At 45.8% G+C, this 230,686-nt stretch carries 203 protein-coding genes, 4 tRNA genes, 4 rRNA genes, 2 other RNA genes, 19 pseudogenes, 1 riboswitch and 1 other annotated feature (2 of these 234 only partly in view); of the genes and pseudogenes, 133 read left to right on the top strand and 99 right to left on the bottom strand.

Annotated elements, in window-relative coordinates; genetic code table 11:
- The 5 genes and pseudogenes from N5E84_RS00325 to cpdB form a co-directional block, all read right to left on the bottom strand.
- A pseudogene (locus N5E84_RS00325) lies at positions 1-142 on the bottom strand (NRDE family protein) (its annotated part extends 236 nt beyond the left edge of the window); the annotation flags it as partial.
- A 1-nt stretch (position 143) separates the two neighbouring features.
- A pseudogene (locus tag N5E84_RS00330) lies at positions 144-692 on the bottom strand (hypothetical protein).
- A 34-nt stretch (positions 693-726) separates the two neighbouring features.
- Entirely contained in the window at positions 727-1,860 is a 1,134-nt protein-coding gene (locus N5E84_RS00335; RefSeq protein WP_019282542.1) for a hypothetical protein, read from the bottom strand.
- On the bottom strand, positions 1,857-2,444 hold the full coding sequence (locus N5E84_RS00340; RefSeq protein WP_019282541.1) for a DedA family protein: 588 nt from the start codon (positions 2,442-2,444) through the stop codon (positions 1,857-1,859). The genes N5E84_RS00335 and N5E84_RS00340 overlap by 4 nt, the downstream gene beginning before the upstream one ends.
- Positions 2,445-2,763: 319 nt before the next feature.
- Positions 2,764-4,725 (bottom strand): 2',3'-cyclic-nucleotide 2'-phosphodiesterase, encoded by a 1,962-nt coding sequence (gene cpdB, locus N5E84_RS00345; protein ID WP_013855940.1) that lies wholly within the window; start codon positions 4,723-4,725, stop codon positions 2,764-2,766.
- Positions 4,726-5,014: 289 nt separating this feature from the next.
- Between cpdB and cobA the strand changes: the two genes are divergently transcribed.
- The 4 genes from cobA to cysC all read left to right on the top strand — a co-directional run bounded on the left by cobA (position 5,015) and on the right by cysC (position 9,037).
- The gene (gene cobA / locus N5E84_RS00350) at positions 5,015-5,893 is read left to right on the top strand and encodes a uroporphyrinogen-III C-methyltransferase (protein WP_019282540.1); all 879 of its coding nucleotides are present in this window, start codon (positions 5,015-5,017) and stop codon (positions 5,891-5,893) included.
- 91 nt (positions 5,894-5,984) lie between these two features.
- Positions 5,985-6,893, top strand: a complete 909-nt coding sequence (cysD, locus tag N5E84_RS00355) for a sulfate adenylyltransferase subunit CysD (RefSeq protein ID WP_026027329.1) — start codon at positions 5,985-5,987, stop codon at positions 6,891-6,893.
- Positions 6,894-6,910: 17 nt separating this feature from the next.
- A complete protein-coding gene (gene cysN, locus N5E84_RS00360; RefSeq protein ID WP_017049184.1) occupies positions 6,911-8,341 on the top strand; it encodes a sulfate adenylyltransferase subunit CysN in 1,431 nt (476 codons plus the stop codon).
- Between the two features lie 78 nt (positions 8,342-8,419).
- Entirely contained in the window at positions 8,420-9,037 is a 618-nt protein-coding gene (gene cysC, locus N5E84_RS00365; RefSeq protein WP_019282539.1) for an adenylyl-sulfate kinase, read from the top strand.
- A 42-nt stretch (positions 9,038-9,079) separates the two neighbouring features.
- On the opposite strand, the gene N5E84_RS00370 is transcribed toward cysC, so the two are convergent.
- The 8 genes and pseudogenes from N5E84_RS00370 to msrA form a co-directional block, all read right to left on the bottom strand.
- The gene (locus tag N5E84_RS00370) at positions 9,080-9,979 is read right to left on the bottom strand and encodes a TIGR03899 family protein (RefSeq protein WP_013855945.1); all 900 of its coding nucleotides are present in this window, start codon (positions 9,977-9,979) and stop codon (positions 9,080-9,082) included.
- A gap of 295 nt (positions 9,980-10,274) precedes the next feature.
- Positions 10,275-10,775 (bottom strand): DUF3299 domain-containing protein, encoded by a 501-nt coding sequence (locus N5E84_RS00375; protein ID WP_013855946.1) that lies wholly within the window; start codon positions 10,773-10,775, stop codon positions 10,275-10,277.
- Positions 10,776-10,784: 9 nt separating this feature from the next.
- Positions 10,785-12,043 (bottom strand): annotated as a pseudogene (locus tag N5E84_RS00380) (ABC transporter permease).
- Positions 12,040-12,755: pseudogene (locus N5E84_RS00385) on the bottom strand (ABC transporter ATP-binding protein). Before N5E84_RS00385 ends, N5E84_RS00380 begins: the two co-directional pseudogenes overlap by 4 nt.
- Before the next feature lie 69 nt (positions 12,756-12,824).
- Complete coding sequence (locus N5E84_RS00390; protein ID WP_069212111.1) at positions 12,825-13,508, bottom strand: DUF2796 domain-containing protein; 684 nt, start codon at positions 13,506-13,508, stop codon at positions 12,825-12,827.
- 81 nt (positions 13,509-13,589) lie between these two features.
- Complete coding sequence (locus tag N5E84_RS00395) at positions 13,590-13,826, bottom strand: DUF2607 family protein (protein WP_019281490.1); 237 nt, start codon at positions 13,824-13,826, stop codon at positions 13,590-13,592.
- 196 nt (positions 13,827-14,022) lie between these two features.
- On the bottom strand, positions 14,023-14,574 hold the full coding sequence (locus N5E84_RS00400; protein WP_029388292.1) for a YtfJ family protein: 552 nt from the start codon (positions 14,572-14,574) through the stop codon (positions 14,023-14,025).
- Positions 14,575-14,688: 114 nt separating this feature from the next.
- Entirely contained in the window at positions 14,689-15,315 is a 627-nt protein-coding gene (gene msrA / locus N5E84_RS00405; protein ID WP_019282533.1) for a peptide-methionine (S)-S-oxide reductase MsrA, read from the bottom strand.
- A 167-nt stretch (positions 15,316-15,482) separates the two neighbouring features.
- On the opposite strand from msrA, the pseudogene N5E84_RS00410 reads away from it, so the two are divergent.
- The 11 genes and pseudogenes from N5E84_RS00410 (at position 15,483) to N5E84_RS00460 (ending at position 21,420) form a co-directional block, all read left to right on the top strand.
- Positions 15,483-17,191: pseudogene (locus N5E84_RS00410) on the top strand (autotransporter assembly complex protein TamA).
- Positions 17,151-17,417, top strand: a complete 267-nt coding sequence (locus N5E84_RS00415) for a hypothetical protein (protein ID WP_261676534.1) — start codon at positions 17,151-17,153, stop codon at positions 17,415-17,417. The pseudogene N5E84_RS00410 and the gene N5E84_RS00415 overlap by 41 nt, the downstream one beginning before the upstream one ends.
- Positions 17,418-18,032: 615 nt before the next feature.
- Positions 18,033-18,212, top strand: a complete 180-nt coding sequence (locus tag N5E84_RS00420; RefSeq protein ID WP_261676512.1) for a hypothetical protein — start codon at positions 18,033-18,035, stop codon at positions 18,210-18,212.
- Between the two features lie 410 nt (positions 18,213-18,622).
- On the top strand, positions 18,623-18,775 hold the full coding sequence (locus N5E84_RS00425) for a hypothetical protein (RefSeq protein WP_261676513.1): 153 nt from the start codon (positions 18,623-18,625) through the stop codon (positions 18,773-18,775).
- Positions 18,776-18,862: 87 nt separating this feature from the next.
- Positions 18,863-19,015: a hypothetical protein gene (locus N5E84_RS00430; protein ID WP_261676514.1), complete on the top strand. Its 153-nt coding sequence runs from the start codon at positions 18,863-18,865 to the stop codon at positions 19,013-19,015.
- Positions 19,012-19,368 (top strand): hypothetical protein, encoded by a 357-nt coding sequence (locus tag N5E84_RS00435; protein WP_261676515.1) that lies wholly within the window; start codon positions 19,012-19,014, stop codon positions 19,366-19,368. Before N5E84_RS00430 ends, N5E84_RS00435 begins: the two co-directional genes overlap by 4 nt.
- Before the next feature lie 14 nt (positions 19,369-19,382).
- Entirely contained in the window at positions 19,383-19,550 is a 168-nt protein-coding gene (locus N5E84_RS00440) for a hypothetical protein (RefSeq protein ID WP_261676516.1), read from the top strand.
- Between the two features lie 76 nt (positions 19,551-19,626).
- On the top strand, positions 19,627-19,821 hold the full coding sequence (locus tag N5E84_RS00445) for a hypothetical protein (RefSeq protein WP_261676517.1): 195 nt from the start codon (positions 19,627-19,629) through the stop codon (positions 19,819-19,821).
- A gap of 26 nt (positions 19,822-19,847) precedes the next feature.
- Positions 19,848-20,078 (top strand): hypothetical protein, encoded by a 231-nt coding sequence (locus N5E84_RS00450; RefSeq protein ID WP_261676518.1) that lies wholly within the window; start codon positions 19,848-19,850, stop codon positions 20,076-20,078.
- An 85-nt stretch (positions 20,079-20,163) separates the two neighbouring features.
- The gene (locus N5E84_RS00455) at positions 20,164-20,406 is read left to right on the top strand and encodes a hypothetical protein (protein ID WP_261676519.1); all 243 of its coding nucleotides are present in this window, start codon (positions 20,164-20,166) and stop codon (positions 20,404-20,406) included.
- A 619-nt stretch (positions 20,407-21,025) separates the two neighbouring features.
- Positions 21,026-21,420, top strand: a pseudogene (locus N5E84_RS00460) (gamma-glutamylcyclotransferase).
- Positions 21,421-21,608: 188 nt separating this feature from the next.
- Here N5E84_RS00460 and ppa read toward each other — a convergent pair.
- Positions 21,609-22,136: an inorganic diphosphatase gene (ppa, locus tag N5E84_RS00465; RefSeq protein WP_010318803.1), complete on the bottom strand. Its 528-nt coding sequence runs from the start codon at positions 22,134-22,136 to the stop codon at positions 21,609-21,611.
- A 178-nt stretch (positions 22,137-22,314) separates the two neighbouring features.
- Positions 22,315-23,326: pseudogene (fbp, locus tag N5E84_RS00470) on the bottom strand (class 1 fructose-bisphosphatase).
- 272 nt (positions 23,327-23,598) lie between these two features.
- On the opposite strand from fbp, the gene mpl reads away from it, so the two are divergent.
- From mpl to thiQ, 5 genes are all read left to right on the top strand, one after another.
- On the top strand, positions 23,599-24,957 hold the full coding sequence (gene mpl / locus N5E84_RS00475; protein ID WP_019282528.1) for a UDP-N-acetylmuramate:L-alanyl-gamma-D-glutamyl-meso-diaminopimelate ligase: 1,359 nt from the start codon (positions 23,599-23,601) through the stop codon (positions 24,955-24,957).
- Between the two features lie 29 nt (positions 24,958-24,986).
- Positions 24,987-25,616, top strand: coding sequence for a flavin prenyltransferase UbiX (locus N5E84_RS00480; RefSeq protein ID WP_019282527.1), 630 nt, complete (start codon positions 24,987-24,989; stop codon positions 25,614-25,616).
- A 29-nt stretch (positions 25,617-25,645) separates the two neighbouring features.
- A riboswitch (TPP riboswitch) is annotated at positions 25,646-25,765 on the top strand.
- Positions 25,766-25,831: 66 nt separating this feature from the next.
- Positions 25,832-26,824 carry a thiamine ABC transporter substrate binding subunit gene (gene thiB / locus N5E84_RS00485; protein ID WP_029388290.1) on the top strand — a complete coding sequence of 331 codons (993 nt, stop codon included), beginning with the start codon at positions 25,832-25,834 and terminating at the stop codon, positions 26,822-26,824.
- Between the two features lie 13 nt (positions 26,825-26,837).
- Positions 26,838-28,433 (top strand): thiamine/thiamine pyrophosphate ABC transporter permease ThiP, encoded by a 1,596-nt coding sequence (gene thiP, locus N5E84_RS00490; protein WP_019282525.1) that lies wholly within the window; start codon positions 26,838-26,840, stop codon positions 28,431-28,433.
- The gene (gene thiQ, locus N5E84_RS00495) at positions 28,427-29,131 is read left to right on the top strand and encodes a thiamine ABC transporter ATP-binding protein (protein WP_017046452.1); all 705 of its coding nucleotides are present in this window, start codon (positions 28,427-28,429) and stop codon (positions 29,129-29,131) included. The genes thiP and thiQ overlap by 7 nt, the downstream gene beginning before the upstream one ends.
- A gap of 55 nt (positions 29,132-29,186) precedes the next feature.
- On the opposite strand, the gene yjgA is transcribed toward thiQ, so the two are convergent.
- Positions 29,187-29,714 (bottom strand): ribosome biogenesis factor YjgA, encoded by a 528-nt coding sequence (yjgA, locus tag N5E84_RS00500; protein ID WP_010318810.1) that lies wholly within the window; start codon positions 29,712-29,714, stop codon positions 29,187-29,189.
- A 108-nt stretch (positions 29,715-29,822) separates the two neighbouring features.
- On the opposite strand from yjgA, the gene pmbA reads away from it, so the two are divergent.
- A complete protein-coding gene (gene pmbA, locus N5E84_RS00505) occupies positions 29,823-31,166 on the top strand; it encodes a metalloprotease PmbA (protein WP_010318811.1) in 1,344 nt (447 codons plus the stop codon).
- A gap of 98 nt (positions 31,167-31,264) precedes the next feature.
- On the opposite strand, the gene mgtE is transcribed toward pmbA, so the two are convergent.
- The 12 genes from mgtE to N5E84_RS00565 all read right to left on the bottom strand — a co-directional run bounded on the left by mgtE (position 31,265) and on the right by N5E84_RS00565 (position 40,491).
- Positions 31,265-32,620, bottom strand: a complete 1,356-nt coding sequence (mgtE, locus tag N5E84_RS00510; protein ID WP_019282524.1) for a magnesium transporter — start codon at positions 32,618-32,620, stop codon at positions 31,265-31,267.
- Positions 32,621-32,771: 151 nt separating this feature from the next.
- Positions 32,772-33,050 (bottom strand): HPr family phosphocarrier protein, encoded by a 279-nt coding sequence (locus N5E84_RS00515; RefSeq protein WP_019282523.1) that lies wholly within the window; start codon positions 33,048-33,050, stop codon positions 32,772-32,774.
- A 10-nt stretch (positions 33,051-33,060) separates the two neighbouring features.
- The gene (gene rapZ, locus N5E84_RS00520; protein WP_019282522.1) at positions 33,061-33,918 is read right to left on the bottom strand and encodes an RNase adapter RapZ; all 858 of its coding nucleotides are present in this window, start codon (positions 33,916-33,918) and stop codon (positions 33,061-33,063) included.
- A gap of 16 nt (positions 33,919-33,934) precedes the next feature.
- On the bottom strand, positions 33,935-34,381 hold the full coding sequence (ptsN, locus tag N5E84_RS00525; protein ID WP_013855968.1) for a PTS IIA-like nitrogen regulatory protein PtsN: 447 nt from the start codon (positions 34,379-34,381) through the stop codon (positions 33,935-33,937).
- A 2-nt stretch (positions 34,382-34,383) separates the two neighbouring features.
- Positions 34,384-34,671: a ribosome hibernation promoting factor gene (gene hpf, locus N5E84_RS00530; RefSeq protein ID WP_013855969.1), complete on the bottom strand. Its 288-nt coding sequence runs from the start codon at positions 34,669-34,671 to the stop codon at positions 34,384-34,386.
- 25 nt (positions 34,672-34,696) lie between these two features.
- On the bottom strand, positions 34,697-36,157 hold the full coding sequence (locus tag N5E84_RS00535) for an RNA polymerase factor sigma-54 (protein WP_069212112.1): 1,461 nt from the start codon (positions 36,155-36,157) through the stop codon (positions 34,697-34,699).
- A gap of 51 nt (positions 36,158-36,208) precedes the next feature.
- Entirely contained in the window at positions 36,209-36,934 is a 726-nt protein-coding gene (gene lptB / locus N5E84_RS00540) for an LPS export ABC transporter ATP-binding protein (RefSeq protein ID WP_013855971.1), read from the bottom strand.
- Between the two features lie 2 nt (positions 36,935-36,936).
- Positions 36,937-37,437: a lipopolysaccharide transport periplasmic protein LptA gene (lptA, locus tag N5E84_RS00545; RefSeq protein ID WP_017047032.1), complete on the bottom strand. Its 501-nt coding sequence runs from the start codon at positions 37,435-37,437 to the stop codon at positions 36,937-36,939.
- A complete protein-coding gene (gene lptC, locus N5E84_RS00550; protein ID WP_019282521.1) occupies positions 37,418-37,981 on the bottom strand; it encodes an LPS export ABC transporter periplasmic protein LptC in 564 nt (187 codons plus the stop codon). The genes lptA and lptC overlap by 20 nt, the downstream gene beginning before the upstream one ends.
- Entirely contained in the window at positions 37,978-38,532 is a 555-nt protein-coding gene (kdsC, locus tag N5E84_RS00555) for a 3-deoxy-manno-octulosonate-8-phosphatase KdsC (protein ID WP_202599046.1), read from the bottom strand. Before kdsC ends, lptC begins: the two co-directional genes overlap by 4 nt.
- Positions 38,532-39,506, bottom strand: coding sequence for an arabinose-5-phosphate isomerase KdsD (gene kdsD / locus N5E84_RS00560; protein WP_019282520.1), 975 nt, complete (start codon positions 39,504-39,506; stop codon positions 38,532-38,534). The genes kdsC and kdsD overlap by 1 nt, the downstream gene beginning before the upstream one ends.
- Positions 39,507-39,525: 19 nt before the next feature.
- Positions 39,526-40,491, bottom strand: coding sequence for a calcium/sodium antiporter (locus tag N5E84_RS00565; protein WP_019282519.1), 966 nt, complete (start codon positions 40,489-40,491; stop codon positions 39,526-39,528).
- A gap of 271 nt (positions 40,492-40,762) precedes the next feature.
- Between N5E84_RS00565 and mlaF the strand changes: the two genes are divergently transcribed.
- From mlaF to N5E84_RS00605, 8 genes are all read left to right on the top strand, one after another.
- Positions 40,763-41,560 carry a phospholipid ABC transporter ATP-binding protein MlaF gene (gene mlaF / locus N5E84_RS00570; RefSeq protein WP_026029128.1) on the top strand — a complete coding sequence of 266 codons (798 nt, stop codon included), beginning with the start codon at positions 40,763-40,765 and terminating at the stop codon, positions 41,558-41,560.
- Positions 41,557-42,348 carry a lipid asymmetry maintenance ABC transporter permease subunit MlaE gene (gene mlaE, locus N5E84_RS00575; protein ID WP_013855979.1) on the top strand — a complete coding sequence of 264 codons (792 nt, stop codon included), beginning with the start codon at positions 41,557-41,559 and terminating at the stop codon, positions 42,346-42,348. The genes mlaF and mlaE overlap by 4 nt, the downstream gene beginning before the upstream one ends.
- Positions 42,349-42,350: 2 nt before the next feature.
- Positions 42,351-42,842 (top strand): outer membrane lipid asymmetry maintenance protein MlaD, encoded by a 492-nt coding sequence (gene mlaD, locus N5E84_RS00580; RefSeq protein ID WP_019282518.1) that lies wholly within the window; start codon positions 42,351-42,353, stop codon positions 42,840-42,842.
- 35 nt (positions 42,843-42,877) lie between these two features.
- Complete coding sequence (mlaC, locus tag N5E84_RS00585; protein WP_029388289.1) at positions 42,878-43,516, top strand: phospholipid-binding protein MlaC; 639 nt, start codon at positions 42,878-42,880, stop codon at positions 43,514-43,516.
- The gene (locus N5E84_RS00590; RefSeq protein ID WP_019282516.1) at positions 43,513-43,821 is read left to right on the top strand and encodes a lipid asymmetry maintenance protein MlaB; all 309 of its coding nucleotides are present in this window, start codon (positions 43,513-43,515) and stop codon (positions 43,819-43,821) included. Before mlaC ends, N5E84_RS00590 begins: the two co-directional genes overlap by 4 nt.
- 13 nt (positions 43,822-43,834) lie before the next feature.
- On the top strand, positions 43,835-44,089 hold the full coding sequence (gene ibaG / locus N5E84_RS00595; RefSeq protein WP_013855981.1) for a BolA family iron metabolism protein IbaG: 255 nt from the start codon (positions 43,835-43,837) through the stop codon (positions 44,087-44,089).
- A 9-nt stretch (positions 44,090-44,098) separates the two neighbouring features.
- A complete protein-coding gene (gene murA, locus N5E84_RS00600) occupies positions 44,099-45,364 on the top strand; it encodes a UDP-N-acetylglucosamine 1-carboxyvinyltransferase (RefSeq protein WP_026029130.1) in 1,266 nt (421 codons plus the stop codon).
- Between the two features lie 89 nt (positions 45,365-45,453).
- The gene (locus N5E84_RS00605; protein WP_019282515.1) at positions 45,454-46,200 is read left to right on the top strand and encodes a 1-acylglycerol-3-phosphate O-acyltransferase; all 747 of its coding nucleotides are present in this window, start codon (positions 45,454-45,456) and stop codon (positions 46,198-46,200) included.
- A gap of 5 nt (positions 46,201-46,205) precedes the next feature.
- Here the strand turns inward: N5E84_RS00605 and N5E84_RS00610 are convergent, their stop codons facing one another.
- The 9 genes and pseudogenes from N5E84_RS00610 to N5E84_RS00650 form a co-directional block, all read right to left on the bottom strand.
- Entirely contained in the window at positions 46,206-47,156 is a 951-nt protein-coding gene (locus N5E84_RS00610) for a sensor histidine kinase (RefSeq protein WP_019282514.1), read from the bottom strand.
- Complete coding sequence (locus N5E84_RS00615) at positions 47,149-47,700, bottom strand: heme NO-binding domain-containing protein (protein WP_064625910.1); 552 nt, start codon at positions 47,698-47,700, stop codon at positions 47,149-47,151. Before N5E84_RS00615 ends, N5E84_RS00610 begins: the two co-directional genes overlap by 8 nt.
- A 189-nt stretch (positions 47,701-47,889) precedes the next feature.
- A complete protein-coding gene (locus N5E84_RS00620; protein WP_013855986.1) occupies positions 47,890-48,279 on the bottom strand; it encodes a RidA family protein in 390 nt (129 codons plus the stop codon).
- A 178-nt stretch (positions 48,280-48,457) separates the two neighbouring features.
- On the bottom strand, positions 48,458-48,865 hold the full coding sequence (pyrI, locus tag N5E84_RS00625; protein WP_410001429.1) for an aspartate carbamoyltransferase regulatory subunit: 408 nt from the start codon (positions 48,863-48,865) through the stop codon (positions 48,458-48,460).
- A 16-nt stretch (positions 48,866-48,881) separates the two neighbouring features.
- Positions 48,882-49,826: pseudogene (gene pyrB / locus N5E84_RS00630) on the bottom strand (aspartate carbamoyltransferase).
- Positions 49,827-50,269: 443 nt separating this feature from the next.
- Positions 50,270-50,458, bottom strand: a complete 189-nt coding sequence (locus N5E84_RS00635) for a hypothetical protein (protein WP_261676520.1) — start codon at positions 50,456-50,458, stop codon at positions 50,270-50,272.
- A gap of 76 nt (positions 50,459-50,534) precedes the next feature.
- Positions 50,535-50,750 (bottom strand): hypothetical protein, encoded by a 216-nt coding sequence (locus tag N5E84_RS00640; RefSeq protein ID WP_261676521.1) that lies wholly within the window; start codon positions 50,748-50,750, stop codon positions 50,535-50,537.
- Positions 50,750-51,001: a hypothetical protein gene (locus tag N5E84_RS00645; protein WP_261676522.1), complete on the bottom strand. Its 252-nt coding sequence runs from the start codon at positions 50,999-51,001 to the stop codon at positions 50,750-50,752. The genes N5E84_RS00640 and N5E84_RS00645 overlap by 1 nt, the downstream gene beginning before the upstream one ends.
- A gap of 390 nt (positions 51,002-51,391) precedes the next feature.
- Positions 51,392-52,766, bottom strand: a pseudogene (locus N5E84_RS00650) (PhoH family protein).
- 79 nt (positions 52,767-52,845) lie between these two features.
- Here N5E84_RS00650 and N5E84_RS00655 point away from each other — a divergent pair.
- Complete coding sequence (locus N5E84_RS00655; protein WP_261676510.1) at positions 52,846-52,971, top strand: hypothetical protein; 126 nt, start codon at positions 52,846-52,848, stop codon at positions 52,969-52,971.
- A 230-nt stretch (positions 52,972-53,201) separates the two neighbouring features.
- Positions 53,202-56,102, top strand: a pseudogene (gene rapA / locus N5E84_RS00660) (RNA polymerase-associated protein RapA).
- Between the two features lie 78 nt (positions 56,103-56,180).
- On the opposite strand, the pseudogene N5E84_RS00665 reads toward rapA, so the two are convergent.
- Positions 56,181-57,461: pseudogene (locus N5E84_RS00665) on the bottom strand (NRAMP family divalent metal transporter).
- A gap of 250 nt (positions 57,462-57,711) precedes the next feature.
- Here N5E84_RS00665 and N5E84_RS00670 point away from each other — a divergent pair.
- A pseudogene (locus tag N5E84_RS00670) lies at positions 57,712-58,453 on the top strand (pseudouridine synthase).
- 29 nt (positions 58,454-58,482) lie between these two features.
- Entirely contained in the window at positions 58,483-59,445 is a 963-nt protein-coding gene (locus N5E84_RS00675) for a D-2-hydroxyacid dehydrogenase (RefSeq protein ID WP_019282507.1), read from the top strand.
- A gap of 31 nt (positions 59,446-59,476) precedes the next feature.
- On the opposite strand, the gene N5E84_RS21200 is transcribed toward N5E84_RS00675, so the two are convergent.
- The 16 genes and pseudogenes from N5E84_RS21200 to N5E84_RS00720 all read right to left on the bottom strand — a co-directional run bounded on the left by N5E84_RS21200 (position 59,477) and on the right by N5E84_RS00720 (position 64,496).
- Complete coding sequence (locus N5E84_RS21200; RefSeq protein WP_410001434.1) at positions 59,477-59,638, bottom strand: hypothetical protein; 162 nt, start codon at positions 59,636-59,638, stop codon at positions 59,477-59,479.
- Positions 59,616-59,684, bottom strand: coding sequence for a hypothetical protein (locus N5E84_RS21335; RefSeq protein WP_410001435.1), 69 nt, complete (start codon positions 59,682-59,684; stop codon positions 59,616-59,618). The genes N5E84_RS21200 and N5E84_RS21335 overlap by 23 nt, the downstream gene beginning before the upstream one ends.
- 17 nt (positions 59,685-59,701) lie before the next feature.
- Positions 59,702-60,415, bottom strand: a complete 714-nt coding sequence (locus N5E84_RS21205) for a class I tRNA ligase family protein (RefSeq protein WP_315903800.1) — start codon at positions 60,413-60,415, stop codon at positions 59,702-59,704.
- Between the two features lie 31 nt (positions 60,416-60,446).
- A pseudogene (locus tag N5E84_RS21340) lies at positions 60,447-60,977 on the bottom strand (class I tRNA ligase family protein).
- Positions 60,901-61,170: a class I tRNA ligase family protein gene (locus N5E84_RS21220; protein ID WP_315903794.1), complete on the bottom strand. Its 270-nt coding sequence runs from the start codon at positions 61,168-61,170 to the stop codon at positions 60,901-60,903. Before N5E84_RS21220 ends, N5E84_RS21340 begins: the two are co-directional and overlap by 77 nt.
- A 177-nt stretch (positions 61,171-61,347) precedes the next feature.
- A complete protein-coding gene (locus tag N5E84_RS21230) occupies positions 61,348-61,632 on the bottom strand; it encodes a class I tRNA ligase family protein (RefSeq protein WP_315903795.1) in 285 nt (94 codons plus the stop codon).
- Positions 61,633-61,682: 50 nt separating this feature from the next.
- A pseudogene (locus tag N5E84_RS21345) lies at positions 61,683-62,068 on the bottom strand (class I tRNA ligase family protein).
- The gene (locus tag N5E84_RS21350) at positions 62,055-62,117 is read right to left on the bottom strand and encodes a hypothetical protein (protein ID WP_410001436.1); all 63 of its coding nucleotides are present in this window, start codon (positions 62,115-62,117) and stop codon (positions 62,055-62,057) included. The pseudogene N5E84_RS21345 and the gene N5E84_RS21350 overlap by 14 nt, the downstream one beginning before the upstream one ends.
- On the bottom strand, positions 62,107-62,268 hold the full coding sequence (locus N5E84_RS21245) for a class I tRNA ligase family protein (protein WP_315903798.1): 162 nt from the start codon (positions 62,266-62,268) through the stop codon (positions 62,107-62,109). The genes N5E84_RS21350 and N5E84_RS21245 overlap by 11 nt, the downstream gene beginning before the upstream one ends.
- Positions 62,269-62,474: 206 nt before the next feature.
- Positions 62,475-62,921, bottom strand: a pseudogene (locus N5E84_RS00685) (DNA polymerase III subunit chi).
- Between the two features lie 74 nt (positions 62,922-62,995).
- On the bottom strand, positions 62,996-63,322 hold the full coding sequence (locus N5E84_RS21355) for a hypothetical protein (protein WP_410001430.1): 327 nt from the start codon (positions 63,320-63,322) through the stop codon (positions 62,996-62,998).
- Positions 63,285-63,746, bottom strand: coding sequence for a hypothetical protein (locus N5E84_RS00700; RefSeq protein ID WP_261676523.1), 462 nt, complete (start codon positions 63,744-63,746; stop codon positions 63,285-63,287). The genes N5E84_RS21355 and N5E84_RS00700 overlap by 38 nt, the downstream gene beginning before the upstream one ends.
- The gene (locus N5E84_RS21250) at positions 63,691-63,819 is read right to left on the bottom strand and encodes a hypothetical protein (protein WP_315903799.1); all 129 of its coding nucleotides are present in this window, start codon (positions 63,817-63,819) and stop codon (positions 63,691-63,693) included. Before N5E84_RS21250 ends, N5E84_RS00700 begins: the two co-directional genes overlap by 56 nt.
- A complete protein-coding gene (locus N5E84_RS00710) occupies positions 63,801-63,989 on the bottom strand; it encodes a hypothetical protein (RefSeq protein WP_261676524.1) in 189 nt (62 codons plus the stop codon). The genes N5E84_RS21250 and N5E84_RS00710 overlap by 19 nt, the downstream gene beginning before the upstream one ends.
- 62 nt (positions 63,990-64,051) lie before the next feature.
- A complete protein-coding gene (locus tag N5E84_RS00715; protein WP_261676525.1) occupies positions 64,052-64,183 on the bottom strand; it encodes a M17 family peptidase N-terminal domain-containing protein in 132 nt (43 codons plus the stop codon).
- 13 nt (positions 64,184-64,196) lie between these two features.
- Positions 64,197-64,496 (bottom strand): M17 family peptidase N-terminal domain-containing protein, encoded by a 300-nt coding sequence (locus N5E84_RS00720; protein ID WP_261676526.1) that lies wholly within the window; start codon positions 64,494-64,496, stop codon positions 64,197-64,199.
- A gap of 190 nt (positions 64,497-64,686) precedes the next feature.
- Here N5E84_RS00720 and lptF point away from each other — a divergent pair.
- Positions 64,687-65,780, top strand: a pseudogene (gene lptF / locus N5E84_RS00725) (LPS export ABC transporter permease LptF).
- A 38-nt stretch (positions 65,781-65,818) separates the two neighbouring features.
- A pseudogene (lptG, locus tag N5E84_RS00730) lies at positions 65,819-66,853 on the top strand (LPS export ABC transporter permease LptG).
- Positions 66,854-66,915: 62 nt separating this feature from the next.
- On the opposite strand, the gene N5E84_RS00735 reads toward lptG, so the two are convergent.
- A complete protein-coding gene (locus N5E84_RS00735) occupies positions 66,916-67,437 on the bottom strand; it encodes an RDD family protein (protein WP_019282505.1) in 522 nt (173 codons plus the stop codon).
- 153 nt (positions 67,438-67,590) lie between these two features.
- On the opposite strand from N5E84_RS00735, the gene N5E84_RS00740 reads away from it, so the two are divergent.
- A tRNA-Leu gene (locus N5E84_RS00740) sits at positions 67,591-67,675 on the top strand.
- 248 nt (positions 67,676-67,923) lie between these two features.
- Positions 67,924-68,766: pseudogene (locus N5E84_RS00745) on the top strand (HD-GYP domain-containing protein); the annotation flags it as partial.
- A gap of 39 nt (positions 68,767-68,805) precedes the next feature.
- Here N5E84_RS00745 and N5E84_RS00750 read toward each other — a convergent pair.
- Positions 68,806-70,008, bottom strand: coding sequence for an IS256 family transposase (locus N5E84_RS00750; RefSeq protein WP_095661319.1), 1,203 nt, complete (start codon positions 70,006-70,008; stop codon positions 68,806-68,808).
- Positions 70,009-70,065: 57 nt separating this feature from the next.
- Here N5E84_RS00750 and N5E84_RS00755 point away from each other — a divergent pair.
- From N5E84_RS00755 to rrf (N5E84_RS00790), 8 genes and pseudogenes are all read left to right on the top strand, one after another.
- Positions 70,066-70,476, top strand: a pseudogene (locus N5E84_RS00755) (HD family phosphohydrolase); the annotation flags it as partial.
- 626 nt (positions 70,477-71,102) lie between these two features.
- Positions 71,103-72,647, top strand: a 16S ribosomal RNA gene (locus tag N5E84_RS00760).
- Positions 72,648-72,712: 65 nt separating this feature from the next.
- Positions 72,713-72,789 (top strand) — tRNA-Ile (locus N5E84_RS00765).
- Positions 72,790-72,833: 44 nt separating this feature from the next.
- A tRNA-Ala gene (locus N5E84_RS00770) sits at positions 72,834-72,909 on the top strand.
- 298 nt (positions 72,910-73,207) lie between these two features.
- Positions 73,208-76,098 (top strand): 23S ribosomal RNA (locus tag N5E84_RS00775).
- 87 nt (positions 76,099-76,185) lie between these two features.
- Positions 76,186-76,301: ribosomal RNA gene (rrf, locus tag N5E84_RS00780) — 5S ribosomal RNA — on the top strand.
- Positions 76,302-76,368: 67 nt separating this feature from the next.
- Positions 76,369-76,444: transfer RNA gene (locus N5E84_RS00785), tRNA-Thr, on the top strand.
- A 31-nt stretch (positions 76,445-76,475) separates the two neighbouring features.
- Positions 76,476-76,591, top strand: a 5S ribosomal RNA gene (gene rrf, locus N5E84_RS00790).
- The 16S, 23S and 5S rRNA genes sit together here with 3 tRNA genes alongside, the layout of an rRNA operon.
- A gap of 40 nt (positions 76,592-76,631) precedes the next feature.
- Here the strand turns inward: rrf (N5E84_RS00790) and N5E84_RS00795 are convergent.
- The 5 genes from N5E84_RS00795 to leuA form a co-directional block, all read right to left on the bottom strand.
- The gene (locus tag N5E84_RS00795) at positions 76,632-77,417 is read right to left on the bottom strand and encodes a DUF547 domain-containing protein (RefSeq protein WP_013856007.1); all 786 of its coding nucleotides are present in this window, start codon (positions 77,415-77,417) and stop codon (positions 76,632-76,634) included.
- A gap of 112 nt (positions 77,418-77,529) precedes the next feature.
- Positions 77,530-78,132: a 3-isopropylmalate dehydratase small subunit gene (gene leuD / locus N5E84_RS00800; RefSeq protein WP_017042706.1), complete on the bottom strand. Its 603-nt coding sequence runs from the start codon at positions 78,130-78,132 to the stop codon at positions 77,530-77,532.
- A 14-nt stretch (positions 78,133-78,146) separates the two neighbouring features.
- Positions 78,147-79,568 carry a 3-isopropylmalate dehydratase large subunit gene (gene leuC / locus N5E84_RS00805; protein ID WP_069212078.1) on the bottom strand — a complete coding sequence of 474 codons (1,422 nt, stop codon included), beginning with the start codon at positions 79,566-79,568 and terminating at the stop codon, positions 78,147-78,149.
- Between the two features lie 59 nt (positions 79,569-79,627).
- A complete protein-coding gene (gene leuB, locus N5E84_RS00810) occupies positions 79,628-80,719 on the bottom strand; it encodes a 3-isopropylmalate dehydrogenase (RefSeq protein WP_019282467.1) in 1,092 nt (363 codons plus the stop codon).
- Positions 80,720-80,792: 73 nt separating this feature from the next.
- Complete coding sequence (gene leuA, locus N5E84_RS00815; RefSeq protein WP_013856011.1) at positions 80,793-82,340, bottom strand: 2-isopropylmalate synthase; 1,548 nt, start codon at positions 82,338-82,340, stop codon at positions 80,793-80,795.
- Between the two features lie 459 nt (positions 82,341-82,799).
- Here leuA and N5E84_RS00820 point away from each other — a divergent pair, with 459 nt between their 5' ends.
- A complete protein-coding gene (locus N5E84_RS00820; protein WP_017042702.1) occupies positions 82,800-83,333 on the top strand; it encodes a phosphatase PAP2 family protein in 534 nt (177 codons plus the stop codon).
- On the top strand, positions 83,330-84,376 hold the full coding sequence (locus N5E84_RS00825; protein WP_029388282.1) for an MJ1255/VC2487 family glycosyltransferase: 1,047 nt from the start codon (positions 83,330-83,332) through the stop codon (positions 84,374-84,376). Before N5E84_RS00820 ends, N5E84_RS00825 begins: the two co-directional genes overlap by 4 nt.
- A gap of 301 nt (positions 84,377-84,677) precedes the next feature.
- Here the strand turns inward: N5E84_RS00825 and N5E84_RS00830 are convergent, their stop codons facing one another.
- Complete coding sequence (locus N5E84_RS00830; protein ID WP_026027704.1) at positions 84,678-85,709, bottom strand: IS630-like element ISVa15 family transposase; 1,032 nt, start codon at positions 85,707-85,709, stop codon at positions 84,678-84,680.
- Positions 85,710-85,818: 109 nt separating this feature from the next.
- Between N5E84_RS00830 and leuO the strand changes: the two genes are divergently transcribed.
- The 4 genes from leuO (at position 85,819) to ilvN (ending at position 91,451) form a co-directional block, all read left to right on the top strand.
- Positions 85,819-86,778, top strand: coding sequence for a transcriptional regulator LeuO (gene leuO, locus N5E84_RS00835; RefSeq protein ID WP_029388455.1), 960 nt, complete (start codon positions 85,819-85,821; stop codon positions 86,776-86,778).
- A gap of 197 nt (positions 86,779-86,975) precedes the next feature.
- Complete coding sequence (locus N5E84_RS00840; RefSeq protein WP_029388456.1) at positions 86,976-88,784, top strand: AMP-dependent synthetase/ligase; 1,809 nt, start codon at positions 86,976-86,978, stop codon at positions 88,782-88,784.
- 431 nt (positions 88,785-89,215) lie between these two features.
- Positions 89,216-90,955, top strand: a complete 1,740-nt coding sequence (locus N5E84_RS00845) for an acetolactate synthase 3 large subunit (protein ID WP_019283327.1) — start codon at positions 89,216-89,218, stop codon at positions 90,953-90,955.
- A 1-nt stretch (position 90,956) separates the two neighbouring features.
- On the top strand, positions 90,957-91,451 hold the full coding sequence (gene ilvN / locus N5E84_RS00850; protein WP_010319822.1) for an acetolactate synthase small subunit: 495 nt from the start codon (positions 90,957-90,959) through the stop codon (positions 91,449-91,451).
- Positions 91,452-91,533: 82 nt separating this feature from the next.
- Here the strand turns inward: ilvN and serA are convergent, their stop codons facing one another.
- From serA to N5E84_RS00875, 5 genes are all read right to left on the bottom strand, one after another.
- The gene (serA, locus tag N5E84_RS00855) at positions 91,534-92,763 is read right to left on the bottom strand and encodes a phosphoglycerate dehydrogenase (protein ID WP_026028313.1); all 1,230 of its coding nucleotides are present in this window, start codon (positions 92,761-92,763) and stop codon (positions 91,534-91,536) included.
- A gap of 263 nt (positions 92,764-93,026) precedes the next feature.
- Positions 93,027-93,683 (bottom strand): ribose-5-phosphate isomerase RpiA, encoded by a 657-nt coding sequence (gene rpiA, locus N5E84_RS00860; protein WP_010319820.1) that lies wholly within the window; start codon positions 93,681-93,683, stop codon positions 93,027-93,029.
- A 64-nt stretch (positions 93,684-93,747) separates the two neighbouring features.
- Entirely contained in the window at positions 93,748-94,338 is a 591-nt protein-coding gene (locus tag N5E84_RS00865) for a 5-formyltetrahydrofolate cyclo-ligase (protein WP_026028707.1), read from the bottom strand.
- A 2-nt stretch (positions 94,339-94,340) separates the two neighbouring features.
- A non-coding RNA gene (gene ssrS, locus N5E84_RS00870) (6S RNA) lies at positions 94,341-94,525 on the bottom strand.
- 20 nt (positions 94,526-94,545) lie between these two features.
- Positions 94,546-94,854 (bottom strand): cell division protein ZapA, encoded by a 309-nt coding sequence (locus N5E84_RS00875; RefSeq protein ID WP_019283329.1) that lies wholly within the window; start codon positions 94,852-94,854, stop codon positions 94,546-94,548.
- 243 nt (positions 94,855-95,097) lie between these two features.
- Here N5E84_RS00875 and N5E84_RS00880 point away from each other — a divergent pair, with 243 nt between their 5' ends.
- From N5E84_RS00880 to N5E84_RS00890, 3 genes are read left to right on the top strand one after another with little or no spacing between them, the layout of a single operon-like run.
- Positions 95,098-95,673, top strand: coding sequence for a YecA family protein (locus tag N5E84_RS00880; protein ID WP_017046479.1), 576 nt, complete (start codon positions 95,098-95,100; stop codon positions 95,671-95,673).
- Positions 95,674-95,685: 12 nt separating this feature from the next.
- Positions 95,686-96,867, top strand: a complete 1,182-nt coding sequence (gene ubiH, locus N5E84_RS00885) for a 2-octaprenyl-6-methoxyphenyl hydroxylase (protein WP_029388457.1) — start codon at positions 95,686-95,688, stop codon at positions 96,865-96,867.
- Positions 96,868-96,879: 12 nt separating this feature from the next.
- A complete protein-coding gene (locus N5E84_RS00890) occupies positions 96,880-98,109 on the top strand; it encodes an FAD-dependent 2-octaprenylphenol hydroxylase (protein ID WP_013856022.1) in 1,230 nt (409 codons plus the stop codon).
- Positions 98,110-98,183: 74 nt separating this feature from the next.
- Here N5E84_RS00890 and N5E84_RS00895 read toward each other — a convergent pair whose 3' ends face one another.
- Complete coding sequence (locus N5E84_RS00895) at positions 98,184-98,390, bottom strand: DUF1107 domain-containing protein (protein WP_010319814.1); 207 nt, start codon at positions 98,388-98,390, stop codon at positions 98,184-98,186.
- Between the two features lie 554 nt (positions 98,391-98,944).
- Complete coding sequence (ygfZ, locus tag N5E84_RS00900) at positions 98,945-99,916, bottom strand: tRNA-modifying protein YgfZ (RefSeq protein ID WP_064625894.1); 972 nt, start codon at positions 99,914-99,916, stop codon at positions 98,945-98,947.
- 147 nt (positions 99,917-100,063) lie between these two features.
- On the opposite strand from ygfZ, the gene N5E84_RS00905 reads away from it, so the two are divergent.
- Both N5E84_RS00905 and N5E84_RS00910 read left to right on the top strand, forming a co-directional pair.
- Positions 100,064-100,324, top strand: coding sequence for a succinate dehydrogenase assembly factor 2 (locus tag N5E84_RS00905; protein WP_010319812.1), 261 nt, complete (start codon positions 100,064-100,066; stop codon positions 100,322-100,324).
- A complete protein-coding gene (locus N5E84_RS00910) occupies positions 100,272-100,721 on the top strand; it encodes a protein YgfX (RefSeq protein WP_315903802.1) in 450 nt (149 codons plus the stop codon). Before N5E84_RS00905 ends, N5E84_RS00910 begins: the two co-directional genes overlap by 53 nt.
- 54 nt (positions 100,722-100,775) lie before the next feature.
- Here N5E84_RS00910 and nadB read toward each other — a convergent pair whose 3' ends face one another.
- Positions 100,776-102,383, bottom strand: coding sequence for an L-aspartate oxidase (gene nadB / locus N5E84_RS00915; RefSeq protein WP_017046483.1), 1,608 nt, complete (start codon positions 102,381-102,383; stop codon positions 100,776-100,778).
- Positions 102,384-102,788: 405 nt separating this feature from the next.
- Here nadB and rpoE point away from each other — a divergent pair, with 405 nt between their 5' ends.
- From rpoE to acpS, 11 genes are all read left to right on the top strand, one after another.
- Positions 102,789-103,361, top strand: a complete 573-nt coding sequence (rpoE, locus tag N5E84_RS00920) for an RNA polymerase sigma factor RpoE (RefSeq protein WP_026027282.1) — start codon at positions 102,789-102,791, stop codon at positions 103,359-103,361.
- A 34-nt stretch (positions 103,362-103,395) separates the two neighbouring features.
- On the top strand, positions 103,396-104,010 hold the full coding sequence (locus N5E84_RS00925; RefSeq protein ID WP_019283332.1) for an RseA family anti-sigma factor: 615 nt from the start codon (positions 103,396-103,398) through the stop codon (positions 104,008-104,010).
- A complete protein-coding gene (gene rseB, locus N5E84_RS00930) occupies positions 104,007-104,987 on the top strand; it encodes a sigma-E factor regulatory protein RseB (RefSeq protein ID WP_019283333.1) in 981 nt (326 codons plus the stop codon). The genes N5E84_RS00925 and rseB overlap by 4 nt, the downstream gene beginning before the upstream one ends.
- Positions 104,984-105,454 carry a SoxR reducing system RseC family protein gene (locus tag N5E84_RS00935; RefSeq protein WP_019283334.1) on the top strand — a complete coding sequence of 157 codons (471 nt, stop codon included), beginning with the start codon at positions 104,984-104,986 and terminating at the stop codon, positions 105,452-105,454. Before rseB ends, N5E84_RS00935 begins: the two co-directional genes overlap by 4 nt.
- A 112-nt stretch (positions 105,455-105,566) precedes the next feature.
- Positions 105,567-107,360 (top strand): translation elongation factor 4, encoded by a 1,794-nt coding sequence (gene lepA, locus N5E84_RS00940; protein ID WP_010319805.1) that lies wholly within the window; start codon positions 105,567-105,569, stop codon positions 107,358-107,360.
- 93 nt (positions 107,361-107,453) lie between these two features.
- Entirely contained in the window at positions 107,454-108,350 is an 897-nt protein-coding gene (lepB, locus tag N5E84_RS00945) for a signal peptidase I (RefSeq protein ID WP_019283336.1), read from the top strand.
- A 36-nt stretch (positions 108,351-108,386) separates the two neighbouring features.
- Positions 108,387-109,064, top strand: a complete 678-nt coding sequence (gene rnc / locus N5E84_RS00950) for a ribonuclease III (RefSeq protein ID WP_010319803.1) — start codon at positions 108,387-108,389, stop codon at positions 109,062-109,064.
- On the top strand, positions 109,057-110,031 hold the full coding sequence (gene era, locus N5E84_RS00955) for a GTPase Era (RefSeq protein ID WP_010319802.1): 975 nt from the start codon (positions 109,057-109,059) through the stop codon (positions 110,029-110,031). Before rnc ends, era begins: the two co-directional genes overlap by 8 nt.
- A 47-nt stretch (positions 110,032-110,078) precedes the next feature.
- The gene (gene recO, locus N5E84_RS00960; protein ID WP_029388458.1) at positions 110,079-110,807 is read left to right on the top strand and encodes a DNA repair protein RecO; all 729 of its coding nucleotides are present in this window, start codon (positions 110,079-110,081) and stop codon (positions 110,805-110,807) included.
- A complete protein-coding gene (gene pdxJ / locus N5E84_RS00965) occupies positions 110,804-111,535 on the top strand; it encodes a pyridoxine 5'-phosphate synthase (protein ID WP_013856034.1) in 732 nt (243 codons plus the stop codon). Before recO ends, pdxJ begins: the two co-directional genes overlap by 4 nt.
- 9 nt (positions 111,536-111,544) lie before the next feature.
- On the top strand, positions 111,545-111,925 hold the full coding sequence (gene acpS / locus N5E84_RS00970) for a holo-ACP synthase (RefSeq protein WP_017042685.1): 381 nt from the start codon (positions 111,545-111,547) through the stop codon (positions 111,923-111,925).
- A 96-nt stretch (positions 111,926-112,021) separates the two neighbouring features.
- On the opposite strand, the gene barA is transcribed toward acpS, so the two are convergent.
- Positions 112,022-114,802: a two-component sensor histidine kinase BarA gene (barA, locus tag N5E84_RS00975; protein ID WP_019283338.1), complete on the bottom strand. Its 2,781-nt coding sequence runs from the start codon at positions 114,800-114,802 to the stop codon at positions 112,022-112,024.
- Positions 114,803-114,985: 183 nt separating this feature from the next.
- Between barA and rlmD the strand changes: the two genes are divergently transcribed.
- From rlmD to eno, 5 genes are all read left to right on the top strand, one after another.
- On the top strand, positions 114,986-116,305 hold the full coding sequence (gene rlmD / locus N5E84_RS00980; protein WP_019283339.1) for a 23S rRNA (uracil(1939)-C(5))-methyltransferase RlmD: 1,320 nt from the start codon (positions 114,986-114,988) through the stop codon (positions 116,303-116,305).
- Between the two features lie 63 nt (positions 116,306-116,368).
- A complete protein-coding gene (relA, locus tag N5E84_RS00985; protein WP_019283340.1) occupies positions 116,369-118,591 on the top strand; it encodes a GTP diphosphokinase in 2,223 nt (740 codons plus the stop codon).
- A gap of 134 nt (positions 118,592-118,725) precedes the next feature.
- Positions 118,726-119,523 (top strand): nucleoside triphosphate pyrophosphohydrolase, encoded by a 798-nt coding sequence (gene mazG, locus N5E84_RS00990; RefSeq protein WP_019283341.1) that lies wholly within the window; start codon positions 118,726-118,728, stop codon positions 119,521-119,523.
- A 223-nt stretch (positions 119,524-119,746) separates the two neighbouring features.
- Positions 119,747-121,387 carry a CTP synthase gene (locus N5E84_RS00995; RefSeq protein WP_019283342.1) on the top strand — a complete coding sequence of 547 codons (1,641 nt, stop codon included), beginning with the start codon at positions 119,747-119,749 and terminating at the stop codon, positions 121,385-121,387.
- A 79-nt stretch (positions 121,388-121,466) separates the two neighbouring features.
- Positions 121,467-122,768 carry a phosphopyruvate hydratase gene (gene eno / locus N5E84_RS01000; RefSeq protein WP_013856041.1) on the top strand — a complete coding sequence of 434 codons (1,302 nt, stop codon included), beginning with the start codon at positions 121,467-121,469 and terminating at the stop codon, positions 122,766-122,768.
- Between the two features lie 116 nt (positions 122,769-122,884).
- Here the strand turns inward: eno and N5E84_RS01005 are convergent, their stop codons facing one another.
- Entirely contained in the window at positions 122,885-124,096 is a 1,212-nt protein-coding gene (locus N5E84_RS01005) for a multifunctional CCA addition/repair protein (protein WP_019283343.1), read from the bottom strand.
- Between the two features lie 88 nt (positions 124,097-124,184).
- Here N5E84_RS01005 and N5E84_RS01010 point away from each other — a divergent pair, with 88 nt between their 5' ends.
- Together N5E84_RS01010 and N5E84_RS01015 are read left to right on the top strand one after the other, a co-directional pair.
- Positions 124,185-125,795 (top strand): ExeA family protein, encoded by a 1,611-nt coding sequence (locus N5E84_RS01010; RefSeq protein ID WP_019283344.1) that lies wholly within the window; start codon positions 124,185-124,187, stop codon positions 125,793-125,795.
- Positions 125,795-126,562: a general secretion pathway protein GspB gene (locus tag N5E84_RS01015; RefSeq protein ID WP_019283345.1), complete on the top strand. Its 768-nt coding sequence runs from the start codon at positions 125,795-125,797 to the stop codon at positions 126,560-126,562. The genes N5E84_RS01010 and N5E84_RS01015 overlap by 1 nt, the downstream gene beginning before the upstream one ends.
- Before the next feature lie 62 nt (positions 126,563-126,624).
- Here N5E84_RS01015 and N5E84_RS01020 read toward each other — a convergent pair whose 3' ends face one another.
- The 3 genes from N5E84_RS01020 to N5E84_RS01030 form a co-directional block, all read right to left on the bottom strand.
- Positions 126,625-127,233, bottom strand: a complete 609-nt coding sequence (locus N5E84_RS01020) for a TIGR04211 family SH3 domain-containing protein (protein ID WP_026029138.1) — start codon at positions 127,231-127,233, stop codon at positions 126,625-126,627.
- A gap of 158 nt (positions 127,234-127,391) precedes the next feature.
- Positions 127,392-128,651 carry an inorganic phosphate transporter gene (locus N5E84_RS01025; protein ID WP_026027278.1) on the bottom strand — a complete coding sequence of 420 codons (1,260 nt, stop codon included), beginning with the start codon at positions 128,649-128,651 and terminating at the stop codon, positions 127,392-127,394.
- 144 nt (positions 128,652-128,795) lie between these two features.
- Positions 128,796-129,476 carry a TIGR00153 family protein gene (locus N5E84_RS01030; protein ID WP_013856047.1) on the bottom strand — a complete coding sequence of 227 codons (681 nt, stop codon included), beginning with the start codon at positions 129,474-129,476 and terminating at the stop codon, positions 128,796-128,798.
- Positions 129,477-129,680: 204 nt separating this feature from the next.
- Here N5E84_RS01030 and N5E84_RS01035 point away from each other — a divergent pair, with 204 nt between their 5' ends.
- From N5E84_RS01035 to hldE, 4 genes are all read left to right on the top strand, one after another.
- Positions 129,681-131,204, top strand: a complete 1,524-nt coding sequence (locus tag N5E84_RS01035; protein WP_029388459.1) for an inorganic triphosphatase — start codon at positions 129,681-129,683, stop codon at positions 131,202-131,204.
- Between the two features lie 394 nt (positions 131,205-131,598).
- Complete coding sequence (locus tag N5E84_RS01040; RefSeq protein ID WP_013856051.1) at positions 131,599-132,855, top strand: methyl-accepting chemotaxis protein; 1,257 nt, start codon at positions 131,599-131,601, stop codon at positions 132,853-132,855.
- A gap of 126 nt (positions 132,856-132,981) precedes the next feature.
- Positions 132,982-135,828, top strand: coding sequence for a bifunctional [glutamate--ammonia ligase]-adenylyl-L-tyrosine phosphorylase/[glutamate--ammonia-ligase] adenylyltransferase (gene glnE / locus N5E84_RS01045; protein ID WP_029388460.1), 2,847 nt, complete (start codon positions 132,982-132,984; stop codon positions 135,826-135,828).
- A gap of 63 nt (positions 135,829-135,891) precedes the next feature.
- On the top strand, positions 135,892-137,322 hold the full coding sequence (hldE, locus tag N5E84_RS01050; protein ID WP_017042672.1) for a bifunctional D-glycero-beta-D-manno-heptose-7-phosphate kinase/D-glycero-beta-D-manno-heptose 1-phosphate adenylyltransferase HldE: 1,431 nt from the start codon (positions 135,892-135,894) through the stop codon (positions 137,320-137,322).
- Between the two features lie 85 nt (positions 137,323-137,407).
- On the opposite strand, the gene tolC is transcribed toward hldE, so the two are convergent.
- Entirely contained in the window at positions 137,408-138,715 is a 1,308-nt protein-coding gene (gene tolC, locus N5E84_RS01055) for an outer membrane channel protein TolC (protein ID WP_017046499.1), read from the bottom strand.
- A gap of 234 nt (positions 138,716-138,949) precedes the next feature.
- Here tolC and nudF point away from each other — a divergent pair, with 234 nt between their 5' ends.
- From nudF to parC, 6 genes are all read left to right on the top strand, one after another.
- A complete protein-coding gene (nudF, locus tag N5E84_RS01060; protein ID WP_019283349.1) occupies positions 138,950-139,579 on the top strand; it encodes an ADP-ribose diphosphatase in 630 nt (209 codons plus the stop codon).
- Positions 139,567-140,001, top strand: coding sequence for a DUF1249 family protein (locus N5E84_RS01065; protein ID WP_019283350.1), 435 nt, complete (start codon positions 139,567-139,569; stop codon positions 139,999-140,001). The genes nudF and N5E84_RS01065 overlap by 13 nt, the downstream gene beginning before the upstream one ends.
- Before the next feature lie 47 nt (positions 140,002-140,048).
- Complete coding sequence (cpdA, locus tag N5E84_RS01070; RefSeq protein WP_013856058.1) at positions 140,049-140,870, top strand: 3',5'-cyclic-AMP phosphodiesterase; 822 nt, start codon at positions 140,049-140,051, stop codon at positions 140,868-140,870.
- Entirely contained in the window at positions 140,860-141,456 is a 597-nt protein-coding gene (gene yqiA / locus N5E84_RS01075; protein WP_017042667.1) for an esterase YqiA, read from the top strand. Before cpdA ends, yqiA begins: the two co-directional genes overlap by 11 nt.
- A gap of 212 nt (positions 141,457-141,668) precedes the next feature.
- Positions 141,669-143,552 (top strand): DNA topoisomerase IV subunit B, encoded by a 1,884-nt coding sequence (parE, locus tag N5E84_RS01080; protein ID WP_017042666.1) that lies wholly within the window; start codon positions 141,669-141,671, stop codon positions 143,550-143,552.
- The gene (gene parC / locus N5E84_RS01085) at positions 143,553-145,829 is read left to right on the top strand and encodes a DNA topoisomerase IV subunit A (RefSeq protein ID WP_019283351.1); all 2,277 of its coding nucleotides are present in this window, start codon (positions 143,553-143,555) and stop codon (positions 145,827-145,829) included.
- Between the two features lie 77 nt (positions 145,830-145,906).
- On the opposite strand, the gene degS is transcribed toward parC, so the two are convergent.
- The 3 genes from degS to zapG all read right to left on the bottom strand — a co-directional run bounded on the left by degS (position 145,907) and on the right by zapG (position 149,038).
- Entirely contained in the window at positions 145,907-146,971 is a 1,065-nt protein-coding gene (degS, locus tag N5E84_RS01090) for an outer membrane-stress sensor serine endopeptidase DegS (RefSeq protein WP_026027274.1), read from the bottom strand.
- Positions 146,972-147,113: 142 nt separating this feature from the next.
- A complete protein-coding gene (locus tag N5E84_RS01095; RefSeq protein ID WP_029388461.1) occupies positions 147,114-148,478 on the bottom strand; it encodes a Do family serine endopeptidase in 1,365 nt (454 codons plus the stop codon).
- A 116-nt stretch (positions 148,479-148,594) separates the two neighbouring features.
- Positions 148,595-149,038 (bottom strand): Z-ring associated protein ZapG, encoded by a 444-nt coding sequence (gene zapG / locus N5E84_RS01100; protein WP_019283353.1) that lies wholly within the window; start codon positions 149,036-149,038, stop codon positions 148,595-148,597.
- Between the two features lie 144 nt (positions 149,039-149,182).
- Here zapG and zapE point away from each other — a divergent pair, with 144 nt between their 5' ends.
- The 8 genes from zapE (at position 149,183) to sspB (ending at position 155,507) form a co-directional block, all read left to right on the top strand.
- The gene (zapE, locus tag N5E84_RS01105) at positions 149,183-150,289 is read left to right on the top strand and encodes a cell division protein ZapE (RefSeq protein ID WP_069211950.1); all 1,107 of its coding nucleotides are present in this window, start codon (positions 149,183-149,185) and stop codon (positions 150,287-150,289) included.
- A 237-nt stretch (positions 150,290-150,526) separates the two neighbouring features.
- Positions 150,527-150,955 (top strand): 50S ribosomal protein L13, encoded by a 429-nt coding sequence (rplM, locus tag N5E84_RS01110; protein ID WP_013856066.1) that lies wholly within the window; start codon positions 150,527-150,529, stop codon positions 150,953-150,955.
- A gap of 15 nt (positions 150,956-150,970) precedes the next feature.
- Entirely contained in the window at positions 150,971-151,363 is a 393-nt protein-coding gene (rpsI, locus tag N5E84_RS01115; protein WP_010318040.1) for a 30S ribosomal protein S9, read from the top strand.
- 326 nt (positions 151,364-151,689) lie between these two features.
- Positions 151,690-152,286 (top strand): ubiquinol-cytochrome c reductase iron-sulfur subunit, encoded by a 597-nt coding sequence (gene petA, locus N5E84_RS01120; protein ID WP_010318038.1) that lies wholly within the window; start codon positions 151,690-151,692, stop codon positions 152,284-152,286.
- A complete protein-coding gene (locus N5E84_RS01125) occupies positions 152,286-153,551 on the top strand; it encodes a cytochrome b (protein ID WP_017046505.1) in 1,266 nt (421 codons plus the stop codon). The genes petA and N5E84_RS01125 overlap by 1 nt, the downstream gene beginning before the upstream one ends.
- A complete protein-coding gene (locus N5E84_RS01130) occupies positions 153,548-154,285 on the top strand; it encodes a cytochrome c1 (RefSeq protein WP_017046506.1) in 738 nt (245 codons plus the stop codon). Before N5E84_RS01125 ends, N5E84_RS01130 begins: the two co-directional genes overlap by 4 nt.
- 97 nt (positions 154,286-154,382) lie before the next feature.
- Complete coding sequence (sspA, locus tag N5E84_RS01135; RefSeq protein ID WP_026027272.1) at positions 154,383-155,018, top strand: stringent starvation protein SspA; 636 nt, start codon at positions 154,383-154,385, stop codon at positions 155,016-155,018.
- A 9-nt stretch (positions 155,019-155,027) separates the two neighbouring features.
- Positions 155,028-155,507 (top strand): ClpXP protease specificity-enhancing factor, encoded by a 480-nt coding sequence (gene sspB / locus N5E84_RS01140; RefSeq protein ID WP_026027949.1) that lies wholly within the window; start codon positions 155,028-155,030, stop codon positions 155,505-155,507.
- 87 nt (positions 155,508-155,594) lie between these two features.
- Here the strand turns inward: sspB and N5E84_RS01145 are convergent, their stop codons facing one another.
- Genes N5E84_RS01145 through N5E84_RS01160 form a run of 4 tightly spaced genes read right to left on the bottom strand, consistent with a single transcriptional unit; the run spans position 155,595 to position 158,922 of the window.
- Entirely contained in the window at positions 155,595-156,164 is a 570-nt protein-coding gene (locus N5E84_RS01145) for a BON domain-containing protein (protein WP_017042658.1), read from the bottom strand.
- 3 nt (positions 156,165-156,167) lie between these two features.
- A complete protein-coding gene (locus tag N5E84_RS01150) occupies positions 156,168-156,758 on the bottom strand; it encodes a phosphoheptose isomerase (protein ID WP_010318025.1) in 591 nt (196 codons plus the stop codon).
- A 3-nt stretch (positions 156,759-156,761) separates the two neighbouring features.
- Positions 156,762-157,130, bottom strand: coding sequence for a YraN family protein (locus N5E84_RS01155; RefSeq protein WP_019283355.1), 369 nt, complete (start codon positions 157,128-157,130; stop codon positions 156,762-156,764).
- The gene (locus tag N5E84_RS01160) at positions 157,117-158,922 is read right to left on the bottom strand and encodes a penicillin-binding protein activator (RefSeq protein WP_029388462.1); all 1,806 of its coding nucleotides are present in this window, start codon (positions 158,920-158,922) and stop codon (positions 157,117-157,119) included. The genes N5E84_RS01155 and N5E84_RS01160 overlap by 14 nt, the downstream gene beginning before the upstream one ends.
- A gap of 69 nt (positions 158,923-158,991) precedes the next feature.
- Between N5E84_RS01160 and rsmI the strand changes: the two genes are divergently transcribed.
- The 16 genes from rsmI (at position 158,992) to lpxC (ending at position 177,091) form a co-directional block, all read left to right on the top strand.
- Positions 158,992-159,858: a 16S rRNA (cytidine(1402)-2'-O)-methyltransferase gene (gene rsmI, locus N5E84_RS01165; RefSeq protein WP_013856074.1), complete on the top strand. Its 867-nt coding sequence runs from the start codon at positions 158,992-158,994 to the stop codon at positions 159,856-159,858.
- Positions 159,859-159,977: 119 nt separating this feature from the next.
- An RNA gene (rnpB, locus tag N5E84_RS01170) (RNase P RNA component class A) lies at positions 159,978-160,381 on the top strand.
- Positions 160,382-160,581: 200 nt separating this feature from the next.
- Positions 160,582-161,532 (top strand): 16S rRNA (cytosine(1402)-N(4))-methyltransferase RsmH, encoded by a 951-nt coding sequence (rsmH, locus tag N5E84_RS01175; protein WP_010318016.1) that lies wholly within the window; start codon positions 160,582-160,584, stop codon positions 161,530-161,532.
- Positions 161,533-161,535: 3 nt separating this feature from the next.
- The gene (ftsL, locus tag N5E84_RS01180) at positions 161,536-161,853 is read left to right on the top strand and encodes a cell division protein FtsL (protein ID WP_010318013.1); all 318 of its coding nucleotides are present in this window, start codon (positions 161,536-161,538) and stop codon (positions 161,851-161,853) included.
- Positions 161,850-163,580: a penicillin-binding transpeptidase domain-containing protein gene (locus N5E84_RS01185; protein WP_069211948.1), complete on the top strand. Its 1,731-nt coding sequence runs from the start codon at positions 161,850-161,852 to the stop codon at positions 163,578-163,580. The genes ftsL and N5E84_RS01185 overlap by 4 nt, the downstream gene beginning before the upstream one ends.
- A 16-nt stretch (positions 163,581-163,596) precedes the next feature.
- Positions 163,597-165,084 (top strand): UDP-N-acetylmuramoyl-L-alanyl-D-glutamate--2,6-diaminopimelate ligase, encoded by a 1,488-nt coding sequence (murE, locus tag N5E84_RS01190; protein ID WP_019283358.1) that lies wholly within the window; start codon positions 163,597-163,599, stop codon positions 165,082-165,084.
- Entirely contained in the window at positions 165,081-166,439 is a 1,359-nt protein-coding gene (gene murF / locus N5E84_RS01195) for a UDP-N-acetylmuramoyl-tripeptide--D-alanyl-D-alanine ligase (protein ID WP_019283359.1), read from the top strand. The genes murE and murF overlap by 4 nt, the downstream gene beginning before the upstream one ends.
- Positions 166,436-167,518 carry a phospho-N-acetylmuramoyl-pentapeptide-transferase gene (mraY, locus tag N5E84_RS01200; protein ID WP_013856079.1) on the top strand — a complete coding sequence of 361 codons (1,083 nt, stop codon included), beginning with the start codon at positions 166,436-166,438 and terminating at the stop codon, positions 167,516-167,518. The genes murF and mraY overlap by 4 nt, the downstream gene beginning before the upstream one ends.
- A 15-nt stretch (positions 167,519-167,533) precedes the next feature.
- Positions 167,534-168,871: a UDP-N-acetylmuramoyl-L-alanine--D-glutamate ligase gene (murD, locus tag N5E84_RS01205; RefSeq protein ID WP_019283360.1), complete on the top strand. Its 1,338-nt coding sequence runs from the start codon at positions 167,534-167,536 to the stop codon at positions 168,869-168,871.
- Positions 168,872-168,913: 42 nt separating this feature from the next.
- The gene (gene ftsW, locus N5E84_RS01210) at positions 168,914-170,089 is read left to right on the top strand and encodes a cell division protein FtsW (RefSeq protein ID WP_038148764.1); all 1,176 of its coding nucleotides are present in this window, start codon (positions 168,914-168,916) and stop codon (positions 170,087-170,089) included.
- Positions 170,076-171,137 (top strand): undecaprenyldiphospho-muramoylpentapeptide beta-N-acetylglucosaminyltransferase, encoded by a 1,062-nt coding sequence (murG, locus tag N5E84_RS01215; RefSeq protein ID WP_017042648.1) that lies wholly within the window; start codon positions 170,076-170,078, stop codon positions 171,135-171,137. Before ftsW ends, murG begins: the two co-directional genes overlap by 14 nt.
- A 13-nt stretch (positions 171,138-171,150) precedes the next feature.
- Positions 171,151-172,611, top strand: a complete 1,461-nt coding sequence (gene murC / locus N5E84_RS01220) for a UDP-N-acetylmuramate--L-alanine ligase (RefSeq protein WP_013856083.1) — start codon at positions 171,151-171,153, stop codon at positions 172,609-172,611.
- 188 nt (positions 172,612-172,799) lie between these two features.
- Positions 172,800-173,573 carry a cell division protein FtsQ/DivIB gene (locus N5E84_RS01225; protein WP_095661318.1) on the top strand — a complete coding sequence of 258 codons (774 nt, stop codon included), beginning with the start codon at positions 172,800-172,802 and terminating at the stop codon, positions 173,571-173,573.
- Positions 173,566-174,828 (top strand): cell division protein FtsA, encoded by a 1,263-nt coding sequence (gene ftsA, locus N5E84_RS01230; protein WP_010317995.1) that lies wholly within the window; start codon positions 173,566-173,568, stop codon positions 174,826-174,828. Before N5E84_RS01225 ends, ftsA begins: the two co-directional genes overlap by 8 nt.
- A gap of 30 nt (positions 174,829-174,858) precedes the next feature.
- Complete coding sequence (ftsZ, locus tag N5E84_RS01235; RefSeq protein ID WP_017042647.1) at positions 174,859-176,076, top strand: cell division protein FtsZ; 1,218 nt, start codon at positions 174,859-174,861, stop codon at positions 176,074-176,076.
- 97 nt (positions 176,077-176,173) lie between these two features.
- Complete coding sequence (gene lpxC, locus N5E84_RS01240) at positions 176,174-177,091, top strand: UDP-3-O-acyl-N-acetylglucosamine deacetylase (protein WP_010317993.1); 918 nt, start codon at positions 176,174-176,176, stop codon at positions 177,089-177,091.
- A gap of 70 nt (positions 177,092-177,161) precedes the next feature.
- On the opposite strand, the gene N5E84_RS01245 is transcribed toward lpxC, so the two are convergent.
- A complete protein-coding gene (locus N5E84_RS01245; protein WP_017046518.1) occupies positions 177,162-177,617 on the bottom strand; it encodes a DUF721 domain-containing protein in 456 nt (151 codons plus the stop codon).
- A gap of 324 nt (positions 177,618-177,941) precedes the next feature.
- On the opposite strand from N5E84_RS01245, the gene secA reads away from it, so the two are divergent.
- The 6 genes from secA (at position 177,942) to N5E84_RS01275 (ending at position 187,977) form a co-directional block, all read left to right on the top strand.
- Complete coding sequence (gene secA, locus N5E84_RS01250) at positions 177,942-180,668, top strand: preprotein translocase subunit SecA (RefSeq protein ID WP_013856087.1); 2,727 nt, start codon at positions 177,942-177,944, stop codon at positions 180,666-180,668.
- Positions 180,669-180,772: 104 nt separating this feature from the next.
- The gene (gene mutT / locus N5E84_RS01255; protein WP_029388464.1) at positions 180,773-181,171 is read left to right on the top strand and encodes an 8-oxo-dGTP diphosphatase MutT; all 399 of its coding nucleotides are present in this window, start codon (positions 180,773-180,775) and stop codon (positions 181,169-181,171) included.
- A 104-nt stretch (positions 181,172-181,275) separates the two neighbouring features.
- Positions 181,276-182,085 carry a 4-hydroxy-tetrahydrodipicolinate reductase gene (dapB, locus tag N5E84_RS01260; RefSeq protein ID WP_026027267.1) on the top strand — a complete coding sequence of 270 codons (810 nt, stop codon included), beginning with the start codon at positions 181,276-181,278 and terminating at the stop codon, positions 182,083-182,085.
- 482 nt (positions 182,086-182,567) lie between these two features.
- The gene (gene carA, locus N5E84_RS01265; RefSeq protein ID WP_019283363.1) at positions 182,568-183,707 is read left to right on the top strand and encodes a glutamine-hydrolyzing carbamoyl-phosphate synthase small subunit; all 1,140 of its coding nucleotides are present in this window, start codon (positions 182,568-182,570) and stop codon (positions 183,705-183,707) included.
- 16 nt (positions 183,708-183,723) lie between these two features.
- Entirely contained in the window at positions 183,724-186,954 is a 3,231-nt protein-coding gene (gene carB, locus N5E84_RS01270; protein ID WP_017042643.1) for a carbamoyl-phosphate synthase large subunit, read from the top strand.
- Between the two features lie 243 nt (positions 186,955-187,197).
- Entirely contained in the window at positions 187,198-187,977 is a 780-nt protein-coding gene (locus N5E84_RS01275) for a TSUP family transporter (RefSeq protein WP_019283364.1), read from the top strand.
- Here N5E84_RS01275 and N5E84_RS01280 read toward each other — a convergent pair.
- The 10 genes from N5E84_RS01280 to gltB (N5E84_RS01325) form a co-directional block, all read right to left on the bottom strand.
- Positions 187,901-188,773 (bottom strand): LysR family transcriptional regulator, encoded by an 873-nt coding sequence (locus N5E84_RS01280; protein WP_019283365.1) that lies wholly within the window; start codon positions 188,771-188,773, stop codon positions 187,901-187,903. The two genes, N5E84_RS01275 and N5E84_RS01280, sit on opposite strands and share 77 nt — an antisense overlap.
- A gap of 102 nt (positions 188,774-188,875) precedes the next feature.
- Positions 188,876-189,496 carry a TRIC cation channel family protein gene (locus N5E84_RS01285; RefSeq protein WP_019283366.1) on the bottom strand — a complete coding sequence of 207 codons (621 nt, stop codon included), beginning with the start codon at positions 189,494-189,496 and terminating at the stop codon, positions 188,876-188,878.
- A 74-nt stretch (positions 189,497-189,570) separates the two neighbouring features.
- Positions 189,571-190,395, bottom strand: a complete 825-nt coding sequence (gene btuF, locus N5E84_RS01290) for a vitamin B12 ABC transporter substrate-binding protein BtuF (protein ID WP_019283367.1) — start codon at positions 190,393-190,395, stop codon at positions 189,571-189,573.
- Positions 190,396-191,349, bottom strand: a complete 954-nt coding sequence (locus N5E84_RS01295; RefSeq protein ID WP_019283368.1) for a cobalamin biosynthesis family protein — start codon at positions 191,347-191,349, stop codon at positions 190,396-190,398.
- A 17-nt stretch (positions 191,350-191,366) separates the two neighbouring features.
- The gene (mtnN, locus tag N5E84_RS01300; protein ID WP_019283369.1) at positions 191,367-192,062 is read right to left on the bottom strand and encodes a 5'-methylthioadenosine/S-adenosylhomocysteine nucleosidase; all 696 of its coding nucleotides are present in this window, start codon (positions 192,060-192,062) and stop codon (positions 191,367-191,369) included.
- Positions 192,063-192,140: 78 nt separating this feature from the next.
- The gene (locus N5E84_RS01305) at positions 192,141-192,566 is read right to left on the bottom strand and encodes a DUF1499 domain-containing protein (RefSeq protein WP_081244961.1); all 426 of its coding nucleotides are present in this window, start codon (positions 192,564-192,566) and stop codon (positions 192,141-192,143) included.
- Between the two features lie 140 nt (positions 192,567-192,706).
- Positions 192,707-194,119, bottom strand: coding sequence for an FAD-dependent oxidoreductase (locus N5E84_RS01310; protein ID WP_026027954.1), 1,413 nt, complete (start codon positions 194,117-194,119; stop codon positions 192,707-192,709).
- A gap of 18 nt (positions 194,120-194,137) precedes the next feature.
- On the bottom strand, positions 194,138-198,601 hold the full coding sequence (gltB, locus tag N5E84_RS01315; protein WP_019283370.1) for a glutamate synthase large subunit: 4,464 nt from the start codon (positions 198,599-198,601) through the stop codon (positions 194,138-194,140).
- Positions 198,602-199,013: 412 nt separating this feature from the next.
- Positions 199,014-200,483, bottom strand: coding sequence for a glutamate synthase subunit beta (locus N5E84_RS01320; protein WP_013856103.1), 1,470 nt, complete (start codon positions 200,481-200,483; stop codon positions 199,014-199,016).
- Complete coding sequence (gltB, locus tag N5E84_RS01325; protein ID WP_029189889.1) at positions 200,484-205,031, bottom strand: glutamate synthase large subunit; 4,548 nt, start codon at positions 205,029-205,031, stop codon at positions 200,484-200,486.
- 538 nt (positions 205,032-205,569) lie between these two features.
- On the opposite strand from gltB (N5E84_RS01325), the gene N5E84_RS01330 reads away from it, so the two are divergent.
- The 3 genes from N5E84_RS01330 to N5E84_RS01340 all read left to right on the top strand — a co-directional run bounded on the left by N5E84_RS01330 (position 205,570) and on the right by N5E84_RS01340 (position 209,395).
- Positions 205,570-206,505, top strand: coding sequence for a TIGR01212 family radical SAM protein (locus N5E84_RS01330; protein WP_019283371.1), 936 nt, complete (start codon positions 205,570-205,572; stop codon positions 206,503-206,505).
- A gap of 99 nt (positions 206,506-206,604) precedes the next feature.
- The gene (gene arcB, locus N5E84_RS01335; protein WP_019283372.1) at positions 206,605-208,944 is read left to right on the top strand and encodes an aerobic respiration two-component sensor histidine kinase ArcB; all 2,340 of its coding nucleotides are present in this window, start codon (positions 206,605-206,607) and stop codon (positions 208,942-208,944) included.
- A 4-nt stretch (positions 208,945-208,948) separates the two neighbouring features.
- Positions 208,949-209,395 (top strand): hypothetical protein, encoded by a 447-nt coding sequence (locus N5E84_RS01340; protein ID WP_013856107.1) that lies wholly within the window; start codon positions 208,949-208,951, stop codon positions 209,393-209,395.
- 92 nt (positions 209,396-209,487) lie between these two features.
- Here the strand turns inward: N5E84_RS01340 and arcA are convergent, their stop codons facing one another.
- Complete coding sequence (gene arcA / locus N5E84_RS01345; RefSeq protein ID WP_013856108.1) at positions 209,488-210,204, bottom strand: two-component system response regulator ArcA; 717 nt, start codon at positions 210,202-210,204, stop codon at positions 209,488-209,490.
- A gap of 441 nt (positions 210,205-210,645) precedes the next feature.
- Positions 210,646-211,677: an IS630-like element ISVa15 family transposase gene (locus N5E84_RS01350; protein WP_026027704.1), complete on the bottom strand. Its 1,032-nt coding sequence runs from the start codon at positions 211,675-211,677 to the stop codon at positions 210,646-210,648.
- 323 nt (positions 211,678-212,000) lie between these two features.
- On the opposite strand from N5E84_RS01350, the gene N5E84_RS01355 reads away from it, so the two are divergent.
- Complete coding sequence (locus tag N5E84_RS01355; RefSeq protein ID WP_010318275.1) at positions 212,001-212,486, top strand: putative 4-hydroxy-4-methyl-2-oxoglutarate aldolase; 486 nt, start codon at positions 212,001-212,003, stop codon at positions 212,484-212,486.
- Here N5E84_RS01355 and N5E84_RS01360 read toward each other — a convergent pair.
- Positions 212,483-212,986: a hypothetical protein gene (locus tag N5E84_RS01360; protein ID WP_017043071.1), complete on the bottom strand. Its 504-nt coding sequence runs from the start codon at positions 212,984-212,986 to the stop codon at positions 212,483-212,485. The two genes, N5E84_RS01355 and N5E84_RS01360, sit on opposite strands and share 4 nt — an antisense overlap.
- A gap of 242 nt (positions 212,987-213,228) precedes the next feature.
- On the opposite strand from N5E84_RS01360, the gene thrL reads away from it, so the two are divergent.
- The 4 genes from thrL to thrC all read left to right on the top strand — a co-directional run bounded on the left by thrL (position 213,229) and on the right by thrC (position 218,105).
- Complete coding sequence (thrL, locus tag N5E84_RS01365; protein ID WP_100208354.1) at positions 213,229-213,306, top strand: thr operon leader peptide; 78 nt, start codon at positions 213,229-213,231, stop codon at positions 213,304-213,306.
- Positions 213,244-213,361 (top strand) — a sequence feature (Thr leader region). (Overlaps the previous gene by 63 nt.)
- Before the next feature lie 29 nt (positions 213,362-213,390).
- Positions 213,391-215,850: a bifunctional aspartate kinase/homoserine dehydrogenase I gene (gene thrA / locus N5E84_RS01370; protein WP_029388250.1), complete on the top strand. Its 2,460-nt coding sequence runs from the start codon at positions 213,391-213,393 to the stop codon at positions 215,848-215,850.
- A gap of 18 nt (positions 215,851-215,868) precedes the next feature.
- Complete coding sequence (thrB, locus tag N5E84_RS01375) at positions 215,869-216,825, top strand: homoserine kinase (RefSeq protein ID WP_026027386.1); 957 nt, start codon at positions 215,869-215,871, stop codon at positions 216,823-216,825.
- On the top strand, positions 216,822-218,105 hold the full coding sequence (gene thrC / locus N5E84_RS01380; protein WP_019282353.1) for a threonine synthase: 1,284 nt from the start codon (positions 216,822-216,824) through the stop codon (positions 218,103-218,105). The genes thrB and thrC overlap by 4 nt, the downstream gene beginning before the upstream one ends.
- 109 nt (positions 218,106-218,214) lie before the next feature.
- On the opposite strand, the gene grcA is transcribed toward thrC, so the two are convergent.
- Positions 218,215-218,592, bottom strand: coding sequence for an autonomous glycyl radical cofactor GrcA (grcA, locus tag N5E84_RS01385; protein WP_026027385.1), 378 nt, complete (start codon positions 218,590-218,592; stop codon positions 218,215-218,217).
- A gap of 297 nt (positions 218,593-218,889) precedes the next feature.
- Between grcA and nfo the strand changes: the two genes are divergently transcribed.
- The 3 genes from nfo to N5E84_RS01400 all read left to right on the top strand — a co-directional run bounded on the left by nfo (position 218,890) and on the right by N5E84_RS01400 (position 221,398).
- Positions 218,890-219,807: a deoxyribonuclease IV gene (gene nfo / locus N5E84_RS01390; RefSeq protein ID WP_019282352.1), complete on the top strand. Its 918-nt coding sequence runs from the start codon at positions 218,890-218,892 to the stop codon at positions 219,805-219,807.
- A 271-nt stretch (positions 219,808-220,078) separates the two neighbouring features.
- Positions 220,079-220,759, top strand: coding sequence for a uracil-DNA glycosylase (gene ung, locus N5E84_RS01395; protein ID WP_029388248.1), 681 nt, complete (start codon positions 220,079-220,081; stop codon positions 220,757-220,759).
- 87 nt (positions 220,760-220,846) lie between these two features.
- Complete coding sequence (locus tag N5E84_RS01400; protein WP_019282350.1) at positions 220,847-221,398, top strand: hemerythrin domain-containing protein; 552 nt, start codon at positions 220,847-220,849, stop codon at positions 221,396-221,398.
- 51 nt (positions 221,399-221,449) lie between these two features.
- Here N5E84_RS01400 and N5E84_RS01405 read toward each other — a convergent pair whose 3' ends face one another.
- Entirely contained in the window at positions 221,450-221,629 is a 180-nt protein-coding gene (locus N5E84_RS01405; protein ID WP_010318284.1) for a DUF3545 family protein, read from the bottom strand.
- Between the two features lie 710 nt (positions 221,630-222,339).
- Here N5E84_RS01405 and N5E84_RS01410 point away from each other — a divergent pair.
- The 8 genes from N5E84_RS01410 to N5E84_RS01445 form a co-directional block, all read left to right on the top strand.
- Entirely contained in the window at positions 222,340-223,764 is a 1,425-nt protein-coding gene (locus N5E84_RS01410) for an alanine/glycine:cation symporter family protein (RefSeq protein WP_013856119.1), read from the top strand.
- 109 nt (positions 223,765-223,873) lie between these two features.
- On the top strand, positions 223,874-224,647 hold the full coding sequence (gene yaaA / locus N5E84_RS01415; protein WP_029388247.1) for a peroxide stress protein YaaA: 774 nt from the start codon (positions 223,874-223,876) through the stop codon (positions 224,645-224,647).
- A 16-nt stretch (positions 224,648-224,663) separates the two neighbouring features.
- On the top strand, positions 224,664-224,801 hold the full coding sequence (locus N5E84_RS01420; protein WP_013856121.1) for a DUF5363 family protein: 138 nt from the start codon (positions 224,664-224,666) through the stop codon (positions 224,799-224,801).
- Positions 224,788-225,576 (top strand): TatD family hydrolase, encoded by a 789-nt coding sequence (locus N5E84_RS01425; protein WP_069211881.1) that lies wholly within the window; start codon positions 224,788-224,790, stop codon positions 225,574-225,576. The genes N5E84_RS01420 and N5E84_RS01425 overlap by 14 nt, the downstream gene beginning before the upstream one ends.
- Before the next feature lie 208 nt (positions 225,577-225,784).
- Positions 225,785-227,044 carry a NupC/NupG family nucleoside CNT transporter gene (locus N5E84_RS01430; RefSeq protein WP_013856123.1) on the top strand — a complete coding sequence of 420 codons (1,260 nt, stop codon included), beginning with the start codon at positions 225,785-225,787 and terminating at the stop codon, positions 227,042-227,044.
- 647 nt (positions 227,045-227,691) lie between these two features.
- Positions 227,692-228,468: a deoxyribose-phosphate aldolase gene (gene deoC / locus N5E84_RS01435; RefSeq protein ID WP_013856124.1), complete on the top strand. Its 777-nt coding sequence runs from the start codon at positions 227,692-227,694 to the stop codon at positions 228,466-228,468.
- Between the two features lie 95 nt (positions 228,469-228,563).
- Positions 228,564-229,925 carry a thymidine phosphorylase gene (gene deoA / locus N5E84_RS01440; RefSeq protein WP_013856125.1) on the top strand — a complete coding sequence of 454 codons (1,362 nt, stop codon included), beginning with the start codon at positions 228,564-228,566 and terminating at the stop codon, positions 229,923-229,925.
- Between the two features lie 21 nt (positions 229,926-229,946).
- Positions 229,947-230,686 carry the 5' portion of a phosphopentomutase gene (locus N5E84_RS01445; protein ID WP_029388246.1) on the top strand. Its footprint extends 484 nt past the window's final position, so 740 of the gene's 1,224 nt are visible here — the first part of the coding sequence; its start codon is at positions 229,947-229,949; its stop codon lies beyond the right edge, outside the window.

The following is a 230,686-nucleotide window of genomic DNA, read 5'->3' on the forward strand; positions in this document are numbered from 1 at the left end:
CAGGATCAATCGGCATCAACACTTCAACACCAGCTTGCGTGTATTGTTTAGGCGGCAACGCTAATGGGCGGTTTTTTTGTTCATCACGGTTAAAAAACAGATGATAGCCGTGTTTGTCGAGTAACCAAGAAACTGAGCACATGTTATTGCCCCCGAATGAAGGAGGCCGTGGCTGGCGCTAAGCCGAAAGCGGCATCGGTTTCTACATGCAGCAAATGAGCGACCACTTTAGCCATCGCAAAATGGTGCTGTGCATGCAAAGTGGCGAAGCTTAACTCTCGCTCCCATGTTGATGAGAGAGAGCACACTTGCGTTTCCTGCAATGAGGTTTCAACAAGTACCGTAACGGATTTTTGGAGTGAGGCCGAGCACTGCGTTAACCATTGAATTAAATACTCAATTTCGGCCAAGGCCGCAGCGCGGGACGTCTCAACGAGGTGGCCCCGACGGCGTTGGTTGTAATCAATAGTGCTAGTTGAGTTAGCCAGCGCATGAAACAGATCCAACCAATGACGAAAATGTTGCCCCACTGAACTGGCGACAATTGGCGTGGCTAAGTGGGTGTAGTGCCTATCTTCTAACTGTTCGAGAAACTGGTGCGCTTATTCCAGTGTTTCAATGCCGCCTTGGATCACGGGGGCATGATTAGGCTGTGGTGCACTTTGTTGTGAACTTGTGGTGATTGCAAACATATTTCTATCCCTATGATTGTTCTTATGGATAAGGTTAATCCGTGCTTGGGTAGTGTTCGGTTAAGGCCTTTTCTTTGCGCCAAGCGTTCAGCAGTTCAGCCATTTTGGGTGTTTGATGGCCTAACTTTCGCTGCTGCGCGCCAATGTCGAATAAGATTCGGTACTGTCTGAGTAAGGTTGAGAAGATCTCACGCAGCGGTGTTTCTCTATCCCAAATATGAGCGGCTTCACTGCTTGCGCCATTGATTTCCAAAATCGTGAACTGTTCTCCAGCCATCAATTGGTGAATATTGGCAAACTTGATATCGAGCCGCCCATAGTGAAACCCGTCAACATTGTTAAAAATCTCATCTAACTTGTTGGTGAGAGCGAGTGTGATATAGCGGTTACCATTGCGGAAAATCGATCCGCGACTATGGCTGCCCGCAAAGGCGAGTTGAAACTCCTGCCCTGCTTCAAGAACCTGATCGAGCTTCTCAAGGTGGCGAGGAAAATAGAGGTGAGGGAGTTGCCCTGCGCGTGGGCAGCGTTCAATTAACTGCTTTAAAGTGTGAATGCCATCCCCAGTGACAAACGGGGCGTACTTGAGCGTGATGGAAATAATGTTGCCTTGAGCTTCACCGGGATAGCGCACATAAAACACGCCAGCTTCAGCTTGATACGGCGCTTTTTGTTGCAGTAAAAAACGGGCGTTAATCGGGAATGATTGGATGTAGTCACTCAGTTGTTGTTCATTTTGCAGCAGTTTTACGCCAACGCCGCGGCAGCCTAAATCTGGTTTAGCGACAAGAGGGAAATCCAACGATGCTTGTTGCATTGCAGACAGAGCCTGTGCTGTTTGCTGCTGAGCGGTTTGATGGCTTTTCGTTCGGGTGATAAAGGGCGATATCCACTGCTGAGCGTATTCACCGGCTAGATTAAGAATGTCGTGTTTTGACTCTCCAACCATGCCGCTGAGCTTGATGCCGGGGTTTGCAATTAAGGGTAAGCCCCAGTTGCCATAACGCAGCCCTTGCAGCAGGCTTTGAATCACCACCGGAGTGTAGAAAAACCAACTGGGCAGAAATTCATAAGGAGAAATGCTGCGTTTGGTGTCTTGCTCTAAAAGCGGCATACCCGCGTTGATTTTGCCATGTGCAATGCAAGGTATTTCTAATTTGGCGTTCATGACAATCCTTTAGAAAATGATTTGTTGAGAAGACGATTGGTGAGCATTAATAGCCCAACCGCGATAGGAATAATGCTCCATTGATAATGAGAGGACTGCTGCCAAACCTGACTCCCTAGGTAATAAAGCGTTGAAAAAACGATCAGTGTCCACAGTGCTGTGGCCGTCAGTACGGAGCACAGAAATAGCGCCAACGGAATAGAAAAAAAGCCGCTCAAAGTAAAGCCCACCGTTCTTAGGCCGGGGACAAAGCGAATAATAAACAGATTTAAAAAAGTATGATGGTGCAGTTTGCGACGGACGGTTCGAAAATGTTTATTGGTCAGCGCTTGATAACGAAGCGGACGAACGCGTTGTGCCACTTGGCCTAAGTAATACAAACCGAGATCGCCACTAACAATGCCGACAAAAATAGCCAACAACGCCAAGCCGGGGGACATGAGATTTTGCAAAGCCAGTGTGGCGGCGGTGACAATAGCGACATCCTCTAACAAATAGGAAAGCAAAATTACGCCGATGAATAGTAAAGTCAGTGAATGACTTTCGGCTGTTAGAAAGGTTTGAATGTCGATAGCAAGCGCCACACTTCCTCCTTAGCAAATTATGATCAAGTATAGAATAAGGCGCTGATTGCGCTTTTATTCTCATTACGAGGACAAAGACCTGCCAAAGAATAGAAAAATTGCATATTTGATGATTTTTTATAATTAAATTTAATCAAACTAATGTTTGAAAATTAAACCGAGGTTGTAACGAACCTTAAATGAAGCGTGGATAGCCAAGAACCATCAAGATCAGAGTTAGGGTTGCCGAGCGGGAAATAAAAAACGCAGCGAAAGGCTGCGTTTGTGGGGTGAAAGCGCCTTAATTCATTGGCCTCTTTCAATCGATTTGAGTGGGGAGTTATTGTGTAAGGTCAATCCTGTAAACCGCAAAACCAACCTCATCGTTTTCCACCAAAGTCATTGGGTATTGGCCTTTCTCTTTGATGAACTGTGCTGCTTTCTCGCTTGGAGAGGTTTCAAAACGAATATCTAACGCGGTATTAGTTTTAATCGGAGCAAACGACCAGTTGTTATCAGCACTTGGCGTGACTTGACCTTTTTCTTTACTCACGCGCGAAATGTAGTTTGCAACGGCCGTGCGGTTTTCGTCGGGTGAGTCAAAGGCAACAAATTGTGCGCCCGTGCCTGCAAATTTATTACTATAAGCGCGGTAGTTATTGGTGGCGACAATAAAGGTCTGTTTTACATCGATAGGTTTACCTTGATAAGTTAAGCCTACAATGCGCTCAGCATCTTTATGCGCCACTTTACAATCACCATCGTATTTGGCGGGTTGAGTCACATCGATTTGATAATTCACCCCATCCATCACATCAAAGTTATACGTGCGGAAATCAGCCCAATTGATCAAGGATTGTGGTTGAGTGCTGTGCGGATCAATCTGATTAAACTGCCCCGCGCTGCATTCCAACCATTCCTTCACTTCTTTACCCGTCATTTTCAGCGCTACTAATGTATTAGGGTAAAGATAGAGATCTGCTGCGTTACGAAATGTCAGTTGGCCAGCTTCGACTTCGGTGAAACCGGCAGGATCATCTTTACGGCCACCGACTTTAAAAGGTGCCGCGGCGGATAACACCGGCAAACCATCAAGATCAGGGTCGCCTTGAATAAAGCGTTCCACATAATCTTTTTGTGCAAGGTTAACGATTTGCACGGTTGGGTCATCTTGTACCAAGGCTAAAAAGCTGTACATCACATCATTCGCTTGGCCAATCGGTTGATTCACGAAATCTCGCGTGCCTTTATGGTCCGACTCTAAGGCTTTCACTATGCCTGTATCGGCTGCTGCCAATGATTTCTTATTGGCTTTATCGAAGATTGGGCGAGCTTGGGATTGACCATTCACGACTGACCATTGGCCATCTTTGCTTTGCAAAGTCAGATCCATCACACCAACATGGCTACCCCAGCGCCCCGGCATGACAGCGGTTACGCCATTAATGGTGCCTTTAGTTACATCTGCTCCTGGCAGTTTGGCAAAATCTTGGCTAGGGAATACCGCGTGAGAGTGACCAAAAGCAATTGCGTCAATGCCTTCTACTTGGGTGAGGTAGTAAACCGAGTTTTCTGCACCAACGGAATATGGGTTAGCTGAGACACCAGAGTGCGGGATTGCCACGATCACATCGGCACCCTCTTTTTTCATCTGCGGGATCAGCTCCTCGGCTGTTTGTTTGATGTCTTTGGCAAACACTTTGCCATCAAGGTTTTTCTTATCCCACACCATGATTTGTGGTGGGACAAAACCAATGTAACCCACTTTAATTTGGTGCTCTTTGCCATCGGTATCTTTGAACGTGTGCGTTTTAATGAGATAGGGATTGAAGAGGTGTTTGCCCGTTTGTTGGTCATAGACGTTGGCATTGACATACGGGAATGCGGCGTCGTTAATACTCTCCTTTAAAAAGGACAAACCGTAGTTAAATTCATGGTTACCAATGTTACCTACATCGTAGCCGAGCTGATTCATCGCTTTGTAAACTGGGTGAACCTCACCAACCTTGATGCCTTTGGCGGCCATATAGTCGCCCATTGGGCTACCTTGGAGTAAATCACCGTTATCGACCAAAATGCTGTTTTCGACTTCGCTGCGCGCTTGCTTCACTAACGTCGCCGCACGGGATAAACCAATCTGGTTCGATGGCTTGTCTTTGTAGTAATCGTAATCCATCACATTGGTGTGAATATCGGTCGTTTCGACGATACGCAGTTTAATGGTGTCCGCCATTGCTGGGCCAGCCATTGCTAACATACCGCTCAAAATCGCGATGGAGAGAGGTTTCACTGCCACTTTCATTGTGTACTCCAGTTAGGGGTAGGGAACAAATAACTCGTCTAATGTAACAAAATCTTATGAAACGATGATTTCAATGAATATCAATTTGTGATGTTACGCGTTAACTCACCGGCATTCTGTCGACAAGATCTCATCATTGATTGGCTTTTAATCAGAGAGATAGTCACTTCTTATTCGGAATTATCCATTCCCTTATCAGCTTTTGATATAAAAAATGAAATTTTAGAATTTCAGGTAATATGAAGAGCCCGCCATAATGCATCCATGAATTAAGTTATGGATAACAACAATGAGTACGACGGAAACCATTTCTCAGTTGCCAATCAAAGGGCCGCGCTTAGTTGCGGTCAACAATGATGCTTTGGCAAGTAGCGCTCCATCGTACGTCAAAAGCCAATTGACCTGCGGTGAAGTGGCTTTGATTGGTGCAGGGCCGGGCGACCCAGAACTGCTGACGCTCAAAGCGTTGAGCTTTCTACAACAAGCCGACGTGGTGTTGTACGACTACCTAGTGTCTGATGAAATTATGGCGCTGGTGCCGAGCGATACCATCTTAGTCTGCGTGGGTAAGCGCGCTGGACACCACAGTGTTCCTCAAGAAAAAACCAATCAATTGCTGATCGATTTTGCGCAGCAAGGTTACAAAGTCGTGCGTATTAAAGGCGGTGATCCGTTTATGTTTGGCCGCGGTGGTGAAGAGTTGGAAGTGCTGTTTGATGCGGGGGTGAAATTTCAGGTGATCCCCGGTATTACAGCGGCGGCAGGCGCAACGGCCTATGCGGGAATTCCACTGACTCATCGTGATTATGCGCAATCCGCTCTGTTTGTCACCGGTCACCTTAAAGCGGAAAACGATGACATGGATTGGTCAACACTGGCGCGTGGTAATCAAACCTTAGTCATTTACATGGGCTTGATGAAGTCGAGTTATATCCAGCAGCAGTTGATTGAACATGGACGCCAAGCCAACACACCAATCGCGATTATTGAACGCGGTACTCAGCGTTCGCAAAAAGTCTTCAAAGGGCAGCTCAGTGACTTATCACAACTGGCGGCGCAGGCACAGGCTCCGGCCTTGATTGTGGTGGGCGAAGTGGTTGCGCTGTCGGAAAAACTGCATTGGTTTGGTGAACAACCCGCGCAGCAAAACCAAGTGAATTACGCCTGATTGCAAGGCTAGTCAGTTAGTTCCAACTCAATACTCAAACCAATTTCTCATTGCACAAGGCTCGCAATGCGAGCGAAAAGGAAGCATGCAGATGGATCAACAACGCTTAACCCATTTACAACAGCTCGAAGCCGAAAGTATTCATATTTTACGTGAAGTGGCTGCTGAATTTGATAACCCAGTAATGATGTATTCGATTGGTAAAGACTCTTCGGTGATGCTGCATTTAGCGCGCAAGGCTTTTTATCCGGGGAAAATTCCGTTTCCTTTGCTGCATGTCGATACTGACTGGAAGTTTCGCGAGATGATTGAATTTCGTGATCGTATGGCGCACAAGTATGGTTTTGAGCTTTTGGTACACAAAAACCCAGAAGGGATCGCGATGGGGATCAGCCCTTTTGAGCATGGTTCTTCAAAGCATACCGACATCATGAAAACCCAAGGTTTAAAACAAGCGTTGAACCAATATGGTTTTGATGCTGCTTTTGGTGGTGCGCGTCGTGATGAAGAGAAATCACGCGCGAAAGAGCGTGTTTATTCTTTTCGTGATAAGAACCACACGTGGGATCCGAAGAACCAGCGTCCGGAGCTATGGAAAACCTACAACGGCCAAATCAATAAAGGTGAGAGCATTCGTGTTTTCCCGTTGTCGAACTGGACTGAATTGGATATTTGGCAATACATCTATTTGGAAAACATCGAGATCGTACCGCTGTATTTATCGGACATTCGCCCAGTTGTCGAACGCGATGGGATGCTGATCATGGTCGATGACGAGCGGATGAAGCTGCAACCTGGAGAAGAAGTTCAGCACAAGAGTGTGCGTTTTCGCACGTTAGGTTGTTATCCACTTACTGGCGCAATTGAATCAGAGGCCAGTACGCTAACGGGCATCATTGAAGAGATGCTGGTGGCCACTTCCAGTGAACGACAAGGCCGCGCGATCGACCACGATCAATCAGGATCGATGGAATTGAAAAAACGCCAAGGTTATTTCTAAGCCTCTAAGGAAAGATTATGAATAGTGCAGTTCAGGCTCAGCTTTCTGAGATCGGTATTGAAGCTTATCTCACGCAACACCAGCACAAATCGTTACTGAGATTTCTGACTTGTGGCTCAGTTGATGATGGAAAAAGTACCTTGATTGGTCGTTTGCTTCATGACACAAAACAGATTTATGAAGATCAACTGGCCGCCGTCCATTCCGATAGCCAGCGTGTTGGCACGACGGGCGAGCGCCCCGATTTAGCTCTGTTAGTTGATGGCCTGCAAGCGGAACGTGAGCAAGGGATCACCATTGACGTGGCGTATCGCTATTTCTCTACTCAAAAGCGCAAATTCATCATTGCCGATACTCCGGGGCATGAGCAGTACACGCGCAATATGGCGACGGGCGCATCCACTTGCGATCTCGCGGTGATTTTGATCGATGCCCGTAAAGGCATTTTGGATCAAACGCGTCGCCACTCATTCATTGCCAATCTGTTAGGTTTGAAGCATTTTGTGGTGGCGGTGAATAAGATGGATCTGGTCGATTACTCACAAGATCGTTTTGAGCAGATCCGTCAAGACTACGTGGAATTTTCAAAGCATCTGCAAGGTGATACTGATATTCAGATCATCCCGCTTTCTGCTCTGGAAGGGGACAACGTGGTCGAAGCAAGTCAACATATGCGTTGGTATCAAGGCCCATCACTGCTGGAGCTGCTTGAAACGGTGGACGTAGATCAGCAAAAAGGAGCTGGTGAGTTTCGTTTTCCAGTGCAGTATGTGAACCGACCGAATCTCGATTTTCGCGGTTTTGCTGGCACGATTGCAGCGGGCAGCATCAGCGTTGGAGATGCAATCACTGCACTTCCGTCTGGAAAAACATCCACCGTGGCACGTATTGTTACTTTCGATGGAGATTTGCCGCAAGCGCAAGCAGGCCAAGCGGTGACGTTAACGCTCAGCGATGAAATTGACATCAGCCGTGGTGATCTTATTGTGCTGCAAGGAGCGCAGGTTGAATCAACTAACCATCTATTAGCCGATGTGGTCTGGATGACAGAACAACCACTCAAAGCCGGGCGTGAATACAACATCAAAATTGCAGGTAAGAAAACCGTCGGCCAGTTGCAAGCAGTGCGTCACCAGTACGATATTAATAATTTATCGACTTATCACAGTGAAGAGTTGCCGCTCAATGGCATTGGCTTGTGTGAATGGTCGCTAACAGAGTCGATCGCGCTGGATAAATACTTAGACAGTGCCAATACTGGTGGTTTTATCATCATCGATCGCCTGACGAATGTGACGGTGGGGGCGGGCTTGGTTCGAGATAGTTTGCAAAACATCGCTCATGCTCAAAGTGCCCATTCTGCGTTTGAAGTTGAATTGAATGCCTTGATCCGCAAGCACTTTCCACACTGGGAAGCCAAAGATCTTCGTCAGTTACTCAAGGCTTAACTGTGGTGATTCGGTGGGAGGGATTGCCGCTTACAGCGTCCCTCTATTGGCTAGTTTGAGACAACAAAGGATTGAGTAATGAGTACGAATTTGGCCAATAAAGATGAAAATGTTGTCTGGCATCAGCATACGGTGAATAAGTCGTTCCGCGCCAACTTAAAACAACAACAGCCAGCAGTATTGTGGTTTACGGGGCTGTCAGGGGCGGGAAAATCAACCATTGCTGGTGCGTTGGAACAGCGTTTAGCTCAACTCGGGTATCACACCTATTTGCTCGATGGGGATAATGTACGCCACGGCTTGTGCAGCGACCTTGGGTTCTCAGAGCAAGATCGGCGAGAAAATATTCGCCGTATTGGTGAACTCGCGAAGCTGATGGCCGATGCTGGGTTAATCGTGTTATCAGCATTCATTTCACCGCATCGCGCTGAGCGTCAATTAGTGCGCGATATGCTGCCACAAGGTGAATTCATCGAAGTGTTTGTCAATACCAAGTTGGACGTGTGCGAGCAGCGCGACCCGAAGGGGCTGTATAAAAAAGCGCGCGCTGGTGAAATCAGTAATTTTACGGGCATTGACTCTGAGTATGAGTCGCCGCAAAACCCTGAGATCGATCTTGCGGCTGGCGAAAAAAGCATTGATGAGCTGGTGGAAATTTGCCTAACAGCGCTGCAAGTGCGAGCGATTATCGCCTAATGTAGAAGAGGGCTCATCAGCTTGAGCCCTTTATTTTTGAGGCTAGACGGCGTGATGAAAAGAGCTGCTGGCAACTTCGGTGTGGACAGTGAATTTCTGGCTAAGCACCGCCAACATCTGATCGTAGTACTGCATATTCGGTTTATTACCCAGTAGCTTACACAGCTCATTGCCAGTGGGACTGAAACGGTAATAGAGCAGCCTGACTCCTTTACTCATCGATTGCAGTGACAGATTCTTGCCTTGATAGGTCAACAGCAGTGCCGGTTCAAGTTCAATTTCTCCAGATTCCAGTTCAGTGGCGTGCAGTAAGCCAAGCTCGATCAGTACTAACAGGCTCGAATAGGGTAATTGGAAACTACCCATATTGATGACAAATGTGCTGATGCGTTTTCCTAAACTAAAAATGCCGTTAGTAGCACGAATGCCGACCAACAGCTTGCGGCTATTATCGCTACCAAAACAGCAGGCTAACGCTGAGGCTTTTTGGAGTATCTGCGCCTCTTTTGGTGTCATGTCTTGTAATACTTGCAGTGCTTTCATTGAGGTTGAACCGGGGTTGGTCACCTCGCGTTTGAGTACTTGCGCCCAAAGTCGCTGCATCGAAGAGTTGTGGATGTCTTGCGCCATATCGAAAAAACGGTGTAACCAATCTTGATCAGGCTCTCCCGCGGTCTCATTTTTACAAGAGATATGCGCCAGTTTGACGATCTGCTCTAGGTTTTTTTGTCGCTGCTCTTTACGTTGCTGTTCTCTAAATAAGGCGCGATCAAGCGAGGTTTTTTCTGGCGGATCCGTTTGTAGCAGCGCATCTAAGCCGTGATATTGAGCAATATTCAAAATGCGACTACCACTGTCTTTGATGTAGCTCGATTTTTTTTCGTGGCTTTGACCTGAGTTGGCTTGATGTTCAATCACTACAGGGTTGTTGGTATCTGCCATTTTATGTCCGCTTCAATCACCCATTTCATTCATGGATTAAAATGTAACGTGTAACGCATTTTCCATCTAGGAAAAACATTCGTTCTAGATCATAAATTTGCGCTATCCCTAATGATAATAACTTGTTAAAATTGTTATCGGAATTTGTGGGGCGCTTATGCAGTGTTGGAAAGAAAATAGACTGAAAAAGCACCTATCGATTACTTTACTATTGTTGATATATGTCGCTTTGCTAGCGTATTTATCTAAATATATCGTTTAGTTTAGATGAATCAATAGGTTGCTATTTTGTTAACTACATGTCGTCGTATTCTTCGATCGCAGTGCCTTCGATCACATACGCTGTTTCGGCCAGATCGTGGCTAACACTTTCGGTTTTCAGTGTCCCAATCAGATAAATTACATCCCAGAGCTGCTGGATTGGAGCACCTTGCGGATATTTCACATAAATAATTTGGTTTGGTGGCGGTGGCGGCACGTGAATGCATGCGCCAAAGTAGGGCACCAGTAGAAACTCAGTAACGTTGTTGGCGTCACCTTCCAGTGGGATCACAAAGCCGGGTATTTTGACCACGCTGCCATTGAGCTCTTTTCTAACTCCGCCGATTTTTGATTGTGCAGCCGTCATTTCGCCATCATGGTTCAATGCTGGCATGCCATCGGCGTTGAATTGGTTACGTTCGTTCTCGGGGATCAGATCGATCCAATCGAGCGTCAGTACTTGTTCATTACTCTGTGCGTACATCGGTAACAAGCCTGATAGCAGCAGCGTGCTGATAAGCAGTAGTTTTTTCATCGTTAAGTCCTAAATTCGAATGGTCATTCCATCGCTAAGTGATTGTCTATAGGCGCGTAGAGCTGGGATAACACCAATAATAATGCCAGCCAGTTGTACATAAGCTAATAATTGCCACTCATAGCTGCTTAAGGTGCTGAGTGTGATTTGAATTCCATAATGCTGCGCAATAAAAGGTTGCGCCAGTGCGAGCAGTGAATATAACCCCGCTAATCCAACGCAGATGCCAATAAAGGTCAGCGTCGTCGCTTCGCTGATAAGCAGAGCAAAAATATGTTTAGGTTGTGCGCCCATGGCGCGCAGAATCGCCATTTCACGGCGTCTTTCCTGCAAGCTTGTCAGTAAGCTGCTGAGCATACCAAGTAACCCGGCTGCCACCACAAATACCGACACCGCCATTAAAGCTTGTTCTGCTATCGACATCATACCCCACAGTTCTTGCAGAGCGACGCCGGGCATAATGGCGCTCAAGGGTTCTTGGCGATAGTTATTGATTTCACGTTGCAGTGCAAAGGTTTGAATTCTCGATTTTAAACCGATCAACATGGCGGTGATCTGCTTGGGTTGGAAGTTGTGTTGTTCAAGCTGCTCTTTGGATGGTGAATTGCCTAAATGCGCACCCGATTCCCAACCCACGTGAATGGCTTCAATCGCTTCTAATGAGACATGCACCGTTTTGTCTACGGGCGTTCCCGTTGGCGCTAAATGCCCACCACTTTAAAGGGGAGGTTGTCGTGGCGGCTAAAACCCACATCGCTGATCCCATGCGCAATAATGATGTCACTGCCAATATGGTAACCTAAGGTTTCGGCGACATCTGAACCCAATACCGTTTCAAATAAACCATGAAAATCAGTGCCTTGAGAGAAGGTGAGTGGTTGCTTACTTCCATATTTGAAATGCTCGAAATAATGGTGATTGGTGCCCATAACGCGAAACCCTTGGTGTGAGTCACCCAAGGAAATGGGGATCGCCCACTTGACGCTGCGATGCTCACTGAAGGCTTGGTAGCTTTTCCAGTCGATATTATTGGTGGCATTACCAATTCTAAATACCGAATAGAGCAGCAAGTTGACTTGTCCAGAGCGGCCGCCGACGATTAGATCCGTCCCTGAAATGGTGTTGGCGAAGCTCTCTTTGGCTTGAGTTCGAATGCGTTCAACCCCCATTAACAGAATGACTGAAATGGCAACCGTCAGAATGGAGAGTAGCGCTGTGGTTTTGCGGTTAAGTACGCTTTTCCACGCCAGATTGGTAATTACATTCATGCTGTCACTCCTGCCTGATTCAATTGAGGGAGATAAACTGCGCGGTCAAATAAAGCTTCTAAGGTGGGATCGTGGCTCACAAACACCAGTGTTGAACCTGCCCGATTCGTCTCTTCCAATAGCAGTTCGATAAACGCGAGTCGATTGTCGTGATCCAGCGCCGAGGTTGGCTCATCGGCGATGATCAGCTTGGGTTCGCCAATCAGTGCTCTCGCCGCCGCGACACGCTGCTGCTGGCCAATACTCAGTTCGATAACCGGTTTGGCCAATAGTTCTGGTGCAAGATGTAATCGAGTGAGTAGCTGCTGTGCTTTCTCAATCAGATCGCCTGCCACATTCTGCTGGCGAGTGCTGGAAAAGTGGCAAGGTAGCGTAACGTTTTCAATCACTGAGAGATAAGGCAATAAATTAAATTGTTGAAAATGTAGCCAATGTGATCGGCTCGAAAACGATCCCGCTGACGAGAAGTTAGCGTCGACAGGTTGGTGCCTAAAATAGAGACCTCCCCTCGTTGTGCTTGGTTGATCCCGGTCAGTAAGCTCAGCAAGGTCGATTTGCCACAACCACTTGGCCCTTTAATAAAAAGGTGCTCTCCACGTTTTACACAAAGATCTTGGATAGATAAGGCTGGTTGTGAGCTATTCGGCCAACGAAATTCGACCTCTTTCAATTCAATGACAGACGTCAGCGATAGAATATGCAAATCACTCATTGTGAATTCCTTTAACGACAGTGAACCTAGAGTAAGTATGTGCTTACTCTAGGTTGTTGCTTATACGCCTTAAAACGTAATGCGAGTGCTGTTTGTTTTCAACTCAGAGGCAGATTGTGCTTTGTCTGTCAGTACATTGGCAGAGATAGTTTGGGTATTTGGGAACAAGTTAAACCATTGCGTGTCGAGGTACTGCAATTGCGGCATGTTATCGCAGTGATATTGGTACTGAACCGTGAATTCACCGTGACCACTGTGCTCGCCTTCATCATGCACATCTTTTTTATGGTCATGGTGTGCGTGTTGAGCATCTTTATCTTGATGTTTATCATTATGTTTTTCATGATGGTCGTGGTCGTGGTCGTGGTCGTGGTCGTGGTCGTGGTCGTGGTCGTGGTCGTGGTCGTGGTCGTGGTCGTGGTGCTCACCATTTAACGTATGCGCGATACGACTTTCTTCTAAATGACACTTGGCCGGAGCGGGCAGTTGGAAAATGCCATCGGCGTGGCTGAACTGCTCAAGGACTTTATTTAAGCGCTGTTGTTGTTCATCATTTTGTGGTGCATGTTCAAAGCCGACTACATCAGCGCCGGGGGCGGTGATTTCAATCAGTAAATCTTGCCCATCTTGAGCAATATTGAACTCGACGTGGCCATGTACATGAGCCTCATGTTGGCGAAACTCTTCATTTGCCAGTGCTGGCATGCTTAAAATTAGGCCGATAGAGAGAGCGAGTTTACGTTGGATAAACATTGGGTGATTCCTTTTAAACATCAAAATAGCCCTTAGCGCGTTGGCTTTGGGTAACAAATCATAAATAACTAGATAAGACGTCTAAAAGTGAGGAGGCGAGCGAGCAAGATAAGCGTAATGAACTGACGGGCGACGCTGAGTTTTCTCTACTGATGATCGAATTTCGCTGCCACTAATGACAGGAAGGATAGGCAGCGCACTGCTTAGACCATTTTGAAAGCCAGAAAAAAGTTGGCAATGATGCTGCGCGTGATGCGCAGGATTAGTATCGAGGTGATGATCTACATAAGCGACATTCAACCATAGCATCAGCAGCATGGCACATAATGCAATGCTTTGAGCTCGGTAATGGGGCAATGTAGACGGGTAAACATCAAACCAATACAGTAGTAAAATGATAATTGTTATAATATAACAATATTGTGAGAATAAAGCGTACTCTTATTTTTATAAAAGCACCTTTCACCACGATATGTTTAGCAAAGGCAGCCGTGTTATCGGCCACCTAAGGTTATTATAAATTCTGTTTGATCAAGCCTAAAACCGTTTGAATTTCCTCATCACTCAATGCACCTTCCTTAACAAACAGTACCTTACCTTGCTTGTCTTGAACGATGATCGCTGATGATTCCTCTTTTAAATCCCACGCTTTGGCTACATTTCCCGCTGCATCTAGCACCATGGAAGACCACGGAAACTCTTTCTTGCTGTCTTGAGCGGAAGATTTGACAAACGATCCTGTGCCCCAAATCGCATCATCTTGGTTGATGATCGAGGTGGTTTGATAACCTTCTGCGGGAAATTGTGCGGCCGTAATGGCAGCCATCAATGGTGCATTTAACGCTTTAGCACTGCTGCGACCAGCAATGGCTTGAATGACGCGCACTTTGCCTAGCAGTTGGCTGGTATCCCAAGTTTGAAAGGCCGTTTTATCATCTTGTAGGATGATTTCACCATATTTTTCCACTGAAACATCAGCAACTTGCTGACCTTGGGTAATGTTGTGTGCCATGGCAAGCGCTGGACAGCAGGCCATAAGAATGGCGATCACTCGTTTACTTTTCATTGTAGGGGTCCCTTTTAGTTGAGCAACAAAGGTATAGCATAGAATCAATAAAACCACGAAAAGAGGCCATTAAGCGGTTAACAAAATGCTAACAAAGCCTCAATTCTACACGCTTTATTCGCTGAGCTGGGGTGGGAAGCAGATGCCTGTTCCTCCTAACCCACAATAACCATTCGGATTTTTAGCTAAATATTGTTGATGATAGCTTTCGGCGTAGTAGTAAGGACCAGCGGGTGCAATTTCGGTGGTAATTAAGGCTCGTTGACTGGCTGACAACGCCTGCTGGTATCGCTGCTTTGAGGCTTGTGCTATTTGCTGTTGTTGTTCTGAATAGGTATAGATGGCGGAGCGATACTGAGTGCCTTTATCGTTACCTTGACGCATGCCTTGGGTCGGATCGTGCTTTTCCCAAAAATGACTTAATAGCTTTTCTAATGGCAAGCGCAGTGGATCAAAGATTACGCGTACCACTTCAGTATGGCCAGTTTCACCACTGCATACTTCTTCGTAAGTTGGGTTTGGGGCATAGCCTACTGAAGTCGACACCACACCATCGAGTTGCCAAAATAAGCGTTCAGCGCCCCAAAAACAGCCCATACCAATCACTATTTGTTGCTGATGCTCATTAGGCTGCTCAGTGATGTTGCTGTGGTTAACGTAATGAATTTCCTCCACTGACATAGGGGTTTCTCGTCCTTTCAGTGCTGTTTGTGCGCTGACCATTGTTTGTTTATTGAGCATGAGCTTTCCTTTTGTGTACCGATTTTTGGCTTTATTTATTGTTGTTGAGCCACTGTTTCACATTCAGCCCGAATAATTGACTGATTTCATACAGACGGAGCTTGCTATTGGCGGTATGATTTCCATCTATTAACGATCTGTTTACTCAACTGTTCCTTTAATTAAGCATGAGACGAAAATCATTACCAGTTCTATTCACGATGCTACTTATTTCCACTTCGGCGTACGCCAAGGTGGCGTTAACCATTAATGGTTTAGAGGGTGAATTAGAAAACAACGTTGAAGCCTATTTATCGTCGATTCCAGAGAGCGACTATTCAACGCATCTTCGTTTTCAATCTCGTTTAGAGAAAAGCATGACGGAAGCGCTTGTCGCGCTGGGTTACTACCATCCTCAATTTGAGTTTGTGGTGGTGAGCGATGAGCAAGAGCTGATGGTCAATATCAATCCTGGACCGCTAACAACCATTAAAGAGATGGATGTGGTGATCAGCGGGGAAGCTGAATCTGATGCTGATTTTGCCAATCTCATTAACCGCAATGCCCTTAAAGTGGGCGCGGCGGTTAATCATGGCCAGTACGATGCTTTGAAATCGGGTATCCGTAACTTAGCGTTGCAAAAAGGTTATTTAACGGGAATTTTGAATTAAGCCGTTTGGAAGTTGCGCCAGAGTTGAATGAAGCTTTCGTACGCCTTCATTTTAACAGTGGTATTCGTTACCATTTTGGTCCTTCGCTCATTACTGGCAGCCAAATGAAGATCAGCGAGTTCGCTCGCTTCAGCCCTATAAAACCAATGATCCTTACCTTGTTTCCAAGGTAGGGGAATATAACCAAAACTTATCCAATACCGATTGGTTTTCCTCTGTTTTTGTTGAACCCGATCTTAGCCAACTGGAGAACGGTCGCGAACTGCCGATGAAGGTTTCCCTTGCACCGCAAGCTCGAAATCAGCTTGAAACCGGTTTAGGTTACTCAACGGATGTGGGAGTGCGTGGTTCATTCAAGTGGAAGAAACCTTGGGTTAACAGCCTCGGCCACAGTTTTGATAGCAGCTTCTCCCTTTCTGCCCCAGAGCAGACCATTACCGCTGGCTACAAAATACCGCTAGAAGATGTGCGGCGTGAATATTATCGAATTCAGTATGGAATGAAGAATGTCGATAACCGTGATACGAAGAGTTTGGAGTCTAACTTATCGTTTGAACGCCACTGGCTGCGTGATGGTGGTTGGCATCGAACCCTATTCGTTCGTTATTTGATAGAAAACTACGAACAAGGTTGGCAAAGCGATGTCGGCCAGTTTGTATTACCGGGAGCGACCTATTCTCGTACGCGTGTTCGTGGTGGTTCAATGCCGATGTGGGCGATAAACAGAGCATCACACTTGAGTATGGCGATCCAAATTTCGTCTCTGAAACGCGTGTGGTGCGGTTGTTGGCGGGCACGGCTTGGATACGCAGCGCTGGGCAAAACCATCGTGGTTTATTGCGTTTAGACGGTGGCGCAAACTTCAGTGAAGAGTTTGACAAACTCTCGCCTTCTCTGCGCTTCTTTGCTGGTGGCGATAACAATTTACGGGGGTATAGCTATCAATCTATCTCACCTAAAGATGCCAGCGGCGCACTGACTGGGGCCAAATACATCGCCACCAGTTCGTTGGAGTATCAATATCGCTTGGTTGGAAAATTGGTGGGGCGCACTGTTTGTCGATTACGGCGATGCCTTTAATAACTCGCCGGATTGGAAAACTGGTGTGGGAGCCGGGATTCGCTGGGCTTCTCCGGTGGACCGATCCGCTTAGATTTGCATGGGGGCTTGACGCTAATCCCGGCGATGAATTTCAGCTGCATTTCACCTTGGGGCCTGAACTATGACCAAAGTGATGTTGAAGATAACCAAATGGGCATCGGCGATTTTATTCACCTTGTTGGGCGCGGTATATATTGCACTCGCAGCCTTGTTGTTTACCAATACAGGCTTAACGGTCTGTTGTGGGGAGCGCAAAAAGCGCTGCCACAACTGCAGGTTGCCAGCCGCTCAAGGTGCCAATTTTTCCACGTTTCACGCCTCAACCAAGTCACCTTTTCGATGAAGCATTAAAGCTCGACTCTCGATGTACCAGCGAGTGACATTAGCATACGTGCTAGCTGCTTATTGGAGCCTTCAATTTGCTTAAATGAACTGGCGATCAGTGGATTAAGGCTGGCACTGCCAGAGCTTCCCCCCTTCGACGCAAGGTGAGCCTTCGTCTGCCTCTGATCCCATTACGTCAATCTCTACACCGGTGCCAATTAGGTTTGGCGTGTGGAGCTCAATGATATCTCAGCTGGATATTTTGGGTAATACGCTGGCATGGAAGCAATTCTTCTACTCATGCCTCATTTCAAGTACTCGCTTACGGATTGGCAACAACCAGTTGGAGCGATATTCAACTGACGCCTTGCGACCAATGAAGATGTCGATTCAGCCTAAGCGCACAATCTACCAATCCACTCCATCCCACAACCGTATCATCGACGGCGGCACCTACGGTGAAAACGCCCATCACCTTGCCAGAAGTGATCATTCCGCTGCAATTGGAAGTGGAGCGTTTTGATATCACATCAGTTTACTCTTCAGCAAGCTGAGCTTTGGTAGTCAAGCATCTTCGGTTTGGTCGCCAATGCTTAATCGAGCAGTGTTTCATTAAAATCACTTGAGCTTGAGCTGCCACAATTGATTGCCAACCTAAAAGCTGATAGCGCAGTTGAAGGGAGACTATCCGCTCAATCTCTCTTTAAAAAGCACGCCTCAAAATGGCGAAGTCAGGGGCAAACACTGGCGCTAGAGGCTTCGGGTAGCTTGGGTGATTTAACGCTAAACGCGAAATTGGCGGGCTTGCGCACGCAAACTTAAATGCGCAATTGGCGCTACTGCAACCTGAGATCCCGTTTGATATTTCGTTGGATGATGTTCAAGCACAGTGGCCATGATTGGGCAAGGAGACTATTTTGTTCGCGTGCCGAGTTTAAAAACTCAAGGCTCATCGACGGATATAGCGTGGCGCTCAATGGCACAATTGCCACGGTAAAGATCCCCCCTCTGCCCGATGTGACGCTGGATGTTGCTGGTAAGGCACTTTACAGCAAATCAACTTAGATTCTTTGCTCATCGATACCTTAGGGGGCAAATTGCTGGCCAAGTGATGGCCACCTGGCAAGCCCCAATTCACTGGCAAGCGGCGCTGAATTTAGAACAGACTTCAGCCGGATTACAGTGGCCGCAAGCGAAGGCGTGATCAGCGGTAAGCTCGAAACCACGGGTGAGTGACCGAGCAGGGCGGTTGGAACGTTGCGCTGCCTATTTTGGATATTGAGGGTGTGTTGCGTGGCTACCCACTGAATATTGAAGGTCAAATTAAAAAACCGGCATCAGATATGACAGGAAAGGCGCTTTTACTGTGTCGACCAGCGGCTTAACGTTAGCCCATGGACCCAACCAGATTACGGCCAAAGGTGAGCTGGATAAAGAGTGGGTAGGGCTTAACGGTAGATTTTGCGGATCTGGTGAAAAGTGTTCCTGATTTGCACGGCAAAGTGATTGGCGATATTTATCTGCGTGGTGATTTACAGCAGCCACAAATTAAGCTGCGCCTCAATGCAAATGATCTTGCTTGGCAGCAACAAGCGACCCATAAAGCAGGTGACTTTAACTGGTGACTGTTTACGCCACTTCCTGTACCACAAGCCGAAGTGAAATTGCAGGCGAGCCAGTTGAGCTACAGCAGCAGTTAGTTGATAGTGTGGACTTGCGTTTTTCAGGCACGCAGGCGCAGCATCAACTGAGCTTAGACGTCATTTCAAATCTGATTTCAACAGCTTGGCCAATCAGCGGATCTTTTGAAGATAAGCCGGCGATGCAGTGGCAAGGTGCGCTGGAAACGAGTACAACTGTCCACAGAACAAGGGCGTGGCTATTAAACCAAGCGACACCTGTTGCGGTTAATATCGATAAACAACAAGCTACGATTGCCGCGCATGTTGGCAGCAAGAGGGAGCATCGCTCTGCTTAGATAAAGACGCGACTGTGGGGCAAAGTGGCGCGGCCGAGCTCTCTCTCAACCATTTTGATTTTCAGCAAATCGCAATGTTTTTACCGCAAGAGACTCAACTTAAAGGCCAAGCCGATGTCAGTCTCACAGCTCAATGGGCGGCCCAATTACTGCGCCTCAAGCGAAAGTGTCACTCAGCTTAAGCCAAGGTGCAGTCACGCCTGCACATCGACCAAGCCATTACTTTAGGTTGGGATAGCGTCACTATTGAAAGTACGCTTGAACAGAAACAAGCTGTTTGCTCGTTGGCTAAGTGGATGTGACGATAATGGCGATCTGTCGGGGCAAATCACCATTGCGGACTCTAATGGCAAAGAAAAAATGATGGATGGCGCATTAACGCTTTCCACTTTTAATATTGATTTTCTACAGCGCTTGCTTGGGGATTATAGCCAAGCGAAAATCGAAGATTAGCAGTCCAACTTGCCTTCAGTGGGCCGATGTTGCACCCGAAAGTGATGGGCAGCGTGGTGGTGGATGACATTGTCGTCAAAGGCGATATTTCGCCGCTGGATGTTACCTCGGGCCGAGTGGCGATGGACTTTAATGGTTACCAAGCCTTGCTCAATGCAGCGATTCAAACTGCGGATGGTGAGTTGAGTATCCATGGGGATGCCCGAACTGCAGAAAATGGAGCAGTGGCGCGCCAACCTACGTGTGCTAGCCGATGAGCTGTTGGTGGATCTGCCGCCCTATCGTCAAGATTAAAGTTATCCCAGACATGAGCATCACACTAGAACCTCAACTGGGCCCACTGTGACAGGGAATATTAACCTACCTTGGGGGACGTATCGTGGTAGAAGAGTTGCCTCGAGCGCGATTGGTGTCTCCAAAGATCAAGTGATATTGGACGCTGCTTTACAGGCTGTGAGCGAGCAAAAGCGCCATGCATTTAACGTTGAAACGAATGTAAACATCTCGATTGGTGATGATTTCCGGCTCAGTGCCTTTGGTTTGCAAGGCGGCTTGATTGCCGCTCAATGTGGCGCAAAAGGATAAAGGCCCATTATCTACTGTCGACAAGAAAATATCCAAATGGTTCGTATCGATTCCTTTGGCCAAGAATTGGCTTATCCAAGAAGGCCAAATATTAAATGAATGGACCCCGGTTTATGCAAACCTTATGTTTCGATTAAAGCGGTGCGGCAACCCAGATAACACTCAAGATGGCGTGATTGCAGGGGTAAAAGTGACGGCTCTGCGATGAACCCGCAGTCTCCATTTTTTCAGAACCCGCGATGCCCCAAGCTAATGCACTTTCTTACCTACTTCGTGGTCAGAATATGATGGCGACGCGGGTGGCAATGCGATGACCACTGCACTGATTGGTTTGAGCTTGGCACCAAAGCGTAAGGTGGTGGGCGAAATTGGTCAAGCCTTCGGTGTGCCAAGATCCTGCAATTGGATACGGCCGGTTCCGGTGATGATTCACAAGTGACGGTAAAGCGGCTATATTTTACCGGGCTACAAGTGAAATATGGTGTTGTATTTTCAGCTCGGTGGGCGAATTTACCGTGCGTTACCGCTTGATGAGGGATTTGTACGTTGAAGCGGTAATCCGGTTTAGATAGCGCGGTGGATCTTTTGTATCAGTTTGAATTTAACTAGGGACAGTCATATGCAACATCTGGTTTTGTCTACGGCACATTACGGCCGTGGTGAAAGTAATGCGCATCTGCTTGAGACAAGCGGAAATATTAGGATCGTTCTACACGCCCAGCTGACTATGCGCTGTATGATCTAGGTCCATATCCTGGCTTGGCTCAGGGACAGCAATCGATAGTCGGTGAGGTATATCGAGGAGATGAGCAGACACTAGCAAAACTCGATCTTTTAGAAGATATTCCCATCGAATATCGCCGTGAAACGATCGAAACCCCATTTGGCCGTGCGTGGATTTATCTCTATCAAGATCACAGCCGTCTTACTGCTGTGATTGATTCTGGAGACTGGTGCCAACGGGGTGTAACGAACGCGTTGAAAATGGAAATAAAAAGCCACACAGCGTATTAGCAGGATGTGGCTTTTTATTTATAACGACACTTATACCCTTCCTACTTGAAGCTGCAGCAGTGTTGGCTACGTTCGTTCACCCCAATCACATAGTTTGCCTATGCTCATGGGGACTCACTCACTTGCCGCCTACCTGCAACTCCAAGTTGTTTGGGTATATAACTATCGTGACTGTTTAATGATGGTGACTACTTTTGAGCACGTTCAAATGAAGTCAGGATTTCAGCTCGCGCGGCAGCGGCATCTTCCCATCCATCGACTTTGACCCATTTGCCCGCTTCAAGCTCTTTATAGCGTTCAAAGAACTGTGTAATTTGCGCCTTCAGTAGTGCTGGCAGGTCATTTACGTCTTGAATGTGGTCGTACTCTTTGGTGAGCTTGGAGTGAGGAACCGCCACCACTTTGGCATCTTCACCAGACTCATCGGTCATCTTCAATACGCCAACTGGGCGGCAGCGAATCACCGAGCCTGGCATGAGCGGATAAGGCGTGGGCACCAACACATCGACAGGATCGCCATCGAGCGATAAGGTGTGATTCACATAACCGTAGTTGCATGGGTAGAACATAGGTGAAGACATGAAACGGTCCACAAATACCGCGCCAGATTCTTTGTCGACTTCGTATTTGATTGGGTCGGCGTTGGCTGGAATTTCAATCACCACGTAAATATCATCAGGCAGTGATTTTCCTGCCGGAACGTTGTTTAAGCTCATTTAGCATTTCCTTTTTCGTCGCTGGACTTGAATTGTTTTGGGTTGATTAACAGAACGTAAACGCTTGTGTTGCAACTTTAGCGGTAAATAGGAAACGGTTGTAAACCGTAAAAAGAGAGTCTTGCCTCATATTTATCGATAAAAAAAGCGCCTAGAGTTAGGCGCTCATTGAGCTGATTTAATCGCGATTGAGTTCCAAGAACTCTTCCAATTTATGGACCATATTTTTTGAACCGCAGAAGAATGGCACACGTTGATGCAGTTCTGTCGGCTTAATATCCAACACGCGATTGACACCGTCAGAAGCAATACCGCCTGCTTGGTTCAATCAAAAACGCCATAGGATTGCATTCATACAATAGACGCAGTTTGCCGTTTGGATGGCTTTGCGTGCTTGGGTATAGATAGATGCCACCTTTGAGCAGATTACGGTGAAAATCCGCCACTAGTGAACCAATGTAACGTGACGTGTAAGGGCGATTATCTTCAGGCACATTCTCTTGGCAGTATTTAATGTATTTTTTGACGCCGGTTGGGAAGCGGATGTAGTTACCTTCATTGATGGAGTAAATTTTACCATCATCGAAGGTCATCATATTGGGGTGTGAAAGATAGAAAGTGCCGAGTGACGGATCATAAGTAAAGCCATTCACGCCGTTGCCAGTGGTATACACCAACATGGTTGAAGAGCCGTAAATAACATAACCAGCCGCAACCTGTTTATTACCGGGTTGTAAGAAGTCTTCTTGTGTTGGTGGCGTGCCGACTGGCGATACGCGGCGATAAATAGAAAAAATCGTGCCGACAGAGACATTGACATCGATGTTGGATGAGCCGTCCAGCGGGTCCATCAACACCACGTATTTTGCATTTTTGTTGAGCTCTTTGCTGAACGCAACCGCTTCATCTTCTTCTTCACTGGCGACACCACACACTTGATCGCGCGCTTCAAGCGCCGCTTTAAATTTTTCGTTGGCGTACACATCGAGTTTTTGTTGTTCTTCGCCTTGAATATTATCCGTACCAACTGCACCGGTAATATCAGCAAGGCCTGCTTTGTTGATTTCTCTATTAACAATTTTTGCCGCAAGACGAATAGAGGACAACAGAGATGAAAGATCACCGCTTGCGTGGGGGAAGTCATGTTGTTTCTCAACAATAAACTCGCCAAGAGTGCGAATCTCAGACATGTTATTTCCTTAACATAGCTATATAGGGGGGAGTGATTGTTTCACAACGCATCCTCTTGTTGGGATGTCGGCCGAAACGAGGCACCCATTTGATAACGTTTGGGTAACACTGCGATTTTAGGGCTTAGATCTTTTTAATGGTAATGAAGTAACAGATTGAGATCTCAATTTGTTTGTCGACTTTTTAGAAGTTGCAAACATGCTCGCTTTTCTTAAATGGATGGTGATAATGGAGACAATCACTCACAACGCCATGTGCGAGGCTAGGATTTATGCATATTCACATTCTTGGGATTTGCGGTACGTTTATGGGCGGTGTTGCCGTTTTAGCGCGGCAATTAGGTCATAAAGTTACCGGCAGCGACGCCAACGTTTACCCTCCGATGAGTACGTTATTGGAGTCTCAAGGGATCGAGATTATCGAAGGCTTTGACCCTGCCCAATTAGAGTCCAAGCCTGATTTGGTGGTGATTGGCAACGCCATGAGTCGCGGCAATCCGTGTGTTGAATATGTGCTGAACCACAACTTGCGTTACACTTCTGGCCCGCAATGGTTGCAAGAGTTCCTGTTGCATGACCGCTGGGTCCTTGCGGTGGCTGGTACACACGGTAAAACCACCACGTCGAGCATGTTGGCGTGGATCTTAGAAGATTGCGGTTACCAACCGGGCTTTTTGGTGGGAGGCGTACTTGGCAACTTTGGTATTTCTGCGCGTTTGGGCGAAAGCATGTTTTTTGTGGTTGAAGCCGATGAATATGACAGCGCTTTTTTCGATAAGCGTTCTAAGTTTGTCCATTATCACCCACGCACTTTAGTGTTGAACAACTTAGAGTTTGATCATGCGGACATTTTTGACGATCTTGAAGCGATTAAGCGCCAATTTCATCATCTAGTGCGTACTGTTCCGGGCAATGGTCGTATTTTTGCTCCGCAAAAAGAGCGCGCATTAGCGGATGTTCTCGCACGTGGCTGCTGGAGCGAAACTGAGTTTACCGGTGAGCAAGCGCAGTGGAAAGCTGAAAAAATTACGCGTGATGGTTCGCAATTTGATGTGTTCTTTGACAATGAACGCGTGGGGCGCGTGACTTGGGATTTGGTTGGCGATCATAATGTCGATAACGCCTTAATGGCGATTGGCGCGGCGCGTCACGTGGGTGTCACTCCGGATTTAGCCTGTCAAGCTTTGGGCAAATTTATCAATACCAAACGTCGTTTAGAGCTCAAAGGCGAAGTGAACGGTATTACGTTGTATGACGATTTTGCTCATCATCCAACGGCCATTGAACTTACTTTGGGCGGTTTACGTAACAAGGTAGGCGATCAGAAAATTATCGCGGTTTTAGAGCCTCGTTCTGCTACGATGAAGTTGGGCGTACATAAGCAAACTTTAGCGGCGTCATTACAGCAAGCCGATTCAGTTTATCTCTATCAGCCGAACAATCTTGCTTGGTCGGTGCAGGATGTGGCTGACCAATGCTCACAACCAGCGCAAGTGAATGATGATATTGATGCTTTCGTCGCGCAAATTGCGCAGGAAGCCCAGCCGGGCGATCACATTTTGGTGATGAGCAATGGTGGCTTTGAAGGTATTCATAACAAGCTCCTACTTGCATTAAATCAAGCCATGTAATGCCAGCGACACAAACGAAATAGAGAGTTATGACAACACAACAGAAAGCCATCACTTTAGCCTTTACTGGCGCTTCAGGTGCTCCTTACGGACTTCGTCTGTTGGAGTGTTTATTGGCTGCAGATTACCGAGTGTATCTTTTGATCTCTTCGGCCGCGCGCGTTGTGCTTGCAACCGAGCACGGTTTGAAGTTGCCCAGTGGGAGTGAGGCAGCCAAAGCAGCGTTGGTGGAACATTTACACTGCGATGCCTCACAGCTTGTCGTGTGCGGCAAAGAAGAGTGGTTTTCACCAGTGGCTTCGGGCTCTGCCGCGCCAAAACAGATGGTGGTGTGCCCATGTTCGGCAGGCAGCGTTGCGGCGATTGCCCATGGCATGTCCGATAATTTGATCGAACGTGCTGCCGATGTCGTGATGAAAGAGCGTGGCCAATTGGTGTTAGTGGTGCGCGAAACTCCGTTTTCCACCTTACATTTAGAAAACATGTTCAAGTTGTCGCAAATGGGCGTCACCATTATGCCCGCTGCCCCCGGTTTTTATCATCAGCCGCAGTCAATTGAAGACTTGGTCGATTTTATGGTGGCGCGTATTTTGGACCATTTAGGCGTTGAACAAGGGCTTGTGCCACGTTGGGGATATGACTCACGCCCAACGGTGTAGCTTATTGCGTTAATTCCAATTACAATCCACCTCACTCAACGGGGAGCAAATCATTCATCTCAATGAATGCTGCTGAGATCAAGCGTGAGCTTGGGACCCGTAAACCTGAACCAGATAATGCTGGCGTAGGAATTGGGTTAGGATCTCAGAATAGGAATAATGGAATATTCTCATCCTCCTCAAGCCTGTGCCGCTCAACCAAGGAGAGCGACCAGTTGAACACCACTCTTAATACCATTGCACTTGCCACCATCACCTCTTTTTCAGCGCATGCCGCTGACAATATCCTTACCGTTTATACCTATGACTCGTTCGCATCAGAATGGGGCCCGGGACCGGCGATTGAAAAAGCATTCGAAGCACAATGCGCTTGCGATCTTCAGTTTGTGGCACTCGATGATGGGGTATCGATCCTAAACCGTTTGCGTCTTGAAGGTAATAACAGTAAAGCAGACATCGTACTCGGTTTAGATAACAACTTAATGGCCGAGGCAAAACAGACTGGCTTATTGGCAAATCATAATGTCGAGACGGGCCAAGTCACGCTACCCGGTGGTTGGAGTGATGAAACATTTGTTCCTTATGATTACGGCTATTTTGCCTTTGTTTACAATAAAGAGAAATTAGCAAACCCACCCCAAAGCTTAAAAGAGTTGGTAGAAAAGCGCGATGATCTTAAAGTGATTTATCAAGATCCACGCACTTCAACACCCGGTCAAGGTTTGCTGCTGTGGATGAAATCTGTCTATGGTGAGAAAGCCAATTTAGCATGGCAACAGCTCGCCAATAAGACGGTGACAGTCACCAAAGGTTGGTCAGAAGCCTATGCGATGTTTCTAAAAGGTGAGTCCGATCTGGTGCTCTCTTACACCACCTCTCCAGCCTATCATTTGATTGCGGAAAATGACGCCAAGTACGCGGCTGCCGATTTTGCCGAAGGACACTACATGCAAATGGAAGTCGCTGCGAAAGTAAAACACAGTGATAACGGCAAATTGGCCGATGAGTTCATGCACTTTATTTTAAGTGATCAATTTCAGTCGGTGATGCCAACCGGAAACTGGATGTATCCTGTGACGTCTGTCGCGCTACCGAAAGGTTTTGAAACGCTGGCTGTGCCACCAAAGGCGCTTACCTTTAGCGCACAAGAGGTGTCTGAGATGCGTAAAGCGTGGATCCGTGAGTGGCAAACCGCCTTAACGTTTTAAGGTGCGATAAAGTTTGAATGCTATTCCTAAAATAGGCATTGGGGTCGCGATGCTTGTCGCGACCTTTGTCATCAGTGCTTTGGCGGCGTTGCTGTTACAAGCACCCAGCTTAAATGTGATGCACGTATGGCAAGACCCGTATTATCGCCATGTCACTCAATTTAGTTTTTACCAAGCCAGCTTGTCGATGCTGCTCAGTGTTGGTTTCGCGGTTCCTGTTGCTCACGCACTTTACCGTCGTCGATTTTGGGGACGTGCGCTGCTGATCAAATTGTTTGCAACGACCTTAGTGCTTCCGGTGCTGGTGGGCGTATTTGGTTTGTTGGCCATTTATGGTAATAGCGGTCTGCTCGCCTCGCTGCTCGCGTGGTTTGATAGCAAACTGCCGTTTTCCATTTACGGATTAAACGGTATTTTACTGGCGCATCTGTTTTTTAATCTCCCGTATGCCAGCCGTTTATTGCTGCAAGCGTTAGAGTCGATTCCGGCAGAACAACATAAGTTATGCGCGCATCTTGGCATGAGTCATTGGCACAAATTTCGTTGGGTTGAATGGCCGCGTTTGCGTCAGCAGCTTCCTCATGTCTGTGGTTTGGTGTTCATGCTCTGTTTTACCAGTTTTGCCACTGTGATGGCACTTGGCGGCGGGCCTAAATCAACCACGATTGAGCTGGCGATTTATCAGGCGATCAAATTTGATTTTGATTTACAAGCTGGTGCGCTGCTTGCGCTGTGGCAGATGCTGTTATGCGGGCTGCTGTCTCTATCCATTTCACGTCTAGCGAAGCCATTAGCCATCACCACAGGGCGTCAAGCGAGTGATTATGTGGTTAGTCGAGACAATCGAAAAGCACAATGCTGGGACGGCGCATGGATCTTCCTTGCGTTGCTGTTAGTACTTCCGCCGCTGGTGATGGTCATCTTGAGTGGTTTAAATTCGCAGCTTTTTCACGTCTTGAGTGATGAGCAATTCTGGCGTGCGCTTTGGGCTTCACTACAAGTGGCGTTATTGGCAAGCGTGGTTGCTGTTTCGGCTGGGGTTGCCATACTCATCACGACTCGCGCTTTGCGCCTGCAGCAGCACAACCGTAAGGCGGACCAACTAGAGTTGATTGGCGCGATTATTTTGGTCACGCCAGGGCTTGTTATCAGCACCGGGCTTTTTCTGTTGCTGCGTATCTGGACCGATGCATTTAGCCTAGCGTATTGGGTGGTTTTTTTCGTCAATGGCTTAATGGCATTGCCGTATGTGTTGAAAACATTGGCGCAACCTATGCTGCATATCGCGCAGCAATATCAATGGTTATGTGCCAGCCTTGGCATTAAAGGGTGGCAGCGTTTGCAAGTGATTGAGCTGCGTGCGTTGCGTAAACCCTTAGCGCATGCCTTTGCGATCAGCTTTTTGCTCTCAATGGGGGATTTAAGTGCGATTGCTCTATTTGGTAGCCAAGAGTTTAGAACCTTACCGCTTTACCTGTTCCAACTGCTGGGCAGTTACCAAATGCAGGCGGCGGCGGTGGTTTCTCTTACGCTGTTGCTACTCAGTGTGGGGTGTTTTGCCCTCATTGAGCGGTTATTTCATTCACATTCAAAGGTAAAGCAATGTTAGAACTCAAGGCCGTGCACTATGAGTATCAACAGGAGTGGTTTGAATTTTCGCTTTCTGTACCGCGAGGGGCGATTCTCTCTTTGATGGGGCCAAGCGGAGCGGGCAAGTCGACTTTACTGAGCTTAGTTGCGGGCTTTATTGCACCGAAAAGCGGCGATATCCAAGTACAAGGGCAATCCTTACTTGGGCAAGAGCCACACTTGCGTCCTTTTTCGATGCTGTTTCAAGAGCACAATCTTTTTGCCCATCTCACTGTGCGTGAAAATATTAGCCTTGGGTTACATCCGGGGCTGAAATTAACCACTTCGCAAAAGGCGTTAGTTGAGTGCGCCGCGCAGCAAGTGGGTTTGGCAGCGCTACTTGATCGCTTGCCTGAGCAGCTCTCAGGGGGGCAGCGTCAACGAGTTGCTCTGGCGCGCTGTTTTGTACAACCACATCCTATCTGGCTGCTGGATGAGCCCTTTTCCGCCTTGGATCCGCTACTCAGAGAAGAGATGCTGCTTTTGGTTAAGCAGTTAGCCGCAGAAAGAGCGATCACTGTTGTGATGGTGACGCACCATATTAGTGATGCCAAAGCGATTGCGAGCCATTTTGCGTTTATGGCTCAAGGACATGTGTTAGTGAGTGATCGCATTGAGGCACTTTCCGCGCAACACGCAGACGCGCAGCTCAGTGATTTTGTGCGTGCAGGGGAATAAAAAAAACCTCACACGTTTAGGTGAGGTTTTTGCGTCTAATCAGCACTATGACAGGTTAAACTGACTTATCGTTATGCTCTCTGAGCACTTGGAAAATCTCTCGTGATGCTCTTGGTGGTTTGCTGTTGGCTTTCTCTTTATTTGCTTGACGCGCTAATTGGCGCAGACGTTGACGATCCATCTCTGGATAGAGTGCCATCGCATCTTCAATCGCGCTGTCACCTTTCTCCACAATACGATCACGCATCTGTTCGAGTTTGTGCAGCATAGCGGTATTTTGTGAGTGCTTGTTACGCAGTTTATCCAATGCCGCTTGAATCGGTTCGGCATCGATGGTACGCATCATTTTACCAATGTATTGCAGTTGGCGGCGTCTGGCTTCCATGCTAAAACGTTGAGCATCTTTGATGGCATCCATCAAGTCTTCAGACATCGGAATTTTTGCTAACTGAGACGGCTTCAGAGCAACCAGCTCTTCACCCAGTTTTTGTAGCTCAGTCATGTCGTTTTTCATTTCGGTTTTGCTAACCCAAATGATCTCCTCTTCTTCTTCCCAAGGAGCTTTTTGATTCTTACGCGCCATTTTCTTCATCTATTGAGTTATGTATGTCAGCTATTTTAGCAAGAATCGTGGGGAGAAAGCGAAATTCTTGTTATCCTAATGACATTGTTTGCTAATAATTGATGAGATATGGACGTAAAACAACAAGTTGCTCAGCAGCGCATCGAACTTGAAGCGGCGGTTGCTAAGGCATTAGAGATGGCTGCGCTCAGTTCTGATGCTGCCGAAGTGGCGATCACCAAAAGTACCGGCCTGAGTGTTTCGACGCGAATGTGTGAAGTTGAAAACGTAGAATTTAACAGTGATGGGGCGTTAGGCATCACCGTGTATCGTGGGCAGCGTAAAGGCAGTGCGTCGACGTCAGATCTCAGTGAAAAAGCAATTGCGCAGACGGTCGCTGCAGCGCTTGATATTGCGCTTTACACTTCTGAAGATCCTTATGCAGGCCCTGCACCTAAAGAGTTAATGGTGCGAAATATTCCTGATTTAGATCTCTTCCATCCGGATGAACCTAACCCGGACATGGCCGCTAAAATTGCCATTGCTGCAGAAGAGAAAGCGTTAGCTTACAGCAACAAGATCAAACAAAGTGATGGCGCAAGTTATGACAGCCATTACGGTGTGAAAGTGTATGGTAATAGCCATGGTTTGCTCGCGAGTTATGCCTCTAGCCGTCATAGCATTAGCTGCTGCGTGATCGGTGAGGGTAAAAATGGTGAGATGGAGCGTGATTATAGCTATACCGTTGCACGTCACCGCGACGATTTATGGTCGCCAGAGCTGGTCGGGCAACAAGCTGCAGAAAAAACCATCAGCCGTTTAGATGCAAAAAAATTGAAGACGGGCAAAGTTCCGGTGATGTTTGCCGCGGATGTAGCGACAGGTTTGATTGGTCATTTGGTGATGGCGATCAGTGGTGGCAGCTTGTATCGTAAATCTTCCTTTTTACTTGATAAGTTAGGCGAGAAAATTTTACCCGATTGGTTCAATATTGCCGAAAAACCCCATGTATTGCGTGCGTTGGCATCAAGCCCATTTGATAGCGAAGGGGTGTTTACGCAAGACCGCCAAATCATTACCGATGGCGTGCTCTCGACTTATCTTCTGAGCAGCTATGCCGCTCGTAAAATGAAGATGACTCCAACTGGTCACGCGGGTGGCATCCATAACTGGTATGTTCAATCCACAGGGCAAAATTTTGAGCAGATGCTCAAAGCGTTGGGTACAGGCTTGTTAGTCACTGAAGTGATGGGCCAAGGTGTTAATGCAGTGACAGGTGATTATTCGCGTGGCGCCGCTGGTTTCTGGGTTGAAAACGGTGTGATTCAATACCCTGTATCTGAGATTACTATCGCGGGCAATTTGAAAGATATGTTCCAGCAAATGGTTGCGGTAGGGAGTGATGTCGAAACACGCTCGCAAATCCAAACTGGGTCTATTTTACTTGAATCGATGAAAATTGCGGGCGAATAATCGCTTAATCTGAATATAAAAAAGCTTGGTATAACAACCAAGCTTTTTTTTATGGGTGGTTTGGGTATGTATCACTATAGGGTTACATCAAAATATGGCTACATCAAAATGGTCGCCAAGCCGAGAAAGACAGAAAGCCCAACCACATCGGTGACGGTTGTTAACGCCATTCCGCCAGCAAGAGCCGGGTCGATTTTCATTTTTTTCAGTAAAATTGGGATGGTGACGCCGGCGATCCCTGCAATGAGTAGGTTGGCCATCATTGCTGCGAAAATGATGCCGCCAAGCATCCAATTGCCTTTCCATGCCACCACAATGCCACCAATGATGGTGGCCCACATGATGCCATTTAAAAAACCGATTGCCGCTTCTTTGAATAGCAATTCGCGTTGGTTACTGTCACCGATATGTCCCAATGCTAAACCACGAATGACCAAGGCCACGGTTTGGTTACCTGCGACACCACCCATTGAGGGAACAATGGTCATTAGCACGGCAATGGCAGCCATTTGATCCAGTGTCGCTTCAAACATGTTGGAAACAGAGGCGGCGGCTAGGGCGGCCAAAACATTTGCCCCAAGCCAGATGGTCCGTTTACGAGCGGATTTGACTACCGGAGCAAAGGTATCTTCGTCATCGTTCATACCAGCCATACTCATCATTGAGTGTTCGGCATCTTCACGAATGATGTCAACGACGTCATCAATGGTGATCCGACCGACCAAGTGTTGGTTTTCATCCACCACAGGCGCGGACACCCAGTTGCGACGTTCAAACAGGCTGGCAACATCGGAGTCGCTGGTGGTGACCAAAATCGCCTCATCGGCATCATCCATGACTTCACTTACTGGAATATCCGGTTGCGTGGTCAGCAAGGTGGTGAGTGAGAGATGCCCAATCAGCTTACTTTCATCGTCAATCACGTAAAGTGCATCGGTTGCTTCGGGCAGATCGCCGCGCATGCGTAAATAGCGTAAAACCACGTCAATATCAACATCACCACGAATGGTGATCACGTCGGTATTCATGATCCCGCCGGCTGTTTCCTCTGAATAGGAGAGTGCGGTTTCAACGCGCTGGCGATCAGCGCTGTCCATCTGCGAAAGCACTTCGCGTGACACGTCATCTGGCAAGCTACGCAGTACATAGGCCACGTCATCGGTGTCCATGCCTTCGGTCGCTTCTGCAAGTTTTTCGGGTGCCATTTTGGAAACTAGGGCATCTTTGACGTCTTCGTTGAGCTCATCAAGGATTTCACCGTAGTCTTCTGGGTCGGTGAGTTGCCATAACACCTCCCGGCTTTTACGTGGAGAGGCTTCTAAGAGGTGAGCAATATCTTCTGGCTCCATGTCCTGCAATTGGCGACGGACATGGACAAAACGACCATTTTCTAAAGCTTCGCTGACTTCTTGGAGGGTTAGGTGAGCTTGATCAAATTCAATTTGCTCGGCCATGGTTTCCCCCTACTTAGGATTCTTACAATGTGTTGAATAGTAACTTAATTCTAGGCCTTATTTAATAAGTTCTTATTAAGCACTGAATTTATTTTGACTATCAGGGGCGCGCATGCGCTGTCTGTGGGAGAGTGGAGTGTAAGCCTTGTGCTTACTCGTCTTCATCGAATTTATGTTCAATCAGCGAACTAACCGCTTGCAAAGCAGGCTCTGCTTGTGAGCCTTCAACATTGATGGTGATGTATTGACCTTGTGCGGATTCGAGCATCAATAAACCCATCACACTGTCTGCAGTGGCTTCTTTTCCTTCTTCACTTTGAATGGTGACCACCGCATCAAAAGATTGCGACAGTTCAACCAGCTTAACGGCTGCACGAGCATGAAGGCCCAAGCGATTTTGGATTAAAACCGTTTTACTTAATAGTGGCATACCATCGCTCCTATTGCTGTTTTTCTAATGATGTATGGCGTATCTGTACTTGGTGACCCAATTGAGCAAAGTACTCGCCAAGCTGTTGAGTCAGGTAAACGGAGCGGTGCTTACCACCGGTGCAACCAATCGCAATTGTGAGATAACTGCGGTTGTTTTTTTCGAGCATCGGCAGCCAGTATTCAACAAACTTTTGAATTTGTTGTTTAAGTTCAATTACTTCACTATGGCGTTCAAGAAACGACTTAATTGGCGCATCCAGGCCAGTTAATGGGCGAAGATCGGGTTCCCAATGTGGGTTGGGTAAAAAACGCACATCAAACACGTAGTCTGCATCGTTGGGTAGTCCATATTTGAAGCCAAAAGACTGAAACACCATCACCAGATCTTTGCGCTCACGTCCTTCAATTCGCATGCGTACGGTTTCGCTCAACTCATGCAACGATTGATTACTGCTATCGAGCACTAAATCGGCTTGCTCTTTGAGCGGTGCAAGCAGCGACTTTTCCAATTCAATCGCTTGCGCAAGTGAAGGTTTATCGGCGTTTAATGAGAGAGGATGGATACGACGCGTTTCGCTGTAGCGCTTGAGTAGTGTCTCTTTACTGGCATCGAGAAACAGCACACTAACGTCGTTATTCTGTTTTAGCTGCTCTAAAACATCCGCAACCAAACTAGGCTCTTGGGGCAAGTTACGGATATCAATACTCACCGCGACATTTTGTTTACTGCCTTGGACTGATTGAATAAACGCATCCAACAAGTTGACGGGAAGGTTATCGACACAATAGTAGCCGAGATCCTCCAGTACTCGTAAAGCAACGCTTTTCCCTGCGCCTGATTGACCACTCACAACGATTAAACGCATAGTTTCGGCTCGGTGGTTATTGGTTAGTCATGATGTCGTACAGCTCTTGATCGCTTTGTGCACTTCGAAGCTGTTTTAAAACTTGTTTGTCATTGAGGCGCTCGGCCATACAAGCGAGCGTTTTTAAATGCTCTTTGCACTGCTCTTCAGGAACGAGCAACGCAAACAGTAGATCGACAGGTCGATTATCAATAGCATCAAACTCAATCGGTTCTTCACACTGCAGCAAAACGGCAATGGCACGATCACTGTTGGTCATTCTTGCATGAGGAATGGCGATGCCATTACCAATACCAGTACTGCCCATTTTTTCTCGGCTGAGCATACATTCAAACAGCTCGGTGGAATTTTGACCTGAATACTCAGCAGCGATTTCGCTAATGATTTCTAGGGCTCTTTTTTTACTGGTGCATTGGACCGCACTTTTCGTGCAGTCCAATGAGAGTACTTCGCTTAATTGCATGATTAATGACTACTTAGCTTTTCTTTATGCTTGTTGAGTTGTCTTACGAGTTTATCCACTAAACTGTCAATGGCAGCATACATATTTTCATTGTCGGCCACGGCGTGGATATCACCTTGATTTATGTGGAGCGTAGCTTCAGCGATCTGTTGTACTTTTTCAACACGTAAAACAACCTGTACGTTATTGATATGGTCAAAAAATCGCTCAAGTTTTTGAAACTTCGAGTTTACATAGTCTTGCATTGAATCGGTCAGATCAATGTGATGGGCATTAATATTGATTTGCATAGACTTTCCTTCTCTGTTTTGTGCCTTACAGTAGGCGTTTGCGCTGACTCGATGGAGCAATGCCCAACGATTCACGGTATTTAGCTATCGTCCGTCTAGCTACCTGAATCCCTTGGTCAGCCAGTAGATCTGCAATTTTACTGTCACTTAATGGTTTGGCTGTATTTTCAGCGGCCACCAGTTTTTTAATCAGTGCTCGTATTGCAGTCGATGAACACTCTCCCCCGCTGTCGGTACTGACATGGCTGGAGAAGAAGTATTTCAATTCGAAAATACCACGCGGAGTATGCATGTACTTCTGCGTTGTCACCCTTGATATGGTGGATTCATGCATTTCTACCGCTAAAGCAACGTCATTGAGTACCATTGGCTTCATCGCCTCTTCACCATACTCAAAGAAATCACGTTGATGTTCAACAATACACTTGGCAACTTTGAGCAGTGTCTCGTTTCTACTTTCTAAACTCTTAATAAGCCATTTTGCTTCTTGCAAATTGCTGCGAATGTAGTTGCTATCGGCACTGTTACCTTTGCCTAATGCTGCATATTGTTGATTTATCTTAAGTTTTGGTACGCTATCTGGGTTTATTGTGACCACCCATTTGCCGTGATCTTTGTAAACAGACACGTCAGGCACAACGTATTCGGCGTGCTCGGTTGAAATGTTATTTCCCGGTCTTGGGTCAAGTTGTTGAATGAGCTGCAATACCTCTCGCAGATCTTCTTCTTTTAACTTGGTTTCTTTGATGATCAACTTGTAGTCACGGTTGCCGAGCAGATCAATGTGTTGGATCAGCAGCTGTTTAGCTTCTTCTAACCAAGGGGTACTGGCAGGGTAGGTCGCTAATTGTAAAAGCAGGCAGTCTTGAAGGTTGACTGAAGCCACACCGAGGGGATCAAACTGCTGAACACGTTTACGAACGGCTTCAATTTCATCAAGCTCAATATTTTCATCGGCAAAGCTTTCTAAAATATCATCCAAAGAAACGGTGAGATAACCGTAGTCATCGATGGCGTCAATCAAGGCAAGAGCAATGCTGCGGTCGGTGTCGCTAAACGGTGTGAGATCTAATTGCCACAGTAGATAATCTTGCAGGGTTTGCGTTGTTTCACCTTGGTACACGGGCATGTCATCATCAAGGGCGATCCCTGTGCTGCCTGTGTTCGCGCTGTAGACATCATCCCATGTGGTGTCGATCTCAAGCTCGCTGCTGATTTCGGATTTTTCAATTAAGTCAGAGCTGTCTTGTGGCTCAATATCTAACACCTCAGCACTGGTTTCTTTCTCCTCATTGATGCTATGAACATCGGCGGTGGCATTCTCTTCATAGGCCTCTTCAACATCCAATAATGGATTAGACTCTAGAGCCTCTTGGATCTCTTGCTGGAGTTCCAATGTGGAGAGTTGCAACAAACGAATGGCTTGTTGTAACTGCGGTGTCATCGCTAATTGTTGGCCGAGCTTCAGTTGTAATGAGGGTTTCATTCAGTGCCAGTTACCTTATTATTTTTAGAATTGATGTCACTCTCTACTTAATCATAGACGGAATTGTTCACCGAGATAAACTTGTTTTACCTCTTCATTATTGAGCACGTCATGTGGTGTACCTTCTGCGATCAAACGACCCTGGCTTACAATATAGGCTTTTTCACAGACGTCCAATGTTTCTCGAACGTTGTGGTCTGTGATTAAAACGCCTAAGCCACGATCTCGCAGGTGTTGGATGATCTTTTTAATGTCGATAACGGAAATGGGGTCGACCCCTGCAAAGGGTTCATCAAGCAAAATAAATTGTGGGTTTGCGGCAAGAGCGCGGGCAATTTCAACTCGGCGACGTTCACCACCCGATAGCGCCATCCCCGCACTATGGCGGATATGTTGAATGTGAAATTCTTCTAGTAGATCTTCGAGTTTATCTTGGCGCTCTTCACGGGTCATCGATTCACGGGTTTCAAGTACCGCCATGATGTTATCTTCGACCGATAATTTTCGAAAAATAGACGCTTCTTGAGGTAAGTAGCCGATCCCTAAGCGTGAGCGACTGTGCATAGGTAAAATGCTGATGTCGTGATCATCAATGCTGATCTTACCTTCATCACGAGCGACAAGGCCGACGATCATGTAAAACGATGTGGTTTTTCCTGCGCCGTTAGGGCCGAGTAATCCAACAATCTGCCCCGATTCTACTTGCAAGCTGACGTCAGAGACGACTTTGCGCTTTTTATAGCTTTTCGCTAAATGTTCTGCTTTAAGTATGGCCATAATTATTCTTGTGTCGTAGTGGCTTGCGGCTGAAGCACGGTCGATACTCGCTCGTTAGAGTTACCATCAGCCATCAGTTTCTGTGACGAAATTTTGTAACGAATTTTCGTACCACGGATGATGCTATCGTCTTGTGACAACATGGCTTGATCGATCATCGTCAACTGATCTTCGGCCAATTTGTAATAGAGCTCTTTCGCCTCACCATACAAGGTTTTGCCATCGTCGGTTAATTGCGAAAAAGTGGCGAGGTTGCCATATCCTTCAATTTCTTGAATGGAGCCATCTTTCGCATCACGGGTTACAATCACTTTGTCGGCGTTGATATTGATACTGCCTTGTTTGAGATTGACATTACCAAGGAGTGTCATTTGGTTGCTTTTCATGTCGAGCAGTTGGCTGTCTGCATTCAGATAAATCTGCTGAGCACTGTCGGTAGACAACGCGGATACGTGACCAGAAATCGCTAAACAAGCAATAAGACTAAGGTGTGAGAGTTTCATATCTACCTTGTACATGGTTATAAAGAATAGCGGTATTGTCGGCAAAGTTGCCTTTCATCGCTTGTCCTTGTGTTTCGAATTGTGGCCCAACCAAATCGACCTGATTATCGGCCCAAAAATCGCGATTATTGAGTTGAATGCTCATCTTAATGGTTGAAAGCGTATCAAAACTAGAATCTGCTAATAGGTTTTTTGCCAGTACGTCGTCATACAGTGTGAGTACTTGCTCTTCATCGAGTACGCCGCGTTTAGCGGTAATCTCCCACTCTTGCAAAATACCATCACGGAAGACTTTGAGTATCGGGTACTCGAAAATGGTGTCGCCACTTTTTGCGTAATGATCCAGATGCGTCGATTGAATGATGTAGCTGCGGATACCTTGCTCGTTATAGGTGGTGTTGTCGAGATTTTTTCCACTAAACGACGGTAACTCCAAGTTCGGAGCAACTTGTATATCGGTACTTTGTTCTTTATCGAACAAGTAATAGGCTGACCACGATGCGATAAAAATCAGTATCACATAGAGGACACGAGATAAACTCATACACTTAAGCCTTTGTGCACATCTAACTCACCGCGAGCTTGCAAAATCAAATCACACACTTCGCGTACAGCGCCATGCCCACCTTTTATATGGGTCACGTAGTTTGCGCGTTTAACTAATAGCGGGTGACCATCCGCGACACAGACTTTCAGCGCGACTTTTTCCATTACCGGCCAATCAATCAAGTCATCACCGATATACCCTGTGTGTTCTGGGGCAATATTGAGCTGGCGACAAATATCGTTATAGGCTTTGACCTTGTCATCCTGACCTTGATAAACCAGTGTAATGCCTAATACGGCCATACGGTTTTCGACAATTTTTGACTGCCTACCTGTGATGATCGCCACTTCAATGCCAGCATTCATCAATGATTTTATGCCGTAGCCATCTCGAGTGTGGAAGGTTTTTAGCTCTTCGCCTTGATTGCCCATATAAACTAAGCCATCAGAGAAGACGCCATCCACATCGCAGATCAGAAGTTTTATCTGCTTAGCTATATCGAGAATAGGCGGTGAGACCGGGCCGTAGAGTGTATCAATCATGGTCATCACATCACTCCTGCTTTGAGCAAATCGTGCATGTTTAATGCACCGACCAATGTGCCATTTTCGCACAGCATCAAGCCATTGATTCGTTTATCTTGCATTAGGTTTAACCCTTCGACCGCGAGCATGTTAGGGCTTGCTACCGTTGGGTTTTGCGTCATCACCTCGCTGATTGCCGCGCTGTGAATATCGATTCGTTTGTCTAAGATGCGGCGTAAATCGCCATCAGTAAAGATGCCAATAAGCTGCATGTTGCTGTCTACTACCGCGGTCATCCCCAAGCCTTTTTGACTGATCTCAAGTAAGGCATCGCGGATCAATGCATTTGGTTGCACTGTTGGTAGTGCATCGCCAATGTGCATGATATCAGAGAGCTTGAGCAACAATTTTCGACCTAAAGCCCCACCGGGATGAGACAGCGCAAAATCTTCAGCGGTAAAACCGCGTGCTTGCAAGAGTGCGACGGCTAACGCATCGCCCATCACTAGCGTTGCGGTGGTGCTGGAGGTTGGCGCAAGACCAAGCGGGCATGCTTCTTGTGGGACAGTGATTTGCAAATGAAGATCGGCCAACTTTGCCATATTCGATGACGGGTTGCCTGTCATGCTAATGATGCGAATATTGAGCCGTTTTAGCACAGTAAACAGTGATAAAATTTCCGAGGATTCGCCAGAGTTTGAAATAGCAATTACGATGTCGCCACGCTCGATCATACCAAGGTCACCGTGCGCCGCTTCTCCTGGGTGTACGAAAAATGCCGAAGTGCCAGTACTGGCTAAGGTCGCGGCAATTTTCTTACCGATATGGCCTGATTTACCCATACCCATCACCACCACTTTGCCGTGTTCATTGGCAATGATCATTTCACACGCTTGGCAAAATGAATCGTCAAAGTATTGCTCTAGCTGTTGTAAAGCCGCCATTTCGGTGGCGAGAACTTGCTGTGCAACACTGCGATAATCAAACTGATTCGACATTCGATACTCCGAGTTTGGGTTAAGCGGTCATATTCATAAGTAGATAAGCTTGGTATCCGATAAAAGCGAGGAAGAGCACGCCTCCCTCAATGCGGTTAATACTACGCGATTTCCCTAAAGCCATGGCAACCAGTAGCAGAGATACGCCAAGCATCACCCAAAAATCGCGTCCCATCGCATGCTCACTGAGTATCGATGGATTAAGAATGCCGGGTAAGCCCATCACGGCAAGAATATTGAATACGTTCGAGCCAATAATGTTGCCCACAGCCATATCATCTTCGCCTTTCAACACACTTGTGAGTGAGGCGGCCAATTCTGGCAAGCTGGTTCCAACAGCGATGATCGTCAGGCCAATGACCAAGTCGCTCATGCCAAAAAACTTAGCGATTATGACGGCGTTATCGACTAACACGCTGGCAGCAATCGGCAGAATGATAAGCCCAATTACTACCCAAATAGCCGCTTTTGCGTTGCTCACGCCTTGCGGTATTTCAGATTCCTGCTCGGCAAGTAGCGCGTCACCATTTTTTTGTTCGTTACGGCTAATGCGTAGCATCGCGATGATAAACACGGCGAAAAGTGCAAACAGCAACACACCTTCATAGAATCCTAAGTGGTTATCCCACAATAACGCACCCGCAAGTAATGTGACCGCAATCATCAGCGGCAGTTCACGGCGGAGCACCGCAGAACTAACTGACAGCGGTTTGATGAGTGCCGTAATACCCAAGATCAAAGCAATATTAGCGATGTTAGAACCGAGTACGTTACCGACGGCAGTATCGGTTTTTCCATCCAAAGCGGCCGTTGCCGATACCATCATCTCTGGTGCTGACGATCCCATTGCTAAAATAGTCATGCCGATCACTAATGGCGAGATGCCGAAGTTGCGAGCAAGCGCGGCAGAACCAAAGACTAACTTGTCAGCGCTCCAGACTAAAAACACCAAACCTACAATGAGAAACGCTACCGCTTCGATCATGATGATACCTAATTAATGAAATGAGTGAAAAAATGATGCAATTAACCGCTAATTTTGACGTGTTGGTTGCGAAAAGGGAAGCTGAAGATCCAATTAATTACGTTCAATTCATGGTTTAGTTAGCTATCCATCAATAAATGACCGGAAGATTGTTTTGGCGAAAGATGATGCTTTACTTTAGGATGTAATTGAACAGTGCTTTTAATTTTAGAACGTTATGCTTATGATTGCCCATCATTTTGGGGCGGACAACAATAGTGAAACACTCATGATGCCAATCAACGATCTTGTCACAATCAAGAATTTAACCTTCTCCCGTTCAGGACGGAAGATTTTCGATGACGTGAGTCTCAGCGTTCCGCAAGGAAAAATTACCGCCATTATGGGGCCATCGGGTATTGGTAAAACCACTTTGCTACGTCTTATTGGCGGACAACTGTTTCCTGAACAAGGTGAGATTTGGTTCGACAAACAAAACATCCCGATGCTCAGTCGCAAAAAGCTGTATCAAGCTCGTAAAAAAATGAGCATGTTGTTTCAGTCGGGCGCGTTATTTACCGATTTAAATGTGTTCGATAATGTGGCTTTCCCTTTACGTGAACACACTCAATTAGATGAATCGCTGATTAAGACATTAGTTTTACTAAAATTAGAAGCGGTTGGTCTGCGCGGTGCCGCCTTGCTCATGCCGAGCGAATTATCCGGTGGCATGGCAAGAAGGGCTGCATTAGCGCGCGCGATTGCGCTGGATCCGGAACTGATCATGTATGATGAGCCGTTTGTGGGGCAAGACCCGATCACCATGGGCGTGCTGGTGGAATTGATCCGCAATTTGAATCAAGCTTTAGGGGTGACCTCGATAGTGGTCTCTCATGATGTTCCTGAAGTGATGAGCATTGCCGATTGGGTTTATTTGCTGGCTGACGGCAAAGTGATTGCCAAAGGAACGCCAAACGATCTTTACCAAAATAGCGATCCTCGCGTACAACAATTTTTACAAGGCGAGGCTGATGGCCCTGTACCATTTCGCTTTCCAGCGCAAAGCCTAGAAAAGGATCTATTCTCATGATGTCTACATTGACTGACTGGATTGAAGGGCTCGGTCGCCGTACGCTCGAATTTTGCCAAGCCTTTGGCAAAGCGAGCTTGATGCTGTTTGGCGCATTAGTGAGCCGCCCACGGCCTATTCAGAATTTTCCATTGTTAGTGAAGCAGCTCTACAGTGTTGGTGTTCAGTCGCTGGCGATTATTGTCGTTTCTGGCTTGTTCATTGGCATGGTGTTGAGCCTGCAAGGCTATGTGATTTTGGTCGATTACGGCGCGGAAGGTAGCCTTGGGCAGATGGTCGCGCTCTCTTTATTGCGTGAACTTGGCCCCGTGGTGACTGCGCTGCTGTTTGCTGGGCGTGCTGGTTCTGCACTTACCGCTGAGATCGGCCTGATGAAAGCCACCGAGCAGCTTTCCAGTTTAGAGATGATGGCGGTTGATCCGCTCAAACGTATTATCGCTCCTCGCTTTTGGGCTGGGCTAATATCAATGCCGTTGCTAGCGATGATTTTTATGGCGGTCGGCATTTGGGGAGGCCAGCTTGTTGGCGTGGATTGGAAAGGGATTGATCACGGCAGTTTTTGGTCTGCGATGCAGTCATCGGTAGAGCTAGGGCAAGATATTGGCAACAGTATGATCAAGTGCGTGATGTTTGCCATCACAGTGACTTGGATTGCACTGTTTAACGGTTACGATGCTATTCCAACCTCGGAAGGTATTAGCCGTGCCACCACAAGAACCGTAGTGCATTCGTCTTTAGCTGTATTAGGGCTAGACTTTGTACTCACCGCATTGATGTTTGGGAATTAATCATGCAGCAAACACGAAAAATAGAACTTTGGGTCGGTAGCTTTGTCCTTGCTGGAATTTGCGCAATTCTGGTGATGATTTTTCAGGTCGCTGACGTAAAAGGGTTGGGTTCCAACCATACTTACCAATTGAAAGCTGAATTTGACAATATCGGTAGTTTAAAAGTGCGCTCGCCAGTCAAAGTGGGTGGTGTAGTCGTTGGGCGAGTGGCCGAGATTAAACTCGATAGAAAGAGCTTGCTTCCGGTGGTCACTATGGCTATTAACAGTCAATATGATCAATTTCCAGAAACGTCGAGTGTGCAAATTCTAACTTCTGGATTGATCGGCGAGCAGTACATTGGGCTTGTGCCCGGTTTTGTCTTTGAAGATGAACAGATGTTAAAAGAGGGCGACTTAATTGAAGACACAAAATCCGCCCTCGTATTAGAAGATTTGATTGGTCAAGTGCTGTATAGCGTCGGTGGTGGCTCACAAAAAAAAGGTAAGGAGTAACAACAGTGTTTATAACAACAGAGTTTATAAAAACAGTGTTTAAACGGACGTTGATTTTTGTATTTACCCTCTTTGCCTCCATGTTTGTGCAAGCGGCCAATGTGGATAAAACCCAGCCCTATACCATGATGAAGCAGGTGTCTGAAACGGCATTTACTCGTTTGAAAGCCGAACAAGAAGCGATTCACCACCATCCTGAATATTTGAAAGAAATTGTGGAACAGGAGCTGATGCCTTACGTCAATGAGCAGTATGCGGCACTGAAGTTATTGGGCCCAAACTTAAAAGGGGCCAAGCGTGAAGATGTCGCCACTTTCATCACCGCATTTCGTGCCTATCTTGTCAGTGCATATGCGCAAGTATTGACTCAGTACAGTAACCAAATTATTGAGTTCGAGCCTGAACAGGCGGTGTCGGATGATAAACGCATTACCAGCGTGAAGGTGGATATTATTGATACGCCACGACCGAACATCAAACTTGAGTTTAAATTGCGCAAAGAGAAAAATGGCGAATGGCAAGCCTTTGATATGATTGCAGAAGGAGTGAGTTTGCTCTCCAGTAAGCAATCTGAATGGAGCGGTAAAATTCGCCAAGATGGCATCTTAGCGGTTGCCAATGAACTGCAACAATTGGCGGATCAGCCGATCCGTTTTGAAGGTAAAGCGCAATGATTCATCCGCAGTGGCATCAAACTGATATGCCGATTGCGGCTTTGTCGGGCGCATTAGACAGAGAGCATTTGCCTGATTTATGGGCGTTTATCCAAAAATGGAACCCGGTGAGTACACAGTTTGAGATTGAACTGAAAAACGTTGAACGCATAGACTCTGCTGGAATGGTGATGTTAATCCACCTAATAGAGCATGCAAAAAAACGAAACTGTCATATAATGCTCAGTTTCGTGCCAGAGCAACTGCGCACACTATTCCAATTGAGCAACGTTGATCGTTTAATGGCTCAACATATAAAGAATTAAGCAGGGGAACATTGTGGATAGCGCAAAAGTACAACAGTTATTAGAACAAGCACTAAACCTTGAAGAGATCCACGTCAAAGGTGAAGGTAGCCACTATGAAGTTATCGCTGTTGATGCTTGTTTTGCAGGGATGAGTCGCGTTAAAAAACAACAACTAATTTATGCTCCACTGATGGAGTACATTCAAAGAAACGACATTCATGCTCTTTCTATTAAAGCGTTCACACCAACAGAGTGGGCTCGTGATAAAAAGTTGATGTCGCTGTAAGGTTTATTGATGGAAAAGTTTCGAGTTATTGGGTCAACACAACCTCTTCAAGGTGAAGTGACCATTTCCGGTGCCAAAAACGCTGCACTGCCTATTTTATTTGCGTCTATTTTGGCCTCTGAGCCAGTAGAAGTGGCCAATGTGCCACACCTTCGTGATATTGATACCACAATGGAACTGCTCAAACGTTTAGGCGCTAAAGTCGAACGTAATGGCTCAGTTCATGTCGATCCTAGTCAAATTGATGAATATTGCGCGCCGTATGATTTAGTCAAAACCATGCGTGCTTCTATTTGGGCTCTCGGTCCATTAGTGGCTCGTTTTGGTTATGGACAAGTCTCATTGCCTGGAGGCTGTGCCATTGGCGCCCGCCCTGTCGATCTGCATATTCACGGTTTAGAGCAGCTTGGTGCCACCATCACCTTAGAAGATGGCTACGTGAAAGCCAGTGTCGAAGGTCGTCTACAAGGTGCACACATCGTCATGGATAAAGTGAGCGTGGGGGCCACGATTACTATTATGTGCGCTGCAACCCTTGCCGAAGGCACAACCGTGCTCGACAACGCTGCGCGTGAGCCTGAAATTGTCGATACCGCACTGTTTTTGAATAAGCTGGGTGCAAAAGTGTCCGGTGCAGGCACCGATACCATTACCATTGAAGGTGTTGAACGTTTGGGTGGTGGTAAACACGCTGTTGTGGCTGATCGCATTGAAACGGGCACGTTTTTAGTCGCGGCGGCTGTTTCTCGCGGAAAAATTGTTTGCCACAACACTCACTCGCATTTGTTAGAGGCCGTGCTAGCAAAACTGGAAGAAGCGGGCGCTGAGATTGAAACGGGCGAGGGCTGGATAAGCCTTGATATGACCGGAAAAGAGCTTAAAGCGGTTTCGATTCGCACTGCGCCTCATCCTGGCTTTCCAACCGATATGCAAGCACAATTTACCCTACTCAATATGATGGCAAAAGGTGGTGGCAAGATCACTGAAACCATCTTTGAAAACCGTTTTATGCACGTTCCTGAACTGATGCGTATGGGAGCAAAAGCGGAGATTGAAGGGAATACAGTGATTTGTGGTGATGTGGAATCGTTGAGTGGCGCGCAGGTGATGGCGACCGATCTACGTGCCTCAGCCAGCCTAGTGATTGCCGGTTGTATCGCAAAAGGTGAAACCATCGTCGATCGCATCTACCATATCGATCGCGGTTACGAAAGAATTGAAGATAAACTGTCGGCTCTTGGCGCTAATATTGAGCGCATTCAAGTCAGCAGTTAAACTCTCGCTCATGCAATGGAGCCGAAATCTCTGGGTTTCGGCTTTTTTATCTTTGCTCATTTTTTATCTTTGTTCCATGGAGAACTGAAATGATTGCTCTTTTGCGTCTATTGGCAGTCGCACTGTTTGCCATTGTGATGTTTGTTTTTGGATGTGGTTACTGCTTACTTAGCCCACGCAATCCCAAACATGTATTTACGTTTGGGCGTTTATTTGCCCGTATGTCAAAATTGATGGGCATTAAATTAGAACTGCGTATCCCAGAAGATGCTTATCAACGCGGCCAGCACATCTACATTGCGAATCATCAAAATAACTGGGATCTGTGTACTGTTGCTGCGGCTGTGACGCCGAAAGTCGTGACAGTAGGAAAAAAAAGCTTAGTTTGGACACCTGTATTTGGTCAGTTGTATTGGTTAACAGGAAATATTTTAATTGATAGAGCCAATCGCAACAAAGCCAAAGGCACCATTGATCAAGTTGTCGATAGCATCAAAACCAGTGATGTGTCTGTGTGGATGTTTCCAGAAGGTACTCGCTCGCGTGGCCGTGGCATGCTGCCCTTTAAAATGGGGGCGTTTCATGCGGCAATTGGCGCAGGTGTACCGATTATCCCCATCGTTTGTAGCTCAACTAATGATATTAAGCTGAACCGTTGGGACAATGGTCATGTGATTGTTGAGATGCTGCCACCGATCAGTATTGAAGGATATGGGAAAGAAAACTTACGGGAATTAGCGACATTATGCCGTGAGCAGATGGTGGCCAAATTAGCGCAACTGGATGAAGAGGTCGCGATGCTTGATGGTAAGAAAGTCACATCACGCAGCCAGTAACCGCTTTACCGAATGGTGGGGAAAAGAAGTATGAAGGTGGTGCCTTGTCCCACTTCAGATTCGACCTGCATTTTCCCACCATGCTTTTCAACAATACTGTATGAAATCGATAAACCCAAACCCGTCCCTACGCCGACAGGTTTGGTGGTGAAGAAAGGATCAAACACCTTGTTGATGATGTCTTGATTCATGCCATGCCCATTATCCGCCACAGTGACCCTCACCCAGCGTTTCCCTTTTTCGACCACAGAATCGGTGCTAATCGTTAACTTTCCTTGTGCTTCGCAAGCGTGAGAGGCGTTAATAAATAGGTTCATAAACACTTGTTGTAGCTCTGCTGATATCCCATTGATTTTCGGCAAAGCCTCATCCAATCGCTGCTCGACTTCCATCGTATATTTAAATTGGTTCCAGACCATGTGTAGTGTCGATTCAATACACGAATTTAACTCACACTCGACAAATCGGCCATCACTGGAGTGAGAAACGCTTTGTAGGCTAGTGACAATGTCTTTTACGCGGAGCAATCCACCCGAAGTCTCTTGAAGCATGTCAGTTAAATCACTTTCGACAAAACCAATATCATGTCGTTGATAATAATCTTGATAATTGCGGTAGAAATCTGTGTTAGCAATTTCGGCTTTGTGCTGTGCTACCAAAGCGACAATTCCTATATAGGCGTGAGAGTAATCACGCAGCGTATTTAAATTACTCAGACAAAAACCGATTGGGTTATTGATCTCGTGAGCAACGCCAGCCGCCAGCAGACCGACAGAGGCCATTTTTTCTGATTGTACAAGCTGTGCTTGCGCGCTATGAAGTTGATCTAGAGTCTCTTGCAGCTCTAAAATTTTATCGTAGAGCTCGCGGCTTTTTTCTTGCAGTAACCGCTCTGCCAGCAAACGAGCCTGACGCTCACGCTCATAAATGCGTTGGTATTGCTCTATTTCACTCATGTTTGCCCTTAAAGGTGACAACAATTTCACAAAATGAAGCACCATGATGCATGCATTGGGGCTGCTCGATTTCGACTTCTTCACCAAATTGTTCTGAAGCGCCGATGATGAGTCCTTCCGCCGCAGCGCATAATTTTCTTTTCGAGGTGTAATACATGGTTAATCGATCGCCCTCGCTTTTATATTGAAATTGCGGCAAATAGGCATCAGGGTAGAGCCGCTTCACTTCTTTATGGATCACTTGATCGACCGAAATCAAAAACTCTAATAAGTTGTTTTTATTTGGGTAATTTTCAGGAAGGCTGTTGTACAGGCGAGAAAATAGGTATTGTCCATAAAGCCGGACTAAATCATCGGTGGGGATGTTTTTCTTCTCGCTCAAATAAGCCACCATTGCAAGCAGTTCGTCATCGGAGTATTGCTCTCCAGCGGTGTATATACCTTGAGAGCTAGGTTTTAAATCCTCGAGCATTTGATCCCAAAACAGTGCGCCAAATTTTTCGATGACTAAATCAGAAAGAACGGTATAGATAATCCCTTGCATTTCACTACCTCGAACGGTTCAAAGTATGATAAGTGTTGGTGACTAACCCTAAAGTAGCAAGTGTGAGGTGTAAAAATTGATTTTTTGGATTAAACAAAAACCTCGAACGGGGTTCGAGGTTTGAAAAAGCACATTCACGTCAGAGTGGTATGCTGGTGGTGCTTACACTGTGCTGATTATGAGCAATACTTATTTACGTACCGCAATCGCTTCAATTTCAATACCCACATCTTTGGGTAAGCGAGCGACTTCTACGCATGAACGCGCTGGGTAGTTTGCCACGTTATGTTCATCAAAAAACTTACCGTAGACTTCATTCACCGTGCCAAAATCATTCAGATCTTTAACAAATACAGTCATTTTTACGATGTCAGAAACTGTTAAGCCAGAAGATTCGACCACGGCTTTTACGTTGTCGAGAGATTGACGAGCCTGCACTGCGATATCTGCTGACACTTCACCGGTGACTGGGTTGACTGGAATTTGCCCTGAAGTTAGCACCATATTGCCAAGATCGACACCTTGTACATAAGGGCCAATTGCGGCAGGAGCGGATTCGGTATGAAGTACTTTAGTCATGATTGTGTTCCATCTGTTTTTATGGGAAGGGTAGGCGTCAGTTTGCCTTTAAAGAAACGGCAGGTAAAGTGCAAAATGCCCCACTAAAGTGAGGCATCGATAGACTTAAACGGGGTTAATTATGACTCGCGTTCGGTCACAATCTCACGTGAGTAAACTTTCTCACAATACTTACATTTCAAACGAATATCGTTTTTCTTTTCGAAAACCTTAAAGCTGCTTCGACTGGTTCATTGTGGGAAATACAGTTGCTGTTTGGGCAGGCAAAAACATCATTGATCTGCTCAGGCAGTGTCAACGCTAGCTTTTTCACCACTTGGTAGTTTTCGATTTGGTTGACAGTCGCATGCGGTGCATAAAGTGCTAATTTATTGGCTTGGGCTTCATTAATGAACACATTTTCAATCTTCAGCAGATCTTTTGCGCCCAGCGCGGAAGAGGGTAAATTTAAGCCAATCGTGACACGTTGATGAGAATTGTGCATATCGAATAACTTTAATACTTTAATACCGATTTGCGCAGGAATGTGGTCGATAACCGTGCCGTTTTTAATTGCTTCAACCTGCAATTGAGTCTCTTTAGTCATGGTTGGGGCTCCTTTATTACAGGGTTTCGTTTAACACAAGCGCCAGCAAAGCTTCACGGGCGTAGACCCCGTTTTCTGCTTGTTGGAAGAAGTAAGCGTGCTTCGTTTTGTCCACATCAACGGTGATTTCATCCACGCGCGGAAGCGGATGCAGCACTTTTAAGTTATCACGCGCACCTTCAAGCATGGCGGCTGTTAAAATATACGCCGATTTAATGTGCGCGTACTCTGATTCATCAAAGCGCTCTTTTTGGACGCGCGTCATATACAGAATATCTAACTGTGGAATAACGCTTTCCATATCGGTGTGCAGGCTGTACTCAATGCCTGCATCATCTAACTCTTCGCAAATATAGTCAGGCATAGCCAGCGCATCCGGCGCAACAAAGAAGAAGCGAATGTGGTTAAATTTAGCCAAAGCTTGGGTTAAAGAATGGACGGTACGGCCATATTTCAAGTCGCCAACAAAGGCGATATTAATGTTATCTAAACGGCCTTGTGTTTCGGCAATGGTGAACAAATCAAGCAGTGTTTGGGTTGGGTGCTGGTTAGCACCGTCGCCAGCGTTAATCACAGGAACGCCGTTTGAAAATTCAGAGGCTAAACGTGCTGCGCCTTCTTGGGGGTGGCGCATCACAAACGCATCCACATAAGAGGAGATCACTTGTACAGAATCGGCCAATGTTTCGCCTTTTTTCGCCAGTGACGTATTGCCACCATTATCAAAGCCAATCACGCTGCCGCCGATGCGTTGAATAGCGGTTTCAAAAGACTAACGAGTACGAGTCGACGGCTCAAAAAAGCAGCTTGCTACCACTTTGTGCTTGATCAGCTCTGGTTTTGGTTCCGCTTTGAGTTGGCCTGCGGTTTTCACAATCAATTCCAGCTCGTCACGAGAGAGCTCCGGAATCGAAATAATGTGCTTTTGATAAGCGAATTCACCATGGTCCGTCTTCCCTATAATTTTTAGTAGCCATAAAAAAGCCCCCCAATAGGGAGGCTTTAAAAATCAAGAGAGGGGAAAAATAACGCGCCCAGTAAGTCAGCACGCTGACCTACATTGAATCGAATTGCGTTGTAGATGTGAATAACAACGTCCGTTTTCATAGCTACCCCTCAGACAAATTGCTGGGAATTATACGCTTTCGTTGTGTGAGCGCAAGCGATTACCTCGCAATCCTCTTCATCATTGCACTGTCGCTGCGTTAGCTGCTTTCACTCACCCGAATCACTTACTCATGTAAGTTCATCGGGCTTCGTTCTCTTGCTGCCTTGCGACAGCACCAATGATTTTGAGGATTAAAAGTCGCTTTGGCACTGTCGCGGCGTTAGCTGTTTTCACTCACCCGAATCACTTACTCATGTAAGTTCATCGGGCTTCGATCCATTGTTGCCTTGTTTTTTTTAAGCGCCGAGAGTCGCGACCATCACAGCTTTGATGGTGTGCATGCGGTTTTCAGCTTCATCAAACACAATCGAATATTCAGACTCAAACACCTCTTCGGTGACTTCCAAACCTTTCATACCATATTTTTCCGCCACCTCTTTACCTACAGTGGTTTCGTCGTTATGAAACGCAGGCAAGCAGTGCATAAATTTTTACCTGTGGATTATCAGTTTGCTTAATCACATTCATATTGATTTGGTAAGGTGTCATTAAGCCACGCGTTCATCCCATGCATCGGCTGATTCGCCATGGAAACCCAACGTCGGTATAGAGAAAATCGCATCCTTGCACGCCTTCTTGTACATTTTCAGTGAGCGTGATTTGGGCTCCCGTCTGCTTGGCAATTTCTTGGCAAGTGGTGACGAGTGATGCTTCTGGCCAAAACGGTTTGGGTGCCACAAGGCGAATATCCATGCCCATTTTTGCTGCGCCCACCATCAGGAATTGCCCATGTTATTGCGCGCATCGCCTAGATAAGCCAGTGACACTTGGTGCAACTGCTTACCACGGCCATGCTCAATCATGGTTAAAAAGTCAGCTAAAATCTGTGTTGGGTGGAAACTCGTTGGTGAGCCGTTTCCATACAGGAACGCCAGCATGTGCGCCAAGCTCTTCGACAATTTCTTGTCCAAACCGCGATATTGGATGCCATCGTACATTCTTCCGAGTACGCGAGCGGTGTCTTTCATCGACTCTTTATGACCATTTGCGACCCTGATGCCCGATTGTAAGAGACTTGAGCGCCTTGAGTCGAAACGCGGCCACTTCAAATGCACATCGTGTTCGTGATGAGGCTTTCTCAAAAATCAGCGCAATATTTTAACCCGCTAATCTTTTCTGTTCTGATCCGGCGTATTTCGGCTTTTTTGAGATCAGCAGAGAGATTGAGCAGAAATTGGATCTCTTTCGGCGTGGAAATCGAGCAGTTTTAGAAAGTTGCGGTGATGCGTTAATTGAAAGCCATATCCAGTCCTAAACGGTGAATGATGAATGGCCTTAGTAAAACATATAAATGCTAAATTTGTGAATAATTATTTTAAAATAAAGGCGAGATATTAATAATATCTCGCCTAATGTGATTATAAATTCTCTTCAGCGAATTCGGCCAAGCGGCTGCGCACGACGCCATTTAAGTGAATGTTGGCGCTGCCTTCAAAGTTTTTAAAGCGCTCAACCATGTAGGTCAAACCTGAGGTCACCGGGGTTAAGTAGTGGGAGTCAATCTGCGCTAAGTTACCAGAGCAGACAATTTTAGTGCCCTCACCACAGCGCGTGATGATGGTTTTGATTTGAGAAGCGGTTAAATTTTGACACTCATCGAGTAACACAAAGGCATTTTGGATTGAGCGCCCACGCATAAAGTTGATCGATTTAAACTGGATATTGGCTTTATCGCAGATGTATTTGAGTGAACCTTCGGTGCAGTGATCGTTTTTGTGCAAGGCTTCCAGTGTATCCGTTACCGCGGCCAGCCACGGCATCATTTTCTCTTCCTCTGTTCCGGGTAAGAAGCCGATCGACTCTCCGATATCTGGCGTGTTACGGGTGACGATGATCTTATCGAACATCTTCTTCTCAATGGTTTGTTCAAGAGCGGCGGCCATCGCGAGCAGCGTTTTCCCGCTACCAGCGGCTCCAGTTAAAATCACCAAATCAATGCTTGGATCAAGCAAAGCATCAAGTGCCATCGCTTGGTATATTTTTCGGGGTGATGTCCCACGCTTTGCGGTGCATCATTCTCTCGCGACCAATATCAAGCAGCGTGATTTTGTCTGTGTTGATTTCATGCACGCGCGCCGAAAAATCGCTTTCTTCATCAATGACATATTGATTAATAAAGGTCGGATCAAATGGCGCCTTATCTAGCGTATGAAAGGCTTTTCCGCCGACGGTTCTGCTCTCAACTTCATCGACGTTGCTCCAAAAGTTGCCTTCACGAACTTGGAAGCCTTTGGTCAGGTACTGAACATCATCAATCAATTGGTCAGTGCGGTAATCCTCAACATAGCGCACGCCTGCACCTTTAGCGCGCAATCGCATGTTGATGTCTTTGGTGATGAGAACCACAGCGCGTGGCGCTCGTTTCGCTTGCAGGTAAAGAACAGCATTGAGGATACGGTTATCGCCGGCTTTGTCAGCAAAGGCTTTGACGGTTTCTTGCAACTCAAAGTCGGCGAGAATCGAGATAGTTCCCGTCTTGCTGGCCTCTTTAGAGAATGGAATACCTTCGGTAATTTCGTCTGGGGTGGCATCGTGAAATAAGTGTTCTAAAGCACGAATTGCGACCCGCGCATCTCGTGCAACATCGCGTTTGCTGTCTTTGATCCGGTCAAGTTCTTCAAGAACGGTCATCGGAATGACGACGTCATGCTCTTGGAAGGAGTAAATGGCTAAAGGTTCATGAAGCAGGATGTTGGTATCAAGTACAAACAGTTTCCGATCGGTATCGCCCATAAGCGTCTCCTTGCTGCTACGCAGCGTGCTTAACAAAAGATGCCAGCAAGTAGAGGTTATCGATCAATGGATGCCGGTAGTGACTCGATCGCTCGATGACTTACTGCAAGCCTGTGTTGATACTCATTGTCTGTTTGGTTCTGCATGCTTCGTGCCAGAGTCATCCTTTTGGCTGGCAAAGCAAGCATCGTTACAACAAGTATAGCAACCTTGTTTACTACAAATGCCACCGATTTCTTACAGTTTGATGTCAACCAAAAGTTGAAGAAAAAAATCTTGGTTATCCTTCGCTTTACACGTGACCTGTATCACGCCATCAAGTAAGATTAGCGACCTTTTTCTGCACCACACTCCAACAACAATCATAATTAGGGGTTGCCTTCACGTGGTAGCAGATCGATACAATCCATTCCAAATAAATAAGGTAGTCGATTCATGAGTTTTGCTTTGGGGCAACGCTGGATAAGCGATACAGAAAGTGATCTTGGTTTAGGTACTGTGGTAGCGCTTGATGCGCGTACTGTGACCTTGATGTTTGCTGCATCAGAAGAAAACCGCGTTTATGCACGCAGTGACGCCCCGGTAACACGAGTGACGTTCAACAGCGGCGATGTGGTTGAAAGCCAAGAAGGCTGGTCGCTACGCGTTGAGCAAGTTGTTGAAGAACAAGGACTACTCACTTATCTCGGTACGCGCGAAGACAACGATGAAAGCGGCGTGGCGCTACGTGAAATTTTCTTAAGTCACCAAATCCGTTTCAACAAACCGCAAGATAAATTGTTCGCAGGTCAAATTGATCGCATGGATAATTTTGTGTTGCGTTATCGCGCCCTGACTAACCAATATCAACAACACAAAAGCCCAATGCGTGGTTTATGTGGCATGCGCGCGGGCCTGATTCCTCATCAGCTTTATATCGCACATGAGGTTGGCCGTCGCCATGCGCCCCGCGTGTTATTAGCCGATGAAGTCGGGTTAGGTAAAACCATTGAAGCGGGGATGATCATTCATCAACAAGTGCTTTCTGGCCGCGCGGAACGTATTTTAATTGTGGTGCCGGAAACCTTGCAGCACCAATGGTTGGTGGAGATGATGCGTCGCTTTAATCTTCATTTCTCCATTTTTGATGAGGAGCGCTGTGTTGAAGCGTTCGCTGAAGCACATAACCCTTTTGATACTCAGCAATATGTGCTTTGTTCGCTCGATTTTCTGCGTAAAAGTCGTCAACGTTTTGAACAAGCACTTGAGGCGGAGTGGGATCTATTGGTGGTGGATGAAGCGCACATCTAGAATGGAGCCAAGATAAACCAAGCCGCGAATACCAAGTGGTCGAAGGGCTAGCGCAAAACACCCCAGCGGTACTGCTGCTAACGGCAACGCCGGAGCAATTGGGCCGTGAAAGCCACTTTGCGCGTTTGCGTTTGCTCGATCCCGATCGTTTTTACGATTATGAGGCGTTCGTTGAAGAAGAAGAGCAATATGCGCCCGTAGCCGATTCAGTCAGTGCCCTGTTTTCGGGTGAGAAGTTGCAAAACGAAGCCAAAAACCAAATCACCGAGCTACTTTCAGAGCAAGACGTTGAGCCGCTGTTTCGCATTATTGAAAGCGATGCCGATGAAGAGAGCAAAGCCTCTGCTCGCCAAGAGCTGATTGATAATCTGATGGATCGCCATGGCACAGGCCGCGTGCTGTTTAGAAACACCCGCGCTGCGATTAAAGGATTCCCTGTGCGTAATGTGCACTTGATGCCGATGGAAATCCCCACGCAATACACGACTTCGATGCGAGTGGCTGGCATGATCGGCGGTAAGCTCAGTGCTCAGGCTCGCGCGATGAAAATGCTCTATCCCGAAGAGATTTTCCAAGAGTTTGAAGGCGATGATGCAAGCTGGTGGCAGTTCGATTCTCGCGTGAATTGGCTGCTTGAAAAAGTGAAAGAGAAACGCAGCGAAAAGATTTTAGTGATCGCTTCTCGCGCTAGCACCGCGTTACAACTGGAGCAAGCGCTGCGTGAGCGTGAAGGCATTCGCGCTACGGTTTTTCATGAAGGTATGTCGATTTTAGAACGTGATAAAGCCGCCGCTTATTTCGCACAAGAAGAGGGTGGCGCGCAAGTGCTTATCTGTAGTGAAATCGGCTCTGAAGGGCGTAACTTCCAATTTGCTAACCAGTTGGTGATGTTTGATCTGCCGTTTAACCCAGATCTTTTAGAGCAACGCATTGGCCGTTTGGATCGTATTGGTCAACACCGTGATATCGATATCCATGTGCCGTACCTTAAAGGCACATCGCAAGCGATTTTGGCGCGTTGGTTTGATGAAGGCTTGAATGCATTTGCTGAAACCTGCCCAACAGGCCGCGCTGTGTATGATAAATATACCGATGATCTGATTGACATGCTGGCTTCGGGAAATATCGATACGCTGGATGAGATCATTGAACAGTCAGCAACGCTCAACAAAACGTTGAAGGCTCAGCTTGAACAAGGGCGTGACCGACTGCTTGAAATGCATTCAAACGGTGGCGAAAAAGCATTGAAAATCGTCGAAAGTATAGCATCAACGGATGGCGATACTAACTTGGTTACTTTGATGCGATCGGTTTAAACCAAGATGATCGGGGTGAAAACGCGCTGGTGGTCACACCATCAGAGCACATGATGGTGCCAAGCTACCCCGGTTTGCCGTATGAAGGAGCGACCATCACTTTTGATCGTGATACGGCATTATCGCGTGAAGATATGAATTTCATCAGTGGGAACACCCGATGATTCAAGGCGGGATCGACCTACTGATGAGCGAAGGCGTGGGAACATCAGCGGTTTCTCTGCTGAAAAATAAAGCTCTGCCTGTTGGGACTTTGCTGCTTGAGTTGATCTATGTGGTGGATGCACAAGCGCCAAAACGCAGTGGCATCAGCCGCTTCCTTCCTCAAACACCAATCCCGTTTGATGATGGGATGCGCGTGGTAATGATCTCTCCGCGCAAGTTGAGTTTGAAAGCTTCAACCGCCAATTAAGCCTGTGAATCGTCATTTGGCCAGCAAGGCTTGTTACGTCGACGAGATGTCAAAAAGATGTAGCATAGCTTAATTGCTGCCAGTGAAAGCCAAGTTGTGAGCCGTGTTGAAGCGATTCGTGACAAGCGCAAAAAGAGATGCAGTCGAGCTTAAACGGTGAACTGGAGCGCTATTGGCGCTTAAAGCAGTCAACCCGAAACATTCGTGATGGAGAGAATCAGCGCGATTGAAGAGCAGATTAACGAGTTAAGCGGTTACATCGGTAAAGCGCAATTCCAACTGGATTCGTTGCGTTTAATCGTTGTGACGCATAACTGATCCCTTTACTTGGCCCTTGTGGCGTTTACATTAAAAATAAACAAAGGCCTTTTCGATAGGCCTTTGTTTTGTCTGCTGTTACATAATCCACTTCCACCAAATAAATAGCGCTAAAAAGCCAAACAGATAAACAAGCCCTACGATAGACAGCGCTTTGAGTTTTTTCTACTGCGAGTTCAGCTGGAAAGGTGTTTTAGTCACCAGTATATAGTTGAGCAGCGCAAAAATTGGCGTGGTCATAAACGCCATGATCATCGCAAAAATTCAGCATTGGCTATCAGTGGCTGAAGCCCAAAAGGCAATGATGGCCAGCGCTAAAGCCATACCACGATGACCCAAGCTTGGTAGCAACGTGGGCTTTGGCTCTCTTTGTTTTGCAAAAGACGTTGTGATTCTGCAATCACTCGTGAATAGCCATCAATAACGGTGAGTGGTGCTACCAAAAATACAGAAAAAGGCGATCACTGCAATCAAATAACGTGACCACTCACCTATGGGTTGAAGCGTACAATCGACCAATTGATTGCAAAAGCCGACGCCAGATTTCGAGAGCTCAACGCCTGTTCCGTGTATACTAAGGCACCAAGCGCCAAAAATACAATCGCCAAGATTGCAGTACCGATATAGCCCACATTGAAATCAAATAGTGCGGATTGCGGGCGTCACTTGCTGCTCTTGGCATTGACGTTTGAGCCACACTGAAGTGATGCTCGAAATCTCAATGGGTGCGGGCATCCAGCCCATAGTTACTACCAAAAAACCGATCGCGGCGAGTGTCCAAGGTGAAGGTGAAATAGGTTTCCACTACTATCTGCGCTGGGTTTTGCGACGGCAATCACACGGCGAGTAAGGTGGCGAATTGTCAGGTATCTGGCCATAATCATTTAGAAAGTGAGTCGAGCGCGCGAAAGGTGGCCTTGCAAAAAGGATCAGCAAACAAGTGGTCAGCACAATCACGGAAAGAACAATATTGCCCAGCTCAAAAGGGACAAAATAGGCCAGTAAGCTGGCGCTAAACAGCAGTAACGCGGGCGGTGTTTATATGGCCGATACCACGTCGTAAGAGGGCAAAAACCCTTAAGTAAGCACGCCCGAGATGAGGCATAGCCTTGTACTAAACTTTTGCCTGTCCCCATGGTGTATTGAATGCCAGCCTTAAAAAAGGGGTATTTTAATAAGTTGACCAGCAAAATGAGGCCTGCGAGTTGCCAGCCATAATTGCGGCCTGCTTGAGTTGACGCGACGAGATGAGAGCGGCCGACGGCTGCTGCTGCCATCATAATGCCCGGCCCGAGTGGTACGAAGCAGTTGTGATAGGGTTAAACGTTTGGCCGATTGATAAGGGACGCTGTGTTCCATTCTTGTTCCTTAGACTTGATGTTGTGTTATTTATAATTTTTGCTTTTGAAGCTGACTTTAATGTCAAGCTCATCAATCAATATCACACCCCAGTTAATCTGTCAATTTTAAGTTACATTTGCAAGTGATATTTCTAAGCAAGGCTAACTTACTGACGATTTCGTGATTTAACGAAACTAAGATGACTCTTCTCTATTGGCTTGGCGGAGAGGTTGTTATAATGCGCCGATTTTTTTAGGAGAAACCTTCGATGGCTATGCTTGAATACACGCCGCCCACAGATCCTTGGATTGGATATTGTCTATGAAGGATGAGCAGGATTCTCGCGGTGAATAAACCTTCAGGTCTGCTGTCGGTTCCAGGACGCTTGCCTGAGCATCACGACAGTATGTGGAGTCGTGTGGCTGAGCAATATCCAGAGATCCAAGTGTTGCATCGTTTTGGATATGTCGACTTCTGGCTTGATGGTGCTGGCAAAAAATAAATACGCGGAAGGGGCATTGAAAAAGCAGTTTCAATACCGTTTAACGCATAAAATTTATTACGCTCGCGTGTGGGGCGTAATGGGGCTTGACGAGGGGGTGGTTGAGTTACCCCTGATTTGCGATTGGCCAAATCGGCCTAAACAGAAAGTCTGCTTTGAAGATGGAAAACCATCAAAAACTTTATATCAAGTAGCGAAAAGAGAAGAAAAAACGACAATTGTACGTCTTCTTCCCGTAACTGGCCGTTCGCACCAATTACGTGTTCACATGCAAGCTTTGGGTTATCCGATTGTGGGTGATGAGTTTTATGCCCCGCAAGAAGCGCAAGATTTTTCTGATCGCTTAGCATTGCATGCCGCAGAGCTCAGTTTTTATCACCCAAAGAGTCATTGGTTGCGTAACCTTTTTGTTGCTTGTGACTTTTATCCCGAAGCACAAGAGCAAATTTTGCAACACTTTGATCCTGAGCGAAAATTACCAGATTACAAAACGTTGCCACGACCTTAGTGTGATGTGGGTGGCGACAAGGAGCTGATATGTCACTACCCACGGTTGTCTTTCTCGATAGGGCCACAATCCCTGCTTATATTCGATTGCCAAGCTTACCTTTTGCTCATCATTGGCTTGAGTTTGACTTTACTTCTGCCGAACAAGCGCTCGATCGCCTATCTCAAGCCGATATCGTAATCACCAATAAAGTGGTGCTGGATAGGGTGCTACTCTCACAATGTCCGAAATTGCGCTTGATTGCTGTGTCGGCCACAGGCGTCAATAACGTCGATGTCGATTACTGTCGTGAAGCAGGCATCGCACTGGTGAATGTTCAAGGCTACGCCACCCGTTCTGTTCCGGAACATGTAGTTGGGATGATTTATGCCTTAAGGCGTAACCTGTTTGCTTATCATCAAGATATTGCCAATGGCGAGTGGCAGCGCAATCAACAATTTTGCTTTTTTACTCATCCGATAGGGGATGTTGCAGGTTCAACGCTTGGTGTAGTCGGGAGTGGCGCGCTCGGACAGGCAACCGCAACGTTGGCACGAGCGATAGGCATGCAGGTGATATTTGCTGAACGAAAGGGGGCCAAGTTATGCCGGCAAGGTTTTATGCCCTTTGAACAAATGTTAGCGGAGGCGGATGTTGTGAGTTTACATTGCCCATTGAGCGAACAAACCCGAAATCTGATAGGTGAGAACGAATTAAAGATGATGAAGCCTAATACATTGTTGATTAACGCAGGCCGTGGTGGTTTGGTTGATGAGCAAGCACTTGTGACAGCATTGAAATCTGGGCAAATTGCTGGCGCTGGAGTGGATGTATTCAGTCGAGAACCAGCGGATAAAACAAATCCCTTACTAGCCAATATGGATTTGCCAAATTTGTTGCTTACACCACACGTGGCATGGGGTAGTGACTCAGCTATTTCACAATTGGCAACGATTTTGATGGATAACATTGCCGCGTTTGAGCGCGGAGAGCACAAAAATCGCGTCTGCTGATGGCGTGAATAGAACAAAAAGGTCGGTATTTTCACACCGACCTTTTTAATGGTAACGCAATCGCGATTATAGCGCGGCTATGGTCGCTTTTCTGTTCTTCCAGTTTAACCAAGGTATCTTGATAGCCATTCAGCTTTTGACGCTCGATAGCGACAACGGCTTCGGGTGCTTTAGCGACGAACCCCTTGGTTATTGAGTTTGCCTTCAATGCGTTTGATTTCGCCTTGAGTTTTAGCAATCTCTTTTGCTAAGCGCTCTAGCTCGCATCTTTATCAATCAAACCAGCCATTGGGATCATCAGTTCAGATTGACCAACCAGCGCCGTTGCACAAGCGGGAGTCTCTTCACCCTCTTCAAGAACGCGTAGAGCCTCCAGTTTAGCCAGTGACAACAGTACCGCTTTGTTCGCTTCTAAACGTGCCACTTCTTGCTTTTGGCGGCCTTTTAGCATCACGTTAAGAGGTTTGCCTGGGTTGATATCGTACTCGGCACGTAGGTTGCGAATGCTAGTAATAAAGGCTTTCACCCATTCGATATCATCCAGCGCCGCTTGGTTGAAGTTCGCTTCATCGTACTGAGGCAGCGCTTGCAGCATGATGGTATCCCCTTCAACGCCGTCCACTAATGGCTTAATGCTTTGCCAAATGGTTTCAGTGATATACGGGATCACTGGGTGCGCGAGGCGTAATGTTTTCTCTAATACCGTAATTAATGTACGGCGTGTTGCACGTTGCTGCGCTTCACTGCCTTTCCATAATACGGGCTTAGTCAGCTCTAAGTACCAGTCGCAGAATTGGTTCCAGATGAATTCGTAAAGGGTATTTGCCGCCATATCTAAACGGAAGTTGTTGATATGGTTGTTGAACTCTTTAGCCGCCAATTCAAATTGAGACTCGATCCATTTATCGGCTAACGAATACTCAAGCTCGCTACCTGCGTTAAAGCCACAATCGAGATCTTCGGTATTCATCAACACGTAACGGCTCGCGTTCCAGAGTTGTTTACAGAAGTTGCGGTAACCTTCTAGGGCGTTTCATGTCCCAGTTGATATCACGACCGGTTGAAGCCATCGCTGCTAGCGTGAAACGCAGTGCGTCGGTTCCATAAGATTCGATACCATTTTCAAAGGTTTTACGTGTATTTTTCTCGATCTTGGCTGCAAGCTGTGGCTGCATCATGTTGCCACAACGTTTTTCAACCAGAGATTCAAGATCAATACCATCGACCATGTCGATAGGATCAAGCACGTTGCCTTTAGATTTTGACATTTTGGTCGCCGTTTTCATGCACGGATAAGGCCGTGTGAACATAAAACAGTTTTAAAATGCACTTGTGGTTTACCATTCTCATCTTTACAGAAGTGCATGGTCATCCATGATCATGCGTGCAACCCAGAAGAAGATGATGTCAAAACCAGTAACAAGAACGTCAGACGGGTGGAATGTTTTTAGTGCCTCAGTATTTTCTGGCCAGCCTTGTGTACCAAAAGTCCAAAGAGCAGAGGAGAACCCAAGTGTCCAATACATCATCATCTTGGCGCAGTACCACCACTGGTGCTAGGTTGTTTTGTTCGCGCACTTTCTCTTCGTTACGGCCGACATAAACGTTGCCGTCGTTGTCATACCAAGCAGGAATACGATGACCCCACCAAAGTTGGCGTGAGATACACCAATCTTGCACGTCACGCATCCATGAGAAGTACATGTTTTCGTACTGCTTAGGCACAAATTGAATCTCGCCATCTTTCAACGGCTTTGGTTGCGACTTCCGCTAGTGGCGCTGTGCGTACGTACCATTGGTCGGTCAGCATCGGTTCGATAACCACACCACCACGGTCACCGTAAGGAATGGTGAGGTCGTGATCTTTGATTTCTTCAAGCAGGCCGAGAGCTTCAAATTCAGCTACGATGCTTTACGTGCCGCAAAGCGCTCCATGCCTTGGTATTTAGCAGGAAGATCGCTGCTGTAAGCGTCACTTGGTTCACCATTGGTGTTGAACACTTCGGCGGCGTCACGAATGTTGGCATCAAAGGTGAAAATGTTGATCATCGGCAGTTGGTGGCGCTTACCGACTTCATAGTCATTGAAGTCGTGAGCAGGGGTGATCTTCACACAACCTGTGCCTTTTTCCATGTCTGCGTGCTCATCGCCCACGATAGAAATGCGACGATTGACGATTGGCAGCATGATCTCTTTGCGATCAGAGCTTGGTAGCGTGGATCTTCAGGGTTAACCCGCTACGCCTGTGTCACCCAGCATGGTTCAGGACGAGTGGTCGCAACAACAATGTAGTCTTTACCGTCTGCTGTTTTTACGCCGTCAGCCAGTGGGTAACGGAAGTGCCACATGTGACCTTTGACGTCTTTGTTTTCTACTTCTAGATCAGAAATTGCAGTGTGCAGTTTTGGATCCCAGTTCACAAGACGTTTACCACGGTAGAGTAAATCTTCTTGTAAAGGCGAACAAACACTTCTTGAACGGCATTTGATAGGCCCGCATCCATAGTGAATCGTTCACGATCCCAGTCTACCGATGCGCAAGGCGGCGAAGCTGTTAGTGATGGTGCACCTGATTCGTCTTTCCATTCCCTAATTTTGTCAATGAAGGCATCACGGACCGTAATCGTGTTTGGTTTTGCCTTCTTCTGCGGCAATTTTACGTTCAACCAACATTTGGGTAGCAATACCGGCGTGGTCTGTACCCACTTGGCCATAAGGTATTTTTGCCTTTCATGCGTTCGCAGCGGATCAAAGTATCCATAATGGTGTTTTGGAATGCGTGACCCATATGAAGGCTACCAGTGACGTTCGGCGGTGGGATCATGATGCTGTACGCATCTTTTGATGTATCACCGTGAGCTTAAAGTAGCCGTTCTCTTCCCAAGTCTGATACAGAGCTTGTTCGATTGCTGTTGGGTTTATATGTCTTTTCCATAGTGCTCTTAAATGGATACTTGTGAATGGTTAATCTTAGTCAAACTTCATAAGTGAAGGATCTTGTTAAAGATCGCCTTAACTATAAGGTTTGACCTATGGATGTTGGATCTCGATTGTTTGTAATTGGTAGCCAGCTTGACGGTAGATTTTATACCTTTCGCGTGCTCGTTGCTTTGCTTTTTCTTCGCAGGGGACGAAGTCTACCACCTCAGCAAAGGCGTTCGCAAAGGTGTATGATTATCCGCCACATTTATTACCAGTTGACGATTCCAATTGGGTTTGACGTTGGGTAGCCATCTCGATATGTGTTGCGTATTTCGGCCTTCACCCACCAGATTGTGCGCGACAAACTGTTCTGCAGGCACTTGCCATAAATGTTCGGCAACTGTTCAGGCGTGAGTTTTATCATCACAATGCAGATAAATTTTTGCCCCTTGTTTGGCGAAGTGATGAGCCAGAAATAGGACATATTGCTCAAAGCCTGCCAGCGTTGCCTGTGGGCTTTCTTCGTTCAGCAATGTAAAAGGTGGCTCGCTGCATGTTGTCACCTACTATCTAATCGCTCATCAACAAAAAAGGGCCTTGCGGCCCTTTTCACATTTTGAGGTTATTCCTCAGACTCTTGGCCGCTGCGGTTCAATAAGAACTGACGAGCAATGAGACGGGACGACCTGTTGATCCTTTTGCTGCACCTGACTTCCACGCGGTGCCAGCAATATCCAAATGCGCCCAGTTATATTTCTTAGCAAATTTAGATAAGAAGCAGCAGCGGTAATCGTACCACCAGGGCGACCACCGATATTTGCCATATCAGCAAATGGGCTCTTTAGCTGCTCGTGGTACTCGTCGGCCATTGGTAGACGCCATGCGCGATCGCTTGCTTGTTCGGAAGCATTAACCAATTCATGCGCCAATGGGTTGGTGGTTTGAAACCACGCCACTGATGTGGTGACCTAATGCAATCACACAAGCGCCAGTTAGTGTCGCCACATCTACCACGCAATCGGGTTCAAAACGCTCAACGTAAGTGAGTGCATCACATAGCACTAAGCGACCTTCGGCATCGGTATTGAGTACTTCAACCGTTTGGCCAGACATAGTCGTGAGAATGTCACCAGGGCGATAGGCATTGCTGCCTGGCATGTTTTCACAGCCGGCTAAGATACCCACGACATTTAATGGCAATTTCAATTTAGCCATGCTTTCATTGCGCCCAAAGACTGACGCCGCACCGCACATGTCATACTTCATTTCATCCATGCCTTCGCCTGGTTTTAATGAAATACCGCCGGAATCAAACGTTAGGCCTTTACCCACCAACACAATTGGTTTTGCATCTGGATCTGGGTTGCCCTTTGTACTCAATGACCGACATCATCGACTCATTTTTTGAACCACGACCGACAGCGAGGTAAGAGGTCATGCCCAACTTTTCCATCTCTTCTTCACAATGATTTTGGTGGTGACGCTCTCGTAGTCGTCCGCTAAGCGGCGCGCTTGAGATGCAAGATAAGCTGGGTTGGCAATGTTGGGTGGCATATTGCCGAGATCTTTCGACGCTTTCACACCGGATGCAATCGCAAGGCCGTGTGTAATCGCGCGCTTCACCTAAGTTAAGCTCACGGCGAGTCGGTACGTTAAAGACAAGTTTGCGCAGTGGGCGGCGAGTCTCAGGTTTTCACGCTCTTGAATTGATCAAAGGTGTACAGACCATCTTTCGTTGCTTCAACCGCTTGGCGTACTTTCCAATAAGTATCGCGACCTTTAACGTGTAGTTCAGTCAGAAAACATACGGCTTCCATTGACACGTTTCGTTCAGTGTGCTGATGGTTTTTGAATGATTTCTTTGTACTGACGTTCGCCTAATTCGCGCTCTTTACCACAACCTACCAGTAAAAACGCGTTCAGACAGAACACCAGGGACTTGATGCAGCAGTAGCATCTGCCGGGTTTACCCTCGAGATCCCCACGGCGAAGTAGTGAACTTATATAGCCGTCGCTGATTTTATCAAGCTGCTCTGCTACTGGAGAAAGGCGGCGTGGTTCGAACACTCCAACAACGATACATGCGCTACGTTGTTTCTCTGGACTGCCACTTTTTACACTGAACTCCATGCGTACTCCTACATCCTGAAGACAAATAGAACTAAATGTTAGATAATGTGCTCTTAGTGGTTGAATCCGAGTTTGGATCTACTTTTAATTGAACGTCTAACAGTTAGTGAAAATTTTAAAAATAAAAGGTTCAACGGAAATTATAGTGATTCAATCAAGAAAAAACAAGTTTTGTATAGGTAATTTCAGCGTGATTATTGTTAGATATTTGATCCGCGAGACACTCAGAGCCAATTTTCGATCTTTTTCGTACTGTTTCTCGTGTTTCTTAGCCAACGATTTATTCGCGTTTGGCTGAAGCTTCCGATGGTGACATTCCAGCACGAATGATCTATCTATTGTGAGTTTAAATATGCCCGCAATGGGGTTATTAATGCTGCCTTTGAGTTTGTATATCGGCTTCTTACTGACTTTTGGGCGTTTGTACGCAGAAAGCGAAATTACGGGATGAATGCCACTGGCATCGGCAATAAATTTTTGATCCGTGCTGCACTCTATTTGGCTTTGATCACTTCAGGTGCTGCAGCATTTAACGCATTCTGGTTGGCGCTTGGAGCCAAGACAAAGAAGCACAATTATGGAGCAGCTCGCAGCAGAAAAATAGTGTTGATTTGCTACAGAGAGGACAATTTCAACGCACACCAGATGGTTCCTCAGTAGTTTCATCGAAAATATTGAAAACAAAAAACTGCATAATGTGTTTGTATGCGCAGCTTTGCACCAAAGGATTCGATACTCCCCGAGTGTGATGTTCTCTAATTCTGGTGATGTTCAAAGAGCTCAGTGATGGCCGTCAGATGATCACCATGTATGACGGGATTTCGCTATGAAGGCGTGCCAACACGCGTTGATTAATGATCACAAAATTTGACGAATACGAAGGTTTAATTGGGCAGCGTGAAGTTAAACCCAAAGGACGTGATGGGAGGCGTTACCGACATCCAATCTGCTTTCCAACCCGGATCGAAGAGCGAAGCTGAGTTGCAATGGCGAATTTCTCTGGTGATTTGTATTCCATTACTCACCATGCTGGTGTCCCTTTGTCGGCGTTAACCCTCGGCAAGGACGCCTTGCGAAAATGGACTGCAATCTTAATTTATTTGGCCTATTTATGGCCATCAGCGCAACCAAGTCCGCCATTGAAGATGGGCTCACTTGCTACGGTGATACGGTATGTGGCCAATCAATGCTGCGTTACTTTGGCGGCGATTTCAGTGAATATCATGGACACGTGTGCCAGTGCGGCGCTTCAAAGATAAACTAAGACTAAAGAAGGCAGCATAACGCGTGTTTAAGATTTAGATTTATACGTCGGCCGTACTATTGTTGCGACAACCTCGCTAGTGCTGGCGACCTTTGTTGGTTTGTCCGGCATTATCAAATATGTTGAGCATTGAGGAAAGTCGGGGAAGGAAGCTACGATTTACTGCAAGCTTTACTGTTTGTGGTGTTGAGCATTCCTCGTGATATCGAGATGTTTTTTCCTATGGCCGCCTTACTCGGTGCGTTGATTGGGTTAGGTATGTTGGCATCAAGTTCTGAGCTCGTTGTCATGCAAGCTGCGGGGTTTTCTAAGCTTAATATCGGTATGTCGGTATTAAAAACCGCAGTGCCATTAATGATCATTGTCACCTTGCTTGGCCAATGGGGAGCACCCCAAGCGCAGAAGATGGCGCGAGATCTGCGAGCTTTTTCTCTCTCTGGCGGTTAGTATTGTTTCAGTGCGCAGCGGTGTGTGGGCGCGCGATGTGAATGATTTTATCTTTATTGGTAAAATTGATGACAACAAACTCTATGGCTTAAATATGTGGCGCTTTGATAACAATAAGAGTTTGCAAAACATCCTTTTTGCCGAAGAGGTGGATTACGATAAAGACAATCAATGGGTAATGAAAAATGTTCAAATCACCGACATGCGCGATGATGTATTGATAACAAAGCAAACATTACCTGAATACCGTTGGACGACCTCATTAGCTCCAGACAAACTGGCGGTTGTCACGGTCAAGCCTGAAGAGTTGTCACTGAGTGGCTTGTATGATTATGTCAGCTATTTAAAAACGTCGGAGCAAGATGCTTCACGGTACGATCTGGCGTTGTGGCGTAAAATTACTCAACCTTTTTCTATTGCTGTGATGATGCTAATGGCACTGTCGTTTATTTTTGGGCCATTGCGCAGCGTTACTATGGGCGCAAGGATTTTGTCAGGCGTGATTGCAGGCTTTACATTTTATATTTCCAGTGAGTTTTTCGGCCCACTGAGTCTTGTTTATGGTATCCCACCAGTGTTTGGTGCCGTCGCACCCAGTTTGGTGTTTCTCAGCGTTGCCGTAATGTTGTTAAGACGAAAACTCTAAAAATGACAGGTAAGAACTATTAACAAAAAGGAAGGGCAAACTTTCCTTTTTGTTATTCCGACTCAATTAACTTTAGGAAGTACCACTACTTTCGTTTTGGCCCAAATATCTTGGAACCCTCTTTTTTGTTGATCAAAGGGTACGGTGAGGTTTGCCAAGCCAAAGCCTGAGGTGAACAAACGTATTAAAGCTTGCGTGGCGCTGATTGAATTTCCATCTTGTTCGTTAATTATCAAAAGTCGCCAAGCACGCATCCCTAATGTCTGGCCTGCTCTTGTCCAGAAAAAGACGAAGAAGTAGACCCAGACAGCGGCAAGGTAAAATGTGTAAACATAGCTCCAAATGGGATGACGAGTGAGAAAGTCGCTGACATCTGCATACGAGCCATAGCTCATCACATTCAACGCAACGAGAGCTTCTAATATAGCAACGACAACACCAGCAGCCATCATCTCAAGAGCAATGATGATTAATGCATCGTAAATGAGCGCACCAAATCGGCGTAGTAATCCGGCAGGCGGTAGAGAAATAGAGTTACTCATCATATCTAAACATCTTTTGTATTCGCGAAATTGCAGCAGCATATAGCCTCGAAGAGGATCTGAAAAGAGAAGAGACGCACAGCTTGAAGGTTTGTGGCGAAAATATCGGCAAACGATTTGTATTTCAATATTTTGTTATTGCGCCAATAACTTTCTTACGTATAATGCCAACCATCAAAGGGCAATGCCCAAGATGCCGGTGTGGTGAAATTGGTAGACACGACGGATTCAAAATCCGTTTCCTTCGGGAGTGGCGGTTCAAGTCCGCCCACCGGTACCATAATTTAAACAACAAAGCCTCGACGAAAGTCGGGGCTTTGTTGTTTTTGTCCTCGAAATAATAGTCCACTATCTTAGATGAATGGGACTCTTTTGATAGCCTTCACATACTTCTATATTGAACAGCGCACATTTCTTGCTTCTAGCCATACACATTTATATCAACACTACTAATATGTAGTTGATGAACTTTTGAGTGACTTCTTTTAAACTCATTAACTACTTAGTACTTAAGGTGTTATATAAATTGTGGCAAGCATAAAAATCACAGTAGATAGATTGCAGCCTGGCCTGCACATTAAGTTGCCCGTAAAGTGGAACGAACACCCCTTTCTTTTTAATAGCTTTAAGATTAAATCCCAAGAACAGATTCAATTGATAAAACACTTGGGGATTCAACATGTTTATATCAATCCTGCGCAAAGCGATACTCAACCCTTACCTGTCAATACGCAGCCGGAAGCCATAGAAAAATCTTCAGAGATGGAGAGTGAGGCTGAAAAATTGTGGGAAGAGAAGCAGAAACGGATTGAAAAGTTGAACGCATATCGTAGGCGAGTTCTAAACTGTGAAAAAGAGTTTGAGCGTTCTCTATCCCGCATGCGTGCGGTAATGAACAAGATACGCAATCGGCCAGAGGATGCGATAGATGAAGCTTCAATTTTGGTTGAAGATATCGTCGATAAGCTACTGAGTGAAGATAGCGTTACGCTGCATTTAATGAATGGCAAAAGTGAGTTTGAAGGCATCTACTTTCATTCACTCAACGTTTCGGTCATTGCAATGATGATAGGAAAAGCGAAAGGGTATGATGCTCAAAAAATCAAAGAACTTGCTTTTGCTGCGCTGTTTCATGATATAGGCAAAATTAAGGTTCCCACCGCGATTGTTAGAAAGAAAACAACACTGACAGAGCCCGAACAAAATTATCTCAAATTACATACTAAGTATGGTTTGGATATTGCGAGTCATATCGATAGCTTTCCAGAAAGTGCAAAGAGAGTAATAGAACAGCATCATGAACTCAATGACGGCAGTGGGTATCCGCTTGGTTTAAAGGAATCGGCTATTGATGAGCTTTCACAGGTCATTACGGGAGGGCGTTCAGAATTCTGTGTCAGCTAATTTTGGCTAAATATCTAAGACGTCATCCAAGCGACCTTCAAAATGAATCGCCAGTTGAGACAATGTCATATTCCAATTCTGTATTGGCATTGTCCATTTCTTAGAAGCATTCAATATCCCAGCATACAGTAGCTTAAGCAAGCTATTTTCATTTGGGAACCCACCCTTAGTTTTGGTCAGTTTACGGAATTGGCGATGTACGGCTTCAATAGCATTTGTCGTGTAAATAGCCTTTCGGACGTATTCTGGATATTTAAAGTAAACCGATAAATTTGCCCATTTGTTCCGCCAGGAACGAATCACTATTGGGTATTGCTGTCCCCATTTGGCTTCCAAACGATCCAACTCCATCTCGGCCGCTTCTTTGCTGACAGCCCGATAGACTGGCTTCAAGTCGGCCATAAACGCCTTCTGATGCTTAGAGGCAACATATTTCATAGAGTTACGGATTTGGTGAATGATGCATTGCTGAACTTCTGTATCAGGATAGATGGTTGCTATCGCTTCTGGGAAGCCTGTTAGCCCATCTACGCAGGCGATCAAGATATCTTCAACGCCGCGGTTATACAGATCTGTTAGCACGGAGAGCCAGTAATTAGCGCCTTCCGACTCTGACAGATAAAGACCGAGTAGCTCCTTTTTCCCCTCAACATCTAAGCCCAATATTGTGTATATCGCTTTGCTAACGTAGCGTCCGTCTTCTTTGATTTTATAGTGGATGGCATCAAGCCAGACAAAGGGATAAAGTGCATCGAGCGGACGTTGCTGCCACTCCTTCAGCTCAGGTATCAAACGGTCGGTAACACCTGTGATGGTGGCCTCAGAGACATCAATGCCATACATATCTTCTACGTGACCACGGATATCACGGTAGCTCATACCGAGCGAGAACATGGATAGGATCTTACGGTCGATCTCATCGGTCAATTTAGTCTGGTTCTTCTTAACTAACTGGGGTTCAAATGTTCCAGAGCGGTCGCGTGGGGTATCCAGTTCAAACGTGCCGACAGAAGACTTAATCGTTTTCTTGCTTGAGCCGTTCTTACGGTTAGGTTGCTCATCACCTTCAAGGTGCTGTTCGAGTTCTGCTTTCAAAGCAGCTTCTGTGATTTGTTTAATGAGCGGAGTTAAGAAGCCATCTTTACCTGTCAGGTCTTGGCCTGACTGAAGGGCTTTAATAGCTTGTTCTAGATCGAAGTCTTTGTTCATGTGTCATTCCTGTTTTGTATATCATACTGAAATGACACAGATTTCTAAACACTACCCATTACGGTCGCGAATGTATTTGATAATTTGTGTCATCCCAATATCGTTGCAGAGCAGAAGATTCCTTATATTGCACTTTCCTATATGTATAAGCATTGTAATCATTTATATAGTAACGAAAACTTAAACGTATTGGTTAAATTTATGGGCGTTTTCCCTCCGGGAACCGTTGTTCAGCTTTCTAACAATATGGTTGGGTTAGTCATCTCCGTAAACGCCAGCCACTTACTATATCCTAATGTATTGATTTACGACCCTTAGGTTCCGCGAACCCAAGCGCCCATTATTGATTTAGCTGATCGAGATTTGAAAATTGTTAATGCTATTCTTCCGCATAAACTTCCGGATAAAATCCGAGACTATCTTAACCCACGCTCTAGAATCTCTTATTTCTTCGATAGTGATGAGTAATATGCTTCTTTGTACTGCCTCAGTGCGAGCTTTCATTGACGAAGAAAAGCACGCAATATGAAGTGTGTCACCTCAATGCTCTGGTGATAACAAGGAGATTTAGAGAGGGAAATAGGTCGCTAATTAATCGATATTTAACGCTTTGGCGTCTTTTTGTTCACTTGAGCTATCAGAAGGTACTTTTTTCTAAAAACCGCTTGCACTCATCTTCGTTCTCCCTATAATGCCGCCTCACTGACACGGCACAGCCAGTAAGGGTTCAAGCCCAACCAGCAGCCAATCAGTAGGTCAAATCAATAAGACGAAATAATTTAATAAAGTGTTTGACACTTTCCATTATCTCGCTAGAATGGCCGCCTCTTCAAAGGAAGCCTCGGCAACCCAGCGAAGAACGCTCTTTAACAATATAAACCTATCAATCTGTGTGGGCACTCATTGATGATAATCAAAAAAGATTTATCAATGAACTGAGTGACCAATCAGAATCAAGTTTACTTGATTTTGGCACAGTCAATTCATTGTTGTTCTGTTGGAACAACAATAGCTTTAAAATTACTTTTTACTTTCGAGTAAAAACAGTTTTGAAGTCAGTATTCATTGAGCCGGTCTTAGGACCAACAAAACTTTAATTGAAGAGTTTGATCATGGCTCAGATTGAACGCTGGCGGCAGGCCTAACACATGCAAGTCGAGCGGCAGCACAGAGGAACTTGTTCCTTGGGTGGCGAGCGGCGGACGGGTGAGTAATGCCTAGGAAATTGCCCTGATGTGGGGGATAACCATTGGAAACGATGGCTAATACCGCATGATGCCTACGGGCCAAAGAGGGGGACCTTCGGGCCTCTCGCGTCAGGATATGCCTAGGTGGGATTAGCTAGTTGGTGAGGTAATGGCTCACCAAGGCGACGATCCCTAGCTGGTCTGAGAGGATGATCAGCCACACTGGAACTGAGACACGGTCCAGACTCCTACGGGAGGCAGCAGTGGGGAATATTGCACAATGGGCGCAAGCCTGATGCAGCCATGCCGCGTGTATGAAGAAGGCCTTCGGGTTGTAAAGTACTTTCAGTCGTGAGGAAGGTGGTGTTGTTAATAGCAGCATCATTTGACGTTAGCGACAGAAGAAGCACCGGCTAACTCCGTGCCAGCAGCCGCGGTAATACGGAGGGTGCGAGCGTTAATCGGAATTACTGGGCGTAAAGCGCATGCAGGTGGTGGATTAAGTCAGATGTGAAAGCCCGGGGCTCAACCTCGGAACCGCATTTGAAACTGGTTCACTAGAGTACTGTAGAGGGGGGTAGAATTTCAGGTGTAGCGGTGAAATGCGTAGAGATCTGAAGGAATACCGGTGGCGAAGGCGGCCCCCTGGACAGATACTGACACTCAGATGCGAAAGCGTGGGGAGCAAACAGGATTAGATACCCTGGTAGTCCACGCCGTAAACGATGTCTACTTGGAGGTTGTGGCCTTGAGCCGTGGCTTTCGGAGCTAACGCGTTAAGTAGACCGCCTGGGGAGTACGGTCGCAAGATTAAAACTCAAATGAATTGACGGGGGCCCGCACAAGCGGTGGAGCATGTGGTTTAATTCGATGCAACGCGAAGAACCTTACCTACTCTTGACATCCAGAGAAGCCAGCGGAGACGCAGGTGTGCCTTCGGGAACTCTGAGACAGGTGCTGCATGGCTGTCGTCAGCTCGTGTTGTGAAATGTTGGGTTAAGTCCCGCAACGAGCGCAACCCTTATCCTTGTTTGCCAGCGAGTAATGTCGGGAACTCCAGGGAGACTGCCGGTGATAAACCGGAGGAAGGTGGGGACGACGTCAAGTCATCATGGCCCTTACGAGTAGGGCTACACACGTGCTACAATGGCGCATACAGAGGGCAGCAAGCTAGCGATAGTGAGCGAATCCCAAAAAGTGCGTCGTAGTCCGGATTGGAGTCTGCAACTCGACTCCATGAAGTCGGAATCGCTAGTAATCGTAGATCAGAATGCTACGGTGAATACGTTCCCGGGCCTTGTACACACCGCCCGTCACACCATGGGAGTGGGCTGCAAAAGAAGTGGGTAGTTTAACCTTTCGGGGAGGACGCTCACCACTTTGTGGTTCATGACTGGGGTGAAGTCGTAACAAGGTAGCGCTAGGGGAACCTGGCGCTGGATCACCTCCTTATACGAAGATTACACTGATGAGTGTCCACACAGATTGATGGTTTATACAGTTTAAGAGACGATGCTGGGTCTGTAGCTCAGGTGGTTAGAGCGTTCGCCTGATAAGCGAGAGGTCGGTGGTTCAAGTCCACTCAGACCCACCAATTCTTCATCCCAGAAGATTGGCACACAGTATCACACACCTGATGGGGTTATAGCTCAGCTGGGAGAGCGCCTGCCTTGCACGCAGGAGGTCTGCGGTTCGATCCCGCATAGCTCCACCATCTTTAAGTGCACTAGCAATAGTGTTTTTAAAAATGGTTTTCATTAGAAAATCGTGCTCTTTAACAATTTGGAAAGCTGACTGATAACAACGAACGTGTTTGTTGTTATCAAATAAAAGTTCTCAACATCAATGCGTTTAACGTATTGATACCAAACACATTCAAGTGTTCTTGGGAAAGCTTACTTCGGTAAGTTTTCAAAATTGAGTCCGGCAAAATCAAACGTCTCTCGCTCATTCAAATAATGAGAGACAACCTTGGTGACTTGTCTACAACACGAAACTTCTTCGGGTTGTATGGTTAAGTGACTAAGCGTACACGGTGGATGCCTTGGCAGTCAGAGGCGATGAAGGACGTAGTAACTTGCGATAAGCGTAGATTAGGCAGTAACAGCCACTTGAGTCTACGATTTCCGAATGGGGAAACCCACGTGCATAAGTACGTATCCTTACCTGAATACATAGGGTAAGGAGGCAAACCGGGGGAACTGAAACATCTAAGTACCCCGAGGAGAAGAAATCAACAGAGATTCCGAAAGTAGCGGCGAGCGAAATTGGACTAGCCCTTAAGCTTTTAATGATGCAGGTGAAGCCTCTGGAAAGTGGCGCAATAAAGGGTGATAGCCCCGTAACTGTTCCATCATTATAAGTGAAATCGAGTAAGGCGGGACACGTGTTATCCTGTCTGAACATGGGGGGACCATCCTCCAAGGCTAAATACTACTGACTGACCGATAGTGAACCAGTACCGTGAGGGAAAGGCGAAAAGAACCCCTGTGAGGGGAGTGAAATAGAACCTGAAACCGTGTACGTACAAGCAGTAGGAGCACCTTCGTGGTGTGACTGCGTACCTTTTGTATAATGGGTCAGCGACTTATATTCAGTGGCAAGGTTAACCGAATAGGGGAGCCGTAGGGAAACCGAGTCTTAACTGGGCGCTTCAGTCTCTGGATATAGACCCGAAACCGGGTGATCTAGCCATGGGCAGGTTGAAGGTTGAGTAACATCAACTGGAGGACCGAACCGACTAATGTTGAAAAATTAGCGGATGACTTGTGGCTAGGGGTGAAAGGCCAATCAAACTCGGAGATAGCTGGTTCTCCCCGAAAGCTATTTAGGTAGCGCCTCGGACGAATACTACTGGGGGTAGAGCACTGTTAAGGCTAGGGGGTCATCCCGACTTACCAACCCTTTGCAAACTCCGAATACCAGTAAGTACTATCCGGGAGACACACGGCGGGTGCTAACGTCCGTCGTGGAGAGGGAAACAACCCAGACCGCCAGCTAAGGTCCCAAATTACTACTAAGTGGGAAACGATGTGGGAAGGCTCAGACAGCCAGGATGTTGGCTTAGAAGCAGCCATCATTTAAAGAAAGCGTAATAGCTCACTGGTCGAGTCGGCCTGCGCGGAAGATGTAACGGGGCTAAGTAGTAAACCGAAGCTGCGGCAATACAGTTTACTGTATTGGGTAGGGGAGCGTTCTGTAAGCCGTTGAAGGTGTGTTGTAAAGCATGCTGGAGGTATCAGAAGTGCGAATGCTGACATGAGTAACGATAAGGGGGGTGAAAAACCTCCCCGCCGGAAGACCAAGGGTTCCTGTCCAACGTTAATCGGGGCAGGGTAAGTCGACCCCTAAGGCGAGGCTGAAAAGCGTAGTCGATGGGAAACGGGTTAATATTCCCGTACTGCTTATAATTGCGATGGGGGGACGGAGAAGGCTAGGTGGGCCAGGCGACGGTTGTCCTGGTTCAAGTGCGTAGGCTAAGAGACTAGGTAAATCCGGTTTCTTGTTAGGCTGAGACACGACGTCGAGCTGCTACGGCAGTGAAGTCATTGATGCCCTGCTTCCAGGAAAAGCCTCTAAGCTTCAGATTATAAGCAATCGTACCCCAAACCGACACAGGTGGTCGGGTAGAGAATACCAAGGCGCTTGAGAGAACTCGGGTGAAGGAACTAGGCAAAATGGTACCGTAACTTCGGGAGAAGGTACGCTCTTATTGGTGAAGTCCCTCGCGGATGGAGCTGACGAGAGTCGCAGATACCAGGTGGCTGCAACTGTTTATTAAAAACACAGCACTGTGCAAAATCGCAAGATGACGTATACGGTGTGACGCCTGCCCGGTGCCGGAAGGTTAATTGATGGGGTTAGACTTAGGTCGAAGCTCTTGATCGAAGCCCCGGTAAACGGCGGCCGTAACTATAACGGTCCTAAGGTAGCGAAATTCCTTGTCGGGTAAGTTCCGACCTGCACGAATGGCGTAATGATGGCCACGCTGTCTCCACCCGAGACTCAGTGAAATTGAAATCGCTGTGAAGATGCAGTGTACCCGCGGCTAGACGGAAAGACCCCGTGAACCTTTACTACAGCTTGGCACTGAACATTGAACCTACATGTGTAGGATAGGTGGGAGACTTAGAAGCGCAGTCGCTAGATTGCGTGGAGTCGACCTTGAAATACCACCCTTGTCGTTTTGATGTTCTAACGTAGGCCCCTCATCGGGGTTGCGGACAGTGCCTGGTGGGTAGTTTGACTGGGGCGGTCTCCTCCCAAAGAGTAACGGAGGAGCACGAAGGTGGGCTAATCACGGTTGGACATCGTGAGGTTAGTGCAATGGCATAAGCCCGCTTAACTGCGAGAATGACGGTTCGAGCAGGTACGAAAGTAGGTCATAGTGATCCGGTGGTTCTGAATGGAAGGGCCATCGCTCAACGGATAAAAGGTACTCCGGGGATAACAGGCTGATACCGCCCAAGAGTTCATATCGACGGCGGTGTTTGGCACCTCGATGTCGGCTCATCACATCCTGGGGCTGAAGTCGGTCCCAAGGGTATGGCTGTTCGCCATTTAAAGTGGTACGCGAGCTGGGTTTAGAACGTCGTGAGACAGTTCGGTCCCTATCTGCCGTGGGCGTTGGAAGATTGAAGGGGGCTGCTCCTAGTACGAGAGGACCGGAGTGGACGAACCGCTGGTGTTCGGGTTGTCATGCCAATGGCATTGCCCGGTAGCTAAGTTCGGAATTGATAAGCGCTGAAAGCATCTAAGCGCGAAGCGAGCCCTGAGATGAGTCTTCCCTGGCACTTTAAGTGTCCTAAAGGGTTGTTCGAGACTAGAACGTTGATAGGTTGGGTGTGTAAGCGCTGCGAGGCGTTGAGCTAACCAATACTAATTGCCCGTGAGGCTTAACCATACAACACCGAAGGGGTTTTGTGGGCTCAATGGAAGAACATTGAATGTGTGAATGAGAACGAAACAGCTTTCCGAATTAAGAAATTTGCTTGGCGACCATAGCGTTGTGGACCCACCTGATTCCATGCCGAACTCAGAAGTGAAACACAACAGCGCCGATGGTAGTGTGGGGTCTCCCCATGTGAGAGTAGGACATCGCCAGGCTTTGAATTTATAAGAGCCCGTTTGTAAGAGCGGGCTTTTTAGTCACTTGTGACACAAGATACAGTGTGCTGATATGGCTCAGTCGGTAGAGCGCATCCTTGGTAAGGATGAGGTCCCCAGTTCGATTCTGGGTATCAGCACCAGTTTTATAGCTCTGTAAGCTAAAAGAATTTGCTTGGCGACCATAGCGTTGTGGACCCACCTGAACCCATGCCGAACTCAGAAGTGAAACACAACAGCGCCGATGGTAGTGTGGGGTCTCCCCATGTGAGAGTAGGACATCGCCAGGTTTGAATTACGAAACCTCAGCAGAAATGCTGAGGTTTTTTTCTATCTATTCGTATCATTCAATGTCCAATCATAGTGATAGCTGATACTCTTTTTCTCGCTTTTTAGTGCCTTGTTGTACTGCACTAAGTGCTCAAATAATTGCTGTTTCGTTCCAAAATCTTCAGCAAACCAGTCATAAATAGAAGACAGAACCCATTTATCATTGGTGACCTTTACTCCTTTTTCGCTATTGATAAACTCAGTGGCTGATTTCTCCAGTAATAATTCAGTATTTTCTGCTGTGAAAGCCTGCTTTTGTAAGTTTGGGCAGCCAAGGCTTGCGCAGTTGACCGCATAATGGGTTCGAGGATCTTTCCAAATGGGTCTTAAAATTCGATGTTCAATATCATTGAGAGTCAGCTCTTTTTGATTGATGGTAATGATCTTTTGTTCCCAAGGGCCAAATGAGAAAAATCCTCCCAGTTTAGTGATGGATGGTATTGGATAATGATCGACGATTAAGTTAACTGTTAAGGCATTATATAAGTTGACCCAGTAAGCATATTGTTCCAGCTTTGCATACTCTCTTGGATCAAGGGCTGATAATTGTGAAATATAGAGCTCTAATTGCTCTTTATCTTTTGAGTTGACCCTTTGATAATCGAAGAGGTTGTTGTGATTTTCTTGGATTAGATAAGTATCAAGTGTTGTCTGCCAAATTTGATGTGAAATGGCTTGTGTATTTTCTTCATTACTAGAGTTCCAATAATCCCATAGTTGTGATTTAGGAGCAGAAAATACATTCGTTGACCCGAGTGTCAAACATAGCGTTAATAGATATTTCATCATTTACCTCTCATCTCATAGGTTATATGACCTAGGTAGGGATTGATAAATTTCAGATAAAATAAAAGGTTGGTGCATCTACACCAACCTCTGGAAATTAAATCGATACTCGCTATTTCAAAAAGCTAGGAATTTTTGTTTCATAATCAGCGATTTTATCTTCGTGCTGTAGCGTCAAACCGATATTGTCTAATCCATTAAGTAAGCAATGGCGACGAAATTCATCAATTTCAAATGAGTATGTTTTTCCATTGGCTTTAACTTCCATTCGTTCAAGATCTACAGTTAGTTGAGCACCTTCATTTCCTTCAACAAATTGGAATATTTCATCAACTTCTTGCTCTGTAAGGCGGACTGGAACCATTTGGTTATTGATTGAGTTACCATAAAAAATATCCGCAAAACTGGGTGCAATCATGGCTTTGATGCCGTAATCCGCTAAAGCCCAAGGGGCATGTTCTCGTGAAGAACCACACCCAAAGTTTTCACGAGCAAGTAGAATGCTCGCTCCTTCATAGCGAGGTTTATTCATGACAAAATTTGGATTAGGTTGTTGACCTGCATCATCTAGAAAACGCCAATCATGAAAAAGGTGTTTGCCAAAACCAGTGCGATTTACTTTCTGTAAAAATTGCTTAGGGATAATGGCATCTGTATCGACGTTCGCTGCATCAAGAGGAACGACCAAACCTGTGTGCTGTTTAAAACCTGACATTGGTGATCCCCTGTTTAGTTGAGTGTTGAAGAATGAATATTACGGATATCGACAAAGTGTCCAGCGATGGCGGCGGCGGCGGCCATTGCAGGACTGACTAAATGTGTGCGGCCATCTCGACCTTGGCGGCCTTCAAAATTGCGGTTGGATGTTGATGCACAGCGTTCACCTGCACCGAGCCTGTCATTGTTCATAGCCAAGCACATTGAACAGCCCGGCAAGCGCCATTCAAAACCCGCTTCAATAAATATTTTATCCAAGCCTTCCGCTTCCGCTTGCGCTTTAACTTGCTCTGAACCTGGAACAATCAATGCTTGAACGTGTGGTGCGACTTTTTTACCTTTCGCGACTTGAGCTGCTGCTCGCATATCTTCAATGCGAGAGTTTGTGCAAGAACCGACAAAAACTTTATCCACTTTGTAGTCTGATAAGGATTTACCCGCTTCCAGTCCCATATACGCTAATGCTTTTTCTGCTGATGCTTTTTCGACAGGATCACTAAAGCTATCGGGAGATGGAATGGTTTCATCGACAGCAATTACTTGGCCTGGGTTTGTGCCCCACGTTACTTGTGGTTTGATGTCCGCGGCATTTAGGGTAACGACTGCATCGAATTTGGCATTATCATCGGTTTTTAGCGTTGCCCAGTACTCAATGGCAGCTTCTAAATCGTTTCCTTGAGGAGAAAACTTGCGACCTTTAATGTAGTCGAAAGTAGTCTGATCAGGGGCGATAAGACCGGCTTTTGCTCCAAGCTCAATCGCCATATTGCACACCGTCATACGACCTTCCATTGAAAGATCGGTAATCGCTTCACCACAAAATTCAACGACATAGCCTGTACCACCGGCCGCCGTTGTTTTACCTATAATGGCTAGCACGATATCTTTAGCGGTGATGCCTGGAGCGACTTTGCCTGTCACCTCAATTTTCATCGTTTTCGCGCGAGCTTGTTTCAATGTTTGGGTTGCAAGTACGTGCTCAACTTCTGATGTACCGATGCCAAACGCTAACGAGCCAAATGCGCCATGTGTTGCTGTGTGTGAGTCACCGCAGACAATGGTCATACCGGGAAGAGTAATACCTAATTCTGGCCCCATGACATGAACGATGCCTTGGTATTTATGATTTAAGTCGTAGAGTGTTACGCCAAACTCAGCACAGTTCTTGGACAATGTTTCCATTTGGATTCGAGCCATCTCACCCGAGGCATTAATGTCTTTTGTGGTGGTTGAAACGTTATGGTCCATGGTAGCGAATGTTTTACTCGTCTGACGAACTTTACGTCCCTTTTCGCGTAAACTATCAAATGCTTGCGGTGATGTCACTTCATGAACGAGATGACGATCGATATAAAGGATGGGGGTTTCCCCTTCAGCTGATACCGCAATGTGGGCATCATAAATTTTTTCGTATAAGGTTTTTGCTTGCGACATTGCTTCTTCCTTGAGCTCTTTGAGCTTTATAAAGGACTAGGCGAGCCTAGTCCTACTAATTATGAATTTAAAATATAGCTGGCAATTTTATCGCCCATTTCAGAGGTTGAAAGTGCCGCTTTACCACTGGCAAGATCTGCGGTGAGTTCTCCTGCGGTAAGCGCCTTTGATACGGCATTTTCGATAGCTTGAGCGGCACTTTCTTCGCCCAAGCTATAACGTAGCATTAAAGCGGCGGAAAGAATTTGTGCTACTGGGTTAGCGATGTTCTTTCCTGCGATATCAGGTGCAGAGCCACCTGCTGGCTCATAGAGACCGAAATTGCTTTCATTAAGGCTAGCGGAAGGTAGCATACCCATTGAGCCTGTGATCATGGCGCATTCATCGGAAATGATGTCACCAAAAATATTAGAGCACAGCATGACATCAAATTGAGAGGGATCTTTAATGAGCTGCATAGTGGCATTATCGATATAAATGTGTGAAAGCTCGACGTCCGGATAATCTTTTGCGATCTCTTCCACGACCTCACGCCATAAGATAGAGCTTTGTAATACATTCGCTTTATCGACTGAGCATACTTTTTTACGACGTAATCGTGCGGACTCAAACGCTATTTTTGCAATGCGTTCGATTTCGTAGCGGTGGTAAACTTCGGTATCAAATGCTTTTTCATTTGCCCCTTCTCCTTCGCGTCCTTTGGGTTGGCCAAAATAAATACCACCAGTCAATTCTCGAACAACCACAATATCGAAGCCACGATCGGAGATATCGGATCGTAAAGGAGAAAAGCTTTCTAAGCCTGAGTGAATTTGAGCAGGACGCAAGTTACAAAACAGTTGAAAATGTTTGCGAAGCGGTAGGAGTGCACCGCGCTCTGGTTGGTCGTTGGGTGGTAAATGCTCCCATTTAGGACCGCCTACGGAACCAAACAATACGGCGTCTGCCTCTTCACATCCTTTAATGGTGCTTTCAGGTAGCGGGCAACCGTGGTTATCAATCGCAATCCCGCCGACATCATGTTCTTCTCTGGCAAACCGGATAGCATGTTTTTTTTCAATCGCATCCAATACCTTGTGTGCTTGTTGCATTACTTCTGGGCCGATACCATCACCTGCAAGAACGGCAATTTTGTATGTTTTGTCTGTCATGTTAGTCCTTTACTATTTTTATATTTGCTTGCCCCAGTGAGCTCTAAAGATTGAAAACTCTAATCTAGGTACGTTAAACGGTTGCCACTTTCTTTTGTTTAATTTCTGCAATTTGATCGGCACGATGAATGCTATTGATCACGTGCAATAAGGCTTGCCCTGATGCTTCGACAATATCCGTAGAGACGCCTGTACCGTGATATTTTCGCCCTTTGTAGTTGGCAATAATATCGGCTTGCCCGAGTCCATCTTCACCTTCGCCCTTGGCGGTAAGGTCAAATTTATCCAATACGATCTCATAGCCAGTTAGACGGTAAATACATTGGTAAAGCGCATCGACAGGGCCATTACCAACGGCAGCTTCACATTTTTCTTCATCACCACAAAGCAATTTAATACTGGTGGTTGCCATGACACTACCAGATTGGACACTCAAATAATTTAACTTATAGAAATCATCTTCATCACGCAGATTAGAGAAGTGCATCAACGCTTCTAAATCGTAGTCAAATACCTGTCCTTTTCGGTCGGCTAACTTCAAGAAATCTTCATACAATGCGTTCAAATTGTATTCGTTCTCGTTGTAACCCATGCTGTCCATATGGCTTTTTACTGCGGCGCGGCCACTGCGGCTCGTTAAGTTCAGCGCTTGGTTTTTTAGGCCAATTGACTCTGGAGTCATGATTTCATAAGTATTTTTATTTTTTAGCATACCATCTTGGTGAATACCCGATGAGTGGCTAAATGCGTTGGCACCGACAATCGCTTTGTTACTTTGAATCGGCATATTGCACAGTTGGCTAACCAACTTACTGGTGCGGTGGATCTCATCATGCTTTAAGCCAGTATGTACGCCGAGGAATTCTTGACGAGTTTTGATGATCATCGCGATCTCTTCCAGTGAACAGTTACCAGCGCGCTCACCAATACCGTTGATGGTGCCTTCTATTTGCCTTGCGCCAGCCTGTACAGCGGCAATCGAGTTTGCGACTGACATTCCCAAGTCATCATGGCAATGAACGGAAATAATGGCTTTATCTATGTTAGGGACTCGCTCAAACAGCATCTGAATAATGCCACCAAATTCGCTAGGAACAGTATAACCGACCGTGTCTGGAATATTGATGGTCTTAGCTCCGGCATTAATTGCGGCTTCGACCATTCTACAGAGATTATCAATGGGCGTTCGGCCCGCATCTTCACAGGAAAATTCGACGTCATCAGTGTAGTTACGGGCGTGTTTCACCGCACTGACTGCCATCTCGAGCACATCATCATAACTGCGGCGCAATTTATCTTGCACATGAATGGTTGAGGTTGAAATAAACGTATGGATACGAAAAGCATCGGCGACTTTCAGAGCTTCGGCTGCTGCATCAATATCTTTTGCTACCGCGCGAGAAAGCGCGCAGACGCGGCTGTTTTTAATGTGTTTGGCAATCGTTTTGACCGATTCAAAATCACCTGGGGAGGAAACTGGAAAACCTGCTTCAATAACATCAACACCAAGGCGCTCTAATGCGTAAGCAATCTGCAGTTTTTCTTTAACGGTTAAGCTTGCTGACAAAGCTTGCTCGCCATCACGTAGTGTGGTGTCGAATATAATGACTTGATTATTCATGTTTGCTCCCTTGCACCGATGGTTAATCGTTTACTTCCTAAATGTAGTTATAAAAAAACCCGCATCTCAGTGCGGGCTCTTGTCATCTTGTGTTGTGTTTTTCTTCCACAACCTACCCGCGCGAATGGTTCACGATAAGGAGCAGGCCCAGCAGGATAGAAAAACGGATAGTCATTCGTAACATTCCACAAGATTAAGTTAACAAATTAGTACCGTACTCGACTTAACTCGTCAACCATTAAGTTGTTTTTTTATTCATATCGGATCAGTTTTAGTCAAAAGCGGTAAAAATGAGCAGAATTGGTAGAGAGGATCACTTTTTGTAGCACGGAATGTTTTCACGCAAGAACGTTTGTCATCGGTTAAATTCATTCATTATCCAACAAACAGTCACGTATTTGTCATTTTAAACTTCTACGTTTAGAGCGTAAGAGGTTTATGGAATGACAGGAGTCGCTCATGCGTGCCATCGGACAAATTGTTAAGTTTGACGTAGCGTTTTCGCTATTTTGTTTACAGCATCGTTTTAATCAGCCTGTAGCGCAGATCAGCAAAGCTATTTCCCATACTGGGGATGGGCATTTGTACGCGTTGATTGGTGCTTTAGCTTGGTATTTAGACCCGCTTAATGGCCAGCTATTCTTAATGGCTGGACTGGCCGCTTTCGCGATTGAACTCCCTATTTATTGGGGATTGAAAAATAGCTTTCAGCGTCGTCGCCCTGAAGAGTTTTCTCCTTCATTCATTGCCTTTATTACCCCTTCGGATCGCTACAGTTTGCCCTCTGGTCATACGGCTGCAGGGTTTGTTATGGCGACATTAATTGGCCACTTCTATCCTCATAGCGATGCTTTTGTCTTGGTTTGGGCTGGCTTAATTGGCGTATCTCGCATCCTACTTGGGGTTCACTTCTTGACGGATATCGTGATTGGCGCGCTGCTTGGTGTAAGCAGCGCAAGATTTGCTTTGTGGTTGGTGGAGAGAGGCTTTTGAAAATTCTGTATGGTGTCCAAGGCACCGGAAATGGCCATATTGCTCGTTCACGAGTGATGAGTGAAGCGTTGAGAGAAGCCAAAATTGATGTGCAATTTCTCTTTTCTGGACGTGAAAAAGAGAAATACTTTTCGATGGAAAGTTTCGGTGATTACCAAACTCGGCGCGGTTTTACTTTTGAAACTGAACAGGGACACGTAAATTACGTTAAAACGGCGCTGAATAATAATTTGCTGACTTTCGTGAGTGAGACAAAAAACCTCGATTTGTCTCCGTATGATCTGGTCATTAATGACTTTGAACCAGTATCGGCATGGGCGGCTAAACAGCAAGGTATTCCGTGTATTGGGATAAGTCATCAAAATGCATTTCGTTATAATGTGCCTTTGAAAGGGGCAAGTTGGCTGGATAAACAGATTATTCAACAGTTTGCGCCTGCCAACTACCACGTCGGTTTACATTGGTATCATTTTGATCAACCGATCCTTCCTCCGATTATCTATCGTTCAGAGCAGCATACGTCTAGCGAGCATTTCATTTTGGTCTATCTTCCATTTGAGCATGTTGATGATATTCTTGAGTTGCTTTTTCGTTTTTCAAATCAAGCATTTATTTGTTATCACCCTTCCTTAATGGAAGCGCAATCCGTTGAAAATGTTGAGTTGCGTCCCTTATGTCATACCCATTTTCAATATCACTTGCATTGCTGCGATGGCGTAATTGCTAATGGTGGCTTTGAATTACCATCAGAAGCACTTTCATTGGGTAAAAAGCTGCTACTTAAGCCACTATCGGGTCAATTTGAGCAGCAAAGTAACGTTGCCACTCTTGAGAATCTCGGGCTTGCTGCATCTATGGAGTTTTTGGACCCGTCGGAGTTACGCCGTTGGTTGGATGAAAAACAGGTCGAGCGCGTTGTCTATCCTAATGTAGCGAAAGCCTTGGTTGAATGGGTACAAAATGGCAAATGGGATAATCATAAAGAGCTGAGCCAGTCTTTATGGCGGCAGGTTGATTTCCCTAGTTATGTGTCATTTAACTAATATTGACGAAACGCTTTGAATTTTGACGTAATTAATTTATTTGGTGAATGTATCAAGGTAAAGGCTTGTTATTCATCACTTGATTCAATGTTTTGAATAAAATGCATAAATTTTTCTGTTTTATGGTTTTTTATAAAAATACATCGTACTGATAAATAAGGACAATCTTTTTGTTTGGATAAAAAAAACTGATATTTTATCAATCTTGTTGCCAATCGATAAATGCTTAGCAGATAGTAGCCTCCACCCAGTTGTGTCTGGGTAAATATAATAAATGGCAGGTTATCTATTCTATACCGAATCAACTTGAAGATGCAGGCTTGAGAACCTGAAAATGATCATTAATTCGAGATGTCAAAGAGCCTGCGATCTCTGGAAGAGTCACAGAAAAAAATTGGTCTATTGCCGCCTTGAAGTCCCGTTTTCTTTTGAAGTAAACGTTGTTCCTCGACTTCTCATTCATTACTTTCCATAGCCGCTCTATTGGGTTGAGGTTTGGACTGTAAGGTGGAAGATAATGCAGTTTAATATTCAGGACAAACGCCGCATCTTTGACTAAGTCACTGCGGTGATATCCCGCACCATCTAATATGATATGAAGCTTATGGGCTAACGAATAACTCTCTCTTAACTTACAGAAAAAACGAACAATCGATTCACTGTTAATGCTCTCATAGTCGTGAACAATGGTTGCACCAATATCCGACAGGTTCAGTGCGCCAATAATGTTCAATCGGCTACGATTACCCGTTGTTTCAATCACTTTATCCTGACCAGTACGTATCCAGCCATGCGATATCTTTGTTGATAGTGTTGGGTGAACTGCATCGATAAAGACTATCGATTCATCCTCGCCACAGCTTGCCTTTAGCGCTTCATACGCCTCTATGAATGCTTGCTGTTTTGCTTCATCAAACTTGTGTGGTATGCCTTTCGGTTGCTTGTAGCTAAAACCATTATGGTGAAGCCATTTGTTCATACCAGAAACAGTATAATCAAGCCCAAACGTCTCTTTAACATAGGCGACAATTTGATGAGTATGAGAATAGGTTTTCTCAGTCAAATGCTCGATTAGGTGCATGGTTTGAATAGCAGAAAGCTTGCTTTGGCTTCCTCCATTCTCAGGCTTAAGTTTTTCAGAAAGTACGTAGTCACTGAGGTGACGTGCAACGGTCGATTCATGAATACGAAGAGCTTGTGAAATCATAGTCTGACTCCAGCCTTCAGAAGCCAGCAAAACAGCCTTAATACGGTCGCAAACTCGACTATCACGCTCAATGTCGTGCATCTGTTCGAGTTGCAGTTTCTGTTGAGGAGTCAGTGTGATTTTCATGGTTTGTAGCATGATCCTGATTCTATTGAAAATCAAGCATCTTCAATGATCACGGGTATAAAAAATTACTTTTACGGTATTGACGATAACAACAAGAGGCGTCCCAAAAATGTTAGATAAAAAAGATGCAATGAGCGCTATTGCTAGTTACCGCATGGAAAGCACATTACGTGGTGTAGATTTAAACCTGCTGACGGTTTTTGATGCAGTAATGCAAGAGCAAAATATTACCCGTGCTGCTCATAATTTGGGTATGTCTCAGCCAGCAGTCAGCAATGCTGTAGCGCGTTTGAAGGTAATGTTTAATGATGAACTGTTTATGCGACAAGGGCGAGGTATTCAACCTACTCAACGTGCACGTCAACTGTTCGGTCCGATGCGTCAAGCACTGCAATTAATCCGTAATGAACTGCCAAGTTCGGTGTTTTCTCCTGAAACATCAACCCGCTTATTTAAATTAGCGATTTGCAGTCCTTGTGATATGCGTTTCGCGCCGAAAATTATGTCATCAGTTCATGAACAAGCGCCTTTGGTCCAACTTCATCTTGATGCGGAATTTAACCGTTTGTTAGCCGAGCGTATGCGTTACCAAGAGATCGATTTTGTGATTGATTACGCGCGTTTTGATGAGCAAGGTTTCTCCAGTACGGAAATTTTCCAAGATGAATTAGTGGTGGTGGCATCTAAGTTTCATCCACGCATCAATGGCTCTGTTAACGCTGATAGCCTAACAGCTGAAAAGCATGCGAAGTTATCTCGCATCCATGGGCAACGTAGCTTTTCTGAGCAAGCATACCGCGAATTAGACTGTGTTCCTTATTATGAAGGGACCAGTTTGAGCAACGTGCTTTATGTGGTCGGACAATCTGAGTTGGTGACGATTGCACCTCGTTGGATGGTTGAGAATGCGGCTAACCGAGATCAGTTACAAATCCTCGATTTCCCATTTGCAAATGGTCAAATCAGTGGTTATCTCAGTTGGCATGAGTCTAGTGAAAAAGACAAAGGCCATATTTGGCTGCGTGATCAGTTAATGATGATTTGCGGCGAAGTTGTTGCATTAAACTAACGTTTACCCGTTAGTTTGTACGGTGATCTAAACTTAGTGATACGCCTCTTTGAGCCTTGAATTGGTTATATCCATTCAGGGCTTTTTTGTCTGTAGAATTAATTGATAACTTTGACATCCGTCAGTTGCCTTTTTTGCTTCTAAATGTACACTTGTGCGCTCAAAAAGCTTACATGTGTAAGCTACAGGTAAAAAAGATGCCCAATTTAAATTTCCATATCGTAAAAAGAATTCGTGAACAGATTGTCAAAGGTGGCGAGTGCATTGCTCTAAAACACAAAATAGAGAAAGAGTGGCATGGGATCAGCTGGAAGCAATTTGGTCAACGTATTGATGCGATGTCACTTGCACTTTTAACGCAAGGTATAAAAATCCAAGATAAAGTCGGGATTTTTTCGAATAACATGCCGCAGTGGACAATAGCTGACTTGGCTACTTTGCAGTTAAGAGCCGTTACGGTACCTATTTATCCAACTAATACGCCAGCGCAGGCCAGTTATATTATTCAAGATGCTGATGTCAAAGTGCTCTTGGTCGGTGAACAGGCACAATACGATGCGGCACTGGATTTTTTTGATGAGTGCGAACAGCTTGAATTAATTGTCGCCATGAGTGATGGCATTGATCTAAAAAGTTTTCAACATGGCATCCATTGGCAGACTTTTATTGAACAAAATACAGATGGCCAGCAAGCGGAATTAGAGTCTCGCCTTGAACAGGCGAATATGGTTGATCTGCTGACGCTCATCTATACCTCTGGCACCACAGGTCAACCTAAAGGCGTGATGCTTGATTACCGTAATATTGGCGCTCAGCTTGAAGGGCATGATGAGCGGTTAAACATCTCTAAGGATGATGTGTCACTCTGTTTTTTACCATTGTCACACGTGTTTGAACGGGCGTGGACTTTTTACATTCTTTACAGCGGTGCGACTAACTGTTATTTGCAGGATACGATGCAAGTACGTGATGCATTGAGTGAGCTAAAGCCAACGGTAATGTGTGCGGTTCCTCGCTTCTACGAGAAAATTTTCTCCGCTATTCACGAAAAAGTCTCGAAAGCGCCGTTACATCGAAAAGTGCTGTTTACTTGGGCAGTCAATATGGGGGCTAAGATGGCTCTTTGTCACCAAGAAAAGCGCCAACCATCCTTCATGCTGAAAAAGAGTTACGCGTTAGCGGATAAAATCGTGTTGTCTAAATTGCGTGCATTGCTTGGTGGGCGGATTAATTTCATGCCTTGCGGTGGCGCGAAATTAGATGAAACCATCGGCCGATTTTTCCATGCCATTGGCATTAACGTGAAGTTGGGTTATGGCATGACGGAAACCACAGCAACGGTTTCTTGTTGGGATGACCGGTGTTTTAATCCTGATTCAATAGGCATGTCGATGCCAGGAGCTCAGGTCAAAATCGGTGACAACAATGAAATTCTTGTTCGCGGACCAATGGTTATGCGCGGCTACTATAAAATGGCAGAAGAAACGGCGTTAGCATTCGATGAACAAGGTTTTCTCAAAACAGGAGATGCTGGGCACATTGATGAGCAAGGTAATGTCTTCATCACTGATCGTATCAAAGAGCTGATGAAAACCTCCGGTGGTAAATACATTGCGCCACAAGTTATTGAGGGAGCGATTGGTAAAGATCACTTTATTGAACAGATTGCGGTGATTGCTGACACACGTAAATTTGTATCGGCTTTAATTGTACCTTGTTATGACAGCTTGGAGGTTTACGCCAAGGAGCTCAACATCAAATATCATGACAGATTAGATCTTATCAAGAACAACCAAGTGGTTGAGATGCTGGAAAAACGAGTCAATGATTTGCAAAAAGAGCTAGCCAAATTTGAGCAGGTGAAAAAGTTTAAATTATTACCTAAGGCTTTTTCAATGGACAAAGGTGAGCTGACGCCGACTCAGAAACTGCGTAGAAAAGTCATTAGTGATCGTTACCAAGATGAAATCGAGGAAATGTACAAAGAAAAGACTAAAGGTGAGTAAGATTATCTTAAGATAGTTTTTTCATTGTTTAAAAATCCTCCACTTGCTTTTCAGATAAAGTGTGGGGGATTTTTTATATTACGACGGAAGTTAAACCTCGCTTCCTCATAACGTTACATTGCTGCATGGTAATATTTTTTGCTTTATTTTTGCTAATTATTCATGGATTGAGCTGTTTTTAATGCCAGTTTTACGATAGTTACCTAATAAAATTCCATTTAACCAAACATTTGCCAAAGTGTGCGCTATTTGGCGTTCGACCCGATGATAAGAAAGAGTTACAGTTGTTGCGTTACCTTGTTTTTTGTTATGACAAAAGCAAGACATAGCCGAAAGTGGAAAGTTTTCGAATTAGGCTACAAATAAGCCCTAAACTATGTAAAACCAGGCCCATTGACTGACCATGTGTTGGGTACTGGTAAGGAGAAAAAATGGCAACGCAATCCAATCAACAGATGTTATCTGGCGCAGAGATGGTGGTTCAATCTCTGATCGAAGAAGGTGTAGAGCAAATATTTGGATACCCAGGTGGTTCCGTTCTTGATATTTACGATGCGCTGCACGCAAAAACCGACCAAATTAAACATGTCCTTGTTCGCCACGAGCAAGCGGCCACGCACATGGCAGATGGCTATGCTCGAGCAACCGGAAAAACGGGTGTGGTACTTGTTTGTTCTGGCCCAGGGGCGACGAATACCGTCACAGGGATTGCTACCGCTTACATGGACTCAATTCCAATGATTGTTATTTCAGGCAACGTGCCAAATAACCTCATTGGTAACGATGCGTTTCAAGAATGTGACATCGTTGGGGTTTCTCGTCCGATCGTCAAACACAGTTTTCTTGTAAAAAAAGCTGAAGATATTCCTGAAACCATTAAGAAAGCCTTTTATATTGCCTCAACAGGGCGCCCGGGGCCGGTCGTGATCGATCTGCCTAAAGATGTGATGAATCCTCAGATCAAACTCCCTTACACGTATCCTGAGTCGATCAAACTGCGCTCATACAACCCAACTACTTCTGGTCATAAAGGGCAAATTAAAAAGGCGCTAAAAGCGTTGTTAGAAGCCAAAAAACCCGTATTGTACATTGGTGGTGGCGCTGTTATTTCAGGCGCAGATCAGCACATTTTACAACTGGCTGAAACGCTCAATTTACCCGTAGTCAGCACGTTAATGGGGCTTGGTGCTTTCCCTGGGACGCATAAAAATGCGTTAGGCATGCTTGGAATGCATGGCATGTATGAAGCCAATATGGCGATGCACAATGCGGATTTGATTTTCGGTATTGGCGTGCGTTTTGATGACCGTACAACCAATAATCTAAAAAAGTATTGCCCGAACGCTAAGATCATGCACATTGACATTGATCCTTCGTCGATCTCTAAAAATGTGCCAGTCGATCTGCCGATAGTGGGATCAGCCGAACAAGTACTGGAAACTATGCTGCAATTGCTCTCTGAGCAAGGTGGCTGTAATGATTCGCAGGCGCTTGAACTATGGTGGCAAGATATCCAAAGCTGGCGCGACCGCCAATGCCTAGCTTATGAGAAATCCAGCGAACGCATTAAGCCGCAGCAAGTGATTGAAACTTTACATAAACTGACAAATGGAGACGCATATGTGGCCTCCGATGTTGGTCAGCACCAAATGTTCGCCGCACTTTATTATCCATTCAATAAGCCTCGTCGTTGGATCAACTCTGGCGGTTTGGGCACCATGGGGTTTGGTTTACCCGCTGGAATGGGGGTTAAATTTGCCATGCCAGAAGAAGAGGTAGTGATTGTCACTGGGGATGGCAGTATTCAAATGAATATCCAAGAGCTTTCCACCGCGTTGCAATATGATATTCCAGTGAAAATTATTAACTTAAACAACCGTTTTCTTGGCATGGTAAAACAGTGGCAAGATATTATTTACCAAGGACGTCACTCTAATTCTTATATGAGTTCTGTTCCCGATTTTGCAGCAATTGCAGAAGCTTATGGCCACGTTGGCATCCGTATCTCACAGCCTGATGAACTTGAAGCAGGGCTTAAAAAAGCACTCGATATGAAAGATCGATTGGTTTTTGTTGATATTAATGTGGATGAAACGGAGCACGTCTACCCAATGCAAATTAAAGGCGAAGGGATGGACAAAATGTGGTTAAGCAAAACGGAGAGAACATAATATGAGACACATTATTTCAATATTAATGGAAAACCAATCGGGTGCTTTGTCTCGCGTTGTTGGTCTATTTTCTCAACGTGGTTATAACATTGAATCACTAACGGTTTCGCCAACCGATGATGCAACATTGTCACGCTTAAACATCACCACTAAGACCGATGAAATGCAACTTGAACAAATTCAAAAGCAACTGCATAAGTTGATTGATGTGCTTAAAGTGCAAGAAGTGTCAGAGTGCGAACACATTGAACGTGAGCTGATGATGGTGAAAGTCAAAGCCAGCGGTTTTGCGCGTGCCGAAGTGAAACGTACGGCTGATATTTTCCGTGGGCAGATCGTGGATGTCACTGCGGCGCAATATACTGTGCAGCTTGCCGGAACCAGCGAAAAACTCGATGCCTTTATTCAAGCGTTGTCGGAAGTCACTGAAGTAATCGAAGTCGCGCGAAGTGGCGTGGTAGGTATTGCTCGCGGGGAGCGAGCGCTTAAAGCTTAATTTACCGAGCTCCCTATCGAAATAAGGAAGGCCACATTTTATGTGGCCTTTTTGTCGTTTGGTGCTTTTACTAGAGAAGTGCTTAGTGAAGAATACGCGCACGAATGGTGCCGCTGATGCTTTTCAGCTTAGTAAGAGCTTCCGCAGAGCGAGCAGTTTCTACGTCAATCACTACATAACCGATATCCGCTGACGTTTGTAAATATTGAGCGGCGATATTGATCCCTTCTTCGGCGAAGATGGTGTTGATTTGTGTCAGAATACCCGGACGGTTTTCGTGAATATGCAGTAAACGCGAACTATCACGGTGAATTGGCAGCGATACTTCAGGGAAGTTCACGCTTGATAAGGTTGAGCCGTTATCTGAATATTTTGCCAACTTACCGGCTACTTCAATACCGATATTTTCTTGTGCTTCTTGAGTTGAGCCACCAATGTGCGGTGTCAGAATGACATTATCAAAATGCATCAGTGGGGATTCAAAAGGTTCAGAGTTTGTGGCGGGTTCTTCTGGAAATACATCTATTGCCGCGCCAGCTAGATGGTTTGATGCCAATGCATCGCAGAGTGCGGGAATGTCGACTACCGTTCCGCGTGCTGCGTTGATAAAGATAGAGCCAGGCTTCATGCGTGCAAACTCTTCTTTACCCATCATATTTTTAGTATCTGGAGTTTCAGGCACATGCAGAGAAATGACATCACATTTATTCAGTAGCTCGCTCATGGTATGTATTTGCGTTGCATTACCGAGTGAGAGTTTGTTTTCTATGTCATAGAAATAGACTTGCATACCGAGGTTTTCGGCAATGATACCTAGCTGGGTGCCAATGTGGCCATAGCCAATAATACCTAAGCGTTTACCGCGAGCCTCATAAGAGTTATCAGCACTTTTTTTCCAAATACCACGATGCGCCAATGCATTTTTTTCAGGAATCCCACGCAGTAGTAGCAGTGTTTGGCCTAAAACGAGTTCAGCAACACTGCGAGTATTCGAAAATGGTGCATTAAAGACAGGAATCCCGCGTTTTGCGGCTGCATTCAGGTCAACTTGGTTGGTGCCAATGCAGAAGCAGCCGATAGCAACCAACTTCTCTGCCGCGTTGATTACCGCTTCAGTCAAATTAGTGCGCGAACGAATTCCGATGAAGTGAGCATCTTTCACCGCTTCGAGCAGTTGTTCATCACCCAGAGAACCTTTGTGATACTCAATATTGCTGTAACCGGCAGATTGCAGTACTTCAACCGTTGAAGGGTGTAGCCCTTCGAGGAGTAAGATTTTGATTTTGTCTTTTTCGAGTGAAACTTTGGCCATTATTCTCGTCCTTAAAAATGGGAAGGTGGGCAAACACGGCGCACATAAAGCAAAAGGGCTAATGTAAAGAGGAAGATTAACCATTTTGTTGGAAGACAAACGTTTTCCTTGTGCGTCTTCTGACCAATAAAGTAACAAACTTTTTTTGTTTTGGGTAAGAAAATTACGAAATAAGGCATGATTTTCTAGGGCATAGCAAAGAAAAACGGCACCCATGGGTGCCGTTTGTAATGAAATAACGGAAAGTAGCCTTATTTTGTGACTTACTCTTCGATTTTGGCACCATTTTCCGTGCCAGTGATGACGACATCAGCACCTCGGTGAGCGAATAAACCAACGGTTACTACGCCGACAATCCCATTAATTTTATCTTCTAATGCTTTGGCATCAGTAATTTTTAATCCGTGCACATCCAAGATAACGTTACCGTTATCCGTTATTACGCCATGGCGATAGGCTGGATCACCACCAAGTTTCACCAGTTGACGTGCCACATAAGAGCGCGCCATTGGGATCACTTCAACTGGAAGTGGGAATTGACCTAGAACATCGACCGCTTTTGTACCATCAACGATACAAATGAATTTATCCGCAATAGCGGCAACGATTTTTTCTCGAGTGAGCGCAGCGCCGCCGCCTTTGATCATATCGCGCGCAGGGTTGATTTCATCTGCGCCATCAACATAAATATCGAGTTGATCAACATCATTGCAGTCGAACACTTCAATACCTAGGCCTTTTAGCTTCTCTGTTGAGGCGATAGAACTTGAAACCGCACCTTTAATATCATCTTTAATCGAACCCAGTGCATCAATGAAGTGATTGACCGTTGAACCCGTACCCACACCAACGATGCTGCCTTTTTCTACATATTTGAGTGCGGCCCAGCCGGCGGCTTTTTTCATTTCATCTTGAGTCATGCCAATCTCCTGATATCGATTTATAGTGACGGTAATGTTGCGGGGCGATTATAGCCTCAATAATTTATGATTCCCATTGCCAGATTTGGCTTGGAGTCACTATTTGAGGTAAAGGTATATCCCATGCTTCGCTCGGCAGATGAGTCACTTGTTGGCAATCATGAGCTAAACCTATGGGTAGGGCACCTTTACCCGTTTTAAACCAAGCTTCTAACGTACGATCATAATAGCCGCCGCCCATCCCGAGCCTTTGCCCTGTTTGATCAAATGCCACCAATGGTGTGCAGATGATATCTAGCTCATTTACTGATTTGATCAATGTTTGGTTGAGCTTGGGTTCGGCAATGCCGTATTTATTTCGCGTCATTATGGTTTGAGCATCATAGCGCAAGAACAATAAATTCCCACTCGAGAAGGGGTGTAAAACGGGAAGATAGGTCTGTTTGCCTTGTTGCCATAACCACGCTATGAGCGGTTGTGTTTCTAGCTCACCATCGGTTGCCAAGTAGAGGGCAATGTGCTGACTCGTTAAAACTTCAGGCAGTGTTGAAAAACGAGAGACAAGTTCAATTGAAGCGTGTTTTTGCTGCGTAGGTGATAGCTGTTTACGCCGCTGGCGGATGACTTGACGAAGTGTGTGTCGAGTGTTTTGCATAAGGATACCCCAGAGTGCCGTTGCGGATTTTGGCCCTTGAACCAGCTGGTTCAAGGCGGATCAGCAATGGTAACCGCAGGCTTCTCGGTACGAGCCGAGCTTGCTCAATAGCTACCAAGTACTAACCCTTTGGTGTTGCTTATCGGCTCAGGGACTTAAATCCGGCTGACAAACACTCTAGGGTAAATTTGGTTACGCTGGTAAAGACTACTGCTGTCCTAGCTTCACTTTACTGATGGCATCTTCAAGAGATGCAGCGAGCTGTTCCATGCGCTCGGTTAATTGATTTTGTTGGCCTAGGCTCTCATTGTTTTTGGTTTGCAATTCATAACAAATGTTGAGCGCAGTAATCGTGAGTAGCTTTACCTCATTGGTAACTTTAGTACGCTCTGCCATCTCTTTCAATCGGTTATCAAGATCTTGCGCCGCTTGGATTAAAGACTGCTCTTGTCCCGCAGGGCAATTCACACGAGTCAATTTTCCTAAAATTTCTACGTCTACCGCTTGATTACTCATGATGGATGAACTCTTATCGCGCTGTCTAAGATGGTGCCACTCACATGCCCATCGAGGTGGAAACTATAGGTAAAGCGGCCCTAAGATTCAAGCTTTTCAAAGCGAGCAGTAAAAAATGAGGGACTAAAAACACAGTTATTAGGCAAATTGAGTAAAAGCTACCCACAATTAACGCTTTGAGCATTTTCGCATTGGAAGCTAAGTGGTAGGATCGCGCTTATTTGATTTTATTACGAGCTTCCCATGAGCGAAAAAAAACTACCGGATTATCTTTCTCTTGCCACTGCCCTTCAATCTGCAGCACTTGCGGTTAACCCTGCTGAGTTGCATGGGTTGCTAACGGGCATGCTGGCCGGTGGTCTGGGCTTAAATGATAAGAGCTGGCAGCCACTTATTTTTGATTACACTAACGAAGGTATGGGTTGGCCAGATCGTCCGTTGACATTGGCTGAACAAGTACTCACCTTTACAATCGAAGAGCTCACTGGTAGCGGGATGGAGTTGTCACTACTGTTGCCAGATGAAGAGGCGAGTGCCAGTGTATTTGATTTGGCTGATGGCGTAGCCGACTGGGTAAATCACTTTATTTCTGGGCTTGGCTTGATTGGGGTTGTTTTGAAAAAAGCGTCCGCAGAGACTAAAGAGGCCTTGGCTGATCTAGAAGAAATTGCCAAGCTCGGTATCGATGAAGAGGATGACTTGGATGAGCAAGCTCAACTTTTGGAACACGTCATCGAGCATATAAAAGCTTGTGTGTTAACAATTCATGCTGAATTTGGTATCAAACCTCTACAAGAAACTCAGCCGACCGTGCATTAAAGAGAGATGACTGTGAAGCAATTTGATGTGATTATCGCTGGTGGGGCGATGGCCGGTGCAACACTGGCGTTGGCCTTAGATACGCTTTCTCAAGGAAAGCTTGCGATTGCTGTGGTCGAAGCGCACCCGCTGGATGGTAAGCTCGCCCATCCCGGCTTTGATTCGCGTTCAATTGCTTTATCCCACGGTAGCGTACAAATTTTGCAAAATCTCTCCTTGTGGCAGTCGCTGCAAGAGGTCGCCATCCCAATTACACATATTCATGTGTCGGATCGGTCTCATATTGGGATGACCGATATCACTTGTCAGCAACTCGATTTAGAAGCATTAGGTTACGTGGTTGAATTAGCCGATGTTGGGCAGATTTACGCGCAAAAAATGCAGCAGAGCCCGCATATTGAGTTATTTTGCCCAAGCGCGGTTCAGCAAGTGGAACGCAGTATGGATAAGGTCACTGTCACCCTTAACGATCAACGAACGATCCAAGCTAAGTTATTGGTCGCAGCCGATGGGGCGATATCGACCTGCTGCGAGCAAATCGGCCTCATCCAACAAGAGCATGATTTTGAACAGGTCGCGGTTATTGCTAACGTTGTGAGCTCAAAAGCTCATCAAGGACGGGCGTTTGAACGATTTACCGCCGATGGTCCTGTAGCGTTATTACCAATGAGTGATAATCGACTCTCTTTAGTTTGGTGTTTACCTCCCGCGAAAGCCCAGCAAGTTTTTTCACTCAGTGATGAGGGTTTTTTAGCACAGCTTCAAGATGCGTTTGGTTGGCGTTTAGGGCGAATGAATAAAGTGGGCACTCGTGCCTGCTATCCATTACAACTGCGTTATCGAGAGCAGAACATTTCACATCGTTTTGCCATTGTGGGCAATGCCGCTCAGACATTACATCCGATTGCGGGACAAGGTTTTAACTTAGGTATTCGAGATGTGGCAAGCTTGGCGGATGAGCTTATCAAGCAGCAAGCCGATGTTGGCTGCTATCACGGCTTACAGGCTTTTTCCCAACGCCGAGAAGCGGATCGTGATGCCACCATTAAGCTGACATCATCCCTGGTGCATCTCTTTTCCAATGATTGGCTAACCACTCGTATTGGTCGCAATGTAGGCCTCATGATGATGGATAATTTACCGTGGCTGAAAATGCCGCTACTGCGCCGAACGCTTGGCGTAGTGAATAGATAAAAGGGTCTGTATATGATGCAAAGTGTCGATATTGTCATTGTGGGTGGCGGAATGGTTGGCCTTGCACTGGCCGCCGCATTAAAGCATAGCGAACTGCGCATCGCCGTGATTGAGGGCCGAGTACCCAGCCTTGAACTTGCAGAGCTGCCGGATGTGCGAGTCTCCGCTTTAAGCCGTTCCAGTGAAATCATGTTGCGAAACCTTGGTGCATGGCAAGGCATCATTTCTCGTCGCTCTGCGCCTTATTCGGCGATGGAAGTGTGGGAACGCGATAGTTTTGCGCGGATCGAATTTAGTGCCAATCAAATGACTCAGCCGGATCTGGGACACATTGTTGAGAATCGCGTCATTCAATTAGCCTTACTCGAACAAGTACAAAAGCAAGCGAATGTGACACTCTTTATGCCCGCTCAATGCCAATCGCTGGCTGTCGGAGAAAGTGAAGCGTGGCTAACGCTCGATAATGGTCAATCACTCACCGCAAAATTGATAGTAGGAGCCGATGGCGCAAACTCTTGGGTTCGTCAGCAGCAAGACATTCCATTAACCCATTGGGATTATGGACACAGTGCGCTAGTGGCAAATGTCCGCACGGTGGAACCACATCAATCGACGGCAAGGCAAGTGTTTACACCACAAGGTCCACTGGCCTTTTTACCTATGTCTGATCCTCATATGAGCTCAATCGTTTGGTCTACAGAGCCCAACCGAGCGCAGCGCTTGCTCAGCCTGTCTGAGCTCGAATTCAATAAGATACTGACCGCTGAGTTTGATCATCGTTTAGGTTTGTGTGAGGTGGTCGGTGAACGTGCTGCTTTCCCACTTAAAATGCGTTATGCCCGAGATTTTGCTTTACAACGAATCGCACTCGTTGGTGATGCGGCACACACCATCCATCCGCTAGCCGGGCAAGGTGTTAATTTAGGTTTACTTGATGCTGCAAGCTTAGCTCAAGAACTACTCGCGTTGTGGCATCAAGGTGAAGATATTGGCTTGCTCAAAAATTTGCGAGGTTATGAACGTTGGCGAAAAACAGAAGCCGCCAAAATGATTGCCGCGATGCAAGGTTTCAAAGATCTTTTTGAAGGTGATAACCCGGCGAAGAAACTGATCCGTGGCATTGGCATGCAGTTGGCTGGACAACTTCCTGGAGCCAAAGATGAGATTATGAAAAGAGCACTGGGTTTAAAAGGTGATTTACCTGATCTTGCCAAGAGTAAAATGGTGCTGCTTGAGCCCTAACAGTGATTAACCTAATGATGGCAAAAGGGCTGGCTTATGGCCAACCCTTTTAAAATTCTTTAATGAAACTCGTATTATGCGTAGGCGCAGCGTAGTCTCATGATTTCCTGATTCACTTCCTTCACCGTCTGAAAGTGGCGCTTGTCTGCGCGCTCTGGCAAGATCAGTTTGCCATTATCGAATTCAAATTTTCCAACCCCGTAAATATAGATTCTTCCTTTAAAAAGCCGACTTACGTGTTTAGCTATCATACCTGGCGTATAGCGCTTAAACAGTCTCATACTTCGATCCTTCTGTTATTCTAACACTGCAAATTATAAATAAATTGCGCCTCTAATAGTGTGATTGCCATAGAGGAATATGCAGTTATTGGTGACCCTTTTGGATATTTGTGCTGCCGTAGGCAAAATGTTGGATAAATACCCATGTTTGCGTGATTATCTCCTCAAAATAGTGCTAACAAAAAATGCTCAGTGCACCATTCACTTGGTGCATATTAAGCACGACAAATATTACACTTTAAAGAATAGCTGCTGTTTATGGAAAGTGTTAAATTTTGGTTAAGAATAGCCTGAAAAAAAGCCCGCTTAAATAATAGGCGGGCGAATAGTCACAGATGCATTGTTAAGAGTACGTCAAAACAAACCTGATGACTATTTATGTTTCAATAATGACTAAAAATTCACCTCTAATGTTGTGTGATTTAGAGAGCGATCACGTGCCAATGTAATGGATTACATTATTGCATTCTTTTTCCTGAAATTTATTCGAGATAGGCGAGTGTTAGAAAGCATACGCCTCGTAAAGAGGCGCATGGTCAATATGAGGAAGAAGCTTATTCGTCAGTAAGAGAGTAGGGGAGAGCTGGCATAAACCAACGAGTGTTTGGTTGGCTTGCAAGACGAAACTCAGTTTCTGGCTCGAGATTGTTTGGTAAGACTATTAAACCGATAGCGGTATTATCAGCAAACGTGTAATGAACCATTAATTGCCCAGCACTACGCCAGTTTTCTCCAACTGAGCGTTCGATCATGATTGGTTGATCATTACTTAGCGGTTGCTCAATGTTGCCTTGAAGGATGTACATTGCACGCTTATTAATACCTCGATATTTAGCGCGAGCGACGGTTTCTTGGCCTGTATAACACCCTTTATTAAAGCTGATACCATTAAAGGCCTGAAGATTAACGGCTTGCGGTATGTGCTCATTTTGATCCGCTTGACCAAGGACGGGGACTGCTTCTTCGATATCAAAGCGAGTCCACGTTTCCTCGGTGACTTTCAGTGCTTCACTTTGCGTCATGAGCTGTTGCGCGGTTTGCTCTGAAACAAGTAATAGCCAACGTTGGGATGAAATTTTGATGGCGCTACCGCCGTCAATCAAACGCACCTCACCTTCATCCGCCGTTAATGTATTGATATATTGCTCAGCTTGTTCGCCCATAACGCCCAGTGCGATGTCTTGGCTCTGGCTGATATTGACTTTAGAAAAAATAGCGTATTTTTTCAGCTCTCTTAATTCAGCCTCTATTGCTGATAAAGGCTGGAACATCGCATAACCATCGTGATGGTGGAACAGGCGAAAGACGGACCACACTTTGCCTTTCGCATCACAATGGGCACCTAAGGTTGACTGTGTTGGTTCAAGAGTGACGACATTACAGGTCACTTGGCCTTGCAAATAGGCTTTTTTATCATTGCCTGAAATGATGATAGCGCCCCAGGATGCAAGATGAGTCAGCATCAGTGGTGGAAGTGAGTCATTGGCGGTTACTGCGAGAGGTGTCAATGTGTTTTGCCAGTCCATAGTCGTTACCTAAAGAGAATCTTGAGCCCCATGTTAATCCGGAAATTTTTTTTTGTCAGCTTGAACAGGGACTGTGACTCATCTACTAGTTGTATCTTCATCCAGTTGATACACTCAACGCAAATAAACATAAGGTGAGGAAAACCGATGTACACCACTGAAGAAAAAGCAAGAATCAAGTGGGCATGCCGTCGTGGAATGTTAGAGCTCGATGTGGTTGTGATGCCGTTCTTTGAAGAGTGCTTTGATTCTCTGAATGAAAATGAGCAACGAGATTTCGTTTCCCTACTTGAGTCTGACGACCCTGATCTATTTACTTGGATCATGGGGCATGGTCGTAGCGAAAATCTTGGGCATGCGGCAATGGTGGATAAAATTGTTGCTCACAACCTCAGCAAAGTGCGTTAATTTCGTATTATTTCCTTCCCATTTTGCCCGCATTACTAACTTCATTTGTTTGATGATAGCCGTGTGGGCATTATTGATATCGCCCATTCCACTTGTAACGCTCCCCTTATTTTACGCACCTCTTATCACGGCGCAAAAGAGTACCTCACTGTTAGTCCCTAGCTTAATCGGCCAATTCAAGCTCACGAGTCACGGTGAGTGGCAATGTGCCGACCAGAACCTGTCCATTGAAAAGGTTTCTACACAGTTTGCGTTTATGGTGTTGATCATTTATGCACAACAAGGTAAGCGCTATCTAGTGTGGCGCGACAGTTGTGTGGAAGCGGATTATCGCCGTTTATTGGTGCAGCTTCGGCAGGTTACCCATAACCAATCACCAACAATAAAGGAGCGATAAACGCTCCTTTATTCATTCGGTCAACTTGACGCTAACAGATGATCGTTGGCGAGGTTACTCGTCTGGCGTTAGGATAGTTGGGCCACTATTTTCGGCTAACTCTGGATAATCGAGCGTGTAGTGCAAACCGCGGCTCTCTTTACGTTGCATAGCACAACGCACCATTAACTCTGCCACTTGCAGTAAGTTACGCAGCTCAAGCAGGTTATTTGAAACGCGGAAATGACTATAGTATTCGTGGGTTTCTTGTTGCAGTAATTGAATGCGGCGTAGTGCTCGCTCTAAGCGCTTATCTGTGCGGACAATCCCCATGTAATCCCACATAAATAGGCGCAGTTCATGCCAGTTATGTTGGATTACGACCTCTTCATCAGAGTTATTGACCTTACTTTCATCCCAACCGGGTAAGCTTGGTGGGAGCTGAGCCGTTGGTAATCCTTTTAAAATATCCTTTGCCGCTGACCAAGCATAAACGACGCATTCTAATAGAGAGTTCGACGCCATTCGGTTAGCACCGTGCAAACCTGTGTAGCTAACTTCGCCGATCGCATACAGATTATGCAGATCCGTTTTACCTTGTTTATTGACAATAACGCCACCACAAGTGTAGTGCGCCGCAGGAACAATCGGAATCGGCTCTTTGGTCATATCAATGCCCAAATCCATCAAGCGTGTATAAATGGTTGGGAAATGTTTTTCAATAAAATCGGCCGGTTTGTGGCTGATGTCCAGATACATACAATCAGCACCTAAACGCTTCATCTCATAGTCGATGGCGCGAGCCACGATATCACGAGGAGCCAGTTCGGCACGTTCATCAAAATCGAGCATGAATCGTGAACCGTCTGGGCGTCTTAAAAAAGCGCCTTCGCCACGTAATGCTTCTGTCAGTAGGAAATTACGTGCTTCAGGGTGGAAAAGACAAGTTGGATGGAATTGATTGAACTCAAGGTTCGCCACTCGGCATCCTGCACGCCACGCCATTGCGATACCATCACCTGAGGAAACATCAGGGTTAGAGGTATATTGATACACTTTTGAGGCGCCGCCCGTGGCTAAAACGACAAACTTAGCGCGGATCGTTTCAACGTGTTCCTCATTGCGGTTCCAAATATAAGCGCCAACCACTCTTTTTTTATCACCACCGATTTTATCTTCGGTGATTAAATCCAATGCATTGTGACGTTCAAGGATAGTAATGTTGGGGTGATTATGAACATTGTCTTGCAAGGAGGTTTGCATTGCCATGCCAGTGGCGTCAGCCGCGTGCAAGATGCGGCGATGACTATGGCCGCCTTCACGAGTTAAGTGATAGCGAGGTGCTTCATCACTGTCATTCTCTTCTCTGTCAAAAGGAACGCCGCCATCGATAAGCCACTGAACACACTCTTTAGCATGCTCGGCGATGAAACGGACAGTATCCTCTTCACAGATCCCTGCGCCCGCAATTTGAGTGTCTTCGACGTGTGACTCAATACTGTCTGATTCGTCAAAAACAGCGGCAATCCCCCCTTGGGCGTAATAAGTGGCACCTTCACTGCGTGGTCCCTTACTCAGTACAATGACTTTACTGTGTTTTGCTACGCGTAGTGCGAGCGATAAACCCGCTGCGCCACTGCCTACGACTAATACATCGCATAGATGTTCACGGTTTGCGTTCATAAAACTTTTAAATTCCCGAACTAGAGTAGAGTTGTCCAACTCTCATTTTAAATATGCATTGCATCTATCTATACTCTTGAAGTGATTCAGCCGCAAGGTTTATCCACTAACGGTATCGCTATGGCTTCAAGCCAATAGCAGTAGAGAAAGATTTGATGCAATACTTTGTAAATGCCATTGTCTTTCGTCTTATCGACCCTCACTATACTGGGGATCCCCTATAGTGAAATTAGATCATATTTATTGAATAATGCTTGGCAAATATTTTTAGACAGAATGGAACTTTCTATTCTCCCTTGAGTCACAATAGTGCTCATGTAAGCGGTGGTGTCAATACTACATTTTGCATAATGAATGCCCATATCTGAGAAGGTAAGGGGAATAACAATAGGAGTACAGGCTCGAATGAACGAGCAGCTGACCGATCAAGTATTGATTGAGCGAGTTCAGAGTGGAGATAAGCAAGCATTTAACCTTTTGGTTTTAAGGTACCAAAATAAAGTCTGCAACCTTATTTCTCGGTATGTGAGCAATTCCGGAGATGTAGCCGATGTCGCACAAGAAGCGTTCATCAAAGCGTATCGGGCTATCCCAAGTTTTCGCGGAGAGAGTGCCTTTTACACTTGGCTATACCGTATTGCTGTTAATACCGCTAAGAATCACATTGTAGCCCAAAGTCGTAGACCGCCCGCTAGCGATGTTGATGCTGAAGATGCTGAATATTACGAAAGTGGCAACGCATTAAAAGAAATATCGAACCCTGAGAACATTACGTTGTCGAAAGAATTGCAGCGGGTCGTTTTTGGTGCGATAGAAGCGTTGCCTGAAGATTTGAAAACTGCGATGACCTTGCGTGAACTGGATGGTTTAAGTTACGAGGAAATAGCAGAAGTCATGGATTGTCCTGTAGGAACGGTGCGTTCTCGCATCTTCCGTGCTCGTGAAGCGGTAGAAAAGAAAATTAAACCTCTTTTATAGCGCTCAAACTGGTAACGAAAATGGTGAATAAATAATGGCTGACAAAGAAAGACTTTCAGCACTCATGGATGGGGAAATGGTCGATAAAGCGCTCATTCAAGAATTAGAGCTCGACCAAGAAAGTTTGCAAACGTGGAAAAATTACCATTTGGTTGGTGATGTGATGCGTGGAGATGCCCCAGTCCGAGCTGAGTGGGATATTGCACAGAGCGTTGCATTAGCATTGGATGACGAACCCGCACACAGTCGTTTACAATCTGCTTCGGTTATTGATTTTCGTGATGCAAGCCGTGAGTCTCAGCCGACGCCAGCTCAAGCTCGTCGGCAGTTGCCGGCTTGGCTTTCCCAATTTGGCCAGGTTGCGGTTGCTGCGTGTGTGTCGTTTGTGGTGATTTTAGGTGTTCAACAATACGGTGGCCGTGATTCAGGAGTGGATCAAAACGACCATTTACCCGTACTGCAAACCATTCCGTTGGCTGGCAGCGCAGAGCCTGTGAGCTTAACGCGCGATTCAGTAGAGCGCCAAACCAGCGTGCAAGAACAACGTCGCCGCGTAAACGCATTATTGCAAGACTACGAGCTGCAACTTCGCCTGAACAGTGAAAGTGCAAGCCCACATAACGATGTACTTGAATCGGTAGTTGAATGAATAAATTTCTGATCAGTGCACTGGCGCTGTTCAGTTTGAACTCTACATTAGCCTTTGCAGAAGACCAACCTGCAGAGGCTTTGTTGCTTCAAATGAACGAGGCCAGTCAGCATTTAAATTATGAGCTGTCTTACATTCTGATTAAGAAAAACAGCATCGATCCACTGCTGTATCGTCATGCAAGTCAAGGCGATCAGCAATTTGCGCATCTCGTTTATCTCAGCGGCCCGATCCGTGAAGTGATTCGCCGTGGCAATGAAGTGAGTTACATTGAACCTGGGGTAGAACCGTTCACCATTGAGTCAAGCACTATGGTTGCGCCGACGATTCCGATGCTAACCAGCAATGTCACTGAATTAGGCCGTTACTACGATTTCGTCAAAGTTGGCCGTGCACGTGAAGCGGGTACGGCTTGCCAAGTGGTGCGAGTGGTGCCGAAAGATGGCTTACGCTATTCCTATATTTTGTGGGTAGATGAAACCAGTAACTTGCCATTGCGAGCTGATTTAGTCGATCGCGACGGCGAGGTGCTTGAGCAATATCGCACTATCTCTTACGCCATTAGCGACAAATTAGCGCAGGCGATGCAAGGGCTAAATGACGTTGAGTTACCCGAGGTATTGACGTTACCGAAAGGCAACCTTACGGAAAGTTTTTGGCAAGTGAGTTGGAAACCTGAAGGCTTTGAACCCAAAGAGCTTAACCGTTATCGTATGGCGATTACTGAGCGTTTGGTAGAGAGCCAGATGTTCAGTGATGGGCTATTTAGTTTTTCTGTCTATATTTCCGATAGTGACAACCATTCGCTGAAAGGCCAACTGGTTCGTCAAGGCCGCCGTACCTTGCATAGTGTGGTGAAAGGAAACAATGAAATCTCAGTGGTCGGTGATATTCCACCAGCAACGGCGCAGCGCATTGCTCAATCGGTGACGTTTGTCCAGCCTGCGGTGCCCTCAACAGAGGCAACCAAACCATGATGACGGCGTTAGCAACAGTCACCGCTGTTCAACCTGATGCTAAAGGGTTTCACGTTGAACTCAGTTGTCAGCAGCAGACAAGTTGCAGCAGTTGTTCGTCCTCCAAAAGCTGTGGTACTGGGATCGTATCGAAAGCGATTGGTAACAAAGCGCTGTTATGGCAACTCGATACGAAAAAACCAGTGAAGCAAGGCCAGACGGTTGAAATCGGTTTCCCCGAAAAAAGCTTGCTTCAATCGGCAGCCTTAGTGTATTTGGTGCCGCTTTTTATGATGATGTTTGGCGCTTGGCTGGGTGAGAGCCTCTTGGCCCCTTGGCTCGGTTTAGGTGAGGGCATCGTGATCATCACGGCCGCTGTTTTTATCGCGCTGGGGATCGGAATTGCCAAACGTTGCTCTGTGGTTCTTGAAAAACGATCGCAGCAAGAGGTGGTTTTGGTCCGAGTCCTTGGTGAATCTATCGCCTAATTTATGATGCGAACCCTACCGAAATTGGGTAGAATCGGCCAACTTTATGGAAACGCCGCTTGATGTGGCTTTCTTATGTCCCTTTTTTCAAGAGTTTAGTCATCCCAAATCTATGAAGCACATTCGTAACTTTTCGATTATCGCCCACATCGACCATGGTAAGTCGACCCTATCTGACCGTTTGATCCAAGTTTGTGGTGGATTAAGTGATCGTGAAATGGAATCTCAAGTTCTAGACTCTATGGACCTTGAGCGTGAGCGTGGCATCACCATCAAAGCACAGAGTGTGACGCTCGATTACAAAGCAAACGATGGCGAGACATACCAGCTCAACTTTATCGATACTCCTGGACACGTTGACTTTTCTTATGAAGTTTCCCGTTCTTTAGCCGCCTGTGAAGGTGCTCTATTGGTAGTGGATGCTGGTCAAGGCGTTGAAGCGCAAACATTGGCTAACTGCTATACCGCCATTGAAATGGATCTTGAAGTTGTCCCGATCCTAAATAAGATTGATTTGCCAGCCGCAGAGCCTGAACGCGTAGCGGAAGAAATTGAAGACATCGTCGGCATTGATGCTATTGACGCAGTGCGCTGCTCTGCGAAAACAGGCCTTGGCGTGGATGAAGTGCTAGAAAAAATCGTTTCTGGTATTCCGGCTCCTGAGGGCGATCCTGCTGCGCCGCTGCAAGCGTTGATCATCGATTCTTGGTTTGATAACTACTTAGGTGTTGTCTCTTTAGTGCGAGTGAAAAATGGTGCGCTGAAGAAAAATGACAAAATTAAAGTGATGAGCACAGGCCAAACTTGGGGTGTTGACCGTTTAGGTATTTTTACGCCAAAACAAGTCGACAAAACCATGTTGAACACTGGTGAAGTGGGCTGGGTGGTTTGTGGTATTAAAGACATTCTCGGCGCTCCTGTGGGTGATACACTGACCAGCGCGAAAGATCCGTGTGAAAAAGCATTGCCAGGCTTTAAAAAAGTGAAACCGCAGGTGTACGCGGGGCTTTTCCCTGTCTCTTCTGATGATTACGAAAACTTTCGTGATGCGTTAGGTAAACTGAGCCTAAACGATGCCTCGTTATTCTATGAGCCAGAAAGTTCGGCCGCCCTTGGTTTTGGTTTCCGTTGTGGTTTCTTGGGTATGCTCCACATGGAGATTATTCAAGAGCGTTTAGAGCGCGAATACGATCTTGACCTTATCACCACTGCGCCAACGGTAGTCTATGAAGTGAAGAAGACCGATGGCACGATGCTTTATGTTGATAGCCCTGCTAAATTGCCTGCGGTGAACGACATTGAAGAGATTCGTGAACCGATTGCGCGTTGTAACATTTTGACCCCTTCTGAATATTTGGGTAACGTCATTATGTTGTGCGTTGAAAAACGTGGCGTGCAGGTTGATATGGTCTATCACGGTAACCAAGTAGCCTTGACTTATGATGTGCCGATGGCCGAAGTGGTACTTGATTTCTTTGACCGCTTGAAGTCAACTTCTCGTGGTTATGCATCACTTGATTATGGTTTCCAACGCTTTGAAGCTTCAAGCATGGTTCGTGTGGATATCTTGCTAAATGGTGACAAAGTGGATGCGCTAGCCATCATCACTCACAAAGACAATTCGCAAACGCGCGGTCGTCAAGTGGTTGAGAAAATGAAAGAGTTTATCCCTCGCCAAATGTTTGATATCGCGATTCAAGCGGCGATCGGTAACCACATTATTGCTCGTTCAACCGTGAAGCAGCTGCGTAAAAACGTACTGGCGAAATGTTACGGTGGTGATATTAGCCGTAAGAAAAAACTGCTTAAGAAGCAGAAAGAAGGTAAGAAGCGCATGAAGCAAATTGGTAATGTTGAGTTGCCACAAGAAGCCTTCCTTGCCATTTTGCACGTAGGTAAAGATTAAGCATTGCTTTGGCTTTCTTATGCATGCAGCAGTCACCATTAAGTGAAAGAGTTTCGGCTCTTTCACTTTCGTATTTTTAGATAAGGGAACTCCATGGCGAATACATTTTCACTCATCTTGGTGATCGTCACATTAGTGACTGGCATAGTTTGGGTGCTGGAGAAGTTGGTGTGGGCGAAAAAACGTCAACAGAAGATGGCCGCTATTGAAGCGCAAACCAACGGCTTGGATGACAAACTCAGCGCCAAAATTTCCGCGCAACCTTGGTGGATTGAAAACAGTGTTTCCATCTTCCCTGTGATTGCTTTTGTGCTGGTGCTACGCTCTTTTGTGTACGAACCTTTTCAGATTCCATCTGGCTCAATGATGCCAACGTTGCTGGTGGGCGACTTCATCTTAGTTGAGAAATACGCTTACGGTTTGAAAGACCCAGTATGGCGTACTCAACTGGTCGAAACTGGTAAACCAGAGCGTGGTGATGTCGTGGTCTTTAAATACCCGCCGCAACCAAGCATTGACTACATCAAGCGCGTGGTCGGCATGCCGGGCGATACAGTTCGTTATAGCAGCAACAAAGAGATTTGTATTCAAGCTCAAGGTTCAACAGAATGTAAACAGGTCAAACTGTCCAATGTTGAAGAGAGTGAGTTCAACCAAAATGGCATCCCTTTAATTCAAGTGAATGAAAAGTTAGGTCAGATTGAACACCAGATTTTGATCAATCCATTGCGTCGTGATCGTGTTGATGCTTATCAGCCACGCCATGGCGTTAATGAATGGGTTGTTCCTCAAGGTCAGTATTTTGTGATGGGTGATAACCGTGACAACAGTGCTGATAGCCGTTACTGGGGCTTTGTTCCAGAAGCAAACTTAGTCGGTAAAGCGGTCGGTATTTGGATAAGTTTTGAATTTGAACGTGGTGCCGATAGCGTTTTACCTTCGTGGATCCCAACTGGTGTGCGTTTTAACCGCATTGGTGGCATTAACTAGGCTAGCTTTGGCTAGCCATCACTACATCGAGAGAGCATGAATTCTCCAATTAGTAAATTAGAAACTAAACTCGGTTATTCATTTAATGATCCCGAGTTTATTTCCTTAGCACTGACACATCGCAGTGCAAATGGTAAGCACAATGAACGTCTTGAGTTTCTGGGCGATTCAATTTTAAGTTTTGTCATCGCTGATGAGCTGTACCACCGTTTCCCTAAAATTAACGAAGGGGATATGAGTCGTATGCGCGCTACGCTTGTGCGTGGTCACACATTGGCTGAACTGGGCAGAGAATTTTGCCTAGGAGATTACTTAAAATTAGGTCCAGGTGAGTTGAAAAGTGGTGGTTTTCGCCGTGATTCAATCCTTGCTGATGCCGTAGAAGCCATCATTGGTGCGATTTATTTAGACAGCGATACCGAAGTAGTACGACGTATTATTTTGAGCTGGTATCAAGAGCGCCTTGACGCCATTGAGCCGGGCGTATCGCAAAAAGACCCAAAAACTCGCCTACAAGAGTTTCTGCAAGGTAGAAGAAAGCAACTGCCTATCTACACAGTGACTAATATTAAAGGTGAAGCACACAACCAAGAATTTACGGTATCGTGTGATGTAGCAGGAATGGGAACGCCTGTAATTGGTAAAGGCACCAGTCGTCGTAAAGCTGAACAATCGGCGGCTGAAATTGCACTAGAGCAACTGACAAATGGCTGATAACGAATTTGATTTGGATGCGTACTTCGCATCAAACACCAACAGCAATGAAGCAACTCCGGAAAGTGGTGAGCAGCACTGTGGTTTTATCGCCATTGTGGGTCGCCCCAATGTCGGGAAATCAACCCTGCTGAATAACTTACTGGGACAAAAGATATCCATCACATCGCGCAAGCCTCAAACCACTCGTCACCGCATTATGGGTGTCGATACAGAGGGGCCATACCAAGCGATTTACGTTGATACTCCGGGGTTACACATCGAAGAAAAACGTGCGATTAACCGCTTGATGAACCGTGCGGCAAGTAGTTCACTCAGTGATGTTAACTTAGTGCTGTTTTTAGTCGATGGCACTCAGTGGACCGCCGATGATGAAATGGTGCTCAACAAACTACGTAATGCTAATTTCCCTGTAGTGTTGTGTGTCAATAAAGTCGATAACGTGAAAGATCGTAACGATGTAATGATGCACATGTTAGAGCTATCGAAGAAAATGGAATTTGTTGATGTCGTGCCGATTGCGGCAAAACATGGCAAAAACGTCGATGTATTGCGCAAACATGTGCGTGAGCATTTACCTCAAGCCACGCATCACTTCCCTGAAGAGTATGTGACTGATCGCTCACAGCGTTTCATGGCTTCCGAGATTGTGCGTGAAAAACTGATGCGCTTTACTGGTGAAGAGCTGCCGTATTCAGTAACCGTTGAAATTGAACGTTTTGACTATAACCCTGAAACCGATGGTTTTCATATCAACGCGTTGATCCTCGTTGAACGCAGCGGCCAGAAAAAAATGGTGATCGGCAAAGGTGGTGAAAAAATTAAAACCATCGGCCGTGAAGCACGTTTAGATATGGAAGAGTTGTTTGGTCGCAAGGTTTACCTAGAAACTTGGGTGAAAGTGAAATCCGGGTGGGCAGATGATGAACGTGCCCTTCGTAGCCTTGGTTATATTGACGATCTATAACCTCTATTCGAGGTGGGCGAGAACATCGCTCACCTTTGAGTGCTGATATGTCAGACGGTTTACAGCGCTGTTTTGTCCTTCATCGACGTCCTTATAGCGAGTCGAGCCTAATCCTTGATGTGTTTAGTGAGGAGTATGGCCGCGTCACCTTAATGTCCAAAGGCGCACGTAGTAAACGATCGAACTTAAAAGGTGCACTGCAACCTTTTACCCCCTTATTGCTCAAATGGTCAGGCAACGGTTCAATGAAAACCTTGCGCCAAGCTGAACCGATTAGCCTTGGCTTACCGCTCAGTGGTATTCATCTCTATTCTGCCATGTACGTCAATGAGCTGATTGGCCGTGTGCTTGCGCAAGAAGTGCCTTGCCCGGGTCTGTTCCATGATTATCTGCATGCACTCACCGAGTTGGCTCAGTATGAAAATCCAGAACCAGCACTGCGCCGTTTTGAACTCGCGTTGCTAGCTTCAATGGGTTATGGCGTTGATTTTTTGCATTGCGCCGGAACGGGAGAAGCTATCGATCCTCGCATGACTTATCGCTATCGCGAGCAAAAAGGTTTTATCGCTTCTGTTAGGCGCGATAACCTCACGTTTATGGGTGATGAGTTGATTGCCATTAGTGAGCGGCGCTTTGTCAGTAAAGAGCAGCTTCAAGCGGCAAAACGCTTTACACGCATAGCGTTAAAGCCGTATCTTGGCGGCAAACCTTTAAAAAGCAGGGAGCTTTTCCTGCCCATGTCTAGTTTTTCCAGAGTACGGAGTATAGGAAAATGAGCGCAATTTACTTAGGCGTTAATATCGATCACATCGCCACGTTACGAAATGCCCGCGGTACTAAATACCCAGATCCCGTGCATGCTGCTGAAATGGCAGAGCGTGCCGGAGCCGATGGCATTACCATTCACCTACGTGAAGACCGACGCCATATCAAGGATCGCGATGTGCGTATTTTGCGCGAGACGTTGCAAACTCGAATGAACCTCGAGATGGCCGTTACCGACGAAATGATTGATATTGCTCTGCAAACCCAGCCTGAATTTGTGTGTTTAGTGCCTGAAAAGCGTGAAGAACTAACGACGGAAGGTGGGCTGGACGTATTAGGACAGCTTGACAAAGTGAAAGCGGCAACCGAAAAACTGACCGCTGCAGGCATCAAAGTCTCTCTGTTTATTGATGCTGATCGTGAGCAGATTAACGCAGCTAAAACTTGCGGTGCACCGTTTATTGAATTGCATACTGGTCATTACGCCGATGCAACAACCGAAGCGGATCAGCAAGATGAGTTAAAGAAAATTGCGGCGGCTGCGAGTTATGCAAGTGATTTGGGCATTACGGTGAACGCTGGTCACGGTTTGACTTACCACAACGTAGCTGCCATTGCTGCACTGCCTGAAATTTACGAACTCAACATTGGGCACTCGATTATCGGGCGTGCTGTATTTGATGGTTTGGAGAAGTCGGTCGCCGATATGAAAGCCATCATGCAAGCGGCTCGCAAATAAGGTCTACCGATGGCGATTATCGGCTTAGGGACTGATATTGCGGAAATTGAACGCATAGAAAAAGCATTGTCACGCAGTGGCGATGCTTTTGCCGAGCGGGTGCTAACCCAAGATGAATTGGCGGTGTTCCATTCGCTCAAGAAAAAAGGGCGCTATTTAGCGAAACGTTTTGCCGCTAAAGAAGCGGCATCTAAAGCGCTTGGTACGGGTATTGCGCATGGCGTTAGCTTTCAGGATTTTACCGTCACCAACGACGCCAACGGAAAACCCGTGCTAACACTATCAGGTAAGGCTAAGCAGTTGGCTGCCACAGCCGGTGTGAATCACATTCACCTAACCATTTCTGATGAGCGTCATTATGCGGTGGCGACGGTGATTTTAGAGTCTTAATCTGTCAATCTTCTCTGCTTGCTGATAAGCAAACATGGCAACTGCGCGGCAAGCCCCTTTTTTCATTCGGTTAAATTGTCTCTTCGGTTAAATTGCTCATTCGCTTAAATACGGTTTAGCGGTAGCGATCACTTTGTCCATCTCATCTTGTAACTCAAATAATTCCGGTTCGACATCGCTGATGGATTTGCCGGAGCGCAATGCCTGTTCGAGCGCCGCGCACACTTTTTTCAAGCGGGGTACGCCACTGTATGAGCAACTGCCGTGCAGTTTATGAATATGGTGCAGTAGATCTTGAGTAGAGTATTCATCATCTTCCAACGCCATACTGACGACTTGGCTCACCTGTGGAATCGAATCAACTAGCATCTGTAGCAGCTCTTTGGCCAAATCTTCCTTGTTGGCTGATTGTTTGAGTGCATTTTGCCAGTCAATGATAATGGTGTGATTAGGCTGCTCAGCTTCCTGTGACGGAGACGGTATAACTTGTTCTGTGAGTTGTAATTTCTCCAACTGTTTACGGTTGGCGTAGGGGTTCCAGTGTGCTAACACTTGCTGCAAGATGTGCTCTTCAATCGGCTTAGTGAGGTAATCATCCATTCCTTCTTTCAGCAGACGATCGCGCTCTCCGATCATTGCATGAGCCGTTACCGCAATCACGGGCGTTTGGTGATTGAGTACCGTTTTCTTAATTTCCTGGCAAGCGGTGACCCCATCCATCTGTGGCATTTGGATGTCCATCAAAATCATATCAAATTTCTGGCGGCTTGCTTGTTCGACCGCTTCTTGGCCATTCGTGCAAGCAATGACGGTTTCAACACGTTCTTGCAGCAGGGCCATGATCAGTTTGAGGTTGGCAGGGTTATCATCCACCGCCATTACTTTCAGGGGCAGTGTATCGAGTGTGATCGGTAGATCTTGAATGGCAGGCTGTACCGGTTGGTGCGCGATTAACAGTTGCAGCAATTTTTTACGTGACAGTGGCTTGGTAATGCACTGTACTGGATGATGCTGCATTAAATAATCGGATAGTGCGAGCTCGGTACTTGGTGTACCGATAATCACGTTGTCGGCAAGCTGAATAGCCTTTGTGACCCACTGCTCAACCAAATCTAAATCAGTCTCTCTACTTGGTGCTAAATTGAGTAATACATAATCGAAGCGATCCGTCTCTTCTGGCATCACCGATCGATATGTGACGCTCAACCCTGCCTGCACCAACATTTGCTGGATGATTGAGGCGGCTTGCATATTGGGTTCAACGAGCAACAGCTGTTTATTGCTTAAAATATGTGGGTCAAGCCAGTCGCTCATCGGCATTTCAGTGGTATTGAGACGCAGCGTAAACCAGAAGGTGGAACCTTGGTGAAGACGGCTGGTGAGGCTAATTTCGCCGCCCATGTGGCTGACCAATTTCTGAGTAATAACCAAACCAAGTCCAGTGCCGCCGTAGCGACGAGAAATACTGGCATCGGCTTGGCTAAAGGCTTGGAACAGCTGTGCTTGTTGGCGCTCTGAAATACCAATGCCGGTGTCGCGCACCATAAATTGCAGCTCAACCACATTGTCGCGTTGTGAGCGCAATTCAACACTGATGTCGATGTTGCCACGTTCGGTGAACTTAATCGAGTTACCGACAAGGTTGGTCAACACTTGTTGGATACGAAGTGGGTCACCTACCAAGCCTGCTGGGATTTTTTGATCCACTTTAAGAGTGATTTCCAATCCTTTTTCATGAGCACTGGTCGCTTGGAGGTTAACCACCTCTTCCAAACTCTCTTGAAACTCGAACGGAATATTTTCCAGTGCTAACTTACCGGCTTCTAGCTTGGAGAAATCCAAAATGTCATTGATGATGTTCAATAAGTTATTAGCCGATTTTTCAATGGTTTGTAAGTAATCTGCTTGGCTATTCGTCAACTGGGTTTTGAGCATTTGGCGGGTGAAGCCAATGACACCGTTAAGTGGCGTGCGCAACTCATGGGACATGTTAGCAAGAAATTCTGATTTTATGCGCGCGGCTTCTTGGGCGCGTTTTTTGGCAATGTCCAATTCAACGTTTTGGATTTCCAACTGCTCTAAGGTTTCTCGCAAATCCGAGGTGGCTTGGTCGATACTGTGCTGCATTTCGACGTGATATTCCGATAGCGATACCGCCATCGCGTTGATCCCTTTTTTGAGCGAATCTAACTCACCGTGCATTTTGCCTTCGATCCGCACATCAAGGTGGCCGCGACGAATTCTATCCACCATGTTTTTCATGTGTGAGATAGGGCGAGTCACATCGTGCAGGAGTCGGAATGCGAACATCCCTGATAAACCGAGCCCAAGCGCAAGCACTAAAAAAGCGGAAAATACCTCTTGATACTGTTGTAAACGCAATGAAGAGAGATCCAACTCTATCGCGATATAGCCGAGCGCAGGCGTTGATGTATTGGCATTTATACCTTCGGTTAGACGGTTTTCGGCCAAAATTGGCGTGCGCAGTATTAAAGTGTTCTCGGTGAGATTTGAGCTGCTTAAAATCGGAATGGGCTTATCTTTTGGATAAGTTAAGCTTTCAAAGTTAGGGTGAAAATTCGAGGTGACAAACAGTTCGTGGTTGGCGTCAAACACCGCAATACTACGGACAAATTTAGAGTTCTTTCGATGCGCGTAGCTGATAATGCGGCGTACCGACTCACGGCTTTGGTTTTTTAAGGCGTCTTCACTAGCAATGGCCAAGGGCTCGATGATGCTTGCCCCCGCATTGATCACCTGTTTTTCCAGATCATGGTAGCGATTGAATGAGAAAAAAGCACTGAGCAACAAGCCGATAATTAAGGTTGGAGCTAAGGTTAAAGTAATAACGCGCGCGCGTAAGCCATATCTGGTCATTATTGTCTAAACATCGTGGTGTGGATATGGGAAAATAGCCCGCAATTTGATGAGCAAGCCTGTACGAAAATCGTTTAATTGACGGCTAGCTTAATCAAGTCGAGTAAGTTCGACAATCATCCCCGCACTAAATAGTGACGCTAGGGCAAAAAACATCGATTTAATTTTACTTAGGCACAGAGCATGGCACGTTTTTTCCAACCGAAAAAGAAAGCGCAATTAGAAACAAAACATCAAACGGTATTGATTGAACGTCTTGATCATCAAGGTTCTGGTATCGCTTATCAACACAATAAACTGCTTTTTGTTGATGGCGCGCTGCCCGGTGAGCAAGTGCTGATGCAGCTAACTGAAAGCAAAAGTAAATACTCTCGCGGTCAGTTGATTAAAGTCTTAACGGCCAGTGAACAACGCGTGACGCCATTTTGTCGCCATTACGGTCAATGTGGTGGTTGCGATCTGCAGCATTTAGAGCACAGTGCGCAAGTGGCGCACAAAGAGCAAACACTCTCGCAATTGATGAGTAAATTCGCCGGACAAACGTTGGCATTGAGCCCCGCAATAAGTTGCGCCGATAAAGGCTATCGCCGCCGCGCCCGCATCAGCGTGTTGTGGGACAAAAAGCAGCAACAGCTGCAATTTGGTTTTCGCAAAAAGCAGAGCAAGCAAATCGTTAACGTGACGGACTGCCCAGTGCTAGAACCACAACTCAACACGCTACTTACACCTATCCAAGCGCTGTTAACGCAATTTAAATATCAGCAAGCGATTGGCCATGTTGAATTGGTGCTGGGTGATCAAGGCGCGGTGATGGTGTTGCGCCATCTTCAGCCGCTGCCAAGTGAAGATCACGCGGCGCTGCTGGCGTTTGCTCAGCAGCATCTCACTTTGTATGTGATGCCAGAAAGCGATCAGCTCGAACGTCTTCACGGAGAGATGGCAAGCTACCGCGAAACCGGATCAGTTATCGAATTTTTGCCCTCCAACTTTATTCAAGTCAATCGCCAAATAAACCAAAAAATGGTGGCTCAAGCATTGGAATGGTTAGCTTTGACTGATGATGACCGAGTGTTGGACCTATTTTGTGGCGTAGGGAACTTTAGTTTGCCGATGGCCCAATACGCTCAATCGGTGGTGGGCATTGAAGGTGTGGATGAGATGGTTGAGCAAGCGACACAAAACGCGCAGCGCAATCAAATCGACAATATCACGTTCTACCAAGCAAATTTGGAACAAGATATGTCAACGCAAGCGTGGGCAAAGCAAAAATTTGCTAAAGTACTACTCGACCCAGCGCGAGCCGGGGCGGCAGGCATTGTCGACCAATTGGCTAAACTCGGCGCTCAGCGCGTGGTGTACGTTTCTTGTAACCCGGCGACACTGGCAAGAGACAGTCAAAGTTTACTCAGCCAAGGTTATAAGTTGGTAAAACTTGGCATGTTGGATATGTTTCCACACACCAGTCATTTAGAATCGATGGCGCTATTTGTAAAAAGTCGGTAGACAGAGAACTAACTCAGTCGAAGTTAGTCGAATACCACAAACTATAAAACTAGGACGAATCAGATGGTTGCGGTACGAAGCGCACACTTGAATCCAGACGAACAGTTTGAGCTAGATAAATGGATTGCGAGTTTACATCAAGATAAAAGCACAGCTTCTAAACTGACGGACGTATACCGTCAGTGTGAAACGTTATTAGAAGGTCAGGCCAAAGGACCGCTACTGCTGTGGCGCGGCCGTGAAATGATCGAAATCCTGATTACCTTATCGATGGATCGCGCCACTTTAGTCGCGGCTCAGCTCTTTCCTATCGTCAGTAGTGGGCTTTTTGACCGTGAAGTATTAGAAGAGACCTATGGTAAAGGCATAGTGAAGCTGATTGATGGTGTCGAAGAGATGGCGGCACTTGGTCAGTTAAACGTTACCTTGCAAGGCAGTGAAGCTTCAGAGCAGGTGGATAACGTTCGCCGCATGCTGCTTGCGATGGTGGATGATTTTCGTTGCGTGGTGATCAAATTAGCGGAGCGCATTTGTAATTTACGTGAAGTAAAAGATGAACCTGACGAAATTCGCCGTGTAGCGGCTAAAGAGTGCGCCAATATCTATGCCCCTTTAGCAAACCGCTTGGGCATTGGTCAGCTCAAATGGGAAATTGAAGATTACGCATTTCGCTACCAGCAGTCCGATACCTATAAACAAATTGCTAAGCAGCTTTCCGAGCGCCGCATCGTGCGCGAACAATATATTCACGATTTTGTCGAAGATCTGCGCGCCGAGATGAAGCTTTCTCATATCAATGCCGAAGTGAGTGGCCGTCCGAAACACATCTATAGCATCTGGCGCAAAATGCAGAAGAAAGGGTTGGCTTTCGATGAACTGTTTGATGTGCGTGCGGTTCGCATTATTGCTGATCAACTGCAAGACTGTTACGCCGCCTTGGGCGTCGTTCATACCAAATACAAGCACTTGCCTAGCGAATTTGATGATTATGTTGCGAATCCGAAACCGAATGGCTATCAATCCATTCATACGGTGATTTTAGGGCCAGAAGGCAAAACCATCGAAATTCAAATTCGTACTAAGCAGATGCATGAAGAATCTGAACTTGGGGTTGCTGCGCACTGGAAATATAAAGAGGGCGCAACGGTTGCCCGCAGCGGTTACGATGAGAAAATTACTTGGTTGCGTAAGCTTCTTGATTGGCAAGAAGAGATGTCTGATTCGGGTGAGATGATCGACGAGCTGCGTAGTCAGGTGTTTGATGATCGCGTTTACGCCTTTACACCTCGTGGTGATGTGGTTGATTTACCCATGGGAGCCACGCCGCTTGATTTTGCCTACCATATTCACTCTGAAGTGGGGCATCGCTGTATCGGTGCCAAAGTCGCGGGTCGTATTGTTCCATTTACTCATAAATTATCTATGGGTGATCAAGTCGAAATCATCACTCAAAAAGAGCCGAATCCTTCGCGTGATTGGCTAAATCCAGCAACGGGGTTTGTTCATTCAGGCCGTGCGCGCGCCAAGATTAACGCTTGGTTCCGTAAACAAGGCCGTGAGAAAAACCTTGAAGCCGGACGAGAGATCCTCGAATCAGAATTAGCCAAAATCGGTGCTACGTTAAAAGATGCCGATAAATACGCGCTCAAACGTTTTAACGTCAATACGCCTGACGAGCTGTACGTTGGCATTGGCAGTGGTGATCTGCGGATCAACCAAATCGTCAATCACATCAATGCCTTGGTGAATAAGCCGACCGCTGAGCAAGAAGATCAACAAGCACTGCAAAAATTGCAAGATGCACAAACTCGTCCAGATCAGCCACATCGAGCGCACAAAGATGCCGTTGTAGTGGAAGGGGTAGATAACCTCATGACACACCTAGCGCGCTGTTGCCAACCTATCCCGGGTGATGAGATCAAAGGTTACATTACTCAAGGGCGTGGTATTTCAGTCCATCGCAGTGACTGTGAACAGCTAGAAGAGCTGAGCCATCACGCACCTGAACGCATCATTGATACCGTTTGGGGGCGCGGGTTTGTTGGAACCTATATTTTGACTTTGCGCGTTGAAGCGATGGAGCGAGGTGGGTTACTCAAAGACATCACCACCTTGCTTGCGAATGAGAAAGTGAAAGTCATCAGCATGAAAAGTCGTAGCGACTACAAAAGACAGTTGATCATCATGGATTTTGATCTTGAAGTGAGCAACATCGAAGCGCTGTCACGAGTATCAATGAGAGTAGAGCAGATCAAAGATGTCATGTTGGTGAAACGCCTAGGCTAAATTTCATATCACAGTAACACTCTTATTGGCGTGAATCGCAATTAAATCGCGACGCAAGCGCCTTGGGTTTTTAAAGGCGAGTGGCAATGACTGCTCGCTTTTTTATTTTAAATATTGATGTAAGGAGCGGATAAATGAGCCACCCAATCGAACAACTGGAACAGATCATGGCACAGTTGCGTGACCCAAAAACAGGTTGTCCTTGGGATATCAAGCAAACTTTTGACACGGTTGTTCCTTACACAATCGAAGAGACCTATGAAGTGGTGGAAGCGATCCACAACCAAGATTGGCCTAATCTCAAAGAAGAATTAGGTGACTTGCTGTTTCAAGTTATTTTTTATAGTCAAATGGCGAAAGAGCAAGGGTTGTTTGATTTCTCGCAAGTTGTTGAAACGGTGAATGAAAAACTTACGCGCCGCCATCCTCATGTTTTTTCGGGTGCCAAGTTTGAGGATGAAGCGCAAATCAACGCCAATTGGGAAGCTGAAAAAGCCAAAGAAAAGGTACAAGCAGGAAAAAAAGATCAAAGTATTCTAGACTCAATACCACACGCTTTTCCGTCTCTTTTACGTGCTACAAAGATTCAAAAAAAGTGTGCCCAATATGGCTTTGATTGGGATTCTATCGGCCCAGTGGTTGATAAAGTTCAAGAAGAGATCGAAGAAGTCATGGAAGAGGCGTTGCAAATCAACCCTGATCCGGTTCGAGTAGAGGATGAAATGGGCGATCTATTATTTGCCACCGTTAACTTTGCTCGGCACTTAAAAATTGATCCAGAAGTGGCGTTAAATAAAGCAAATCGAAAGTTTTCACGTCGATTTAAAGGCATTGAAATGCTGGTGGCACGTCAGCACAAAACCTTGACCGATTTTTCTCTCGAAGAATTGGATGCGATGTGGAATGAAGTGAAGCGCTTGGAGCCGAAGTAATACCCTGTGTTGGCAATCCACAATAAAACCCACCCATTGAGACAAATTTGACTCATTTGAGTGGTGTGATAAGCCATATCAAGCGGTGCTCTTTGATTTGAAGCAAAAAATAAAAAATGACAGTGTGATAGATTTCACGTTGTAGCGAATAAGGGCTTCTGGTATATTTTTATCCCGTCCAGAAGAAATCCATTTCCCTCATTCAACCAATTTCAGGTTAAACATGACGACAAATTACATTTTTGTTACTGGCGGGGTTGTATCCTCTCTAGGTAAAGGTATTGCGGCAGCATCTCTTGCGGCGATTTTAGAAGCTCGTGGTCTTAAAGTGACTATGATGAAGCTTGACCCTTACATCAACGTTGACCCAGGCACAATGAGCCCAACTCAACATGGTGAAGTGTTTGTCACGGAAGATGGCGCTGAAACTGACCTTGACCTTGGTCACTACGAACGTTTTATTCGTACCAAAATGACCAAGCGCAATAACTTTACTGCTGGTCGTGTTTATGCCGATGTATTGCGTAAAGAGCGCCGTGGTGACTACCTAGGTGCAACGATTCAGGTTATTCCACACATCACCAATGCGATTAAAGATCGCGTTATCGCAGGCTCTGAAGGTCACGATGTCGCTATCGTTGAAGTAGGCGGAACCGTTGGTGATATCGAGTCATTGCCATTTATGGAAGCGATTCGTCAGCTTGCGATTGAAGTGGGCCGTGAACACGCGATGTTTATGCACCTGACTTTAGTTCCTTACCTTGCCGCTGCTGGTGAAGTGAAAACCAAACCGACTCAACATTCAGTTAAAGAGCTGCTTTCTATCGGCATTCAGCCTGATATTTTGGTTTGTCGTAGCGATCGCGTTATCCCAGCGAACGAACGTAAGAAAATTGCTTTGTTCTGTAACGTGCCTGAAAAAGCCGTTATCTCGATGAAAGATGTTGATTCTATCTACAAGATCCCTCAACTGATCAAAGCTCAAGGTTTGGATGATATCGTTTGTAACCGTTTTGGTATTAAAGCACCGGAAGCGGATCTTTCTGAATGGGAACAAGTGATTTACGAAGAGGCTAACCCAACCGCTGAAGTGGTGATCGGGATGGTCGGTAAATACATTGAATTGCCTGATGCTTACAAATCGGTTAACGAAGCACTGAAACACGCAGGTTTGAAAAACCGTTTGAGCGTGAAAATCAAATACATCGATTCTCAAGACGTTGAAACCAAAGGTGCGGAAGTGCTGACTGGTTTGGACGCAATCCTCGTACCTGGCGGTTTTGGTGACCGCGGTATCGAAGGCAAAATTCTTGCTGCGCAATATGCCCGCGAAAACAAAGTTCCTTACCTAGGGATTTGTCTAGGTATGCAAGTGGCGCTGATCGAATACGCACGTAATGTTGCGGGTATGAAAGGTGCGCATTCAACAGAATTTAACAAAGAGACTCAATACCCTGTGGTAGGCTTGATCACTGAATGGGTAGATGACGAAGGTAACGTAGAAGAGCGTACTGAAAAGTCTGATCTTGGTGGTACTATGCGCCTTGGTTCGCAGCTATGCCACTTAGAAAAAGGCACTAAAGCGTATGAGCTTTACGGTAGTGCAACCATTCATGAACGTCATCGTCACCGTTATGAAGTTAATAATAAACTTCGTCCGCAGATCGAAAAAACCGGCTTGAAAGTATCAGGTCTGTCTGCTGATAAGAAGCTAGTTGAAGTGATTGAGAACCCTGCTCACCCATGGTTTGTAGCAGCTCAGTTCCACCCAGAATTCACGTCAACCCCTCGTGATGGTCACCCACTATTTGCAGGCTTTATTAAAGCGGCAGGTGAGTTCCAACGCGGTGAATCAGAGAAGTAACAAGGATACGGGCAGTTGCAATTGTTGTGCTGCTGCCCTTTATAGTTTTGACATTTAAATTCAACGAGAGGAAACATTAATGTCTAAGATCGTTAAAGTTCTAGGTCGCGAAATCATCGACTCACGTGGTAACCCAACAGTAGAAGCTGAAGTTCACCTAGAAGGCGGTTTCGTAGGTATGGCAGCTGCGCCATCTGGTGCATCTACTGGTTCTCGCGAAGCTCTTGAGCTACGTGACGGTGACAAATCACGTTTCCTAGGTAAAGGTGTTCTTAAAGCGATTGCAGCTGTAAACGGCCCAATTGCTGATGCTCTAGTTGGTAAAGATGCTAAAGATCAAGCAGCTATCGACCAAGTGATGATCGACCTTGATGGTACTGAAAACAAATCTAACTTCGGTGCGAACGCAATCCTAGCGGTTTCTCTAGCGAACGCAAAAGCGGCTGCGGCTGCGAAAGGCATGCCTCTATACGAGCACATTGCTGAGCTAAACGGTACTGCTGGCCAATTCTCTATGCCTCTACCAATGATGAACATCATCAACGGTGGCGAGCACGCAGATAACAACGTAGACATCCAAGAGTTCATGATCCAACCTGTTGGCGCAAAAACTCTTAAAGAAGCAGTACGTATGGGTGCAGAAGTATTCCATAACCTAGCTAAAGTTCTGAAGTCTAAAGGCTACAACACTGCTGTTGGTGACGAAGGTGGTTTCGCTCCTAACCTAAAATCTAACGCTGAAGCGCTAGAAGTTATTGCAGAAGCGGTTGCAGCGGCTGGCTACGTGCTAGGCAAAGACATCACTCTAGCGATGGACTGTGCAGCATCTGAGTTCTTCGACAAAGACGCTGGCATCTACAACATGAAAGGTGAAGGCAAAACGTTCACTTCAGAAGAGTTCAACCACTACCTAGCGGGCCTTGTTGAGCAATTCCCAATCGTTTCTATCGAAGACGGTTTGGACGAGTCTGATTGGACTGGTTTCAAACACCAAACTGAACTTCTAGGCGACAAAATTCAGCTAGTGGGTGACGATCTATTCGTTACTAACACTAAGATCCTTAAAGAAGGTATTGAGAAAGGTATCGTTAACTCAATCCTTATCAAGTTCAACCAAATCGGTTCTCTAACTGAGACTCTAGCTGCAATTAAGATGGCTAAAGATGCTGGTTACACAGCGGTAATCTCTCACCGTTCTGGCGAAACTGAAGATGCAACTATCGCTGATCTAGCGGTAGGTACAGCTGCAGGTCAAATCAAAACGGGTTCTATGAGCCGTTCTGACCGTGTTGCTAAGTACAACCAACTAATCCGTATTGAAGAAGCGCTAGCTGGTCGTGCTCCTTTCAACGGTCTTAAAGAAGTGAAAGGCCAAGCTTAATCCCACGGGGTACAGCTTAGCATCATTACTTTAAAGAACGCCCTGCATTGCAGGGCGTTTTGTTTTTTCTGCTATCTCAACTCGCATTTTGAATTGCGAGTTGAGAAGAGAAAGATTTACACCGCGCTAATCGCTGCGATCCGTCGTTTATCCAGTTCTTCTTTGATCGCTTTCCCTTGAAAACCATCACGGATCACCTGTTGTACATCGATACTCAGTGCCGCTTGATAAGCTTTGAGAAAAATATCGCGTTGCGGATAAGGGGTCTCTTCGCAACCTAATCGACCCGCATGATCGGCCTGACAACAAAGTAAAACGTCCAGCAAGCGCTCAGGCTTGCGCCATGCATCAAGTTTATCGAGTATTTTGAGTTTGGTGCTGGGTTTTAATTCTGCCGCTCGATGAATATTGGAGTGCTGCTCGCAGACGAGCAGTGCCAACTCTTTACACTCATTTGGAATACGTACCCGCTCGCACAAGGCTTTAATGATGTTAATTCCTGTGTGACAGTGCATTTTATGGCTGGGCCATTCGCTTTTAGGTGTGACTCCTTTTCCTAAGTCATGCACTTGCGCTGCAAAACGAACCGCTATCGATGAAGAGAGCTTCGCCGCTTGCGCTGCAACCATCAAGGTGTGTACTCCGGTATCAATTTCAGGATGCCATTTTTCCGGTTGAGGAACACCAAACAGGCGATCCAGTTCGGGTAATACTACTTTGAGCGCACCGCATTGACGTAAAGCAGAAATGAAAATTTCTGGATGCTGAGTGGCGAGTGATTTCTGCCACTCTTGCCATACGCGCTCGGCGGTTAAGTGTTGCAGCTCACCTGATTGCGTTATCTGTTTCATCAGTGCCATGGTTTCATCGGCAATGGTAAAACCTAAATGCGCAAATTTGGCTGCAAAGCGTGCCACGCGAAGGACGCGCAGAGGATCTTCGATAAAGGCATCAGAAACATGGCGCAGTAGGCGATTGTGCAGATCGCGCTGGCCGCCATAAGGGTCAATAAGCTTACCAGCGTTATCTTGTGCGATGGCGTTAATGGTCAGATCGCGGCGGGCGAGATCCTCTTCCAAAGTCACATCGGGTGCGTAGTAGCAGGCAAAGCCTGTGTAGCCAGCGCCAGTTTTGCGCTCAGTGCGAGCAAGGGCATACTCTTGTTTCGTTTTCGGGTGAAGAAATACGGGAAAATCTTTTCCTACAGGAGTAAAACCAGTGGCCAGCATTTGCTCTGGGCTGCTGCCTACTACAACCCAATCTTTGTCATAGATATCAATATGGAGCAACTGATCGCGTACCGCGCCCCCAACTAAGTATACTTGCACCGGATTACCTTAAATATGCTGAAACGCCATTGGCGATTGATGTTAGTAATGGTACTTTTCATCACAGTGAAATGATAGAGACGAGAGAATGTATAAGGAATTTTTTGGATTTACCGAGCCGCCATTTTCAATTGTACCGAGCTCTCGTTACCTATTTTTGAGCCATCGTCATCGTGAAGCGATGCAACATTTACAAGCAGGGCTGGGTGATGGTGGTGGTTTTGCGCTATTAACTGGCGAAGTGGGGACTGGCAAAACAACCATCGCAAGAGCGATGCTTGCGGCACTCGATGATAGTACTCAGGCGGGGTTTATTTTAAATCCAACTTTTTCGAACATCGAGTTGCTTGAAGCGATTTGTGATGAGTTTGCGCTGTCTTACCCACCTTCAGGGAGTTTAAAAGCGCTTAGCCAAGTAATTTATCATCATTTACTGCATAACCACGCGCAAGGGAAACAGACGCTATTAGTGATAGATGAAGCGCAGCATCTGGCCGCCGATGTACTGGAACAGTTGCGACTACTGACTAACCTTGAAACGGAGAGCCGTAAGTTGCTTAAGGTTTTACTGATTGGTCAGCCTGAGTTACAACAAAAATTGCAATTACCTCAATTACGCCAACTTGCGCAACGTATTACCGGTCGTTATCACTTGCTGCCTCTCAATGTTCAAGAGACAGAGCAGTACATCCACTTTCGTTTAGCGTTAGCCGGCGGTCACAAGGGCGGTCACAAGGATTGGTTTGATCAGAAAAGTATCAAATGGATAGCAGAACAGACCCACGGTATTCCGCGTTTAATTAACTTAGTGTGCGATGCGAGTTTCAAGTTAGCCTATCAGCAGGGCGTGAAAGCGCTCTCATTTGAATTAGTGCGTACCGCGGGTCAAGAGGTCATGAATTTTCAGTCTTCGGTCTATCAGTCGCCTCATGCTCGCCTCGTACCGTCTTCAATATCGTATCGCTCTCCTCTCATTGCGGGCTTAATGTTAGCTGTGTTCATTGCGTGGTTTAGCCCGCCATGGATTGATCGCATGATGCGCTTTGCGTTGCCTTCCCCTGAATTACCTAAACCGATCACTCAAGTGGTGATCAGTGCTCAATTGGAACAAGATCTAGAACGCTCGAAGGCATTGGAAGCGGCCATTAGCGATCTTTATAAAGTGTGGGGTTACAGCGCATCTTTGGCCGATAGTTTTTGTGATGCTCAAGCACAAGGACGCTTTCAATGTCAGCGTATGCAGGGTGATTTCAACCAATTAAAGCAGTTAAATTTGCCAGTGGTGCTCACTTTAGCTGCGGAGCAAACACAAGCTTATGCGGTGCTGTACCAGATCAATGCTGAGCAGGTGCAATTGTTAATGTCAGGAAAGCATGTGCAAATTAACCAAAGTCAGCTCAATGACGTATGGACAGGAGAATATCACTACATTTGGCAGCACGATTTACTCCGAACGTTGAAACAGGGCATGCAAGGAGATGATGTTGAACTGCTTGACCAAAAATTGTCTCAGTTACTTGGAGAGCAAGCTACAGGGCATCAACAATTTGATGGTGAGGTAAAGCGCAAAGTAGCTTTTTTCCAACGCTGGCAAAAAATGGACAGCGATGGTATTGCTGGGGCTCGCACTATAAGTCGGCTTGAGCTATTGACTCAACACAACGCACCTCGCCTTCTCATTACTAAGGAGCAAGGATAATGTCGCAAGTGCTTAAAGCATTAGAGCAATCAGAGCTTAGCCACCAGAGCAAAAGCTTACCTCACTCTTCTCATGTGGCAGTATTTAATCAATCCTTGCCATCTTCATGGTGCTCGAAATCATCACTTACCGCGTTGTTTGCTCCATCGCTGCTTTGTTGCGGTTATCTTGTTTATCATTCATATCAAGCGCGAATCAATGAGCTAGAACAATTGAAGCGCAATGCGACACAAGTTGTGCAACAAGAGGGGGCTTACCAAGTTCTGGAATACCCTGACTTTGGTGAGTTACAAACCAATACACCACGAGTGAAAACTCTTGCAGAGACAAGCTCTACGCCGCCATTTACTCCTTTACATGGTACCCAGTTGACGACTCGTGAGCCGCGAGATAAAAACGCAGATCAGGAGTTTGGCCTTAATGATCTCGACTTAAGTCAATTATCCCCGGAATTGGCACAACGAGTTGAGTTGGCGATTCAAGGCAAAGATCAAGTCGTACTGGTAGGAGACACATCAAAAGGTCATCTTCTGCTCACAGAACATCTTGATACCTTTTCAGGACGTATCCCAGCGCTGAATTTCCAGACTCACGTTTATTCAAGCCGCACAGATAAACGATGGGTAAAAATTAATGGCGTAGAGCGAAAGGTAGGTGATGATGTGGTGAATGGCGTGCAATTAGTCGAGATCAATCCGCAATCGACCTTGATACGTTTCGATGGTGAATTGATTGAAATCCCAGCTCTTTATGATTGGAAAGGATAAAAAAACGGTCACCTTTCTCTGGTGACCGTTTTTCAAGTGATAGATCCAGTCTGTTAGGGAGATTATGCCCAACCAGAAGGGTGTTTCTTACGGCGTGGGATAATGTGTGGCAAAATTAGTCCAAGTAACAGACCAATACCCGCTACGCCGCCCCCATAAGTAAAGTATTTAAGCAGTAGATCCTCTTTCTGAGTATCCAGCTTAGCGCGCAGTTCGCGAATTTCAGTTTGTGAATCAGTGAGCTGCTTACTGATATCACTGTAGTTTTGTTCTAACTCTGAAATTTGTTGATTGCGAGCCTCTAATGAATTGGCCAATCCGGCTTTTTCACTGTCTGCATTTTGCTTTGCATTGGCCAATTTACTTTTCACTTCGGCCAGCTCACTCTCCAATTTAGGCAAACGCATCGCCATGCTTTCTTGGCGAGTGACAAAACGGCTTTCAACCCAACCCGTGCGGCCTTTCTCATCGGCAATCTGGCTATAACCAGTATCGTTATTAACATCAAGCAGCTTTACTTTGTCTCCTGCATCGATGCTACCGAGAATGCGAAATTGGTTACTTGGACCTGAATGAATATAAGTAAAGAGTTTGTCCGCAATATAGCGGTCTTGCGCAAACGTTGGCGCAGCCAACATGGTCAGTAAAACCATGCAGATCAGTTTTTTCACGATAAGTCCTTTAGCTATCAAATGAGGTATTAAAATGCTTTCGACAAATATTAAGAAGTTTCGTTGATTGGTGCAACAAAGAAGGGAGGCTAAGCCTCCCTTTCTGTGCGTTTGAGTCAATTAATGACATTGCACTTACAATCTATTGACTTATTGTATTAGCCAAATATTGCTTGCAGGGCATAGAAGAAAATGACCGCAAGTAAAGCGCCTGCTGGCAAGGTGACAATCCATGAAGCAACGATATTACGCACCACACCTAGATTCAATGCCGCAATTCCACGAGCAAAACCAACCCCTAATACCGCACCAACAAGTGTTTGTGTGGTTGAGATTGGAAGGCCAGTACCTGATGCCAATACGACCGTTGACGCTGTTGCCAACTGAGCGGCAAAGCCACGGCTTGGCGTCAGTTCAGTGATACCCGTACCGACCGTCGCCATCACTTTGTGACCAAGGGTAGCTAGGCCAACCACAATACCAAAACCACCCAGTGGCAAAATCCACCAAGCGATTGAGCTTTTAGCACTGACAGCACCCAAGCTTTCAACAGTTGAAACCACCGCAGACAGAGGACCAATCGCGTTAGCTACATCATTTGAACCATGCGCAAAAGCCATTGCACACGCAGTGATCACCATCAATACGCTAAAGATGCTCTCAACACCGGAAAACCCATGGTCTTCTTCGCGGTTGGCAAATTTTCTCTTGATGTAGTAGTAACCACCGACCATAACAAGGCCTGATAACGCCGCAGAACATAACCATGCTTCACCGGTGCTCAGGTGTAAGCCTATATGTTTAAGGCCTTTTTTGATGGTAACCAGTGCGATCACCATAGTGGTGATGAACATATAAATAGGAACAAAGCGTTTGGCATTCATCAGTGGATTTTCAGTATCGAAAATCAATCGTTGAGCACTGACGAAGATTAAGTAGGCGAACAAACCAGAAATGACTGGGGTGACAATCCAACTGCCTACGATGCCTTTTACTGAGGCCCAATCAACCGCTTCTGGGCCGACAGATATGCAGGCAAATCCGATAATGGCGCCGATGATAGAGTGAGTCGTTGATACAGGCCAACCCATGTATGAAGCCAACAATAACCATGTTCCGGCGGCGAGAAGTGCAGACATCATGCCATAAACAAGAACGTCGGGTTGGTGAGCGAAAAGTGCGGGTTCGATGACGCTGTTACGAATGGTTTCGGTTACTTCACCACCCGCTAAATATGCACCAGCGAATTCAAAAATCATCGCAATGATAATAGCTTGTTTTACGGTTAGCGCTTTTGAGCCTACTGAAGTTCCCATTGCATTAGCAACATCATTTGCACCAATACCAATCGCCATCATGAAGCCAAAAGCGGCTGCAACAAGAATCAGGACAGTGCCGTAGTTCGCAAGGATATCCATCGTAATACCTAGTCTTTTGATAACAAGCGGAGCATAACTGGACTCATTTTCTCGAAGCGAGTCAAAACCATCAGCGGAGAAAATAATCAACGCCTAAGCTGATGGATCAAGTTTTGCTCTTCGTTATTTGGTTAACTTACTGATTTAAGAGCGAGAAAGCATTAGTTCAAGACGAGCGCCAACGCGCTGAGCTTGATCGGCAATGCCGCCCACCCATTCTAGAATTTTGTACAAGAACATTACATCGATCGGATTCATTTTCGACTCAATAGCCATTAATTGTTGGCGGAGTCGAACCTGCATCGCATCGGTGTCATCTTCAATCACATCCAGTTGATTGATCATTTCCGCCACCAGTGTGACTTCACGACCTTTAAATCCTGTTTCCAATAACTCATCGAGCTCATTGATCACTTTTTGCGCTTGATTTGCTGCATCAAGGCAGCGTTTTACGTAGGCAATGAAGTTTTCTTGAAGAGGCTCTGGGATGATCAATTGACGACCGTAGACACGGCCTGCAATATCTTTTGCAAGGTTGGCCAGTTTATCTTGCTGAGTTAACAGCTCTAGCATGTCAGTACGATCGACAGGCATAAATAAACCGCGTGGTAGTTTAAGACGAATTTCACGCTTGAGTACGTCCGCTTCTTTCTCTAAATGAGAAATTTGGGCTCGAATTTCACCTGCTTTCTCCCAGTCACCCTTTGAACAAACTTCAAAGAAATTGACTAAGTGAGAGCAACATTCATTCACACACACAACGTGGCGCTGCAAAGGCTTTATAGGGGACTTTGCAAATAACCCCATAATTGTATTTACTGGCATGGTCGTTCAACCTAAAAAATATAACCTTAAAATAACATACACCATTCATGGCGAAATGTTGAGCGATGGCTATAAAGGCGCGCATGTTAACCCATTAAATCTCTCATTAAAACTGTTTTAGATCATCATTCCGGTGATATTTGTTACTTGCCCCACTGTGCATTAGGCCATATTCTTTCGCTATCTGCTTTGAAAGGGTTAGTTATGGAAACCGAGATAGAACTGAAGTTTTTTGTTTCACCAGAATTTTCGGAAATTTTGCGTTACAAGATCTCTGAAATCAAAGTACTTCAGCACAGTTGTCGAGCGTTAGGGAACACTTACTTCGATACACCTGACAACTGGTTGCGTCAACACGACACAGGGCTTCGTATTCGTCGCTTTGATGATGTGTATGTTCAAACTGTTAAAACGGCGGGTCGAGTCGTTGCAGGGTTGCACCAAAGACCAGAATACAATGCTGAGCACAACAGCAATGAACCGAACTTGACGCTTCATCCGGAAGATATCTGGCCACAAGGTAAAGATATTACGACCTTACAATCTGAACTGATGCCTCTATTTTCGACCAACTTCACACGCGAGCAGTGGCTGATTGGCATGGCCGATGGCAGCCAAGTTGAAGTGGCTTTCGATCAAGGTTTTGTTGTTGCAGGTGAAAAACAAGAACCTATCTGCGAAGTGGAGCTGGAGTTGAAATCGGGGCAAACGGATGCCTTGTTTACGTTAGCTCGCCAGTTTTGTGAGCACGGTGGTATGCGTCTGGGTAACTTGAGTAAAGCGGCGCGAGGCTATCGTCTTGCGTCTGGTTATCAAGGTGATGAAGTTCACGCCTTAACCTTGGTCAATACAGTCAGTACTGACAGCGTGGAAGAGTGTTTTATTCACTCGCTAGAGCATGCATTATCCCATTGGCATCACCATGAACAGATCTACACCGAGCGCGATTCAATTCCAGCGTTACATGAGATAAGCCACGCCACCAGTTTTTTACGTCAGATCCTGAGCATTTATGGCGGCATTGTGCCACGTCGCGCTAGCGCTATTTTACGTCAGGAATTGAAATGGTTGGAGCAAGAGTTATCGTGGTTAAAAACTCATGACTACCTAACCAATCTGCTTGAAGATAAAGGCCACGCACTGCGTAAACTGGACGCTCGTAAATTTATCATCGCCGAGTTAAAAGAGCAGCAAGAGGCACTACCTAATCGGGAAGAAAACTTAAAGCTGCTCAGTTCGGCGCGGTATACAGGGTTACTGCTTGATCTCAGTCGTTGGATTTTGAGCCGTGGATGGCAACCCTTCTTGGACGATAAAGCCAGAGAAAAAATGGCGCGTAACGTCGGTTCGTTTTCGGTGAAGCAGTTGGATCGCACATGGGCCGAGTTAATGGAAGCTTTTCCTCCTAAAGTTGAGCTAAGCCCTCAAGAGTATGTTGATCAGCAGTATCGTTTAATGCGTAATCTCTACACTGGCATTGGTTTTGCGAGCCTTTATGATATTGAAGAACGCAAAAACTTCCGTCTCCCTTGGGCTGATTTACTGCAAGGAATAGATGATTTATTAATGCTCAAGCCGCTAGAGAATTTGATCGACAAGTTGCAAGAAGACGAACAAGAACAACTCAAGCGATGGCTGATTCGCCAACAAAACTCCATTGTTCATGCAATGGAGCAGACGCGACAAATTGGTATTGAAGCCGAGCCTTATTGGCGTAAAAGTCGCTAATCAACATGGCTCACAGCCAAAATGAAAAAGAGATACTGCGGTGTCTCTTTTTTTATATCTCTGCTCATGTAGTTTCATTAATTGCAATTGATTTGTGGATGAGATCAAATCTTCAACAGGTTGCACAACGAAACGACTACAGTTCAAAAAATCAGGGTCGATAGAAACCTAACAGGTATCATGATTGACAGGGATGAACAACAAGCCTGAGATCACAAATAATGCCATGAGTGAGTGGATCAGCAACAATAAACACATTGGATTTGTCTCATCTTTGATATCATCTTTGATATCATCTTTTTTCATACGAAGCTCAAAATAAATAGCTTTTTTAGTTTTTGAGTTTGCTTACTTACCGAAATTTCAACATATAAGACATAGTGGAGAACTGACAATGGCAACAATGGCATTTAAGCCATGGGAACGTTTGATTACCGATATTCGTCTCGTTCCTAAAATGGTTATGCTGATGGTGTTTAGTACAGTATTGATCATCGCAAAGCAGCTTTGGGATGCTCGTACTTTTTACGAATCACTGCTTGCAGCAACTCAGAATACCGAAATCGCTCAGCAACACTATGATGCTTATTTGACTCAAGTAGTATGGCAAACGGCATTCATGATCATCGTTTTTGTTGTGCTTTTACTCGCCGCAGCCAAAGTCATGCTACGCCAAACACAATATTTAAGTGATTCAATTAAGTTGATGGCAAGTCGTGATCTTTCCACACCGATTAATATGGAATGTAAAGATGAGTACGGCGACGTTGCGCGAGAGCTTGAGAAAACCCGCCGCCAGTTGCAAGACGTCATTAAGATGCAAGTGGATGCCTCACAAGAGCTTTCGTCACTTACTGAAGTCATGACCATCAGCATGTCAGAAACCAAAGATTCGGCTCAAGAAGAGTTTAACGAAATTGACCAATTGGCCACCGCCATGAGTGAAATGACATCGACGGTGCAAACGGTCGCAGAGCATGCACAAAATGCATCAGCACTAACCGAGCAAGCGTCAGGTCAAGCAGAAACTGGTCAGCGTTTTGTCAAAGGCACCATCACTAAGATGAGTGAGCTATCGAAGGATATCGCGGCATCAGCGCAAGCCGTCAACCAAGTTGAAGAACGAGTGGTTGCGATTGGCAGTGTTGTTGGAACCATCCAAAGTATTTCCGAGCAAACCAACCTACTCGCGCTCAATGCTGCCATTGAAGCGGCTCGGGCTGGTGAAGCTGGGCGTGGTTTTGCGGTGGTGGCCGATGAAGTGCGTAACTTAGCGCAGCGCACCCAAAAAGCGACGATTGAGATCCAAGAGATGATTTCTCAATTACAAAATAGTGCCAATTCAGCCGTTGATTTAATGGAAAAAAGTGTAGTTGAAGCGGCTGAAGGAGTTGAGCTGGTTACGAATGCGGGCACTGAATTAGATGGTATTGTGAATCAAGTGCAACGGATCAATGACATGAATATCCAAATCGCAACGGCCGCTGGGCAGCAAACTAGCGTGGCTCAGGAAATGGACCAAAATCTAACCAATGTGAGGGAGCTTGTTGAAGCCTCAGTAACAGTGGTTGGTGAGTTGCTTGAAACATCAGAGATCATGCAAAGCAACGCCGAAGAGTTAGATCGGAAAATCACGATGTTCAAAGTCTAACTCTGTAGAAATTCGATCCTTCAATCAACGCCCACAATTCTTGTTGTTGGGCGTTTTTTATTGATATAAGTTTGCTATAAATAGCCTTCTAGCGACTGCATTGGTCTCAATTCACAAGGATGTCTCATGTTACTGCCTTCATCACTTCACGCTTTTGCGCACACAACCTATCAACATTTGCTAGAGCAACAACCGAGCATTGCACAGTGGTCCGAGCCATTGAAAAAACAGCTGTTGTATGTGGTCGGGATGAGCCAGTTTATCAATGAAGCATTATTGCGAGATGAACGGTTGTGTATGCAATTACCGGAAATGTTGGCGGGAGAGTCAAGGCTAGAGCATTACCGAGACGATCTCGCTATACAGCTAGAAGAGTGCAAAGATGAAATGTCAGGGCATCGTATTTTGCGTCAGTTTCGTAACCGTGAAATGGTGTGCATCGCTTGGCGAGATTTCACCGCCAGTTGGACATTAGAAGAGAGCCTTGCACATCTTTCAGCACTGGCGGAAGCACTCATTTTTGAGACTTACCAGTGGCAGTACGCTGTTTGCTGCTTCGAGTGGGGAACGCCAACTAACGACCAAGGTGAAGCACAACCTATGCTGATCATCGGCATGGGCAAGTTAGGTGGCGGTGAGTTGAACTTCTCATCGGATATCGACCTCATTTTTACTTATCCTGAAAACGGTGAAACACAAGGCGCTCGCCGCAGCATCGCGAATGCGCAATTTTTTACCCGCTTAGGCCAGCGAATCATTAAAGCGTTGGATCAACATACCTTTGACGGTTTTTGCTACCGAGTTGATATGCGTTTGCGTCCTTTTGGTGAAAGTGGCCCACTGGTGATGAGCTATGCGGCGCTCGAAGATTATTACCAAGAGCAAGGGCGTGATTGGGAGCGTTATGCGATGATCAAAGCTCGAGTAATGGGGCGGGAAATGTATCCGCAGTACCAAGAGCTGCGTCAAATGCTGCGGCCATTTGTGTTCCGCCGCTACATCGATTTTAGCGCCATTCAATCTCTGCGCCGTATGAAATCGATGATCAGCAGCGAAGTGAGACGTCGAGGGCTGCATAACAACATCAAATTAGGCGCGGGCGGGATCCGCGAAATTGAATTCATCGCACAAGTATTTCAGTTAATTCGTGGTGGACGAGAACCCAGTTTACGTCAGCGTGGACTATTAGAAACACTGGTTGCAATAGAAGAACTTGCCCTGCTCAAACCGCAAGAAGTGGCCGATTTACGACAAGCTTATCTGTTTTTACGTCGCCTTGAGAACCTATTGCAAGCGATGGCCGACAAGCAGACGCAAACCTTGCCAGACAATGAACTGGATCAACTTCGCTTAGCTGTTGCTATGCAATGCACTGACTGGGTAACGCTGCTTCACGAAACGCATCAACACATGATCAAAGTACATCAAGTATTTGCAACTCTGATTGGCGATGATGAAGAAGATGATGACCAGTGCGTTGCTAAACATTTTCACGAGCTGTGGGATATGGCGCACAAGCCTGATGTGCTTGAAACGATTTTTCAACAAGAGCTTACCTGTGATGATCCTGTCGGCATGGCGCATGTATTGATCCAATTTAAAGAGGATTTGGCGAAAAAAACGCTGGGCCCACGCGGACGAGATGTATTAAACCGGTTGATGCCAAAACTGTTCCAAGCGATTTTCATTCACCCAGATGCGCAGTTTGGCTTACCTCGTGTGCTGCATTTGATGTACAAAATTGTGACTCGAACCACTTACCTTGAGCTGCTAGATGAACACCCTGCGGCATTGACGCAACTGGTGCGTTTATGTACCGCAAGCCCGATGATTTCGGAACAGCTTAGTCGTTACCCCATTTTACTCGATGAACTTATCGACCCGCAGCATCTCTATAATCCAATGGAGTTGTCCGCTTATAAAACTGAACTGCGTGATTTTCTTGCTCGTATTCCTGAAGAGGATATGGAGCAGCAAATGGAAGGATTACGCCAATTTAAGCAGATCTGCATTTTGCGTATTGCTGCTGCTGATATTGCCGGTGCGTTGCCTGTGATGAAAGTGAGCGATCACTTAACCTACCTTGCTGAAGCCATCGTTGAAGCTGTGATCAACCAAGCTTGGCAGCAAGTCAGTGCAAAATACGGCCAACCCACTCATTTAAAAGAGAGGAATGGTAAAGGGTTTGCAGTCGTTGGCTATGGCAAAGTGGGGGGCTGGGAGTTGGGCTACAATTCCGATCTTGATATCGTGTTTCTCCATGACTGCCCAGTGGATTGTTACACCGATGGCGCAAAAGAGATTGATGGCCGTCAGTTTTATTTGCGCTTAGCCCAGCGCGTGATCCACATTTTTGCCACTCGTACCGCCTCTGGTATTTTGTATGAAGTTGATACTCGTTTGCGCCCGTCTGGAGCGTCCGGTTTGTTAGTTAGCCCCGCTGAAGCGTTTGATGAATACCAGCGCAATGAAGCGTGGACGTGGGAACACCAAGCCTTAGTTCGTGCCCGAATGATTTATGGTGATGAGCCACTGCAACAGGCTTTCCATCGCACCCGCCATGAGATTTTGTCATTGGCAAGAGATGAAACCAAGCTCAAGCAGGATGTCGTCGCGATGCGGATAAAAATGCGCGATCATTTGGGGGGAAAGAAAAGTGGCCGCTTTATGCTTAAACAAGATGCTGGTGGCATCACTGATATTGAGTTTTTAGCTCAATATCTAGTGCTGCGTTTTAGCCATGAAAAGCCAAAATTGACGTTTTGGTCAGACAACGTACGCATTTTTGAGTCACTGCTGAACCAAGGTGTTATGGAGGAAGAACAAGCGCTGGCTCTCACCGATGCCTATACCTCAATGCGCAATCAGATCCATCATCGAAACTTGCTTAACTTGGATGCGGATGTTGACGAAAGTAAGTTTGTTGACCTGCGAAAACGAGTCACAAACGCTTGGCAGCAGTGGCTAGGTTGAGTGTTTTAGAGACTCAATGAGCTGTGTTACACTCAGCGCAATAACAAAAATTGGAGATCCACAATGAAACCAATCCTACCTGACTACAATGATGCAGGTGTATTGATTATTGGCGATGTGATGCTTGATCGCTACTGGTATGGCCCAACTGGTCGCATCTCACCAGAAGCCCCCGTTCCTGTAGTAAAAGTAGAGAATAGCGAAGAACGTCCAGGCGGCGCGGCAAACGTTGCAATGAACATTGCTTCGCTGGGCGGTCATGCGCACATTGTTGGTTTAACTGGCGTGGATGAGCCTGCTAACGTTCTGACTGAAACGTTAACAGCGTTGAAAGTGAGTTGTGATTTTGTTGCTCTGCCAAATTATCCAACCATTACAAAATTACGCGTGCTAAGCCGAGGCCAGCAACTGATCCGTTTGGATTTCGAAGATAAGTTTGAGAACACCGATCCAGAACTGATTTTATCTCGCATGGAGCTGGCGTTACCGAAAGTGAAAGCGGTGATCTTGTCCGATTACGCTAAAGGTGCATTAGAGCATGTGCAGCAATTGATCCAAAAAGCACGTGCAGCCAACGTCCCCGTTTTTATCGATCCTAAAGGAGCCGATTTCGAACGTTATCGCGGTGCAACATTGCTCACACCTAATATGTCTGAATTTGAACAGGTCGTAGGCAAAGTAAAAACAGAGCAAGAGCTAGTAGAAAAAGGCTTTGCCTTGATTGAACAGTTTGATCTTGGCGCGCTGTTGGTGACTCGCAGCGAACATGGCATGACACTGTTACAACGCAATCAGAAGCCATTCCATTTACCAACATTAGCCAAAGAAGTGTATGACGTAACGGGCGCTGGAGATACGGTGATTTCAGTGTTGGCGGCATCAGTTGCAGCAGGTAAACCACTTGATGAAGCGTGCGCATTAGCCAATGCGGCGGCGGGTGTTGTGGTTGGGAAATTGGGCACCTCAACCGTTTCAACCATTGAACTAGCGGAAGCGGTTCACGGTAGCAAAGATACTGATTATGGTGTCATCAGTGAACAAGCCTTAATTGATGCGGTAAAAGTGGCTCAAGCTCAGGGCGAAAAGGTGGTAATGACCAATGGTTGCTTTGATATTTTGCATGCAGGACATGTTTCTTATCTTAACCACGCAGCCAAATTGGGCGATCGCCTGATTGTTGCCGTTAACACGGATGAGTCGGTTAAGCGTTTGAAAGGCCCAGGTCGCCCAGTCAATACAACGGATCGCCGCATGGCGGTACTGGCTGCATTGGGCGCTGTCGATTGGGTGGTTCCTTTTTCTGAAGATACGCCACAGCGTTTGATTGCAGCTGTACTACCTAACTTATTGGTGAAAGGTGGTGACTATAAACCTGAAGATATCGCCGGTGGTGAAGAAGTGATTGCGGCGGGTGGAGAAGTCAAAGTGTTGAACTTTGAAGATGGTTGCTCAACCACAGAAATTATTGAAGCGATTAAAGGCGGCAGAGGCTAACATCACGCCACATCCTTTGGCTGATTGTATCAAATGAGCCAATCGCTACAAAAAAGCCGCTGAAAATTCAGCGGCTTTTACTTTTTTAGCTGTCTGCTTTTAAGCCAGCGTTGATATCTAAAATATCTTGCTCGCTCAAGGTGCCTACTGCTTGACGCAATTGCAGTACGCTCAGCACATAGTCATAACGTGCGTTAGAGAGATTTTTATTCGCATCGTAGAGACGGCGCGTTGAATCAAGCACATCAACAATAGTCCGTGTACCGACATCAAACCCTGCTTCGGTCGCTTCCAGTGCTGATTTCGCTGAAATAACTGACTGTTCATAAGCACGTAAAGCGCCAATAGAGGCATTGATGTTGTTGTTAAATGCGCGTACATCTTTCACAACGCTGCGATACGTTTTTTCTAAATCTTGGCTTGCAGCAACGTACGCAAATTCAGCTTGTTTGGTTTGCGAAGTGGTTTTTCCGCCAGTGTACAATGGCACCGCAAGGTTAATACCGACATTAAAATCGTTATAATCGCCTTTAGAGCCGCTGTTATTATTACTTTCATCGCCGTACTTGTAGCCGCCATCAAGAGTCAGTGAGGGTAAGTGCCCTGAACTTGCTAATGAAATATTATCTTTCGCGACATCTTGAGCAATACGAGCGGTCAGCAAAGAGAGATTTTTCTGTTGGGCTTCTTCAAGCAGAGCATCAATCGGCTGTGTTGTTTTGCTGGCTGAAAAACGATTAGTATCCAACACACTTAAATCAGAATGTTCTTGGCCAGTAATTTCACGCAAGGTTTCATAACTATTGGTGAGGCTATTTTTTGCCAAAACTTCATCAGCAAGCACGCCATCGTATTGCGCTTGTGCGTCATGCACGTCAGTAATCGCAGAAAGGCCGACTTCAAAACGTTGTTTCGTTTGCTCTAACTGACGAGCAACAGCGGCTTTTTCTGCACGGACAAATGCCAAGTTATCTTTGGCGCGAAGCACTTCAAAATAGGCTTGTGCAACGCGTAAAATTAGACCTTGCTGGGTGGCCGCATAGGCTGAATCCGCTTTGCGTGCATTCTTTTCTGCCGTGTCTAAAGAAACCCAACTTGAACGTTGATAAAGCTGCTGAGAGAAACTGATGCCTGCGGTGAGCTTATCACTTTCGCGTGCATCAATATCGCTGCGGTTAATATTGTAACCAGCGGTCAGGTTGATTTGTGGTAACAGATCGCCACGGCTAGATGTGACCGCTTCAAATGCAGCATCACGTTGAGCTGCAGAGCTCAGTAACTGAGGATCATTTTCTTTGGCTTGATTATAGATTTCAGTAAGAGTATCCGCCCATACTGAAGAACTCAGGCTGCCTAATGCTGCGCTGATGAATAGTGGAAGCAGTTTTTTCATTGGTCCTATTCCCTGCCTTAATATGTAAGAAGGTTACTTTTAAGGAGTTTAACTTAAATTGGTGGTAATTCACTCGAAACTTTGCACTTTTTTACACATAACTGTCCATCTGTGCAATAAAATTCGATACTCGTTTAAAAATAAATATAAAATTTATATAAAAAGTTGAGCAATATCCTTGGTGATGGATGAATTCCATGATTAAACTATGAGATTCACTGAGCGAGGTTTCAAATGCAGCAGTCTGACAAACAGTACAACATTTTTACGCCCCAAGATGTGGACGTCATTTCAAAAGAAACACTGTTCCAAGGTTTTTTCCGCATGGTGAAATACCGCTTTAAACACAAGTTGTTTGAAGGTGGATGGAGTGAGGAGATTGAAAGAGAAATGTTTGAAAGAGGTCATGCTGCGGCTATGCTTCCTTATGATCCTGCGCGTGATGAAGTCGTGATTATAGAGCAAATTCGAGTTGGAGCACTAGAGCACGCCCATCCTTGGCAACTGGAGATTATTGCTGGAGTCATCGACCCTAATGAAACGTCCGAGCAGGTTATTCGTCGAGAGGCGATGGAAGAGGCGGGAATTGAAGTGAACCGAATCGAAAAAATTAGCTCTTATTATCCATCATCTGGTGGATGCTCTGAATTACTCGACGTCTTTGTTGGTGAAATCGATGCAACGCAAGCTAAAGGCGTACATGGGCTTGACTATGAAGGTGAAGACATCAAAGTTCATGTCATGAGCCGTGAAGAGGCTTACCGCTTAGTGAAAAACGGCCAAATTGAGAATGGTGCCTCAATTATCGCTTTACAATGGTTAGAGCTAAACTATCAACAGTTACAATTGCAATGGCAGAATTAGCATTGAAAAAACCGTATCACGTTGATTTATCGGAACTAATGCGTGTGTACGAAACTAACTACGCGAAATTGAACGCTTTGTTACCAAGTCAGCCGAGCGTGGGTGACTTACGCTGTTATCAGGCTGCTCAAATTACCTATCAATTACAAGTGCTAGAGGTCACAAAGTACACAACTTTAGTGGAGATTTGTCAGAGTGATGACGTTTCAGTATTTCCATTACCGTCGATGTCTGTCAGGCTTTACCACGATGCACGTGTTTCCGAAGTGTGTGCAAGTGCGCGGATAAATCAGATCAAAGCTCGCTATGATTACCCGAATGAACAAATGATGCAAAAAGATGAGAAAGCGCAAATCAATCGCTTTTTAGGCGATTGGCTTACTTTCTGTTTAAAGCACGGGATTAGTCGAGCTCCAATTTAGTCTTCGTCATAGATGAAAATTAGTCATTCAATTTGGATTAATAAATTTTGAACGTGTCGCCAACTCTAGACAATTCAGACAGCATCAAGCTGCTACAAATTACCGATACGCATCTGTTTGCGCCGGATGATGGCAGCCTGTTGAGTGTTAATACGGTAGATAGCTTTCATGCTGTTGTGGCAGAGATTTGCGCACAACATGTTGAATTTGATGCAATTCTGGCTACGGGCGACATCTCGCAAGATCATAGTGCTGAGTCTTATCTTCGTTTCTCTCGTGGTATTTCTTCATTAGAAAAAACTTGTTTTTGGCTTCCCGGTAATCACGACTTTAAACCCAATATGGGCGCCGTATTCCCGTCAGAGCAGATTCAACAGTCGGAGCATGTATTACTCGGTGAACACTGGCAGATGGTGATGCTCGATTCTCAAGTGGTGGGCGTACCGCACGGACGGCTGAGCGATCAACAATTGGCTTTACTTGACGAAAAATTATCGACGCACCATCAGCGACACACCTTGATTGTGCTGCATCATCATCCTCTATTGGTGGGGAGCGCCTGGCTCGATCAACATAGCCTTAAAGACAGCGATGCTTTTTGGAATATCGTCACGCAACATCGCAATGTGAAAGCCGTCCTGTGTGGTCATGTTCATCAAAATATGGATAAACTCCATCACGGTGTCAGAGTGATGGCCACTCCCTCGACCTGTGTACAATTTAAGCCCAATTCAGATGATTTTGCTTTGGATCGCACTTCCCCAGGATGGCGTGAATTGACGCTATCTGCTGATGGTCAAATAGAAACTCAAGTCAAACGTTTAGCTAACGGCGCATTCCAACCGGATTTTAACGCTAATGGATACTGAGATGCCTACTCGTCAACCTATGCTGCTTTATATTCACGGCTTTAATAGCTCGCCGCTGTCGCACAAAGCACAAGTGATGGTGAAGTATTGCCAAATGCAGCGTCCTGATATCAAAGTGATGGTGCCTAAGTTACCCAGTTTTCCCGCGCAAGCTGCGGAATATCTACTTGATCTTATTCATCAACATCAAGATCAATATCGTATTGCGCTGGTGGGGAGTTCATTAGGCGGGTATTTGTCTATTTGGTTAAACCATTTGTTTGGTTTTCGTGCCGTGGTGATAAACCCAGCAATCAAACCGTATGAATTATTGGTCAATTTTTTAGGCGAACAAGTCAACCCCTACACGCAAGAGCACTATCGGCTAGAGGCGAAACATATTGAAGAGCTCAAAGCATTAGAGGTTAAAATTAATGACGTCACGTCATTTTGGTTGTTGCAACAAATGGGCGATGAAGTCTTAGATTACCGTCAAGCCGTCGCTAAATTGACGGGAGCAAAACAGACGGTTGAATTTGGCGGCGATCATAGTTTTGTTAACTTTGAGCGATATCCGCGACAAATCATCGAATTCCTAGATCTCTGACCGATTCATTGAGGGGAGAGTCATAATTTTACCTGTAACTTACTTATCTCGCTTGACATAAGCAAGGCTCTTCCAGACTATGTCCTATCTATACTTTTGCAGTTTGTAATGCTGAAAAAATCAGCGTTGTTGTCGTTAATTAATCACAAGCACATCATTGATAAACTGTCGAAAAAGTAACGAATCATTTATCTATAAAAGCATTCCGTATTATGACTGAACAATATAATGCTGGGGCCATTGAAGTTCTTAATGGTTTAGAACCAGTACGTCGCCGACCTGGGATGTATACGGACACCGCGCGACCTAACCATTTAGGCCAAGAAGTTATCGATAACAGTGTCGATGAAGCGCTAGCCGGATATGCCTCCAAGGTACAAGTTATTCTCCACGCAGATCAATCACTTGAAGTGATCGATGATGGGCGTGGTATGCCTGTTGATATTCACCCTGAAGAGAAAATATCAGGCGTTGAGCTTATCTTCTGTAAATTGCATGCGGGTGGTAAGTTTTCAAACAAAAGCTACCAGTTCTCCGGTGGTTTACATGGGGTAGGTATTTCCGTAGTGAATGCCCTATCCAAGCGTGTGGAAGTGACCGTTCGCCGTGATGGGCAAATATATGAAATGGCGTTTGAGCACGGTAATAAAGTCGAGGAATTGACGGTGACTGGCACCTGTGGTCGTCGCAATAAAGGGACGAGTGTCCACTTTTGGCCCGATACCAGCTACTTTGATTCGCCTAACTTTTCAGTGACTCGCCTAATCAATAATTTGCGCGCTAAAGCGGTACTTTGCCCGGGGCTCGAGATCACCTTTAGTGATAAGGTTAACAATCTTGAGCACCGTTGGTACTACGAAGACGGCCTAAAAGATTATCTCGCAGAAGGCGTAAAGGGTTACACCTTATTGCCCGAAGAGCCATTTACGGGTGAGTTTGTCGCTGAAACTGAAGCGGCCAACTGGGCAGTGATTTGGCTACCTGAAGGTGGTGAGATGATCACTGAAAGCTATGTTAACTTAATCCCTACCGCACAAGGTGGTACGCACGTTAACGGCTTACGCCAAGGGTTGCTCGATGCGATGCGTGAATTCTGTGAATTCCGCAACCTGTTGCCGCGTGGCGTTAAGTTAACTGGTGAAGATGTCTTTGACCGCTGTTCTTATGTGTTGTCGGTTAAGATGCAAGACCCACAGTTTGCAGGGCAAACCAAAGAGCGCCTTTCTTCACGTCAAACCGCGGCTTTTGTTTCAGGTGTAATAAAAGACTCCTTTAGTTTATGGCTGAATGAAAAACCACAACTCGCTGAATTACTTGCCGAAGTGTGCATAGCCAATGCGCATCGCCGCATGCGAGCCAGCAAAAAAGTGGTACGGAAAAAAATCGCATCAGGCCCCGCGCTCCCCGGTAAATTGACCGACTGTTCAGTGCAAGACCTGAGCCGCACGGAAATCTTCTTTGTCGAAGGGGATTCAGCAGGCGGCAGTGCTAAGCAAGCGCGCGATCGTGAATTTCAAGCGGTTATGCCACTGCGTGGGAAAATTTTAAATACGTGGGAAGTGTCGGCAGACCAAGTGCTGGCTTCACAAGAAGTGCATGATATCTCTGTTGCGCTTGGGATTGATCCTGATAACGACGATCTCGATGGATTGCGTTACGGTAAAATCTGTATTCTCGCAGATGCTGACTCTGATGGTTTACATATTGCCACCTTGCTCTGCGCCTTATTTACCAAACATTTCCGAGCACTAGTCAAAGCGGGCCACATTTTTGTTGCTATGCCTCCCTTGTATCGGATCGACTGCGGTAAAGAGGTCTTTTATGCACTCGATGATGCTGAAAAAGAGGGCATTTTAGAGCGACTTAGCCAGAAAAAAGCCAAAATCAACGTCCAACGATTTAAAGGTTTGGGTGAAATGAATCCGCTTCAATTGCGTGAAACAACGATGGATCCAAACACGCGCCGCTTGGTGCAACTGACCATTGATGATGCTGAAGCAACGGATGAGATGATGGACATGTTGCTAGGTAAAAAGCGTGCAGATGACCGCCGCGCATGGTTGCAACGTTATGGCGATATGGCAGAGGTGCAATAAATGTCAACTGAAATAACCTTTGATGGTGTTGAGAAACTGCCGCTGCGTAAGTTCACTGAAGACGCCTATCTCAATTATTCGATGTACGTCATCATGGATCGCGCACTGCCTTATATTGGCGATGGTTTAAAACCGGTACAGCGACGTATTATTTATGCGATGTCGGAGCTTGGACTCTCGGCGTCAGCCAAGTACAAAAAATCAGCGCGTACCGTTGGTGACGTGCTCGGTAAATACCACCCGCACGGTGATTCGGCCTGTTACGAAGCGATGGTATTAATGGCACAACCCTTTTCTTACCGCTATCCACTGGTGGATGGTCAAGGTAACTGGGGTGCTCCGGACGATCCAAAATCCTTCGCGGCGATGCGTTATACCGAAGCGAAACTGTCTAAATTCGCTGAAGTTTTACTGGGTGAGCTTGGACAAGGCAACGTTGATTGGCAGCCTAACTTTGATGGGACAATGCAAGAACCACAAATGCTGCCGGCGCGTTTACCTCATATTTTGCTCAATGGCGTCACGGGAATTGCGGTGGGCATGGCGACCGATATCCCGCCACACAATGTGCGTGAAATTGCCGATGCGACGATTCACCTGATCGATAACCCGGAAGCGCAACTGCATGATGTGATGCAGTATGTGCAAGGGCCAGATTATCCGACCGAAGCGGAAATTATTTCACCCAGAATTGAAATTGAGAAAATATATCGCTCAGGTCGCGGCAGTATCAAAATGCGCGCGGTTTGGCATAAAGAGGGTGGTGATGTTGTGATCACCGCATTACCTCATCAAGTTTCAGGCGCTAAATTGCTCGAACAAATCGCTAACCAAATGCGCGCGAAGAAATTGCCAATGGTTGAAGATTTACGCGATGAATCGGATCACGAGAACCCTACGCGCATTGTTATTGTGCCGCGTTCTAACCGTGTAGATTGTGACTTGTTGATGAGCCACTTGTTCGCATCAACCGATCTAGAAAAAAGCTTCCGTGTTAACTTGAACATGATTGGCTTAAACAATCGCCCAGAAGTGAAAGGTTTAGTGACTATTCTTTCTGAGTGGATTGAGTTTCGCCGCACCACGGTTCGCCGCCGTTTGCAGTACCGTCTTGATAAAGTCATGGCGCGTTTGCACATCTTGGAAGGTTTACTAATCGCTTATCTGAATATTGATGAAGTGATTGAAATCATTCGTACTGAAGATGAACCGAAAGCGGTACTGATGGCCCGTTTTGGTATTAGTGCTATTCAAGCCGATGCGATTTTAGATACCAAACTTCGCCACTTAGCCAAACTTGAAGAGATGAAGATTCGTGGTGAGCAAGATGAGCTTGCTAAAGAGCGCGAAAAATTAGAGCAGTTGCTTGGTTCTGAGCGTCGCTTGAACACCTTGTTGAAGAAAGAGATCAAAGCAGATGCTGAGAAGTATGGCGATGATCGCCGTTCACCACTGATTGAGCGTGCTGAATCTAAAGCCTTGACTGAGCGTGACCTTGTGCCAAGTGAAGCGATCACCGTTGTGCTTTCGGAAAAAGGCTGGGTACGTCATGCCAAAGGGCATGATGTGGATTGCCAAAGTTTGAGTTATAAATCTGGCGATCAGTATTTGGCTCATGCTTGTGGTAAGAGCAATCAGCAGGTCGTATTCTTGGGTAGCGATGGTCGAAGTTATTCGCTTGAAGCCCACTCGCTACCTTCGGCGCGCAGCCAAGGTGAGCCGATTACGGGTCGTCTCAACATCACAGAGGGCTCGTCTATCCGCCAAGTAGTGATGGGGGAAGAGGATCAACTCTGGTTAGTGGGCTCGGATGCCGGTTATGGTTTTGTGTGTAAAGGTGGTGAACTGCTGTCGAAAAACCGTAGTGGTAAAGCCTTAGTTAATTTGCCTGAGAACTCAGAGGTAATGACGCCGCAGGCCATCGGTAATTTGGAGTCTGATGACATTTTAGCGATCACGAATCAGGGCCGAATGTTGCTATTCCCAATCAAAGATTTACCACAGCTAACCAAAGGCAAAGGCAACAAAATAATCAATATTCCTGCGGCTAAGTCCAAAGAGCGTGAAGAGTTTGTGTCACACTTAATCTCCTTGCCTCAAGGAGCGGCTATTACGCTCTATGCTGGCAAACGCAAACTTGGTTTAAAAGCCAGCGATCTAGAAAACTTCCGTGGTGAGCGTGGACGTCGAGGTAGTTTACTGCCGAGAGGGTTACAACGTGTTACTGCGATTGAGATTGAATCAGAACTTAGTGATTCAGATCTTGAGCAAGAGTAAAAGTCTATAAATAAAAGCCCCCTTCGTGAGTTGGGGGCTTTTTTATGTCTCTTTGTTTTGTTTTTGGTGGCTTAGTTTTATTCGCGTAGGTCTTCAACAATTGTCACGGGAAGTGTCATCTCTTCACCTTTACGTAAGATGAGCACATCGACAACTGTACCTGGGCGCAAGTCAGTGACAATTTCCATCACACTCTTGCGACCATTAATTTTTTTACCGCCAATTTTTAGAATAATGTCCCGCTCTTTAAAACCAGCCGTTTCCGCAGGGCCATTGGGGTCAATGCCCAACACAACTATGCCGCCAATATGTTCACTGCCAAGTAAGCGAGATGTTACAGGGGTAATATCTTGCCCATCAATACCGATATAGCCGCGAATCACACGTCCATCAGCAATGATTTTTTCCATAATGGTATTGGCTAATTTGTAGGGAATCGCGAATGATATACCATCGGTTTTCATTTCAGTTGCTTGTTGAAACGAAGCCGTGTTAATACCTACGAGCTCTCCTTGAGTGTTGACCAAAGCTCCACCTGAATTGCCTTCATTAATGGCCGCATCAGTTTGGATGAAAGCTTGACGTCCATCGGTACTGACTGATGAACGTTCAGTGGCAGAAATGATACCAAAAGTAGTGGTTTGTCCAAGGTTGTATGGATTGCCAATGGCCAGTACTACATCGCCAACTTTCACCGAGTAATTGGGATTTTGTGGAATAACGGGAAGGTTCGTTCCTTCGATTCGCAAAATTGCGATATCCGTGCGTCGATCTTTGCCTACTAATTGCGCGGCTGCGAGACGGCCATCTTGTAGGGCCGCTACGATTTGGTCGGCTTGGGCTACTACGTGATAGTTCGTAATGATGTACCCTTTCTCGCTCACAATCACACCAGAGCCTAACCCTTGAATCGACAGTTTACTGCGATCGCTTTCGGTGTATTTTTGGTTGTAAATATTGACTACAGCAGGTGCGGCGCGGCGAACGGCTTGGTTAAACGAAATTTGCAAAGAGAGCGCATTGGGAGACTCTTCGGCCGCGATTTGCGGGAGAACATTTGAACGTAGCGAGGGAACCGCTAGTAAAATAACAACAGCAGCGAGAAGCCCAAGCCCCACTGAACGAAGTAAAAAGTTAAGCATATCTTCCCCAAACAAAACCCGTTATATACTCAGCTTATTTTACACCTGAGCTTGAGAGAGGAAGAATAGCACTACATGATTGAATAAGAAAAGGGCAGCATTCAAATGCTGCCCTGATCGCTCCACAAGCGATTCTCACTAATTAGCGAATAACCAAGTAAATGGTTCTATCACCTCGTTGGATATTCAGCGCAAGTATGCTCGGCTTTTTCTCCAAAATTTCGCGTAATTGTGCGAGGTTTTTCACTCGTTGGCGGTTAACACCAATGATGATGTCCTCTTTTTGTAGTTGATACGCTTCTGCCGCTGACCCTTTCTCTATAGCAGTCACTTTAACGCCAGCGATTGGGTCTTGATCCGTCGTATTGGTCAGTGCCGCACCAGTCAACCCCGAGTGCAGTTGCTCTGCTTTGGTTGTGGTGTTGTTTTCACTCAAGGTTACGTCGAAGGTTTTGCTTTTACCATCGCGGATAACATCGATTGTGATTTTTTTACCTGCACCTAATGTTACCACTTTGGCTCTTAATTCGTTGAAGGTAGAAACGTTTTTTCCATTAATAGCTGTGATGACATCACCCGCTTTGATCCCTGCTTTATCGGCGGCGCTATCTTTGATAACTTGGCTAACAAACGCCCCTTTACTTGACTCATAGCCTAGCGCTTCAGCCAGTTCAGAGGTTATTTCACCCCCTTGAACGCCGAGCACGCCACGTTTTACCTCACCAAATTCTAAGATCTGTTCGGTCAAGTTTTTCATCATATTTGATGGTATTGCAAAACCTATCCCAACGTTGCCACCATTCGGCCCAAGAATCGCGGTATTAATCCCAATCAATTCACCATTGAGATTGACTAAGGCACCACCAGAGTTTCCACTGTTAATCGCGGCATCGGTCTGAATAAAGTTCTCAAAGTTTTCAAGATTAAGTCCACTTCGTCCTAGCGCAGAAACAATGCCGGAAGTCACCGTTTGACCAAGACCAAACGGGTTCCCGATCGCGACAGTGAAATCACCTACACGCAGTTTGTCTGAATCCGCGATACGAATTTGGGTTAAATTTTTTGCTTTTTTGAGTTTGATCAGCGCGACATCGGACATTTTATCGCCACCGACGAGCTCCGCATCGTATTCTCGGCCGTCGTATAGTTTGACGCGAATCTTATCAGCGCCATCGATGACGTGATAATTAGTCACAACATAACCTTTGTCTGCGTCAGTAATGACACCAGAGCCTAATGCTCTGAATGGCCGCTCTTGCGATTGGTCGATTGGAAAATCAGGACCAAAGAAAAATCGAAACTGCTCGGGTAAACGTTGATGGGAGACTTGAGTTCCCTCAACTGAGATACTCACAACCGCTGGTGTCACTTGCTCTAGCATCGGTGCTAAGCTCGGCAGTTGCTCACCACTGACAGAAAAGGGTAGCGCTGCCATTGCGGGTAGTGGGGTGATGATTGAACTTAAACTTAACGATAGAGCGGTTAAAAGAAGTAAAGGTTTTTTCATCATAAGCTCCTTTGGAATAACTGTGTTCGAAGTTTAATATTTGTACGAAAGACAAAACTTCAACACTCTCGTGAGGTTTATGACTCAAAAACCTTTATAAAGTTCATGAATTCAGATTAAACGGCTTTCACCTTAACCACGTCTGCAGAATGAATGATCTCTTTTTTAGGGGTATTAAAAAGCCCTGTTGCGCCATTAGCATAATCTTTCGGTGGCTGTTCCAAAATGTCATCGTTGCTTTTATCTGTATCATTATGCAGAGCGATTTTTTTGATAAATGGGTTATTTTGCTCTGGCATATTCGGCAGAATTTCGGACGATGTTTTGGCCATGTGTTGGTACAGTTTGGTGTAATCTTTACCTAGGGTATCGAGTATTTCTGCCGCTTGAGCAAAATGATCCGACAATTCTTGGCGTTGTTGTTCCAAACTAAATTTCGCGTTATCTAATTCTTTTTGTAGAGACTTTTGGTTTTTATATTGAGGCGTAGTCAATCGTGAAATGACCATTCCCAACACGGCCCCTACTAGCAAGCCTACAATGGCATATATCCAAGGCATAACAGCTCCTTATTGTTGTTATTTAACATGTTTTTTACCTGTTGGTTACACACGTCGCTTGGACATGTTACTATGACTGCTCTAGCCAATAAAGCGAAATACACGAAATAGCAGTTTCCATTTTCTTTAGTGCAGTAGGCGGTCATGACACCAAAACAGCGATATGAACACGATGTAAAAAAACTCGGTTTTCAGCGAGACTCAGCCCAAGAAAGCGCCGTCGATGCGCTGGATTTACTCTACCATCAGTTTCAGGATTATCTTAACCAACCAGTTAAGCCCTCCGCGGTTTGGACCAAATGGCTTGGCCGCCAACCTAAACAGCCTAACTTACCTAAAGGGCTCTATTTTTGGGGCGGTGTCGGGCGAGGAAAAACCTATCTAATGGATACGTTTTTTGAAGCTCTGCCAACCACTCGCAAAATGCGAGTGCATTTCCACCGTTTTATGTACCGAGTTCATGATGAGTTGAAGGCGCTGGCTGGAGTTGAAGAGCCCTTAGAAAAGGTTGCCGATATTTTAAAGTCTGAAACGGAAATTATCTGTTTTGATGAATTTTTTGTATCAGATATTACCGATGCGATGATTTTGGGTACCTTGTTTCAAGCACTGTTTAAGCGCGGTATTATCTTAGTGGCGACATCGAACATTCCACCGCACGACTTATACCGCAATGGCTTGCAGCGAGCACGCTTTCTCCCTGCAATTGTTTTGATTGAATCACACTGTCATGTGTTGAACGTCGATAGTGGCATTGATTATCGCTTAAGAACATTAGAGCAAGCGGAAATTTACCACTATCCATTGGATGAAGCAGCAAGCCACAATTTACAACATTACTATCGGCAATTGGTTGGTGACGAGAAAAAAGAGGCGCTCAGTGAGATCGAAATCAATCACCGCACTCTCTCTGTTGTAAAAGCTGGTGATGGTATTTTGTATGCAACCTTCGAGCAGTTATGCCAAACGGCAAGAAGCCAAAATGATTACATTGAGTTGTCCAAAATTTACCATACAGTACTGTTGGCTGATGTGAAGCAAATGGATCGCGCCATCGATGATGCAGCGCGGCGTTTTATTGCGTTGATTGATGAATTTTATGAACGACATGTAAAAGTAATTATCTCAGCCGAAGTGGCGTTGGACGATCTGTATCTGCATGGGCAACTTGAGTTTGAATTCAAACGTTGTCAGTCGCGGTTAATTGAAATGCAAAGTCATGAGTATTTATCAAGGGAACATCTGGCCTAGCCCAATCCGAACGCTTTTAAAGCAAAATAAAAAATTCGTAATTTTGTTCAAAAAGAGGTGATTTTTTCTACTGACTTCCCTATAATCCTGCGACCCACCGTTACTGCAGGCCTGTTTCTGTGAAACGAGAGGCCGAGAGAAACCAAACGCTCGAAGGGGCAACTTTGGACTCTTAGACAGTGGGGGCATTTTAATGCTCCTTTTAGTGTAAATTTTATTTAACGGGTTATTATTAGCATGAAAACTTTCGTTGCTAAACCAGAAACTGTAAAACGCGACTGGTATATCGTAGACGCTGAGGGTAAAACTCTAGGTCGTCTAGCAAGTGAAATTGCATCTCGCCTACGTGGCAAACATAAAGCTGAATACACTCCTCACGTGGACACTGGTGATTACATCATCGTTGTAAACGCTGAGAAAGTTACTGTAACTGGTAACAAAGCAGCAGCTAAAACTTACTACCGTCACACTGAATTTCCAGGCGGCTTAAAATCAATCACTTTCGACAAGCTGATTATTCGTAAGCCAGAGATGGTTATTGAGCTAGCGGTTAAAGGTATGCTACCACGTGGTCCTCTAGGCCGTGCTATGTACCGTAAGCTGAAAGTTTACGCTGGCGCTGAGCACAACCATGCTGCTCAACAACCAAAAGTACTAGACATCTAATTGGGGATTTCGAAAATGGCAGAGAATCAATACTACGGCACTGGCCGTCGCAAAAGCTCAGCTGCACGCGTTTTTATTAAACCAGGCAGCGGCAACATTGTAATCAACAAGCGTAGCCTTGATGTTTACTTTGGTCGTCCAACTTCTCGCATGGTTGTTAAACAACCTCTTGAGCTAGTTGAACTAACTGAGAAACTAGATCTATACATCACTGTTAAAGGTGGTGGTATTTCTGGTCAAGCTGGTGCTATCCGTCACGGCATCACTCGCGCTCTAATGGAATACGACGAATCACTACGTCCTGTTCTACGTGCAGCTGGATACGTTACTCGCGACGCTCGTTGCGTTGAACGTAAGAAAGTTGGTCTGCGTAAAGCACGTCGTAAACCACAATTCTCTAAGCGTTAATCTTTTTTCAAAAGATTCGCTTCCAGTGTTACTGGATTGTGGTTCAAAAGCCCGGTATTTATACCGGGCTTTTTGTTTTTTGGTGTTAGCAAACACTCATTTTTTTAATCACATCATTTGGTTGTTGCTCTTTAATCTTCCTTTTGTGACCTCACGTGCGATTTACTTCACGAATGTTACGAAAAGGTAGCTTTATCTTGTCAAAAAGTAGGGTTTTATTTATGATTTGCCATCAAATAAATACAACTAGATTCGTATTTTGTTAGCCATGCTCTTGATAAGCGGAATAATAATAATCCACAGGGAGCAAATGGGAGAATGTTTGGATGAGCAATGCGCCTTTAAATAACGGTCGCAGACGTTTCTTAACCGCGACAACAGCCGTTGTCGGAGGGTTAGGAGCCGCTGCTGTCGCCGTTCCTTTTATTAAATCTTGGAACCCAAGTGCCAAAGCCAAAGCGGCTGGAGCCCCCGTTGAAGTTGAAATCGGTAAACTTGAAGAGGGGCAAATGGTTCGTGTTGAGTGGCGAGGAAAACCTGTTTGGGTTGTTCGTCGTTCTCAATCAGTGGTCGATGGGCTAAAAGATATCGAAAACCAACTTCGAGATCCTCAATCGGATGAGCAGCAGCAGCCTAATTATGCGCAAAATGCTTATCGATCGATTAAACCTGAATATTTCGTTGCTGTGGGTATTTGTACTCACCTTGGCTGTTCACCTACTTATTTGCCTGATTCTTTTAGTGAACAAGTTCAAGGGGTTAAATCTGGTTTTTTCTGTCCTTGCCATGGTTCGAAATTTGATATGGCGGGTCGAGTTTTTCAAGGTGTTCCGGCACCACTAAACTTGGTTATCCCTCAATATATGTATCTTAGCGATACTCGTATTGTCATAGGATTAGATGAGACAGGGGAGGCTGCATAATGCAAGTTTTACTTGATTGGGTAGAAAAGCGTTTACCTGCAATGAACGCTTACAAAAAACACCTATCTGAATATCCAATGCCGAAAAACTTTAACTTTTGGTATTTGTTTGGATCGTTAGCCATGTTGGTTCTTGTTAACCAACTGCTCACTGGTGTGTGGCTAACCATGAACTATGTGCCATCAGGTGAAGGGGCTTTTGCATCTGTTGAATACATAATGCGTGATGTTGAGTATGGTTGGTTACTGCGCTATATGCACTCCACTGGCGCTTCAGCTTTCTTTGTGGTGATTTATCTACATATGTTCCGTGGCTTAATTTACGGTTCCTATCAGAAGCCTCGTGAACTGCTATGGCTATTTGGCATGCTGATCTTCTTAGTGTTGATGGCCGAAGCCTTTATGGGATACTTGCTACCATGGGGACAAATGTCCTACTGGGGAGCGCAAGTTATTATCTCTTTGTTCGGTGCAATCCCCGTTATCGGTGATGATTTAACTCTATGGATACGTGGTGACTACGTTATTTCAGGTGCCACTCTGAACCGTTTCTTTGCACTGCATGTGATTGCTTTACCTATTGTTTTATTGTTGCTAATTGTTCTCCATATATTAGCACTGCATGAAGTCGGCTCTAATAACCCTGACGGTATCGAAACCAAAGTACCAAAAGGGTCGATGGGCGATGATTATAAAACGCAGTTTAAATTTCACGACTACTACACCAAGAAATACGACATCATTGATTCGATTCCATTCCATCCTTACGGGACAGTGAAAGATCTTATTGGTGTAGCTGGTTTCTTAATCCTGTTCTGTTATGTGTTGTTCTTTAACCCAGAGATGGGGGGCTACTTCCTTGAGCCGCCTAACTTTGAAGCGGCAAACCCACTAAAAACGCCAGCACACATCGCACCTGTTTGGTATTTCACGCCTTTCTATGCAATTTTACGTGCTGTTCCTGATAAGTTAATTGGTGTGGCTGCGATGGGTGCATCGATTGTGGTGTTGTTCTTATTGCCATGGCTGGATCGTTGTAAGGTTCGTTCTTACCGTTATCGTAGTAAGTTCCACTTAATCAATATTATTCAGTTCACTATCTGCTTTATTGCGTTAGGTGTTTTAGGTGCGTTACCTGCGACAGCCACTTACACAATGCTTGCACGTATATTTAGCGTTGGTTACTTCATGTTCTTTGTTTTGTTGTTCTTCTACAGCAAAAATGAAGCAACGAAACCATTACCAGAGAGGGTGACATTTAAATGAAAAAGTGGATTGTAATTTTGTTTGCAATGCTGCCATCTCTTGCTTTGGCAGCTGGCGCAAATGTACATTTAGATAAAGCAAATAATGATTTAACAGATCAAGCATCACTGCAGCATGGTGCAAAGCTATTCATGAACTACTGTTTTGGTTGCCACTCAACTCAGTACCAGCGTTATGAGCGTGTAGCGAATGATTTGAATATTCCCTCGGATTTGATGAAAGAGAATTTGATTTTTGATCCGAATGCCAAAATTGGTCAACTGATGGAGAATGCGATTCCAGATAAGTCGGCAGCGAAATGGTTTGGTGCACCACCACCAGATTTAACGCTTGTGGCTCGTGTTCGAGGAACAGATTGGTTGTATACTTACCTTCGTTCATTTTATGCCGATCCTAGCCGGCCCTTTGGCGTAAACAACATCGTATTCCCAAGTGTCGGTATGCCTCATGTGCTTGAAGAGCTACAAGGGATCCCACAACCAGTTTATGGTACTCATCTTGTCAATGGCGAGGAAGTCAAGGCTGTTATTGGTGCCGAGTCTGATGGAACGGGTGAGCTGAGCCAAAGTGAGTATGATCAAGCGGTCCGTGACATTGTTAACTTCCTTGAATATTCAGCAGAACCAGTCAAGCTTGAACGTCAAACTTTAGGTTGGTGGGTAATGGCATTCCTTGTGCTATTTACTATCGTGGTCGTTCTATTGAAGAAAGAATATTGGCGTGATGTGCATTAATTGTGCTACCATGCGGCGTTAATTTCTAATTTTTAGAATCTTCAATGGAGGCTTGGCCTCCATTGTTTTTATATCTGTAAGTGTGCTGGAGGGCTCCATGGCTGTAGCTGCCAATAAACGTTCTGTGATGACGCTATTTTCGAGTGCATCTGATATGTATAGTCATCAGGTACGTATTGTTCTAGCGGAAAAAGGTGTCAGTGTTGAAGTAGAATTAGTTGATGAAACCAATCTGCCAGCTGACCTTATTGAGCTAAACCCATATAAGACAGTACCAACGTTAGTTGATCGTGAGCTTGCTCTTTATGACTCAAAGATCATCATGGAATACCTAGATGAGCGTTTCCCTCATCCACCGCTGATGCCTGTTTATCCTGTGGCTCGTGGTAATAGCCGTTTGATGATTTACCGTATTGAGAAAAACTGGTACTCACTGGCTGAGAAAGTAGTGAAGGGTAATGCGGAAGAGTCAGAAGCAGCTCGTAATAAATTACGCAATGATCTGCTTACTCTTGGTCCTGTGTTCGCGGAATACGAATATTTCATGAGTGAAGAGTTTAGCCTCATTGACTGTTATTTAGCTCCATTACTATGGCGCTTACCTATTTTGGGTATTGATCTGATTGGTCCTGGCTCTAAAGAGCTTAAAGTATATATGAATCGTGTTTTTGAGCGTGATTCATTCTTGGCTTCTTTAACAGAAGCTGAACGTGAGATGCGTTTAGTTCGTTAAGGCAGTTTGATGGATATCTCTCAAATGACTCCTCGCCGACCTTATATGCTTAGAGCATTTTATGATTGGCTATTAGAAAATGAATTGACTCCTCATGTTGTTGTGGATGCCACTCTTACGGGTGTACGAGTGCCGATGGAGTTTGTGCAAGATGGACAAATTATCCTTAATCTTGCCCCAAGAGCGATAGGTAACCTTGAGCTTGGCAATGAAGCGATTACGTTCAATGCTCGCTTTGGTGGACGTCCTCATTCGGTCATAGTGCCTTTGTACGCAGTGCAAGCTATCTATGCACGTGAAAACGGTGCAGGTACTATGTTTGAACCTGAAGAGGCTTATATCCCTTATCTAGAAGCGGGCATAACAGAGGAATCTGAACAAGAGCCGATGTTAAGCGTTGCTTCTCAAGAAGATGAGGAATTATTAGAGACTCGAGCACAAGAAACCTCTCGGCCGAAGGGAAAACCAAGCTTAAGAGTTATTAAGTAACTCATTTTCACACATTAAGCAGTCATGATCGAAAAAGCAGCGATATTCGCTGCTTTTTTTCTAAAAAAAAACAAAGGATAACCGAGGTTATTCGCTGTATTGAAATGCCTTAATCACCTGTTTTACGCCTGATATGTTTCGGGCAATATCACTGGCTAGATTAGCCTGTTCTGCCGAGACATAGCCAAGTAAAAATACTTCTCTATTTTCTGTGATTACTTTGATTTTGATTGTGTTCAGTTCAGAATTGGCCAACAGCGCTGATTTTACTTTAGTCGTAATCCAACTGTCGTTACTGATTTCGCCAATTGATAAAGGCGCTTTTATTCTGACTTGATTATGAATGGTTTTGACCCCTTTTGTCTCACGTGCTTTATTTTCAAACTCATTGAGTAATCCGGAGTTTTCAGCTTGTCCCATCAACACGACAATCCCTTGATAAGAACTGGCCGTAATGCGAGTTTTTCCGTTAAAGGGGGCTTTATTGGCGATACCTGCTACTTCAAATTCGATGTTATTATCATTCCAAATTTCTTGAGTGGTTCGAGGGTCTGTTACTAGGCTCGCTGTTGTTGCCGCGCCAGCAAGGATAACTCCTGCACAACCTGATACAGCAAAGCTCAACAGTAGAATGAGTGAAAGTTTTAATCTATTCATTGTCTATTCTTCATGAGAAGGGAAAAGGACTTGATCAATCAAGTCACATAAGCAGTGTAGGGTGACCATATGAACTTCATGGATTCGAGCCGTCCGCTGCGAGGGGATGCGGATCTCCACATCATTTTCACCTAGAAGACCAGCCATTTCTCCACCGTCTTTGCCTGTGAGAGCGATAATCGTCATATCACGAGTCACAGCCGCTTCCATCGCTTTAATGATGTTTTTGCTGTTACCACTGGTTGAAATAGCCAACAAAACATCACCAGGTTGACCAAATGCACGTACCTGTTTCGAGAATATTTCTTGGTAGTGATAGTCGTTAGCAACTGCGGTTAACGTGGTATTGTCTGCGGTTAATGCAATGGCGGGTAAACTCGGGCGTTCAGTTTCAAAACGGTTCAGTAAGCAAGAAGAAAAAAGCTGGGCATTGGCCGAAGAGCCACCATTACCGCAACAGAGAATTTTATGACCGTTAAGTAGCGTTGCCACCATGGCTTGTGCAGCATGCGTGATCGCATGGGGTAGTGCTTCAGCAGCCGCAATTTGAATTTGGATGCTTTCGGTAAAACTGTCTTTAATGCTGTCGAGCATCGTTTATCCTTGAGTTATTGCGTTTTTAATCCACTCAATGTGGTGCACATCTTGGTGGATGGCGATCACATCGAAACGAAAATCGGTGTCATAGGGCGATAGGCCATGTTTCAGTAGCCATAAATTCGCGGTTTTCATCAACTTTGCCATTTTTGCGGTAGTAACCATTTCTGCGGCATGCCCATGACATTGGTTTTTTCTGTATTTAACCTCTACGAACACTAAGGTGTTTTTATCTCGCATAATGAGGTCGATTTCACCGACTTTGGTATTGAAGTTTTGTTCAATAAAAGCCAAACCATAACCTAATAAATAGTGTTTGGCTGCGGTTTCATACTGTTGACCAACTGCGCGGCGACTAAAGAGCGCCATGCACCGCCCAACTGATCTCTCTCTGTACCACGCATTGCTCATCAATACTTAATGTGCCTGTTTTGCCATCGATACTATACCCCTCGACGACCTTCATTTGTGGCAACTCAATCATTAACTGATAAGCATCCATACCTAATGCTTGTAAGCGTCGCTCGCTATTGGAGTTCTTTGGCCACAATTGGTTCATTTCATTATCCAGCATTGAATTGGGATGAATGAGTAATGGAATATCGCTATAAGTTACACCAGAGAGGTCTTCATACTGTGTGTTACCACTGTTACTACGAGAGTTTGAGAACAGTTTAGGTGGCTTAGTGTCAGGGTTAATTGCGACCTCGATAAAGGGTTTAATTAAAGTCAATTCTGCGCTGTTAGCCACGATATAAACCGAATCGATATCACGACGACTGCGGGGCAGGCTTTGCAAATCAATACCCATCAACGCATCCATTTGCGCGATATTTTGTTGGCTATCTTGTAGACCAAATACTGAGTTAATGTTGCGTTGCAATTGACGCTTATCACCAAATAGGTTCACCGATACTTTATTCTTGCTGTATTTTTGCCATTCTGCGTTAAACGCTTCTACTACACGCTGGCCGTAATTACCTTGAGGAGCGAGTATTAAAGGGTATTGATAGCCTTGGCTAAACAGATACTTAGCGGCTTGTTCAACCTCTTGCTCTGGCGAAAGTGCAAGATAGCAAGTGTTAGGATGATCTTCAATTTGGTCTGGAATATTCAACGCCAGCGTAGGGATAGAAGCTAAGCGTGCTTGTTGAAGCTTATGTAGATTCTCGATGTTCTCTTTGATGAGTGGCCCAACAATGAAATCAATGTTTTTTTCAATCAATTGCTTGTCTATGAGCGCGGCGTCTTCGGCATTGGTATCAATCACAGTCAAGGTAGCATTGAGGTCACGGTTACGGTCATTCATCATCGCCATGATAAAGCCATCACGGATCAGTTGAGCTTGCGTGGCAAACTTTCCTGAAAGAGGAAGTAACAACGCGGTGTTAGTGGGCTTGATGATTTCCAGCGCTAAAATATCTTGTATCGCTTTAGGCGTATAACGAGCCGCTGGGTGATTGCTGTTTTCCGCAAGCCATTTTTCGAGCGTATTCTTCAACTGCGGAATATTGCTATTGAGCGTTTTCATATATACAGCCAGTTGTAGCCAGCCATCGAGCACGTTTTCGTTAGGCTCTGGATTTAATTGGGTAATTTCACGTTCGCTATAGTGATTGAAATTGAGCCAAATTTGATCGGCAATCGCCTCTTGCTCGGCATCATCAACGTAAGTGCTTAATGCAATAAGCTCCCTACTTGAATCAAAAGGGCGGCTGAGCGCGGTAAAAATATCGGCGCGCATTTGATGGTATTGAGCCCATGTTTCAGGGCTTAGCTTCCACCAAGCCTGAAAATTAAGCTGAGAGAGCGCTTGTGAAAACTGTTCCGCATTACTCAACAACTGCGCCTTAGCCATTTGCCATTCAGCTTGTTGCGCTTCAGAGAGCGACTGTTTGGCTAAGCGCATAATCAACAGTTGCGCTTGTTCGCTGTTGTTTTCGTTAATGGCGGCTTTAAGAGCCATGATCAACCAATCATTTTGCAGCGAACCTTGGCTACTATCTGCTTGCATCAAGTAAGTTTGCGCTGACTTGGTGGGATCTTGCGTAATATCGACTGAGGTGGGCGTCGACGGTGAAGACGAACACGCCGCCAAAGCCATTGCTAATGCAACGGGCGTGAATAAGCGTGGTACACTGAGTCTCGGATGGTTCTTCATAGCCATGAGTTCTTTCGTTATTCCGTGTAAAATTGTCTCTATATTAATCGTTGAAGTGATGGTAAACAAATGACAGATAGCAAAACCTTGCCAGCAGAGATCCCAACTCTCTACATTGTTCCTACGCCAATTGGCAATTTGGGTGATATTACCCAGCGAGCCATTGAAGTACTCTCAAGTGTTGATGTTATCGCTGCGGAAGATACACGCCATACTGGCAGACTTCTCGCTCACTTCAATATCCAGACTAAAACCTTTGCCTTGCATGATCACAACGAACAGCAAAAAGCACAAGTGTTAGTCGATAAATTATTATCAGGGCAATCTATTGCGTTGGTTTCTGATGCAGGAACGCCACTGATCAGTGATCCAGGGTACCATCTTGTCAATCAGTGTCGTCAAGCTGGTGTGAGAGTTGTGCCACTTCCGGGCGCCTGTGCTGTGATTACTGCGCTCAGTGCATCAGGCTTGCCTTCTGATCGTTTCAGTTTTGAAGGTTTTTTGCCGCCGAAAAGCAAAGGGCGTAAAGATAAATTCCTAGAGATCGCTAAGGCTGAACGCACCTGTATTTTTTATGAGTCACCACACCGAATTAGCGAATCACTGCAAGATATGTTAGCTATCTTAGGGCCAGATCGTAACGTGGTGCTAGCCCGCGAGCTCACCAAAACCTTCGAGACGATTCAAGGTTTGCCGTTAGGCGAACTGATTAATTGGATTAATGAAGATGAGAACCGCAAGCGTGGTGAAATGGTGTTACTGATCCATGGTTACAGAGAAAGCGTGGACGATAGCTTGCCGGACGAAGCATTGCGCAGTTTAGCGATTTTGACAAAAGAGCTGCCTCTGAAAAAAGCGGCCGCATTGGCGGCTGAAATTTATAACCTTAAGAAAAATGCCCTTTATAAGTGGGGGCTTGAAAACCTATCGGCTTAATTAGCCAGCGGCATCTTGATGTTTTAAATCGATGGATAATTAAACGCTTAAGCGTGAATTAAACACAGAAGTTGTTTGAGCCTAGACAGTGCCTATCTTTCTCTATACAATCCGCCCTCGGAGTTGACTGGGTAGTCGCTGCTTCATTGATGTCCTTTAGCCTTGTGCTGGGGAGACTGATGGAGGGGAGGAAAGTCCGGGCTCCATAGAGCAGGGTGCCAGGTAACGCCTGGGGGGCGAAAGCCTACGACAAGTGCAGCAGAGAGAAGACCGCCGATGGCCCAATTTCTTCGGAATGGGCACAGGTAAGGGTGAAAGGGTGCGGTAAGAGCGCACCGTGCGTCTGGCAACAGTTCGTAGCAAGGTAAACTCCACCCGGAGCAAGACCAAATAGGCTTCCACATTGCGTTGCTCGCGTAAGGAAGCGGGTAGGTTGCTTGAGCCAGTGAGTGATTGCTGGCCTAGACGAATGGCTACTGCCGCGCAAGCGGAACAGAACCCGGCTTATACGTCAACTCCACCTATTGCAGACCCATCATAACTCTTGCGGTTATGATGGGTTTTTTGCTTTTTATTGACGAAAATTATTTCGTAAGCACTAAACTTAGCGCAATATCACGTGATGCCAACGTCAAGTGGTAGCGATGCGGCGTTAAATCAGTAAACTGAATACTTGCGCCGTAGCCGATTGCTATATTTCAGCTTTAGCCCGATGAGAAAACGATGACTGAACCTTTTCAACACATTTCTGTACTACTGAATGAATCCATTGATGGCCTTGCTATCAAACCAGACGGTATTTATATCGACGGCACGTTTGGCCGTGGTGGTCATAGTCGTACAATTCTCTCTAAGTTGGGTGACAATGGTCGGCTTTACAGCATAGACCGCGATCCACAAGCGATTGCTGAAGCTGGAAAAATTAACGACCCGCGTTTTACTATCATTCATGGCCCATTCTCTGGCATGGCACAATACGCTGAGCGCTACGATCTGGTTGGGAAAGTAGATGGAGTGCTACTTGATTTAGGCGTTTCCTCGCCGCAGTTGGACGATGCCGAGCGCGGGTTTAGTTTCATGAAAGATGGCCCGCTTGATATGCGTATGGACCCGACGTCAGGGATCCCTGTCTCGCAGTGGCTTGCGCAAGCCGATTTGGACGACATTACTTGGGTGATTCGTGAATTTGGTGAAGACAAGCACGCGCGCCGTATTGCCAAAGCGATTGTCGCTTACCGTGAAGACGATGAAAAAGAGCCTCTGACGCGCACCAGTCAATTGGCTAAACTGATTTCAGAAGCTGCGCCGAAAAGCTTTAAAGAGAAAAAACACCCGGCTACGCGCTCATTTCAAGCATTTCGTATCTATATCAATAGTGAATTAGAAGAGATCGACACTGCATTAAAAGGTGCAGCCAAGATTTTAGCCCCACAAGGGCGCTTATCGGTGATCAGTTTCCATTCGCTTGAAGATCGCATGGTCAAACGCTTTATTCGTAAAGAGAGTAAAGGCCCAGAGGTTCCACATGGTTTACCGTTAACAGAAATACAAATTCAGGCATTGGGCTCAGCCAACTTAAAACCAGTTGGGAAAGCGATTATGCCAACTAAAGAAGAAGTGGAACTCAATCCCCGTTCACGCAGCTCAGTATTACGAGTTGCTGAAAAACTGTAGTCCATGTCTAAATCGCCGCCTAACTTAACCAAACTGATTGCACTTGACCTGTTTACGGTGGGTCGAGTGCCGCTTATTTTGTTAATGTTAATTTTTGCCAGTGCGATGGGAGTGGTGTTTATTACCCACCATTCTAGGCAGGCGATTTCAGAAAAAGATCAAACCTTAGTTGAGCGCGAGCGGCTCGATAATGAATGGCGTAACCTCATTCTTGAGGAAACGGCCCTCGCAGAACATAGCCGCGTGCAGAATCTTGCCAAACAAGAGCTGGAAATGAAGCGACCTGATTCTGATAAAGAAGTGGTGATTACGCTCAAATGAAAAAAAACAAAGACAAAGCCCAAGCGGCACCTCGTCAAGAAAAAGCGACATCTCCTATTTTGATCCGTTGGCGATTCTATCTCATCCTCTTTTTTGTATTCGTTGCTTTCGCTTTATTGGTTGGGCGCGTTGCCTTCATCCAAATTATCGAACCGGATAATTTGATCCGCGAAGGGGATATGCGCTCTGTCCGAGCCAAAACCTTGCCATCGGCACGCGGAATCATTTCAGATCGTAGTGGTGAACCTCTCGCAGTCAGTGTTCCTGTCGATGCAGTATGGGCTGATCCTGTGGCTATTTTTAAAGCCGGCGGCTTAGTTGAACGTGAACGCTGGTACGCACTGGCTGATGTGTTAGGCATTAAGCGCAGTGAGCTGCTGAAAAAAATTGAAGAGAACCAAACCCGCCGTTTTATCTATTTGCAGCGTCAAGTGAGCCCTGCAATGGCCAATTATATTCGCGAACTTAAATTAGCGGGTGTGGGGCTCAAGGCCGAATCTCGCCGTTACTATCCAGCCGGTGAGGCGAGTGCACACTTAATTGGTGTGACGGGCATCGATGGCCACGGTTTAGAAGGGGTTGAGCGCAGCTATGATAAATGGCTGACGGGGGAAGCTGGCAAACAGGTGATCCGCAAAGATCGGTATGGCCGAGTGGTGGAAAATATCTCGCTTGAAGAGCGTGAAGAGGGCAAGCCACTGGCGTTGACCATTGACCAACGTTTGCAAGCGATCGCCTTTCGTGCGGTCAAGCAAGCTGTGGCGGACTATCGTGCCACTTCGGCATCGGCCATTTTGCTCGACGTGAAAACGGGTGCAGTATTAGCGATGGTTAACGCCCCTTCATACAACCCCAATAACCGTTCCGATTGGCAAAGTTTTAAAATGCGTAACCGCGTGATCACGGACGCCTTTGAGCCTGGCTCAACTGTCAAACCTTTTGTGGTATTGGCCGCGCTTGAAAATGGCGTTGCGAATGACAAAACGGTGATTGATACAGGGAATGGCATCATGCAAATCGGTGGTAGTCGAGTGCGTGATACCTCAAAAGTCGGCAAAGCCGATTTAACCTTAATTCTGAAAAAATCGAGTAACATCGGAGTGGCTAAGCTGGCGCTTGAAATGCCTCTCGAAGCTCTATTAGGTATGTATACCTCTGTAGGGCTTGGTGAAATGTCCGGTTTAAACCTCGTCGGTGAGACTTTGGGTATTTTCCCGAATCGCCGCCGTTGGTCACCGTTTGAAATTGCCACCTTGGCATTTGGCTATGGTTTGTCAATTACCCCCATTCAGTTGGCTCATGCTTATGCCACTTTAGGCAATTTAGGTCAGTACCAACCAATCCATATTATTGACAGCAACCAGCAAGATTTATCACGCCAAGTGGTTGATAAAACTAATGCTAAGAAAGTGTTGGAAATGTTAGAAACCGTTACCCAACCCGGTGGCACAGCAACTCAAGCCGCGGTTCCGGGCTATCGCATTGCGGCCAAGTCAGGCACTTCGCGCAAAGCGATTGCCGGCGGTTATGGTGATGAATATTTTGCTTACACGGCAGGAGTTGCTCCAGTGAGCGACCCTCGAGTCTCGTTAGTGGTGATGGTGAATGAACCTCAAGGTGACTTATATTATGGCGGTTCCGTTGCCGGCCCTGTCTTTGCCGAAATAATGAAAGGAGCGTTGCAGATCCTCAATGTCGCTCCTGATGAAAATCGATTCCAAAAATAATTAAGAGAGAAGCACAATGACGCCGAGTATGTGTTTACAAGATCTCATCGCCCCTTGGCTTGACCTCGATGGCCATTCTATTTCAACGTTGTCGGTGACTCGTTTAGTGCTCGATAGCCGTAAAATATCACCCAATGATACCTTTATTGCAGTGGTCGGCCATGCCATCGACGGAAGGCAGTTTATTGATAGCGCTACTCGAGCTGGGGCGAATCTGGTATTGGCTCAAGCGTGTGGGCAGCATCCGCATGGCAGTATGACTACGGTCAATGGCGTGTTAGTGATTTACCTTGCTGATCTAAACCAACATCTATCTCAACTAGCATCGCGGCTTTATCGTTCGAAGACCAATACGTTGATTGGGGTTACGGGAACCAACGGTAAAACCACCATTACTCAATTAATCGCGCAGTGGATTGACTTGTTAGGCGAGAAAGCGGCGGTGCTGGGTACGACGGGGAATGGTTTTCTTAACCATTTACAGCCTGCCGCCAATACCACAGGTAATGCCATTGAGGTCCAAGAAACACTCTATCAATTAGCGCAGCAGGGCGCTCGCTATACCGCGCTGGAAGTCTCTTCGCACGGATTAGTTCAAGGGCGAGTTCAAGCATTGAAGTTCGCTGTGGGCGTGTTTTCTAACTTAAGCCGCGATCATCTCGATTATCATGGAACCATGGAAGAGTACGCCAAAGCAAAGCTCTCCTTATTTACCGCTCATCACTGCCAACACGCTGTCATCAATGCCGACGATGCGGTGGGTGCGAGTTGGTTAGCACAGCTGAAAGCACCGATTGCTGTCTCTTTAAAGCAGCAACCGCAATGCGCTAAAGCGCTGTGGGCGAGCTCGGTCTCTTACAGTGATAATGGTATTTCATTAACCTTCGACGGCTACTATGGTCAAGGTGAATTGAGCGTGTCGTTGATTGGCGAATTTAACGCCAGCAATCTTCTACTCGCTTTTGCCACTATGCTGACTTTAGGGTTTGATAAACAAGCCTTGATGACAACGGCTTCTCAACTGCAGCCGGTCTTAGGGCGAATGGAACTCTTTCAAGCGCCAAATCGTGCGAAGATCGTCGTCGATTATGCACACACGCCCGATGCTTTGGAAAAAGCACTGTTGGCACTTCGCGTTCATTGCCAAGGTCAGCTATGGGCGATTTTTGGTTGTGGTGGCGACCGCGATAAAGGCAAACGTCCGATGATGGCCGAAATTGCAGAGCGCTGCGCCGATAAGGTCATTTTGACCGACGATAACCCTCGTAGCGAAAAACCGGCAGACATTGTGCAAGATATGGTGGCAGGACTTAAGTTTGCAAGTCGCGCACACGTTGAACACAATCGTTATGCTGCCGTGCAATACGCCCTGCAACATGCCGATCAGCAAGACATCATTTTATTGGCAGGCAAAGGCCATGAAGATTATCAAGTGATGGCCCATCAAACTATTCACTATTCGGATCGCGAAACGGCGCAAACCTTACTGGAGATAAGTGCATGATAGAAGTCTCTTTACAGCAATTGACGCACGTTTTGCGTGCACAATTGGTTGGTTGTGATGTCACCGTGTCTGAGGTCTCGACCGACACGCGTCAAATCAAACCCGGTGCGCTCTTTGTTGCCTTGGTCGGGGATAAATTTGATGCTCATGAGTTTGCTGCACAAGCGGTTGCGTCTGGTGCAAAGGCGTTATTGGTTCAGCGCCCTTTGGCGGTTTCGGTTCCTCAACTGGTGGTCACCGACACCAAACAGGCGTTAGGCCAGCTTGGCGCTTGGGTTCACCAACAGTGTCAAACACCGACCGCTGCGATTACAGGCAGTTGCGGTAAAACCACAGTCAAAGAGATGGTGGCAAATATTTTATCAGCCAAAGGCCGCGTGCTCTTTACTGCTGGCAATTTTAATAATGATATCGGCGTGCCGCTCACTCTGCTTCGCTCTGGTCTTAATGATGCGTATGCAGTGATTGAGTTAGGGGCGAATCATATTGGTGAAATTGCTTATACCACCTCTTTAGTGAAGCCGGATGTCGCATTGGTGAACAATGTTGCCGTGGCGCATCTGGAAGGTTTTGGCTCAATTGAGGGTGTAAAACAGGCGAAAGGTGAAATTTATCAAGGCCTTGCTTCAGGTTCGACAGCCATTATTAATTTAGAAAGCCACGGTGGTGAGCGGTGGAGTGCTATTTTAGCGGACAAAACCGTTAAAACCTTTTCCAGCCGTAAAATGGCAGATTTTTACGCCCGTGGTATTAGGCTTAATGAACAAGGTGAAGCCCAGTTTGAAATGATCACACCCGTCGGTCATATTGACATTGGGCTCAATATTGTGGGTGAACATAACGTTTCTAATGCGTTGGCGGCGGCGGCATTAGCCATTGAGTTGGGTGCAAATCTTGAAGAGGTGCAGTACGGACTTGCGCATCTAGCTCCGGTGAAAGGGCGTGTTGATGTCACCCAATTGAGCTCGACTGTGAAACTGATTGATGACAGTTACAATGCCAGTGTTCCAGCAATGAAAGCGGCGGTTGATCTACTTAACACTTTCTCTGCAAGGCGTTGGTTAATTTTAGGTAATATGGCTGAGTTGGGCGATGAAAGCCTTGCACTTCATCGTCAAGTCGGTGAACATGCTGCACCATTCCAGTTTGACTATGTCCTTACTTACGGTCGCGATGCAAAAGTGATCAGTGACCTATGCCATGGCCTCCATTTTGAAAGCCATGCGGACATGATTGCTTATATCGAGCAGCAATTATCACAATTCGATCAAGAGTCTCATACCTTACTTGTCAAAGGTGCAAACAGTGCGGGTATGAGTAAAATTGTGGCTGCTCTCAAGGAGAAATACTCATGATTATTTGGCTCGCGGATCTACTCCAGCCATACTTCTCTTTTTTTCGTCTGTTCGAATATCTCTCATTTCGGGCCATCGTCAGTATTTTAACCGCACTTGCTCTGTCGTTATGGATGGGGCCGCGCTTGATTAAACGTTTGCAACTACTGCAAATTGGTCAAGTAGTGCGTAACGACGGTCCAGAATCACATTTTAGTAAGCGCGGTACGCCAACCATGGGCGGTGTTATGATCCTCGCCTCTATCATTACTACCGTACTGCTGTGGACAGATCTCTCAAACCCTTACGTGTGGGCTGTACTCGCGGTGCTGCTTGGCTATGGCGTAGTCGGTTTTGTGGATGATTATCGCAAAGTGGTGCGTAAAAACAGTGATGGATTGATCGCGCGCTGGAAATACTTTTGGCAGTCGGCCATTGCGTTGATAGTGGCGTTTGCTCTCTATGCGCATGGCAACGATACCGCAGCTACTCAGCTTGTGGTGCCTTTCTTTAAAGATGTGATGCCGCAACTGGGCTTGCTCTACATTGTGCTGACCTATTTTGTCATCGTCGGAACCAGTAACGCGGTGAACTTAACCGATGGTCTGGACGGTTTAGCCATCATGCCGACTGTTTTAGTTGCTGCCGGTTTTGCTGTGATTGCATGGGCAACTGGGAACGTCAATTTCGCCAGTTATCTGCATATTCCTTATGTTCCTTATGCCTCAGAGCTAGTGGTGGTGTGTACTGCAATTGTGGGGGCCGGTTTAGGTTTTCTGTGGTTCAACACTTATCCTGCACAAGTCTTTATGGGCGATGTGGGTTCACTCGCTCTAGGCGGTGCACTCGGTACAATTGCGGTGTTGGTTCGTCAAGAGTTTGTGTTAGTGATCATGGGCGGTGTGTTTGTGATGGAAACCTTGTCGGTGATTTTACAAGTCGGTTCCTACAAATTACGTGGTCAACGTATTTTCCGGATGGCCCCTATCCATCACCACTATGAATTGAAAGGTTGGCCAGAACCACGTGTGATCGTCCGTTTTTGGATTATCTCAATTGTGTTGGTGTTAGTGGGTTTGGCTACACTAAAAGTGCGCTAGTGATAGAGCAAAACGGTGTTGAATGGAATGAAGATGGATCGTTGGCAAACTGTTAATAATGTGGTGGTCGTGGGGCTCGGTATGACGGGCCTCTCGGTGGTGAACTACCTTTTGAGTTTAGATCGCTCGCTCACGATTAAGGTGATCGACACGCGGGAAAACCCGCCAGGTCGAGAGCATTTAAGCTCGCAAGTTGAGCTACATTGTGGTGGCTGGAACCAAGCTTGGCTATTTGACGCTGACCTGATTGTTACTAATCCGGGTATTGCTTTAGCTACGCCAGAGATTCAACAGGCGTTAGCACAACATATTCCCGTGGTGGGCGATATTGAGCTCTTTGCTTGGCAGGTGGATAAGCCTGTTATCGCTATCACAGGAGCCAACGGCAAGAGCACAGTGACGGATTTAACCGGAGTACTTGCTAAAGCTGCTGGGGTTAAGGTTGCCGTTGGCGGCAATATTGGTGTGCCTGCTTTAGATCTACTTCAGCAAGAGGCCGATCTTTATGTGCTGGAGCTCTCAAGCTTCCAGCTAGAAACGACCTCAAGTTTAAAACTCGTCTCTGCTGCCTTTCTCAATCTGACTGAAGATCATATGGATCGCTACGATGGTATGGAATCGTATCGCCAAGCTAAATTACGCATTTTTAAGTATGCGCAAGCGGCGGTCGTGAACGCCGATGATAGCCAGACGGAACCTCCCTCATTTTCAGGTCACATCGCACGTTTTTCCGTTGAACATGACGCCGACTATTGCACGCAAATGATTGATGGAAAATCGTTCTTAGTGGCGAAAGGCACGTCATTGTTGGCAAGCGAGGAGCTCAGCTTAGTGGGACGACACAATAGTGCCAACGTGCTCACTGTACTCGCACTGCTCGATTTGGCGGGTGTTGATTACTCATCTGCGCTTGATGCATTGAAATCTTACCGCGGGCTGACACATCGTTGTCAGGTTGTTGCTGATAATCACGGCGTAAAATGGGTCAATGACTCGAAAGCGACCAATGTCGCAAGCACTCAAGCGGCGTTGTCGGGGTTAAATTGCCAAGGGACTTTGTATCTGCTTGTGGGGGGCGTTGGCAAGGGCGCTGATTTCTCGCCATTAGCACCGATACTAAAAACATTGAACGTAAAACTGTGCTGTTTTGGCGTTGACGGTGGGCAATTCATGCCACTGCATCCATCGGCTCAGTTCTATTCATCGATGGAAGAGATTATCGTATCGATCAAACCGCAGCTGCGCCGTGGTGATATGGTGATGCTCTCGCCTGCTTGTGCCAGTTTTGATCAGTTTAAAAACTTTATGGCCAGAGGTGACGCCTTTGCCGAGCTTGCGCAGCGTTACGCTTAATCAGTAGGAAATTGCATTTTGTCCTTTTCAAGCCTCATCAAAATGACTCGTCAATGGTTTCAGAGCCAAGCGCCTGAAGCCTTGTTTGATCGTCAATTGGTATGGATTGCTTTAGGTTTGATGCTGACTGGGCTGGTGATGGTGACATCGGCTTCGTTTCCTATCAGTTCGCGTTTAACGGATCAACCGTTTCACTTTATGTTTCGTCACGCCATTTTCTTGATGCTGGCCATCGTGACATCGAGTGTGGTGTTGCAAGTGCCAATGAAACGTTGGATGCAATACAGCTCGGTGCTACTTGGCGTCTCTTTTATGCTGCTGATTGTGGTTTTGCTCGCGGGCAAATCGGTCAATGGTGCCTCGCGTTGGATCCCTTTGGGGTTATTTAACCTGCAACCTGCTGAGGTCGCGAAACTGTCACTGTTTATTTTCATGGCTGGTTACTTAGTTCGTAAACAAGATGAAGTGAGGCAAACCTTTTTTGGTGGTTTCATGAAACCGATTATGGTGTTTGGAACCTTGGCTATCTTGCTACTTGGTCAGCCAGATTTGGGAACCGTAGTTGTGATGCTGGTGACTCTGTTTGGTATGCTGTTTATTGCTGGGGCCAAACTATCACAATTTATTGCGCTCATGGTGGCTGGAATTGTTGCGGTAATCGCACTGATTGCGGCAGAGCCTTACCGTATTCGCCGTGTAACTTCATTTCTTGACCCGTGGGAAGACCCGTTTGGCAGCGGTTATCAATTGACTCAATCTTTGATGGCCTTTGGTCGTGGAGAGTGGTTTGGTCAAGGGCTTGGTAACTCGATTCAAAAGCTAGAGTACTTACCTGAAGCGCACACTGATTTCGTATTTGCAGTGCTGGCTGAAGAGCTCGGTTTTGTTGGCGTTGTACTGGTTCTATTGCTGATTTTTAGTCTAGTGCTTAAAGCGGTGTTTATCGGTAAAAAAGCCTTTGAGCATGATCAGCAATTTGGTGGCTATTTGGCCTTTGGGATTGGAATTTGGTTTGCATTCCAAACACTCGTCAATGTGGGTGCTGCAGCGGGTATGGTGCCGACTAAGGGCCTAACGCTGCCCTTGATCAGTTACGGCGGTTCAAGCTTAATTATTATGTCGGTTGCGGTGTCGATCTTATTGAGAATTGATCATGAATGTCGACTCAAAGATCGCAATCGAGTGTCTATAGAAAAAGAATCCAATGATAAACAATAAACGTTTAATGGTTATGGCTGGTGGCACGGGGGGACATGTTTTTCCCGGTCTCGCTGTGGCTAAACAGCTCCAACAGCAAGGTTGGCAGATCCGCTGGCTAGGGACTGCGGATCGGATGGAAGCAGAATTAGTGCCTAAACATGGTATTGAGATCGACTTTATTCAGGTCAAAGGTTTACGTGGCCAAGGCATAGGGCGTTTGCTGAAAGCGCCTTTTCAAATTGTGAACGCGATTTTTCAAGCGCGTCGTTATTTGAAGCAGTGGCAACCTGATGCGGTGCTCGGCATGGGCGGATACGTCAGTGGCCCCGGTGGCGTGGCAGCGTGGTCTATGGGAATTCCCGTTGTGCTTCACGAGCAAAATGCCGTAGCAGGGTTAACCAACCGTTGGCTTTCGAAAATTGCCAAACGCGTATTTCAAGCCTTCCCCGGTGCCTTTACTGAGGCACAAGTCGTAGGTAACCCTGTACGTCAAGATGTCGCTACATTACCCGCACCGCAAGTGCGCTTTGCTGAGCGAAATGAACCGATCCGCATTCTCGTGATGGGCGGCAGCCAAGGTGCGCAGATTCTGAACCGAACTTTGCCTGACGTACTAGCTGTGCTTGGCGATGATTACCAAGTTTGCCATCAAGCAGGCAAGAATAATCAACAGTCGGTTGAGCAAGCTTATCGCGCGCTTCAGATCAAAAATGCACACGTTACCGAGTTCATTGAGGATGTGGCTGGCGCTTATGCGTGGGCTGATTTACTGGTGTGCCGCTCGGGAGCATTAACGGTTTCTGAAGTGGCAGCGGCCGGTGTTGGCGCTATATTTATCCCTTTTATGCATAAAGACCGACAGCAAGCGCTTAACGCGGATCACTTAGTCGCTTGTGGTGCGGCCAAAATGATTGAACAGCCGCAGCTCACAGTAGAAAAACTAGCGCAAGAGATTGCTTCTCTTGAGCGTCATGATTTGCTGTTGATGGCGCAACAAGCGCGTGCAGCCGCACAGCTGGATGCTGATAAAGTCGTTGCCGACGCTATCATCGCACTTACCCAATAACGAGAAATTTTTCATGACCATTAAACATACTCAAGATTTAGCTCAAATCCGTGCCATGGTGCCAGAGATGCGCCGCGTCAAGTGTATTCACTTTGTCGGTATTGGTGGGGCGGGAATGAGCGGAATTGCAGAAGTATTACTCAATGAAGGCTACCAAATTACCGGCTCTGATCTCGCTTCCAACCCTGTGACTGAAAGATTGGCAAGTAAAGGGGCTATCATTTATATCGGTCATCAAGCCACTAATATTGAACTCGCCAGCGTGGTGGTAGTCTCTACTGCAATCGATGAGCTAAATCCTGAACTGAAAGCGGCGCGTGAGCGACGCATTCCTATTGTTCGTCGTGCAGAAATGTTGGCGGAATTAATGCGTTTTCGTCATGGCATTGCGGTGGCTGGTACGCATGGTAAAACAACGACTACGGCATTGGTTACGCAAATTTATTCTGAGGCTGGTTTAGATCCCACGTTTGTTAATGGCGGGTTAGTCAAAAGCGCTGGCACCAATGCGCGTTTGGGTTCAAGTCGGATTTTGATTGCTGAAGCTGACGAAAGTGATGCTTCATTCCTTCATCTTCAGCCTATGGTTAGTATCGTGACTAACATCGAAGCGGATCACATGGATACGTATGGCGGTGATTTTGAAACGCTCAAACAGACCTTCATCGATTTCCTACACAACCTGCCATTTTATGGTCAGGCGATATTATGTATTGATGATCCTGTTGTGCGTGAAATCATTCCACGTATCAGCCGTCAAGTGATCACCTACGGTTTTGCCGATGATGCCGATGTCAGGATTGAGAATTACCATCAGCAGGGGCAACAAGGCCAGTTTACGGTCGTCAGACAGGGACGAGCCAATCTGGATATCACGCTGAATATTCCAGGTCGTCATAATGCGCTTAATGCCTCCGCGGCTATTGCCGTGGCAACGGAAGACGACATCAGCGATGAAGCGATTTTAAAAGCGATGGCTAGCACCCAAGGTACGGGACGTCGTTTTGATCATCTTGGCGAGTTTGATACGGGCAATGGGGTTGCGATGCTCGTTGATGATTATGGTCATCATCCGACCGAGGTGGGCGTGACTATTAAGGCGGCGCGTAGTGGTTGGCAAGAAAAACGGCTAGTGATGATTTTCCAACCCCATCGCTACAGTCGAACTCGCGATCTGTATGATGATTTTGCCAATGTACTGGAGCAAGTCGATGTGCTGATCATGCTCGATGTCTATGCAGCAGGAGAAAAGCCGATTGCGGGAGCCGATGGTCGATCGTTGTGCCGAACGATACGCAGTCGCGGTAAAATTGATCCTATTTTTGTTCCCGACAGCACCATACTGCCTTCGATTCTGGCTAATGTATTACAAGATGGTGACCTCGTGCTGACGCAAGGTGCTGGGGATATCGGCAAGGTAGCGAAACATTTAGCGGGGCTCGAACTGAATATCAGTAAAATGCAACAGGTTTAATTTAAATGGCTTATTTGTGTATCAATATTGAATAACATGGTATCCAGTCCAGATTTATTACTTTCAATGTTTGATACTTTCAGCGACCTCAGTATAATCCGGAGGTTAAAGTCAGTGCTTTTACCTCTATTGTGAACCAAATAGGGCATGCGATTGCGATTTAGAAACAGGAACATCAGGCTTTGTTAATGAATGTGTTCGATGAAAGCCGAGCTGTGTCCCGTTCGCCACTCATAAAAGATCACGCCGCTGGCGCTATTTTTTTATTTGTGGTGTTGTTGCTGATAAGTTCACTCATTTATTCAACACTCAGTTGGATGTGGGACGAACAGAGGCTACCGCTTTCAAAAATTGTTCTACAAGGTGACTTGCAATACGTATCTTCGCTAGATGTGCAGCGCGCTTTTGCTCAGTTGGATCATATCGGTACTTTCATGTCGCAAGATATTAACGTACTTCAATCGAGTGTACAGGTCATCCCGTGGGTGGCCCATGCATCGATTCGTAAACAATGGCCTGACACAATAAAAGTGTTTCTGACAGAGTATAGAGCGGTAGCGATTTGGAATGGCAACGCTTTGTTAGACGGATATGGCACGGTATTTAATGGTGATATTGGTCAATTGAACGGCGATAGAGTGAAACTTTATGGCCCGCAAGGAACCAGTCGCGAAGTACTGGATGTTTGGAATAAAACGAACCCTAAGTTTCAATCATTAAACTTAAATATATCGTCACTGTTACTCAACGATCGTCGAGCGTGGCAAATAATTTTAGATAATGGCATCCGCTTAGAGTTAGGTAAAGAATCACTAGATGAGCGAGTTGCACGTTTTATTTCGCTGTATAAGAATTTAGGTAATAAAGCTGAACAAGTTAGCTATATCGATCTTAGATATGATACAGGAGCCGCAGTAGGTTGGTTCCCTGAACAAGAAGCACAAGAGAGTAAAAATGACTAAGACCGCTGATGACAACATTATTGTTGGTCTTGATATAGGCACAGCCACCGTGTCAGCTTTAGTCGGTGAAATACTGCCTGACGGTCAAATTAATATTATTGGCGCTGGTACGAGCCCATCCCGTGGGATGGATAAAGGGGGAGTTAACGATCTTGAATCGGTCGTTAAGTCTGTCCAAAGAGCGGTTGACCAAGCAGAATTAATGGCGGAATGCCAAATTAGTAATGTGTTTCTCTCTCTATCTGGGCGACATATTGCGAGCCGTATTGAAAAAGGCATGGGAACTATTTCGGATGAAGAAGTTTCTCAAGAAGATATGGATCGAGCGATTCATACCGCCAAATCAATAAAAATTGGGGAAGAGCAAAGAATATTGCACGTCATTCCTCAAGAATTTACGATTGATTACCAAGAGGGAATTAAAAACCCGCTTGGTTTATCAGGTGTGCGCATGGAAGTGAGCGTGCATCTTATTTCTTGTCATAATGATATGGCGAGAAATATTATCAAAGCGGTAGAACGCTGTGGTTTAAAAGTTGAACAACTGGTTTACTCTGGTTTAGCGGCAAGTAATGCAGTTATTACGGAAGATGAGCGAGAGTTAGGTGTGTGCGTGATTGATATAGGCGCAGGCACTATGGATGTTGCTATCTGGACCGGTGGTGCGTTACGACATACTGAAGTGTTTTCTTATGCAGGAAACGCAGTAACCAGTGATATTGCTTTTGCATTTGGCACACCAGTCAGTGATGCTGAAGAGATTAAAGTAAAATATGGCTGTGCGCTGAGTGAATTGGTAAGCAAGGATGATACCGTTAACGTCCCAAGTGTAGGAGGAAGACCTTCGCGAAGTTTGCAAAGACAAACCTTGTCGGAAGTGATTGAACCTCGCTACACTGAATTAATGGGATTAGTTAACCAAACTATAGATACTGTCCAAGACAAATTGCGCAAAAATGGCATTAAACACCATTTAGCGGCTGGTGTTGTTTTAACTGGCGGCGCTGCGCAAATTGAAGGTTTGGTTGAGTGTGCGGAACGCGTTTTCCGCAATCAAGTTCGCGTAGGCAAGCCTTTAGAGGTGAGTGGCCTTACAGATTACGTAAAAGAGCCGTATCATTCTACGGCGGTTGGTTTACTTCATTATGCGAAAGAGAGCCAAATTAATGACGACACGGAATACAGCGAACCGAAACGCCAATCCATGTCGAGCTTAATTGGTCGTTTGCGTAACTGGATACAAAAAGAGTTTTAACCTGAGTTGCAGGGAAAACGGAGATAACACATGTTTGAACCGATGATGGAAATGTCTGACGATGCTGTAATTAAAGTCGTTGGAGTTGGTGGTGGTGGCGGTAACGCTGTTGAACACATGGTGCGTGAGTCCATCGAAGGCGTGGAATTCATCAGTGTCAATACCGATGCGCAAGCACTTCGTAAAACAAGCGTAAGTAGCGTCATTCAAATTGGTGGTGATATCACTAAAGGTTTGGGTGCTGGTGCAAACCCGCAAGTTGGACGTGATGCAGCTCTAGAAGACAGAGAAAGAATTAAAGAAGTTCTGATGGGTGCCGATATGGTGTTTATCGCAGCTGGTATGGGCGGTGGTACAGGTACTGGTGCAGCTCCTGTTATTGCAGAAGTTGCCAAAGAACTGGGTATCTTAACCGTAGCGGTTGTCACGAAACCTTTCAGTTTTGAAGGAAAAAAACGTTTGGCATTTGCTGAACAAGGTATTGAAGAGTTGTCAAAACACGTTGACTCTTTGATTACCATTCCTAATGAAAAACTACTGAAAGTATTAGGTCGTGGTATTACTTTGCTCGAAGCCTTTGCAAGCGCGAATGACGTGCTTAAAAATGCAGTGCAAGGTATTGCAGAGCTAATTACACGCCCAGGCATGATTAACGTGGACTTTGCTGACGTACGTACTGTGATGTCAGAAATGGGCCACGCTATGATGGGTAGTGGAGTCGCTCGCGGCGAAGATCGTGCAGAAGAAGCGGCAGAGATGGCAATTTCTAGCCCTCTTTTGGAAGATATTGATCTTGCAGGCGCTCGTGGCGTGTTGGTCAATATTACTGCTGGTTTGGATATGCGACTAGACGAATTCGAAACCGTCGGTAATACTGTTAAGGCGTTTGCGTCTGACAATGCGACAGTTGTCATCGGTACTTCGTTAGATCCTGATATGGCAGACGAAATTCGCGTGACTGTCGTTGCAACGGGTATTGGCAATGAGAAAAAGCCAGACATTACTTTAGTTGCAGGCGGTAAAGCCAAAGTCGCACCAGCAGTTCAACCACAAATGGTTCAGCAAGCAGCGAAAATCGAAGAAAAAACGGCACAGCCTTTGCAAGAAAGAGCAGAAGTGAAACCGCAATCAGCATCGTCGTCAACTGTTTCATCTTCTTCCGGTGCAAGCCAAAATACGGCACCGAAAGCAGATAAGGAAAATGGATATCTTGATATCCCAGCATTTTTACGTCGTCAGGCTGATTAACAATTAGACATAATTTGACACTGTTCAAAATTATGGTAGCATTCGCGGTCGGTGCTTTACCGACCGTGTTTTGTCGCACTGACATAGAGGCAAGTAGATGATCAGACAACGAACTCTGAAAGAAATAGTGAAAACAACTGGGGTGGGCTTACACTCTGGTCGTAAAGTCACATTAACGCTTCGCCCTGCTGCTGCAAACACTGGGATCATTTACCGCCGTACTGATGTCAATCCTCCAGTAGACTTCCCTGCGGACCCTGAATCTGTTCGCGATACCATGCTATGTACTGCTTTGGTCAACGATGAAGGTATTCGTATCTCTACTGTTGAGCACTTAAATGCAGCATTAGCGGGCATGGGAATCGACAACGTTATCATCGAAGTTGACGCACCTGAAATTCCTATTATGGATGGTAGTGCTAGCCCATTTGTTTACTTGCTACAACAAGCGGGCATTCAAACGCTGAATACACCAAAACGTTTTATTCGAATTAAGAAACCAGTTCGATTTGAAGATGGTGATAAGTGGGCGGAACTTGTACCCCATAACGGTTTTCGTATGGATTTTGAGATTGACTTTCAACATCCTGCTATCGATTCTGATGAACAACGCATGGTGTTTGATTTTTCCTCGCAAGGTTTCGTCAAAGAAATTTCAAGAGCTCGTACTTTTGGTTTCATGCGTGACATTGAGTACCTACAATCGCAAAACCTCTGTTTAGGTGGTAGCTTTGATTGCGCCATCGTATTAGATGAATACCGTATTCTTAATGAAGAAGGTTTGCGTTTTGCCAATGAGTTTGTCACTCATAAAGTATTGGATGCCATTGGTGACTTGTACATGTGTGGTCACTCCATTGTGGGTGAGTTCCGTGCTTATAAATCAGGCCATGGTTTAAATAACCAGCTACTGCGTGCGGTCTTAGCCGACCAAGAGGCGTGGGAATGGGCTACTTTTGAAGAAGAAGTTGGCTCTCCAGTGGCGTTTGCTGAACCAAATATGGTTCTCGCTTAATCGCAATTTTTAAATAAAAAGGCCAGACAGTTGTCTGGCCTTTTTATTTGTACTAATTCATTGATGACGCTTATTTGGGCCTAGCCAATTTCGCCAAATTTTCCAAACGTTTTTTGACTTTAGGGGAAGCGCTACTCGCCACCATCAGTAATGCCTGGGCCGTATTTTCAGATAGTGGTGGGCGAGCGACCGTTTCTTTTTCTTCTTTCATACCACGATTACGATAGAGCGCTGGGTTTATCTTGAGCTCAATGCTGATCAATTTGGCAAATCCTTGGTTGCGTAACTGATTCAAAATGTGTAATCGGTCATAATCAAGCTTCATTTTTATTGATGCACTGGCCACTTCAACGATTAAGTGACCACCGCGCACATTAGCGGCTCGGACATGATCGGCCGTTCCTTTAGGAAGCAACTTATTGAGCACTTTATTTAAAGCGAGGATCTCGGTGGCATGTTGCTGTATTTTCTTTAGAGATGAATCGCTGATCAGCTCTTTCGTTAACGTGGGACGGTGATCGCGCATGGTGTCTCCCTCTTAAGTTGCCATTCAATTCTATTGTGGTGCCTATGATGCGTATAGTAATAAATCCATGTTATTGCTTAAACAGTGCTCAAAAAGCGTAAAAATATTAAGTGTGCTTCAAACAAACAGTTTTGCTATTGGTTGTTGCCGCAAAAATTCCTTACACTATGCGTTACATAATTATTTAATACCTTGAAAATAAACCTCACCGTCACAATATCTGTGATACATGATTTATCTCAGTATCCTTAGTTCAAAACTGGTAGAGACTGACGGCATTAAGAGTAGATCGAAAACGATCTAATAAAGAGAGATTCCTGACACATGATAACTAAGCTACTGACAAAGGTTATTGGCAGTCGCAATGACAGAACGCTGCGCCGCCTTAAAAAAATTGTCAAAGAGATCAACAGCTACGAGCCTACTTTTGAAGCACTAACTGATGAAGAATTAAAAGCCAAAACGGTTGAGTTTCGTCAACGTTTAGAGCAAGGTGAAACCTTAGACCAATTACTTCCTGAAGCATTTGCCACCGTGCGTGAAGCGTCCAAGCGCGTATATGGTATGCGTCACTTCGACGTACAGTTGATCGGCGGTATGGTTCTCAACGCGGGTCAAATCGCAGAAATGCGCACTGGTGAAGGTAAAACGTTAACCGCGACTTTACCTGCGTATCTCAATGCCTTGCCTGGCAAAGGCGTGCACATTGTTACTGTCAACGATTATCTTGCTAAACGTGACGCAGAAACAAACCGCCCACTGTTTGAATTTTTAGGCATGACGGTCGGTATTAACGTACCCAATATGCCACCACAAGAGAAAAAACTTTCTTATCAAGCCGATATTCTTTACGGGACCAATAACGAGTTTGGTTTCGATTACTTACGCGACAACATGGCTTTCCGTAAAGAAGATCGTGTACAGCGTGAACGTTTCTTTGCCGTAGTCGATGAAGTAGACTCGATTCTTATTGATGAAGCGCGAACGCCGTTGATCATCTCGGGTCCTGCAGAAGATAGTTCTGAGTTGTACATCCGCATTAATACCCTCATTCCACTTCTGCAAAAGCAAGATAAAGAAGATTCTGAAGAGTATCGTGGTGATGGTCACTACACGGTTGACGAAAAATCAAAACAAGTTCATTTGACTGAAACGGGTCAAGAATTTGTTGAAGAGTTGATGGTGAAAAATGGTTTGATGGAAGAGGGCGATACTCTTTATTCACCCACGAACATTAGCTTACTTCACCACGTCAATGCCGCATTGCGTGCGCATGTGTTATTTGAGAAAAACGTTGATTACATCGTGACAGAAGAGGGCGAAGTGGTCATCGTTGATGAGCACACTGGCCGCACTATGCCAGGTCGTCGTTGGTCTGAAGGTTTACACCAAGCTGTCGAGGCGAAAGAAGGTGTTAAAATCCAAAACGAGAACCAGACTCTTGCGTCGATCACCTTCCAAAACTATTTCCGTTTATACGAAAAACTTTCTGGTATGACGGGCACTGCCGATACCGAAGCGTTCGAATTCCAATCGATTTACGGTTTGGAAACCGTGGTGATCCCAACCAATAAACCTATGGTTCGTGATGATATGCCTGATGTGGTGTATCGCACTGAAGCTGAAAAATTTGCGGCGATCATTGAAGACATCAAAGCGCGTGTTGCGAAAGGTCAGCCAACGCTAGTCGGTACGGTTTCGATTGAGAAATCTGAACTACTTTCTAATGCGTTGAAGCAAGCTAAAGTGAAACATAACGTGCTTAACGCGAAATTCCATGAAAAAGAAGCAGAAATTGTAGCGCAAGCGGGTATTCCGGGCGCGGTGACGATTGCGACTAACATGGCTGGTCGTGGTACTGATATTGTATTGGGCGGCAGCTGGCAGGCACAAATTGAGCAGCTAGAGAATCCAACACAAGAGCAGATCGATGAGATCAAAGCTAAGTGGAAAGAGGTTCATAACCAAGTGTTAGCCGCTGGTGGTCTGCACATTATTGGTACTGAACGTCACGAATCTCGTCGTATCGATAACCAGTTACGTGGTCGTTCTGGTCGTCAAGGGGATGCGGGTTCTTCACGTTTCTATCTATCGATGGAAGATTCACTGCTGCGTATCTTCACCTCAGATCGTATGGCAAGCCTTATCCAAAGTGGTATGGATGAAGGTGAAGCGATCGAAAGTAAGATGCTTTCTCGCTCGATTGAAAAAGCGCAACGTAAAGTCGAAGGACGTAACTTTGATATTCGTAAACAGCTTCTTGAATACGATGATGTTGCTAACGATCAACGTAAAGTAGTTTATGAGCTGCGTGATGAGCTCATGGAAGCAGACGATATCAGCGAAATGATTGAGCAGAATCGTCAAGATGTTCTGACTTCCGTTATTGACGAATACATTCCGCCACAATCACTTGAGGATATGTGGGATGTTAAAGGATTGGAAGATCGTTTGAAAAACGATTTTGATTTAGAGCTGCCATTACAGCAATGGCTAGATGCTGATGATAAATTGTACGAAGAAGCGCTGCGCGAACGTATTCTTGAACAAGCGGTTAGTGTGTATCGTGAAAAAGAGAAAGCGGTTGGGGCTTCTGTTCTGCGTAATTTTGAAAAATCGGTCATGCTACAAACTCTGGATACTTTGTGGAAAGAGCATCTAGCGGCGATGGATCATTTGCGCCAAGGCATCCACCTACGTGGCTATGCGCAGAAAAACCCAAAACAAGAGTACAAGCGTGAGTCATTTGAGCTGTTTGAAGAACTACTGAATTCTTTAAAAACCGATGTGATTACTATCTTGTCGAAGGTGCGCGTACAGCAGCAAGAAGAAGTTGAACGTATGGAAGCACAGCGTCAAGCGCAAGCGGAAGAAGCCGCGCGTCGCCAACAGTTCCAGCACCAAAGTGCCGATAGTTCGGTTGCAGATGAAGCTTCAGAAGATCAAGGACACCAGCCTATGGTTCGTGAAGAGCGCAAAGTTGGTCGTAATGAGCCTTGCCCTTGTGGTAGCGGTAAAAAGTACAAACAGTGCCACGGACAGATCAACTGATCCCTTGAATGATCACCCCAAGAGTCGCTTAGGCGACTCTTTTTTTAACTCAATATTTCTCATCTTTATTTTCTAGGTTGGGAAGTCGGCGAATCGGAGTCTTTATGAAACGTGTTCATATTGTTGCGGCTATTATCTTCAATAGCGATAAATCAGAAATTTACATTACCAAACGACCAGATCATCTTCACAAAGGCGGTTTTTGGGAGTTCCCTGGCGGCAAAGTTGAAGCGGGAGAAACGATTGAACAAGCCATTTTCCGCGAGCTAGATGAAGAGATTGGTATTCATATTACTGAGCAATCTCCTTACCAATACCTTGAGTTTGACTATTCAGACAAGTCCTTAACTTTTGATTTTATTTGCGTGACACAATTTGATCATCAGCCGTATGGTAAAGAAGGGCAGCAAGGAGAATGGGTAGCGGTTTCTGAGTTGGCAAACTATTCATTTCCTGAAGCCAATGTGCCCATCGTCGAGCGCGTCATGAAAGAGTTTGCCTAAGTCGCTAGCCACCACAAGCAAATGTTGATAGTTTACAGAAACACCTTGAACGAAGAGAAACGATGCAAGCTTAAGCTGATGTCGTCACAATGGAGAATAACGCAATGGTGAGAATTGCGATTGCAGGAGCGGCGGGTCGAATGGGCCGCAATTTGGTGAAAGCCACTTATCAAAATAACCATGCTCGAGTGGGTGCGGGCTCAGAGCGTCCTGAGTCCTCGTTGGTTGGTGTTGATATCGGTGAGTTATGCGGTGAAGGGCGATTTGATATCGCGTTGGTGGATAACCTAGAGAATGCCGTAGATAACTTCGATGTCATCATTGATTTTACAGCTCCTGTGAGCACCTTAGCCAATATTGAGTTATGTAAAAAACACGGTAAGAAGCTAGTGATTGGCACAACGGGCTTTTCTGAAGCAGAAAGAGCACAAATCAATGCTGCCGCACAACAGATTGCGATTGTCATGGCTCCTAACTACAGCGTTGGGGTTAACCTTGTTTTCAAATTGCTTGAAAAAGCGGCTAAAGTGATGGGTGATTACTGTGATATTGAGATAATTGAAGCCCACCATCGTCATAAAGTGGATGCTCCGTCAGGAACCGCAATTGGCATGGGAGAGGCGATTGCTAATGCTATGGGCAACCAACTGAGTGACGTTGCCGTCTATGCGCGAGAAGGTATTACCGGTGAACGTACTAAAAATGAGATTGGTTTTGCTACGATTCGTGCTGGCGATATCGTGGGTGAGCATACCGCGATGTTCGCTGATATCGGTGAACGTGTAGAAATCACCCATAAAGCGACGGATCGTATGACTTTTGCCAATGGTGCAGTGAGAGCGGCGGTTTGGCTTGCTGATAAACCTGCGGGTTTTTATAGCATGACTGACGTGTTAGGTTTGAACGATCTTTGATTACATAATTATGCGTCAGTGTTTGCTGGCGCATCTTTGTTACACCTCTTTTTACCGATTTAATTATCTCTCTTTATTTTCACTTTACTGACTTACTTTTGTTGTATTTTTAGTTGGTATTGCTTTCTTTTTGTTTTAGATCTCTGAAATTGCACTTATTCTCTGCTTGATTAACGTTTGCGTGATTTTGTTTATCGTTGATTGTTTAAAATGCATCAAAGAGTTTCAGTTTGCTGATTCTAATTCCTCCATTCTCATTTTTTTACTCATCAAACCTATTTTTTTGCTGTCTTAGGTTCGCTTTTTATCTCTAACGCTTTAAATGTTGCCTTAATTTATTATGAAATGTTGACAGTAATCATGGTGGTCATTAGAATGCCGCCAATTTGTCTAAATCACCCTATGGCGCGACTTTATGGCCTTAAGGAAGACAGGTTTGCAGTTTAATTTATATTTTTTGCATTTTTATTCTGGAGGTTGTCTTGAGTAAGTCAGCACTGTTAGTCCTAGAAGATGGGACGGTGTTCCACGGTGTATCCATTGGCGCTGATGGAATATCCGTTGGTGAAGTCGTCTTTAATACCTCGATGACGGGGTACCAAGAAATCCTCACTGATCCTTCCTATTCTCAACAAATCGTTACTCTTACTTACCCCCACATAGGCAATACCGGAACCAATTCCGAAGACGAAGAATCCTCTTCTATCCATGCACAAGGCCTTGTGATTCGCGATCTCCCTCTTATCGCTTCTAACTTCCGTAATGAACTTTCCCTTTCTGACTACCTTAAATCACAAAATATTGTGGGCATTGCCGATATCGACACGCGCAAGCTAACGCGCATTTTGCGTGAAAAAGGAGCTCAGAATGGCTGCATTATGGCAGGTGACCATTTAGATGAAGCATTGGCGCTGGTGAAAGCCAAAGAGTTCCCCGGTTTAAAAGGAATGGATCTTGCGAAAGAAGTTACAACAAAAGAAGCGTACCAATGGAAACAAGGTTCGTGGACGCTCGAAGATGGACTTCCTGAAGCGAAAGATGACAGCGAGTTGCCCTATCACGTTGTTGCCTACGATTTCGGTGCAAAGCGCAATATCCTCCGTATGTTGGTTGACCGAGGATGCCGCCTAACTGTGGTACCAGCACAAACCTCGGCTGAAGAAGTTCTAGCGCTGAAACCTGATGGTGTCTTTTTATCAAATGGCCCTGGCGACCCAGAACCATGTACTTATGCGATTGAAGCAACCAAAGTGTTCTTAGAGAAAGGACTGCCTATTTTTGGTATCTGTTTAGGACATCAAATTTTGGCATTGGCGTCTGGTGCAAAAACAGTAAAAATGAAATTTGGCCACCATGGCGCGAACCATCCAGTGAAAGATTTGGATCGTAATGTGGTGATGATTACGGCACAAAACCACGGTTTTGCTGCTGATGAAGCAACGCTGCCTATCACGCTTCGTGCAACGCACAAATCGCTATTTGATGGTTCACTACAAGGAATTCACCGCACCGATAAGCCAGCCTTTAGCTTTCAGGGACACCCTGAAGCGAGTCCTGGCCCGCACGATGCCGCCCCTTTGTTTGACCATTTTATTGAACTAATTAAAAAGCACACAGCGTAATTCGGAGTAGTAGACAATGCCAAAACGTACTGACATTAAAAGTATTCTAATTCTAGGTGCTGGCCCGATTGTAATCGGTCAGGCTTGTGAGTTTGACTACTCTGGCGCTCAAGCATGTAAAGCCCTGCGTGAAGAAGGTTACCGAGTGATTTTGGTTAACTCGAACCCTGCCACTATCATGACTGACCCAGAGATGGCCGATGCGACTTATATTGAGCCTATCCATTGGGAAGTAGTGCGTAAAATCATCGAAAAAGAGCGCCCAGACGCGGTATTACCGACCATGGGTGGCCAAACTGCATTGAACTGTGCACTTGAACTGGAAAAGCATGGTGTTCTGGCTGAGTTTGGCGTTGAGATGATTGGCGCAACGGCTGATGCGATTGATAAAGCGGAAGATCGTTCTCGCTTTGATAAAGCGATGAAGTCAATCGGCTTAGCTTGTCCTCGCGCTGATACGGCAAAAACTATGGAAGAAGCTTACCGCGTTCAAGAGATGGTGGGTTTCCCTTGCATTATTCGCCCTTCATTTACTATGGGTGGAACCGGCGGCGGTATCGCTTACAACAAAGAAGAGTTTGAAGAGATTTGCCGCCGTGGCCTTGATCTTTCGCCAACCAACGAGTTGTTGATTGATGAATCACTCATCGGTTGGAAAGAGTACGAAATGGAAGTGGTTCGCGATAAAGCGGACAACTGCATCATAGTCTGTGCGATTGAAAACTTTGACCCAATGGGTATTCACACGGGGGACTCGATCACGGTAGCTCCTGCGCAAACGCTAACTGACAAAGAATATCAGATCATGCGTAACGCATCGCTAGCCGTACTGCGTGAAATCGGTGTGGAAACGGGTGGTTCGAACGTACAGTTTGGTATCAACCCGAAAGATGGCCGCATGGTGATCATCGAGATGAACCCACGTGTTTCTCGCTCTTCGGCTCTTGCATCGAAAGCGACGGGTTTCCCTATTGCCAAAGTTGCGGCCAAATTGGCAGTAGGTTTCACACTTGATGAGTTAATGAACGACATTACTGGTGGTGCAACCCCAGCGTCGTTTGAACCAACTATTGATTATGTTGTGACGAAAATCCCTCGCTTTAACTTCGAAAAATTTGCCGGTGCTAACGATCGCTTAACCACGCAAATGAAGTCGGTGGGCGAAGTGATGGCGATTGGTCGTAACCAACAAGAATCGCTGCAAAAAGCACTGCGTGGGCTGGAAATTGGCGTAAACGGCCTAGACGAAATGGTTGATTTAGACGCGCCAGATGCACTGACTAAAATTCGCCATGAGCTGAAAGAAGCGGGTGCTGAGCGTATTTGGTATATCGCAGATGCTTTCCGCGCTGGTTTGTCAGTGGATGGGGTCTTCAACCTGACTAACGTTGATCGCTGGTTCTTGGTACAAATCGAAGAACTGGTCAAAATGGAACAAGAAGTCAAAGCGGGCGGTTTTGCTGGCTTAAATGCGGATGTTCTACGCAAGATGAAGCGCAAAGGTTTTTCGGATGCGCGTCTCTCTTCACTGCTTGGCGTGGCTGAAAGTGAAATTCGTCGTATGCGTGACCAATATAATATTCATCCGGTTTACAAGCGTGTCGATACTTGTGCGGCGGAGTTTTCGTCTGATACGGCTTACATGTACTCCTCTTATGATGACGAATGTGAAGCACAACCGACCGATAGAGACAAAATCATGGTGCTCGGCGGTGGTCCAAACCGTATTGGTCAAGGTATCGAATTTGATTACTGTTGTGTTCACGCCTCACTCGCGCTACGCGAAGATGGTTATGAAACCATCATGGTTAACTGTAACCCTGAAACTGTTTCAACAGATTATGACACCTCCGATCGCCTCTATTTTGAACCAGTGACACTCGAAGATGTATTGGCGATTGTTCGTGTTGAAAAACCTAAAGGCGTCATCGTGCAATACGGTGGTCAAACACCACTGAAATTGGCTCGTGCACTTGAAGCCGCTGGAGTGCCTATCATTGGTACTAGCCCAGATGCGATTGACCGCGCCGAAGATCGTGAGCGTTTCCAACAAGCGGTTGATCGTTTAGGTCTGCTGCAGCCAGAAAACGCAACAGTGACCACAATGGAACAGGCGATTGAAAAATCGAAAGACATCGGCTTCCCGCTGGTGGTACGCCCGTCTTACGTTCTTGGTGGCCGCGCGATGGAAATCGTCTATGACGAACAAGATCTGCGTCGTTACTTTAACGAAGCGGTCAGTGTGTCTAACGAATCCCCAGTACTGCTTGATCGCTTCCTCGATGATGCAATTGAAGTCGATATCGATGCGATTTGTGATGGTGAGCGTGTCGTCATTGGTGGCATCATGGAGCACATCGAACAAGCGGGTGTTCACTCTGGTGACTCAGCTTGCTCTCTACCGGCTTATACGTTAAGCCAAGAAATCCAAGATGTGATGCGTGAACAAGTTGAGAAGCTGGCGTTTGAATTGGGCGTTCGTGGTTTGATGAACACGCAGTTTGCGGTTAAAGATAATCAAGTTTACCTGATTGAAGTTAACCCTCGTGCCGCTCGTACTGTACCGTTTGTGTCAAAAGCAACGGGCGCACCGCTTGCCAAAATTGCCGCGCGCGTGATGGCAGGGCAGTCTCTAGAGTCACAAGGCTTTACTAAAGAGATCATTCCTCCTTACTACTCAGTGAAAGAAGTGGTTCTGCCATTTAATAAATTCCCTGGTGTTGACCCACTGCTTGGCCCTGAAATGCGTTCAACGGGTGAAGTGATGGGTGTGGGTGCAACGTTTGCTGAAGCTTATGCAAAAGCGGAATTAGGTTGCGGTAATGTTTATCCTGAAGGCGGCCGAGCTCTGCTCTCTGTACGTGAAGGTGATAAACAGCGTGTGGTTGATTTAGCGTCGAAACTGGTGAAATTAGGTTATCAGCTTGATGCTACCCACGGTACAGCTGTAATTTTAGGTGAAGCCGGTATTAACCCACGTTTGGTGAATAAAGTGCATGAAGGTCGCCCTCATATTCTTGACCGTATTAAGAATAATGAATACACCTACATCATTAATACAGCCGAGGGGCGTCAAGCGATTGAAGATTCTAAAGTTCTTCGTCGTGGAGCATTAGCACAAAAAGTCAACTACACCACAACACTGAATGCTGCCTTTGCAACCTGTATGTCTCATACGGCCGATGCGAAGTCATCAGTTACGTCAGTGCAAGAGTTACACGCGCAAGTGAAAGCACACTTAGCATAAGCGTTAAAAAATAATAAATCAGTAGGTCTAAGACCTACATGACAACCTCATTGCCCGCTGAATTAAGCGGGCTTTTTTTATTCGGCCGAATTGAATCGTTTTACCAATGAAGAAGAGATTTGGCCTAGAGGATAGCTTTTTAATTGATGAAAAATGGGAATGGGTTGTTGTCTTGGCTTTCGCTGTTTTCACCTTTTAAGTGGTGCTATTGTTGGTTTTTATTGTTCAATGCGTTGATAAGAAATGGAACTTTCACTGGAAGTATTAGGCCTGTTGTTTTTGGTTGCAGGGATTGCAGGGTTCATTGATGCGATGGCTGGCGGTGGCGGTTTGCTTACTTTGCCGGCTTTGCTGGCAGTAGGCGTGCCACCGACTCAAGCGCTGGCTACCAATAAGCTACAAAGCTCATTTGGCAGTTTCTCCGCCACTTGGTATTTTGTACGCAATGGCATTGTGAACCTAAAAGAGATGAAGTTGGCGATAACTTGTACTTTTATCGGCGCTGCGTGTGGGGCTGAACTTGTGCAGCATATGGATGCCAGTTTGTTGACCAGCTTAATCCCGCTGTTGCTGATCGGCATTTCACTTTATTTTCTACTTGCACCCGCGACGAAAACCCACAATGGGCCTGCTCCATTGTCTGAAACGGCTTTTGCTTTTACGGTCGGTTTTGGTATCGGCTTTTATGATGGTTTTTTCGGTCCGGGCACCGGGTCTATTTTTACGGTCTGTTTTGTCGTGTTAGGTCATTTTTCGTTGATTGAAGCGACTGCAAGAACCAAGGTTCTCAACTTCACTTCAAACATTGCTGCGCTGCTTTTTTTTGTTATTGCTGGCTTGCCGATTTGGAAGATAGGGCTGGTGATGGCCGTTGGTGGTTTTTTAGGGGCGAGAATGGGCGCAAAGATAGTGGTGACTAAAGGGCAGAAATGGATCCGCCCATTAGTTATTGTGATGTCGATGTTGATGGCAATGAAACTTCTTTGGCAACAGCATCAGCAATGGTTGTTATCAATCTTTTGACTCTTGGCGAGCGATAACTATTGCTGCGCAGACAGAGATGAACAGGCCGAACCAAAGGTTGTAGTTCATCAAAATCAAAGTAATAGCGAGGTTCAATGTTCAGCGCTTTAATCACTGAAAGTGGCACTAAAGCAGGCGTCATGCCTCCTAATGCCAATTGCGCTGCGGCCGTATACGAGTCCATTTCCATCTGTGGCGTGATGGCGAGTTTCGCCAATATATCGACTTGATAGGCGTTCGCTGGGTTGGATAAATCATTGGTAACGAGCTGTTTAGGTAATGAAGATAAGGGTGTTTGGCTGACAATGTAAAAGGGTTCATCTACCAGATGAAACGTCATTAGCCCATGATTAGCGGGCAAGTAGCCTGCGCAAAATCCTAGTGTCGCTTTGCCTGATTGAACGTGCTGAACAATCCTCGGCGTATGGTTCGTGGTGATGGTGATGAACTTATCGTGCTTGAGGTACTGCCCCATTGTGGCATTAATATAGCCAGCGACTAACGTTTCTGAGCAGTCTATCCTGATCAATGTGGCATCCGTAAAAGATTGTTGATCGAAAATTAAACCGCATAACTCACTAAAGCTTGGGCCAATAGTTTCAACCAAGGCCTGTGCATCTGTGGTTAATTTAATCTGTCGGCCATCAGGCTCAATCAGCTTTTTACCGACCCTTTTTTCTAAATTAGCAATCCGCTTACTAACGGCGGACTGGCTAATGTAGAGTAGGCTGCCCGTACGCCCCATGGTTTTTTCTTTGCTCAGCACCAGCAAAGTTTCGATACCTTCTAGCAACATAATTAATGACGATGAGGAATAGATTAGCTCATCTTATCGCAAAGCGACCATAACCCATAGCGTCTGTACATGTTACTGTTTGTGGTTTTGATGAGATCGGCTTTATTTATTCAGTGCAAAAGTGGGCAGTGATAAGTGCCAGCGGATCGCGCCAAGTCGAATGATTAAGGTTGAGGCCACTCCGGCCAGAAAGGCACTTGAGCTATCGTAGCCCATCGCCAGTGCTGTGGTATGAAACAGACCGCCGATGATACAAGCTGTAGCGTAGACTTCGCTGCGCAGCACCATTGGAATTTCACGGGCCAGTACATCGCGAATAATACCGCCGCCACAGCCAGTGATAACACCCATGATCACCGCAACCATGGCCGAGTCTTGATAGTTCATCGCCTTTTCAACACCAATGCCAACAAACACGGCTAAACCGATTGCATCACAAACGGGTAAGATCCACCAAGCAACGCGTTTAGGCCTGCGGACCAGCAGCATGGTGAGTAAACAAGTGATGAAAATGACCCAAAGGTAAGTGGTGTCTTTTATCCAGAAAACTGGCGTTGCACCCAATGCTATATCACGAATTGTTCCACCGCCAATTGCAGTCACGCTCGCAAGCACGACCACGCCAAACGGGTCCATTTTTAATCGACCAGCTAATAAAACACCAGAAATGGCAAAGATAGCCGTACCAAATAAGTCAATAAAATAGAGCAGCATGGAGTCCATGTTACTGGGTTCTCTTTAGTCGTTAATGGAACAAAATTCGGGCAGGAATTGTACGAGATTTTATTACGTAAGCGTTAGCGTTTTTGGCGAACGACGGAAAAGTGCTCACACACTTCTTCTATCGCTTGCTGTGTTCTGGGCGTTGGTCGATTTAACCAATCTGAGGTCAGTGTCCACACAAACCCGTTTTGTACAGCGGGTAGTTGCTGTTGCCACTTTTGCCACATAGTGCCATTTTCTATCGCATGTTCAGAGGTGAAAATTACATCAGGTTTAGCCAGCAGCACTTGCTCAATCCCAACTTGAGGGTAGGGGGATGCGCTGTTGGCAAAAATATTTTCGCCGCCACAAAATTCAAAGACCTCACTGGGCCAACTGCCTTTGGCCAGCGTGATGATCGGTTTTTCACTGAGTTGATAGAAATAACGAACTTTACTTTGGCTGCCATAACTCTGTTTCAGAGTGAGGAGTGATTGACGAAAATCACGCGCCGCTTGCTGGCCGATGCTTGGATCATCGGAAAATTGGCTAAGTGCTTCAATATTATTGGCAATGTCATCGAGTTTTTGAGTTTTTGTCGCATAAATCGTCAGCCCTAACTGCTTTAATTTATCGAGCTCCTTCGCCGGATTGCCCGCGGGCCAAGCAATCACTAAATCCGGTTTCAGGGTAAGAATGCGTTCTATATTCAACCCTTGGTAATTGGCCACTTTTTCGAGTTTGAGTGCTTGTGCCGGGTAGTCACTGTACTCGCTGACGGCCACCAATTTATCACCAAGGCCAGCGGCAAAGGCCAATTCCGTGGCATGAGGCGCTAAGCTAATGATGCGTTTAACTTGCGCTTGAATTGGAAAAGCTACGCACAGCGTGACGACAACATTGAGAAACAGTAAACGCATCTAAAATCCTTGATGAACGAGTAGCAGTATCACGCTCTCTAATGCTATCCACGCGAAAATACGCCAAGCTAACAGTTTTTGGATTTGCGCAAGGTGGAAGGCTGATGGAGCGATACGTCCGCCTATTTTTACGCGCAGGGCTTTTTTATCACCGTAGATGGCTGGGCCACCTAAGGCCAGTGATAGTTTATTGCCGACGGCGGTTAACAGCCATGCAGGCCCAGGAAGTGGCCATAAGCGGCTTTGTTGTAACATGGCTGAGAAGGTGTTTGATGCGTTGCGACCAATGATAATCAATAGGCTAAATAGGCGCAGTGGCACAAAGTCAAGCACAGCCAGCAAGCGTACCGATGGAATACCAAAAGGATGAAACGCCGTTCGCGAAGGCGCCCAAGCTCTGGCGAGTTCCGCGATCAGACGATACATCAGCGCGCCAATACCGCCAAGACAGGCGTACCAAAATAGCACCGCGATCACGTTGCGCCCATAGCCAATAATGAGGGTTTCAGCCCCCGCCTTACCTAACCCCAGCGCTGACAAGCTATCGGTTTCACGATTGACAAAAGGGGCAAGTACGCTGCGAGCGTATTTTTTGTCTTCCTTGCTGAGTGCATCGATAAGCTGATTGGCTAATAACTCTTGGCTACGCCAATCAAATGCGAGTAATAGTAGAGCTAAATCAAATAGTTGAGGTTGCCATACCAAAGGTTTTAACGCGACTAAGGTGACCCATGCGGGTAGGCACATCAATAGCCAAGCCAGTGAGCCGGAAAGTAGGCTTTGTGAATAACTGCTACTGGTATTGACTTTATCCGCTAATATTTCCGCAAATTTTCGCCACAAAGTGACGGGATGAGCGTTACGCGGGATGGGTAAAATAAGATGAAAGGCAACCGCTCCCCACATCACGAGGAGCGTACCGTTGGCATACAAGTAGGTGATTAACTCGTCCATGTTGAGTCTGTCACTGCTTACTTAAGCAGTTCGATCATCTTAATCACCATTTCTGATGAGCTTTGTGCGGCAAGCGGTAAAAATTCATCAAAGGACATCGGCGACGCTTTATCTGCTACATCTGAAATGGCGCGAACGACCACAAAAGGCACTTTGAATTGGTGACAAGTTTGTGCAATTGCTGAAGCTTCCATCTCAACGGCAATCACTGTTGGGAAGTGTTGGCGAATAAAGCTTTGACGCTCAGCGCTACAAACGAAAGCATCCCCGGTACAAATCAGGCCGCGTACCGCGTGCTTATCTTTGATGTGTGTGAGTGCTTGTTCTGCAACGCGGATCAATGCATCATCCGCTTTGAAAGCGGCTGGTTGACCTGCCATTTGCCCCATTTCATAGCCAAATGCTGTTACATCGGCATCATGGTGACGAACTTCGCTTGAAATGACTACATCACCCATGGTTAAGCTTGAATCAAAACCACCTGCAGAACCGGTGTTAATCACTACATCTGGTTGGTATTCATCAAGTAAAAGAGTGGTGCCAATGGCTGCAGCGACTTTACCAATGCCAGATTGTAGCACCACCACATCCACCCCATGGATTTGACCTGAAAAATAGGTGCAGCCCGCTTTGCTGACTTGTTGAACATTGTCGATTGCGTCTTTTAATATCGCGACTTCTTGCTCCATCGCGCCAATAATGCCGATTTTCATGAGGTTTCTCTTATTCGGTTAATAGCTAAATTGGCCGAAGTTTAGCACGAAACTTTCCGCCAGTGCGATATTGAGCAACTATTCAATCAAGCCTGCTTTGGTGAGGTTTTCTCGCAGTGTTTCTGCTCGCTTACGATTGACGCCCATATCTGAATAACCAATGCGCGATTCAGATCGTACGATTAAACGGCCGTTCTCTATCTTAAGTTCAAGATCATCCACAAATCGCCAAATACGACTGGTGCATTCAATGCGGAGATAATTGTCCTCTTTCACCGCCGTTTTAGAGCGAGGAATAGAAAGCGCAACCGCTTCAATTTTATCTAAAGAGACGCCTGTTTTGAGGATAAAGGGAGATAGCGAGAACGCGTTACGCTCATCTTGAGTTGAAACGCAATTCGGTTTATTTCCGCAAGGGGTCGCAGTGCGATCGGTCATAGTTGTCACTCCTTGGCTGCAAGCGGTTAGTGTGGCAAACATCAGTAAACTTAGTACTACGCGCATGATAGTCCTTATCAAATGAATCCTCATTACCAATCGCCAAAATACAAGCAAGCTGCAGTGTCGATGGTTGAAGGAAAATGGCCTAAGAAAAAAGGATTCACGTTACCATGAATCCTTCAAGGATATTAAGCAGTTAAGGCTTAAAGGCCTAAGTAGTCAAGTATTCCTTCTGCGGCTTTGCGCCCTTCGTCAATGGCCGTGACGACCAGATCGGAGCCGCGCACGGCATCCCCACCAGCAAAAATTTTTTCATTACTGGTTTGGTACTGGAACGATTGCTGCGACGCGGCCTTAATGCGTCCCCATTGATCAAGTTCAACGCCGAATGGCTCAAGCCATGGCATGGCATGTGGCTGAAAACCAAACGCCATAATGACGGCGTCGGCTGCCAACACATGTTCGCTGCCCGCAACTGGCTCGGGCTTGCGACGCCCAGCCGCGTCAGGCTCCCCCAAGGCGGTTTGCACCACTTTAACGCCACTCACTTGGCCTTGTTCATTGACCTCAATGGCGAGCGGTTGCAGGTTGAACATAAATTCTACGCCTTCTTCTTTGGCATTTTTCACTTCTCGGCGTGAACCCGGCATGTTCTCTTCATCGCGTCGGTAGGCACAAATCACTTTGGCGGCATGTTGGCGAATGGAAGTACGCACGCAATCCATCGCAGTGTCTCCGCCTCCAAGTACCACGACTTTTTTGCCCGCCATATCAATAAATGGTTGGGGTGATTCCAAACCCATCACTTTATAAGTATTTGACACCAAGAAGGGTAGAGCATCGTAAACACCGTTTGCCTCTTCATTTTCTAGCCCTGCGCGCATGTTTTGGTAAGTCCCTACACCGAGAAAAACCGCATCATATTCATTAAGCAGCGTTTGCAGTGTGATGTCTTTACCTACTTCGATGTTGAGCTGAAATTCGACGCCCATCTCACTGAAAATGCGGCGGCGGTTTTCCATTACGCCTTTTTCAAGTTTGAAAGAGGGAATACCAAAGGTTAGCAAACCACCAATTTCAGGATAGCGATCAAACACCACAGGCTTCACCCCGTTGCGCACTAAAATATCGGCTGCGGCTAGGCCTGCTGGGCCTGCACCAATGATCGCTACTTTCTTATCCGTCCACTCCACGTGTGACATGTCTGGTTTCCAGCCCATCTCAAACGCTTTGTCGTTAATGTATTTTTCGATGTTACCTATGGTGACCGCACCAAAGTCATTGTTTAGGGTACAAGAACCTTCACAGAGGCGATCTTGTGGGCAGACTCGCCCACAGACTTCGGGCAAGCTGTTGGTTTGGTGCGATAGTTCAGCGGCTTCAATAATGCGCCCTTCGTTGGCCAGTTTTAGCCATTGCGGAATGTAGTTGTGTACTGGGCATTTCCATTCGCAGTAAGGGTTGCCGCAATCTAAGCAGCGATCCGCTTGAGCGGTCGCTTGCTGTTTAGTAAAGGGTTCGTAAATTTCGACGAACTCGATTTTGCGAATAGTGAGCGGCTTTTTTGCCGGATCAACTCGATTCACATCAATAAATTGGTATACGTTCTGGCTCATTAATCTGGCTCCTTCCAATTATTGCGCTTGAACGCGAAGTTCGGCGGCACTGCGGCTTTGATGGCCGAGTAGGGTTTGCAGATCCGCCGCTTGGGGTTTGATGAGATAGAACTTTGGAATCCATTCATCAAAGTTCGCTAAGATCTGTTCAGCATGCACCGACCCCGTCTCTTCCAAATGCTCGGCAATTAAACCACGTAAATGTTCTTGGTGAATGTAGAGATCTTGCAATGAAATAGCCTCTACTGATTCACTATTGACTCGACCTTGGAAATCACCGTTTTCATCCATCACGTAAGCAAAGCCGCCCGTCATACCCGCGCCAAAGTTAACGCCTGTTGCGCCCAAAATGGCGACGATTCCGCCTGTCATGTATTCGCAAGCGTTATCACCAGCGCCTTCGATAACTGTGATAGTGCCAGAGTTACGCACACCAAAACGCTCTCCCGCTTTGCCAGCCGCAAACAGCTTGCCGCCCGTTGCGCCATATAAACAGGTGTTGCCGATGATCGTAGCGTCGTTGCAGTTAAAAGCGGTACCAAGGTGGGGTTTGATGACCAGCTTTCCGCCTGCCATCCCTTTACCAACATAGTCATTGGCATCACCAGTAAGGTAAAGCTCAACACCACCCGCGTTCCATACACCAAATGACTGACCTGCTGTGCCATCGAGATAAATTTTAATCGGCGAGGCGGCTACGCCTTGGTTACCATAACGTTTGGCGATTTCACCAGATAGGCGAGCACCGAGCGAGCGGTCAGTATTTTGTACGTTGTAATACAAGCTGATCGATTGTTGTGCTTCAACTGCCGCTAAAGCGTCATCGACAAATTGTTGGTTAAGTTGTCCTTTATCAAACGGTGTATTGGGTTGAGTCCAGTAAAGCGGATGACCCTGAGCCGATACTGGCGCTTCCAATAAACCGGATAAGTCCAATTTGCTTTGCTTGGCGGTCATCCCTTCAAGTACTTCTAGTAAATCGGTGCGGCCAATCAGATCGGTGAGCTTTTCAACGCCCAACTGCGCCAAGTAACCACGGACCTCGTCGGCAAGACCGATGAAATAGTTCATCACCATCTCAGGTAAGCCTTTGAAATACTCTTTCCGCAGCGTTTCATCTTGCGTTGCTACGCCCGTCGCACAGTTATTAAGGTGGCAAATCCGTAAGAATTTACAGCCCATCGCGACCATAGGAGCTGTGCCAAAACCGAAGCTTTCGGCACCTAAAATCGCGCCTTTAATCACGTCCAGTCCTGTTTTTAGACCACCGTCAACTTGAAGTCGAATTTTGTGGCGCAGGCCGTTTGCGACTAACGCTTGTTGGGTTTCAGCAAGGCCGAGTTCCCAAGGGCTACCAGCGTATTTTACCGAGGTGAGCGGGCTAGCCGCTGTACCGCCGTCATAACCAGAAATAGTGATAAGATCGGCGTAGGCTTTGGCAACGCCAGTGGCAATGGTGCCAACGCCCGGCTCTGAAACCAATTTGACCGAAACCAAAGCTTTTGGGTTAACTTGTTTGAGATCGAAAATCAGCTGGGCTAAATCTTCAATCGAATAAATATCGTGGTGCGGCGGTGGCGAAATTAAGGTTACGCCTTGTACTGAATAGCGCAACTTGGCAATTTCTGCGGTCACTTTATGGCCGGGAAGTTGGCCACCTTCACCCGGCTTCGCTCCTTGCGCCACTTTAATTTGCAGTACGTCAGCATTGGTGAGGTAATGCGGAGTCACGCCAAAACGCCCTGATGCGACCTGCTTAATACGGGAGTTACGTTCAGTGCCAAAACGGCGTGGATCTTCTCCACCTTCACCAGAGTTGGAGTAGCCACCTAAGCGGTTCATTGCGGTCGCTAACGCTTCATGAGCTTCTGGGCTTAAGGCGCCAATCGACATCGCCGCAGAATCAAAACGTTTAAATAGCTCCGTACTGGGTTCAATTTTTTCCAGTGGTAGCGGTGTCGCTGATTTTTTTAAGCGCAGTAAATCGCGTAGCATCGCGACGGGGCGTGCGTTGACCTGCTGGGCAAAGCTTTGGTAATCGGCGCTTTCACCTGATTTAACTGCGGCTTGTAAGGTACCAACCACATCTGGGTTATAGGCATGGTATTCACCACCATGCACGTATTTTAATAAGCCACCTTGTTCGAGCGTTTTACGTTTGGTCCACGCTTTGCGCGCTAAATTAAATAGATCTTGTTGGAAGTCTTCGAAGTTAGCACCTTGAATGCGCGTGGTGACGCCTTTAAAACACAACTGAACTACGTCGCTATGTAGGCCAACCGCTTCAAACAGCTGCGAGCAGCGATAAGAGGCAACGGTTGAAATGCCCATTTTCGACATGATTTTCAATAAACCTTTGTCGATACCGTACCGGTAGTTTTGCATCACCTCGCGATAGCTTTTTTCCAACGTGCCATCATCAATCATTTTGCCGAGCGTTTCGTAGGCCAAGTAAGGGTAGACGGCGGTTGCGCCAAAGCCGATTAAGACCGCAAATTGATGAGGGTCACGTGCGGTGGCGGTTTCGATAATGATGTTTGCATCGCAGCGTAAGTTGGCTTCGACTAAGCGAGTGTGTACTGCGCCCACGGCCATTGCCGCTGGGATCGGCAGTTTATCCTTATGCAAAGCGCGGTCAGACAATACGATCAATACCGATCCTTGGCGTACAGCCTCCTCTGCTTGTTGGCAAAGTTCGAGCAAAGCTTGCTTGAGATCCTTATGCTGTGGATCGTAATTGATGTCTAAAATGGTATTGCGATAGTGTTTGTCGCTGAGCTCCAATAGCTGTTGCATGTCGGAATAGAGCAAGATAGGTGAATCAAAGGTAACACGATAAGCGTGACCATCGGTTTCACAGAACACGTTCATCTCTTGGCCGATGCTGGTGGCCAGTGACATCACGTGCTTTTCACGTAGTGGATCGATAGGCGGGTTCGTAACTTGGGCAAATTTTTGGCGGAAATAATCGGTAACCAAGCGCTCTTTCGAAGAGAGCACCGCCATCGGCGTATCATCACCCATTGATCCCACCGCTTCTTGGCCTACATCTCCCAGTACGCGCAGTACTTGATCAATCTCTTCGTTGCTCATTGCAAACTGTTTTTGATAGGTTTTTAGCTCGTCATTGTCAAAGCTGCGCTCGCCCACCAAGTCGTCACTGAGTTCAGAAAATGGCGTTAATCGGTGGACGTTATTTTTCATCCACTCGCCATAAGGGTGGCGGCTTTTGAGATCGTTATCAATTTCACTAGATTGCCACAATTTCCCATGGCGGGTGTCGATCACCAGCAGTTCACCGGGCCCAACGCGGCCTTTTTCAGCCACTTCATCGGGCGCGTAATCCCAAATTCCGACTTCAGAGGCGAGGGTGATGAGTTTATCTTTGGTGATCACATAACGCGCAGGGCGAAGGCCATTGCGATCAAGGTTACAAGCAGCATAACGGCCATCCGATAACACAATGCCTGCTGGGCCATCCCATGGCTCCATGTGTTTTGAGTTAAAGTCGTAAAAGGCACGAAGGTCTGGGTCCATATCAGGGTGATTTTGCCACGCCGGCGGCACTAACATACGCATGGCACGGAAAATATCCATTCCCCCCGCTAAAAACAGATCGAGCATGTTGTCTAAGCTTGATGAATCGGAACCTGTTTCATTGACAAATGGCGCGGCGGTTTGCAGATCCGGTAGTAGGGGAGAGGCAAATTTGTAAGCCCGTGCTCGCGCCCATTGACGGTTCCCTTCGATAGTATTGATTTCACCATTGTGCGCTAAGTAGCGGAACGGCTGTGCCAGTGGCCAACGTGGCTGAGTATTGGTTGAAAAGCGCTGGTGGAACAAGCAAATGGCTGATTCCATCCGTAGATCAGCTAGGTCAAGATAAAAGCGCGGTAGGTCTGCAGGCATGCACAAGCCTTTGTAAACAATGACTTGAGTCGATAGTGAGCAAATATAGAAATCACGATCTTCGGTGATCTGTTTTTCAATGCGACGGCGAGCAATGTAAAGGCGTCGTTCAATGTCTCGTTCACGCCAACCCGCTGGAGCACTAATAAAGACTTGTTGAATATCAGGCACGGATTCGGCAGCAATAGGGCCAAGTACAGCTTGGTTCGTTGGTACGGTTCGCCAACCTGTCACTGTAAGTGTTTCTTGCGCCAGTTCTTTGTTGATAATATCGCGCGCTGATTGCGCTTTGACCGGATCTTGGCTGAAGAAAATCATACCAATCGCATACTGTTTGGCGAGCTTCCAGCTTTTTTCTTCAGCGATGAGTCGTAGGTAACTATCTGGTTTTTGTAGTAATAGACCACAGCCATCACCGGTTTTACCATCGGCTGCGATGCCGCCACGGTGGGTCATGCGATCTAATGCTGAAATCGCGGTTCTGACTAATTTATGGCTGGTTTGGCCTTCCATGTGGGCGATCAAACCAAATCCACAGTTGTCTTTCTCTAAACTTGGATCATATAGAGCCATTGCAATTCTCCCTTTGCTTCTCTGTCATCCAGACAGTAAATGACTAACTATTCTATTTTTGTTGTTTTAAGTGGGTAATTATGCGTTCATTCTCAATTTAAATTTTAACAAAAATGATTGTTTTAATTTTCACTGACTTCACAACCTATAGCTTATGGTGCAAAAGGTCAAGTTGTTGGTGAAAAATCATGTTGCAATGGGATTTACCACCTAATCATCTAGATTAATATAATATATTCAATGAGATAGGATTTTTGTTGTTACAGTTTGTTAACGTGGGTAATCTCATGGAATAAGAATTAGCCATAAAAAAGGCCAGCATTAAATGCTGGCCAAAAAGTAGAACGTTGGAAGGAATCATCGCTGCTTAGCGCTCTGGATCACCTTGAACCAGCGAAAAGAGCGCGAGGCACTAGGCTGAAAGCATCAATGAGTCGGCTTTCGCTTCTAAGTTGGTGTTGCCCATCAAGTAAGCGTCGATCTCGCGTGCGCACTCGCGCCCTTCATTGATACAACGTACGACTAACGATTGTCCTGTGCGCATATCACCTGCAGCGAAAACACCTTTTTGGTTGGTCGCAAAACCTTGTGTTGCCACATTGCCACGCTCATCTAACTTGATATCAAGCTGAGCAAGTACACCATGTGGTTCTGGATGTAAAAAGCCCATAGCAAGGAAAGCCATATCACACGCAATAATACGTTCACTGCCCGCGACTTCATCAAAGTTCGGGCGCTCACCCGGTTTTGCATCTTGCCAAACGATATCAGCAACACGTAGCCCCGTGACTTGACCTTGCTCGTTGCCGAGGAACTCTTTGGTCAGAATATTCCAATGACGTTCGCAGCCCTCTTCGTGGGAAGTTGAGGTGCGCAAAATCATTGGATATTGCGGCCAAGGCATATTGGCTGGGCGTTTATTGGCCGGGATCGGCATGATTTCAACTTGCGTGATGCTTGCGGCGCCGTGTCGGTTTGAGGTTCCGACACAGTCAGAACCAGTATCACCACCACCAATCACCACCACATGTTTACCCTTAGCGTGGATCTCATCAGTTTTAAGATCCATGTTATTCGCGCGGCGGTTATTTTGTGCCAGAAACTCCATCGCAAAATGAACCCCTTTTAACTCGCGCCCCGGAATCGGCAGGTTACGAGGCACGGTAGAGCCACCAGTAAGCAAGATGACATCAAACTCTTGGCGTAGTTGCTGTGCGTTGATATCAACACCGATATGTGCGTTTACTTCAAACTTGACGCCCGCTTCTGCCATCAAATTGATTTTGCGATCAATAACGTCCATACCCAGTTTGAAATCCGGAATGCCAAAACGCAGCAGGCCGCCGACTTTTTCATCACGTTCAAACACAGTAACTGAGTGACCCGCGCTGTTCAACTGCTCAGCTGCGGCCAAACCTGCCGGGCCAGATCCAATGATAGCGATGGTTTTTCCAGTACGAGAACGCGGCTTTTTCGCTTTGGCATAGCCTTCGCGATAAGCCGTTTCCACGATGGTTTTTTCGATATTACAGATGGTAATGGGATCTTGGTTGATCCCGAGTACGCACGAACTTTCGCAAGGTGCAGGGCACACGCGACCAGTAAACTCGGGGAAGTTATTGGTTGAGCTTAAGATCTTCCAAGCTTCTTCCCAACTATCACGATAAACGGCATCGTTAAATTCAGGAATAATGTTACCGATAGGGCAACCGTTATGGCAAAACGGTACTCCGCAGTCCATGCAACGAGACGCTTGAGTATTAATTTTGCTACCAAACTCTTCGTTGAGGACAAACTCTTGGTTGTTTTGAATGCGAACCGTTGGATCGAGCTTTTTTGGCAGCTCGCGGCCATGTTCTAAAAATCCAGTAGGTTTACCCATTTATACGGCCTCCACTTCTTCCGTTTGTACTTGCGCAGCTGCAGCCTTGCGTTTTTGAAGAACCGCTTTGTAGTCACGCGGCATCACTTTCACCATTTGGGTGAGGTTTGCTTCAAAATTATCAAGGAATAACTGAGCCACTTCACTTCCTGTGAACTGAACATGCTTGTTGAGCATCTCACGTAGCAGATCGGTATCTTCTTGTTGCAGTGGGTCGAGATCAACCAATTCAGCGTTAAGCTTAGTTTCGAAGTCTCCATGTCGATTCCACACGTAGGCTACACCGCCGCTCATACCAGCCGCAAAGTTACGTCCTGTCGAACCGAGGATCACTGCGACTCCACCTGTCATGTATTCACAGCCGTGATCGCCGATACCTTCTACGACCACTTTAGCTCCTGAGTTACGCACGCAGAAACGTTCTCCAGCAAGGCCGCGAATATAGGATTCACCAGAAGTTGCGCCATAGAAACAGACGTTACCCACCACGATATTATCTTGCGCAATGATGGTTGAGCGTGTGTCAGGGTAGAGCACTAACGTACCGCCAGATAAACCTTTGCCCCAATAATCGTTGGCATCACCTTCCACTTCAAACGTCACCCCTTTAGCAAGGAATGCCCCGAATGATTGTCCTGCGGAGCCGTTGAATTTAACTTTCATTGGCTGAGGTAGACCTTGGTCTTTATATACCTTCGATATTTCGTTCGACAGCATAGTACCCGTGCTACGGTCAGTGTTGACGATAGGGAAGACTGCGTTAACCGCTTCGCCTTTCTCAAGCGCGGGGTTGGCTACTTGAATTAGCTGACGATCTAGCACGTTTTCTAGATGATGATTTTGTTTGGTTTGGCAATAAACACCATCTTCTGCACGAGGCTCTTGAATGTACAACACTGGTGACAAATCGAGGTTTTTGTATTTCCAGTGGTTGATGTTGTCACGCACTTTCAGTTTATGCGATTGGCCAACCATTTCATCGATAGTACGGAAACCCAGTTCAGCCATGATTTCACGTAAGCCTTGCGCCATGTATTGGAAGAAGGTGACGACATCGTCTACGCGGCCATCAAAGCGCTCACGCAAGGTTTTGTTTTGTGTCGCAATCCCTACTGGGCAGGTGTTTTTATGACACTTACGCATCATGATACACCCTTCAACCACTAGCGCAGCGGTGGCAATTCCCCACTCTTCCGCGCCTAACAATGTCGCCATTGCAAGGTCACGTGGTGTTTTCATCTGACCGTCACTTTGCACGACAATGCGATTACGCAGGCCATTTTTAAGCAAGGTTTGGTGCGTTTCAGCAAGGCCGAGCTCCCAAGGCAAGCCTGTGTGACGAATCGAAGACATCGGTGATGCACCCGTGCCGCCATCATAGCCGGCAATTAATACCACATCCGCTTTGGCTTTAGCCACACCGGAAGCGATAGTACCGACCCCGGCTTCGGAAACTAATTTCACGTTGACTCGGCCGGTACGGTTCGCGTTTTTCAAATCAAAGATCAGTTGCGCCAAATCTTCGATCGAATAGATATCGTGATGCGGTGGTGGTGAAATAAGACCGACTCCCGGAGTCGAGTGGCGTGTCGCGCCGATCCAATCATCGACTTTATCACCCGGCAGTTGCCCACCTTCACCTGGTTTCGCGCCTTGAGCCATTTTGATCTGTAGTTCATCGGCATTGGTGAGGTAGTAGGAGGTCACGCCAAAACGACCAGAAGCGACCTGTTTAATTGCAGAGCGTTCCCAATCGCCATTTTCTTTGCGTTCAAAGCGTGCTGGATCTTCACCGCCTTCACCCGAGTTGGATTTCGCGCCAATACGGTTCATCGCCACGGCTAACGTTGAGTGCGCTTCGTAGGAGATTGAACCAAACGACATGGCACCAGTTGCGAAGCGTTTTAAAATACGTTCAATCGGTTCCACTTCCTCAATGGGAATCGAACCGGCTGGATTTTTAACAAAATCAAGCTGGCTACGCAGCGTGGCAGCGTTGTCGCCTTGGTCATCTACCGCTTTCGCGTATTGCTTGAACTGCACATAATCTTTGTTGCGTGTTGATTGTTGCAGCAACGAAATCGTCTCTGGGTTAAACAGGTGTTTTTCGCCACGCTGTTTCCACTGATAAACGCCGCCCACATCCAACACTTGCACTGGAACTTCGCGAGTCGGGTAGCCCACGCGATGGCGAACTAACACCTCTTTTGCGATGTCATCAATGGTCAAACCTTGGATGCGCGATACAGTGCCAGTGAAGTACTTATCTACCACTGATTTGCTGATGCCCAACGCTTCAAAAATTTGCGCACCGTGGTAAGACTGCAGGGTGGAAATGCCCATTTTGGAGAAGATCTTCAGCAGCCCGCCGTTGATGCCTTTGCGGTAATTGTCAAACAGATCTTTCGCTGCAATGGTCGGGTCGAGTTTTTTGACTCGTTGTAAATCGATAATAGTTTCAATGACTAAATACGGGTTAACCGCATTTGCGCCATAGCCAATCAATGTCGCAAAGTGGTGCGTTTCACGCGCGTCGCCGGTCTCTACCACTATGTCACATTTAGCTCGTAAGCCTTTGCGGATCAGGTGGTGATGAACCGCACCGACGGCCAGCATTGCAGGGATCGCCGCATGGTTTGAGTTTACCGCGCGGTCGGTCAATAAAATAATCGAGTAACCATCGATAACCGCATCTTCGGCATATTGGCAAATGCGTTTCAGCGCGCGTTCTAATTTGCCTTGATCTTCACTGGCTTGAAATACGATATCTAAGGTTTTCGCTTGCAGATGTTCGTTATCAATAGCGCGCAGTTTCTCAAGCTCTGAGTTGGAAAGAACCGGAGATTCTAGCTCGACTTTTAAGCAGTGCAGTGGCGTTTCTGTCAGTAAGTTCTGATCTTTACCGAGGTAAGTATTGAGCGACATCACCATTCTTTCACGGATCGGGTCGATCGGTGGGTTGGTGACCTGAGCAAACAACTGCTTAAAGTAGTTGGAGAGATGCTGTGATTGATGTGAAAGCACAGCCAGAGGCCAGTCAGCACCCATGGCCGAAAGCGGTTCATAACCGGTTTTTGCCAAAGGAAGAATGATTTCATTCACCTCTTCTGAGCTGACACCAAACGATTGTTGGCGGGACATTAGACGCTCAGGAGCAGGTTGGCTGTACTGGTTGCTCGCTTCAGGCAGTTTTTTCAAGCTGAGGAGGTTCTCTTCAACCCATTTGGCGTAGGGCTGCGCATTGGCAATGCTGTCTTTCACTTCCTCATCAGAAATGATGCGTCCTTGCTCTAAATCAGCGACAAAGATACGCCCTGGCTGTAAACGGCCGCGGTATTCCACGTTCTCTGGCGCAATTTCAACCACGCCAGATTCAGAAGCCATGATCAGAAAATCATCTTTAGTCACGGTATAACGTGATGGGCGCAGGCCGTTACGGTCCAGTGTTGCGCCAACTTGTACACCATCAGTAAAACATACTGATGCTGGGCCATCCCACGGTTCCATGACGTTAGCATGGTATTGGTAAAATGCGCGGCGGGTTGGATCCATATTTTTATTTTCTTGCCACGCTTCAGGGATCATCATCATCAGGGCGTGTGGCAGGCTGCGGCCAGACAGAACCAGTAACTCTAATGCCATATCGAAGTTGGCGGAATCTGAACTGCCTTCTTGGCAAATTGGCAGCAGCATGTCGATTTCAGCTTGTGTAAACAAATCTGATTCGAGGATCGCTTCGCGCGCTTTCATCCAGTTTAAATTGCCGCGAACTGTGTTGATTTCGCCGTTGTGCGCAATGTAACGGAAAGGCTGAGCTAAGCGCCATTTAGGGAATGTATTGGTCGAAAAACGAGAATGCACCAATGCCAGCGCGGTCACCATGGTCGGATTTTGTAGATCAAGGAAGTACTGCGGTACTTGCTCTGTGGTGAGCTGACCTTTATACACCAAGGTTTTGTAAGACATGGAGTTGATGTAAAAATCATCACCAATGTTGGACACACTTTCTAGGCAAACGCGAACGGTATAATTACGCAGAACGTACAATTTACGCTCTAATTCTGCGGGGGTGGTACTTGGGCCACCGGAGATGAAAACGTGCTCAAATTGAGGCTCAGTGCTAAGTGGGTCTGCGCCAATCATTGAGTTATCGGTTGGCAAAACGCGATAACCCAGTACTTCTAAATCGAGTCTTTTGGCGTTGCGTTCTAAAATATCACGGCACTGGGCGCGTTTGTGCTCATCTCTCGGAAACAGCACCACGCCGACACCGTACTTTTCAAACGAAGGCAGTTTTAAGCCAAGTTTAACGGTCTCTTCGAGTAAAAACTCATGAGGTTTTTGTAATAAGATACCTGCGCCATCACCAGAGCATGGGTCACAACCTTGGCCACCACGGTGTTCCATACGAGCAAGCATGTCTAAAGCTTGAGTCACAACTTGGTGAGACTTACGGTTTTTCAGGTGGGCAACAAAACCGATACCACAAGCGTCATGCTCCAATTCAGGAGTATATAGACCTCGTGAATCCTGCTCTCTATCTACCATAGATACATCCTTCCAGTTCAATTTAGACGCACGTGTGCTAAGGCATACTTAGCGATGCGACTTGTCCTTTAATTGTTATCAATCTAAACCTGCCTGTGTTGGCGGGTTCGAATCCTTTCCGTCTCTCGCCGGAAAAATATGGCGAGAAAAACATTCCTTAGTGATATTCAATTTATTTATGCCACTTGCTAGTGGTTTGTATAGGAGGGGTGCGAATATCACCGATTTTTCCACAACTATTTATGTAAGGAATATCACAAAAAATAGGGCGGATGTGTAAGTATCCTACAATTTTGTTTATAGGAATTCCAACGAAAACTCATTTTAGTCGCCCATTTTTTTCGTTAAAAATGCATGCACTGTTTAACATTGGTGCAACATTAAGCAAATAACGCTGTTTTTATGAATGTTTATTGATTTTTGTTAGGTTGGAGAGTGTTTGATACGGCTACTCTTTGTGAATTTATTTTGCAGGGATGTAATTTAGTTACATAAATCTAACTGAGATTCATTACTATCTATAAGCGGTATTTCTTCAATGCAATTACATCAACTGGTTAACACGATCGGCCAAGATCTACAGCGCCGTTATGGCGAAAAAGTTCACAAGCTGACCCTGCATGGTGGTTTTAGCTGCCCGAATCGAGATGGCACGATTGGGCGAGGTGGTTGCACCTTCTGTAATGTCGCTTCTTTTGCTGATGAAGAAACACAAGCCCAAAGTCTTGAGCAGCAATTGACAGAACGCGCTGGTGAAATCAAACGTGCCAAAAAATATCTCGCGTATTTTCAAGCTTATACCAGTACCTATGCGGAAGTGCAGGTGTTGAAAAATATGTATCAGCAAGCGCTTCAATCGGCTGACATTGTTGGGTTATGCGTCGGCACTCGGCCTGATTGTGTACCCGATGCTGTGCTCGATTTATTGGCCGATTATGTGCGACAAGGTTTTGAAATTTGGCTCGAACTGGGTTTGCAAACCGCCAATAATCAAACGCTCAAACGGATCAACCGTGGTCATGATTTTGAATGTTATGCGTTGATCACTGAGCGCGCTCGAGCCTTGGGGATCAAAGTATGCACGCATCTCATTGTGGGGCTACCTAAAGAAACGCGTACCGATAATCTTCAAACCTTAAAGCAAGTCTTAGCGGTAGGCACTGATGGCATCAAGTTGCATGGGTTGCATATTGTTGAAGGCAGTACGATGGCCAAAGCGTGGCGAGCAGGAAGATTACAAGCGCCAACGTTAGAAGAGTATGTTTCCATTGCGAGTGAATTGATTCAAATGACGCCACCTGAGATCATTTATCACCGAGTCTCGTCAGCCGCCCGGCGGCCGACCCTGCTTGCGCCACTGTGGTGTGAAAATCGTTGGCTTGCGATGACCGAAATAGGTCGAGCACTTAATCAAGGTGGCGCGCAAGGCTCACGCTTAAGTCGAGCGTTTGTCTATACGCTTCCAAACAGCTAAAGATTCAAGCAATTTCGCAAATCCTTGTGATTAACTTGGCTGACGAATCGACGTTAAACGCGTTAGACTAGTGGCATTGTTATTACATGGAAGTGTTTAATGAAACCCATGAAAAACCTTGCCCAGTACTATGTCGACCTATTGGTCAAACTGGGCATTCTTCGTTTCTCCATTCTTCTTGCGCTCGCTTTAGTGGCCTTGGCAGTGGTGGTGCAAGTTGGTATCACGTTGGTGCTCAATGGTTATGTTGATGATATCGACATCGTTCGTTCTGTCTTTTTTGGTTTATTGATCACGCCTTGGGCGGTCTATTTCCTTTCAGTGGTGGTTGATCAGTTAGAAGAGTCACGTCAACGCCTCTCGAAGTTGGTTTCTAAGCTCAAAGACATGCGCTCACGCGATCAAGAGCTCAATTATAAGCTTCAGCAAAATATCGAAAAACTCAACCAAGAAATTGAAGAGCGAATTAAGGCCGAGGAAGCGCGTGAAGAGGCGATGGCTGATTTAGAAAATGAGGTCTATCAACGCGAAAAAACGCAGCTTGAATTGGCAGAAAGAACCGCCTTATTGCGCTCTTTTATCGATGCTTCTCCTGATCTGATTTACTACCGTAATGCGAACGGCGTTTTTTCTGGCTGCAACCGAGCGATGGAAGAGCTAACGGGCAAGCGTGAGCATCAGTTGGTTGGGTTAACTCCATGGGATGTCTATAGCAAAGAAGTGGCGCAACAGATCGTTGAAACTGACGAAAAAGTGTTTGCCGACAATCAAGCCATCACTTATGAGCAGTGGCTCGAATACCCTGATGGCCGCAAAAACTATTTTGAACTGCGAAAAGTCCCTTTTTACAGCAAAGATGGCCGCCACTTAGGGTTGGTGGGCTTTGGGCGAGACATTACCGAACGCAAACGCAACCAAGAGTCTTTGGAAAAAGCGAGCCGGGATAAAACCACCTTTATTTCGACCATCAGCCACGAATTGCGCACACCACTCAACGGTATCGTTGGTTTGAGCCGTATGTTGCTCGATAGCCCCATGACCCCAGAACAGCGTAAGTACATGCAGACCATTAATGTCAGTGCCATTACGTTAGGTAATATCTTCAACGATATCATTGATATGGATAAGTTTGACCGCCGGAAACTAGAACTACTGCCAGCGCCGTTGAATTTTGAAGAATTTGTTGCTGAAATTGAAAGCATCTCGGCGTTGATGGCAGAGCAAAAAGGGCTTAGGTTTGATCTCGAACGGCTCAGTGATTTACCTGTTGCGATTGAAGTGGATGCTACGCGCCTGCGTCAGGTATTGTGGAACCTGATAAGCAATGCGATGAAATTTACCAAAGAAGGTGGCGTCGTCATGACGGTCTGCGCTGACATTGAGGATAAGTTTGCGCACATTACCATGGAAGTTGAAGACACAGGCATTGGTATACCAGAGGCTGAACTCGATAAAATCTTCGCCATGTATTACCAAGTTAAATCGGGTAAGGACAATTTGCACGCTGTTGGCACGGGGATTGGCTTAGCGGTATCTCGCCAGTTAATCAACTTAATGGATGGTGATATTTCTGTGAGCAGTGAAGAAGGCTTTGGTAGCACCTTCACCGTTTCAATTCGTGTGCCTTTGGCACAAGATGCCCAATTCAAACCAACGTTACCCGTTCCTCAAAAAAGTTTAGCCATTTTTATGGTTGAAGATATTGAGCTCAATATTACAGTTGCTCGTTCTTTGCTAGAAAGTTTAGGACACACGGTTACCGTCGCTATGACAGGTGAAGAAGCCAAACAAAAATTTGTGCCGCAAGAGTACGATCTGGTTTTCCTCGATATTCAACTGCCAGACATGACCGGGTTTGATGTCGCTGCGTTTTATCGAGAAACTTATGATAACCTTCCGCCACTTGTTGCATTGACCGCCAACGTATTGAAAAATAAAGCTGAATATCTAGAGAAAGGGATGGATGACGCGATCAGTAAACCATTGTCAGTACTGGCGATTCAAGAGGTGATTGCAAAATTCACCCATAGTGAGGCGATTCAACTTGCCGACGCTAAGGTTAAGGCTGCCTCAGAAGAACACAGTGAGTTGAACATGCATTTGCTCGATTTTGAAATGCTTGAGTCTTATATCGATATTGTTGGCCCGAAACCTGTGCTGGAAAGTATCCAAATGTTCGAGCAGATGATGCCCAGTTATGTTGAAGTGCTAGACTCCAATATGGTAGCAAAAGATCAAGCAGGCATTGTTTCAGAAGCACACAAAATCAAGGGTGCTGCGGGTTCAATTGGTTTGAAACACATCCAAAACGTTGCACAAAAGGCACAGTCGCCAGAGCTACCTGCTTGGTGGGAAAATATTGGTGACTGGATAGATGAAATTAAAAATGGGTATCAACACGATATTCAAGTCTTGAAACAATGGTTAACTCAAAGGTAATGGTATGAAAAAAATCGGGTTGGCTTCATTAGTCATGGCGCTACTATCTGGCTGTAGTTCACCGCAAGTTAATTGGCTGCAGGACAGCAGTGCCGTGATATCAAATATCACCATTGGGTTGAAAAGTAACCTTTGGATCAATCAAATGCCTACAGCTAATGAGAGCGAAATACCTCTTGTGCATGGGACATTAAGATTGGATTCATCGGCAATATTACCTGCCAATTTAACGATTGACGCGTTGATGGTCCAGCAAAGGGATAAAAATTGGCTGGTGGGCAGTGAATCGTTAGATTTACGGACTCAAAGTGAAGATCAATGGGAAGTTGTGTTTGAATGGCCGATGCAGCTTAATGTGGATAAGCCCGTTAATGTAGCTTTGCAATTGAGTGATGGTACAACAGCGCAGTGGCTTATCGAAAAGAGCGTCTTCATCGACAAAGTCTATTAGATTTATAGAACGGCTCCACGCACAGTAGTCAGCCATGAAAAAAGCCCTTTAACCTGAGGTTAAAGGGCTTCTAACTATCTGGGGGTAGACGCTTAGTCTTCTAGATCACCACAGAAGCGGTAGCCTTCGCCATGAATTGTGGCGATGATCTCTGGCGTACCTGATACTGATTCAAAGTGTTTACGGATACGACGAATCGTCACATCTACTGTTCTGTCGTGTGGTTTCAATTCACGGCCAGTCATCTTTTTAAGCAAATCTGCGCGAGTTTGGATTTTTCCTGGGTTCTCACAGAAGTGCAGTAAAGCGCGGAATTCTGAGCGAGGAAGCTTGTAGCCTTCACCATCCGGATTCACTAAAGAGCGGCTATTGATATCCAATACCCAACCGTTGAACTCATATTTTTCCACACTGCGTTTCTCTTCTTGAGTCGTATTGGTATTCATTGAACGACCTAGAAGATTACGAGCACGAATCGTCAGTTCACGTGGGTTAAATGGTTTGGTGATGTAGTCATCAGCCCCGATCTCTAAACCGAGGATTTTATCAACTTCATTATCACGACCAGTCAAAAACATCAGTGCAACATTAGCCTGTTCACGAAGCTCACGAGCTAACAGAAGACCGTTTTTACCTGGTAAATTGATGTCCATAATGACCAAGTTAATGGGGTTATCAGACAGCACATGGTGCATCTCTTCACCGTTACTGGCCTCAAAAACAGCGTATCCCTCTGCTTCAAAAATACTCTTAAGAGTGTTACGAGTTACTTGCTCATCTTCAACGATAAGAATCTGCGGGGTTTGCATTGGCGGTACCTAAACTTGTGAAAAAATTGTGCTAATAGAATTAATTGTAGGCAAAAAATTGCAACATACAGGTAATCTGCTGCCGATAATAAACTAAAGTTTTGAAAAAAACACTTACTTCAGTTGCCCGCCGTCCTTAGGCATATCTTGCATTGAGGTCTCCATACCCTCGGTGTTCTACTAGCCTTTAAGGCGGATTCTATAATGTTAACAGCATGCTAACAACGGCAGAATGTTAATTCCAATCACTTTGTTGATTTACATCAAGAGTTCTAATGTAACAAATATTAATCGTCTTAAGCAGTTGTAAATTTACACCACATTACCCATGCAAATAGCATGCTTTTTGGGGATTTTCGCTGGGGATGGTAGCATTAGGCGCAATGGGATTTACCTCACATAGAAATTTACCAGCAAAGAACTTGTTAACTCTATACCGAATCAACTTGAAGATGCAGGCTTGAGAACCTGAAAATGATCATTAATTCGAGATGTCAAAGAGCCTGCGATCTCTGGAAGAGTCACAGAAAAAAATTGGTCTATTGCCGCCTTGAAGTCCCGTTTTCTTTTGAAGTAAACGTTGTTCCTCGACTTCTCATTCATTACTTTCCATAGCCGCTCTATTGGGTTGAGGTTTGGACTGTAAGGTGGAAGATAATGCAGTTTAATATTCAGGACAAACGCCGCATCTTTGACTAAGTCACTGCGGTGATATCCCGCACCATCTAATATGATATGAAGCTTATGGGCTAACGAATAACTCTCTCTTAACTTACAGAAAAAACGAACAATCGATTCACTGTTAATGCTCTCATAGTCGTGAACAATGGTTGCACCAATATCCGACAGGTTCAGTGCGCCAATAATGTTCAATCGGCTACGATTACCCGTTGTTTCAATCACTTTATCCTGACCAGTACGTATCCAGCCATGCGATATCTTTGTTGATAGTGTTGGGTGAACTGCATCGATAAAGACTATCGATTCATCCTCGCCACAGCTTGCCTTTAGCGCTTCATACGCCTCTATGAATGCTTGCTGTTTTGCTTCATCAAACTTGTGTGGTATGCCTTTCGGTTGCTTGTAGCTAAAACCATTATGGTGAAGCCATTTGTTCATACCAGAAACAGTATAATCAAGCCCAAACGTCTCTTTAACATAGGCGACAATTTGATGAGTATGAGAATAGGTTTTCTCAGTCAAATGCTCGATTAGGTGCATGGTTTGAATAGCAGAAAGCTTGCTTTGGCTTCCTCCATTCTCAGGCTTAAGTTTTTCAGAAAGTACGTAGTCACTGAGGTGACGTGCAACGGTCGATTCATGAATACGAAGAGCTTGTGAAATCATAGTCTGACTCCAGCCTTCAGAAGCCAGCAAAACAGCCTTAATACGGTCGCAAACTCGACTATCACGCTCAATGTCGTGCATCTGTTCGAGTTGCAGTTTCTGTTGAGGAGTCAGTGTGATTTTCATGGTTTGTAGCATGATCCTGATTCTATTGAAAATCAAGCATCTTCAATGATCACGGGTATATACTTGTCAAAAAATGGGAATTGCGTAAAAAATCAACGTTTACAGCGGGGGATATCGCACTATTATGGATGTCACCAATATGAATATTAAGTCTTTTAAATGCAGTTGGCCGCCAAGTTATGCTCATTCTTAGCGGATTTTTCTTTACATCGTTTGTATGAATAGGTGAGTAAAGTATCTGGCATTATGGTTCATTGAGCTGTGGTTTTACAGCGCGTCTAATGTGTCAGATGAAAATAATAAACAATAATCAAGGAAGAAGGATGATAGATATCACACCAGATATTTGCGATAAGTTTGAATCGCAAATCAATATATTGGATTTGCCTTTGCAAACTTTTGGTTTAAGGAGTGCTTTTTGGGGGCAAATTGTCACCGTGCGTTGCTATCACGATAACTCTAAAGTTCGTGACGTATTAAGCCAAAATGGTAAAGGGAAAGTTTTAGTCGTCGATGGTAACGGTTCGTGTCAAAGAGCGTTATTGGGTGATCAACTGGCGATCATGGCGATTGAAAACGGTTGGGAAGGGGTCATCATTTATGGAGCGATACGCGATGTTGCTGCGTTATCGCAAATGGATTTAGGCGTGAAAGCGTTAGCGAGTTGTCCACTTAAGACCGATAAGAGAGGTGCAGGCGAAATTAATGTGACGCTGACTATCCTCAACCAGATGATTCAGCCGGGTGACTATGTTTATGCCGATTGGAATGGTGTTTTAACGTCAACTCAAGCGCTAGACTGGCACTAGAATCTGAAACCCACCCCAAATTGAACGCCTTGCTGCCACTCTTGATAATCAAGGGTGGCATGTAAATCAACGTTTTCTGACAGTTGAAGTCGGCTAGATAGCTCCGCCGCCATAGCATCGGCACTGCTCGTATCATTCGGATTACTGGCGGCTGACCGTAAGGTGCTTTTTAGTGATAATTTTGGGGTTAGCTGGTAGCTAAGGCCACTTAAAAAACCACTTTCGGATCCGTAGTCGGAATTGTTTATCCTCGCTCCAATGTACAGATCTAAATTGTCAAAAAGGTTATAAGAATAACCGCCATCAATAGTCCAACTATCAAATTGTTGACCATCACTTTCGCTTGAAAGAAATAAGCGATGTGGAGATTGGCTCTGTGAAGAAGGAAGTGCAGGTAAGGTATTGGCCATGCTAGATAAAGAGACAAGCAGAAATAAACATAGTGCAACTTTTAGTTTCATCTGCCTCTCCTTATTCTTGTTTTGAGTTACTGCGTCCACTGCGGTAACAACAATTAAAGCACAAATTTCACACGATGACAGCGTTATGTATATAGCATTTTGTTATTTGCTTATGTGTAAAATGGTTGTGCTTAACGTGCAATAAGTATCTTATTTGTGTGGTGGTTTTAAATTTGATTAATTCGGAATGACTATAAAAAATAGCAGATTTTTGTTGACTAATGATGATGAAGTAAGGTAAACGTAAAGGCAATTAAACACACGAGTATTTAAATTTTTCTATGTTACAGCGCAGCCTAGTAGTAATGACAACCACCATTATTATTACCGACATGACACATGTTGGGGCGGGCCGCTGAGCGAAAAGTTTTTACAAAAAAGGCCTGTATCCCACCAGATACAGGCCTTTTTTTATACCAATTTGAATTGTTTTGGAGGAAGGGATGCGAGTATTAAAGTTTGGAGGTTCATCGTTAGCCGATGCTGATCGTTTTTTAAGGGCGGCAGATATCATCGTTAACAATGTACAACAAGAAGAAGTCGCCGTTGTGCTCTCTGCACCGGGAAAAACCACCAATAAATTAGTGGCAGTTATTGAGAGTGCTTTGCGTAATGGCGAAGCAGAACGCCAAATAGCGGAGCTTGAATTCTCATTTTTCGATCTACTCGCTGGCATCAAAGCACAATTACCTAATGTGGATTCGGCCGCTTTTGACAATCAAGTAAAAACGTCACTGTCTCAGCTGCGTCAATTTGTGCACGGTATTAATTTACTCGGTATGTGTCCAGACAACGTCAATGCGCGCATTATCAGTAAAGGTGAGCGAGTCTCTATCCAACTGATGAAAGCGGTACTTGAAGCAAAAGGACAAGCGGCTGCACTGATTGATCCAGTACAATATCTTTTTGCTAAAGGTGAGTACCTTGAGGCAATGGTTGATGTTGAGATCTCCACGCAAAATTTCAAGCAAAATCCACTTCCGCAAGCGCATGTTAACATTATGCCGGGTTTCACGGCTGGTAATGAAAAGGGTGAATTGGTCTGTCTAGGCCGTAATGGCTCGGATTATTCTGCAGCCGTGCTTGCGGCATGTTTACGTGCAGATTGTTGTGAGATTTGGACCGATGTCGATGGCGTTTATAACTGTGACCCACGTTTGGTTGCGGATGCTCGTTTATTAAAATCACTCAGCTACCAAGAAGCGATGGAGCTTTCGTATTTTGGCGCGTCAGTGTTACATCCCAAAACCATTGCACCGATTGCACAATTTCATATTCCGTGTCTTATCAAAAACAGTTTTAATCCTCAAGGCGCAGGCACGCTGATTGGTCAAGATACTGGTGAAGATAAGCTGGCTATCAAAGGTATTACTACACTCAATAATTTGACTATGGTCAACGTCTCCGGCCCTGGCATGAAAGGCATGGTCGGCATGGCTAGCCGTGTGTTTGGCGCGATGTCTGCCGCAGGCGTTTCTATTGTGCTGATTACACAATCCTCTTCAGAATACAGCATCAGTTTCTGTATTGAGGCGCAAGATAAAGCCCTTGCCAAAAGAGCATTATCGGAAGCGTTTGAACTGGAATTAAAAGATGGCCTACTTGAGCCTGTCGAGTTTATGGATGACGTTGCGATTGTCACTCTGGTTGGTGACGGCATGCGCACTTCGCGCGGAGTGGCTTCTCAATTTTTCTCATCGCTGGCTGAAGTTCACGTCAATATTGTTGCCATTGCACAAGGCTCTTCCGAGCGAGCTATTTCGGCGGTGATTCCAGAAGATAAAATTTCAGAAGCGATCAAGGCTTGTCATGAAAATCTCTTCAATTCTAAGCATTTCTTGGATGTGTTTGTGGTCGGTGTCGGCGGTGTCGGAGGCGAATTAGTTGATCAAATTCATCGTCAGCAAGCCAAACTAGCCGATAAAGGAATTGTGATTCGAGTGTGTGGCCTTGCGAATAGTAAGGCACTATTGCTGGATAGCGAAGGCTTGCCGCTGGAGCATTGGCGTGATCGAATGCATAGCGCGAGTGAAGAATTTAGCCTCGCAAGGCTTATCTCTCTAGTGCAGCGTAACCATATCATTAACCCTGTCTTAGTTGATTGTACTTCCAGTGAAGTGATCGCCAACCAGTACGCCGAATTTTTGGCTGCGGGTTTTCATGTTGTGACGCCTAATAAAAAAGCCAATACCGCAAGCATGGCCTACTATCACCAGCTGCGTGAAGTGGCGCGCAACTCGCGCCGTAAACTGATGTACGAAACGACGGTTGGTGCTGGTTTACCTGTGATTGAAAACTTGCAAAATCTCATTGCTGCTGGTGATGAGTTGGAAAAATTCAGCGGTATTTTATCTGGCTCTCTCTCGTTTATTTTCGGCAAGCTGGATGAAGGTATGACACTTAGTCAAGCTACGCAGCTGGCTAAAGACAAAGGTTTTACTGAGCCTGATCCTCGTGATGATCTGTCGGGAATGGATGTGGCTCGCAAGCTGTTAATTTTAGCTCGTGAGGCGGGAATACCTTTAGAACTGGATGACGTAAAAGTCGATCTTGCTTTGCCACCGGGTTTTGATATTTCGGGTACAGTTGAAGAGTTTATGGCGCGCTTGCCGCAGGCTGATGCTTATTTCCAAGAGTTATCCACTAAGGCAGCAGCCGAAGGTAAGGTATTACGTTATGTTGGTGAAATATCAGAAGGCCAATGCAAGGTGAAAATTGCAGTAGTCGATGAAAATGACCCAATGTTTAAAGTCAAAGATGGTGAGAATGCACTGGCGTTTTATAGCCGTTATTATCAACCGATTCCATTGGTGTTGCGTGGTTATGGGGCGGGTACAGAAGTAACAGCAGCAGGGGTGTTCTCTGATGTGATGCGCACCTTAGGTTGGAAGTTAGGGGTTTAATTGATGAGTTCAAGTGACATGAGTGTGGTGGTGTATGCCCCAGCTTCAATTGGTAATGTGAGCGTTGGGTTTGATGTTTTAGGGGCGGCCGTGTCGCCAATTGATGGTAGTTTATTGGGGGATCGCGTTGAAGTTAAAGCGGGCAGCGAACCTTTTGTACTCGAAACTGCAGGTCGCTTTGTCGACAAGCTGCCTGAAGATCCAAAGCAGAATATTGTTTACGATTGCTGGCTTGTTTTTGCCAGAGAGCTTGAAAAAAAGAGCATTGCAGTAAAGCCGTTGCAAATGACGTTAGAAAAAAATATGCCGATTGGTTCAGGCTTAGGTTCGAGTGCTTGTTCAATTGTTGCAGCTTTAGATGCGTTGAACCAGTTTCACGGTAACCCACTTAATCAAACCGAGCTTTTAGCGCTGATGGGCGAAATGGAAGGCAAAATTTCAGGCGGTATACATTATGATAACGTTGCCCCCTGCTACTTAGGCGGCGTGCAATTGATGCTTGAAGAGCTAGGTATCATCAGCCAAGAAGTGCCTTGTTTTGACGATTGGTATTGGGTGATGGCGTATCCTGGGATTAAAGTTTCCACAGCCGAAGCGCGAGCGATCTTACCTTCACAATATCGTCGACAGGACATCATTGCGCATGGCCGTCATCTCGCAGGTTTCATTCATGCTTGCCACTCCGGTCAGCCTGAGCTAGCGGCTAAACTGATCAAAGACGTGATTGCTGAACCGTATCGTGAGAAACTTCTGCCCGGCTTTTCGGATGCGCGTAAATACGCTGCATCAGCCGGAGCGCTCACCACTGGCATTTCCGGCAGTGGCCCAACACTGTTCAGTATTTGCAAAGAAAAAGAGGTTGCCGAGCGAGTTGCTCGTTGGCTTGAACAACATTATGTACAAAATGAAGAAGGATTCGTCCATATTTGTCGTTTAGACAAAAATGGCTCGACCGTTACAGGAAGTGCTCTATGAAGCTTTACAACATAAAAGAAAATGATGAACAAGTCTCTTTTGGCCAAGCCGTACGCCAAGGATTAGGACGCAATCAAGGGCTATTTTTCCCAGCAGAGTTGTCTCAGTTTGAAGATATTGACGCGTTACTAGCCGAAGATTTTATCTCTCGTAGTACAAAAATTCTCAGCGCCTTGATTGGTGATGAATTACCAGCAGAGCAAGTGAATGCGATGGTTAATGCGGCTTTTCAGTTTCCAGCACCGATTAAGCAAGTGAAAGACGGCATTTATGCTCTAGAGCTTTTCCACGGTCCAACGCTGGCATTTAAAGATTTTGGTGGTCGCTTTATGGCGCAGTCACTGGCCGTCGTTTCAAATGGTGGACAGATCACCATTTTAACCGCGACTTCTGGTGATACTGGCGCTGCGGTGGCTCATGCCTTTTATGGAATGCCCGACATCAAGGTCGTGATACTTTACCCTAAAGGTAAGATCAGCCCGTTACAGGAAAAACTCTTCTGCACTCTGGGCAACAATATTCACACTGTCGCGATAAATGGTGACTTTGATGCTTGCCAAGCGTTAGTTAAGCAGGCTTTTGATGACGCTAAGCTTCGCCAAGAGATCGGTTTAAACTCTGCAAATTCAATCAATATCAGCCGATTAATGGCACAAATTTGCTACTACTTTGAGGCCGCATCACAATTAAGCAAAGCGCAGCGTGAAAACTTAGTCATCTCCGTACCGAGTGGCAACTTTGGCAACCTAACCGCTGGTCTGTTGGCAAAAGCATTGGGCTTACCAATCAAGCGTTTTATCGCGGCAACCAATGCCAATGATACCGTTCCTCGTTACTTAGAAACGGGTCAATGGGATCCAAAACCCACTGTCGCGACCACATCGAATGCGATGGATGTGAGTCAGCCGAACAACTGGCCGCGCATCGAAGAGCTTTGTCGCTTAAAGGGCTGGGGGCTAGATACCTTAGGTAAAGGTGCGGTATCTGATGCACAAAGTGCGGATTCAGTTCGTGAACTTTACGCGCAAGGTTATTTGTGTGAACCGCATGGTGCCATTGCGTATCGAGTTTTGGATGAGCAGTTACAAGCGGGAGAAACGGGGCTATTTTTGTGTACTGCGCACCCTGCCAAATTTAAAGAAGTCGTTGACGATGTGCTAGGCACTGACATTGAATTACCAGCTCCTCTTGCAAAACATGCAGTGATGACGTTGCTTTCTGAAGAGTTAGACAATGATTTTGACGCTCTAAAAACGGTGTTAAGACGCGTTCAGCCTTAAAGAGATCCTGATTTCATCTTATTGAAGTCAGGATGATATTCCTCTAACGATAAAAATGGCGCTCATTGAGCGCCATTTTTGGATATGAATATTCTCATCAACGCTATGATTATAGCGTCTCAGTGAAAGTACGTGCGATAACGTCACGTTGCTGTTCTTGAGTCAATGAGTTGAAACGAACAGCGTAACCAGAAACACGAATCGTCAGTTGCGGATACTTCTCAGGGTGTGCAACGGCATCTTCAAGAGTTTCACGCTTAAGAACGTTCACATTTAGGTGCTGACCGCCTTCGATGCGAGGTGCTGTTTCAATCGCAACTTCACGGCTTTCATACTCACCAAGGTCGCTGACCGCGATAACTTGATCTGCTTGGTAGCCTGCGTTAGCGGCAACGCAACGTGCTTCATTCTTTTCGTTATCGAGTAACCAGATAGAATTTAGTAGGTTGTCGTTTGCTGCTTTTGTAATTTGAATGCCTTGAATCATCACTATCTCCTAGTCCACTTAAGTGGCGTTATTGGTGTTTATTTTCTAACTTTGTTGAGTTGGTTATTATATGGCTAATATCCTTAAAATTAATATTGATTTAGGTCAAAAAACAACGATAAACATTGATAATGTGGGGTTTATTTTATTGATTTAAATCAATAAAGCATTTAAAAACAACGAGTTCTATTTTTTTTAATACATAAAATATTTTTTATATATTGTTTTGTTGTAATTTTACTACATTTTTAGCGCGTGTTTGACCTAAGTAACAGAAAATCAGACAATTGAAGTCCAATGTTGAAAGTACAAAGTGATTTAATGACAAATAGAATTCAGGGCCGTGGAATGAAATTTATTGGTGCTCATGTATCGGCCTCTGGTGGCGTTGACCAAGCCCCATTGAGAGCGAGAGAAATTGGAGCAAATGCATTTGCTTTATTCACTAAAAACCAGCGCCAGTGGGTTGCTAAACCGCTCGAAGAGGCAACCATTCGCGCTTTTAAGGCTAACTGTCACATGCTTGGTTTTAAAAGTGAACACATTTTGCCGCATGATTCATACCTTATTAATCTGGGCGCGCCAGAAGCCGATAAGCTTGCTAAGTCACGCGAAGCTTTTATTGATGAAATGCAACGTTGCCAGCAACTGGGGCTGACGCTTCTGAATTTTCATCCGGGTAGTCACCTTAAACAAGTCTCAGAAAGTGAATGTCTTGCGACAATTGCAGAATCGATAAACCTTGCACATCAAGCCGTGCCTGAGGTCGTTGCTGTGATTGAAAACACCGCAGGGCAGGGGACGAATCTAGGCTGGCGTTTCGAACATTTAGCCGAAATTATCCAGCAAGTTGAGGATAAATCGCGAGTAGGTGTGTGCCTTGACACGTGTCATACTTTTACTGCAGGTTATGATTTGCGCACAGTTGAGGCGTGCGAGGCAACCTTTTCAGAGTTTGATAGCGTGGTGGGAATGCACTACTTACGTGCAATGCACATCAACGACTCAAAGGCAAAGTTTGCCAGCCGTGTTGACCGCCATCATTCTCTAGGGCAAGGCGAAATTGGTTGGCCATGCTTTGAATTTATTGCCAAAGATGCAAGGTTTGATGGTATCCCATTGATTTTAGAAACAATCGATCCAGACATTTGGGCCCAAGAAATTCAAACATTAAGAGATCTACACGCACAATCGGTAGATTCAGTAGCATCTTAAATAAGTTGGCATCTTTCTTTCATAAAGACAAAGGCATAGCAGCGTCAAAATGAAGGAGGATGTCACTATGTTTCATATGATCTCACGTTCACCATCAATAGCTCGACCACCAGTCCGATTGCCTATACCTAACCGACATGTGAATGGTCAAGGGCATACTCGAACGCCACAAAAATCACATTAACTGGCAAAAGCTCTGTGACATTGACTCATGCAGTGGTGGCTTTTTATGGTTACAATGCTGTAATTAGTTAATTTGCAGAGCGTTGTTATGACTCAATCATTGACTTGGCACGATGTTATCGGCCATGAAAAACAGCAGGAGTATTTTCAACAGACGATAGCGTTTGTTGAAAAGGAAAGGCTGGCGGGGAAAGTGATTTATCCACCTGCTGCTGACGTGTTTAATGCGTTTCGTTTTACCGAATTTGGCGATGTTAAGGTTGTGATTTTAGGGCAAGATCCTTATCACGGGCCAAATCAAGCTCATGGGTTATGTTTTTCGGTGTTACCCGGCGTTAAAACCCCACCTTCACTGGTGAATATCTACAAAGAGCTGGTGCAAGATATCCCCGGTTTTGTTACTCCTCAGTACGGTTACCTAAAAAGCTGGGCCGAGCAAGGGGTACTATTGCTCAATACCGTATTGACCGTTGGACAAGGTATGGCGCATTCGCACGCTAATACTGGTTGGGAAACCTTTACCGACCGGGTGATTGAGGCGGTAAATCAGCAGCGTGAAGGTGTTGTCTTCCTGTTGTGGGGTTCACACGCGCAGAAGAAAGGCAGCATGATTGATCGCAGTAAACATCATGTATTAGTAGCACCGCATCCTTCTCCTCTTTCTGCGCATCGAGGCTTTTTGGGCTGTAAACATTTTTCAAAGACTAATCAATTACTTATTGAGCAGGGGAAAGCGCCTGTGAATTGGCAACCCGTATTGGATAAGTGATTAATTGATGTTTTTTCGAGCAGGGTCAAAACAAGCACGCTGAAGCTTTTATACACTTATCTAAAATAAGTGTAATGGAGAAGCACAATGATGATTGAAAGGATCCGTAGAGAACACGGGTATATGGCGCGTTTGCTTGCCATTTTGCGAGATAAACAACGGCAATTGAGTAATGAACAAAGTATCAACTACTCTTTAGTGAGAGAGATTATTGACTACTTGGCGACGCATTCAGAGTCAGTACACCACCCCAAAGAAGATATTCTCTATCACTATTATATTGATCATTATGGTCAACATAATGATATTAAAAATTTAGCGAGAGAACATGTAGAACTTTCTGAGAAAACTCATGCTTTTCTAGAGATTGTCGATATGATTTTGCAAGATGCCGTTGTACCACAGCACGTGTTCATCGAGCAGCTTGATGCATTTATTTCTTCCCAGAAGCGTCATCTGGAGTTAGAAGAACAATCGGTTTTACCTTTGATCAGCCGCACCTTTAATGTGACTGATTGGCAAGCGGTGGAGGCGAGCTGGCAACAATCCGAAGATGACCCAGTATTTGGTGAGACAATTGCGGAGCAGTACCAACAATTAGCTCACCGAGTTCGGCAAACCGCACAAGAGTGCCAGTAATCTCTGCTGATTTAGTTAAACAAAAAAGGCACTGTTGAAGTGCCTTTTTACTCAAAGTTTTATTTGATCAGCCTCGAAGCAGACATCCATCTCCATCAATTCTCTTTGTAACCGTTTTTGATCCTGAATCGCTTCAATTTCTCGCCACATTCTTTTGACTGGTTTAGTGCGACTAGAGCGGAGTTTTGTGATTTCCATTTCCAACATTTCGTCAAATTGCAAGCTTTCCATAAGCAACCTCTTGTTGTTGTTATTACGCCATGTCGTGCTCTCTAGATAGCACAGTTTTCGCTAGCCTAGCTATGATTTGTTTCTCATTTGTTTCCTTTTGATGAACCTTTTATTGGATTTTGACCAGAATTTCACAGTTTCAGTGGGATTCTTTAGTACAAAAAGGGAGCGGTTAAGCGACGCAAACGATTTTATTTGCATTTTTAAATGTTAAATAAATGTTGTTTTGAAAATTTACAATTGCCTGGTTGGTTGTTTTATGACCATTCAATAAAAGATTATCATAAATTTATGCAAGATTTAGTGGTGAAACTGATTAGCCCTTTATTCTCAAGGGGTGAGATTAAGTGAGTGCAACTGGGTTTTTATGGTTGTTTTTTATCTTTCAATGTTTCCAGTTTGGGTTGTTTTGGTTGCTAAGCTGTTACTGTATTGGTTTGTTAAATGTTAATCAAAGGTGATTTTATAGTGAAAAATAACATTTTAACCAAACTTGTTGCATATTGATTTTTGTTCTTTCAGGTTGCATTATCCGCCCGTCAAAAATACGTTGCCCCTTCAAAAGTTGAGACTCCTCACTTTTTGGACGAATAAAATGCATTGCATAATATCGATAAAAACATGCTGGTTAGAACGTTGACTCGCAGCATGTGCATTTTTTCGTGAAGCTTTTCGCTTAGGTCAGCGCTATCACTCTATGAGAGGTTCTTGTGACAGACTTAATCAATTTAATGAATGATTTACTTTGGGGATCCATCCTTGTTTATCTTTTAGTCGGTGTTGGTGTGTACTTCACCGTTCGCCTAGGATTCATTCAATTTCGCCATTTCGGCCACATGTTTAGTGTGTTGAAAAACAGCCGCAAAGCAGATAAAGCCGGTATTTCTTCTTTCCAAGCACTTTGTACTAGCCTTGCTGCGCGTGTTGGTACGGGAAACATGGCCGGTGTAGCCGTTGCTTTAACGGCGGGTGGTCCAGGCGCGATTTTCTGGATGTGGTTGATTGCTATGCTTGGTATGGCGACTTCATTTGCTGAAAGCACGTTGGCTCAGCTATACAAAACCCGTGACAAAGATGGTAACTACCGCGGTGGCCCTGCGTACTATATGGAAAAAGGCCTTGGTATGCGTTGGATGGGTGTCCTGTTTTCCATCTTCCTGATTATTGCTTTTGGCCTAGTATTCAATGCCGTTCAAGCTAATTCAATTGCAGGGGCTATGAAAAATGCTTTTGGATTTGATCCGCTGTATGTCGGTATCTTCATCGTTGCAATTTCGGCTTTCGTCATTTTTGGTGGTATCCGTAAAATTGCGCGTACCGCTGAGTTGATTGTACCTTTCATGGCATTAGCTTACTTAGCGATTGCGATGTTTGTCATGGTCACTAATATAGAAAAGCTACCAGCCGTATTAAGCCTTATTTTCAAAAGTGCATTTGGCCTTCAAGAAGCGGCCGCAGGCGGTTTAGGTTACGCGATTGCTCAAGCCATGATTAACGGCATCAAACGCGGTCTGTTTTCCAATGAAGCGGGTATGGGTTCAGCACCTAATGCAGCGGCTTCTGCAACGCCTTATCCGCCGCATCCTGCTTCTCAAGGTTACGTGCAAATGTTGGGTGTTTTTATTGATACGATTGTGATCTGTTCAGCAACCGTCGCCATTATTTTGATGTCGGGTGAATATGTACCACACGGTGAAATTACCGGTATCGAGCTGACTCAGCGCGCATTAAGCTCACAAGTGGGCAGTTGGGGTGGGATTTTTGTTGCTTTTGCGATTTTCTTCTTCGCCTTTACTTCAATTATTGCCAACTACTCTTATGCCGAAACGAACCTGATTTTCTTAGAGCACAACAATAAGAAAGGGTTAACGTTGTTCCGTATTGTTTTTCTTGCCATGGTGATGTTTGGCTCATTGGCGACCTTGCCTACCGTATGGGCAATGGCGGATGTCTCGATGGGGTTAATGGCGATTGTTAACTTGGTGGCGATCATTCTGCTCTCTGGCATTGTGATTAAGCTCGCGAAAGATTATAACCGTCAGCTAGCCGCAGGTAAGGTTCCCACCTTCGATGCTAATGATTACCCTGAGTTAAAATCTCAGTTGGAAGATGGCATTTGGTACAACAACAAATAGCCTGTTATCGTTACTGACGATTAAATAGATTGAAAAAGCCATGCAGACACCGCATGGCTTTTTTTGTACTCTGTGAGTCATAAAATAAGAATAGAAAGGAAGGAATATCATGCTCATTGTTGTTTCCCCAGCCAAGACGTTAGATTACGAATCCCCGTTGGTGACAAGCAAATATACTCAGCCGGAGCTTATTGACCATTCAGCTCAGTTGATCGATGTTTGCCGTCAATTGACTCCTGCCGACATCTCAGCGTTGATGAAAGTGAGCGATAAAATCGCTGGGCTCAACGTGGCTCGCTTTGCGCAGTGGAGCCCAACCTTCACGTTGGATAATGCACGCCCCGCCATTTTGGCGTTTAAAGGGGATGTTTATACAGGATTTGAAGCAGAAACGTTATCGGATGCCGGATTTGAACATGCACAACAGCATTTAAGAATGCTCTCTGGCTTGTATGGCGTATTGAAACCACTGGATCTGATGCAACCATACCGTTTAGAGATGGGCACGAGATTGGGTAACCCGCGGGGGACTAACCTGTACCAGTTTTGGGGGGATATCATTACCGATAAACTCAATCAAGCTCTGAAAGAGCAAGGTGATGATGTGTTGATTAATCTCGCTTCCAACGAGTATTTTAAAGCGGTTAATCCGAAAAAGCTTAAGGGGAGCATCATTACTCCGGTATTTAAGGATTGTAAGAAAGGGCAATACAAAGTCATTAGCTTCTATGCTAAGAAGGCTCGTGGCATGATGGCGCGCTACATTATCGATAAACAAATCTCTTCTGTAGAGCAATTGGCTCAGTTTGACAGTGCTGGCTACTCTTTTGTAGAACAGGAGTCATCAGCAACTGAGTTGGTCTTTAAACGCGAAGAGCAGTGATGTAAGAGAGGCGGTTATGTGGCAGTGGTTGAAAAAGCAGGTTGCGCGTTATGATCGTTGGTGTGAGAACATGGGTTTAACACCAGATAAAAAACGTAGCTGTGTTCCTTATCGTCAAGATCCTGTTCAGAGTAAAGAACGTGAGCGAGAATAAGAAGCTGCGTTTATTTGATACGCATTGCCATCTCGATTTTCCTATCTTTGAGCGTGAGTTTGAACACCATTTACATTTAGCTCGCCAGCAGGGGGTTGAGAAAATAGTGATTCCCGCCGTTGGTCCAAGTAACTGGCAACGAGTGGCCGAGCTTGCTAACGGTTATCCTGAACTCTACTTTGCTCTCGGTTTCCATCCCTGTTTTTTATCAACCTCTTCCCCTGCGGATATCGACGAGCTTGAGCAAAAGTTACTTCAAAAACCAGCTCAATGCGTGGCTCTGGGGGAGTGTGGCTTAGATTTTACGACGGATATTGCTCCCGCTTTGCAAGAAACAATGTTTGAAATGCAACTAGAGCTTGCGAAACGAGCCAGACTTCCATTGATATTACACAGCCGCAAAGCGCACAACCGCCTTATACAACTGTTAAAAAAACATCAATTTAGCCAAGGTGGAGTGCTGCATGCTTTTTCTGGCAGCGTTCAACAGGCAAACCAGTTTATTGAACTGGGTTTTAAGATTGGCGTGGGTGGTGTTATTACCTATCCAAGAGCCAACAAAACCCGTCTTACTATTGCTGCACTCCCCATCGAAAGTTTAGTGCTAGAAACGGATGCTCCTGATATGCCACTCAATGGTTTTCAAGGGCAAGCGAATCACCCACAAAAACTGCCGATTATCCTGCAAACGCTTGCGTTGCTGAAGAACCAATCAGAGCAAACGGTTGCTGATGTTTGGTGGAAAAACAGCCATTCTCTGTTCTTTCCGGTGTGAATAAATTCGAAATGAAATGTAGGTTTAATGATTCTAGTATCAGTAAATATTGAACGTGCTCACATAAATGAGTGAATGGGCAGTAAATCTTATAAGAAAGTGTGAGGCTGGCATTACTTTATCTTAGTGGTGATGAGTATAATCACCCCGCTTCATGAGCTCCATTTTATAACACGCCAACAATAACCTAATAAGGAAATCATAAACTATGAGCCTGTTTATGAGCCTAGTCGGTATGGCAGTTCTGCTAGGACTTGCAGTTCTACTGTCTGATAACCGCAAAGCTATCAATCTAAGAACAGTGGGTGGCGCTTTTGCTATCCAATTTATTATCGGTGGTTTCGTTCTTTACGTACCATGGGGTCGTGATCTCCTTGCAGGTTTCTCTGCGGGTGTTCAAAACGTCATCGACTTCGGTAAAGACGGTACTGGTTTTCTATTCGGCAGCCTAGTTAACTTTTCAGTTGACGGTATTGGCTTCATCTTTGCTTTCCAAGTTCTACCTACTCTAATCTTCTTCTCGGCACTTATCTCTGTGCTTTACTACATTGGCGTTATGCAATGGGTAATTAAGATTCTAGGTGGTGGTTTACAAAAAGCACTCGGTACCTCTCGTGCGGAATCGATGTCTGCTGCAGCCAACATTTTCGTAGGTCAAACAGAAGCGCCACTCGTGGTTCGTCCGTTTGTACCTAAAATGACTCAATCTGAGCTGTTTGCAGTAATGTGTGGTGGTTTGGCTTCAGTTGCGGGTGGTGTACTTGCTGGTTACGCATCGATGGGTGTGCCGCTAGAGTACCTTGTTGCGGCCTCTTTCATGGCAGCACCGGGTGGTCTACTGTTTGCAAAAATCATCAAACCAGAAACCGATACTCCAGACGAAGAACTGGGTAGCGATATGGATGGCAATGATAAACCTGCCAACGTAATCGATGCTGCTGCAGGTGGTGCTTCTGTTGGTCTGCAACTTGCGCTGAACGTAGGTGCAATGCTACTTGCCTTCGTTGGTCTAATCGCCTTAGTTAACGGTATGCTTGGTGGTGTGGGTGGTTGGTTCGGTATGCCTGAGCTGACTCTAGAACTACTGCTTGGTTGGCTTTTCTCTCCATTAGCATTCCTAATTGGTGTGCCATGGGAAGAAGCAACGCTAGCGGGCTCTTTCATCGGGCAAAAACTGGTTGTAAACGAATTTGTTGCTTATCTAAACTTCGTACCTTACGTGGGTGAGAACGCACAGATCGTTGCTGCTACTGGTGCGGTGATGTCTGAGAAAACTCAAGCTATCATCTCATTTGCACTGTGTGGCTTCGCCAACCTTTCTTCTGTTGCGATTCTACTCGGTGGTTTAGGTGGTCTTGCTCCTAACCGTCGTCACGATATCGCGAAGATGGGTGTAAAAGCTGTTTGTGCTGGTACACTGTCTAACTTAATGGCAGCAACCATTGCTGGCTTCTTCCTTTCTTTCTAATTAAATAAGAGAAAGAGATATAGACGCCGTTTAACATCGCCCCGTAGCAAGAGATTGCTGCGGGGCTTTTTTGTTTTGGCGAAAGGAATACTTTGATTCACTCTTTAGTCGGGTGGTCAGTGTTTATCACCTCAAGCTCTCTTTTATAAGTTAGCTTTATAATGGATAGATCAGAGTTTATCGGTAAACGAGATTATCGTTGACGCTGATCTTTTTTGAGATACAAACCGTTTGCTCTATGAATGACGCTACAGTTTTGTAGTGAAAATCTATACTGTATCAGTGAGATTCATTTTCAATAGAAGAGTGAAGATATCAGCTAGCGCCAATCAATACATGGAGTATGATTTGACGCAAAGGCAGCCCGTTTTATCATGTCGTGTTGCTTTGATATAAATTAGATACGGGTATAAGCTACACACGGATATACGTTAGACACGGCGATGAGTGCAAATAAGCGGCATATCATGGTTGTGCCATAGGCCAAATTGGTACTGTGCGGTGACAGGGATAGCAATTGAAATGCAAGTGCATTTCGAGTCTTCAAGGAACCAAGTCCGTTCATTTGTGGCTAGCAAGCCATCTCGCTCTCAACACTGAGCGTGGTTTACTAGTGAACTATTTGAATATATTGATCGGAGATAGAAATGAGCGATTTAAAAGCAGCCGCACTACGTGCACTGAAATTGATGGATTTGACTACGCTAAACGATGATGACACGGATGCGAAAGTGATTGCCCTTTGTCATGATGCCAAAACGGCTGTAGGTAATACCGCTGCAATTTGTATTTACCCTCGCTTTATTCCTATTGCGAAGAAGACACTTCGCGAGCAAGGCACGCCAGAGATTCGTATCGCAACCGTTACCAACTTCCCACACGGTAATGATGATATTGAGATTGCCGTTGCGGAAACTAAAGCCGCTGTTGCGTACGGTGCTGATGAAGTCGACGTTGTGTTCCCTTACCGCGCATTAATCGCCGGTAATGAGCAAGTCGGTTTTGATCTTGTTAAGCAATGCAAAGCCGCGTGTGGTGACATTCTGCTTAAAGTGATCATCGAAACTGGTGAGCTAAAAGAAGAAGCATTAATCAAAAAAGCGTCTCAAATCTGTATTGAAGCGGGCGCTGATTTCATCAAAACCTCAACGGGCAAAGTCCCTGTGAATGCAACACCAGAATACGCACGCATGATGCTAGAAGTGATTCGCGATATGGGCGTTGCCAAAACTGTAGGCTTTAAACCTGCGGGCGGTGTACGCACAGCGCAAGATGCTGCATTGTATCTCGCGATGGCTGATGAGCTACTTGGCGCAGATTGGGCCGACAGCATGCACTACCGTTTTGGGGCTTCAAGCCTGCTAACCAATCTTTTGAATACATTAGAAGTAACAGACCAAAAAGCCGATCCAGCTGCGTATTAATTATACGCTGAAGTAGGACTGATAATAATAAGTCTGACTCGTGGAGCTGAGCCATCAGCTCCCGATTACCTCTTTACCTTACTGACCAAAGCATCATGCTTGGGAGGCAACTAATGTATTCAACTCAAACTTTTTTACCTCAAGAAATCATTCGCAAAAAGCGTGACGGCGAGATCCTCACCACCGAAGAAATTAACTTTTTTATTCAAGGTGTGGCGAATAATACCGTCTCCGAAGGCCAAATTGCGGCCTTTGCCATGACGATTTTCTTCAATGAAATGACTATGCCAGAGCGCATTGCACTGACGTGTGCTATGCGTGATTCTGGGATGGTGATCAACTGGGATGCGATGAACTTCGGTGGTCCTATCGTTGATAAACACTCAACTGGCGGCGTAGGCGATGTCACTTCGCTGATGCTTGGCCCCATGGTCGCAGCCTGCGGTGGTTTTGTCCCTATGATTTCAGGGCGCGGCCTTGGTCATACGGGCGGCACGCTGGATAAATTGGAGTCGATTCCCGGTTATAACATCACGCCAAGTAATGACGTATTTGGTCAAGTAACCAAAGAAGCGGGCGTTGCTATCATCGGCCAAACGGGTGATCTCGCGCCAGCGGATAAACGCGTATACGCCACACGTGACATTACCGCAACGGTCGACAATATTTCACTCATCACCGCCTCGATTCTTTCTAAAAAATTAGCCGCTGGGTTAGATTCCTTGGTGATGGATGTCAAAGTCGGTTCTGGCGCATTTATGCCGACTTACGAAGCTTCTGAAGAGTTGGCTAAATCTATCGTCGCAGTGGCTAACGGCGCCGGTACAAAAACCACGGCTATTTTAACGGATATGAACCAAGTGCTGGCCTCTTCGGCAGGCAATGCCCTTGAAGTGCGTGAAGCGGTACGCTTTTTAACTGGTGAATATCGCAATCCTCGCTTACTGGAAATTACCTTGGCCTCTTGCGTTGAGATGTTGTTATTAGGCAATTTAGCAAAAGACAGCAATGATGCTCGTGCGAAACTGATGGCCGTTCTTAATAACGGAAAAGCGGCTGAATGCTTTGGCAAAATGGTCAAAGGGTTAGGCGGCCCCGCTGATTTTGTTGAAAATTACGATCACTATCTTGAAAAAACCGAGCTGGTTAAGCCCGTTTACGCTCTAGAAAGTGGCGTCGTATCGGCAATGGATACTCGCGCGATTGGCATGGCCGTGGTGGAGATGGGCGGTGGACGCCGCGTCGCAACTGACACTATTGATTACGCGGTTGGGTTTGACCAATTTATTCGCCTAGGTGACGTTGCCGATAGCAGCAAGCCGTTGGCGGTGATCCATGCGCGTAATGAAGCGCAATGGCAACAAGCGGCCAAAGCATTACAAAGCGCCATTCAAATTGGCGGAGAATACACACCAACACCCGATGTCTACGGCCAAATTCGCGCAGAAGACGTATAAAAATATCGGTTGGAGAGAGCAATGAAAAGAGCATTTATTTTAGTATTAGATTCATTTGGTATCGGCGAAACCGCTGATGCACCACAATTTGGTGATGTTGGCGCTGACACTTTGGGCCACATCGCAGACCAATGTGCTAAAGGCGAAGCGAATAATGCGGATCGCCTGGGCCCATTGACGCTGCCAAACTTATCGAAACTGGGGCTTGCCATGGCGCATAAAGAGTCAACGGGGCGTTTTGCTCCGGGGCTTGATGCCAACGCTGATATTATCGGTGCGTACGGCCACGCCGCTGAGCTTTCATCAGGTAAAGATACTCCTTCGGGTCACTGGGAAATTGCTGGTGTTCCTGTGCTGTTTGAATGGGGTTATTTCAGCGATAAGCAAAATAGTTTCCCGAAAGAGCTGACAGATCGCATTATTGAACGCGCAGGTTTGGATGGTTTTCTTGGTAACTGCCATGCATCAGGCACTCAGGTTTTAGATGATTTGGGTGAAGAGCACATGAAAACGGGTAAACCGATTTTCTATACCTCAGCTGACTCAGTGTTCCAAATAGCTTGTCACGAAGAGACGTTTGGTCTTGATCGTTTGTTAGAACTTTGCCAGATCGCACGTGAAGAATTGGCGGATTACAACATTGGCCGCGTGATTGCGCGCCCGTTCATTGGCCCGAAAGCGGGAGAATTTGCTCGTACTGGCAACCGTCGTGATTTATCCGTTGAGCCGCCAGCGGCGACCGTGCTGCAAAAATTGGTTGA

This window comes from Vibrio sp. J502 (assembly GCF_025397955.1).
Taxonomy (GTDB): Bacteria; Pseudomonadota; Gammaproteobacteria; order Enterobacterales; family Vibrionaceae; genus Vibrio; species Vibrio anguillarum.

Excerpts from the sequence above, each read along its gene's own strand:
- N5E84_RS00335 (WP_019282542.1), bottom strand. The coding sequence starts at position 1,860 with ATGAACGCCAAATTAGAAATACCTTGCATTGCACATGGCAAAATCAAC.
- cpdB (WP_013855940.1), bottom strand. The coding sequence starts at position 4,725 with ATGAAAGTGGCAGTGAAACCTCTCTCCATCGCGATTTTGAGCGGTATG.
- cobA (WP_019282540.1), top strand. The coding sequence starts at position 5,015 with ATGAGTACGACGGAAACCATTTCTCAGTTGCCAATCAAAGGGCCGCGC.
- cysD (WP_026027329.1), top strand. The coding sequence starts at position 5,985 with ATGGATCAACAACGCTTAACCCATTTACAACAGCTCGAAGCCGAAAGT.
- cysN (WP_017049184.1), top strand. The coding sequence starts at position 6,911 with ATGAATAGTGCAGTTCAGGCTCAGCTTTCTGAGATCGGTATTGAAGCT.
- cysC (WP_019282539.1), top strand. The coding sequence starts at position 8,420 with ATGAGTACGAATTTGGCCAATAAAGATGAAAATGTTGTCTGGCATCAG.
- N5E84_RS00370 (WP_013855945.1), bottom strand. The coding sequence starts at position 9,979 with ATGGCAGATACCAACAACCCTGTAGTGATTGAACATCAAGCCAACTCA.
- N5E84_RS00375 (WP_013855946.1), bottom strand. The coding sequence starts at position 10,775 with ATGAAAAAACTACTGCTTATCAGCACGCTGCTGCTATCAGGCTTGTTA.
- N5E84_RS00390 (WP_069212111.1), bottom strand. The coding sequence starts at position 13,508 with ATGTTTATCCAACGTAAACTCGCTCTCTCTATCGGCCTAATTTTAAGC.
- N5E84_RS00395 (WP_019281490.1), bottom strand. The coding sequence starts at position 13,826 with ATGCTGCTGATGCTATGGTTGAATGTCGCTTATGTAGATCATCACCTC.
- N5E84_RS00400 (WP_029388292.1), bottom strand. The coding sequence starts at position 14,574 with ATGAAAAGTAAACGAGTGATCGCCATTCTTATGGCCTGCTGTCCAGCG.
- msrA (WP_019282533.1), bottom strand. The coding sequence starts at position 15,315 with ATGCTCAATAAACAAACAATGGTCAGCGCACAAACAGCACTGAAAGGA.
- N5E84_RS00415 (WP_261676534.1), top strand. The coding sequence starts at position 17,151 with ATGAATTTCAGCTGCATTTCACCTTGGGGCCTGAACTATGACCAAAGT.
- N5E84_RS00450 (WP_261676518.1), top strand. The coding sequence starts at position 19,848 with ATGTTGCACCCGAAAGTGATGGGCAGCGTGGTGGTGGATGACATTGTC.
- ppa (WP_010318803.1), bottom strand. The coding sequence starts at position 22,136 with ATGAGCTTAAACAACGTTCCGGCAGGAAAATCACTGCCTGATGATATT.
- mpl (WP_019282528.1), top strand. The coding sequence starts at position 23,599 with ATGCATATTCACATTCTTGGGATTTGCGGTACGTTTATGGGCGGTGTT.
- N5E84_RS00480 (WP_019282527.1), top strand. The coding sequence starts at position 24,987 with ATGACAACACAACAGAAAGCCATCACTTTAGCCTTTACTGGCGCTTCA.
- thiQ (WP_017046452.1), top strand. The coding sequence starts at position 28,427 with ATGTTAGAACTCAAGGCCGTGCACTATGAGTATCAACAGGAGTGGTTT.
- yjgA (WP_010318810.1), bottom strand. The coding sequence starts at position 29,714 with ATGGCGCGTAAGAATCAAAAAGCTCCTTGGGAAGAAGAAGAGGAGATC.
- pmbA (WP_010318811.1), top strand. The coding sequence starts at position 29,823 with ATGGACGTAAAACAACAAGTTGCTCAGCAGCGCATCGAACTTGAAGCG.
- mgtE (WP_019282524.1), bottom strand. The coding sequence starts at position 32,620 with ATGGCCGAGCAAATTGAATTTGATCAAGCTCACCTAACCCTCCAAGAA.
- N5E84_RS00515 (WP_019282523.1), bottom strand. The coding sequence starts at position 33,050 with ATGCCACTATTAAGTAAAACGGTTTTAATCCAAAATCGCTTGGGCCTT.
- rapZ (WP_019282522.1), bottom strand. The coding sequence starts at position 33,918 with ATGCGTTTAATCGTTGTGAGTGGTCAATCAGGCGCAGGGAAAAGCGTT.
- ptsN (WP_013855968.1), bottom strand. The coding sequence starts at position 34,381 with ATGCAATTAAGCGAAGTACTCTCATTGGACTGCACGAAAAGTGCGGTC.
- hpf (WP_013855969.1), bottom strand. The coding sequence starts at position 34,671 with ATGCAAATCAATATTAATGCCCATCACATTGATCTGACCGATTCAATG.
- N5E84_RS00535 (WP_069212112.1), bottom strand. The coding sequence starts at position 36,157 with ATGAAACCCTCATTACAACTGAAGCTCGGCCAACAATTAGCGATGACA.
- lptB (WP_013855971.1), bottom strand. The coding sequence starts at position 36,934 with ATGGCCATACTTAAAGCAGAACATTTAGCGAAAAGCTATAAAAAGCGC.
- lptA (WP_017047032.1), bottom strand. The coding sequence starts at position 37,437 with ATGAAACTCTCACACCTTAGTCTTATTGCTTGTTTAGCGATTTCTGGT.
- lptC (WP_019282521.1), bottom strand. The coding sequence starts at position 37,981 with ATGAGTTTATCTCGTGTCCTCTATGTGATACTGATTTTTATCGCATCG.
- kdsC (WP_202599046.1), bottom strand. The coding sequence starts at position 38,532 with ATGACCATGATTGATACACTCTACGGCCCGGTCTCACCGCCTATTCTC.
- kdsD (WP_019282520.1), bottom strand. The coding sequence starts at position 39,506 with ATGTCGAATCAGTTTGATTATCGCAGTGTTGCACAGCAAGTTCTCGCC.
- N5E84_RS00565 (WP_019282519.1), bottom strand. The coding sequence starts at position 40,491 with ATGATCGAAGCGGTAGCGTTTCTCATTGTAGGTTTGGTGTTTTTAGTC.
- mlaF (WP_026029128.1), top strand. The coding sequence starts at position 40,763 with ATGCCAATCAACGATCTTGTCACAATCAAGAATTTAACCTTCTCCCGT.
- mlaE (WP_013855979.1), top strand. The coding sequence starts at position 41,557 with ATGATGTCTACATTGACTGACTGGATTGAAGGGCTCGGTCGCCGTACG.
- mlaD (WP_019282518.1), top strand. The coding sequence starts at position 42,351 with ATGCAGCAAACACGAAAAATAGAACTTTGGGTCGGTAGCTTTGTCCTT.
- N5E84_RS00590 (WP_019282516.1), top strand. The coding sequence starts at position 43,513 with ATGATTCATCCGCAGTGGCATCAAACTGATATGCCGATTGCGGCTTTG.
- murA (WP_026029130.1), top strand. The coding sequence starts at position 44,099 with ATGGAAAAGTTTCGAGTTATTGGGTCAACACAACCTCTTCAAGGTGAA.
- N5E84_RS00605 (WP_019282515.1), top strand. The coding sequence starts at position 45,454 with ATGATTGCTCTTTTGCGTCTATTGGCAGTCGCACTGTTTGCCATTGTG.
- N5E84_RS00610 (WP_019282514.1), bottom strand. The coding sequence starts at position 47,156 with ATGAGTGAAATAGAGCAATACCAACGCATTTATGAGCGTGAGCGTCAG.
- N5E84_RS00615 (WP_064625910.1), bottom strand. The coding sequence starts at position 47,700 with ATGCAAGGGATTATCTATACCGTTCTTTCTGATTTAGTCATCGAAAAA.
- N5E84_RS00620 (WP_013855986.1), bottom strand. The coding sequence starts at position 48,279 with ATGACTAAAGTACTTCATACCGAATCCGCTCCTGCCGCAATTGGCCCT.
- pyrI (WP_410001429.1), bottom strand. The coding sequence starts at position 48,865 with ATGACTAAAGAGACTCAATTGCAGGTTGAAGCAATTAAAAACGGCACG.
- N5E84_RS00635 (WP_261676520.1), bottom strand. The coding sequence starts at position 50,458 with ATGCACTGCTTGCCTGCGTTTCATAACGACGAAACCACTGTAGGTAAA.
- N5E84_RS00640 (WP_261676521.1), bottom strand. The coding sequence starts at position 50,750 with ATGGTGGGCGCAGCAAAAATGGGCATGGATATTCGCCTTGTGGCACCC.
- N5E84_RS00645 (WP_261676522.1), bottom strand. The coding sequence starts at position 51,001 with ATGAAAGACACCGCTCGCGTACTCGGAAGAATGTACGATGGCATCCAA.
- N5E84_RS00675 (WP_019282507.1), top strand. The coding sequence starts at position 58,483 with ATGTCACTACCCACGGTTGTCTTTCTCGATAGGGCCACAATCCCTGCT.
- N5E84_RS21205 (WP_315903800.1), bottom strand. The coding sequence starts at position 60,415 with ATGAATACCGAAGATCTCGATTGTGGCTTTAACGCAGGTAGCGAGCTT.
- N5E84_RS21230 (WP_315903795.1), bottom strand. The coding sequence starts at position 61,632 with ATGCTGCCAATCGTCAATCGTCGCATTTCTATCGTGGGCGATGAGCAC.
- N5E84_RS21245 (WP_315903798.1), bottom strand. The coding sequence starts at position 62,268 with ATGATCCCACCGCCGAACGTCACTGGTAGCCTTCATATGGGTCACGCA.
- N5E84_RS21250 (WP_315903799.1), bottom strand. The coding sequence starts at position 63,819 with ATGGAAAAGTTGGGCATGACCTCTTACCTCGCTGTCGGTCGTGGTTCA.
- N5E84_RS00715 (WP_261676525.1), bottom strand. The coding sequence starts at position 64,183 with ATGGAAGCCGTATGTTTTCTGACTGAACTACACGTTAAAGGTCGCGAT.
- N5E84_RS00720 (WP_261676526.1), bottom strand. The coding sequence starts at position 64,496 with ATGGAGTTCAGTGTAAAAAGTGGCAGTCCAGAGAAACAACGTAGCGCA.
- N5E84_RS00735 (WP_019282505.1), bottom strand. The coding sequence starts at position 67,437 with ATGCTGCTGCAATTTCGCGAATACAAAAGATGTTTAGATATGATGAGT.
- N5E84_RS00750 (WP_095661319.1), bottom strand. The coding sequence starts at position 70,008 with ATGAACAAAGACTTCGATCTAGAACAAGCTATTAAAGCCCTTCAGTCA.
- N5E84_RS00795 (WP_013856007.1), bottom strand. The coding sequence starts at position 77,417 with ATGAAATATCTATTAACGCTATGTTTGACACTCGGGTCAACGAATGTA.
- leuD (WP_017042706.1), bottom strand. The coding sequence starts at position 78,132 with ATGTCAGGTTTTAAACAGCACACAGGTTTGGTCGTTCCTCTTGATGCA.
- leuC (WP_069212078.1), bottom strand. The coding sequence starts at position 79,568 with ATGTCGCAAGCAAAAACCTTATACGAAAAAATTTATGATGCCCACATT.
- leuB (WP_019282467.1), bottom strand. The coding sequence starts at position 80,719 with ATGACAGACAAAACATACAAAATTGCCGTTCTTGCAGGTGATGGTATC.
- leuA (WP_013856011.1), bottom strand. The coding sequence starts at position 82,340 with ATGAATAATCAAGTCATTATATTCGACACCACACTACGTGATGGCGAG.
- N5E84_RS00820 (WP_017042702.1), top strand. The coding sequence starts at position 82,800 with ATGCGTGCCATCGGACAAATTGTTAAGTTTGACGTAGCGTTTTCGCTA.
- N5E84_RS00830 (WP_026027704.1), bottom strand. The coding sequence starts at position 85,709 with ATGAAAATCACACTGACTCCTCAACAGAAACTGCAACTCGAACAGATG.
- leuO (WP_029388455.1), top strand. The coding sequence starts at position 85,819 with ATGTTAGATAAAAAAGATGCAATGAGCGCTATTGCTAGTTACCGCATG.
- N5E84_RS00840 (WP_029388456.1), top strand. The coding sequence starts at position 86,976 with ATGCCCAATTTAAATTTCCATATCGTAAAAAGAATTCGTGAACAGATT.
- N5E84_RS00845 (WP_019283327.1), top strand. The coding sequence starts at position 89,216 with ATGGCAACGCAATCCAATCAACAGATGTTATCTGGCGCAGAGATGGTG.
- ilvN (WP_010319822.1), top strand. The coding sequence starts at position 90,957 with ATGAGACACATTATTTCAATATTAATGGAAAACCAATCGGGTGCTTTG.
- serA (WP_026028313.1), bottom strand. The coding sequence starts at position 92,763 with ATGGCCAAAGTTTCACTCGAAAAAGACAAAATCAAAATCTTACTCCTC.
- rpiA (WP_010319820.1), bottom strand. The coding sequence starts at position 93,683 with ATGACTCAAGATGAAATGAAAAAAGCCGCCGGCTGGGCCGCACTCAAA.
- N5E84_RS00865 (WP_026028707.1), bottom strand. The coding sequence starts at position 94,338 with ATGCAAAACACTCGACACACACTTCGTCAAGTCATCCGCCAGCGGCGT.
- N5E84_RS00875 (WP_019283329.1), bottom strand. The coding sequence starts at position 94,854 with ATGAGTAATCAAGCGGTAGACGTAGAAATTTTAGGAAAATTGACTCGT.
- N5E84_RS00880 (WP_017046479.1), top strand. The coding sequence starts at position 95,098 with ATGAGCGAAAAAAAACTACCGGATTATCTTTCTCTTGCCACTGCCCTT.
- N5E84_RS00890 (WP_013856022.1), top strand. The coding sequence starts at position 96,880 with ATGATGCAAAGTGTCGATATTGTCATTGTGGGTGGCGGAATGGTTGGC.
- N5E84_RS00895 (WP_010319814.1), bottom strand. The coding sequence starts at position 98,390 with ATGAGACTGTTTAAGCGCTATACGCCAGGTATGATAGCTAAACACGTA.
- ygfZ (WP_064625894.1), bottom strand. The coding sequence starts at position 99,916 with ATGGACTGGCAAAACACATTGACACCTCTCGCAGTAACCGCCAATGAC.
- N5E84_RS00905 (WP_010319812.1), top strand. The coding sequence starts at position 100,064 with ATGTACACCACTGAAGAAAAAGCAAGAATCAAGTGGGCATGCCGTCGT.
- N5E84_RS00910 (WP_315903802.1), top strand. The coding sequence starts at position 100,272 with ATGCGGCAATGGTGGATAAAATTGTTGCTCACAACCTCAGCAAAGTGC.
- nadB (WP_017046483.1), bottom strand. The coding sequence starts at position 102,383 with ATGAACGCAAACCGTGAACATCTATGCGATGTATTAGTCGTAGGCAGT.
- rpoE (WP_026027282.1), top strand. The coding sequence starts at position 102,789 with ATGAACGAGCAGCTGACCGATCAAGTATTGATTGAGCGAGTTCAGAGT.
- N5E84_RS00925 (WP_019283332.1), top strand. The coding sequence starts at position 103,396 with ATGGCTGACAAAGAAAGACTTTCAGCACTCATGGATGGGGAAATGGTC.
- rseB (WP_019283333.1), top strand. The coding sequence starts at position 104,007 with ATGAATAAATTTCTGATCAGTGCACTGGCGCTGTTCAGTTTGAACTCT.
- N5E84_RS00935 (WP_019283334.1), top strand. The coding sequence starts at position 104,984 with ATGATGACGGCGTTAGCAACAGTCACCGCTGTTCAACCTGATGCTAAA.
- lepA (WP_010319805.1), top strand. The coding sequence starts at position 105,567 with ATGAAGCACATTCGTAACTTTTCGATTATCGCCCACATCGACCATGGT.
- lepB (WP_019283336.1), top strand. The coding sequence starts at position 107,454 with ATGGCGAATACATTTTCACTCATCTTGGTGATCGTCACATTAGTGACT.
- rnc (WP_010319803.1), top strand. The coding sequence starts at position 108,387 with ATGAATTCTCCAATTAGTAAATTAGAAACTAAACTCGGTTATTCATTT.
- era (WP_010319802.1), top strand. The coding sequence starts at position 109,057 with ATGGCTGATAACGAATTTGATTTGGATGCGTACTTCGCATCAAACACC.
- recO (WP_029388458.1), top strand. The coding sequence starts at position 110,079 with ATGTCAGACGGTTTACAGCGCTGTTTTGTCCTTCATCGACGTCCTTAT.
- pdxJ (WP_013856034.1), top strand. The coding sequence starts at position 110,804 with ATGAGCGCAATTTACTTAGGCGTTAATATCGATCACATCGCCACGTTA.
- acpS (WP_017042685.1), top strand. The coding sequence starts at position 111,545 with ATGGCGATTATCGGCTTAGGGACTGATATTGCGGAAATTGAACGCATA.
- barA (WP_019283338.1), bottom strand. The coding sequence starts at position 114,802 with ATGACCAGATATGGCTTACGCGCGCGCGTTATTACTTTAACCTTAGCT.
- rlmD (WP_019283339.1), top strand. The coding sequence starts at position 114,986 with ATGGCACGTTTTTTCCAACCGAAAAAGAAAGCGCAATTAGAAACAAAA.
- relA (WP_019283340.1), top strand. The coding sequence starts at position 116,369 with ATGGTTGCGGTACGAAGCGCACACTTGAATCCAGACGAACAGTTTGAG.
- mazG (WP_019283341.1), top strand. The coding sequence starts at position 118,726 with ATGAGCCACCCAATCGAACAACTGGAACAGATCATGGCACAGTTGCGT.
- N5E84_RS00995 (WP_019283342.1), top strand. The coding sequence starts at position 119,747 with ATGACGACAAATTACATTTTTGTTACTGGCGGGGTTGTATCCTCTCTA.
- eno (WP_013856041.1), top strand. The coding sequence starts at position 121,467 with ATGTCTAAGATCGTTAAAGTTCTAGGTCGCGAAATCATCGACTCACGT.
- N5E84_RS01010 (WP_019283344.1), top strand. The coding sequence starts at position 124,185 with ATGTATAAGGAATTTTTTGGATTTACCGAGCCGCCATTTTCAATTGTA.
- N5E84_RS01015 (WP_019283345.1), top strand. The coding sequence starts at position 125,795 with ATGTCGCAAGTGCTTAAAGCATTAGAGCAATCAGAGCTTAGCCACCAG.
- N5E84_RS01025 (WP_026027278.1), bottom strand. The coding sequence starts at position 128,651 with ATGGATATCCTTGCGAACTACGGCACTGTCCTGATTCTTGTTGCAGCC.
- N5E84_RS01030 (WP_013856047.1), bottom strand. The coding sequence starts at position 129,476 with ATGCCAGTAAATACAATTATGGGGTTATTTGCAAAGTCCCCTATAAAG.
- N5E84_RS01035 (WP_029388459.1), top strand. The coding sequence starts at position 129,681 with ATGGAAACCGAGATAGAACTGAAGTTTTTTGTTTCACCAGAATTTTCG.
- N5E84_RS01040 (WP_013856051.1), top strand. The coding sequence starts at position 131,599 with ATGGCAACAATGGCATTTAAGCCATGGGAACGTTTGATTACCGATATT.
- glnE (WP_029388460.1), top strand. The coding sequence starts at position 132,982 with ATGTTACTGCCTTCATCACTTCACGCTTTTGCGCACACAACCTATCAA.
- hldE (WP_017042672.1), top strand. The coding sequence starts at position 135,892 with ATGAAACCAATCCTACCTGACTACAATGATGCAGGTGTATTGATTATT.
- tolC (WP_017046499.1), bottom strand. The coding sequence starts at position 138,715 with ATGAAAAAACTGCTTCCACTATTCATCAGCGCAGCATTAGGCAGCCTG.
- nudF (WP_019283349.1), top strand. The coding sequence starts at position 138,950 with ATGCAGCAGTCTGACAAACAGTACAACATTTTTACGCCCCAAGATGTG.
- N5E84_RS01065 (WP_019283350.1), top strand. The coding sequence starts at position 139,567 with ATGGCAGAATTAGCATTGAAAAAACCGTATCACGTTGATTTATCGGAA.
- yqiA (WP_017042667.1), top strand. The coding sequence starts at position 140,860 with ATGGATACTGAGATGCCTACTCGTCAACCTATGCTGCTTTATATTCAC.
- parE (WP_017042666.1), top strand. The coding sequence starts at position 141,669 with ATGACTGAACAATATAATGCTGGGGCCATTGAAGTTCTTAATGGTTTA.
- parC (WP_019283351.1), top strand. The coding sequence starts at position 143,553 with ATGTCAACTGAAATAACCTTTGATGGTGTTGAGAAACTGCCGCTGCGT.
- degS (WP_026027274.1), bottom strand. The coding sequence starts at position 146,971 with ATGCTTAACTTTTTACTTCGTTCAGTGGGGCTTGGGCTTCTCGCTGCT.
- N5E84_RS01095 (WP_029388461.1), bottom strand. The coding sequence starts at position 148,478 with ATGAAAAAACCTTTACTTCTTTTAACCGCTCTATCGTTAAGTTTAAGT.
- zapG (WP_019283353.1), bottom strand. The coding sequence starts at position 149,038 with ATGCCTTGGATATATGCCATTGTAGGCTTGCTAGTAGGGGCCGTGTTG.
- zapE (WP_069211950.1), top strand. The coding sequence starts at position 149,183 with ATGACACCAAAACAGCGATATGAACACGATGTAAAAAAACTCGGTTTT.
- rplM (WP_013856066.1), top strand. The coding sequence starts at position 150,527 with ATGAAAACTTTCGTTGCTAAACCAGAAACTGTAAAACGCGACTGGTAT.
- rpsI (WP_010318040.1), top strand. The coding sequence starts at position 150,971 with ATGGCAGAGAATCAATACTACGGCACTGGCCGTCGCAAAAGCTCAGCT.
- petA (WP_010318038.1), top strand. The coding sequence starts at position 151,690 with ATGAGCAATGCGCCTTTAAATAACGGTCGCAGACGTTTCTTAACCGCG.
- N5E84_RS01125 (WP_017046505.1), top strand. The coding sequence starts at position 152,286 with ATGCAAGTTTTACTTGATTGGGTAGAAAAGCGTTTACCTGCAATGAAC.
- N5E84_RS01130 (WP_017046506.1), top strand. The coding sequence starts at position 153,548 with ATGAAAAAGTGGATTGTAATTTTGTTTGCAATGCTGCCATCTCTTGCT.
- sspA (WP_026027272.1), top strand. The coding sequence starts at position 154,383 with ATGGCTGTAGCTGCCAATAAACGTTCTGTGATGACGCTATTTTCGAGT.
- sspB (WP_026027949.1), top strand. The coding sequence starts at position 155,028 with ATGGATATCTCTCAAATGACTCCTCGCCGACCTTATATGCTTAGAGCA.
- N5E84_RS01145 (WP_017042658.1), bottom strand. The coding sequence starts at position 156,164 with ATGAATAGATTAAAACTTTCACTCATTCTACTGTTGAGCTTTGCTGTA.
- N5E84_RS01150 (WP_010318025.1), bottom strand. The coding sequence starts at position 156,758 with ATGCTCGACAGCATTAAAGACAGTTTTACCGAAAGCATCCAAATTCAA.
- N5E84_RS01155 (WP_019283355.1), bottom strand. The coding sequence starts at position 157,130 with ATGGCGCTCTTTAGTCGCCGCGCAGTTGGTCAACAGTATGAAACCGCA.
- N5E84_RS01160 (WP_029388462.1), bottom strand. The coding sequence starts at position 158,922 with ATGAAGAACCATCCGAGACTCAGTGTACCACGCTTATTCACGCCCGTT.
- rsmI (WP_013856074.1), top strand. The coding sequence starts at position 158,992 with ATGACAGATAGCAAAACCTTGCCAGCAGAGATCCCAACTCTCTACATT.
- rsmH (WP_010318016.1), top strand. The coding sequence starts at position 160,582 with ATGACTGAACCTTTTCAACACATTTCTGTACTACTGAATGAATCCATT.
- ftsL (WP_010318013.1), top strand. The coding sequence starts at position 161,536 with ATGTCTAAATCGCCGCCTAACTTAACCAAACTGATTGCACTTGACCTG.
- N5E84_RS01185 (WP_069211948.1), top strand. The coding sequence starts at position 161,850 with ATGAAAAAAAACAAAGACAAAGCCCAAGCGGCACCTCGTCAAGAAAAA.
- murE (WP_019283358.1), top strand. The coding sequence starts at position 163,597 with ATGACGCCGAGTATGTGTTTACAAGATCTCATCGCCCCTTGGCTTGAC.
- murF (WP_019283359.1), top strand. The coding sequence starts at position 165,081 with ATGATAGAAGTCTCTTTACAGCAATTGACGCACGTTTTGCGTGCACAA.
- mraY (WP_013856079.1), top strand. The coding sequence starts at position 166,436 with ATGATTATTTGGCTCGCGGATCTACTCCAGCCATACTTCTCTTTTTTT.
- ftsW (WP_038148764.1), top strand. The coding sequence starts at position 168,914 with ATGACTCGTCAATGGTTTCAGAGCCAAGCGCCTGAAGCCTTGTTTGAT.
- murG (WP_017042648.1), top strand. The coding sequence starts at position 170,076 with ATGATAAACAATAAACGTTTAATGGTTATGGCTGGTGGCACGGGGGGA.
- murC (WP_013856083.1), top strand. The coding sequence starts at position 171,151 with ATGACCATTAAACATACTCAAGATTTAGCTCAAATCCGTGCCATGGTG.
- N5E84_RS01225 (WP_095661318.1), top strand. The coding sequence starts at position 172,800 with ATGAATGTGTTCGATGAAAGCCGAGCTGTGTCCCGTTCGCCACTCATA.
- ftsA (WP_010317995.1), top strand. The coding sequence starts at position 173,566 with ATGACTAAGACCGCTGATGACAACATTATTGTTGGTCTTGATATAGGC.
- ftsZ (WP_017042647.1), top strand. The coding sequence starts at position 174,859 with ATGTTTGAACCGATGATGGAAATGTCTGACGATGCTGTAATTAAAGTC.
- lpxC (WP_010317993.1), top strand. The coding sequence starts at position 176,174 with ATGATCAGACAACGAACTCTGAAAGAAATAGTGAAAACAACTGGGGTG.
- N5E84_RS01245 (WP_017046518.1), bottom strand. The coding sequence starts at position 177,617 with ATGCGCGATCACCGTCCCACGTTAACGAAAGAGCTGATCAGCGATTCA.
- secA (WP_013856087.1), top strand. The coding sequence starts at position 177,942 with ATGATAACTAAGCTACTGACAAAGGTTATTGGCAGTCGCAATGACAGA.
- mutT (WP_029388464.1), top strand. The coding sequence starts at position 180,773 with ATGAAACGTGTTCATATTGTTGCGGCTATTATCTTCAATAGCGATAAA.
- dapB (WP_026027267.1), top strand. The coding sequence starts at position 181,276 with ATGGTGAGAATTGCGATTGCAGGAGCGGCGGGTCGAATGGGCCGCAAT.
- carB (WP_017042643.1), top strand. The coding sequence starts at position 183,724 with ATGCCAAAACGTACTGACATTAAAAGTATTCTAATTCTAGGTGCTGGC.
- N5E84_RS01275 (WP_019283364.1), top strand. The coding sequence starts at position 187,198 with ATGGAACTTTCACTGGAAGTATTAGGCCTGTTGTTTTTGGTTGCAGGG.
- N5E84_RS01280 (WP_019283365.1), bottom strand. The coding sequence starts at position 188,773 with ATGTTGCTAGAAGGTATCGAAACTTTGCTGGTGCTGAGCAAAGAAAAA.
- N5E84_RS01285 (WP_019283366.1), bottom strand. The coding sequence starts at position 189,496 with ATGGACTCCATGCTGCTCTATTTTATTGACTTATTTGGTACGGCTATC.
- btuF (WP_019283367.1), bottom strand. The coding sequence starts at position 190,395 with ATGCGTTTACTGTTTCTCAATGTTGTCGTCACGCTGTGCGTAGCTTTT.
- N5E84_RS01295 (WP_019283368.1), bottom strand. The coding sequence starts at position 191,349 with ATGGACGAGTTAATCACCTACTTGTATGCCAACGGTACGCTCCTCGTG.
- mtnN (WP_019283369.1), bottom strand. The coding sequence starts at position 192,062 with ATGAAAATCGGCATTATTGGCGCGATGGAGCAAGAAGTCGCGATATTA.
- N5E84_RS01305 (WP_081244961.1), bottom strand. The coding sequence starts at position 192,566 with ATGCGCGTAGTACTAAGTTTACTGATGTTTGCCACACTAACCGCTTGC.
- N5E84_RS01310 (WP_026027954.1), bottom strand. The coding sequence starts at position 194,119 with ATGAGCCAGAACGTATACCAATTTATTGATGTGAATCGAGTTGATCCG.
- gltB (WP_019283370.1), bottom strand. The coding sequence starts at position 198,601 with ATGGCTCTATATGATCCAAGTTTAGAGAAAGACAACTGTGGATTTGGT.
- N5E84_RS01320 (WP_013856103.1), bottom strand. The coding sequence starts at position 200,483 with ATGGGTAAACCTACTGGATTTTTAGAACATGGCCGCGAGCTGCCAAAA.
- gltB (WP_029189889.1), bottom strand. The coding sequence starts at position 205,031 with ATGGTAGATAGAGAGCAGGATTCACGAGGTCTATATACTCCTGAATTG.
- N5E84_RS01330 (WP_019283371.1), top strand. The coding sequence starts at position 205,570 with ATGCAATTACATCAACTGGTTAACACGATCGGCCAAGATCTACAGCGC.
- arcB (WP_019283372.1), top strand. The coding sequence starts at position 206,605 with ATGAAACCCATGAAAAACCTTGCCCAGTACTATGTCGACCTATTGGTC.
- N5E84_RS01340 (WP_013856107.1), top strand. The coding sequence starts at position 208,949 with ATGAAAAAAATCGGGTTGGCTTCATTAGTCATGGCGCTACTATCTGGC.
- arcA (WP_013856108.1), bottom strand. The coding sequence starts at position 210,204 with ATGCAAACCCCGCAGATTCTTATCGTTGAAGATGAGCAAGTAACTCGT.
- N5E84_RS01350 (WP_026027704.1), bottom strand. The coding sequence starts at position 211,677 with ATGAAAATCACACTGACTCCTCAACAGAAACTGCAACTCGAACAGATG.
- N5E84_RS01355 (WP_010318275.1), top strand. The coding sequence starts at position 212,001 with ATGATAGATATCACACCAGATATTTGCGATAAGTTTGAATCGCAAATC.
- thrL (WP_100208354.1), top strand. The coding sequence starts at position 213,229 with ATGTTACAGCGCAGCCTAGTAGTAATGACAACCACCATTATTATTACC.
- thrA (WP_029388250.1), top strand. The coding sequence starts at position 213,391 with ATGCGAGTATTAAAGTTTGGAGGTTCATCGTTAGCCGATGCTGATCGT.
- thrB (WP_026027386.1), top strand. The coding sequence starts at position 215,869 with ATGAGTGTGGTGGTGTATGCCCCAGCTTCAATTGGTAATGTGAGCGTT.
- thrC (WP_019282353.1), top strand. The coding sequence starts at position 216,822 with ATGAAGCTTTACAACATAAAAGAAAATGATGAACAAGTCTCTTTTGGC.
- grcA (WP_026027385.1), bottom strand. The coding sequence starts at position 218,592 with ATGATTCAAGGCATTCAAATTACAAAAGCAGCAAACGACAACCTACTA.
- nfo (WP_019282352.1), top strand. The coding sequence starts at position 218,890 with ATGTTGAAAGTACAAAGTGATTTAATGACAAATAGAATTCAGGGCCGT.
- ung (WP_029388248.1), top strand. The coding sequence starts at position 220,079 with ATGACTCAATCATTGACTTGGCACGATGTTATCGGCCATGAAAAACAG.
- N5E84_RS01400 (WP_019282350.1), top strand. The coding sequence starts at position 220,847 with ATGATGATTGAAAGGATCCGTAGAGAACACGGGTATATGGCGCGTTTG.
- N5E84_RS01405 (WP_010318284.1), bottom strand. The coding sequence starts at position 221,629 with ATGGAAAGCTTGCAATTTGACGAAATGTTGGAAATGGAAATCACAAAA.
- yaaA (WP_029388247.1), top strand. The coding sequence starts at position 223,874 with ATGCTCATTGTTGTTTCCCCAGCCAAGACGTTAGATTACGAATCCCCG.
- N5E84_RS01420 (WP_013856121.1), top strand. The coding sequence starts at position 224,664 with ATGTGGCAGTGGTTGAAAAAGCAGGTTGCGCGTTATGATCGTTGGTGT.
- N5E84_RS01430 (WP_013856123.1), top strand. The coding sequence starts at position 225,785 with ATGAGCCTGTTTATGAGCCTAGTCGGTATGGCAGTTCTGCTAGGACTT.
- deoC (WP_013856124.1), top strand. The coding sequence starts at position 227,692 with ATGAGCGATTTAAAAGCAGCCGCACTACGTGCACTGAAATTGATGGAT.
- deoA (WP_013856125.1), top strand. The coding sequence starts at position 228,564 with ATGCTTGGGAGGCAACTAATGTATTCAACTCAAACTTTTTTACCTCAA.